Annotated in this window: 258 protein-coding genes, 1 tRNA gene and 2 pseudogenes (1 of these 261 only partly in view); 211 read left to right on the top strand and 50 right to left on the bottom strand. The window is 33.8% G+C overall.

The window, feature by feature from the left end:
- The first annotated feature begins 46 nt into the window (after positions 1–46).
- Both QY322_02640 and fusA read left to right on the top strand, forming a co-directional pair.
- The gene (locus QY322_02640) at positions 47–298 is read left to right on the top strand and encodes a hypothetical protein (protein ID WKZ25265.1); all 252 of its coding nucleotides are present in this window, start codon (positions 47–49) and stop codon (positions 296–298) included.
- A gap of 109 nt (positions 299–407) precedes the next feature.
- Complete coding sequence (gene fusA / locus QY322_02635; protein ID WKZ26131.1) at positions 408–2540, top strand: elongation factor G; 2133 nt, start codon at positions 408–410, stop codon at positions 2538–2540.
- Between the two features lie 11 nt (positions 2541–2551).
- On the opposite strand, the gene QY322_02630 is transcribed toward fusA, so the two are convergent.
- Positions 2552–2803 carry a hypothetical protein gene (locus QY322_02630; GenBank protein ID WKZ25264.1) on the bottom strand — a complete coding sequence of 84 codons (252 nt, stop codon included), beginning with the start codon at positions 2801–2803 and terminating at the stop codon, positions 2552–2554.
- A 149-nt stretch (positions 2804–2952) separates the two neighbouring features.
- Between QY322_02630 and tuf the strand changes: the two genes are divergently transcribed.
- Both tuf and rpsJ read left to right on the top strand, forming a co-directional pair.
- Positions 2953–4155, top strand: a complete 1203-nt coding sequence (gene tuf, locus QY322_02625; GenBank protein ID WKZ25263.1) for an elongation factor Tu — start codon at positions 2953–2955, stop codon at positions 4153–4155.
- 46 nt (positions 4156–4201) lie between these two features.
- A complete protein-coding gene (rpsJ, locus tag QY322_02620) occupies positions 4202–4504 on the top strand; it encodes a 30S ribosomal protein S10 (protein WKZ25262.1) in 303 nt (100 codons plus the stop codon).
- Positions 4505–4530: 26 nt separating this feature from the next.
- Here the strand turns inward: rpsJ and QY322_02615 are convergent, their stop codons facing one another.
- Both QY322_02615 and QY322_02610 read right to left on the bottom strand, forming a co-directional pair.
- Entirely contained in the window at positions 4531–4860 is a 330-nt protein-coding gene (locus QY322_02615) for a hypothetical protein (GenBank protein WKZ25261.1), read from the bottom strand.
- A gap of 10 nt (positions 4861–4870) precedes the next feature.
- On the bottom strand, positions 4871–5110 hold the full coding sequence (locus tag QY322_02610) for a hypothetical protein (GenBank protein ID WKZ25260.1): 240 nt from the start codon (positions 5108–5110) through the stop codon (positions 4871–4873).
- A gap of 82 nt (positions 5111–5192) precedes the next feature.
- On the opposite strand from QY322_02610, the gene QY322_02605 reads away from it, so the two are divergent.
- Genes QY322_02605 through QY322_02595 form a run of 3 tightly spaced genes read left to right on the top strand, consistent with a single transcriptional unit; the run spans position 5193 to position 6938 of the window.
- Positions 5193–5843, top strand: a complete 651-nt coding sequence (locus QY322_02605; protein WKZ25259.1) for a phosphoribosyltransferase family protein — start codon at positions 5193–5195, stop codon at positions 5841–5843.
- A gap of 31 nt (positions 5844–5874) precedes the next feature.
- Positions 5875–6639 (top strand): hypothetical protein, encoded by a 765-nt coding sequence (locus tag QY322_02600; GenBank protein ID WKZ25258.1) that lies wholly within the window; start codon positions 5875–5877, stop codon positions 6637–6639.
- Between the two features lie 53 nt (positions 6640–6692).
- Entirely contained in the window at positions 6693–6938 is a 246-nt protein-coding gene (locus tag QY322_02595) for an HAD hydrolase family protein (protein WKZ25257.1), read from the top strand.
- A gap of 96 nt (positions 6939–7034) precedes the next feature.
- Here QY322_02595 and QY322_02590 read toward each other — a convergent pair whose 3' ends face one another.
- Positions 7035–7667 (bottom strand): hypothetical protein, encoded by a 633-nt coding sequence (locus QY322_02590; GenBank protein ID WKZ25256.1) that lies wholly within the window; start codon positions 7665–7667, stop codon positions 7035–7037.
- A 572-nt stretch (positions 7668–8239) separates the two neighbouring features.
- Between QY322_02590 and QY322_02585 the strand changes: the two genes are divergently transcribed.
- Positions 8240–8500, top strand: coding sequence for a hypothetical protein (locus QY322_02585; protein WKZ25255.1), 261 nt, complete (start codon positions 8240–8242; stop codon positions 8498–8500).
- Positions 8501–8604: 104 nt separating this feature from the next.
- Here QY322_02585 and QY322_02580 read toward each other — a convergent pair whose 3' ends face one another.
- Both QY322_02580 and cyaB read right to left on the bottom strand, forming a co-directional pair.
- Positions 8605–9246, bottom strand: a complete 642-nt coding sequence (locus QY322_02580; GenBank protein ID WKZ25254.1) for a hypothetical protein — start codon at positions 9244–9246, stop codon at positions 8605–8607.
- 7 nt (positions 9247–9253) lie between these two features.
- Positions 9254–9838 carry a class IV adenylate cyclase gene (gene cyaB / locus QY322_02575; protein WKZ25253.1) on the bottom strand — a complete coding sequence of 195 codons (585 nt, stop codon included), beginning with the start codon at positions 9836–9838 and terminating at the stop codon, positions 9254–9256.
- 81 nt (positions 9839–9919) lie between these two features.
- On the opposite strand from cyaB, the gene QY322_02570 reads away from it, so the two are divergent.
- A complete protein-coding gene (locus tag QY322_02570; GenBank protein ID WKZ25252.1) occupies positions 9920–10141 on the top strand; it encodes a hypothetical protein in 222 nt (73 codons plus the stop codon).
- A 12-nt stretch (positions 10142–10153) separates the two neighbouring features.
- On the opposite strand, the gene QY322_02565 is transcribed toward QY322_02570, so the two are convergent.
- A complete protein-coding gene (locus QY322_02565) occupies positions 10154–10372 on the bottom strand; it encodes a hypothetical protein (protein WKZ25251.1) in 219 nt (72 codons plus the stop codon).
- A 183-nt stretch (positions 10373–10555) separates the two neighbouring features.
- On the opposite strand from QY322_02565, the gene rplC reads away from it, so the two are divergent.
- From rplC to dtd, 43 genes are all read left to right on the top strand, one after another.
- Positions 10556–11305 (top strand): 50S ribosomal protein L3, encoded by a 750-nt coding sequence (rplC, locus tag QY322_02560; GenBank protein WKZ25250.1) that lies wholly within the window; start codon positions 10556–10558, stop codon positions 11303–11305.
- Position 11306: 1 nt separating this feature from the next.
- Complete coding sequence (gene rplD, locus QY322_02555) at positions 11307–11930, top strand: 50S ribosomal protein L4 (GenBank protein ID WKZ25249.1); 624 nt, start codon at positions 11307–11309, stop codon at positions 11928–11930.
- Between the two features lie 36 nt (positions 11931–11966).
- Positions 11967–12242: a 50S ribosomal protein L23 gene (gene rplW, locus QY322_02550; GenBank protein WKZ25248.1), complete on the top strand. Its 276-nt coding sequence runs from the start codon at positions 11967–11969 to the stop codon at positions 12240–12242.
- A gap of 45 nt (positions 12243–12287) precedes the next feature.
- The gene (gene rplB, locus QY322_02545) at positions 12288–13046 is read left to right on the top strand and encodes a 50S ribosomal protein L2 (protein ID WKZ25247.1); all 759 of its coding nucleotides are present in this window, start codon (positions 12288–12290) and stop codon (positions 13044–13046) included.
- Between the two features lie 4 nt (positions 13047–13050).
- Entirely contained in the window at positions 13051–13332 is a 282-nt protein-coding gene (gene rpsS / locus QY322_02540; GenBank protein WKZ25246.1) for a 30S ribosomal protein S19, read from the top strand.
- 10 nt (positions 13333–13342) lie between these two features.
- Complete coding sequence (gene rplV / locus QY322_02535; GenBank protein WKZ25245.1) at positions 13343–13780, top strand: 50S ribosomal protein L22; 438 nt, start codon at positions 13343–13345, stop codon at positions 13778–13780.
- Positions 13781–13782: 2 nt separating this feature from the next.
- Positions 13783–14418, top strand: a complete 636-nt coding sequence (gene rpsC, locus QY322_02530; GenBank protein ID WKZ25244.1) for a 30S ribosomal protein S3 — start codon at positions 13783–13785, stop codon at positions 14416–14418.
- 52 nt (positions 14419–14470) lie between these two features.
- Positions 14471–14878 (top strand): 50S ribosomal protein L16, encoded by a 408-nt coding sequence (gene rplP, locus QY322_02525; protein ID WKZ25243.1) that lies wholly within the window; start codon positions 14471–14473, stop codon positions 14876–14878.
- 5 nt (positions 14879–14883) lie between these two features.
- Positions 14884–15078 carry a 50S ribosomal protein L29 gene (rpmC, locus tag QY322_02520; protein WKZ25242.1) on the top strand — a complete coding sequence of 65 codons (195 nt, stop codon included), beginning with the start codon at positions 14884–14886 and terminating at the stop codon, positions 15076–15078.
- A 2-nt stretch (positions 15079–15080) separates the two neighbouring features.
- Entirely contained in the window at positions 15081–15302 is a 222-nt protein-coding gene (gene rpsQ / locus QY322_02515; GenBank protein ID WKZ25241.1) for a 30S ribosomal protein S17, read from the top strand.
- Between the two features lies 1 nt (position 15303).
- On the top strand, positions 15304–15669 hold the full coding sequence (gene rplN / locus QY322_02510) for a 50S ribosomal protein L14 (GenBank protein WKZ25240.1): 366 nt from the start codon (positions 15304–15306) through the stop codon (positions 15667–15669).
- Between the two features lie 15 nt (positions 15670–15684).
- Positions 15685–15993: a 50S ribosomal protein L24 gene (rplX, locus tag QY322_02505; GenBank protein ID WKZ25239.1), complete on the top strand. Its 309-nt coding sequence runs from the start codon at positions 15685–15687 to the stop codon at positions 15991–15993.
- A gap of 14 nt (positions 15994–16007) precedes the next feature.
- On the top strand, positions 16008–16574 hold the full coding sequence (gene rplE, locus QY322_02500; GenBank protein ID WKZ25238.1) for a 50S ribosomal protein L5: 567 nt from the start codon (positions 16008–16010) through the stop codon (positions 16572–16574).
- A 30-nt stretch (positions 16575–16604) separates the two neighbouring features.
- Positions 16605–16790, top strand: coding sequence for a type Z 30S ribosomal protein S14 (locus QY322_02495; GenBank protein ID WKZ25237.1), 186 nt, complete (start codon positions 16605–16607; stop codon positions 16788–16790).
- 11 nt (positions 16791–16801) lie between these two features.
- Positions 16802–17179, top strand: coding sequence for a 30S ribosomal protein S8 (gene rpsH / locus QY322_02490; protein WKZ25236.1), 378 nt, complete (start codon positions 16802–16804; stop codon positions 17177–17179).
- A gap of 49 nt (positions 17180–17228) precedes the next feature.
- Complete coding sequence (gene rplF, locus QY322_02485; GenBank protein ID WKZ25235.1) at positions 17229–17774, top strand: 50S ribosomal protein L6; 546 nt, start codon at positions 17229–17231, stop codon at positions 17772–17774.
- A gap of 4 nt (positions 17775–17778) precedes the next feature.
- Positions 17779–18120 (top strand): 50S ribosomal protein L18, encoded by a 342-nt coding sequence (rplR, locus tag QY322_02480; GenBank protein ID WKZ25234.1) that lies wholly within the window; start codon positions 17779–17781, stop codon positions 18118–18120.
- Between the two features lie 17 nt (positions 18121–18137).
- Complete coding sequence (rpsE, locus tag QY322_02475) at positions 18138–18635, top strand: 30S ribosomal protein S5 (protein ID WKZ25233.1); 498 nt, start codon at positions 18138–18140, stop codon at positions 18633–18635.
- Between the two features lie 24 nt (positions 18636–18659).
- Positions 18660–19034, top strand: a complete 375-nt coding sequence (locus QY322_02470; GenBank protein ID WKZ25232.1) for an uL15m family ribosomal protein — start codon at positions 18660–18662, stop codon at positions 19032–19034.
- A gap of 13 nt (positions 19035–19047) precedes the next feature.
- Positions 19048–20328, top strand: coding sequence for a preprotein translocase subunit SecY (secY, locus tag QY322_02465; GenBank protein WKZ25231.1), 1281 nt, complete (start codon positions 19048–19050; stop codon positions 20326–20328).
- Positions 20325–20951: a nucleoside monophosphate kinase gene (locus QY322_02460; GenBank protein ID WKZ25230.1), complete on the top strand. Its 627-nt coding sequence runs from the start codon at positions 20325–20327 to the stop codon at positions 20949–20951. The genes secY and QY322_02460 overlap by 4 nt, the downstream gene beginning before the upstream one ends.
- A gap of 34 nt (positions 20952–20985) precedes the next feature.
- Positions 20986–21741, top strand: coding sequence for a type I methionyl aminopeptidase (gene map, locus QY322_02455; protein WKZ25229.1), 756 nt, complete (start codon positions 20986–20988; stop codon positions 21739–21741).
- 18 nt (positions 21742–21759) lie between these two features.
- Positions 21760–21984 (top strand): translation initiation factor IF-1, encoded by a 225-nt coding sequence (infA, locus tag QY322_02450; GenBank protein ID WKZ25228.1) that lies wholly within the window; start codon positions 21760–21762, stop codon positions 21982–21984.
- Between the two features lie 77 nt (positions 21985–22061).
- A complete protein-coding gene (gene rpmJ / locus QY322_02445; protein ID WKZ25227.1) occupies positions 22062–22175 on the top strand; it encodes a 50S ribosomal protein L36 in 114 nt (37 codons plus the stop codon).
- 52 nt (positions 22176–22227) lie between these two features.
- Positions 22228–22626 carry a 30S ribosomal protein S13 gene (rpsM, locus tag QY322_02440; GenBank protein ID WKZ25226.1) on the top strand — a complete coding sequence of 133 codons (399 nt, stop codon included), beginning with the start codon at positions 22228–22230 and terminating at the stop codon, positions 22624–22626.
- Positions 22627–22637: 11 nt separating this feature from the next.
- Positions 22638–23015: a 30S ribosomal protein S11 gene (gene rpsK, locus QY322_02435; protein ID WKZ25225.1), complete on the top strand. Its 378-nt coding sequence runs from the start codon at positions 22638–22640 to the stop codon at positions 23013–23015.
- A gap of 42 nt (positions 23016–23057) precedes the next feature.
- A complete protein-coding gene (gene rpsD, locus QY322_02430) occupies positions 23058–23660 on the top strand; it encodes a 30S ribosomal protein S4 (GenBank protein WKZ25224.1) in 603 nt (200 codons plus the stop codon).
- A 37-nt stretch (positions 23661–23697) separates the two neighbouring features.
- On the top strand, positions 23698–24606 hold the full coding sequence (locus QY322_02425) for a DNA-directed RNA polymerase subunit alpha (GenBank protein ID WKZ25223.1): 909 nt from the start codon (positions 23698–23700) through the stop codon (positions 24604–24606).
- 34 nt (positions 24607–24640) lie between these two features.
- The gene (gene rplQ, locus QY322_02420; GenBank protein WKZ25222.1) at positions 24641–25072 is read left to right on the top strand and encodes a 50S ribosomal protein L17; all 432 of its coding nucleotides are present in this window, start codon (positions 24641–24643) and stop codon (positions 25070–25072) included.
- A gap of 10 nt (positions 25073–25082) precedes the next feature.
- Positions 25083–25496, top strand: a complete 414-nt coding sequence (gene rplM / locus QY322_02415; GenBank protein WKZ25221.1) for a 50S ribosomal protein L13 — start codon at positions 25083–25085, stop codon at positions 25494–25496.
- Between the two features lie 5 nt (positions 25497–25501).
- Positions 25502–25909, top strand: a complete 408-nt coding sequence (rpsI, locus tag QY322_02410; protein WKZ25220.1) for a 30S ribosomal protein S9 — start codon at positions 25502–25504, stop codon at positions 25907–25909.
- Positions 25910–25930: 21 nt separating this feature from the next.
- Positions 25931–26932 (top strand): efflux RND transporter periplasmic adaptor subunit, encoded by a 1002-nt coding sequence (locus tag QY322_02405; protein WKZ25219.1) that lies wholly within the window; start codon positions 25931–25933, stop codon positions 26930–26932.
- Entirely contained in the window at positions 26925–27599 is a 675-nt protein-coding gene (locus QY322_02400; protein WKZ25218.1) for an ABC transporter ATP-binding protein, read from the top strand. Before QY322_02405 ends, QY322_02400 begins: the two co-directional genes overlap by 8 nt.
- A 6-nt stretch (positions 27600–27605) precedes the next feature.
- A complete protein-coding gene (locus tag QY322_02395) occupies positions 27606–28811 on the top strand; it encodes an ABC transporter permease (protein ID WKZ25217.1) in 1206 nt (401 codons plus the stop codon).
- Positions 28812–29005: 194 nt separating this feature from the next.
- Positions 29006–29353 carry a cupin domain-containing protein gene (locus QY322_02390; GenBank protein WKZ25216.1) on the top strand — a complete coding sequence of 116 codons (348 nt, stop codon included), beginning with the start codon at positions 29006–29008 and terminating at the stop codon, positions 29351–29353.
- A gap of 53 nt (positions 29354–29406) precedes the next feature.
- Positions 29407–30495 carry a recombinase RecA gene (gene recA / locus QY322_02385; protein ID WKZ25215.1) on the top strand — a complete coding sequence of 363 codons (1089 nt, stop codon included), beginning with the start codon at positions 29407–29409 and terminating at the stop codon, positions 30493–30495.
- A gap of 14 nt (positions 30496–30509) precedes the next feature.
- Positions 30510–31139 carry a RecX family transcriptional regulator gene (locus tag QY322_02380; protein ID WKZ25214.1) on the top strand — a complete coding sequence of 210 codons (630 nt, stop codon included), beginning with the start codon at positions 30510–30512 and terminating at the stop codon, positions 31137–31139.
- 56 nt (positions 31140–31195) lie between these two features.
- Entirely contained in the window at positions 31196–32359 is a 1164-nt protein-coding gene (rny, locus tag QY322_02375) for a ribonuclease Y (protein WKZ25213.1), read from the top strand.
- A 31-nt stretch (positions 32360–32390) separates the two neighbouring features.
- The gene (locus QY322_02370; protein WKZ25212.1) at positions 32391–32666 is read left to right on the top strand and encodes an HU family DNA-binding protein; all 276 of its coding nucleotides are present in this window, start codon (positions 32391–32393) and stop codon (positions 32664–32666) included.
- Positions 32667–32686: 20 nt separating this feature from the next.
- Positions 32687–33499: an ATP-binding cassette domain-containing protein gene (locus QY322_02365; protein WKZ25211.1), complete on the top strand. Its 813-nt coding sequence runs from the start codon at positions 32687–32689 to the stop codon at positions 33497–33499.
- A gap of 346 nt (positions 33500–33845) precedes the next feature.
- The gene (miaA, locus tag QY322_02360) at positions 33846–34871 is read left to right on the top strand and encodes a tRNA (adenosine(37)-N6)-dimethylallyltransferase MiaA (GenBank protein WKZ25210.1); all 1026 of its coding nucleotides are present in this window, start codon (positions 33846–33848) and stop codon (positions 34869–34871) included.
- Positions 34872–34874: 3 nt separating this feature from the next.
- The gene (locus tag QY322_02355) at positions 34875–35852 is read left to right on the top strand and encodes an AI-2E family transporter (GenBank protein WKZ25209.1); all 978 of its coding nucleotides are present in this window, start codon (positions 34875–34877) and stop codon (positions 35850–35852) included.
- A gap of 448 nt (positions 35853–36300) precedes the next feature.
- Complete coding sequence (gene dtd, locus QY322_02350) at positions 36301–36744, top strand: D-aminoacyl-tRNA deacylase (GenBank protein WKZ25208.1); 444 nt, start codon at positions 36301–36303, stop codon at positions 36742–36744.
- Here the strand turns inward: dtd and nth are convergent.
- Genes nth through QY322_02335 form a run of 3 tightly spaced genes read right to left on the bottom strand, consistent with a single transcriptional unit; the run spans position 36741 to position 37726 of the window.
- Positions 36741–37259 carry an endonuclease III gene (gene nth / locus QY322_02345; GenBank protein WKZ26130.1) on the bottom strand — a complete coding sequence of 173 codons (519 nt, stop codon included), beginning with the start codon at positions 37257–37259 and terminating at the stop codon, positions 36741–36743. The genes dtd and nth overlap by 4 nt on opposite strands.
- A 55-nt stretch (positions 37260–37314) precedes the next feature.
- A complete protein-coding gene (locus QY322_02340; protein ID WKZ25207.1) occupies positions 37315–37452 on the bottom strand; it encodes a DUF5679 domain-containing protein in 138 nt (45 codons plus the stop codon).
- Positions 37453–37489: 37 nt separating this feature from the next.
- On the bottom strand, positions 37490–37726 hold the full coding sequence (locus QY322_02335; protein ID WKZ25206.1) for a hypothetical protein: 237 nt from the start codon (positions 37724–37726) through the stop codon (positions 37490–37492).
- A gap of 47 nt (positions 37727–37773) precedes the next feature.
- Here QY322_02335 and QY322_02330 point away from each other — a divergent pair, with 47 nt between their 5' ends.
- The 5 genes from QY322_02330 to secF are packed head-to-tail and all read left to right on the top strand — an operon-like array spanning position 37774 to position 42062.
- A complete protein-coding gene (locus tag QY322_02330) occupies positions 37774–38190 on the top strand; it encodes a DUF4446 family protein (GenBank protein WKZ25205.1) in 417 nt (138 codons plus the stop codon).
- A 6-nt stretch (positions 38191–38196) separates the two neighbouring features.
- Entirely contained in the window at positions 38197–39411 is a 1215-nt protein-coding gene (locus QY322_02325; GenBank protein ID WKZ25204.1) for a DUF3048 domain-containing protein, read from the top strand.
- A gap of 4 nt (positions 39412–39415) precedes the next feature.
- Positions 39416–40000: a winged helix-turn-helix domain-containing protein gene (locus QY322_02320; protein WKZ26125.1), complete on the top strand. Its 585-nt coding sequence runs from the start codon at positions 39416–39418 to the stop codon at positions 39998–40000.
- Positions 39978–41237 (top strand): protein translocase subunit SecD, encoded by a 1260-nt coding sequence (gene secD / locus QY322_02315; GenBank protein WKZ26124.1) that lies wholly within the window; start codon positions 39978–39980, stop codon positions 41235–41237. Before QY322_02320 ends, secD begins: the two co-directional genes overlap by 23 nt.
- Before the next feature lie 60 nt (positions 41238–41297).
- Complete coding sequence (secF, locus tag QY322_02310; GenBank protein ID WKZ26123.1) at positions 41298–42062, top strand: protein translocase subunit SecF; 765 nt, start codon at positions 41298–41300, stop codon at positions 42060–42062.
- On the opposite strand, the gene QY322_02305 is transcribed toward secF, so the two are convergent.
- Complete coding sequence (locus tag QY322_02305; protein WKZ26122.1) at positions 42045–43391, bottom strand: HD domain-containing protein; 1347 nt, start codon at positions 43389–43391, stop codon at positions 42045–42047. The genes secF and QY322_02305 overlap by 18 nt on opposite strands.
- A 23-nt stretch (positions 43392–43414) precedes the next feature.
- Here QY322_02305 and recJ point away from each other — a divergent pair, with 23 nt between their 5' ends.
- Positions 43415–45064, top strand: coding sequence for a single-stranded-DNA-specific exonuclease RecJ (recJ, locus tag QY322_02300; protein ID WKZ26121.1), 1650 nt, complete (start codon positions 43415–43417; stop codon positions 45062–45064).
- Here recJ and QY322_02295 read toward each other — a convergent pair.
- Positions 45057–45218: a hypothetical protein gene (locus QY322_02295; protein ID WKZ26120.1), complete on the bottom strand. Its 162-nt coding sequence runs from the start codon at positions 45216–45218 to the stop codon at positions 45057–45059. The genes recJ and QY322_02295 overlap by 8 nt on opposite strands.
- Positions 45211–45567 carry a hypothetical protein gene (locus tag QY322_02290; GenBank protein ID WKZ26119.1) on the bottom strand — a complete coding sequence of 119 codons (357 nt, stop codon included), beginning with the start codon at positions 45565–45567 and terminating at the stop codon, positions 45211–45213. The genes QY322_02295 and QY322_02290 overlap by 8 nt, the downstream gene beginning before the upstream one ends.
- A gap of 195 nt (positions 45568–45762) precedes the next feature.
- Between QY322_02290 and QY322_02285 the strand changes: the two genes are divergently transcribed.
- Both QY322_02285 and QY322_02280 read left to right on the top strand, forming a co-directional pair.
- Positions 45763–47157 carry an amino acid--tRNA ligase-related protein gene (locus tag QY322_02285; protein ID WKZ26118.1) on the top strand — a complete coding sequence of 465 codons (1395 nt, stop codon included), beginning with the start codon at positions 45763–45765 and terminating at the stop codon, positions 47155–47157.
- Positions 47144–48097 (top strand): D-alanyl-D-alanine carboxypeptidase family protein, encoded by a 954-nt coding sequence (locus tag QY322_02280; protein WKZ26117.1) that lies wholly within the window; start codon positions 47144–47146, stop codon positions 48095–48097. The genes QY322_02285 and QY322_02280 overlap by 14 nt, the downstream gene beginning before the upstream one ends.
- An 18-nt stretch (positions 48098–48115) precedes the next feature.
- Here the strand turns inward: QY322_02280 and QY322_02275 are convergent, their stop codons facing one another.
- Entirely contained in the window at positions 48116–49165 is a 1050-nt protein-coding gene (locus tag QY322_02275; GenBank protein ID WKZ26116.1) for a hypothetical protein, read from the bottom strand.
- A 43-nt stretch (positions 49166–49208) separates the two neighbouring features.
- Between QY322_02275 and gltX the strand changes: the two genes are divergently transcribed.
- The 3 genes from gltX to QY322_02260 are packed head-to-tail and all read left to right on the top strand — an operon-like array spanning position 49209 to position 51779.
- Positions 49209–50519 (top strand): glutamate--tRNA ligase, encoded by a 1311-nt coding sequence (gltX, locus tag QY322_02270; GenBank protein WKZ26115.1) that lies wholly within the window; start codon positions 49209–49211, stop codon positions 50517–50519.
- Between the two features lies 1 nt (position 50520).
- Positions 50521–51456, top strand: coding sequence for a hypothetical protein (locus tag QY322_02265; protein ID WKZ26114.1), 936 nt, complete (start codon positions 50521–50523; stop codon positions 51454–51456).
- Positions 51453–51779: a hypothetical protein gene (locus QY322_02260; GenBank protein WKZ26113.1), complete on the top strand. Its 327-nt coding sequence runs from the start codon at positions 51453–51455 to the stop codon at positions 51777–51779. The genes QY322_02265 and QY322_02260 overlap by 4 nt, the downstream gene beginning before the upstream one ends.
- Here the strand turns inward: QY322_02260 and QY322_02255 are convergent.
- Complete coding sequence (locus QY322_02255; GenBank protein WKZ26112.1) at positions 51738–53270, bottom strand: hypothetical protein; 1533 nt, start codon at positions 53268–53270, stop codon at positions 51738–51740. The genes QY322_02260 and QY322_02255 overlap by 42 nt on opposite strands.
- Positions 53271–53296: 26 nt before the next feature.
- Between QY322_02255 and QY322_02250 the strand changes: the two genes are divergently transcribed.
- Positions 53297–53614, top strand: a complete 318-nt coding sequence (locus QY322_02250) for a DUF4258 domain-containing protein (protein WKZ26111.1) — start codon at positions 53297–53299, stop codon at positions 53612–53614.
- Here QY322_02250 and QY322_02245 read toward each other — a convergent pair.
- From QY322_02245 to mltG, 4 genes are all read right to left on the bottom strand, one after another.
- Positions 53601–54812, bottom strand: coding sequence for a DEAD/DEAH box helicase (locus QY322_02245; protein WKZ26110.1), 1212 nt, complete (start codon positions 54810–54812; stop codon positions 53601–53603). The two genes, QY322_02250 and QY322_02245, sit on opposite strands and share 14 nt — an antisense overlap.
- A 128-nt stretch (positions 54813–54940) precedes the next feature.
- Positions 54941–55186, bottom strand: coding sequence for a DUF5652 family protein (locus QY322_02240; GenBank protein ID WKZ26109.1), 246 nt, complete (start codon positions 55184–55186; stop codon positions 54941–54943).
- Positions 55187–55197: 11 nt separating this feature from the next.
- On the bottom strand, positions 55198–56160 hold the full coding sequence (locus QY322_02235) for a tRNA-dihydrouridine synthase (GenBank protein WKZ26108.1): 963 nt from the start codon (positions 56158–56160) through the stop codon (positions 55198–55200).
- A gap of 17 nt (positions 56161–56177) precedes the next feature.
- The gene (gene mltG / locus QY322_02230) at positions 56178–57149 is read right to left on the bottom strand and encodes an endolytic transglycosylase MltG (protein WKZ26107.1); all 972 of its coding nucleotides are present in this window, start codon (positions 57147–57149) and stop codon (positions 56178–56180) included.
- Positions 57150–57283: 134 nt separating this feature from the next.
- Here mltG and QY322_02225 point away from each other — a divergent pair, with 134 nt between their 5' ends.
- Positions 57284–57811: a hypothetical protein gene (locus QY322_02225; protein ID WKZ26106.1), complete on the top strand. Its 528-nt coding sequence runs from the start codon at positions 57284–57286 to the stop codon at positions 57809–57811.
- A gap of 184 nt (positions 57812–57995) precedes the next feature.
- On the opposite strand, the gene QY322_02220 is transcribed toward QY322_02225, so the two are convergent.
- Positions 57996–58967: an HD domain-containing protein gene (locus tag QY322_02220; GenBank protein WKZ26105.1), complete on the bottom strand. Its 972-nt coding sequence runs from the start codon at positions 58965–58967 to the stop codon at positions 57996–57998.
- Positions 58968–59009: 42 nt separating this feature from the next.
- Complete coding sequence (locus tag QY322_02215) at positions 59010–59207, bottom strand: hypothetical protein (protein ID WKZ26104.1); 198 nt, start codon at positions 59205–59207, stop codon at positions 59010–59012.
- A 173-nt stretch (positions 59208–59380) separates the two neighbouring features.
- Here QY322_02215 and QY322_02210 point away from each other — a divergent pair, with 173 nt between their 5' ends.
- Both QY322_02210 and QY322_02205 read left to right on the top strand, forming a co-directional pair.
- Complete coding sequence (locus QY322_02210) at positions 59381–60139, top strand: HAD family hydrolase (GenBank protein ID WKZ26103.1); 759 nt, start codon at positions 59381–59383, stop codon at positions 60137–60139.
- 8 nt (positions 60140–60147) lie between these two features.
- Positions 60148–60756, top strand: a complete 609-nt coding sequence (locus QY322_02205) for a non-canonical purine NTP pyrophosphatase (GenBank protein WKZ26102.1) — start codon at positions 60148–60150, stop codon at positions 60754–60756.
- Between the two features lie 159 nt (positions 60757–60915).
- Here the strand turns inward: QY322_02205 and QY322_02200 are convergent, their stop codons facing one another.
- From QY322_02200 to QY322_02165, 8 genes are all read right to left on the bottom strand, one after another.
- Positions 60916–61404: a hypothetical protein gene (locus QY322_02200; GenBank protein WKZ26101.1), complete on the bottom strand. Its 489-nt coding sequence runs from the start codon at positions 61402–61404 to the stop codon at positions 60916–60918.
- A gap of 9 nt (positions 61405–61413) precedes the next feature.
- Positions 61414–62304, bottom strand: a complete 891-nt coding sequence (locus QY322_02195; GenBank protein ID WKZ26100.1) for a hypothetical protein — start codon at positions 62302–62304, stop codon at positions 61414–61416.
- 233 nt (positions 62305–62537) lie between these two features.
- Entirely contained in the window at positions 62538–63293 is a 756-nt protein-coding gene (locus QY322_02190; protein ID WKZ26099.1) for a hypothetical protein, read from the bottom strand.
- Positions 63274–63684: a hypothetical protein gene (locus QY322_02185; GenBank protein WKZ26098.1), complete on the bottom strand. Its 411-nt coding sequence runs from the start codon at positions 63682–63684 to the stop codon at positions 63274–63276. Before QY322_02185 ends, QY322_02190 begins: the two co-directional genes overlap by 20 nt.
- A gap of 7 nt (positions 63685–63691) precedes the next feature.
- Positions 63692–64102 carry a hypothetical protein gene (locus QY322_02180; protein ID WKZ26097.1) on the bottom strand — a complete coding sequence of 137 codons (411 nt, stop codon included), beginning with the start codon at positions 64100–64102 and terminating at the stop codon, positions 63692–63694.
- Positions 64103–64105: 3 nt separating this feature from the next.
- On the bottom strand, positions 64106–64513 hold the full coding sequence (locus QY322_02175; protein ID WKZ26096.1) for a hypothetical protein: 408 nt from the start codon (positions 64511–64513) through the stop codon (positions 64106–64108).
- 4 nt (positions 64514–64517) lie between these two features.
- Positions 64518–64904: a hypothetical protein gene (locus QY322_02170; protein WKZ26095.1), complete on the bottom strand. Its 387-nt coding sequence runs from the start codon at positions 64902–64904 to the stop codon at positions 64518–64520.
- Between the two features lies 1 nt (position 64905).
- Positions 64906–65289 (bottom strand): hypothetical protein, encoded by a 384-nt coding sequence (locus QY322_02165; GenBank protein ID WKZ26094.1) that lies wholly within the window; start codon positions 65287–65289, stop codon positions 64906–64908.
- A gap of 747 nt (positions 65290–66036) precedes the next feature.
- Here QY322_02165 and QY322_02160 point away from each other — a divergent pair.
- The 4 genes from QY322_02160 (at position 66037) to QY322_02145 (ending at position 70207) form a co-directional block, all read left to right on the top strand.
- Positions 66037–66582, top strand: coding sequence for a superoxide dismutase (locus QY322_02160; protein ID WKZ26093.1), 546 nt, complete (start codon positions 66037–66039; stop codon positions 66580–66582).
- The gene (locus QY322_02155; GenBank protein ID WKZ26092.1) at positions 66579–67703 is read left to right on the top strand and encodes a PQQ-dependent sugar dehydrogenase; all 1125 of its coding nucleotides are present in this window, start codon (positions 66579–66581) and stop codon (positions 67701–67703) included. The genes QY322_02160 and QY322_02155 overlap by 4 nt, the downstream gene beginning before the upstream one ends.
- Positions 67704–67750: 47 nt before the next feature.
- A complete protein-coding gene (gene lon, locus QY322_02150) occupies positions 67751–70120 on the top strand; it encodes an endopeptidase La (protein WKZ26091.1) in 2370 nt (789 codons plus the stop codon).
- Between the two features lie 13 nt (positions 70121–70133).
- A tRNA-Glu gene (locus QY322_02145) sits at positions 70134–70207 on the top strand.
- Between the two features lie 175 nt (positions 70208–70382).
- On the opposite strand, the gene QY322_02140 is transcribed toward QY322_02145, so the two are convergent.
- Entirely contained in the window at positions 70383–71726 is a 1344-nt protein-coding gene (locus tag QY322_02140) for a recombinase family protein (GenBank protein ID WKZ26090.1), read from the bottom strand.
- A gap of 83 nt (positions 71727–71809) precedes the next feature.
- Here QY322_02140 and QY322_02135 point away from each other — a divergent pair, with 83 nt between their 5' ends.
- Positions 71810–72556: a hypothetical protein gene (locus QY322_02135; protein ID WKZ26089.1), complete on the top strand. Its 747-nt coding sequence runs from the start codon at positions 71810–71812 to the stop codon at positions 72554–72556.
- Positions 72557–72899: 343 nt separating this feature from the next.
- Positions 72900–73316 (top strand): hypothetical protein, encoded by a 417-nt coding sequence (locus tag QY322_02130; GenBank protein WKZ26088.1) that lies wholly within the window; start codon positions 72900–72902, stop codon positions 73314–73316.
- Here QY322_02130 and QY322_02125 read toward each other — a convergent pair.
- Both QY322_02125 and QY322_02120 read right to left on the bottom strand, forming a co-directional pair.
- Entirely contained in the window at positions 73303–75978 is a 2676-nt protein-coding gene (locus tag QY322_02125; protein ID WKZ26087.1) for a DNA methyltransferase, read from the bottom strand. The two genes, QY322_02130 and QY322_02125, sit on opposite strands and share 14 nt — an antisense overlap.
- A 70-nt stretch (positions 75979–76048) precedes the next feature.
- Complete coding sequence (locus QY322_02120) at positions 76049–76261, bottom strand: helix-turn-helix transcriptional regulator (protein WKZ26086.1); 213 nt, start codon at positions 76259–76261, stop codon at positions 76049–76051.
- Positions 76262–76388: 127 nt separating this feature from the next.
- Here QY322_02120 and QY322_02115 point away from each other — a divergent pair, with 127 nt between their 5' ends.
- On the top strand, positions 76389–76790 hold the full coding sequence (locus QY322_02115) for an SHOCT domain-containing protein (GenBank protein ID WKZ26085.1): 402 nt from the start codon (positions 76389–76391) through the stop codon (positions 76788–76790).
- On the opposite strand, the gene QY322_02110 is transcribed toward QY322_02115, so the two are convergent.
- Genes QY322_02110 through QY322_02100 form a run of 3 tightly spaced genes read right to left on the bottom strand, consistent with a single transcriptional unit; the run spans position 76787 to position 79493 of the window.
- Positions 76787–77581 carry a hypothetical protein gene (locus QY322_02110; GenBank protein ID WKZ26084.1) on the bottom strand — a complete coding sequence of 265 codons (795 nt, stop codon included), beginning with the start codon at positions 77579–77581 and terminating at the stop codon, positions 76787–76789. The two genes, QY322_02115 and QY322_02110, sit on opposite strands and share 4 nt — an antisense overlap.
- On the bottom strand, positions 77572–78168 hold the full coding sequence (locus tag QY322_02105) for a hypothetical protein (GenBank protein ID WKZ26083.1): 597 nt from the start codon (positions 78166–78168) through the stop codon (positions 77572–77574). The genes QY322_02110 and QY322_02105 overlap by 10 nt, the downstream gene beginning before the upstream one ends.
- On the bottom strand, positions 78165–79493 hold the full coding sequence (locus tag QY322_02100) for a DNA methyltransferase (GenBank protein ID WKZ26082.1): 1329 nt from the start codon (positions 79491–79493) through the stop codon (positions 78165–78167). Before QY322_02100 ends, QY322_02105 begins: the two co-directional genes overlap by 4 nt.
- Positions 79494–79724: 231 nt before the next feature.
- On the opposite strand from QY322_02100, the gene QY322_02095 reads away from it, so the two are divergent.
- The 9 genes from QY322_02095 (at position 79725) to QY322_02055 (ending at position 88309) form a co-directional block, all read left to right on the top strand.
- A complete protein-coding gene (locus tag QY322_02095; GenBank protein WKZ26081.1) occupies positions 79725–79922 on the top strand; it encodes a helix-turn-helix domain-containing protein in 198 nt (65 codons plus the stop codon).
- Positions 79906–82134: an AAA family ATPase gene (locus tag QY322_02090; protein WKZ26080.1), complete on the top strand. Its 2229-nt coding sequence runs from the start codon at positions 79906–79908 to the stop codon at positions 82132–82134. Before QY322_02095 ends, QY322_02090 begins: the two co-directional genes overlap by 17 nt.
- A 6-nt stretch (positions 82135–82140) precedes the next feature.
- Positions 82141–82992, top strand: coding sequence for a hypothetical protein (locus QY322_02085; GenBank protein WKZ26079.1), 852 nt, complete (start codon positions 82141–82143; stop codon positions 82990–82992).
- Positions 82993–82997: 5 nt separating this feature from the next.
- Complete coding sequence (locus QY322_02080; protein ID WKZ26078.1) at positions 82998–84650, top strand: hypothetical protein; 1653 nt, start codon at positions 82998–83000, stop codon at positions 84648–84650.
- A 263-nt stretch (positions 84651–84913) separates the two neighbouring features.
- Positions 84914–85138, top strand: a complete 225-nt coding sequence (locus QY322_02075) for a hypothetical protein (GenBank protein WKZ26077.1) — start codon at positions 84914–84916, stop codon at positions 85136–85138.
- Between the two features lie 237 nt (positions 85139–85375).
- On the top strand, positions 85376–85837 hold the full coding sequence (gene greA, locus QY322_02070; protein WKZ26076.1) for a transcription elongation factor GreA: 462 nt from the start codon (positions 85376–85378) through the stop codon (positions 85835–85837).
- 64 nt (positions 85838–85901) lie between these two features.
- On the top strand, positions 85902–87365 hold the full coding sequence (gene lysS, locus QY322_02065; protein WKZ26075.1) for a lysine--tRNA ligase: 1464 nt from the start codon (positions 85902–85904) through the stop codon (positions 87363–87365).
- Between the two features lie 48 nt (positions 87366–87413).
- Complete coding sequence (locus QY322_02060) at positions 87414–87752, top strand: hypothetical protein (GenBank protein ID WKZ26074.1); 339 nt, start codon at positions 87414–87416, stop codon at positions 87750–87752.
- A complete protein-coding gene (locus tag QY322_02055) occupies positions 87752–88309 on the top strand; it encodes an HD domain-containing protein (protein WKZ26073.1) in 558 nt (185 codons plus the stop codon). The genes QY322_02060 and QY322_02055 overlap by 1 nt, the downstream gene beginning before the upstream one ends.
- Before the next feature lie 32 nt (positions 88310–88341).
- Here QY322_02055 and QY322_02050 read toward each other — a convergent pair whose 3' ends face one another.
- Positions 88342–88584: a hypothetical protein gene (locus QY322_02050; protein WKZ26072.1), complete on the bottom strand. Its 243-nt coding sequence runs from the start codon at positions 88582–88584 to the stop codon at positions 88342–88344.
- Positions 88585–88623: 39 nt separating this feature from the next.
- Here QY322_02050 and serS point away from each other — a divergent pair, with 39 nt between their 5' ends.
- Both serS and QY322_02040 read left to right on the top strand, forming a co-directional pair.
- Entirely contained in the window at positions 88624–89853 is a 1230-nt protein-coding gene (serS, locus tag QY322_02045; GenBank protein ID WKZ26071.1) for a serine--tRNA ligase, read from the top strand.
- A gap of 4 nt (positions 89854–89857) precedes the next feature.
- Entirely contained in the window at positions 89858–90451 is a 594-nt protein-coding gene (locus QY322_02040; GenBank protein WKZ26070.1) for a methyltransferase domain-containing protein, read from the top strand.
- On the opposite strand, the gene QY322_02035 is transcribed toward QY322_02040, so the two are convergent.
- Complete coding sequence (locus QY322_02035; protein WKZ26069.1) at positions 90448–90813, bottom strand: hypothetical protein; 366 nt, start codon at positions 90811–90813, stop codon at positions 90448–90450. The genes QY322_02040 and QY322_02035 overlap by 4 nt on opposite strands.
- Positions 90814–90860: 47 nt before the next feature.
- On the opposite strand from QY322_02035, the gene secA reads away from it, so the two are divergent.
- From secA to galE, 18 genes and pseudogenes are all read left to right on the top strand, one after another.
- A complete protein-coding gene (gene secA, locus QY322_02030) occupies positions 90861–93560 on the top strand; it encodes a preprotein translocase subunit SecA (GenBank protein WKZ26068.1) in 2700 nt (899 codons plus the stop codon).
- Between the two features lie 24 nt (positions 93561–93584).
- Entirely contained in the window at positions 93585–93998 is a 414-nt protein-coding gene (locus tag QY322_02025; GenBank protein WKZ26067.1) for an NUDIX hydrolase, read from the top strand.
- A 150-nt stretch (positions 93999–94148) separates the two neighbouring features.
- Positions 94149–94897: pseudogene (locus QY322_02020) on the top strand (Bro-N domain-containing protein).
- Between the two features lie 188 nt (positions 94898–95085).
- Positions 95086–95412 (top strand): FKBP-type peptidyl-prolyl cis-trans isomerase, encoded by a 327-nt coding sequence (locus QY322_02015; GenBank protein ID WKZ26129.1) that lies wholly within the window; start codon positions 95086–95088, stop codon positions 95410–95412.
- On the top strand, positions 95412–95942 hold the full coding sequence (locus QY322_02010; protein WKZ26066.1) for a hypothetical protein: 531 nt from the start codon (positions 95412–95414) through the stop codon (positions 95940–95942). Before QY322_02015 ends, QY322_02010 begins: the two co-directional genes overlap by 1 nt.
- Positions 95943–95963: 21 nt before the next feature.
- Positions 95964–96593, top strand: coding sequence for a LytR C-terminal domain-containing protein (locus QY322_02005; protein WKZ26065.1), 630 nt, complete (start codon positions 95964–95966; stop codon positions 96591–96593).
- Complete coding sequence (locus QY322_02000) at positions 96590–97690, top strand: tRNA guanosine(34) transglycosylase Tgt (GenBank protein WKZ26064.1); 1101 nt, start codon at positions 96590–96592, stop codon at positions 97688–97690. Before QY322_02005 ends, QY322_02000 begins: the two co-directional genes overlap by 4 nt.
- 53 nt (positions 97691–97743) lie before the next feature.
- A complete protein-coding gene (locus QY322_01995) occupies positions 97744–98382 on the top strand; it encodes a LytR C-terminal domain-containing protein (protein WKZ26063.1) in 639 nt (212 codons plus the stop codon).
- A 53-nt stretch (positions 98383–98435) separates the two neighbouring features.
- Positions 98436–98870, top strand: coding sequence for a hypothetical protein (locus QY322_01990; protein ID WKZ26062.1), 435 nt, complete (start codon positions 98436–98438; stop codon positions 98868–98870).
- Positions 98867–99913 carry a peptide chain release factor 2 gene (gene prfB / locus QY322_01985; protein WKZ26061.1) on the top strand — a complete coding sequence of 349 codons (1047 nt, stop codon included), beginning with the start codon at positions 98867–98869 and terminating at the stop codon, positions 99911–99913. The genes QY322_01990 and prfB overlap by 4 nt, the downstream gene beginning before the upstream one ends.
- A 39-nt stretch (positions 99914–99952) precedes the next feature.
- Positions 99953–100312 carry a hypothetical protein gene (locus QY322_01980; GenBank protein WKZ26060.1) on the top strand — a complete coding sequence of 120 codons (360 nt, stop codon included), beginning with the start codon at positions 99953–99955 and terminating at the stop codon, positions 100310–100312.
- A gap of 44 nt (positions 100313–100356) precedes the next feature.
- Positions 100357–100836, top strand: coding sequence for a hypothetical protein (locus QY322_01975; GenBank protein ID WKZ26059.1), 480 nt, complete (start codon positions 100357–100359; stop codon positions 100834–100836).
- Positions 100833–101486, top strand: coding sequence for a cell division ATP-binding protein FtsE (gene ftsE / locus QY322_01970; GenBank protein WKZ26058.1), 654 nt, complete (start codon positions 100833–100835; stop codon positions 101484–101486). Before QY322_01975 ends, ftsE begins: the two co-directional genes overlap by 4 nt.
- A gap of 27 nt (positions 101487–101513) precedes the next feature.
- Positions 101514–102428, top strand: a complete 915-nt coding sequence (locus QY322_01965) for a permease-like cell division protein FtsX (protein ID WKZ26057.1) — start codon at positions 101514–101516, stop codon at positions 102426–102428.
- Positions 102425–103582, top strand: a complete 1158-nt coding sequence (locus QY322_01960) for a peptidoglycan DD-metalloendopeptidase family protein (GenBank protein ID WKZ26056.1) — start codon at positions 102425–102427, stop codon at positions 103580–103582. The genes QY322_01965 and QY322_01960 overlap by 4 nt, the downstream gene beginning before the upstream one ends.
- Positions 103583–104377, top strand: coding sequence for a lamin tail domain-containing protein (locus QY322_01955; protein WKZ26055.1), 795 nt, complete (start codon positions 103583–103585; stop codon positions 104375–104377).
- On the top strand, positions 104352–104774 hold the full coding sequence (locus QY322_01950) for a VanZ family protein (GenBank protein WKZ26054.1): 423 nt from the start codon (positions 104352–104354) through the stop codon (positions 104772–104774). The genes QY322_01955 and QY322_01950 overlap by 26 nt, the downstream gene beginning before the upstream one ends.
- Before the next feature lie 8 nt (positions 104775–104782).
- Entirely contained in the window at positions 104783–105790 is a 1008-nt protein-coding gene (galE, locus tag QY322_01945) for a UDP-glucose 4-epimerase GalE (GenBank protein ID WKZ26053.1), read from the top strand.
- A 12-nt stretch (positions 105791–105802) separates the two neighbouring features.
- Here galE and QY322_01940 read toward each other — a convergent pair whose 3' ends face one another.
- On the bottom strand, positions 105803–106120 hold the full coding sequence (locus QY322_01940) for an FtsX-like permease family protein (protein ID WKZ26052.1): 318 nt from the start codon (positions 106118–106120) through the stop codon (positions 105803–105805).
- Here QY322_01940 and QY322_01935 point away from each other — a divergent pair.
- The 15 genes and pseudogenes from QY322_01935 to QY322_01865 all read left to right on the top strand — a co-directional run bounded on the left by QY322_01935 (position 106113) and on the right by QY322_01865 (position 121009).
- The gene (locus tag QY322_01935) at positions 106113–106652 is read left to right on the top strand and encodes a hypothetical protein (GenBank protein ID WKZ26051.1); all 540 of its coding nucleotides are present in this window, start codon (positions 106113–106115) and stop codon (positions 106650–106652) included. The genes QY322_01940 and QY322_01935 overlap by 8 nt on opposite strands.
- A gap of 80 nt (positions 106653–106732) precedes the next feature.
- The gene (locus QY322_01930; GenBank protein ID WKZ26050.1) at positions 106733–108730 is read left to right on the top strand and encodes a hypothetical protein; all 1998 of its coding nucleotides are present in this window, start codon (positions 106733–106735) and stop codon (positions 108728–108730) included.
- A gap of 27 nt (positions 108731–108757) precedes the next feature.
- The gene (locus tag QY322_01925; protein WKZ26049.1) at positions 108758–109699 is read left to right on the top strand and encodes a CAP domain-containing protein; all 942 of its coding nucleotides are present in this window, start codon (positions 108758–108760) and stop codon (positions 109697–109699) included.
- Between the two features lie 21 nt (positions 109700–109720).
- Positions 109721–109981 (top strand): hypothetical protein, encoded by a 261-nt coding sequence (locus tag QY322_01920; protein ID WKZ26048.1) that lies wholly within the window; start codon positions 109721–109723, stop codon positions 109979–109981.
- A gap of 31 nt (positions 109982–110012) precedes the next feature.
- Positions 110013–110903: a UTP--glucose-1-phosphate uridylyltransferase gene (locus QY322_01915; protein ID WKZ26047.1), complete on the top strand. Its 891-nt coding sequence runs from the start codon at positions 110013–110015 to the stop codon at positions 110901–110903.
- 5 nt (positions 110904–110908) lie between these two features.
- A pseudogene (gene rfbB, locus QY322_01910) lies at positions 110909–111874 on the top strand (dTDP-glucose 4,6-dehydratase).
- Positions 111875–112856: 982 nt separating this feature from the next.
- A complete protein-coding gene (locus QY322_01905) occupies positions 112857–113609 on the top strand; it encodes a hypothetical protein (protein ID WKZ26046.1) in 753 nt (250 codons plus the stop codon).
- Between the two features lies 1 nt (position 113610).
- Entirely contained in the window at positions 113611–114789 is a 1179-nt protein-coding gene (locus QY322_01900; protein WKZ26045.1) for a hypothetical protein, read from the top strand.
- A 208-nt stretch (positions 114790–114997) separates the two neighbouring features.
- Positions 114998–115717, top strand: a complete 720-nt coding sequence (locus tag QY322_01895) for a hypothetical protein (GenBank protein WKZ26044.1) — start codon at positions 114998–115000, stop codon at positions 115715–115717.
- Between the two features lie 197 nt (positions 115718–115914).
- Complete coding sequence (locus tag QY322_01890) at positions 115915–116676, top strand: hypothetical protein (GenBank protein WKZ26043.1); 762 nt, start codon at positions 115915–115917, stop codon at positions 116674–116676.
- Positions 116677–116686: 10 nt separating this feature from the next.
- Positions 116687–117868, top strand: a complete 1182-nt coding sequence (locus tag QY322_01885) for an MFS transporter (protein WKZ26042.1) — start codon at positions 116687–116689, stop codon at positions 117866–117868.
- A 67-nt stretch (positions 117869–117935) separates the two neighbouring features.
- The gene (locus QY322_01880) at positions 117936–118538 is read left to right on the top strand and encodes a hypothetical protein (GenBank protein ID WKZ26041.1); all 603 of its coding nucleotides are present in this window, start codon (positions 117936–117938) and stop codon (positions 118536–118538) included.
- A 55-nt stretch (positions 118539–118593) separates the two neighbouring features.
- Positions 118594–119181: a dTDP-4-dehydrorhamnose 3,5-epimerase family protein gene (locus QY322_01875; GenBank protein ID WKZ26040.1), complete on the top strand. Its 588-nt coding sequence runs from the start codon at positions 118594–118596 to the stop codon at positions 119179–119181.
- 8 nt (positions 119182–119189) lie between these two features.
- A complete protein-coding gene (locus tag QY322_01870; GenBank protein WKZ26039.1) occupies positions 119190–120083 on the top strand; it encodes an NAD(P)-dependent oxidoreductase in 894 nt (297 codons plus the stop codon).
- Positions 120080–121009 (top strand): glycosyltransferase family 2 protein, encoded by a 930-nt coding sequence (locus QY322_01865; GenBank protein ID WKZ26038.1) that lies wholly within the window; start codon positions 120080–120082, stop codon positions 121007–121009. The genes QY322_01870 and QY322_01865 overlap by 4 nt, the downstream gene beginning before the upstream one ends.
- 7 nt (positions 121010–121016) lie before the next feature.
- On the opposite strand, the gene QY322_01860 is transcribed toward QY322_01865, so the two are convergent.
- On the bottom strand, positions 121017–121982 hold the full coding sequence (locus QY322_01860) for a glycosyltransferase family 2 protein (GenBank protein WKZ26037.1): 966 nt from the start codon (positions 121980–121982) through the stop codon (positions 121017–121019).
- Positions 121949–122791: a glycosyltransferase family 2 protein gene (locus QY322_01855; GenBank protein WKZ26036.1), complete on the bottom strand. Its 843-nt coding sequence runs from the start codon at positions 122789–122791 to the stop codon at positions 121949–121951. The genes QY322_01860 and QY322_01855 overlap by 34 nt, the downstream gene beginning before the upstream one ends.
- 64 nt (positions 122792–122855) lie before the next feature.
- Here QY322_01855 and QY322_01850 point away from each other — a divergent pair, with 64 nt between their 5' ends.
- Positions 122856–123743, top strand: coding sequence for a glycosyltransferase family 2 protein (locus QY322_01850; GenBank protein WKZ26035.1), 888 nt, complete (start codon positions 122856–122858; stop codon positions 123741–123743).
- Here the strand turns inward: QY322_01850 and trmD are convergent.
- Positions 123737–124375: a tRNA (guanosine(37)-N1)-methyltransferase TrmD gene (gene trmD / locus QY322_01845; GenBank protein ID WKZ26034.1), complete on the bottom strand. Its 639-nt coding sequence runs from the start codon at positions 124373–124375 to the stop codon at positions 123737–123739. The two genes, QY322_01850 and trmD, sit on opposite strands and share 7 nt — an antisense overlap.
- A 22-nt stretch (positions 124376–124397) precedes the next feature.
- Here trmD and QY322_01840 point away from each other — a divergent pair, with 22 nt between their 5' ends.
- Complete coding sequence (locus tag QY322_01840; GenBank protein WKZ26033.1) at positions 124398–125543, top strand: glycosyltransferase; 1146 nt, start codon at positions 124398–124400, stop codon at positions 125541–125543.
- Here QY322_01840 and QY322_01835 read toward each other — a convergent pair.
- Together QY322_01835 and QY322_01830 are read right to left on the bottom strand one after the other, a co-directional pair.
- Positions 125500–125922 carry a Zn-ribbon domain-containing OB-fold protein gene (locus QY322_01835; GenBank protein ID WKZ26032.1) on the bottom strand — a complete coding sequence of 141 codons (423 nt, stop codon included), beginning with the start codon at positions 125920–125922 and terminating at the stop codon, positions 125500–125502. The genes QY322_01840 and QY322_01835 overlap by 44 nt on opposite strands.
- Before the next feature lie 63 nt (positions 125923–125985).
- Positions 125986–127116, bottom strand: coding sequence for a hypothetical protein (locus QY322_01830; GenBank protein ID WKZ26031.1), 1131 nt, complete (start codon positions 127114–127116; stop codon positions 125986–125988).
- A 49-nt stretch (positions 127117–127165) separates the two neighbouring features.
- On the opposite strand from QY322_01830, the gene QY322_01825 reads away from it, so the two are divergent.
- The 22 genes from QY322_01825 to QY322_01720 are packed head-to-tail and all read left to right on the top strand — an operon-like array spanning position 127166 to position 153558.
- Positions 127166–127864, top strand: coding sequence for a glycosyltransferase family 2 protein (locus tag QY322_01825; GenBank protein WKZ26030.1), 699 nt, complete (start codon positions 127166–127168; stop codon positions 127862–127864).
- Positions 127865–127884: 20 nt separating this feature from the next.
- On the top strand, positions 127885–129432 hold the full coding sequence (locus tag QY322_01820) for a glycosyltransferase family 39 protein (GenBank protein WKZ26029.1): 1548 nt from the start codon (positions 127885–127887) through the stop codon (positions 129430–129432).
- A gap of 21 nt (positions 129433–129453) precedes the next feature.
- The gene (locus QY322_01815) at positions 129454–130455 is read left to right on the top strand and encodes a bifunctional oligoribonuclease/PAP phosphatase NrnA (protein ID WKZ26028.1); all 1002 of its coding nucleotides are present in this window, start codon (positions 129454–129456) and stop codon (positions 130453–130455) included.
- Positions 130439–131956, top strand: a complete 1518-nt coding sequence (locus tag QY322_01810; GenBank protein WKZ26027.1) for a glycosyltransferase family 39 protein — start codon at positions 130439–130441, stop codon at positions 131954–131956. Before QY322_01815 ends, QY322_01810 begins: the two co-directional genes overlap by 17 nt.
- A complete protein-coding gene (locus QY322_01805; GenBank protein WKZ26026.1) occupies positions 131953–132702 on the top strand; it encodes a glycosyltransferase family 2 protein in 750 nt (249 codons plus the stop codon). Before QY322_01810 ends, QY322_01805 begins: the two co-directional genes overlap by 4 nt.
- A gap of 6 nt (positions 132703–132708) precedes the next feature.
- Positions 132709–134085, top strand: a complete 1377-nt coding sequence (locus tag QY322_01800) for a hypothetical protein (GenBank protein WKZ26025.1) — start codon at positions 132709–132711, stop codon at positions 134083–134085.
- Between the two features lie 16 nt (positions 134086–134101).
- Complete coding sequence (locus QY322_01795) at positions 134102–135625, top strand: glycosyltransferase family 39 protein (protein WKZ26024.1); 1524 nt, start codon at positions 134102–134104, stop codon at positions 135623–135625.
- 13 nt (positions 135626–135638) lie between these two features.
- Positions 135639–137102: an oligosaccharide flippase family protein gene (locus QY322_01790; GenBank protein ID WKZ26023.1), complete on the top strand. Its 1464-nt coding sequence runs from the start codon at positions 135639–135641 to the stop codon at positions 137100–137102.
- The gene (locus QY322_01785) at positions 137062–138795 is read left to right on the top strand and encodes a hypothetical protein (GenBank protein WKZ26022.1); all 1734 of its coding nucleotides are present in this window, start codon (positions 137062–137064) and stop codon (positions 138793–138795) included. Before QY322_01790 ends, QY322_01785 begins: the two co-directional genes overlap by 41 nt.
- A complete protein-coding gene (locus QY322_01780; GenBank protein WKZ26021.1) occupies positions 138779–139645 on the top strand; it encodes a class I SAM-dependent methyltransferase in 867 nt (288 codons plus the stop codon). Before QY322_01785 ends, QY322_01780 begins: the two co-directional genes overlap by 17 nt.
- Positions 139630–141297 carry a hypothetical protein gene (locus QY322_01775; protein ID WKZ26020.1) on the top strand — a complete coding sequence of 556 codons (1668 nt, stop codon included), beginning with the start codon at positions 139630–139632 and terminating at the stop codon, positions 141295–141297. Before QY322_01780 ends, QY322_01775 begins: the two co-directional genes overlap by 16 nt.
- 19 nt (positions 141298–141316) lie before the next feature.
- On the top strand, positions 141317–142219 hold the full coding sequence (locus tag QY322_01770; GenBank protein WKZ26019.1) for a glycosyltransferase family 2 protein: 903 nt from the start codon (positions 141317–141319) through the stop codon (positions 142217–142219).
- The gene (locus QY322_01765; GenBank protein ID WKZ26018.1) at positions 142216–142944 is read left to right on the top strand and encodes a glycosyltransferase family 2 protein; all 729 of its coding nucleotides are present in this window, start codon (positions 142216–142218) and stop codon (positions 142942–142944) included. Before QY322_01770 ends, QY322_01765 begins: the two co-directional genes overlap by 4 nt.
- Before the next feature lie 17 nt (positions 142945–142961).
- The gene (locus tag QY322_01760) at positions 142962–144008 is read left to right on the top strand and encodes a glycosyltransferase family 4 protein (GenBank protein WKZ26017.1); all 1047 of its coding nucleotides are present in this window, start codon (positions 142962–142964) and stop codon (positions 144006–144008) included.
- A complete protein-coding gene (locus QY322_01755) occupies positions 144005–144649 on the top strand; it encodes a methyltransferase domain-containing protein (GenBank protein WKZ26016.1) in 645 nt (214 codons plus the stop codon). The genes QY322_01760 and QY322_01755 overlap by 4 nt, the downstream gene beginning before the upstream one ends.
- Before the next feature lie 2 nt (positions 144650–144651).
- Positions 144652–145554 carry a glycosyltransferase family 2 protein gene (locus QY322_01750; GenBank protein WKZ26015.1) on the top strand — a complete coding sequence of 301 codons (903 nt, stop codon included), beginning with the start codon at positions 144652–144654 and terminating at the stop codon, positions 145552–145554.
- Between the two features lie 17 nt (positions 145555–145571).
- Positions 145572–147242, top strand: a complete 1671-nt coding sequence (locus QY322_01745) for a 6-pyruvoyl-tetrahydropterin synthase-related protein (protein WKZ26014.1) — start codon at positions 145572–145574, stop codon at positions 147240–147242.
- A complete protein-coding gene (locus QY322_01740) occupies positions 147235–148857 on the top strand; it encodes a hypothetical protein (GenBank protein WKZ26013.1) in 1623 nt (540 codons plus the stop codon). The genes QY322_01745 and QY322_01740 overlap by 8 nt, the downstream gene beginning before the upstream one ends.
- A 14-nt stretch (positions 148858–148871) precedes the next feature.
- On the top strand, positions 148872–150515 hold the full coding sequence (locus QY322_01735; protein ID WKZ26012.1) for a glycosyltransferase family 39 protein: 1644 nt from the start codon (positions 148872–148874) through the stop codon (positions 150513–150515).
- A complete protein-coding gene (locus QY322_01730; protein WKZ26011.1) occupies positions 150512–151756 on the top strand; it encodes a glycosyltransferase 87 family protein in 1245 nt (414 codons plus the stop codon). Before QY322_01735 ends, QY322_01730 begins: the two co-directional genes overlap by 4 nt.
- Positions 151746–152963 carry a hypothetical protein gene (locus tag QY322_01725; protein ID WKZ26010.1) on the top strand — a complete coding sequence of 406 codons (1218 nt, stop codon included), beginning with the start codon at positions 151746–151748 and terminating at the stop codon, positions 152961–152963. Before QY322_01730 ends, QY322_01725 begins: the two co-directional genes overlap by 11 nt.
- Positions 152956–153558 carry a hypothetical protein gene (locus QY322_01720; protein ID WKZ26009.1) on the top strand — a complete coding sequence of 201 codons (603 nt, stop codon included), beginning with the start codon at positions 152956–152958 and terminating at the stop codon, positions 153556–153558. The genes QY322_01725 and QY322_01720 overlap by 8 nt, the downstream gene beginning before the upstream one ends.
- Here the strand turns inward: QY322_01720 and QY322_01715 are convergent.
- On the bottom strand, positions 153530–155365 hold the full coding sequence (locus QY322_01715; protein WKZ26008.1) for a hypothetical protein: 1836 nt from the start codon (positions 155363–155365) through the stop codon (positions 153530–153532). The two genes, QY322_01720 and QY322_01715, sit on opposite strands and share 29 nt — an antisense overlap.
- On the opposite strand from QY322_01715, the gene QY322_01710 reads away from it, so the two are divergent.
- From QY322_01710 to QY322_01640, 15 genes are read left to right on the top strand one after another with little or no spacing between them, the layout of a single operon-like run.
- On the top strand, positions 155308–156765 hold the full coding sequence (locus QY322_01710) for a glycosyltransferase family 39 protein (protein ID WKZ26007.1): 1458 nt from the start codon (positions 155308–155310) through the stop codon (positions 156763–156765). The two genes, QY322_01715 and QY322_01710, sit on opposite strands and share 58 nt — an antisense overlap.
- Positions 156762–157928: a glycosyltransferase family 39 protein gene (locus QY322_01705; GenBank protein ID WKZ26006.1), complete on the top strand. Its 1167-nt coding sequence runs from the start codon at positions 156762–156764 to the stop codon at positions 157926–157928. Before QY322_01710 ends, QY322_01705 begins: the two co-directional genes overlap by 4 nt.
- The gene (locus QY322_01700; GenBank protein ID WKZ26005.1) at positions 157903–159555 is read left to right on the top strand and encodes a glycosyltransferase family 39 protein; all 1653 of its coding nucleotides are present in this window, start codon (positions 157903–157905) and stop codon (positions 159553–159555) included. The genes QY322_01705 and QY322_01700 overlap by 26 nt, the downstream gene beginning before the upstream one ends.
- A complete protein-coding gene (locus QY322_01695; protein ID WKZ26004.1) occupies positions 159524–160900 on the top strand; it encodes a glycosyltransferase family 39 protein in 1377 nt (458 codons plus the stop codon). Before QY322_01700 ends, QY322_01695 begins: the two co-directional genes overlap by 32 nt.
- Positions 160882–162459, top strand: a complete 1578-nt coding sequence (locus QY322_01690; GenBank protein WKZ26003.1) for a glycosyltransferase family 39 protein — start codon at positions 160882–160884, stop codon at positions 162457–162459. The genes QY322_01695 and QY322_01690 overlap by 19 nt, the downstream gene beginning before the upstream one ends.
- A 16-nt stretch (positions 162460–162475) precedes the next feature.
- Positions 162476–163336, top strand: coding sequence for a glycosyltransferase family 2 protein (locus QY322_01685; GenBank protein WKZ26002.1), 861 nt, complete (start codon positions 162476–162478; stop codon positions 163334–163336).
- On the top strand, positions 163333–164082 hold the full coding sequence (locus QY322_01680; protein ID WKZ26001.1) for an SDR family NAD(P)-dependent oxidoreductase: 750 nt from the start codon (positions 163333–163335) through the stop codon (positions 164080–164082). The genes QY322_01685 and QY322_01680 overlap by 4 nt, the downstream gene beginning before the upstream one ends.
- Positions 164083–164112: 30 nt before the next feature.
- A complete protein-coding gene (locus QY322_01675) occupies positions 164113–165075 on the top strand; it encodes a glycosyltransferase family 1 protein (GenBank protein WKZ26000.1) in 963 nt (320 codons plus the stop codon).
- A complete protein-coding gene (locus tag QY322_01670) occupies positions 165062–166201 on the top strand; it encodes a hypothetical protein (GenBank protein WKZ25999.1) in 1140 nt (379 codons plus the stop codon). Before QY322_01675 ends, QY322_01670 begins: the two co-directional genes overlap by 14 nt.
- A 21-nt stretch (positions 166202–166222) precedes the next feature.
- Positions 166223–167164: a GDP-L-fucose synthase gene (locus tag QY322_01665; GenBank protein ID WKZ25998.1), complete on the top strand. Its 942-nt coding sequence runs from the start codon at positions 166223–166225 to the stop codon at positions 167162–167164.
- Entirely contained in the window at positions 167154–167825 is a 672-nt protein-coding gene (locus QY322_01660) for a glycosyltransferase family 2 protein (GenBank protein ID WKZ25997.1), read from the top strand. Before QY322_01665 ends, QY322_01660 begins: the two co-directional genes overlap by 11 nt.
- 19 nt (positions 167826–167844) lie before the next feature.
- Positions 167845–168171 (top strand): DUF2304 domain-containing protein, encoded by a 327-nt coding sequence (locus tag QY322_01655; GenBank protein WKZ25996.1) that lies wholly within the window; start codon positions 167845–167847, stop codon positions 168169–168171.
- Positions 168172–168216: 45 nt separating this feature from the next.
- On the top strand, positions 168217–169245 hold the full coding sequence (locus tag QY322_01650; GenBank protein WKZ25995.1) for a Fic family protein: 1029 nt from the start codon (positions 168217–168219) through the stop codon (positions 169243–169245).
- Position 169246: 1 nt separating this feature from the next.
- Positions 169247–170020, top strand: a complete 774-nt coding sequence (locus tag QY322_01645) for a glycosyltransferase family 2 protein (protein ID WKZ25994.1) — start codon at positions 169247–169249, stop codon at positions 170018–170020.
- Between the two features lies 1 nt (position 170021).
- The gene (locus tag QY322_01640; GenBank protein ID WKZ25993.1) at positions 170022–170801 is read left to right on the top strand and encodes a methyltransferase domain-containing protein; all 780 of its coding nucleotides are present in this window, start codon (positions 170022–170024) and stop codon (positions 170799–170801) included.
- A gap of 1 nt (position 170802) precedes the next feature.
- On the opposite strand, the gene QY322_01635 is transcribed toward QY322_01640, so the two are convergent.
- Genes QY322_01635 through QY322_01625 form a run of 3 tightly spaced genes read right to left on the bottom strand, consistent with a single transcriptional unit; the run spans position 170803 to position 173947 of the window.
- A complete protein-coding gene (locus QY322_01635) occupies positions 170803–172641 on the bottom strand; it encodes a hypothetical protein (GenBank protein ID WKZ25992.1) in 1839 nt (612 codons plus the stop codon).
- A 26-nt stretch (positions 172642–172667) separates the two neighbouring features.
- Complete coding sequence (locus tag QY322_01630) at positions 172668–173252, bottom strand: class I SAM-dependent methyltransferase (GenBank protein ID WKZ25991.1); 585 nt, start codon at positions 173250–173252, stop codon at positions 172668–172670.
- Positions 173249–173947 (bottom strand): glycosyltransferase family 2 protein, encoded by a 699-nt coding sequence (locus QY322_01625; protein ID WKZ25990.1) that lies wholly within the window; start codon positions 173945–173947, stop codon positions 173249–173251. The genes QY322_01630 and QY322_01625 overlap by 4 nt, the downstream gene beginning before the upstream one ends.
- A 65-nt stretch (positions 173948–174012) precedes the next feature.
- Here QY322_01625 and QY322_01620 point away from each other — a divergent pair, with 65 nt between their 5' ends.
- From QY322_01620 to QY322_01550, 15 genes are read left to right on the top strand one after another with little or no spacing between them, the layout of a single operon-like run.
- Entirely contained in the window at positions 174013–174837 is an 825-nt protein-coding gene (locus tag QY322_01620) for an ABC transporter permease (protein ID WKZ25989.1), read from the top strand.
- A 6-nt stretch (positions 174838–174843) separates the two neighbouring features.
- Positions 174844–176085, top strand: a complete 1242-nt coding sequence (locus QY322_01615) for an ABC transporter ATP-binding protein (GenBank protein WKZ25988.1) — start codon at positions 174844–174846, stop codon at positions 176083–176085.
- A gap of 7 nt (positions 176086–176092) precedes the next feature.
- Entirely contained in the window at positions 176093–176926 is an 834-nt protein-coding gene (locus QY322_01610; GenBank protein ID WKZ25987.1) for an FkbM family methyltransferase, read from the top strand.
- The gene (locus QY322_01605) at positions 176919–178079 is read left to right on the top strand and encodes a CapA family protein (protein ID WKZ25986.1); all 1161 of its coding nucleotides are present in this window, start codon (positions 176919–176921) and stop codon (positions 178077–178079) included. Before QY322_01610 ends, QY322_01605 begins: the two co-directional genes overlap by 8 nt.
- Position 178080: 1 nt before the next feature.
- A complete protein-coding gene (locus QY322_01600; GenBank protein ID WKZ25985.1) occupies positions 178081–180111 on the top strand; it encodes a hypothetical protein in 2031 nt (676 codons plus the stop codon).
- Positions 180112–180115: 4 nt separating this feature from the next.
- Positions 180116–180715, top strand: coding sequence for a methyltransferase domain-containing protein (locus QY322_01595; protein WKZ25984.1), 600 nt, complete (start codon positions 180116–180118; stop codon positions 180713–180715).
- The gene (locus QY322_01590) at positions 180712–181824 is read left to right on the top strand and encodes a glycosyltransferase (GenBank protein WKZ25983.1); all 1113 of its coding nucleotides are present in this window, start codon (positions 180712–180714) and stop codon (positions 181822–181824) included. Before QY322_01595 ends, QY322_01590 begins: the two co-directional genes overlap by 4 nt.
- Positions 181817–182638 (top strand): class I SAM-dependent methyltransferase, encoded by an 822-nt coding sequence (locus tag QY322_01585; GenBank protein WKZ25982.1) that lies wholly within the window; start codon positions 181817–181819, stop codon positions 182636–182638. Before QY322_01590 ends, QY322_01585 begins: the two co-directional genes overlap by 8 nt.
- A 49-nt stretch (positions 182639–182687) precedes the next feature.
- Entirely contained in the window at positions 182688–183608 is a 921-nt protein-coding gene (locus QY322_01580) for a class I SAM-dependent methyltransferase (GenBank protein ID WKZ25981.1), read from the top strand.
- Complete coding sequence (locus tag QY322_01575) at positions 183605–184519, top strand: glycosyltransferase family 2 protein (protein ID WKZ25980.1); 915 nt, start codon at positions 183605–183607, stop codon at positions 184517–184519. Before QY322_01580 ends, QY322_01575 begins: the two co-directional genes overlap by 4 nt.
- A 34-nt stretch (positions 184520–184553) precedes the next feature.
- Positions 184554–185540 (top strand): glycosyl transferase, encoded by a 987-nt coding sequence (locus QY322_01570; protein ID WKZ25979.1) that lies wholly within the window; start codon positions 184554–184556, stop codon positions 185538–185540.
- Positions 185525–185929 (top strand): FdtA/QdtA family cupin domain-containing protein, encoded by a 405-nt coding sequence (locus QY322_01565; protein ID WKZ25978.1) that lies wholly within the window; start codon positions 185525–185527, stop codon positions 185927–185929. Before QY322_01570 ends, QY322_01565 begins: the two co-directional genes overlap by 16 nt.
- Positions 185919–187022, top strand: a complete 1104-nt coding sequence (locus QY322_01560) for a DegT/DnrJ/EryC1/StrS family aminotransferase (GenBank protein ID WKZ25977.1) — start codon at positions 185919–185921, stop codon at positions 187020–187022. Before QY322_01565 ends, QY322_01560 begins: the two co-directional genes overlap by 11 nt.
- The gene (locus QY322_01555; GenBank protein ID WKZ25976.1) at positions 186982–188511 is read left to right on the top strand and encodes a glycosyltransferase family 39 protein; all 1530 of its coding nucleotides are present in this window, start codon (positions 186982–186984) and stop codon (positions 188509–188511) included. The genes QY322_01560 and QY322_01555 overlap by 41 nt, the downstream gene beginning before the upstream one ends.
- Entirely contained in the window at positions 188504–189997 is a 1494-nt protein-coding gene (locus QY322_01550) for a glycosyltransferase family 39 protein (GenBank protein WKZ25975.1), read from the top strand. The genes QY322_01555 and QY322_01550 overlap by 8 nt, the downstream gene beginning before the upstream one ends.
- 85 nt (positions 189998–190082) lie before the next feature.
- Here QY322_01550 and QY322_01545 read toward each other — a convergent pair whose 3' ends face one another.
- Positions 190083–190622, bottom strand: a complete 540-nt coding sequence (locus QY322_01545; protein ID WKZ25974.1) for an NYN domain-containing protein — start codon at positions 190620–190622, stop codon at positions 190083–190085.
- Between the two features lie 152 nt (positions 190623–190774).
- Here QY322_01545 and QY322_01540 point away from each other — a divergent pair, with 152 nt between their 5' ends.
- The 38 genes from QY322_01540 (at position 190775) to QY322_01355 (ending at position 227445) form a co-directional block, all read left to right on the top strand.
- Positions 190775–191809, top strand: coding sequence for a Fic family protein (locus tag QY322_01540; protein WKZ25973.1), 1035 nt, complete (start codon positions 190775–190777; stop codon positions 191807–191809).
- The gene (locus QY322_01535; GenBank protein WKZ25972.1) at positions 191806–192156 is read left to right on the top strand and encodes a hypothetical protein; all 351 of its coding nucleotides are present in this window, start codon (positions 191806–191808) and stop codon (positions 192154–192156) included. Before QY322_01540 ends, QY322_01535 begins: the two co-directional genes overlap by 4 nt.
- Positions 192157–192178: 22 nt before the next feature.
- On the top strand, positions 192179–193096 hold the full coding sequence (locus tag QY322_01530; protein ID WKZ25971.1) for a DUF6056 family protein: 918 nt from the start codon (positions 192179–192181) through the stop codon (positions 193094–193096).
- Positions 193096–194373, top strand: coding sequence for an oligosaccharide flippase family protein (locus QY322_01525; protein ID WKZ25970.1), 1278 nt, complete (start codon positions 193096–193098; stop codon positions 194371–194373). The genes QY322_01530 and QY322_01525 overlap by 1 nt, the downstream gene beginning before the upstream one ends.
- Positions 194374–194398: 25 nt before the next feature.
- Positions 194399–195250: a glycosyltransferase gene (locus QY322_01520; GenBank protein ID WKZ25969.1), complete on the top strand. Its 852-nt coding sequence runs from the start codon at positions 194399–194401 to the stop codon at positions 195248–195250.
- Positions 195231–196403: a hypothetical protein gene (locus QY322_01515; GenBank protein ID WKZ25968.1), complete on the top strand. Its 1173-nt coding sequence runs from the start codon at positions 195231–195233 to the stop codon at positions 196401–196403. Before QY322_01520 ends, QY322_01515 begins: the two co-directional genes overlap by 20 nt.
- The gene (locus QY322_01510) at positions 196400–196837 is read left to right on the top strand and encodes a hypothetical protein (GenBank protein ID WKZ25967.1); all 438 of its coding nucleotides are present in this window, start codon (positions 196400–196402) and stop codon (positions 196835–196837) included. The genes QY322_01515 and QY322_01510 overlap by 4 nt, the downstream gene beginning before the upstream one ends.
- A gap of 118 nt (positions 196838–196955) precedes the next feature.
- Positions 196956–198194 (top strand): glycosyltransferase family 39 protein, encoded by a 1239-nt coding sequence (locus tag QY322_01505; protein ID WKZ25966.1) that lies wholly within the window; start codon positions 196956–196958, stop codon positions 198192–198194.
- Positions 198195–198220: 26 nt separating this feature from the next.
- Positions 198221–199141 carry a glycosyltransferase family 4 protein gene (locus QY322_01500; GenBank protein WKZ25965.1) on the top strand — a complete coding sequence of 307 codons (921 nt, stop codon included), beginning with the start codon at positions 198221–198223 and terminating at the stop codon, positions 199139–199141.
- Positions 199116–200360 carry a hypothetical protein gene (locus QY322_01495; GenBank protein WKZ25964.1) on the top strand — a complete coding sequence of 415 codons (1245 nt, stop codon included), beginning with the start codon at positions 199116–199118 and terminating at the stop codon, positions 200358–200360. Before QY322_01500 ends, QY322_01495 begins: the two co-directional genes overlap by 26 nt.
- On the top strand, positions 200357–201196 hold the full coding sequence (locus QY322_01490) for a glycosyltransferase family 2 protein (protein WKZ25963.1): 840 nt from the start codon (positions 200357–200359) through the stop codon (positions 201194–201196). Before QY322_01495 ends, QY322_01490 begins: the two co-directional genes overlap by 4 nt.
- Positions 201193–202500: a glycosyltransferase family 39 protein gene (locus QY322_01485; GenBank protein ID WKZ25962.1), complete on the top strand. Its 1308-nt coding sequence runs from the start codon at positions 201193–201195 to the stop codon at positions 202498–202500. The genes QY322_01490 and QY322_01485 overlap by 4 nt, the downstream gene beginning before the upstream one ends.
- Before the next feature lie 4 nt (positions 202501–202504).
- Positions 202505–203587, top strand: coding sequence for a glycosyltransferase family 1 protein (locus QY322_01480; GenBank protein WKZ25961.1), 1083 nt, complete (start codon positions 202505–202507; stop codon positions 203585–203587).
- 105 nt (positions 203588–203692) lie between these two features.
- On the top strand, positions 203693–204085 hold the full coding sequence (locus QY322_01475) for an AAA family ATPase (GenBank protein WKZ25960.1): 393 nt from the start codon (positions 203693–203695) through the stop codon (positions 204083–204085).
- Between the two features lie 161 nt (positions 204086–204246).
- Positions 204247–205383: a glycosyltransferase family 1 protein gene (locus tag QY322_01470; GenBank protein WKZ25959.1), complete on the top strand. Its 1137-nt coding sequence runs from the start codon at positions 204247–204249 to the stop codon at positions 205381–205383.
- 7 nt (positions 205384–205390) lie between these two features.
- On the top strand, positions 205391–205993 hold the full coding sequence (locus QY322_01465) for an acyltransferase (GenBank protein WKZ25958.1): 603 nt from the start codon (positions 205391–205393) through the stop codon (positions 205991–205993).
- Positions 205993–206529 (top strand): hypothetical protein, encoded by a 537-nt coding sequence (locus tag QY322_01460; protein ID WKZ25957.1) that lies wholly within the window; start codon positions 205993–205995, stop codon positions 206527–206529. Before QY322_01465 ends, QY322_01460 begins: the two co-directional genes overlap by 1 nt.
- Positions 206510–207823: an O-antigen ligase family protein gene (locus QY322_01455; protein WKZ25956.1), complete on the top strand. Its 1314-nt coding sequence runs from the start codon at positions 206510–206512 to the stop codon at positions 207821–207823. Before QY322_01460 ends, QY322_01455 begins: the two co-directional genes overlap by 20 nt.
- A 17-nt stretch (positions 207824–207840) precedes the next feature.
- Complete coding sequence (locus QY322_01450) at positions 207841–209256, top strand: glycosyltransferase family 39 protein (protein ID WKZ25955.1); 1416 nt, start codon at positions 207841–207843, stop codon at positions 209254–209256.
- Positions 209257–209270: 14 nt separating this feature from the next.
- On the top strand, positions 209271–210476 hold the full coding sequence (locus QY322_01445; GenBank protein ID WKZ25954.1) for a glycosyltransferase family 4 protein: 1206 nt from the start codon (positions 209271–209273) through the stop codon (positions 210474–210476).
- Positions 210477–210482: 6 nt separating this feature from the next.
- Positions 210483–211007 (top strand): glycosyltransferase, encoded by a 525-nt coding sequence (locus QY322_01440; protein ID WKZ25953.1) that lies wholly within the window; start codon positions 210483–210485, stop codon positions 211005–211007.
- The gene (locus QY322_01435) at positions 210997–211539 is read left to right on the top strand and encodes a glycosyltransferase family 1 protein (GenBank protein WKZ25952.1); all 543 of its coding nucleotides are present in this window, start codon (positions 210997–210999) and stop codon (positions 211537–211539) included. Before QY322_01440 ends, QY322_01435 begins: the two co-directional genes overlap by 11 nt.
- The gene (locus QY322_01430; protein ID WKZ25951.1) at positions 211520–212635 is read left to right on the top strand and encodes a glycosyltransferase; all 1116 of its coding nucleotides are present in this window, start codon (positions 211520–211522) and stop codon (positions 212633–212635) included. The genes QY322_01435 and QY322_01430 overlap by 20 nt, the downstream gene beginning before the upstream one ends.
- Positions 212547–213689 carry a sugar phosphate nucleotidyltransferase gene (locus QY322_01425; GenBank protein ID WKZ25950.1) on the top strand — a complete coding sequence of 381 codons (1143 nt, stop codon included), beginning with the start codon at positions 212547–212549 and terminating at the stop codon, positions 213687–213689. Before QY322_01430 ends, QY322_01425 begins: the two co-directional genes overlap by 89 nt.
- Positions 213690–213698: 9 nt before the next feature.
- The gene (locus QY322_01420) at positions 213699–214349 is read left to right on the top strand and encodes a sugar transferase (protein ID WKZ25949.1); all 651 of its coding nucleotides are present in this window, start codon (positions 213699–213701) and stop codon (positions 214347–214349) included.
- A gap of 15 nt (positions 214350–214364) precedes the next feature.
- The gene (locus QY322_01415; GenBank protein ID WKZ25948.1) at positions 214365–216338 is read left to right on the top strand and encodes a DUF4012 domain-containing protein; all 1974 of its coding nucleotides are present in this window, start codon (positions 214365–214367) and stop codon (positions 216336–216338) included.
- On the top strand, positions 216335–216880 hold the full coding sequence (recO, locus tag QY322_01410; GenBank protein WKZ25947.1) for a DNA repair protein RecO: 546 nt from the start codon (positions 216335–216337) through the stop codon (positions 216878–216880). Before QY322_01415 ends, recO begins: the two co-directional genes overlap by 4 nt.
- A gap of 24 nt (positions 216881–216904) precedes the next feature.
- Positions 216905–217303 carry a cupin domain-containing protein gene (locus tag QY322_01405; GenBank protein ID WKZ25946.1) on the top strand — a complete coding sequence of 133 codons (399 nt, stop codon included), beginning with the start codon at positions 216905–216907 and terminating at the stop codon, positions 217301–217303.
- Positions 217304–217347: 44 nt separating this feature from the next.
- Positions 217348–218628: a glycine--tRNA ligase gene (locus QY322_01400; GenBank protein WKZ25945.1), complete on the top strand. Its 1281-nt coding sequence runs from the start codon at positions 217348–217350 to the stop codon at positions 218626–218628.
- Positions 218621–219301 (top strand): hypothetical protein, encoded by a 681-nt coding sequence (locus tag QY322_01395; protein ID WKZ25944.1) that lies wholly within the window; start codon positions 218621–218623, stop codon positions 219299–219301. The genes QY322_01400 and QY322_01395 overlap by 8 nt, the downstream gene beginning before the upstream one ends.
- 166 nt (positions 219302–219467) lie before the next feature.
- Positions 219468–219899 (top strand): cell division/cell wall cluster transcriptional repressor MraZ, encoded by a 432-nt coding sequence (locus QY322_01390; GenBank protein ID WKZ25943.1) that lies wholly within the window; start codon positions 219468–219470, stop codon positions 219897–219899.
- Positions 219896–220771, top strand: coding sequence for a 16S rRNA (cytosine(1402)-N(4))-methyltransferase RsmH (rsmH, locus tag QY322_01385; GenBank protein WKZ25942.1), 876 nt, complete (start codon positions 219896–219898; stop codon positions 220769–220771). Before QY322_01390 ends, rsmH begins: the two co-directional genes overlap by 4 nt.
- On the top strand, positions 220758–221060 hold the full coding sequence (locus QY322_01380; protein WKZ25941.1) for a hypothetical protein: 303 nt from the start codon (positions 220758–220760) through the stop codon (positions 221058–221060). Before rsmH ends, QY322_01380 begins: the two co-directional genes overlap by 14 nt.
- A 1-nt stretch (position 221061) precedes the next feature.
- A complete protein-coding gene (locus tag QY322_01375; GenBank protein WKZ25940.1) occupies positions 221062–222753 on the top strand; it encodes a penicillin-binding protein 2 in 1692 nt (563 codons plus the stop codon).
- A 13-nt stretch (positions 222754–222766) separates the two neighbouring features.
- A complete protein-coding gene (locus tag QY322_01370; protein ID WKZ25939.1) occupies positions 222767–223168 on the top strand; it encodes a hypothetical protein in 402 nt (133 codons plus the stop codon).
- A 33-nt stretch (positions 223169–223201) separates the two neighbouring features.
- Positions 223202–224452: a UDP-N-acetylglucosamine 1-carboxyvinyltransferase gene (murA, locus tag QY322_01365; GenBank protein ID WKZ25938.1), complete on the top strand. Its 1251-nt coding sequence runs from the start codon at positions 223202–223204 to the stop codon at positions 224450–224452.
- A 33-nt stretch (positions 224453–224485) separates the two neighbouring features.
- Positions 224486–226444, top strand: coding sequence for a Mur ligase family protein (locus tag QY322_01360; GenBank protein WKZ25937.1), 1959 nt, complete (start codon positions 224486–224488; stop codon positions 226442–226444).
- Positions 226444–227445, top strand: coding sequence for a YvcK family protein (locus tag QY322_01355; GenBank protein ID WKZ25936.1), 1002 nt, complete (start codon positions 226444–226446; stop codon positions 227443–227445). Before QY322_01360 ends, QY322_01355 begins: the two co-directional genes overlap by 1 nt.
- Before the next feature lie 3 nt (positions 227446–227448).
- Here the strand turns inward: QY322_01355 and QY322_01350 are convergent, their stop codons facing one another.
- Positions 227449–228426 (bottom strand): NAD-dependent epimerase/dehydratase family protein, encoded by a 978-nt coding sequence (locus QY322_01350; GenBank protein ID WKZ25935.1) that lies wholly within the window; start codon positions 228424–228426, stop codon positions 227449–227451.
- Entirely contained in the window at positions 228414–229583 is a 1170-nt protein-coding gene (locus QY322_01345) for a glycine C-acetyltransferase (GenBank protein WKZ25934.1), read from the bottom strand. The genes QY322_01350 and QY322_01345 overlap by 13 nt, the downstream gene beginning before the upstream one ends.
- Positions 229584–229623: 40 nt before the next feature.
- On the opposite strand from QY322_01345, the gene murB reads away from it, so the two are divergent.
- Positions 229624–230686, top strand: the 5' portion of a protein-coding gene (murB, locus tag QY322_01340; GenBank protein ID WKZ25933.1) for a UDP-N-acetylmuramate dehydrogenase. Its footprint extends 1073 nt past the window's final position; the window shows 1063 of its 2136 coding nt (coding positions 1–1063); it begins with the start codon at positions 229624–229626; its stop codon lies off the right edge, out of view.

The raw sequence follows: 230686 nt of genomic DNA, 5'->3' as shown, positions 1-230686 counted from the left end.
TTTACTGATTGAATTTTAACCGAAGAGAGAGTAATATCGCTTCATTATGCCTATATCGTTTACTACATCAAGATCAACATCAGATCGTAAAAAGACATATGTTCCAAAAGGAGCTCAATCTGTTAGTGAACTGTCAGACTATAATGATATTAAAAAGAAAGACCTCGAAGTTGGGGCATCAGTTGGGGCGGGTTCTTCGGTCGAAAGGACTTGGGTTGATCCATCAACATGGACTTTTTTACATGGAGAAGTCGGAATTATAGCGAGATTAAAATTTAATCGAAGTAAAGAAGGTTGAAGATTTAATCCACTCCTGTTACAATCACTCTTGCTCCTTTAATGTGGAGTTTTTAGTTTGTTAATATAGAAATATGGCAGAGGAAAAAGCAAAAAAGTCAGCAATGGTTATGACGGCTACCAAAGACCGTAATGTTTCATTGGATAAAATTAGAAACTTAGGAATAATTGCCCACATTGATGCTGGTAAGACAACAACTACAGAAAGACTTCTTTTTGAGACAGGTAGGACTTACAAACAAGGTTCGGTTGATGACGGAACAACAGTTACTGACTGGATGGCACAAGAAAGGGAAAGAGGAATTACTATTGTTTCTGCGGCAATCACAGCCTTTTGGGATTTAAAGGAAGATTCTTCAGTTGAAAAGGGTCACTACAGAATAAATTTGATTGATACCCCGGGTCATATTGATTTTACAGCAGAAGTTGAGAGATCCTTAAGGGTATTAGATGGTGCTTTAATGGTCTTTGATGGAAGAACGGGAGTAGAATCTCAGTCTGAAACTGTTTGGAGACAAGCAGACAAATATAATGTTCCAAGAATTTGTGTTTTAAACAAACTTAATCTAATTGGAGCTGATTTTGATGGTTCAATTAAATCTATTCGTGAAAGATTAAAGGCCAATGCTTCACCTGTTACCTATCCAATTGGTCAAGAACACGCTCATCGAGGCGTAATTGATTTAGTTAAAATGAAGGCTTTAACTTATAAAGCTATAGAAGATCCAAAATTGACAGAAGAAGAAATTCCTGCAGATCTTTTAGAAACTGCCAAGAAGTACAGACAAGAGTTGATTGAAAGTGTTTCTGAATTTGACGACGAGGCATTGGCAAAATACTTAGAAGGTCAAGAGCCAACAGAGCTAGAGATTAAAAGAGCAATCAGAAAAGGTGTTATAGCTGGTAAATTCTTCCCAGTATTTGGGGGTGACAATAGATCAGCAGAATCACAACTTTTACTTGATGGTGTTGTTGAATACTTGCCATCTCCTATCGATATTCCAGCAATTGAAGGAACAAACGCAAAAACAGGAGAAGTTGAAACACGAGAGAGAAGAAATGACCAACCATTTTCAGGCATTGCCTTTAAAGTAGTGACTGACCCCCATGTCGGTCGTTTAGTCTATGTTAGAGTCTATTCAGGGGTCTTAAAGACGGGTCAAACAGTATATAACGCAAATAAGCAAATTAGTGAAAGAATTGGAAAATTGGTTTTACTTCATGCAGATCAGAGAGAATTAATTGAAGAAGCATATGCGGGAGAAATTGTTGCTGTTGTTGGTATTAAGGATACAACTACGGGACATACTATTTGTGACCCTGCACACCCTATTCATTTGGAGTCAATTACTTTTCCGGAACCTGTCATTTCACTTGCAATTGAACCTGCTACAAAATCAGATCAAGAAAAAATGGGTTTGGCATTAAACAAACTTTCAGACGAGGATCCAACGTTTAGAATTAAGAGTAATCCTGAAACAGGTCAAACTATCATTGCAGGTATGGGTGAACTTCAACTTGAGGTATTGGTAGATAGGATGAAAAGAGAGTTTAACGTCATAGCCACAACTGGAGCGCCACAAGTTGCTTATAAAGAAACAATTAAGAGAAATGGTGATGGTGAGGGTAAGTATATTAGACAAACTGGTGGTCGTGGTCAGTATGGTCACTGTTTCATTAAAGTTGAGCCTAGAGGCAGAGGTGAAGGTTTTGAATTTAAGTCAGAAATTAAAGGTGGTGCAATTCCACAAGAATATATTCCTGCAATTGAAAAGGGTGTTAAAGAAAAACTTGAAAACGGAATTATGGCAGGCTATCCAATGGTTGATATCAAGGCAGTTGTCTATGATGGAACTTTCCACGATATCGATTCGTCAGAAATGTCATTTAAGATTGCGGGATCTTTAGCTGTTGAAGATGCAATAAAGAAAGCTGATATGTGCCTACTTGAGCCAATTATGAAGGTTGAGGTCTTTACCCCTGCAGAATATATGGGTGATGTTATGGGAGACCTTTCAAGTAAAAGAGCACAAATTTCAGGAACAGAAGAGAAAATGGGAGAAACAGTTGTTTATGCAACCGCACCACTAGCTGAACTTTCAGGTTATGCAACAAAGTTAAGGTCTCTAACACAAGGTAGAGCTAGAGCTTTCGTAGAACCATCACACTATGAAGAGGTTCCATCTCATATTGCCGCACAGATTGTAGAAAAAGCTGGAAAAGTCGAAATGGCAAGAGGATAAAAAAAATTTATTTAACTTACTCTCACGACAACACCCTTTGAAGATCTTAATTGACCCCTACCATCTGTATACGACGATATAGTTCGTGTACCTGCTAATCTTTTTGCCTCCTCAATATCCATACCTGGCCAAGAGTTACCAATGCTTTCATTCTTACCTTCGGAGAGATAACTCATTATTTTTCTGAGAAACGTTGGACCTTTAAAACCGTCTGGTAGTATTCTAGTGTAAACAATAACTTGATAACCAGGTTCTCTTTCCATATTTTGGTTATTTTAACACATACTTAATTTAAGTTGCAATTCAAATTTGGGTGTTGACACTTTTTACTAGCTTCAACTATAATACAATCTCTTGAGGCAAAGATATGCCTCTTGTTTTTTGAGAGAGAAAAAACTATAATACAAAAACTATGGCAGCAGACGCAAAACAAAAATTTGATAGAACAAAAACCCACTTAAACATTGGGACAATTGGTCACGTTGATCACGGCAAGACCACATTAACTGCAGCTATTACTACAGTACTTGCAAAGAATTTCCCAGGTGGAGTAAATAAAGCTTACGCTTTTGATCAAATTGATTCAGCTCCAGAAGAAAAACAAAGAGGAGTTACAATCAATATTTCCCACGTTGAATATGAAACAGACAAAAGGCATTATGCTCATATTGATGCTCCAGGTCACGCAGATTACATTAAGAACATGATTACAGGTGCAGCCCAAATGGATGGAGCAATCTTAGTTGTTTCAGCTCCAGATGGACCTATGCCTCAAACAAGAGAACACGTAATTTTAGCAAGACAAGTCAATGTTCCGTCTTTGATAGTTGCATTAAACAAATGTGATGCAATGGATGATCCAGAACTTCTTGAGTTGGTTGAAGCAGATATTAGAGAATTGTTAACAAAGTATCAATTCCCAGGAGCAGAAACCCCAATTGTTAGAGTTTCAGCACTTAAGGCTCTTGAAGGTGATGCTGAAGCAGAAAAGGGTATTTTAGAATTAATGAAAACAGCAGACTCATATATTCCAGATCCAGTAAGAGATACAGAAAAACCATTTCTTATGCCTGTTGAAGATGTTTTCTCAATTTCAGGTCGTGGAACAGTTGTCACAGGTAGGGTTGAAAGAGGAGAAATTAAAGTCAACGAAGAAATTGAAATTGTAGGTATCAAGGATACACAAAAAACAGTTGTCACAGGTCTTGAAATGTTTAGAAAACTTCTTGATTCTGCAATGGCTGGTGACAATGTTGGTGTACTTTTAAGAGGTATTGACAAGGAAGCAGTTGAAAGAGGTCAAGTTTTAGCAAAATCTGGTTCAGTTACACCTCATACAGAATTTGAAGCAGAAGTTTACATCCTATCTAAGGACGAAGGTGGAAGACATACACCATTCTTTACAGGATACAAACCACAATTCTTTATTAGAACTTCAGATATTACAGGTGAAGTTAAACTAGCTGAAGGTGTAGAAATGGTTATGCCTGGAGATAGTGCAAAAATGACAGTTAAACTAATTGTACCTGTAGCTATGGAAGATGGTTTGAGATTTGCAATTCGTGAAGGTGGACACACAGTAGGCGCAGGTGTTATCACAAAAATTATAGCCTAATCCATCCCATTATTTATCAAGTAACCGCCTAACGGCGTCGCACATTATGCAAAGACTTAGAGTTAAGCTAAAAGCTTACGATCATAGAGTAATAGATGAGGCAGCATCAAAGATTATAGATGTCGCCCTAGCTTCAGGTGCTAAAATTTCTGGACCAACCCCACTCCCAACTGATAGGACCTTGATGTCCGTTAAAGAATCTCCATTTACAGATAAAGATGCTCAAGAACATTATGAAGTTTTAATTCATAAAAGACTAATTGATATAATTGACCCAACCCCAAGAACAGTAGATTCATTAGGCAATATGGATCTTCCAGCAGGTGTCTCCATAGAAATTAAGATGTAAGAGTGGTGTGGAAACTAGGTATAATTTTATGAATCTTCAATTCTACGAGCAAGTTCTTCGACAGCGTCAAATCTATCTTGAAGATCACGACCTTCTGTGATTCGTTTTGTTAACTCCTCAATAGTTGGTCTAATTTCATCCGGAGCTTTACCCCTGAGACTAGATTCGATATAGTTTTTAAGATTTTCCATTTGAACATCTCGTTGATGTCGCTCTTCTCTTACAACCCCCACGGCGCCAACAGCAATTCCTAATCCTACCGCCGGTGGAAAGATAACTCCAGCTCCAAGTAGTATTCCTGAGGCCACTGCTATCCCAGCATTCTCTTTAGTTACGTGTATTCGTTCTGCTGGCATTTTTAAAATATTATCGTATTTTTAATCTTGTCTGTTCTGCCTTTATTTCTAAATAATTCTCTAACCCATCTGAAGTAAAGTCGCCTTCTCTTGTAATTATAACTGGAACTTGGCGAACCCCTGTCTCGTCTTGGACTGTTTCACCTTCCACTTTCATTTCTCGAAATTTAATCCCAGCTAGCCGTAATCTTTCAGTCATTTCATCACTAGATTGCCCACTATTCACTATAACTAAAGCTTCAGGTGCCATTAGTAATAAAATACCACTCAACAATCTTTACAACAATAACCAAAAAAACAACTTTATATTAATTCTATGTTATCATTTCAAAATGACTATAGAATTTGAAGGGGTTGATCCACTTCTTGATCTTTTTAAAAGAGTCGGAGCAGTCTATACCAATGGTCATTTTGTCTACACTTCAGGACTTCATGGATCAGTATATGTAAATAAAGATGCAATGTACTTGCACCCCATGGAAACAACTATGGTTTGTAGAATGTTTGCCGAAAGACATCAGTATCTGGATATAGATGTTGTAGTTGGTCCAGCAGTTGGTGGAATAATTTTATCTCAATGGACTGCATATCATTTAACTCAGCTTAAAAGCAAAGAGATAAGTGGGGTTTATACGGAAAAGGATGAACTTAATGATCAAGTTTTTAGACGAGGATATGGTGAAATGGTAAAAGGCAAAGATGTTTTAATAGTTGAAGACATAACAACAACGGGTGGTTCTGTATTGAAAGTTGTTGAAAGTGTTGTTAAAGCTGGTGGAAGGATTACAGCGGTTAGCACTATGGTTAATAGAAATCCTGACGGAGTTAACTCTGAGACGTTGGGTGTTCCATTTTCTTCGCTTTCCAATTTAAAAGCCGAGTCATATCATGAAAAAGATTGCCCTTTATGTGAACAAAATATACCAATTAATTTACAAATTGGTCATGGAAAAAAGTTTGTTGAAAGTAGAAAACAGAATTAGTTAACTTCTTATCTTTGATATAATACAATTTATGGAAAAAACAGTAGGGTTTCCAAGTAGACCTGATTTTATAACATATTCATTTGAAAACTTTGGCCAAGTTATTAAAGTTTCGGCAGATTTAGAGCCAGAAGTGTTTCCATACAAAGTTGTAGTTCCACTTGATGGAAACTTTTTTCAATCTATCTATCACCGTGTTTATTGTGGCAAAAATACAACATCAGCAGATTCTGGTATTTTGATTGAACGCGATGCTGTTATTGGTACAAACGACGCAGGAGAGTTAATGATTAGTAATAAGGTTTTTGAAGGTAGTGAATACGAAAGCTTGACTGATAAAACTCAGAAGGAGATGCATCAACATGTTAATACATTGAAGTCAATTCCTTTTCCAGCGGGTTGGAGGACATTTGCACATATACATTCACATCCGTTAGATGATGTAGTAAATCATCTTCTAAGTTATTTTTCGAAAACGATTCCAAAAGTTAACGGCGTTCCTGTTACTTGGACTTTAGGAGATTTCCAAAGTCTTTTAATTAGCGCAGCTTTAGGCCATCAAGGACTTACAACATCGGGTCTTATTACTCAGTCACAATTAGGTTTAATGGTTGCATCAAGAACGACAATCGAAGCATTAAAGTCGCCCTCTGATGAACTTAGAAAAATTATTGAATCAAAGAAACGTACAAGCGACCCACCATACAAACTTTTTGAAAAATATGGGGTTATATTATATGGTGGTAATCACTTTGGAAGACAAAAGGGAGAAATGCAATTGCAACGACTGATCTAGTGTTTAGTGCGTAAAAATATCCAATTTCAATCCATGTTCCTTCTGCAGGTGCAGTGCCTGGGTTTGCAATTAAAATTTCTAAAGAAACAAATATATCTTTTGAAAACATGCTTGGGGTCGGTGATAGTACAAGAGATTGGAAATTTATTGAGCTTTGTAAGTTTGTTTCAGCTATGGGAAATTCACAAGAAGAGTTAAAAAAACTTGTCTTGTCTAAAGGAAGTAATAATTCATATATAGCTCCAAGTGTGGATGAAAATGGAATAATTGATGTATTTAAACACTTTAGTCTTATTTAAATATAAGAAATTTAATTACAATTTTTTCTGTAATGTTATCGCCTGTAGTTATACTTTGGCAGTAGTCGAAGGGTTAATAGGTAATAAAGTAAAAAGTTACTTTAAGATTGGAAAAAGATCACTAATAGCATCCTTGAAATTGAAAGTTTGATAGCATAACATCTCAGTTCTAAAACTAACTCCAATTTTATTTCCCTCTTTCACAACACCAAAGTTTTTAAGTAACTCAGCATCTTCTTTTGTAGCAACCATCATTTTATCTCCAGTCTTATCAGCTTGTCTTCCTTTTCTCCAACAGTAGTCGTTATTAAATCCAATTATAGTTGAGATAAACAAAATAAAGACAGTCGTAGTTAAAAACATTAAAGCTATCTTTTTTGACAATTTATAAAGGAAGTAAGAAAAAATAGAAATTGCAGTCAAGATAATTAAATGAAATAAGAAATTAGATGCAAAAAAATAAGTAACAAACAATAATATAAACCAAAATATAGTTGAGAGGGTTAATACTAGATACAAAGGAAAAGATAACTTGTCGTTATTTTTGAATAACATTTTATAAACTACAAATATATTTATACTCAGTGAAAATACAAAAAGAATAAATATAAAAATCTCAGAAGAAAAAATTTCCGGGAAACCATCATTTTTAATTCCAGAGAATATAAAATAAGCAAAACATAAACTCAGAAGTATATTTAATATGCCAAGAATTTTGTTTTTAAGCACAAAAGAATTATAACACAGGATCAAAAGTCACTAAACACAACATCCTTGTACCGATTCACAATAGATATATCTTTACTGGATCTATTTAGATTAACGACTAATTGTGTAGCGCTCTGAGTTTGGATATTGCTTCTTTAACTGTTCCAACTACATGGCCAGTTTTTTTAACAAATTCTATAGACCAAGATACTCTGTCTTTGTTCCAAATAATTATCAAGTTGTTACAAAAGTCCCCAGCTTTTTTAGTGTTTAGTGCGTAAAAATATCCAATTTCAATCCATGTTCCTTCTGCAGGTGCAGTGCCTGGGTTTGCAATTAAAATTTCTGAGTTTTTGATTGCAGTTAAATCTTGAGGGAAAAATGTTTCTGATGAAGATTGATCAGAATCTGTATCAGGATCATAAAATTTAAAACCTTTTATTTTTTTAACTATCGACCTCCTTGGATCATATTGATTTCCTGGTCCTGCTAAATATACCTACGGATTCATACATTTGGATTATACAATATCTTTAATCAAAGATTTTAATATGTGTGTTGAATTTCAAAAAAAGAGAGAGTAATATTTGGCAATGTCGGGTAAACGTTATTTTTGGCAAGGCGGTGGTGGAATGAGCTCTGGAATAATAGCACATGTTGCAAAAGGTGTACGGGACAGTCTATCTACATATAAAGAAAGACAAGATCGTTCTAGAAAACCCTTTATATTACTAGTAGAAGGTATGTTAAGTCGTGGAGAACAACCACCTCCAACATTAATTGACAAAATGAATAAATACAAAGCAGAACTTGAGGCTGAACAAAAAGGTGGTAGGACTGAAGCAAGAAGTTAAAACTTTATAAAACCATTGCTTGATACAAGTCATATAGTTTGATCTGATTCACCATCAGAAATGATTATATTGAGTAATTATTAAAATTCCAATTAGTTATTAATTTATTTTACCCAATTTGGTTTTCCTTCAACAATTACTCCAACCTTTTCAAGTGCGAGTATTACATTTTCTGAAGCTTTAAGTCTAGTTTTAACTTCCTCTAAATTTTTAGGGTCAATAGGGCTTACTTCTGATTGTAATTTTCTGCTTTGCTGTTCCCATATTAATTCTGCTTGTTTATCAAAACTTTCTGCTTCTGGAACAACGTACTTAACTGTATCTGGCAAAATTGCATTGAATTCTTTGCTTGTTAGTATTTGAATTGATTTGTCTAAGTTACCTTTCATATCTTCCCACATTAACCATTTAAAAGTTTGTTCTGAGTCTACAATTACATCTTTACCTTCTTTTGCTAATCTATATATAACTTTGTGAAGTTCTAAACCTAAAATTCCATAATAATCAAAATTAGGATCATTACCTCCAATTTCCTTTAATCTTGCAAGACTCTTTTTCTTTTCATCTGAAACAGGCCAGTTTTGTGGATGAGTACCATCAATTAAAATAGCTTCTGGATTATCTTCATGAAGTTTATTTGAAAGGTAAGTTTTGCCTCCACCATCTGGACCAATTAAAACTGTTACTTTTCCATAGTCGGGTTGCCTCTCTAATAATTTTAACCTCTCGTTATTATTATCTGGCATTTTTTGATTAAAATATTTCGTATTTTACTTCTTTTGGAAATAACATTTGAAAAGGGTAGCCAACATAATTTCTTGATATCTTTCCACAATTTAGGTCCTTTAAAAATTTAATCATTTCTTCTGTGATTTTTGCTGGACTTTTGGTTGTATTTTTACCTTTATATTCAATTTCTACAAAGTTACCTAAATCTTTAATGGAATCAATAGAAATTTCGTAATCTTTGTATTTATATATTTTTCTTGTTTTATCTACAGTAACAATTGGTTTTATCTCAAGCGATTTGAATATTTTCTCTACTTGCTCCATATTTCCAACAGGAGTTTCATATTCGTCACAATAATGGCTTCTACCATTTTTATCATGATGCCAATTTTTGTAATTAATTGATTGTTTATCCGACGAATCTCGTAGCCTAAGCCACTCAACTACTGGTCTGACTTTTAAAAACTTACGATCTTTTGGGGAAAAGTATTTATCTACTTGATGTTCTTTGTTTATAAATTTTGCTTTTTCTCTAAGAAACTTATTTAGTCCTTTAATATTCTCAACCTGTACCTGGATCTCGATTTCCTTATTTTTCTTGTTGGACATATTTATATTATCTCAGGAATATTAAAAATCACAATTCTTGAATTTCAAAAAAAAAAGAGAGTACTATCTGTTGATAATAAAATGCAGGTAGTTTTTAATAAATTGAGAAAAATCCCTAACGAAATTAAGATTTCTCTCTTGGCTGGTTTAACAGGTTATTCAAAAGATACTGTTAGGTTGGCTTTAGAAAGTGCTGAAGCCAAAGAGGAATTATTAAGATCTCAATTAGAGGAAACTGTCGAAGAAGTTTTAGAAAAAAGGAAAGAAAAAGGTCAAAATAGTAGTGCTGAGAGAAGAGGTTAATTTTCTCTTCATTTAATTATTTGACCTTACCAAAGATACTTTTGGCATAACTGGTTTAGTTTTCTCATTGTTATCTGAACAAACAAGAGGATTGGTTCTTGCTAAATTGTTCCTTGCAGTGGCCAATGCTTGGGCTACTCCAAGTTGTGGAGTTCTAAGAATAGTTTTATCTCCAGGCTTTCCTGTGACAATAACAATTTCGTCATTAAATACGCTTGTTACAATTTCCATACCCGTCTTGAGCCTAAGTGTAGCATGAAAGCGTGGCTTGATACAAGTCATATAGTTTGATATAATTCACCAATAGAAATTATGGAGGTGTATTTAACAAGATAGCCTCAAGAAAGAATGCTAAAAGCAGGATAAGCGCTTTTACGGCGCTTTTATTTTTTTCTAAAACACGACACGCGGCAAATGAAAACATTATTTGGTACAAAAGGACAGATGACACAGACTTTTATAGACGGGTCTAGAGTTCCCGTGACAAAAGTAACACTTGGCCCATGTGTAGTTACCCAAATTAAAAATGAAAAGAATGATGGCTATTGGGCAATTCAACTCGGATTCGGAAACAGAAAAGCAAAAAACACTTCTAAACCACTTCAAGGCCACCTCAAATCAAAAGAAAAAAACTTTCCAAGATATGTAAGAGAAGTAAGAATGACATCAGAACCAAATTACAAAGTTGGTGATATCATTAATGTTTCTGATATCTTTAAAAAGGGTGATACTGTTTCAGTAACTGCTGTTAATAAAGGAAAAGGTTTTGCTGGTGGAGTTAGAAGATATAACTTTAGAGGTGGGCCAAAGACTCACGGACAAAGTGATCGCCACAGAGCTCCTGGATCAATAGGACAGACCACAACTCCAGGTAGAGTCTATAAAGGCAAGAGAATGGCGGGTAGAATGGGTGGAGTTCAGGTTACATTTAAAAATGCTCGTGTTGTTGATATAGATGCAGAAAACAATCAACTATTACTTTCAAGCCCAATTCCTGGAAGAGTTGGAATTTTCTTGACAGTTAATAAGATAAAATCTGGATCTTTAGATTTTGAACATCACGCAGTAGCCACAGTTGTTGAGGGTGAAAGCCCTGCTGGTGAAGAATCTAAGACAGAAACTGCCCCAGAAGCGGCAACAGTTTTAGAAGAGGCAAAGAACTAATATGAAAATAAAGACATATACATTAAAAGGTAAGGATACTAAAGAATTGGTATTACCAAAGATCTATGGAGTTGAGGTAACTGAAAGCTTACTTAAACAGGCCATTAGAGTCTATGAGGATGGAACTCATTTTGGTCTTTCTCGTGTTAAAACAAGGTCTGAGATTAACGCAACAAGGAAAAAGTTGTACAAGCAAAAAGGTACAGGTGGAGCAAGACATGGTGCAAAATCAGCACACATTTTTGTTGGAGGAGGCGTTGCTCATGGACCGAAGGGAGTTAAAAGGCAATTAAAACTTTCTGAAAAAATGAAAAAGCTAGCTTTAACAATGGCTCTTTCTAAACGTTTTAAGGCTGGAGATTTTGTTGTAGTAAATGGAGTAAACAAGTTTTTAAAAACAAATGGAGTTAGTGAAATGGTTGATAAAATTAAAAAAGACTTTTCAGTCAAGTCAAAGGTGGTATTTGTGATTTCTAAAGAAAATCAATCTTTTTCTAGATTTTTAAAAAATATTAAAGATTTAGAGGTGGTTCAATTTAGTTCATTAAATGCTTTTAAAGTATTAACGTCTCAATTAATTATTTTTGATAGTCAGTGTTTTGAAAAAGAGAAGTCCAAAAAATAATTATGAATATATGAACATTATGAATATATGAACATTATGAATATAAAACCAATATATACAGAAAAAAGTCTAAACCAAGCCAAAAACGGTCTGTATTCCTTTTGGTTTTTACCAAAGTTTTCTAAAAATCAGATAAAGGTAATTTTAGAAAAAGCATTTGATATTAAAATCAATGCTATCAAAACTCAAAATTACAAAAAGATGAAATCGAAAACAATGAGAGGAATAGTTAAAACGATACAAGCAAAGAAGAAGGTATTGATTACTTTAAAATCTGGAAAAATTGATTTATTTACAGAAAAGAAAAAATAAAAAAAAGAGCTTGTTGTTTAAAATGCAACTAAAATTATAAAAAATATGGCAAAACTAAAAATATTATTAAAGAAAAATTCAGGAAGAAGTAAGGGTAAAATTACTGTCCGTCACCAAGGTGGTAGGGCAAAAAGGTTTTTACGTATGATTGACTTTAAAAGAGTCAAAGTAGATATGTGGGCTAAAGTTGAGGCAATTGAATATGATCCAAATAGGAATGCAGATATTGCAAGGCTAGTCTATCAAGACGGTACGAGATCATATATAATAGCACCCGTTGGTCTAGTTGAAGGAATGAAAGTAATTGCATCAGATGATGCACCATTAGAAACTGGTAATTGTTTACCGTTGTCAAAAATTCCAGTTGGGACTTCAGTATACAATATTGAAATAAGACCGGGAAAGGGTGGACAAATTGCAAGAGGTGCAGGTATTGCAGCCTTTGTTTTTGGTAAAGATGAAACAAGTGTTTTAATCAAAATGCCATCAACTGAAATTAGAAGATTTGACCCACTTTGTAGAGCAACTATTGGCCAAGTAGGTAATGTTGATCATAAGAATAAAAAATTAGGTAAAGCAGGTGCATCAAGATGGAGAGGTATTAGGCCAACCGTAAGAGGTGTCGCCATGCATCCTAACGCTCATCCACATGGTGGTGGTGAGGGCAGAAGTGGAATAGGTCTTAAGTATCCAAAAACACCTTGGGGTAAAAAAGCAGTTGGAAAAACTAGAAATAAAAAGAAATATTCTAACAACTTAATAGTTGAAGGAAGAAAAAGAGGAGTGAGAGGATTAACGAAATAATTATATGTCAAGAAGTACAAAAAAAGGACCATACATAGACTTAAAGCTTGTTAAAAAGCTTGAGAAAGGTTTGGGCTTGAAAGAAAATCCAATTAAAACTTGGTCCAGAGCTTGTCAGATACCACCTGAATTTGTAAATAAGTATTTCCAAGTTCACAATGGCAAAGTTTTTATTGAGGTTTTTGTTAGTGAGGATATGGTTGGGCACACGTTGGGAGAATTTTCACCAACTAGAACATTTAAAGGGCACGGAGAAATTGTCAAACGTACAATGGACAAAACTTAAGGAGAATTATATGGAATATAAATCTGAACAAAAACATTTAATTATAAGCCCAAGAAAGGTGAGGCCAGTTGTTGACGTCATTAAAAAGATGACACCTTTAAAGGCACTTGAAAATTTACCTTTTATCAAAAAAAGAGCATCTGAGTATTTATACAAAGTTATAAAGTCAGCTGTGGCTAATGCCAGCCAAAAAGGTGCAGATGTTAATAGTTTGATTTTTAAAGAAATTCAGATAGGAGAGGGACCAAGGCTTAAAAGAGGCCAACCTGTTTCAAGGGGTAGGTGGCATCCTATAAAGAAAAGAATGAGCCATATCAAGGTTATTTTAGTAACCAAGAAAGTTGCCGAGGTTATCAAAAAGAAAGTAGTCAAAAAAGAATCTAACAAGATTGAGGGAAAAAGATCAAGTATGCTTAAAAAAACAGTTAAGAAAGAGAATAAAAAATAAAAATGGGACAAAAAATTAATCCAATTGGTTTTAGAGTAGGTAGAACAATAGGCTGGAAGTCTAGATGGTTTTCAGACAGTGGTGTTTACAAAGACCTATTACTTGAGGATATTAAAATCAGAAAGGAATTGATGAAAAAATTATCAATTGCAGGAGTTACCGGCGTTGAAATTGAGAGACAACCAAAAAGTATGTCAGTAATAGTTACAGTTTCAAGACCGGGAGTAGTTATAGGTAGAGGTGGATCTGGAATCGAAGATTTGAAAAAGTTTATAGTTTCAATTATTAATAATAAGCAACAAAAGATTGATTTAAAAGTTAACGAAGTTAAAAACCACGAACTTTCTGCACATTTGGTAATGGAAAGAATTGTTATGGACTTAGAAAAAAGAATTCCACACAGAAGGTCTGTTACTAAGGCAATGGATAGGGTTATGGCAGCTGGTGCAGGTGGAATAAAAATAGTTTTAGGTGGTCGTATCAATGGTGCAGAAATTTCCAGAGTTGAAAAATTCCACCAAGGGTCGGTCCCAACTCAAACATTAAGAGAAGATATAGATTATGCTGAAAAACCAGCCCTAACGAGAAGAGGATATGTAGGTGTCAAAGTTTGGATACATAGAAAGGAACAGGAATAATCAAAAAATTACTCCTTAAGGGGTAAATAAAAGTTTGTTCAAATAAAAAATAATGTTACAACCTAGAAGAGAAAAATTTACAAAAAGTTTTAGAGGTAGAAGAAGGGGTATGGCCCTTCGAGGTAGCGATATATCGTTCGGAGATTTTGGTTTAAAATCACTTGAAGTTGCTTGGATTTCTGCAGCACAAATAGAAGCTGCAAGAAAGGCAATAACCCATCACCTTAAAAGAGGAGGAAAAGTTTGGATTAGAATTTTTCCTGACAAACCAATATCAGGTAGGGCAGCCGGTAAAAGAATGGGTGGGGGTAAAGGTGAGGTTGAGAAACATGTAGCAGTTGTTAAACCAGGCAGGATTATGTTTGAAGTTGCAGGAGCACCTGAAAAGTTAGTAAAAGAAGCATTTATAAGAGCGGGTGCAAAATTACCTGTTGCTACAAAAATGGTAATTAAAGATTAAATAATATGAAGAAAAAGGAATTAAACGACATTAAAACAAAAACACAAGACGAATTAAAAAATCTTGTTTCTAAGAAAAAGCTTGAACTAATGAAAAATAAAGTTAAAATAGCTGGTGGAGACAATAAAAACTTAAAAGCAGGGTGGAAGATAAGAAAAGAAATTGCCCAAATTATGTCAATATTAAAGGTAATTAAATAATTATGAAAATATATCAAGGAAAAATAGTTTCAAACAAAATGGCAAAGACCTTAACGGTTGAGGTGGAAAGATTTTTGGCCCATCCATTGTATAAAAAGAGATTTAAACGAAGTAAGAAATATCAGGTACATAGCGAAAAGGAACATACACTTGGTGAGGTTATTAAATTTGTTGAATGCCCACCAGTTAGTAAATCAAAAAGATGGAAGGAGCTTGTAAAATAATATGGTTCAACTAAGGTCATATTTAGTACCAGCCGACAACTCAGGCGCCAAGAAATTGATGGTTATTGGTGTTCCCGGAAGGATAGGAAAAATTGCCAGTCTAGGTCAAGTCGTCTTATGTGTTGTTAAAGGTGCTGACCCAAATGGAGCGGTAAAAGATCACGAAAAAGTTAAAGTCTTGATAGTCAGAACCAGAAAAGAAGTTAAGAGATTTGACGGTACATATGTAAGATTTGATGACAATGCTGGAGTGGTCATAGACAAACAGGGCTTGCCACTAGGAACAAGAGTTTTGGGTCCAATAGCAAGAGAAGTTAAAGAAGCAGGATTTAATAAAATTGCATCTCTCTCAAGAGAGGTAGTTTAAGGAGAAATTAAAATTATGAAGTTTAAAAAAGGAGATACAGTTAAAATAACAGCAGGAAAAGACAAGGGTCGTGAGGGTAAAATTGAGGCAGTTTTACCCAAAATAAATGCTGTAGTTGTTCCTGAAATTAATATGTATAAAAAACATGTTAAGGGTTTTCAGGGTCAAAAGGGTGGTATTTATGACTTACCAAGACCTGTAAACACTGCAAAAGTTGCAATTATTTGCCCTAGTTGTAAAAAACAAACTAGAGTTACGTTTAAAATTGAAAAATCAACAAAGGTCAGAATTTGTGTCAAATGTAATAAGAATCTTGGCCAGTAAACTGGTAAACAAATATGAAAAAAAACGACTTAATAACAAAAAATACTAGATTACTAGCAATATATAAAAAGGAGGTAATGCCAGTACTTAAGGAAGAATTTAAAATTGATAATGTTATGGCAATACCAAGTTTAAAAAGAATAAACTTAAATGTTGGTATAGGTGATGTGCTAAAAAATAAGGATGTTAAGGAAAAATTGGTCAATGATTTTTCGTTAATCGCTGGCCAGAAGTTTTCAGAAAGGAAAGCAAAAATATCTGTTTCAGCATTCGCAGTCAGAGAGGGGATGGTAGTTGGACTTTCTGCAACTTTAAGAGGAAAGAGAATGTATGATTTTTTTGATAAATTTGTTAACATTGTACTCCCTCGTTTAAGAGACTTTAGGGGCGTTAAACGAACAAGTTTTGATAGAGAAGGTAATTACACATTAGGTTTGACAGATCATACTGTTTTTCCAGAAATAGATATTGCTAAAGCTGCACCAGCACATGGAATGGAAATTACATTTGTAACGAAGGCTGGTTCTGTCGAAAAAGGTATGAAATTACTAGAATTAATGGGTATGCCGTTTGTAAAATAAAAAATAATAATAACTAAAAGTAAATAAAATATGGCAAAAACATCAAAAATAGCAAGAGAAACAAAAAAATTAAAACATAAGACACAATATAGAAACAGATGTAAACTTTGTGGAAGACCAAGGGGATATATGAGAAAATATGGTCTTTGTAGATTATGTTTCAGGGAACACGCCTTAAAAGGTGAAATTCCTGGAGTTAGAAAGGCAAGTTGGTAAAAAATAAATATATGACGAACTATCAAATAGCAGATTTTTTAATACGACTTAAGAACGCATCAATGGCAAATCTTAAAGTGGTTGAAGTTGCGAAAACCAAGGTAATTTCTGCGGTTGCCAAAACTCTTAAAAAAGAAGGTTTTTTGGATACAGTTACTGAAAAACAAGGAGTTATTACTGTTACGTTATCTATTTTTAGAAAAAAACCGGTTCTGTCAAATGTAAAAATAATATCAAGACCTGGACTTAGAATATATAAAAACGTTGACGAGCTGGAGTCAATTAAAACACCTGAGATGTTTATTATAAGTACACCTAAGGGAGTTATGTCACATAAGACGGCAATAAAACAAAGAGTTGGGGGAGAGGTAATAGCAAAAGTAATATAGAAAGTTTATGAAAATCTTGTAGCATTTTGCTACGTAAACTATAAAAAATATGAGTAAAATAGGACAACTACCAATAACAATACCAGTAGGGGTAACCGTTGATGTTTCGGAGGGTTCAGTTAAAATAACTGGGCCCAAGGGTGCATTGGAAGTTTCATATGACAAACGTTTGATTGAGATAAAAGTTGAAGATCAAAAACTGGTGGTTTCTCTTAAAAAGGAGAGCAAGATTGGACGTTCCGTCTGGGGGACAATCAGAATGCTTCTTGCAAATAACATTGTGGGTGTGACAGAAGGTTGGAAAAAACAACTGGAATTAGTTGGAACTGGATATCGTTCGGAGGTACAAGGTGACACATTGGTTTTAACTGTCGGTTATTCACACCCAGTTAAAATTAAAGCACCTGACAACATAACCTTTAAGGTTGAGAAGAGCGTGATAAACGTTGAGGGAATTGATAAACAGGTTGTTGGCCAAATCTCTGCAGTTATCAGAAGTTCAAGACCACCTGAACCATATAAGGGTAAAGGGGTCAAATATGTCGGTGAAGTGATAAGAAGAAAGGCGGGTAAAGCAGCTAAAGCTGCGGCGTAATTATATGACATTTAACAAAAGAGAAATCAGAACTAGATCTAAAGTAAGGGCTGTTGTTGACAGGCCTAGGCTTTCTGTCCACAAATCAAATAAGTATCTATCTGCACAGTTAATTGATGATCAAAAATCAGTCACATTGGTTTCTGTTTCTGAAAAGAAACTTGGAAAGTTAGGAGAGTTAGGAAAAGATGGTTTAGGTAAAGCTAAAGAAATTGGTAAAATGATTGCTGAAAAAGCCATAAAATTAAAGATTAAAAAGGTAGTATTTGACAAGGGTGGTTATTCGTATCACGGCAAAGTTAAAGCCATTGCAGATGGTGCAAGAGAGGGTGGTTTGGAGTTTTAAATTATAGAATTAAATATATGAGAAACAATAATTATCAACAACCAGAAAGAGAGTTTAGTGAAACTGTGGTGCAAATAAATAGGATTTCTAAAAAAACTAAAGGTGGAAATCAGATAAGATTTGGAGCAGTTGTTGTTTTGGGAGATAAAAAAGGTAAGGTTGGAGTTGGTAACTCAAAGGCCAAAGATGTTAGGAACGCAATCAGAAAAGCTATAGACGATGCCAAGAAAAATATGATAGTGGTTGCAATGAGGGGTACAACAATACCATATTCCATCAATGCCAAGGTTGGAGCATCTGAAGTTTTACTTAAACCTGCACCTCCCGGCTCTGGTGTTATTGCGGGTGGACCAATGAGAACTGTTTTAGAATCTGCTGGGTTACGCGATGTTGTTGGTAAAACTTTAGGTAGTAATAATAAAATATCAAATGTTAGAGCAACGATACTAGCTCTTTCAAAAGCATCAAGACTTATGGAAAAGAAAGATTATATGAAAGGAGAAAATAAGCAGTAACTTGCTTCTGCGAAGTAAATAAATATGTCAACTAAAAGACTAGGAAGAGGGTATGGTAGTGGTAAGGGCGGACACACTTCTAGCCGTGGGCAAAAAGGACAAAAATCAAGGACCGATATACATATATTGTTTGAAGGATTAAAGGTCAAGAAGTCGACGCTTAAGAAGTTCCCATTATTAAGAGGGCGTGGTAAGTTTTTGGCAAAGGCTAAACCTTTAATAATTCAAGCAGATAAATTATCAGTCTTTAAGAGTAAAGAGAAAGTAACAATAGAGACCTTAATCGCAAAAGGATTGGTTGACAAAGCAAAGGCTTATAAATATGGTGTTAAAATAGTAGGACAAGACCCAATTAAGAAAGATTTGGAGATATTAGTTCCTGTTTCTAAGATAAAATAGTTTTAAACAAATAATGATTGACTACATTGCCCAATTTTTTAAAAAAATAGTTTCCAACCCTAGACTTCAAAAAAAAATATTAGTTACAGCCCTAGCACTGTTGGTTTTTAGAATAGCAGCTCATATCCCCGCAGCGGGTATTGATAGAGAAAGCCTAGCTATCCTGTTTTCGGGAAGCCCACTACTTTCGTTGTTAGATGTTTTTTCTGGGGGTACTTTAGCAAACTTTTCAATTATGGCTCTTGGTTTAAATCCATATATCAATGCTTCGATTATATTTCAAATTTTAGGTTACGTCGTACCCCAACTTGAAGAACTGCAAAAAGAAGGAGAGTACGGTCAAGAGAAAATAAATCAATATACAAGAATGTTGACTGTTCCACTTGCCATTATGCAAAGTTTTGGAATGTATGCTTTATTAAAATCTCAATCAATTATTGGAAATTTAGATGTTTTTCAACTTATCTTTTTATGTTTGACAATGACCGCAGGAACGATGCTGGCAGTATGGCTTGGTGACATTATCACAGAGTATGCGTTTAAAAGCGGTATATCATTTTTGATCTTTGTGGGTATTATTTCTAGAATGCCGGTTGTTGTTGGTCAAACCTTATCTACTTTTAGATCTGAAGACACATTAAAATATATTATATTTGGGTTAATTGCATTAACGGTTATGGGGCTTATCGTTTTTGTAAACGAGGCAATAAGAAGAATACCAATTAGCTATGCTAAGGCAGTGTCTAGTTTTAAACAAACTGCTTCCTATCTTCCTTTAAGGTTAAATCAAGCTGGCGTGATACCAATAATTTTTGCTGTTTCGTTGGTGTTAATGCCTTCCATGATCGTCCAGTTTTTGGGGGCATCTACAAATCCAACTATTTTGATGATTGCAGGAAATATCCAAAAATATTTTGACCCACAATCTTTTGTTTACAACTTAATATACTTTTTGTTAGTTGTTGGTTTTACATACTTTTATACTTCAGTTGTTTTTAATCCAGAAAAAATTTCAGAAAATTTGCAAAAATCAGGAGGTTTTATACCTGGAATTAGACCGGGTTCGTCAACTATCAAATACCTAACCTTTGTCTTAAATAGAATAACTTTGGTTGGAGCAATGTTTTTAGGTTTGGTTGCAGTTTTACCATCTATGTTTCAAGGTACAATTGGGGTTAGTAATTTAGCAATTGGTGGTACGGGAGTCTTAATTGTTATTTCAGTAGTTCTAGAAATTATCAGAGAAATCGAGGGAGATATGTTAATGAACAAATACGAAAGGTATGCAAAATGAATATAATTTTGTTAGGTCCACAAGGTTCTGGAAAAGGAACACAGGCAAGACTTTTATGTGAAAAATTTGGATTCTTTTATTTTGAATCTGGTGCATATTTAAGAAGAATTGCAGATAAGCACCTTGAAATAAAGACTATTATTGACTCAGGTAGGTTGGTTCCAGATAAAGAAATGACATCTTATCTAACGGCTTTCCTAGATCAGGAACATTTATATGATGACATTATTTTTGATGGTTTTCCAAGAACTTTAGACCAATATAGCTTTTTAAAAATGTGGTTAACAGATAAGTCTGTAAAAATTGATCTCTGTATAGTTTTGAAAATTCCAGAAGAGGAAACAGTCAGAAGGTTAAGCGCCAGAAGACAAGACCCCAAAACTGAGAAGATATATAACTTAATAACCGATAAGCCACCAGAGGATGTTGATATTAACACTTTGGTTCAAAGAGACGATGACAAACCAGACGCTATCAAAAAAAGACTGGAGTTATATAAAGAAAATACCGAACCATTAATTGCTGAAATGTCAAAAACATCAAAAGTGGTGAGTATTGATGGAACAAGATCTATAAGCGAAATTCAGACCGATTTAGTTAAACTAATAGAGAGCTTCAAATGAAGTACCACTGTCGTTATGAAATTCAACTATCGCTATGAATAAAATAGACATCAAAACTCCAGAAGAGCTAAAAATTATGGAAGAGGGAGGTAAAAAACTTCATTCGATTAAACTAGATTTGGTTAAAAAAGTAAAAGCCGGAGTGTCTGCTGGCGAAATTGATAAGACAGCGGAAGACTTAATAATAAAGTCAGGGGCTAAGCCATCATTTAAAATGGTCTCTGGCTATAAATGGTCAACTTGTGTAAACGTTAATGAAGGCGTTGTACACGGCATACCCCACAAGAATTTGATTTTTAAAGAAGGAGATTTGGTAAGTATTGATTTAGGGTTATATTATAAGGGGTTTCATACTGATACTTCAGTCAGTCTAGCCATCAATCCCTCAAAGGAAGTAGAAAAATTCCTCAACTCTGGAAAGGAAGCCTTTAAAAATGCGGTTTCAGCCATAGTTCCAAATAATAGTTATATTTATGATATTTCATCTGCTATGGAAAAATCTTTAAAAAAATATGGCTATTCCCCAATACTAGACCTAACTGGCCACGGTATTGGTAGAAATCTTCACGAGCACCCCCATATTCCTTGTTTTACAGAAGGTTTAAGGGTAGAAACAGAAAAAATTGTACCTGGAATGGCCTTGGCTGTTGAGGTGATGTATGTAATGGGTAAACCAAACCTAATCAAAGAAAATGACTGGTGGACAATAGCCACCCAGGATGGTAAAATAGCAGGGCTTTTCGAAGATACTATAATCGTAACAGAGAAAGGATTTAAAATAGTCACATAGAATGTGACTTATTTTGGTATGAAAACAAATAGTGATACTTATATTTTAGAGGGAACAGTAACTGAACTTTTACCAAATACTATGTTTAGGGTAGTTACCGCTGAAGGAAAAAGTTTACTAACGACATTGAAAGGTAAAATGAGAAAGGCCTATGTTAGAGTTTTTCCTGGAGATAAAGTAAAAGTGGAGATGACAAAATATGATCAGGATAGAGGTAGAATAGTTTTTAAGTATGGTAAATAAAATTATAAGCATGGCTTGTAATATGTCATTTAAATAAGACAATAAGAATATTATAAGCATAGCTTGAAATTAAAATTATGAAAGTACTAGCGTCAATAAAACCAAGGTGTAAAGATTGTAAGCTTATAAAAAGGGCTGGGGTTTTACGATTGATTTGTAAAAATCCAAGACACAAGGCTAGACAGGGCTAAACCTTGGCACTGCTAACGCATTGTTAGGTCAAGCAAAGGTAAACTAAAATATATGGCAAGAATATCAGGAATAGAACTAAACGATAATAATAGAATTGATTTTGCTCTAACCCGAATTAAGGGTATAGGTTGGGCTGTTTCAAGAAAACTTCTTAAAAGTTTAAAAATTGATGACAGTAAAAGAGTTAAAGATTTTTCCCTAGAGGAATTAAATAAAATATCAAGTAAAATAGAAGAATTTCCGACTGAGGGAGACTTAATAAGAAGGGTTAGGTCAAATATTACTAGACTTCAAGCAATTGGGTCATATCGTGGTATTAGACACTCAAAAGGATTACCTGTAAGGGGTCAAAGGACCAAGACAAATGCTAGAACCAAGAGGGGCAAGAGAAAAACTGTTGGAGCTTTCAAGAAAGAAGCCTTAGCAAAAACAAAAACAGCTCAAAAATAAAACATTAAAAGATGGCAAATAAAAAAAATAAAGTAATTAAAGATCAAGGACTTGCAAAAATTTATATTTCTGCATCCTTTAACAATACTTTAGTTAATATTTGTGATACTCAGGGTGGTACTATTGCTTGGTGTTCTTCTGGAGCATCTGGTTTTAAAGGGACAAGAAAGTCAACCCCATTTGCTGCAACCACAGCACTAGAAACAGCAATCAAGAAAGCTAAGGATAAAGGAGTTGAGGAGGTTGAGGTCTATGTCAAAGGTCCAGGACCAGGACGGGACGCTGCGCTACGAGCCATTAAGGCCTCAGGTGTTAAGTTGTCTTTAATTGCTGATGTTACACCAATACCACACAATGGACCTAGACCAAAAAAGAAGAGGAGAGTGTAGTTACAAGCAAAATTATTAATTAGAAATTAAAAATATAACAAAATGGCAAAATATAACGGACCAAAAGACAGATTATCAAGAAGAGAAGGGATAGACCTTTTTGGTAAGGGTGCAAAATTGACAAGACTCCTTATAACTCCAGGTGTTCACGGGCCAAAAGGTCAAATGAGAAATCAATCACAATATGGAAAGCAACTTCGTGAAAAACAAAAGGTCAAAAGGATCTATGGAATTTTAGAGAAACAATTCAGAATATATGTCGAAAAAGCCTTAAAATCAAAAGGAAATACTGGTGAGGCTCTCTTGATACTTTTAGAAAAAAGGTTGGATAATGTTGTCTATAAATTGGGATTTGCCGAAAGCAGACCAATGGCAAGACAGTTGGTTTCTCACAGACATATTTTAGTGAATGGAAAAAAGTTAAACATTGCATCATACCAAGTTCAGGTTGGTGACGTGATTAGTTTGACTTCAAAAATTGCAGAGAACCAAAATCTTAAAAAGTTAATTGATCAGGAGGAGTATGAAACACCAAGCTGGTTAACCAGAAAAGCTTATGTGGGCAATGTTAAATCTGAACCTAAAAGAGAAGATATAACAGAGCAAGTTTCAGAACAAGATATCGTTGAGTTCTACTCACGATAATGATACAATACGAAAACCTTTAAGGAGGTGATATTTTATGTCGCAACCAATATTTGAAATAAAAGAAGAAAAGAAAGAAAAAAATTACTCAAGTCTAGTAATCACTCCTTTGGAGCAGGGTTACGGATTTACTTTAGGAAATTCTTTAAGGAGAGTTTTACTTACCTCCCTATCAGGTGCTGCAATAACATCAGTTAAAATTGCTGGTGTTAATCATCAATTCTCAAGTCTGTCAGGAATGAAAGAGGATGTTGTTGAATTCTGCTTAAATCTTAAAAAAGTAAGAGTATCCTATGATGGTGAAAAACCAGCAAATGCTAGTTTGAAAGTAAATACTACAGGTGAAGTTAAAGCGGGAGATATTAAAGTTCCAGCTGGAGTTACAGTATCAAATCCTGAATTAGTTTTGGCCGTTTTAAACAAGGGTGCAAAACTTGACGCTGACATAATTATAGAATCAGGAACTGGATATGTTCCAGCAGAAACAAAATCATCAACTGAAATTGGTATGATTCCACTTGATGCATCATTCTCACCAATAGTTAGGGTAAATTACAAAGTAGAAGAAACACGTGTAGGAAGATTAACTAACTACGACAAACTTACCCTAGAAGTTTGGACAGATGGAACAATTAAGGCATTAGATGCAGTAGTTGAAGCCTCAAAAACCTTGATGGCTTATTTTTCCCAGATTGTTAGCCCTGTCAAAGTCAAAGTAGAAAAGGAAGAGGTGTCAGTTAGTGACTTGGGACCAGTTGGTAGACTCTCTGTCGAAGAGATTGGTCTTCCAACAAGAGTTGCTAATGCTTTAAGTAAAGCAGGGTTTGAAACAGTTGACGCCCTAGTAAAAGCTGACAAGAATGAATTAGTTAAAGTAAGGAATTTGGGAGAAAAATCTCTTAAAATTATTTCAGCTGCACTTGGAGAGAAAGGGGTTTCGTTTTAAATAGCCTTAAGCTGTTTTTAAAACGTATCGATTTATGAACAAACGAGTTTTTGGAAGAAAGCTTTCTCGCGAAAGATCTTCTAGAGAATTATTATTTGTGGGCTTGGTTTGTGATTTGGTTCTAAATGGAAAAATCAAGACAACCAAAGCCAAAGCAAAATCTATAATCGGTCTTATTGACCGACTTGTTGTTCTGGCTAAAAAAGATACCTTGGCTTCAAAAAGACAGGTTCTAAAGAGACTAAAAGGAAACAAAGAAGTTTCTACAAAACTGTGGACAGAGGTGTCGCAAGCTTTTAAAGACAGACCGAGCGGTTTTACAAGAATTATACCCCTAACACAGAGGAAGGGCGACATGGCCGAAATGGTCAGATTAGAGTGGGTTGAAACAATAGTCAAAGCAGTGAAAAAAGAGGAAAAATCCAAGAAAACCGTTAGTAAAGTCAAAAAGTCTATAAAAAAGTAAAACTAAAATAATGAAAACATATCAACCAAAACAAAAAGAAGTTACTAGGAGTTGGCACTTGATTGATGCAAATGGGCAGGTATTGGGAAGACTGGCATCAAAAGTTGCAATTCTTTTAATGGGTAAACATAAGGCGGTATATTCAACACATATGGATTCTGGCGACAATGTGGTTGTGATTAATGCCGAGAAAATTAAAGTTACTGGTAAAAAAGCAGAACAAAAGGTATATAGAAGTCATTCAGGCTATCCAGGGGGTTTTAAAGAGGTTAGTTTTGAAAAAATGAGTAAAGAGCATCCGGCCAGAATTATTGAATTTGCAATAGCTGGAATGCTTCCTGACAATAGATTAAAATCAAAGAGGATGGTTAGACTACATATTACTAAGGGTTTAAAACACAAATTTGAAAGTAGATTTATCTAAAAATAATGGCAAAAGCAAAAACAAACTACACTTATGCGATTGGAAGAAGAAAAAGATCTTCGGCTAGAATTAGGCTATATAAGGGTAGTGGTATCAACTTAATTAATGGAAAGAAGATCTCTGAAATCTATCAGGGTAAGGTTCCAGAAATTGTAATCAGTAAGCCTTTTAAATTAACAGACACCGAAGGTAAATACTTTTTTACTGCAAGGGTTGTTGGTGGTGGTAAAGAGGGACAACTGGAGGCAATTGTACACGGTATTTCAAGGGCTTTAGTTGGTGTTAATTCTGAAAAGTTTAGGTCAGTTTTAAAAGATAACAACCTTTTGACTCGTGATCCAAGAGCAAGACTTAGAAGAATGGTAGGAACAGGCGGAAAAGCAAGAAGAAAGAAGCAGTCACCAAAGCGTTAGAACTTCATATATAATGTAAGTATGGTAAGAACATTCCTGCAAAAAAGATGGAAAATAATAATTGTTGCAGTATTAATACTAACTGGAATACTGTTTTTTGGTTTAAGAAGTAAAAATGCCGACATTAAGACCTCAACTATTCAAAGAGGGAATTTAAGCGAGGAATTAATTCTTTCAGGTGAGATTAATGCCACTAATTATGCAAAGCTACTATTTGAGACATCAGGAAAAATTGTTTATGTCGGGGTAGAGGAAGGAGAGTCTGTAAAACGAGGGAGGTTGATAAGTAAACTTGACACAACCGTCTTAAATTCAAGTTATCAAATCGCCTTATCTAATTTGAGAATATATTCAGCTACTGCAGAGAATGTACTTGATCAGGTCAAGGGTCATAATGATGACGAAACCTATGCACAGAAAGATCAAAGGACGACTGCCGAAGCTAATAAAGATAAAGCCTATGAAGCGGTAATTTCAGCAAAAAGAAACTTAGATGGGGCCAGTCTATATGCACCGTTTGATGGAACTATCACATTTTTAGCCCACCCCTTCACCGGCGTTTATACAAACATAGGTACTGTAGAGGCAGAAATAATAGATCCCAAAACTATTTATTTTGGAGTTTTGGCTGATCAAACCGAAGTTACAAAATTAACTGTCGGCCAAAAAGTAAGGATTGTTCTAGACGCCTTTGAAGACAAAGAGTACCAGGGTAGTGTAAGAAATATTTCATTTACACCAAAAATCGGAGAAGCGGGGTCAGTTTATTTGATTAAAGTAAACTTTGAGACAGACGAATATCTTAACTTTAAAATTGCCATGTCTGGGGATGCAAAATTTACAGTGTCTGAAAAGGAAAATATATTATATGTTCCATTTAACTATGTTAAACAGGATAAACAGGGTAAGTACCTAAAAGTTAACAGAAAAGGTGAGAAAGTTTATATTGAAACAGGCATAGAATCTGAAGATAATATAGAAGTTATTGGAGACATCATCGAGGGTCAAACAATATATGATTGATGTTGTAAACATTAATAAGACTTATATTTTAGGAGAGGATACTGTCTATGCAGTTGACGGTGCAAGTTTAAAAATAAAAAAAGGTGAGTATGTGAGTATCCTGGGTGCTTCAGGTTCTGGTAAGTCTACAATTATGCATATCATTGGGTTACTAGACAGACCGACAACGGGTACTGTTTTGATAAATGGAAAAGATATTTCAAAAATGTCAGATGACCAAATTTCTGTTCTCCGGAATTCATATGTCGGGTTTGTTTTTCAACAGTTTAATTTAATAAATAAGTTGACCGTTTTAGAAAATGTTGCCTTGCCTGCAATTTATTCAAAGAAAAAGTTGGATTTTGATCCATATAAAAAAGCTTCAGACTTGTTAGTAAAGTTTGGAATGGGTGAAAGGCTAAATTTTTACCCCAATAAAATATCTGGTGGTCAGCAACAGAGAACAGCTATTGCAAGATCTCTAATTATGAGTCCTGACTTGATATTGGCAGATGAGCCAACTGGCAATTTAGATAGTAAAACTGGAGATGAGATTCTTGATATCTTGGAAGACTTAAATAAAAAGACTGGGGTCACAGTTGTTATAGTTACCCATGAGAAGTCAGTCGCGGACAGAACAAGAAGAAAAATATATGTTAAAGATGGGAAAGTGGTTAAGAAATATTAAATTACTATGAATACTTACATAAATTTGATTAAGACAGCAATTGATGACTTTAAGAGAAATAAAATCAGAACCTTTCTAACATCTTTAGGTATCACTGTTGGAGTTATGTCTGTTGTTTTATTGATTGCCTTGGGGTTGGGACTTAAAAACTACATTGAAGAGCAGTTTGAAAGCTTGGGAGCAAACTTGCTAATTGTTTTTCCTGGTAGTGTATTCTCAGAAGATAGCGGCGCTGGTGGTAATTTTGGAGCGGGTTTTGCCGGGGGTGCAAATTTTGACGAAAAAGATTTGAAAAGTTTACAAAAAGTGAGTGATGTTAAATATGTAATACCACTTTTTACTAAGAGTTTGGCGTTATCTAGTACCAAGACAAAAAAACTTGGATATGTGATAGGCACATCAGATGACGCTTTTGAAGCTTTAAACATAGAACTTGTTGAGGGACGACAGTTTGGAAGTGGAGATGTTTTAGGAAAGTCAAAAAAGGCAGTTATAGGTTTTACGATGGCAGAAAAGTTATTTGGAGACCCAGAATTAGCATTGGGGCAAACTGTAAAAGCAAACGATGTGAGATTTAATGTTGTAGGATTGGCCAAGAAAAAAGGTGATCAACAATTGGACGATGGTTTGTTTGTCCCCTACACTGCAACATATGGTAGCCTAAATCCTTCTAAAACTTTTTTTAATATTTATATAGCCACAACGACAGAGGAAAAAATACCTACAGTTAAGGAGGCCTCAAAGCAGGTTCTACTAAAAAGATATAACGAAGATGATTTTTCTGTTACTGAGCAGTCCCAAATATTATCGTCTGTTAACCAAATATTTGGAATTATAAACACCATCTTAGTAGCCATAGGTTCAATATCGCTTTTTGTTGGGGGTATTGGGATTATGAATATAATGTATGCAACTGTGACAGAAAGGACAAAAGAAATTGGAATCAGACGTGCAATAGGTGCAACTGAAAAGGATATACTTTCTCAGTTTTTGACAGAGTCTGTTGTCTTGTCGCTTATGGGAGGGATTGTAGGTTTAATCTTTTCTGCAATAATTGTTTGGGGTATTAGATTTTTCTTCCCAGCAAGTTTAAATTTAGTTGCAGTTTTGGTAGCACTTTTTGTTTCGTCAGGAATAGGAATATTATTTGGAGTATTTCCTGCCCGTCGTGCAGCAAAACTATCACCAATTGATGCGATAAGGTATGAATAAACGGTCACAATTGGTGATCGGTTGGAAATTCAGTCGGTGACAAATTGTCACCTTCTGAAACCGTTACAAAATGTAACAGTTTGTTTTTTGATAAAATGTTTCTGACGGAGATTAGTTTAAGAGTAGAATGGGTGCATGGGGTGCATCTGGCGAGTGTGCGACTCACTCATCTCCGACAAAGATATAATATAAATATGTTTTCAAAGATTAACTTAAACAACATTCAAATTGAAGAGACATCACATAATTCTGGTTCTAGAAAAATGATTGTTTCTAAAGATCAAACAACTTCGAAATATTTTGAAGCTATGACTTACGGTTACTTACCCGCAGGGGTTAAATGGGAAATGCATGACCACAATAACATTGTTGAGATTTGTGTAGTCACAAAAGGTAATGGAATAATCAAAGATATAGACGGAAAAATAGAAGAGTATAAAGTTGGAGACAGATTTATATTTCCTTCTGGTATAAAGCATGAAATTGAAAATAATTCTGATACCGAATCCGAATTTTATTTCGTAAGATTTCAAGATCAATAATTTTACCCACTTGCATTTGGTAATAGTTCGTATTATTGTGTAAATATAAACATATGGCAAAAAAGAAACAAGACACAGTAGTAGCTCCAACAAAACAAGAAGGTTCAGCTCAAAAACTCCAAGCAATTAAAATCGCTATGGAACAAATCGACAAACAATATGGTAAAGGTTCAATTATGAGGCTTGGTGGAAATGCAGAAAAAATGGCCCAGATTGAAGTTATTCCAACTGGTTCTATTGCTCTTGATCTAGCCCTTGGAGTTGGTGGACTTCCACGCGGCAGGATTGTTGAAATTTATGGTCCTGAGGCATCTGGAAAAACTACCTTGGCACTGTCTGTTGTTGCTCAAGCTCAAAAAACTGGTGGTCAGTGTGCATTTGTTGATGCGGAGCATGCTCTTGACCCAGTAAGAGCTGAAACAATTGGTGTAAATCTTGATGATTTATTACTTTCTCAACCAGACACTGGTGAGCAGGCATTAGAAATAACAGAAACATTAGTAAGAAGTGGAGCACTTGATGTCATAGTTGTTGACTCAGTTGCAGCCCTAGTTCCAAGAGCAGAGCTTGAAGGCCAGATGGGAGATGCAGTAATGGGTTTACAAGCTCGTTTGATGAGCCAAGCGTTAAGAAAATTAACTGGAGCAATTAGTAAAAGTAAAACAGTTTTAATATTTACAAACCAGTTAAGACAAAAAATTGGTGTGATGTTTGGTAATCCTGAAACCACAACGGGGGGTATGGCCTTAAAGTTTTATTCTTCGGTTAGACTAGACATCAGAAGGGTTGAATCAATTAAAGGTGAGGCAGACATGGTTATTGGTACAAGGGTAAGAGTTAGGGTTGTTAAAAATAAAGTAGCTCCACCACTTCGAGTAGCTGAATTTGATATTATGAATGATGAGGGAATTAGTAAGTCTGGCAATTTATTAGATGTGGCAGTTGACTTGGGGATCATAACTAAATCTGGATCATTTTTCAATTATGACGGAAAAGTAGTTGCCCAAGGTAGAGAGGGTGTTAAAGTTCACTTTAAAGAAAATGAAAAATTTGCAGATGAAATAGAGAAAAAGATTAGAAATGTCATGACTTCTGGTAAAAAATTACCTACAGAAATAGGTGAAGAGAATAAAGAGGATTAATACCCGACATAACCATGCAGGTTATCACTTCAATAGAGTTACAAAAATCAAAAAAACGAGTAAACATTTTTCTTGATGAAAAATTTGGGTTTGGAATAGATCTTGAAGGTTTTATTAAATTTAACTTAAAAGTTAATCAAGAATTAAGTAATGAGCAAATAAGTATAATTAAAGATAAATCAGAAAGATCAAAAACATTAAATAAAGTTTTAAATTACGCAACAATTAGGCCGAGATCTGAAAAAGAGATCAAAGATTATTTGAAACGAAAAAAAGTTGAAGAATTGATACACTTATACATTTTAAATAAATTAAAAAAATTAAAATTATTAGATGACTTGGAATTTGCAAAGTGGTGGATTGATCAAAGACAGTCTTTTTCTCCAAAATCAAAAAAAGTTTTGACAAACGAATTAAGAGTTAAAGGTGTAAATAATCAAATAATTAAAGATTTGTTGGAGGTTTCAGAGATTAATGAAATTAAAATTGCAAAAAATTTAATAGAAAGTAAAAAATATAAATGGGAAAGATTTGACAAAAAAACAAAAAAACAAAAAATTACACAATACCTTGCCAGCAAAGGGTTTGGTTGGGACGTAATAAGTAAGTGTATTGACATAAATGTTGATATAGATAGCGAATAAAGATATAATAGACTTAATAGGAGATAAGATAATGAAAAATAACCTCCAGATAATTTATGGCTACACAAAGTGATTACATTAAAAAATTAGAATCAGTTTCTAAGATGACAGTAGACGAAGCAAAGAAGGCTTTGTTGGATGAAGTCCAGAGAGATTTATCTTCTGAAATTGCAAAGAAAATTAGACAGGCTGAAGAGAAAGTCAAACTTGAATCTTCAGAAAAATCAAGAGAAATATTGGCTGATGCATTAAAGCATGGCGTTACTAAGTTCGTGGCAGAATATACTGTTTCTTCAATAATTGTTCCAAATGAGGAAGTTAAAGGTAGAATTATTGGTGGGGAGGGAAGAAATATTAGGGCATTTGAAAAAGATGCTGGTGTTGAAATTATTATAGATGATACTAACGAAATAAGAATTTCTTCATTTGATTCAATTAGACGTGAAGTTGCAAAGAGAGCATTGGAAGTGTTAATTAAAGATTCAAGGATTCAGCCTTCAAGAATTGAAGAAGTGTTAAAGATTACTAGGGCAGACTTAAATGATGTTCTATTGGAAGAAGGTAAGAAAATTTCTGAAGAATGTGGTGTATATAACTTACCAATTGAATTAATGAGGCTTATCGGTAAGTTTAAATTTAGAACTTCATATGGCCAGAATTTGGGACACCACACAATTGAAGAGACAAAAATTGGAGTTGCAATTGCCCAAGAATTGGGCGCAAACATTGACATTGTTAGACTTGGTTGTTTGCTTCATGATATAGGTAAAGTAGTAACTGACGAAGAGGGAAATCATATTGATGTAGGTGTCGCTACAGCCAAAAAGTTTGGTATTGCTAAAGAGGTGGTTAATGTAATTGCAGAACATCACGAAGACAAGCCATTTTCATCTATTGAAAGTTATATTTGTTGGATAGCTGACGCTGCTTCTGGGTCACGCCCCGGGGCTAGATACGAACCTCACGAAGGATATGTTAAAAGAATGGACAAAATTGAGGAAATTGTTAAGGGTTTTGAAGGTGTAGAAACAGCCTATGCCTTCCAGGCAGGTCGTGATGTTAGGGTCTTTGTTGATCCAAATGAAGTAGATGATGATAAACTAACCATTCTAGCCCATGATATTGCAAGGAAACTTGAGAAAGAGGCAGAGTATGCAGGTCAAATTAAGGTAACGGCTGTACGTGAAGTTCGTGCTGTTGACACAACGAAGGCTAAATAGTATATTTGGCTTAAAGCTATTTAATTTAAAAATGACAAAAAAAGAAATAATTGAGTTGGTTTCAAGAAAAGCCCATTTAACTAAAAAAGGTGCTGAAGAGGCAGTTGATGTTTTTTTGGTTGAGATTGGGAGAGTGTTATCTAAGGGAGAAAAAGTTGTTCTTTCTGGATTTGGAACATTTAGAGTTATTTCAATGAAGGGTAAGACTGTTAAGATACCGAAAACAGATAAACTGGTTACAATTAAGTCACATAGAGCTCCAAAATTTACTCCAGGCAAAACTTTAAAAAGACAAGTTGTAAGATAAGAGTGGTATAATCCTACTTAATGAAGGTAATAATTGTGGATCATTTGTCGTACCAGAACCATTTAAAAGATATCTCTTTTACAATACAGTCTGGTGAAATAGTCGGTCTTATAGGCCCGAAAAATTCTGGTAAAACAACAATACTTAAAATTCTTTCTGGGCTTTTAAAGCCCTCGTCGGGTTTTGTGTCTGTACTTGACTACGATCCATTTTTGAAGACTGCTGACTTCTTGAAACAGATTTCTTTTTTATTTAACACAGTTAAACCACTTCTGAATAATTTAACACCCATAGAGGTATTAGAGATAACCAAAGAAGTCTATGGATTAACGATGCGAGATTTCAACAAAAGTCTAAACGACTTAACCAAGTATATTGCAGATCCAGTATTACTTGACTCATTAATATATAGACCAAAAATAGTCATTCTAGATGAACAAAATAACTATTTGAATCAGATATATGAATATAATTCTAAAAACCAAGCGACAGTGATAATTGCAGAAGAAAAGATAGACGATTTAGTAGGCTTGGTTAGGAGGGTTATTGTGGTAGATGAAGGTCGCCAAATATTTGACGGTCCTATTGATGAAATAATTGAGAAATTTGCAAAAGAGAAGTTAATTAAAATTAAGTTGTCGGAAGAAATTAATACAAAAGATGTTGAAGAAGTTGGTACAGTTAAAAAATATGTATTTCCCTATCTTTACCTATCAGCTCCACGTTCTGTTGCAGCTTTTGCGGCAGCAGAATTGTTGCAAAAACTGCCAGTTACAAACTTAAATATAGAAGAATTACCAATTGATGAAATAATTAATAATATGAAAAAATGATCACAAACTATTTTAAAATTTGGTTAAGTGTTATTGTAAAAACAATAAATTACAAACTATTATCCATACTATTTATTGAGCACCTAGCCATATTTTTTGTGGTTTATTATTTCACAAACTACAATTTGTTCTTAAGTTTTATACTGTTGTTGACAATTATTATAGTTAGTTCCGCAGTTAGAATATTTTATTTTTATAGAAAATTAACTCAACCAGGTGGTTATGATTTAATTCTACTAAAGCCAGTAAACCCTTTAGTGGGGATTATGGTCTATAACCGAAACCCTATGGATATTTTGTTTTTGTTGCTTATATTGGTTTACTTAAAACTTAGAAAGTTATAAAGATGGATACAGTAGGTGCAATAGATACAACATCTGGTTATCACCAAAGTTCTAATACCACTTCAAAAGAGCAAAAAGTCATAACTCACAAAAAATTGTTGGTTATCTGTGGGCCTACAGCTACAGGTAAAACACACCTCGGTTTTTTGTTGGCTAAAAAGTTTGATGGCGAGATTGTCTCCGCAGATTCTAGACAAGTATACAAACATATGGACATCGGTACAGGTAAAGAGTGGGATAAAAATATAAAAATTTGGGGGTATGACCTAGTTGATCCAAAAGATGAATTTAGTGTTTCCGACTACTTTAACCAAATGAAGCAGGTAGTTTCTGATATTTGGGATAGAGATAAGTTACCAATAATTGTGGGGGGCACAGGTTTGTATATAAAAAGTTTGATTGATGGAATACCCACTGTAGATATTCCTAAAAACGAGGAATTAAGAAAAAACCTTGGAAACTTAAGCCTGACTGAGTTATATGAAAAATTAGCAACTCTTGATAGTCTAAAAGTAGCAAGGCTAAACTCGTCTGATAAAAAAAATCCAAGAAGACTTATTAGGGCTATTGAGGTTGCTGTTTGGAATATCGAAAATGAAACACAAAAAAAGATAGTCGATTTACGAGACAGGGTCTTGGATGATGATGTCGAAGTTTTAATGATTGGACTAAAATCAAGTAAAGAAAATTTGTTTAAAAATATAAAGAATCGGGTGGAAAAAAGAGTAAATGAGGGTTTTATTGATGAGATTGAGTCGCTTTTAAAAATGGGTGTTTCTTGGAAGAACCAGTCAATGAAATCGTTAGGATATAAAGAAGCCGAAGCCTTTTTCAAAGAAGGGCAAACTTATGAGGAATTTATTGAAAATTGGGAGAGAAATGAAATGAAGTATGTTAAGCGTCAAATAACTTGGTTTAAAAAAGACAAGAGAATTGTTTGGTTTTATATAAGTGATAAAAATTTTCTTGAAAATATAGAAAATTTAGTTAGCAAGTGGAACTTGGGCGATTTAAATGGTATTCTTTAGCATATGCCGAGAAAAGTTGAGATCTCACACAAGACAATATTTTTTACAGCCATTTTTGTAGGTTCTATTTGGTTTGTATACTATATCAGAGATATAGTCCTACAGCTTTTTGTGGCCTTGATATTGGTTTCGATACTTAGCCCATTTGTTACTAAGCTTTCAAAGTATAAAATACCTAAACCTGTTTCAATACTTATTTCATACATTCTTATCTTTGGTTTTTTTGGTTTAACAATAGGAGCGGTACTCCCACCATTAATTGAACAAACAACCAATTTGGCCAATGGTTTACCGCAGTACTTTCAGAGTTCAGAGTTGGCAAAATATATAAATGAAGACGTGGTAAAACAAACTGTTTCTCAATTAGGGTCAGTACCTAGTCAGATTGTAAAAGCTGGATTTTCTCTCTTTGGAAATATCTTAAACATTTTTACTGTACTCATCTTTGCATTTTATTTACTTTTAGTTAGAGACAAATTTGACACAAACTTAGAATTTCTTTTTGGGAAAGAGAAAACAAAAAATGCAGCAGATTTTATTAATAGACTTGAATCAAAGCTAGGTGGTTGGGCAAGAGGTCAGCTTTTACTAATGATATTGATAGGTGTTTTAAGTTATATCGGATTTATTATTTTGGGAATACCTTACGCGTTACCACTTGCGTTGCTGGCTGGTATTTTAGAAATAGTTCCCTTTGTGGGACCAATTATTGCGGCGATTCCTGTGGTTATTTTAGGTTTTAGTATTTCTCCGTTTTTAGGTTTTGCTTCAGTTGGACTTGCTATTTTAATTCAGCAACTTGAAAACTATATTTTTGTACCAAAGATTATGGAGAAATCTGCAGGAGTATCACCAATTATTACATTAATTGCTTTGGCGGTGGGGTATAGATTGGCTGGAATAGTTGGCATGATTATCTCCATACCAATAGTCATTATAATTCAAACAATTGCCTTTCGGCCCCTAGAGAGTAGTAAGTAAACTTGGCTCCTCTCCTCTAGAGAGTAGTAAGTAAACTTGGCTCCTCTCCATTACCATCACTGGCTCTAGAGAGTAGTAAGCAAAGCTTGGCCACTTAACACACTATCGCCTTGCGGCTCTAGAGAGTAGTAAGCCAGATTCTGTGTCTCGATAATCATCTATCTATTGCCCTCATACTTTAGACTTTGCAATCTTACGATTACGTGGGGAAGACATCCCATAAGTCAATTCGGAGGTTGCAGCGGGGAGGATTGTCGCGTTTCACCCTAACCTTTCAGTTAGACTCGTCTCTGTTACTCTAACTGGCTACGTTTGATTACTCAAACGTATCTCTAGTTTGCACTAGACACCCTGTCTTCTGCTGTCTGGACTTTCCTCTCCAAATTGCTTTGGAGCGATTATCTCCTCTCTAGAGGCTAGAGTATAGCATTTCTGATACAATATAGCCATGAAAGTGGTTATACAGCGTGTAAAGTCAGCTATGGTTATAAGGGAGGAGAATAAAAGTATAGTTGGCGAGATAAAAAGCGGATTATTTGTACTTTTGGGCATTAAAAAGGGGGATACTAAAAAACAGGCTGATGAGATTATAAATAAAATGGTTAAACTTCGAATAATGGCAGATGAAGAAGGAAAAATGAATTTGTCAGTTATAGATACAAAGTCTGAAATACTTTTGGTTTCTCAGTTTACACTTTATGCAAACACAAAAGATGGAAACAGACCTTCGTTTATGGAAGCAGAAGAACCCTTAAAGGCAAAAATAATATATGAATATATTGTTGAAAGTTTACAAGAAAAAAATGTCAAGGTGGCAACTGGTAGTTTTGGAGACTATATGAAAATTGATTGTGTCCTCGACGGTCCAGTTACACTAGTTTTAGAGAATTAAATTAAACCCTCTTTCCTTAGAAACGCTATCAATTTTTTATTTGTTGTAAATTGACGACCGATGGAGACAAACAATCTATTTAAATCAGGCCAATATTTCTTTGGGATTATATTAATAAGTTTCATCTCTGTCTGTTCTGGTGTTTTTGTTTTTACCCAACCTAAGGTATTACAAATTCTATGAACATGAGTGTCGACTGCAATGGCTGGGATACCAAAAGCTCTGTTTAAAACTAGATTTGCAGTTTTTCTACCAACTCCATTAATTTTCATTAGTTCCCCACGTGTTTTTGGAACTTTTGTAATGTTTAAGTTCTTTAGGTATTTAGCTTTTGTTTTGTAAAAACCTACAGGGTAAATAAGTTTTTCTATTGTTTTAACATCTAACTTTTTTAGTTTTTCTAAGCTATCTGCAACTTTAAAAAGTTCTTTGGATCTAACTAACGTGACTTCATCTTTGGTCCTTGAAGATAATAATGTGGAGACGAGTGTTTTGTATGGGTTTTTACCAAACACTTCAAGAGGCACTAAGTGATAGTTCCTCTTGAAGGCTTTAATAACTTTGTCGAGATTAGTTTCCACCAATCTTGAACATCGTTGTTCCACAAACTTCACAAACTGCCTTTGTTGCTTTCTTACCATTCTTCATTGTTACAGCTTGTGCGTCTTTACCTTCTCTCTTTGTTCTACACTTTACACAGTACATCATATTTAAATCACCTCCAACCTATTTAGCGAAACCGAAGCTACGCTTTCGAAAACCAGTATACCACCATAAGGCTAGCTACAATTAGAATAGCTACAAATATACTTTTTCTGATCTCTTTTTTAATTGAACCTAAATCGTCATATTTTGCCGATTTTATGGATTTTTTAGGGTCACTTTGTTTTAAATTCAAGCTATTGAAGCTGTAGGCTAAATGGCTATTGACAGGCTTATTACTAGCTCTGATTTTTTGTTTTTTTGTTCTTTTTTTTGCCATGAGTTTAGGTTATCCTTTTATATGCCGAATATCAACTTGTTTATAATATGAATATTAACTTAACTTTAAGTCTAATTGCAATCATTGGTCTAGTTTTTGTAGCTGGCTTTTTAATCTGGCTACTTATAATTTTTAAAGATTTAATTAAAATATCAAAAAATAAAGATTTCTCTGATAACACTAAGTCGTTAGTTAAGCTTAAAAAGGACTTTGAAGATTTTAAAGAGCTATCTTTAAACAATATCCAGAGAGTTGGTTTAGTTAAATACAACCCATTTGACGAGGCTGGTGGAGAACATAGTTTCTCTTTGGCACTTTTAGATGGAAAGAAAAATGGTATTATTATTACTAGTTTACATACTAGAGAAAGAACAAGAACATATATAAAGGAAATCCATCTTGCTAAAGCAAAAATAGAGCTTTCAAAAGAGGAGCAAAAAGCGTTACAATTATCAATGAAGTAATTTAATATGAATAAAATAGTTAACTCAAAATATTTTACATTAGTTCTAGGTTTTATAGGTTTATTTTTGGTTTCAACAGGAATATCTCTTGCGGGCTTTACATTTTTAGTTAAAGATTCAAAAGGCCCAACTATTAAAGATGCTTCTGGTAGGGTGTCGCGTGTAGACCTTTCAAAACCAAAAACGGAAATGTGTCCAATTAATGGTGAGATGTATACAAAGGAAGAAAAAGAAATTTGGTCTAAAAAACGTCCAATTCTTGCGATTATTGAAAATCACCTAGAGTCAAGGCCACAATCTGGTCTCTCTCGAGCAGATGTCGTCTATGAGTTGGTAGCAGAAGGTGGGATAACCAGATTTTTGACTGTTTTTTACTGTGGGGTCGCAGATAATGATTATACAATTGGTCAAATTAGAAGCGTTAGGGTTTATTTCACAAACTATGCTTTAGGATATGGTAGTAATCCTTTGTTTGTTCACTGGGGAGGGGCCAATAATATTTGTAACAATTGTCCTGGAGGTGTCAAAGAAAAAGGTGTGATTGATCCAAGAACTGACGCCTATAAACAATTAGAAAAGTTAGGTTGGGTTAATGGACGCTTTGGAAATAATATGAATGGTGCAACAAATACAGGTTATCCAGCATTATTTACAGACGATAGGAGATTAAGTCTTGCAACAGAACACCAAAAGGTTGGCTCCACTGATGCAATTTATGAAGAAGCTGAGAAAAGAGGGTTTAACTACAAAGATTCTAAAGGGAATGCTTGGGATAAGAATTTTACACCTTGGCAATTTATTGAAGGAAAGGCGATTTCCTCACCTAAATATAGTTCGATATCCTTTATGTTCTGGAAAAATAAACCTGATTATGACGTTGAGTGGAAATATGACCAAAGTACAAACAACTATTTAAGATTTAATGGTGGTAAAGCACATAAAGATTTAGAAAATGGGGAGCAGTTGTCTGCAAAAAATGTTGTTATCGTCTATGTCAAAGAAGAAGGACCTGTTGATAAAGAGGGTCATATGTTGTATACAGTAACCGGTGAGGGTAAGGCAGTGGTTTTCCAGAATGGAGATGTTATAGAGGGTACTTGGGAAAAGACGAACGCTGTTGATAGCTTAAAGCTATTAGACAGTGATGGCGAAGAAATAAAATTTGTTAAAGGTAAGATTTGGATAGAAGCACTGCCATCTGGAAATAGTGTAAATTACTAAAAAAATGGCAAGTCTAGAAGATATAATCACTTCAAAGGTTAGAGTTAAAATCTTGGACCTTTTCTTTTCTAATGTCACTGAGATGTATCACGTCAGGGGAATTGTCCGAGAGATTGGTGAAGAAATTAATGCAGTCAGAAGAGAACTGGAGAGACTTGAAAAGCAAGGAATTCTTAAAAAAGAACCAAGGGGTAATAGAATTTACTATTATTTAAGAACTGACTATCCAGGTTATGGTGACCTTCTTTCAATGGTTTCAAAATCAACTGGATTAGGTAAGGCGCTAATAGATTCAAAATCCAAACTAGGAAAAGTTGGCTATATTATGTTTTCAGGTAGGTTTGCAAGGATGAAACCTAGAAAAACTGAAGATAGTGTTGATATGTTGGTGGTTGGTGAAATTGTTCTACCTGAAATTGCCATGATAATTAGAACTTATGAATCAAAATTGGGTAGGGAAATCAACTACACTGTAATGACTCGAGAAGAATTAGACTATCGAAAAAAGAGACGTGATCCGTTTTTGCAAGGCATTTTTCTTTCAAGTCGAGTAATGATAATTGGTGATGAAGAAGAACTTGTTGGTTAAACTATTTTTAATTCTCCTTTTAACTGTAGCTTGTACAATGATAAGCTTTGGTTTTCCTTTATTTGGAAAAACTTGGGATTTATCATTGGGCTTAGATTTATCTGGTGGAAGTAGGCTTGTTTTTGAAGCAGATACAAGGGAACTAGCGGAGGAAAAAAAACAACAGGCCATAGAATCTTTACGTAAGGTTATTGAAAAAAGAGTAAATCTTTTTGGTGTGACAGAGAGTAATGTGGTCGGCTCAAGATTTGAGGGTAAGGATAGGATAATTGTCGAGCTTCCAGGTATTAATGACCCCAAAACAGCAAGTGATTTAATTGGCCAAACTGCTCAGTTGTATTTTGCAGAAGTTGCTGTTTCTGAAGATAACCCCGAACAAACAAGCTTGGTCCCAACCAATTTAACTGGTGCTGATCTAAAATCTGCAGATACTGTTTTTGACCCAAATACTGGCAAACCCTCTGTGTCAATTGAATTTACTGATGAGGGATCAAAAAAGTTTGAAGAAATTACAGAATTAAACATAGGTAAACCACTAGCTATTATATTAGATGGCGAAATCGTCTCGGCCCCTGTCGTTAATGAGAAAATTAGTGGTGGAACTGCACAAATATCTGGTAACTTTTCAGTTGAAGAGGCCTCTCAACTAGAAGTACAACTCAACGCAGGTGCCCTACCTGTTCCCGTATTTTTAGTTGAGCAAAAAACTATTACAGCTTCATTGGGTGTTGACTCAGTAAATGTGAGTTTAAGGGCGGGAATAGTTGGTTTAATTATGGTTTTGTTATTTATGGTTTTAATGTATGGTAGGTATGGATTGATTGCAGATATAGCCTTGATTATATTTGGGGTAATTACACTTGCTATTTATAAACTTATTCCAGTAACTCTAACGCTTCCAGGGATTGCAGGATTTTTACTTGCTGTTGGTATGGCGGTTGATAGTAATATTTTAATTTTCGAGAGACTTAAAGAGGAAATAAAACTAAAACCAATAAGAGAAGCGTTGGAAGTCTCATTTGGCAAGGCTTGGGATTCAATAAGAGATGCTAATGTTGCAACACTTGTAACTTCCTTTATTCTGGCAAATCCTCTTGATTGGGAGTTTTTGCACGTATCTGGCCCAGTTCGTGGTTTTGCAATTACATTGGCCTTGGGAATTGGAGTATCTCTGTTTACTGGACTTGTTGTGAGCCGTAATTTACTTAGGTTGTTTATTAGAGAGGAAAAGAAATAAATGAATAACCAAAATACAATTCCGTGGATGAAATATAGGATTTTATACTTTGTGATATCTATGCTTTTATTGAGCATTGGAATTTCCAGCCTTTTCAAATGGGGATTTAAATTAGGCATAGATTTTACTGGTGGTGTAGTTGTTGAATATAGACAGGAAGATGGTGAAGTTAAAGCTCAAAAATTTGCCTACATATCTGAAGAAGAAACACAAAAAATAAGGGATGAGATCAAAAATAAAAATGCAGAAGAGTTAAGATTTGAAGTTGTTGGCCCGTCAATTGGTCCAGAACTTGTCAAAAAAACATATATCGCGATTGCTATTTCAGCTATTCTAATTTTATTTTGGATAGCTATACAGTTTAAAAGTTTTAAGTTTGGTGTATCTGCAATACTTGCCATGCTTCATGATTCATTAATTTTAATTGGATCATTTTCTCTCCTCGGTCATTTTATGGATGTAGAAATAGACTTTCTGTTTGTTACAGCAGTTTTAACAATTCTCTCTTTTTCTGTTCATGACACAATTGTTGTCTATGATAGGATTCGTGAAAAACAAAAAAAATATGATCCAGAACTTGGTAGTGACATTGAAAAAATTGCAAACAGTGCAATATCAGAAACTATGGTTAGAAGTTTAAATAATTCTTTCACTATCATTTTTATGCTTTTAGCAATGGTTCTTTTGGGAGGAGATTCTATTCGTTGGTTTGCTTCAGCGCTTTTGATTGGAACAATTTCAGGAACATACTCTTCACCGTTTGTTGCAGTCCCGATACTTGTGACTTGGGATAAATTAAGTAAGAAGTTAAGAAAAGACCTTTAAGTTTTTTAGTAATATTTTTCTCTCATTTGGAACCGTGTTCTCAACAACTTCATTAAATAGTTTTTCCAAAATCTCGCCCACCTTTGGTCCACTTGGAATTTTTAATGTATTCATTACATCTTTTCCGTTTATTTTTAAGTCTTTAATCGAAAAAGGTTGTTTTTGAACTTCAATTAATCTCTTTTTAAACTCTTCCAAACGCCAAGATGTTTCTGAAGCGCCACCACCAAGTCTGTCTGCAACTCTTAAAGCCAACATATCTTCTACATACTCAAGTCCAACGTTAGTTATAAACCTTCTAATTGCAGAATCTGTTTGGTGTTCATCTACAGTAAACTGATGAAACCTCACAAGTTTAATTAATTTATCTTTTTCTTTTGACGATAGTTTAAGTCTGTCTGCAATATTCTCTGCAATTCTTGTTGAAACCATTTCGTGGTTGTAGAAAGTTATAACTCCAGTTGGTAGTTTTCTATAAGTTTGAGGTTTACCAATATCATGAATTAGGGTTGCAAAACGTGTAACAGGATCACTTGATTTACATTCTTTTAAACTCATTAATAAATGTGTGCCAACGTCATATATATGGTGTCTACTGGGGGACTTTTGTTCTACTCCAAAACACTTCATCATTTCAGGCAATATCTCTTGCATTAAACCAGATTCTTTTAGGTGGACAATACCTGAATAAGGATTATTGCTTTTTAAGATTTTAAAAAGTTCATCTTTAATTCTCTCTTTTGCAATTTTATTAATTAGGGTGGTGTTTTCTTGGATGGCCATAAAAGTTTTTGATTCAATTTTAAATTTAAGTTCACCCGCTATTCTCACGGCTCTCATCATACGTAGTGCATCTTCATTGAATCTTTCTGATGGGTCACCTACTGCCCGCAGTGTTTTTTTATCTAAATCGTCCTGACCTCCAAAAAAATCAATTATTTTATCTTCATCTAAAGCAAGTGAGTTTATTGTAAAATCACGCCTTTCAAGATCTTCTTTTAATGTTTTACCCCAGACAACTTTATCCGGTCTTCTATTATCTGAGTAGCCGTATTCAGTTCTATATGTAGTTATTTCAAATGGTTTAAGGTTATCATCGTCGCTATTGCTCCGCGATAAGCCTACTGTGCCGTAGGCGTTATCGTAAAAACCATCTGGATAAAGAGATAGTATTTCTTCAGGTGTTGCATTAGTGGCAAAGTCCCAATCAACCACATCTTTTCCCATCAGCAGGTCTCTAACGGCACCACCTACAACATATATTTCATATTTATTTTTTTTGAAGTTGGTTAACAGACTACTTACATCTTTTGGAAGATTAAATTGCATACTATGATATTATATCAGAGTATATGAAATGGGAAATATTAGACGGCACTAAGGTAAATAGTATCGAGGTTTTACAAAAAGTAATTTTTAAAAACAGGGGACTAAAATCTGAAAATGAAGTCAAAGATTTTTTAGAACCTAAAAATCCAAAGGATATAAATCTAATTGACTTGGGTGTTCCAAAAGCTTCAATTAATAGGGTCCTTCAAAGATTAAAATTAGCAAAAGAAAAAAAAGAGAAAATTGTAATTTTTGGTGATTATGATGCAGATGGTGTTTGTTCAACAGCAATACTTTGGGAGGCGCTTTATAAATTAGGTTTTGATGCTTTACCATACATACCCGATAGGTTTGAAGAAGGTTATGGTATTAAATCTCAAACTTTTAAAAATTCCAAGTTTAAAGCTCTAAATCCAGCATTGATTGTAACTGTTGATAACGGCATTGTTGCTCATAGTGCAATAAAAACAGCAAAAAACAAAAAAATTGATGTGATTGTAGTTGATCATCATCAGAAAACAAAAAAGAAGTTAGATACAGAATATATTATTCATTCGACTGAGGTTTGTGGATCTGCTCTTTCTTGGTTTTTAGCTAAAGAACTCAAAGTTTTTGATAATTTGGAGCTGGTTGCTATTGGAACAGTTGCTGATCAAATGCCTCTTTTGGGGATAAACAGGTCATTGGTTAAGTATGGACTAGAAGAACTGAATAAGCATAGCTTGGCCAGCTCCGCTGGTAAAACAAAAAAGTTAGGATTAAAAGAATTAATTAAATCTGCAGGTATTTCAAAAGTTGGTGTATATGAAATTGGTTTTATTATAGCCCCAAGAATAAATGCTATGGGAAGGCTTTTAAATGCTACTGATTCTTTAAGGTTACTCTGTACCAGAGACAAAAAAAAGTCACTAATACTTTCAAAGTTGTTAAATGATACAAACCTAAAAAGACAACAAATAGTGGAAGATGTTTTGATAAGAACATTAAAAGAAGTCGATCAAGAGTTAAATGTGATTGTTATAGAAGGTGATTATCATGAAGGAGTAATTGGTTTGGCGTCAGGTAGAGTTACAGAAAAATTATATAAACCTTCAATAATATTTTCAAAAGGTGAAAAGATATCAAAAGCTTCAGCAAGATCAATTAGTGGGTTCAATATTATTGAAGCTATTAAAGAAACTGGATTAATCATAGAGGGTGGTGGTCACCCTATGGCTGCTGGGTTTTCAATAGAAACTAAAAAAATTAGTTTGTTTAAAGAAAGAATAAACGAAATATCAAAAAAATATTTGAATAAAGAGATGTTATTAAGAAAGTTAAAAATTGATGCGGTTATTGATTTTAGTATTATTAATCAAGATTTATTAGATTTCATTACAAAGCTAGAACCTGTAGGGTATGGTAACTACTCACCAATTTTTTTAAGTAAAGATGTAGAAGTTGTGGAAACAAAAACAGTTGGTAGTGAAAATAAGCATATAAAAATGAAACTAAAACAAGACAGTAAAATAATAGATGCAATTTGGTTTAATGCAAAAAGTGACTACATTTCTTCAAAACCCATAAAAGCAAATATTGCCTTCACAGTTGAAGAAAATGTTTGGAACAACAAAACCTCAATACAGTTGAAAATACGAGACATTAGGAATGATAAAGATATAAAAATTATTTAGTTCCCCCATAAAACACTTCTCCTGTTTCTATTGCTTCTGCAGCTTCTCGATTCGCTTGAGCCACCTTGTCAGATTCTAAAACTTTTAATCTGGCCGCTTTTGTCCGCTCATCTACTGCCACAACCTCATTGTTGTCAGTTTGTCTTTCAGTCACAGTTATCACCCCCCCCAAATATTTGTCGAATTAGATATGCAAACTTGTTATCGTTGACGTTTTGTATTATGTTGTTACTTATAAATTGACCATCTGTGGTGTATTCTTCTAGATCACCAGATTTAAGGTGTCTATAAACCATCATGGCGATATAATTTATTTTGTTAGTATCTGCCCCCCTTGCTACAGCATATTCACCTTTTCCTGCGAGCTTTATCAAATCTTCCTCGGTTAGATCACCCTTTGATATTAGTTGAGACCACCAGCTTGCTCTAACTTTTCCAGCAACGCACATTCTGCTTCCGTCTGGATATTTAAACTCTTTTGTTGGTTTCTTTCTTTCAGTCATATTTTTAGGTCAAAAAAAACCCCTTTTGTTAAAGAGGTTTGTCAAAAAACAAAAGTCAGGACAAACCCCTTAGGTAAAGAGATTAATAATTGTCTTGACTGTGTATAATTTTTTCATGATATCTTTCTTGCTCGTCTATTGTAAAAAATGTTTGTGCTTGTTGTCAATCCCTAATATTGAAGTTAGAATACATATATGAAGAGAACATTAGTCAAAGAAACTATTGAGATGATTGGTGAAACAGTAACACTTAAAGGTTGGGTGGAAACCATACGTGATCATGGGAAAATCAGTTTTATAGATTTAAGGGACAGAACGGGAATTATTCAATGTGTTGGACAAAATTTAGAAAAGGTTAGCGTTGAAAGTGTTATTGAGATTACTGGGAAGATTGTTGAAAGGCCTGAAAAACTAATTAATAAAGAGATTGAAACAGGAGAAATTGAGCTACAAATTGAAAGTTTAAAAGTTCTATCTCTAGCCTCAGAACTTCCAATGCCTATTGATACAGATGGCTATGATATTGACGAAAATGTCAGAACAAAATTTAGATATTTAGATTTAAGAAGACCTAGAATGGCTAGAAACATTAGAATTAGATCAAAAATGACACAATTTTTAAGAAATTATCTATTAGATAATGACTTTGTAGAAATAGAAACACCAATTCTAACTAAAACTACTCCTGAAGGTGCAAGGGATTTCTTGGTTCCTTCAAGGTTACAACATAGTAAATTCTATGCACTACCACAGTCACCACAACAATATAAGCAACTTTTAATGGTTGCGGGAATGGAAAGATACTTCCAGTTTGCAAGATGTTTCAGGGATGAAGACCCCAGGAAAGATCGTGCTTATGGCGAATTTACACAGCTTGATATGGAAATGTCATTTATTGATCAAAATGACATTTTAGAGTTGACTGAAAAAATGTTTACGGACCTAGTGCTGAATCTTTTTCCAGAAAAGAAAATTTCAAACACACCTTGGCCTAGAATTCCACATAAAGAGGCTAGGGAAAAGTATGGAAGTGATAAACCTGATCTTCGAGTCGACAAAAATGATCCTAACGAGCTTGCCTTCTGTTGGATTGTTGATTTCCCATTGTTTACCGAGCAAACAAAGGAAGATTTTTTCCATGGTTCAGGTGAGGCTAAGTGGGCACCATCACATCATATGTTCACGTCTCCCCACCCAGACGACTTGGAACTCTTAGAAACTGATCCAAATAAGGTAAGAGGACTGCAGCACGACATGGTCTTAAATGGTTTTGAAGTTGGGGGTGGGAGTATAAGAATTAGTGACTCCAAATTACAGGAACAGATTTTTAAATTGATTGGGTTTTCTAAAGAACAAAGAGCTCAATTTGATCATATGTTAACAGCTTTTAGTTATGGTGTTCCCCCACATGGTGGTATAGCTCCAGGTCTTGATAGATTTATTATGGCTATGTTTAATGAGCCCTCAGTTCGTGAAGTTATGGCTTTTCCTACAACTTCATCGGGTCAAACATCGGTACTCGATGCGCCAAGTGCTGCATCCGATGACCAACTTAAGGAACTTGGGATAAAAATAAATGTCAAAAAGTAAAACCCCACTGGTTAGAGATCAGTTGTTCTATTTATCTATTTTGTCTTTTCTATTAATTTCAACAACAGCAATTTCAATATCTGGAAACTTTAGTAAGGTTAAAGATTACATAACCATTGTTAAAGTTAAAAAAACATATCCAGATTTGCCAGTTTTGAAAAATGACGCAACTTACCCAATTTTATCTTCACAGTCTGTCATGGCAGTAGATTTGGACTCTGGGGTAACTCTATATGAAAAGGACCCAAACAAAGCACTTCTACCAGCCTCTACAACCAAGATTGTTACAGCACTAGTGGCACTTGATACTTATGACCTAGAACAGGTCTTAAAAGTCGGCAGGATAAACGTAGTGGGGCAAAAAATGGGGCTTGTCCAGGGGGAAGAAATAAAATTCGTAGATTTATTAAAGGGGCTACTTATATATTCAGGAAATGATGCTGCTGAAGTCTTGGCAAGTAACCATGTTGGAGGACGAGATCTTTTTATTGGATTAATGAATAAGAAGGTTAAAGACTTAGGGCTAACCAATACACATTTTAGTAATCCAACAGGCTTAGATAATGGGTCACAATATTCAACGACAAGGGATTTAGTGGTGGTTGCCAAATATGCAATGAATAATCCACTGTTTGCTGAAATAGTAAACACTCAAACCTCAATTGTAAAAAGCGTAGATGGTAGGTTTACTCATAGACTTGTCAATATTAATAAATTATTGGGTGAAGTCCCTGGTGTTATGGGAGTTAAAACTGGATGGACTGAGAATGCCAGAGAAAACTTAATTACTTTTGTAGAGAGAGATAATAGGAAAGTAATGATAGTTGTTTTAGGTAGTAGTGATAGGTTTGGAGAAACAATAGAGTTAATTGATTGGGTATATGGAAATTATGAATGGCAAAAGATAGCTCCTTCAGGACAAGATTTTCTCACAAAGTGAAACTTTGCCAAGATTTTCTCACTCTCCGTAGTAATCTTGAGTAACTGCTGGGATATAGGCTACAAAATCTTTATCTCCCTCAAAAACAAAAACAGGCTGGAAAAATTCAGTATAGGTACCAGGGTCATAGTAGGCTAAATATATTTCTCTTATCTTAATATTTTCTCCTTCTTGGGCTGTTCCGTTGGAGGCTATAAAGTAATTTCCTCCCACAAACTCCTGCCAAGCTACTTCACCAGATTTAATAGGGTAGGTAGCTGATTGTGTTTCATCAACAGGAAAATAGTGATATTCACCAGCCAAAACCTCTTTACCTCGTTCTCTAACTCCACTAATTAAAAACCAAACATTTCCTTCATTTGGGTTTTTGGTGGCTGTTGGTAGGTTGTCGTAACTCTTTCTAAATAAATCAAGTCTTACTAAATTTGCATCTGACAAAGATAAAGCGGGAGTAAATCCACCTGACTGAGTTTTTAAGTAGGTATGTTTAAATATTCCACCTTCAAGATCAGGGGGATATAAACTTGCCGAGGCTAAAAAGGTCTTAATACTGTTTCTTGCAATTTCTGGTTGGCTAGGTCTAAAAGATAGTGGTGTGGGATCAGCGTTTAAATCATAATTTAATGAGAATGTGCCATTAACAATATCCATTTCTAGACTTGAGGGTGCAGTTTTGTGATAAAACTTAAAAGTTGTGTCTGATGCCTGTTGTGGTTCTATGTTAAAACCTAGTCTGTTAACTTTGTCTTGAGAGATATCAAGTGCTAGTAAGTTTGAGATATTCTTAGGCATAAAATAGACATTAGTTTTTAAAGGGAACTGAGGTATCCCACCTTCAGCAGTCTCTAGTGTAAAGGTTAGATTCAATTTTGGAAGATTTGGCAATGGAAGTTTTGTCAATCTACCAAATGCTACTGTTGGTGGTTCTGGGGGTGGGGGAAAAATTGTTTTATACAAAGATATTGCACCCAAAAGTAAACTTCTAGCTATAATAATTGAAATTATGGCATAGATTCCATAACGAATTGCTTTTCTAGAACCTATTGATGCCTCAGTTAGAGTTGTCATACTTATCTTTTAAGTTTAACCCGTGAAATGGTACAATTCAATTATGGTAAATAGGGTCAGAACAAGATTTGCTCCAAGTCCTACCGGCTCAATGCATATAGGTAACTTAAGAACTGCTTTCTATGCATACGCTTTGGCAAAGAATAACGGTGGAGATTTTATCTTAAGAATCGAGGACACAGATAAAAAAAGAGAGAAGGAGGGAGGGGTTGAAGATATTAAAAGACTTTTGAAGGTTTTCAATATCAAGTGGGATGAATACTATATACAGTCTGAAAGACTTGACCTGTATACAAAGACCGCTAAGGAACTGGTTGATAAAGGCCATGCTTTTTACTGCCAATGTACCGCTAAAAATGCCAAAAAAGATGGTTTTTCAAGTATTCTCCGTGATCCTTGCAGAGAAAGGAATTTAACAAATGGTGCTATAAAGTTAAAAGTTCCCGACAGCGAAGGCATTGGTTTTACTGATTACGTTTTGGGTAAAAAGGTTTCTTGGAGCACCTCTGTTGTAGGTGATGCAACACTTTTAAAGTCAGATGGTTTTCCCACATATCACTTAGCAGTGGTTGTAGATGACCACGATATGAAAATAACACATGCATTGAGGGGTCATGACTGGATGCCCTCTACACCAATTCACTTACTTGTTTATAAGTATCTAGAGTATGATGTTCCAGAAATTGGACACCTGACAGATATTATGGATCCTGGGGGTGGGAAGTTATCCAAAAGAAAAGGAAGCACCTCTGTGGATGGATTACTTGCAGAAGGATATTTACCGGAAGCATTATTTAATTTTGTTGTGCTCTTGGGTTGGGCACCAAAAGATAACAAAGAATTATTTAGTTTGGAAGAATTTGTCAAATATTTTGACCGCTCTGGCTTACAGGCATCAAACCCAATATTTAACAGAGAAAAATTGGATTGGTTTAATGGACAGTATATTCGTGGAATGAGTGATAGCGAACTATGTGAAAAATTTGAAGTTCTAAGTCCCAAGTTCAAAAAAATAGAAAAACCTAAAAAATTAGAAATTACAAAATTATTAAAAGAAAGAATTACAAAAGTTTCAGATATTGATACGCTGGCAAAATTCTTTTGGGAAAGGCCAGATGTTGATACTTCATTGTTTGGAGAGAGTTACAAAGAACATTTAAGTAAGGCTGTGCAAGGAATTGAAGCAGAAAGAGATTTGATGGAAGTTGTCAAAGAAAACAATTTTAAAACAGGAGACTTTTTTATGAGTTTAAGAATTGCCATTACTGGTATGAAATTTACACCACCAATTAATGAATCGATTATAATATTAGGTAAGGAAGAAACGTTGGAAAGATTAAAAAAAATAATTTAATATGCCACAAACTGCTCAAAATAATTTAAGAGATTTATTAAAACTAAAAAGCTTAGAAGCTAAGGTAAATTTTGAAAAAAAATATCCTAAGGCCCACAAGTTTTTATTAGAAAAAGGTGTTGAGTTGGGTCAGATCAGGCAACACAGTGCCAAACTAATTTCAGCTGGTGCATTAACTGGAACTCTTTTACTTGCTCCTCCAACGGGTGTTGGTCAACTTCCATCACCCACTGAGATATCGAAAAGTTTGGATGAGTTAGCAGGTAGAAAAGAAGGTGAGAGTTTACCACAGGCTGATTTGATAGAAAGTTTGAGGCAGATGTTGCCTGAAAGTGTTAGACCTCTCTCTCGAGACGAGGAAAAACATTTGGAACAAGTTATTAAAAATGTAACAAACATACCTGCCAAAGCATCACTTGAAGGAGAACATCTAAACACTACATATGGCTATATTGGAGCAGAGCAACACCTAAAAAGATATCCTGGAGATATTTTAGAAAACCACGGTCCATACTACAAAGAAGGGATAGCTCCAGGTCTTGGCGCTTGGGGTTATTTTGCAAAATCAAAAGATAATTTAAATCAAGATTTGGTAGAAATTGAAAAGTGGTATGCAGTAGTTCAAACCTTATATTTACCTGACTGGAATAGTCGTCAACCATATTTATATAATTGGTATAAGTATAGAAAAGTAATGATAATAAATACTAAAAATGGAAATGCGGTTGTTGCTGCAATTGCAGATGCAGGCCCTGCAGCTTGGACTGGTAAGCATTTTGGGGGGAGTCCTGAAGTGATGGAGTATTTGGGTGGATCAAGGTACAAAAAAGGAGCTGTACTCCTTTTCTTTGTAGATGATCCTGAAAATAATGTCCCATTAGGTCCCGTGAAGTATAATGAACTAAATATACCAGAAGGGAATTTAATACAAATATGAGTATTCTATTTTACGACCACTTGATTGTTATTAAAACAATTGATAAAAAAATTAAAAAGATAGCTGGTTCTAATGATGAGATGCAGGAGTTGTGGACTTACGTTGAAGACTTGATCCATCATACTGTCATTGATTGTTGCCTTGGTAATTTACCAGAGGAGCATCATTCAGAGTTTTTAGACAAGTTTCACAAAAGCCCACATGATACAGGGTTACTTCAATATCTAAATGAAAAAATAGGTAAAGATGTGGAAAAGTTAATTAAAGCAGAAATTAAAAAACTATCCAAGGAACTCCTCCTTCTTAACTCTGACAAAGTGTAGCCACTGTTCAAATATCTCAATAAATGTCTTAAGAGGAGCTTCTATTATTACGTCAAATATATAGCTGAGTATGTTTATTTTTGAAACTTGCATTGATAACCACTGTCCAATTTTTATTATTGGTAGGAAAAGATAATCAATTAGGGTTTCAATAAGCGAACTGTTTGAAGTCTCTTCTAAAAGAAAATCATTTGAGATTTCTCGAACACGGTATGCGAAAAATGAAACAACGCTTAAAAAGAACATAAATATCATTTGATTGATTGGGTTAAACCCTAGAATGTTTAAGAAATAAATTATACTTATCAGTAAAATCCCAGAGGTAACAATGAAAATATAATAAAAGACCTCTTCAATTTTTGTTTTAGTCTTATTAATCTCTATTTTTTCAGCACCTGATGACTGATTATCTGCATATAAATAGCTATTTATTCTTTCGATCACTAATTCTGAGTTTTCTTTTTCAGGTAACTTAACTTGTGAGTTAAATAGAATCATCAATGATGGGGGAAAAAGAATATTAATGCTTAGTACCAAGTAGTTAATACTTCCCATTAGAATATCAAATGGTACTTCAATCAGTAAAGCAAACAACATTTTAGTTAAGAAAATATAAACAATACTTCTTTTGGAGGCCCTAAGTACCTTATCAGTGTTTTCTTTATATTTAACTTCCAGAAATCCTATTAAAGATAAATTTAATTCATCAGGTTTTTCAATTAAGTCAATTAGTTCGTCTGTATGCTCTTTAATATAGTCTTTGAGTAGGTTAAAAGGTGGGATAAGTTTTACTATTTTTCTTCTGACTAAATTACCATGTTCATAATTTAGGTGCTGGTCTACTATTGTTAATGTTTCAATAAGTTTTACTGGATCATTCCTATCTTTTAGTAGAACTTTTAATAATTTGTGCTTAATAATAATCTCACTATTTTTAGCAAATGCCCTCTCGGTTGCAATGTATATTTGCATACTTTTTGTTGGTTTATCCAACCCCTCAATGACCAACAGGTTTTCAAAGCACGATGCAACATAATTAATGATTATTTGGTTAATGGGGTCAAAGTTGATAGATTCATCTATCTCTGCAGCGCAAAGTCCAACTAATGTCTGGTTGGTTTTACTATCAACTGTGGTGTTAATTGTGTTTTTGTACTTTTCAATTATTTTTTCTATTTTTAATAAATTTGATTCATTAACTTCATATTGTTCTATATATCTTGCCCAGTTGAGCTCCTTAAGTAGAAATGCAGATATCTTTTTTGAAGATTGATTTAAATGCAAACGACGCTTGAGTATCCTTTCGGTTGCTGTGTATCTTATTAGGTGTTCATCTTTATATTCAATTGCATTTCTTGCTTTTTCATATACAAAGGCGAGAGTTGACTTTGAATGATATTTTTTTGATAAGTCCTTCTTCTGCTTTAAGTTGTATTCAATAGCTAGTTTTAGATCATTTATTAAACTCTCTGTGCCTTTATTTATTAACATTATTTTTTGAAGTATACTACTAAAGTATGCCAGACCGAAACTATGGAGGAGTAATATGGACAAACCATGCAATTCAAAGATTAAAAGAGAGAAATATCAAACAAGGAGATGCTTGGGCAGTTTGGAATAGGCCAGATCAAAGTAGATACTCAAAAACTCAAGGAGCTTGGGTTTATTACAAAACCTATGGAGATCAAAGAATTGAAGTAGTTGCTAAGCAAAACGAGAAAAAAGAGTGGGTGATATTATCTGTGTGGTCAAAAACAGTATTTCTGAAAATTCATGAAAATAAAGAGAACTTTTGGTTAAATTTATTAAAAAGGTGGTTTTTTAAACAAAAGTAATAGCGATACCTTTTTTATCAGCTCTTCCAGTTCTTCCAATTCTATGAATATATGTTTGGTAGCTTTCTGGAGCTTCATAATTTATAACATGGCTAACGTTTGGAATATCCAAGCCTCTAGCAGCTACGTCAGTTGCAATTAATATATCAATTTGGTTTCTTTTAAATCGATCTAAAGTTTTTAATCTTTGACTTTGTCTTTTATTTCCATGAATACAGTCAGCTTTAAAACCTCTTTTGGATAATTCATCAGATAATTTTTGTACTCCATGTTTGGTTCTTCCAAAAATTAGAACCTTATCAAATTCTTGTTTTTTTAATAAATCTTGTAATTGCTCAATTTTTTTATTTGGACTATCTACTTTTATTACTTCTTGCTTAACATTTACTGCTGTTTCTCTAGTTTTTACAGATACAGTTACTGGATTTTTAACAAAACTATTTAAAACCTCTCTTACCTTTCCATCAATTGTTGCTGAGAAAAATAGTGATTGGCGATTTTCATGAAGCAAAGAAATCATATATTTAACATCTTTTAAAAATCCTATATCTACCATATGATCAGCTTCATCTAGAACAACAGATCTACAGTCTGATAAATTTAAGTTTCTATTATCTACGTGGTCTAACAATCTTCCAGGTGTTCCAATTATGAAATTTGGATTTCTTCTTAATTCTTGTTTTTGTCTGTTGATATTTTCTCCACCAATACAAAGAGCAGAGTAAATACCAAGACCTCGAGAGAAAGTGTAAAATTCATCTCTTATTTGACTTGCAAGTTCTCGAGTTGGAGCGACAATTAATACTTTTTGAGATCGGTCATATATAACTTTATTTAAAAGGGGGATTAAAAAGGCGACTGTTTTACCTGTTCCCGTGTTTGCAATACCAATCAAATCTTTACCATCAAGTATTTCAGGTATAGATTGGTCTTGGATAGGCGATGGGGCAGTATAATTTCTGGCTAGTAAATTTTGTTTTAGTTTGTGGTCAATTTTAAAGTCAGAAAACGTGTTTTTAGGTGTATAAGCTTCAACTTCAACCTTTATTTCATTGTTTTGTGAGTTAATGATACTAGTAGGGTCAAACGATTTAACATTTCTTCCTCTACCTCCAGCTCCAAAACGTCTACCCATTGCACCATAATTCGTGCGAGTACGAAATCCACCATTAGAATTTTTCTTAAAATTCTTATACATTTTGTTAAAAAATTATTGGGGAAAAACCGAAGAGGTAAGAGTTAGTTACAACTAGTCTTTCAACACAACATAAGCATAATAACACATTAACATTATGATGTCAATCAACTATGGGGCATTTACTGAAGTTATTTACCCTTACTCTTTTTTGGAGCTGGTTTACTGTCCCTGTTTAAAACAAGGTAAATAAGCGGCAAAATTCCCATTGAATTAACAATAAGTAGAGCTATAAACCAGATATTTTGATCTTTTCTGGCTGATTTCCAGAGGGCAAATCCTCTTAAAATTAAGTCAAAGATAACAACTGGGACTAAAAATTTAAATAACCCCATTCCATAAAAGTCTTGATTGTAGTAATTTCCATAACCCCACATATATAGTTATATTAATGTTTTTTAGACCATCTTGTCAAATGTTTAATTGCTTCTTCTGGATCTTTTGTTTGCATAAGTAAGGCTCTTAAATCACTTGATCCTTTAAAGTTATTGATATACATCTTAAAAAATTTTTTCATCACTCCGTATGCTTTATTGCTTTCGTTTGTTTTGCTATATAGATTTAAGTGTTTAATCAGAATTTCTTTGTTGTCGTTAAAATTATTAATTTTGTTGGTTTTGTCAAAAGCCCAAGGGTTGGAGAGTATCCCTGTGGCAATCATTGCGCCATCAACTCTGTGTTTTTTTGATAATTCGATCCCATGGTTATAATTTTTTACGCCTCCGTTCCCAATTATTAATGTCTCGGGTGATATTTTATTTCTAATGTCTACGGCTTTTTCGATTTCATCCCAATCTGCTGGTACATCAGACATTTGCTTTGCTGTTCGGCCATGTATCGTGATTGCGTCCAATTTATGTTCGAGTAAAAAAGTAATCCACTCTTCAGTTACAATCGTTTTTAATCCAAGTCTAGTTTTTATGCTAACGGGTAGCTTTCCTGCACCTTCTTTTGTTGCAGTAATAATTTCATTTGCTAGTGATTGATTATTAATAAGCGCAGAGCAGGCTCCAATTTTTACAACAGCTTTATCAGGGCAACCCATATTAACGTCTATTCCGTTGAAGCCAAGTTCAGCAATTAGTTTTGATGTTTTGTAATAATTATCAGGTTTTAGTCCCCAAATCTGGGCAACGATTGGTTTTTGTTTTTTACTGAACTTAAATCTGTGAATTGTTCTTTCAAAACCTGCAGAGTTTAATGCTTCAACGTTCGTAAATTCAGTAAAACATACGTCAGGTCTTGGGAGATATTTTGAGACAACTTCTCTAAAAACAAAGTCAGTAACATCTTCCATGGGAGCAAGTGCAACAAATGGTTTTGGTAATTTTTTCCAGAAATTATTTATCATAGTTGTGTTTTGTGGTTTCATCGTAAATAGTTATTAATGTTTTCTTTGTGTTCTTCATAAGTTTTACTACAATAAATTTTTTTGTTTTTGTCATGAAGATAAAATAGACATTCTGTCTCTTCTGGGTTAATAACTGCTGATATAAATTCTATGTTTGGACTACAAATGGGGGTGGGTGGTAAACCTTTATTTTTGTAGCTGTTGTAGGGGGAATCACTTTGTTTTTCTTTCAAACTAATAGCACCCCACCAACTCCCTTTCTCGTTTTTACCTAGTGTGTATTGCATAGTTGCATCTATTTGTAACCTCATGCCTTGATCAAGTCTGTTCCAGATTATTCCTGATATTAAATTCATATCTTCTCTACCTGCAGCTTCTCTCGCAATTAGTGATGCAATTTTTAAACTTGTCGTCCATTTGATATTTTTGGATGTATATTCATCGGCAAGTGGGGCAAATTTATCATTAAACCTATTTATGAATCTTTGAGAAACATCTTCTACGGATTCATCAACTGGGATTAAATAGGTGTCTGGATAATAAACACCTTCATAATAATCTGTATCTTTATATAAATCGTTCCAGTCTTCTAATTTGTTTTCGTCCCAACCTAAAACTTCAGCCAATTTTTCACCAACCTGCTCTTTTCTGGGACAAAAGTAAATGTTAACCCACATAAGATCTTGTTTCCCCTTAAGTTTGTTAATAGTTTGCCAAGCGTTTAATGATGAATTAAGTTTGTAGCCTCCAGATTTTATGTCTTGCCCCTTTAAATACCTATTAGCCAAAAACTCAAAGCCTTTTTTGTTTTTTATTAAACCTTGGTTGAAGAGTTCTTCCGTGACTTTGAATTTTCCAGTGTCTTGTGGAATTATGAGAACAATCTCTTGTTTCTGATTGTTAGCTGGACCAAAAAAAGACCATACTAATCCAAGTATGATGACTGCGGTAGTTATTAGTGCAATTACAGTTTTTGTTATTATTTCCATTCAGCTGTATTTTACAGTAAAGCTAAATAAACAAGAAATCTCTGTTATAATCTGTATCCATGAACATATTATTTGTGACATCTATATTGATAGTCCTCCTGCATCTTTTTTTGCATCCAGTAAGGATTTTGGGTATGGATACAAGTATTTTTTATATGGATGAGAAATATACCTTAGCCTCATTTTTTACTGTAGTTCTGGCATTTATGACAGGGGTTAATTACTTAAAGACAAAAATGTTTTTTAAAAAAATAAACTTAAATTTCATACTGGGTACATTCTTTATAGCTCTTTCTTTAGATGAATTTTTTGAAATTCATGAGTATGCAAACACTTTGGTTAAACAAGCTTTAGTAGGTGAAGGTATTTTAGGCCAGCTTTCAAATTTGTCGTGGCTGTTTCCTTTGTCAGGAGTGATATTGCTTGTTTTGGTGATGTTTATTGTAAGAATAGTAAAAGAAGAAAATTTAAAAACTAAAAAACTAATGGTTTACGGCACAACATCTTACTTTTTTGTTTTAGTTTTTGAACTCGTTGGCTCTTTAACTTATGGTCATGACTTTTATGTTTACAGTGTTGCAGTTGAAGAAGGTTTAGAAATGATAGGAACTGCCTTTTTCTTGCTTGCTAGTTTGCCTGAGAAATACATAAATACCAAGTAAACGACGCCAGATAAGCAAAACTTTCCTAAATTTGCAGGATTTATAACTATTAATCCAATTCCAGTTGAAATTGTTAGAAAAGTTAAAATAGATAAAACCACAACAGAGTTCTTTGAAGGTTTTAAGGCGCTAAAAACAGAGTAAATAATACTAAATACTGCAATTAATATATGAATGATTAATATCATATCTGTGTTACGCCAAGGTACTTATAGCTCGTTTTAAATTCTTCAAAATAGGTACCGATATTTGGAACAACATTAGAAAGTCTTTTTAATTTGTCGTTTATCAAAATCAAGGGGTCAACACATCTGGGTTTATTTGGACCATAAAACTCGGCTTTGTTTTTTTCTGAATACCTAAATTCTTTACCAACTTTTAATCTCTTTAGTAAGTTAACAATTTTTATGTTTTTTGAAGTTTTTAATTTTTTCATCAAAGCTTCATCATCGCTGAAAAGGTCGTTTTCATTAATAATCTTGTTTTGTAAGGCAGTTTTCATTGATTCTGCAATTAAGAAATATGATCCATGTGAGGTTGGGTCAAGCCAGATAAGTCTTGAGAAGTTCATAAACAAAATTGAGTAGGTGGATGCAAGCCCAATATCTTTAAAATAAAATTTATTATCTTTTTCAAAAACATTTTTAATAAATTCACTAACCAACACTTTTGGAAAAAATCCCAGTGCAGTTCCATCTCTCATAAAATAGTCCCAACGGTCAAAGGATATATCTGGTAGGTCATTTTCAAGAAGTGGAAATTTGTGGACATCTAAAACTTTTTTTAAATTAATATTATTCTTTTGAAGAATTTCTGGAATTTCTGAATTTATTATTATTTTTTCTGTAAATTTTTCGTGAAAGTTATGTTTTTCACTTGGGAATACAAAATCTATGGCATGGGAAAATGCAGTATGGGGTACATCATGAAGTAAGCAGGCAATTTGTTCTTCTATTGAGCGTTTGTAGAGAAAGGACAAATACCAAACACCAACGCTATGTTCAAATCTGTTTACATTGCGAATAGGTTGGATATATTGTGGAGCACCGTGTTGATTTATTTTTTTTAATCTTTGCAGTGGCTTGGAAAGTATAAGTTCTTGAATTACTTTATCCTTAATTTCAATCTTTCCATATATCCTGTCACTAATTAGCATGTGATGATTTTAACACTGACCAAATTTGAACACAATAGAGGTCTATTTATTAAAGTAAATGTAGATTATGTAAAAGCCTAGAATGAGGAATGTTGCCCAGACAAGAGACATATTTGATACAAAAAAATCATAGTAATTAACTGCAAGTATTATTCCAAAAGAAATAGTTGCAAGTTTAAATAATCCTGCCTGCCACCAAGTGAGTTTTAAGTCTTTAATTTTAAAATTATTTTTACTCATATATAAATAATAGTAGTTCTTGATTAAAAATCAATACCTTATGCTACAGTGCTTGGATTTGAACTACATGTCGATAGTGATATTTAAAATGCGTTTTGGAAGAATTTATTAATCTAATAAAACAATAACCTAAAAAAGGAAAATTCTTATTTTTTAGTGATATAATTTCCATCATGTCGAAAGATCGGTTAAATTTAAGCGAGGGTGAAATCCGTCTTGGTGAATGGTGTAAACAACAAGGAATAAAAAGATTTTTGTTTGATTTGGATGACACAATTTGTCCCACTAGACAAGTTTTTAGAGAAGTAATGGCTGAAGCCTTTGATCATCTAGCTTCAAATACATCATTTCGAACTCGTGATGAGTGGAAAGCTGATGTTGAAGAAATAAATAATAGACTTTTTGAAAAAATTGGAGTTAATCCTGTTCGTTGGAATTTTGTTGTAGATGAGCTAGGTGGTAAACACTCATTGCAATTGCCATTGATGAACGAAGTCAAAGGTATATTTCAGAAGATATATAAAACTCCACTTGCGATGATGAACGGTGCAGAAGAAGGACTTCAAATTATTAAAAATATAAGAATTCCAATTGGTATAGTAACCCATGCAAGTAGAGATTGGACAAAGATGAAATACAATTGGCTAGACCTAGCAAGGTTTGTACAAACAAATGACATATTTGTTATTGATGAAAATGGTCATAAAACCTCTGAATCTTGGACTCAAGCAATACAGTACTTTAGATTAAGTCCCATAGATTGTGCAGTAGTTGGAGATAGTCCAAGATCTGACATTAATCCTGCAATGGAAGCGGGAGTAAAACATTGTTTTTTAGTTGAAGATCCAAATATTTGGTCGATACATAATTTACCAGTAGATCAAAGTGTAAAAAGAATTAAGACTTTAAAACAAATTATTGAAGTGGTTTGATTAAAAATATGATTAAAAAACTAATCTTTGGAACTACAAATGAGGCAAAGATAAAACAAATTAGAGGAGTATTGGCTCCTGCTGGAATTGAAGTAGATAGTGTCGTTGACAAAAGCTTGTTTCCTGAAGTTATTGAAGATGGAAAAACTGCAAATGAAAATGCAAGGAAAAAAGCATTGGCATACGCAAAAACACTTGGAAAAACAGTTTTTTCAATGGATAATGCACTTTACATTAATGGACTTTCTGATGATAAACAACCGGCATTAAATGTCAGAAGGATTGATGGAAGAACAGCAACCACAGATGAAGAAATGATTGAGTATTATTCAAAATTAATTGAGAGTCTTGGAGGTAAAGCAGAAGGATATTTGGAATTTGGAATTTGTATTGCAACACCAAATGGAGAATATAAAGAAACTACAATTAAATCCCCAAGAACTTTTGTTTCAACTCCAACCACAAGCAGACAATCAGGATACCCGTTAGAAAGTATTCAAATTGACCCTGCTACAAACAAATACATTGCAGACATGACACAACAAGAACAAGATACTTTTTGGCAACAATCTATTGGAGAAAAACTTCTAGAGTTTGTTAAATCTGTGGACTTCTAGGGGCTTGGATACTTAGCTGAGCATACCGGTCTGCCCCCGTTTAGACCTTATAACTCACCTAGAAGTGTATCACATTTGAGGCTAAATGGGACAAATGGTACAGTGGAAAGGGTATAAAGCTGATGTAGTTTGATATATTTAAACTGGTGCTAAGAATTATTACCTTACCGGAGAGTTAATATGAAAGTGAACAAAAACTAACGCGTTTTCATCTCCATACCTAATTTCTTCTTCTCCAACTACCACAGGGATCTCTTTGACGTCTTTCATAACTTTATATGTGTACTTAAACTTCCCATGCTCTAAAGTTACTTCTTCATTAAATCTACTTGTAGAACCTAATGTTTTTAGGAAATATTTTAATTCTGTAGAAACCTCCTCTTCTGTTAACCCCAATCTTTGCAAGCCTTCTGTGTCAAGCGATCCACCTGCATATACTCTTGTAGCTTCCTCTCCACTAGGATCTTTAGCCAATTCTTGGCCACCACCATTTTGGTGTGCAGCCCATTCATCATGATATTTTCCTTCTGGGCCAGAATAGTCATTAACATCTACAGGAAAACCAGCTCTTTCACCCTTTCCATAGTTACTAGACCCATAACCACCGGAAAGCCCAGTTCCTAAGATTTTCTTTAATTCTGCCTTCATACGAAAGTATTATAACTCAAAATCGTCAGGTTTATGAATATTCGGCTTACTTTTGTTTTCTTTTCTAATTAGTTCAGCTAAGTCTTCTTCCTGTTCATAGCCTTTCAAATTCCCAGAGAGATATCCCAGCCTATAACTTATTCCTTCACTTATTAACCTCCAATTGGTTTTTTCTAGAGTCTCTTTAATAATCTTTCTGCAATTATTCCTGCTATCGTATTCTCCTCTTTTACTGTCACCATCCTCCAGCGTAAAGGGAACTATCACATATCTGTCCATTTGGGGTTTATCTAGCTTAAGATTCAAATACCTCTCTTTTGTAAGTATTTTCTCCAGGTTTTCCCTTAGATCAGTGATCTTTAACCTTTTCAGTTTTTGAACTTTCTTGTAAGTGGGGTCTTTTTGTTTTTTCTCACTTTCTTCCATTACCTCCCTAAGTCGTTTCATGCTTTCTATATGAGAAATGTATTCTTGACCCTCTTTTTCGTTTAAACAAAATTGCCATCTGTATTTTTTAAGTAGCTCTTTATCTTTCCTTTTCTTTTCTGCCCATTCTTTTCTATCCTTCTCATAATCGATAATTTCTTTATTTTTATATTTGCAGTTGGGACAGGAGATATAAGTTATTAATGCCTCACCTTTCCTTTCAAGCTTTTCATTAAGTTTTCCAGAACATCTAGGGCATAGCGGGGGTTCTGGTTTAAATTCCTCGCCATTGTCAAAAACTGCCTTTCTTTTTTTGCATTTATTTGGACATTCGAACCAAAACATTACTCTTGTGTCGTTAGATGACAGATGTTTCATGGTCATATTCATCTCGTTTGAACAAGAATCACAATAAACGTTTCGCGGAGTAACTGCATTTTCAACCCTATCATCCTTTTCTTTATCTCTAGCCATCCATTCTCGAATCGTTTCCGACTTTTTCCTATATCTTTCACCCTTAATGTAATAAGTAAAAGATCTGTAACTATTCTGATAGCTTTTACTCTGGAGCCCTTGGGTTTCTGAGGCTTACTTTTTATGGCAAATTTGTGACTTTGTAAACATTCTTCTATCGTATGGAGATCATATAAATTGTTGTAATGCTGTTCATCCCCTAAATTATTCATAACTAATTATATTTTAGGGTATTAGTTTAAGGAAGAAAATTTACTTATTATAACCTCTGCCTCATTAAAACCACGCCCAAACAATGTCCAATTTCCGTTTGGAAGTAAGTGAACCATATCCCTAGTTTCTAGGTTTTTTAAATCCTTGTTCATGTGATTTTTGTTTTTAATCTTAATTTTTGTACTTTCTAGTAATTCATCAACCGATATTCCATCCGGGTTGGAATAGAGTAGTAATAAAATCCTTTGGGTTCCAGATAGTTTTGGGTTTGTAGTTCTTAATATACCACCCACACTTTGGACTAACGGAACTTTTCTGGTGTGAAGGATCTTTATTTCTTGTTCTGCTCCAGCAACACCGCTTTCTTTTAATACCTCTATCAAAATCCAGTTACATACGTTAAAAACTAAGTCTGCATCTATTGCTTGGGGATCCGTGGCCTTAAGATGTACAGATTTCTTTCTGCTTCTGAAATCATAGATTGCACGGCTTAATCTTGAAACATGTATTCTTAGCCCGTCGTTTCCAGCGACTGATTCGAGATTTTTTACACAATCGTCTAAACCAAATTTTCCCCCAAGAGGGGTGTGCTTGCCCTCTATTAAATGTTGGGTAACTCTCATAACAGATTCCAGAAAAAGACCAGTATTTTGAAGTAAGTCAACGGGTTTCTGCGCTATATATTCTTCAGATATCTTTTGAAAGCTAGAAAATAAGTTTTCGATTAACTTTTCGTCATCAACCTTTATGGCAAGATCAGCTTTGAGTTTTTCCATTGTTTTTATGAAGTAATTCTTCAAAGAAACTTTCCCCGGTTTGGCTAAGGTCGTATGTTCCGTCTTCCAAATCTCTTATCAATCCGTCACCAACGGCGCGTTCAATAAAGTTGCTTCTATATTTTCCGTCAAATTTACCATTTACCCAATTATTTTTAATCTTACCTTCATCAATTTTTTCTAATTTAAGTATCTTCTCGCAATATCCAACAATCGTGGCAATTTTTTTCTGTCCAGAATGAAATTTTTCCCCTTTTACCAATTCTGTTATTGTCAATTCTTTTACCTTTGAAGTTGTTTTTAAATTATTACTTGTAAGGTTTCCTTCCAAAGCAGAAATACGTTTCTCGTGATCTTTCAGTTGATCTATTATGCTTGTCAAATCGTCCATAGTTATTTCATTTAATTTCCGTATCACTATTTGCCGCCTGTTCACCTGTCGAAGTCAACATCCAAGTCTTTTTTCCATCTCTAGTATCCGATTCCATAAAACGACCTTTAGAGATATTTTTATTAATTTTGTCGTTTATATTTAAGGGAGAGGGTTCTTTGGCAACTTTGAATGCTTTTTTGATATCATCCATTGTAAACGAACCTATTCCTTTATATTTTTCCAAATACACTCCTATATAAAAAGTTTTTTGTACATCGTTTTTCGGCCTTTTTTCAAGCAAGAATTCTTTCAATGATAATTCCTTGACACTATTAATTATTTGTTCGGGCTGGTTTACTATCTGTCTTTCAAGAACGGAGACCCTTCTCTTAAGATCTGTAATCTGCTTTAAAATAGTAGAAATATCTGTTTTCATAATTTATTTAAAATATACATAACCTGTTGTGATTTTCTCTCTCTTTAAAACTCCGCTTCTTAGTTTTCGTACGAGAATAGTGGCCATCTGGTTTCGCGGAATTTTTATTCCTTTTACAAGATTTATTTGTTCAATGCAGTCAATATCTCTTCTCTTTTCTGCAAAATAACCGTTACTTATTAGTTCATCTACTATTCCAGCAACCTTGCCCCTAGCCTTACTTTTTGTCCTTGGAGCTGCTAAACCAGAATCAGATTCAGTCTTTAATTGAGTTTTTCCAGAGTCTACATCAGAAGAAATTAAAAGACGGAAGACTTCTCTAAAACCGGCACTTCGTAAATCATCTCCTATTTCAGAGTTGTTGATGATGTCTTTTGCTTTTTTTAATGCTTCTTGTATCTTCTTTTCCATATTTCTATCTTTCTTCTCTCATAAAATCTTCGATTCTCGTTATTGCAATTTGCGAAATTGAATATTTGGTAGCACTTTTCAAAATAAGGCCATCTTTTAACAAAGACTGAAGGTTGTTCCTAACCGTACTTCCGTTTTCCGTTATAGCCTTGGCGATATCCTTGGGTTGAGCTTCCTGAGAAATGTCTGTTGACTCTATAACATATGGCCAACCCCTTAAAGCAAGCAAGTATATCAAAATCTTTTTTTGGACCGATAAATTTCTCAATGCTTCCGGGAGGAAGATTACAGCCTTTTGATTAATATCGTACCTAATATATGAACTTACAGAACTTTCTATAAGTTCTTCTAACATCTGACCTTGATCTATTGTTAAATCTTTTAATGCCATATTACTTGCCTTCTAAGAAGAGATTCTTCATTTCATTGATTTGATAATTAGGAATAAAATACCTACCGTCTTTAACAATTACCAAATTTTTATCCCTTAATTGCTTCAAACCGGGGTGTACGCTTCCTGATTTTAAATCTGTCTGATCGATAATGTCATTTGGAGTCACGCTCTCGAGCTCTACCTTACCCTTTATATACAAAGCCTTTTTGGCCAGCAAAAAAATGATGAGCTTTTTATTTATGGGCAATTTATTTCCTAAGTTGGTAAAAAATATTGATAAGTCTTCGGAATTGATCTTAACAAATGGAAACAATATGTCTGAAAGCAACTGCGAATCGACCTCTCGATCGGGTGTAAAGATTTTATCTAATGGATCAGCCATAATAAGAATTATTATAAGGACAGAATTTTTAAAGTCAATAAGCAAAAACTTATTCTCCATCTTTCTTCGTATTATTAATCTTCATAAAATACCAACTCTTGACAAAGGACAAAAAGGTTGGTGTGTATTATCTCAAAATTGAGCCTGAATACTTGTCAATTATAATTTTTTGTTGTTGACCGGAGTCAGTTGTTTTAAGATGAGAATAAGTGCTTTTACAAGAAATAGCCATAATAGTCTTCATTGTATTTGTAAAATTAATCTTCATAAAATACCAACTCTTGACAAAGGACAAAAAGGTTGGTGTGTATTATCTCAAAATTGAGCCTGAATACTTGTCAATTATAATTTTTTGTTGTTGACCGGAGTCAGTTGTTTTAAGATGAGAACGAGAGACCTATCTTGATAAGGATTTAGATCTTTATAAAAATAGATAAGGAAACTAATATTTATTTACAAGACAGCTTTTGTGCGTGTTGCTTAAGAGGCCTGCTTACAAGGAATTACATCAGAATAGAATCGGAATAAGTGTGTTTTTACAACTTTTTTCATGATAGTACGTAACCTGGCTGCCTCGCTTCGATTCGAACGAAGATAAAATGATCCAGAATCATTTGGCCTACCGTTAGCCGACGAGGCATAATAAACAACAACTACCTAAATCGGATAACGGCCAAAACTTGTTTACCGTTATCCGACGAGATAATATATCAAGCGTAATTATACCAAACGATGCCTTTTTTTGATATGTTACAATTAATTATGTACAAACTCCCTGAACTTAATTTTTCATTTGATCAGTTTGAACCTTTTATTGATACTAAAACAATGGAAATTCACTACACTAAACATCATCAGGGCTATGTTGATAAGTTAAATGAAACATTAAAAGATTACCCTCAATTCTCAAGTCTTACAATAGAAGACTTATTATCAAAAGTTGGTGAATTACCTAGTGAAATAAAACAAAAAGTAACTAATTTTGGAGGAGGTCACTATAACCACACATTTTTTTGGCAGATTTTAACTAAAAAATTACCCTCAAATTTTTCTTCCTTTGAAGAAGAATTCAAACAAAAGGGAGTAAGTCTATTTGGTAGTGGTTGGGTTTGGCTAGTTGAAAATGGAGATTCGTTTGAAGTTATGACAACAGCTAATCAAGACTCACCCTTATTGCAAAACAAAAAACCTGTTTTGGGCTTAGACTTATGGGAACATGCTTACTACCTAAAATACCAAAATAGACGAGCAGAATATATTGATTCATTTTTAAAAATTTTTGAAAGTAGATGAAAAGTTTTTTAGTTTGGACGATTTTAATCTTAGGTGTTATTGGTGGTTCTTATTTTGTAGTGAGTAAGTATTTTCCACAGGTTTTACCTCAATTTATACCTGTTTCAAAAGAAGTAAAACAACATTTTCCTTTAAGTAATGAAACATTTTCTCCATTTAAAATTCCAAGTGGTTATAGTATGGATATTTTTGCAGATTTAAAAAATGATTTGCCAAGAGTTTTGGAATTTGATTCAAATGGAAACTTGATTGTTAGTATTACTTCAAAAGGTAAGATACTTGCTTTAACTGACGACTCTGTTACAGAATTATTAACAGGTTTAAATAAACCACATGGCATAGCTTTCAATGAAAATTATATCTACATTGCAGAGACTGATGGAGTAAGTAGATATTTATATAACTCCCAAAATTTAGAAATTGGTAAAAAAGAATTTTTATTTTCACTCCCTAGTGGTGGAAGACATTTTACTAGGACTATAAAGATAAATAACGGCAAGCTCTATACATCAGTTGGTTCCTCTTGTGATACCTGTCTTGAAACAAACCCACATAGTGCAACTATTTTAGTCTCTAGCCTTGATGGTTCTGATTTAAAAGTTTTTGCAAGAGGACTTAGGAATACTGTTTTTTTTGATTTTGATAGTCAAGGAAATATGTGGGGGGCAGATATGGGTAGGGACAATCTAGGAGATAACCTCCCACCTGAAGAAGTAAACTTGATAAAAGAAGGATTAGACTATGGTTGGCCATATTGCTATGGCAACAGGGTTAAGGATACTAAGTTTAATTCAGATAAAACCATAACTTGTGAACAGACAGAACCTCCTGTTTTTGAAATGCCTGCCCATACTGCACCTTTAGGGTTTATTTTTGATAGTAGTGGCAATATTTTAGTTGCATTGCATGGTTCATGGAACTCAACTCAGCCAGTTGGCTATAAAGTTGTAAAACTAACTACTTTTGCAAATAGTATTACTGGAATGGAAGATTTTGTAACAGGCTTCATACAAGACAATGGTCAAATCTTGGGACGCCCTGCTGGATTGGCATATGATAGAAATGGCAACCTATATATAGGAGACGATAAAACAGGTTTGATTTATATACTAAAAAAGTGAAAATACTGATTGACATCTAGCAAACACTTTGTTAGACTGCTAAATCAATGAGAAGTGTACCAATTGTACCAATACGAGGCTCTGTTGTTTTTCCCCATACTGATACTTTGTTATCATTTGTAAGGTCTGGATCTGTTTTGGCAGCTGATGAAGCATTCCAAAAAGACAGACTTATTGCTATTTTCACTCAAAAAGATTCAAGAATAAATAACCCTGAAAAAGAAGATTTATATGAAGTTGGAACTTTGGCAACTATTACTCAACTGATGACTGTTGAAGATGGAACCCACGCATTAGTTAAGGGGCAGGCAAGAGTAAAACTATCAGAAATAGTTGCAAAAGACCCATTTGTTATAGGAAATGTGGAAGAATTACCTGATATTTTTGATAACTCTCCAGAATTTGTTGCCCTATCAAATTCACTTTCTGATTTGTTTAAAAAAGCACTTTCACTTGGTAAAACAGTTGAGGTTATGTCTGTTGTAAAATTAATTTCCAACTCATCAAGTCCAAGTGAGATGGTTGACCAAATTGCATCAGTATTAGACATTAAATTCACTGAAAAACAACTACTCCTAGCTACATTCCCATTAATTGAAAGAATGAGAAAAGTTCAAGAACTTTTAAATAGAGAAATTAGTGTTTTGGAAATTGAAAAGACTATTTCAACTAACACGCAAGCTCAGTTTGACGAAATAATGAAGAAAAACATTTTAAGAGAAAAGAAGAGGGCAATTGACAAAGAACTTGGAGTAATTGGGGGTAAAGGTGGAGAAGAGGGAGAAATAGACTCTGAAGAAATTAAGGAATACAAGAAAAAAATTGCTGATGCCAAAATGCCCAAAGATGTTGAGACTAAGGCCTTAAAGGAGTTAACCAAGCTTTCAAAAATGAGTTCTTTTAATCCTGAGTCTGGATTTTTAAGAAATTATCTAGATTGGTTGTGTGAGGTACCTTGGAGTGTGGTATCCCCAAACAATGTATCAATTACCAAAGCTGGTAAAACAATGGAAAAAAGGCACTATGGTTTAAAAAAGACAAAGGAAAGAATTTTGGAATATTTATCAGTTATGAAGCTTTTGGAGGAAAAAAAGAAAAAGGGTAAAGAAGGAAACTATCAACCCACAATTCTTTGTTTTATTGGTCCCCCAGGAGTTGGTAAAACATCAATTGGTCGTGCAATTGCAGAAGCAATGGGTAGAAAATTTGCAAGAATTTCACTCGGAGGAATTAGAGATGAGGCAGAAATCAGGGGTCATAGGAGAACATATGTTGGTGCACTTCCAGGAAGAATTATTCAAGGTATAAAACAAGCGGGGACTAAAAACCCTGTTTTTATGCTTGATGAAATAGATAAGGTTGGCTCAGACTTTAGGGGTGACCCAAGTTCTGCATTATTGGAAGCTTTAGACCCTGAACAAAACAGGGAATTCTCAGATCACTATTTGGAAGTTCCATTTGACTTATCAGGTGTTTTTTTCATAGCCACAGGAAATATATTAGATACTATTCCATCAGCTCTAAAAGACAGAATGGAAATAATTCAGTTTGCAGGTTATACAGAAGAAGAAAAGTTTGAGATTGCAAACAGATTTATATTACCAAAACAACTCAAAAATCATGGACTAGAAGATATAAGTATAAAAATTACAGATAAGGCATTAAAAGAAATGGTATCAAAGTATACAAGAGAGTCGGGTGTTAGAAACTTGGAAAGAAACATAGCAACTGTTATGAGAAAATTAGCAAGGTTAAAAGCAGAAAAGAAAAAATTCCCTAGATCTATTAATTCAAGTCATTTACTAAAGTTTTTAGGTCCTCACAAATATTCATCTTTAATTGCAGAAAAGAAAAATGAAGTGGGGATGTCAACAGGTCTTGCAGTAACTTCAGTAGGTGGAGAAATACTCTTCATTGAAGTTTCTTTAATGCCTGGACGTGGGAGACTTACTTTAACAGGTCAGTTGGGAGATGTTATGAAAGAATCAGCCCAAGCTGCATTTACCTGGGCAAGATCTAATTATAAGTTGTTAGGATTAAAGCCAGATTTTTCTTCAAAACTTGATATTCATATCCACGTTCCAGAAGGTGCAGTACCAAAAGATGGACCATCTGCAGGAACATCAATTACAACTGCTTTAGTTTCAGCTCTAACTAAGATTCCAACAAGAAGAGATACGGGTATGACAGGTGAAATATCTCTAAGAGGTCATGTAATGGAAATAGGGGGAGTAAAAGAAAAAACAATTGCAGGTCATAGGGCAGGACTTAAAACAATAATTTTACCTAAAGAAAATAAAAAAGATATGGAAGATGTACCAGAAAAAGTAAAGAAAGATATTAATTTTGTCTTTGCAGAAAAATTAGAAGATGTTTTAAAAGTTTCCCTCACAAAGTGGCCAATTGTGGTAAAATAACCCTATTCTAGGAGGCCCCATCGTCTAGTGGCCTAGGACACTTGGTTCTCATCCAAGAGATCGTGAGTTCGAATCTCACTGGGGTCACATATATCGCAAGGTTCAGCCAGACCTGCTCGCATGGCCAGAAAAGCTCAACAACACTTGCTAATCTTCTATCATCTTGCCCAGAAAACACTTTTATATCCTGTAATAGTGAAGAAATGGCCTTGTTTTAGACCAAGTTTAGACAACGAAAAGTACACCAGATATTAATCTGGAGTTATTTTTCTATTGTTATAGTTCTTTTAGATAGAATAAATTTAGTTTTGATAAAACTCAATGCTTCTTGTCTTTCTTCAGCAGTTCCAACTTGTAATATGTGCAAAAGATAGTTTTTAGTCATTTCGTTTTTATCAATTGTGGTTTGTGGAACTCTATTAAATTCTGGTAGATACCCGTCTATAAATTCTTGGTGTAGCACTTGTGTTTTTAGTCTATGATATCTTTCAATATCTTCTTGAATTTTTCTATTTATACCAGAGTTGTTGAATTTAATTTTATCTATGTTTGCAATTAATTGTTTTACTAAATCGTTTTCGGTAATATACGGCTCGTCACACTCGTAATTTACAGATCTAGCACAGTGATAGTAAATATGTTTAGTATACCCACCACCTTTTAATTTTCTAAGTTTGTCATCAGCAGTTATTCCACCGTTACAACCACCACATCTAAATATCTTTTTAAACGGAAAGATCTTATTGTGATAGCTTTTTGGAGGTGTTTCAAGCATTATTTGAACTTTGTCAAACAATTCCTTTGAGATTAATGGTTTATGCTTTCCTTGATACCAAGTTCCACTTCCAACTGGAAATTCAAATTCTCCATAATAAAAAGGGTTACTAAGAGTTGTATATAACCTACTTAATGCTAGTGGTTTATCATTTTTAGTTTTAAACCCAATTCTATCTAACCAGTTCTTTATAGCCCTTCCACTGTGACCTTGGTTCGCCATCCGATCAAACATCTGTTTGACAAAGGAGGATCGTTCTTGGTCAATAATGATGAGTTCGTCTTTATGTCCATCTCCTGCTTGATTTAGATAACCCAGAGGAGCAACTGATGGTCTCCACCCCATACTACACTTAGTTCTCAACCCTCTTTGAACGTTTAATCCTTTGTTATCATTTTCAAGCTTTGCTTGAGAGCAGAGAATCATTAATAAAAACTTTTCATTTGGACTGTTTGAAAAACTTTGTGAATATGTCTGGATTTTTACTAATTTTCCTTGATCCATTAAATCAACTACAGATCCTAAGTCTCCTGCGTTTCTCGAAAGCCTATCAGGAGCCCAAGTTAAAATTCCGTTAAATTTCTTTTGTCTTAAATCTTGAAGTAATTCAGTAAATACAGGTCTTGATCCAGACATTTTTGCAGAATGACTTTCTTTTTTAATCGCTTTAATTTTTAAATTATCTCGTTTAGCTAAAGTCAGCATCTCATCAATCTGAGAATCAATCGACATTGCTTGCCTTTCATCGGATTCCGAAGACTTACGAGCATAGAGACAATATTCTATCTTGGGCGGTTCTATCGTCGTATTTTGGTTGTATTTGGCACTCATTTCAGTAGTCAATGTACCGCTGTCTCTTGAGGAAGTCTAGGTTCAAAATAGCATAATAGTCTTATACCCGATATAATTCCATCATGGAAATAAAATTATCTAAATTTTTGCAGCCAAAAAGAAGGCTAACTAGACAAAGAAGCGGATTTAATGTTGGTGGTATTAAAACAGGTAGTGAATGTTTATTATCACAAACTAAAGTTTTCAGAATTAATGGTTCTCAGATAACTCTTTCTAAAAAAGATCCTAGTGTCGTCTTCACTAAATTGTTTGATAAGAACCTAGGAATTTATGGTGCTGGTGGTTACATAAAAATTAGTACAAATTCAGAGTTAACTATAAAGATCGAGTTGACTGATGAGAGCGGTTTAATTGCTGAGTCCAAGAAAACCTATAAGGTCTCTAATAGTCATTGGGTTAGAGTGGGAAACGACCTACAAATAGAAGTAGAAGATGGTGCCAAAACTTACAGTGTCTCAGTTTCTCTGAAAATCGTGTCAGCCACACCCAACTTCCAATTGGAAATATATGAGCTGTATGCAGATGTAGTCAAATTCTATGCTGAAAAATCGAATTACTTTAATGCTTTCTATGAAAAGACAGATTTATATAAACCGGATATTTACTATCTCGATTCTTGTGAATTTGACTTTGATGTTAAAGATCCTGAGCAAATTGAGCCTGGATATATTGTGAGTAAATCGTGCAACAGATGTGCCAGGTTCCTTCCAATTGATGTTGAAAATGAGTCAAATTCTTTAGGATTTAGCAATCATTGTAAGAAAAAGGCACCCTGCGTTCATAACGCTTTCAGTAGATATATTTATTGAAAATCCCGAAAGTATCCGGAACTGTCCAAAAAAATTAAGACAGGCCGTCATTGAAGCTGGTGAAAAGAAATATTTAAAGACAAACTTCGGGTTTCAATTAGAATGTCGAACCTGTAAGAAGTTTGAAGTTAATTCACCGCTAAATCCTTTGCGAAATAAAGCTCAACACCACGAAGACAGTGCGCGAAGGCGGGCTTTCGAACGTCTTATTATCGAGCTTACCAAACAAGATGTCGTAAAGACGTTTCGTAGTGCGAATGGGATAGAATTTCAGGACTATATTTGGAATAACTTTTCGAAATCTTGTTTTGGTTGTGGCAAGAAGCTAGAAAAAATTACCGATATGGATATCGATCACACACTTCCACTTGTCTATCTTTGGCCCTTGGATGCCACGGCTACAGCTTTATGTAAGAGTTGTAACTCTTTGAAACACGATCTTTTTCCCAGTGAATTTAAACTTTACGACAAAAACAAGTTAATGATTCTTTCAAAATTAACTGGGATTCCCTATGAAGTTATTTCGAGCAAAGAAAGAACAGTGAATGAGTCAGTTTCTGGTCTCCTTAAAGAAAACGTTGAGTGGGTTTTCGAAGACTTTTTATCAAGAAATGACTACCAAAAGATTAAGAAAGGCAAAAAAGTTGCAGATCTCATTTTTAAAGCTCTGAATAAAGTTCTTACTACAACAAATATCGACTTGATCTCCATTTATAGAAAAAAAACTGGTAAGTTTCCTAGTTCAATTAGTTTGGAATAAGAACAAGATATTGGTGATCAACAACCGTTCCTTTGTCAGTAACACCATGTGACTCACCTTTTCTAACACTCTCCTCAAAGATATCTGCAGTATCAAACCATGGTTTAGCTTTTTCAGATAAAACGGTTGCCATGTCACACTTCTTGCTTTTTCCGAGATGCATCACAAGCGTTCCATTTTTTTTGAGTCTCTCCTTTGCTTGACTAAATATTGAGTTATATACAGAGAAATCCTTTTTCTGTAATTCCTCTATAAAGTCAACAGAATCTGTTTTAAAGTTTTCCTCATCCCATCCTGCGAACCAAAGTCTCATCCAGTTTGATACATAAAATCTTGTGCTATCAAAAAAAGGAGGGCTTGTTATTATCGAATCTAAGTTTTTAACTTCTTCTGGCCAAGGCTTCAAAGAGTTTTGAAAGTACATTTTACCTTTTGCAAAATTGGTCCTATCAAAGTGTTTAAATGAACGATCAATTTTTTCTTTTAGTTTTGTAATTAAATTTTTGTACTCAAATTCTCCAGTTGGTGCAAATGGAGTAATCCCATGAGACCTTCTACTGAGGGCATATGGTCTGTTGCCATGTAATATGTGAAGAATGGATGCAAGAACAATAGATTTCTCTGGAGTATCGAACCCGTTTTTTCTAAAATACTCTCTCGATACTAAAATCTCATTTAGAGTATCTTTATGAAAATAATCTACTAATTTTTTATTAAATCCAAACCTTTCCGCTTTTTCATGGATCATTTCATCAACACTTTCATTTCGGATGTGGCTTTCTAGATCTGAGATTATTTCATAAGTTCTTTCTTTTGATGGCAATGTCAACTTTGCTCGAGAAATTGCAATTGCTGGGTTACTAATATCGAATCCAAAAGATTTTTTGCCTTGTAGCGCAGCTTCTAATGGAATAGTGCCAACTCCTGCAAAAATATCTAATACCGATCCATTTGGAGGGACAAATATCGATACCAACATATTTGCTATGGATGGCTTTAGCTTTCCTTGATATGAACAGAGTGAGTGCATAGGATCACCCCAATTTCTCTTAGAGAAAGGAACTTTTTGATGGGGCAGGTCTTTCTTAAAATCATTCCATGAATTTTGCCAAGCATACGCTTGGTCCAATGGAACTAGGCTGTCCTTCTTTGGTTTCGAGTATCTAAAGATTAGCAATACCTGTCGTAATTCAGCACCACTTTTAGATATTCTTCTGCGCAAAACAACATTTTTTTCGAATTTATATCCAATATTAGTCAATATGGAAATTAATATTTCATCAGTTTTTACATGAACATCACTATAAATCGAGTCACCCAAATCAATTGCCAACACTGCATTATCATTTAAGTGTCTTTGTAGTCCTTCAAAGATAATCTTCATATCAGCAAAATAATCATGAACCATCTTCGGAATTCTCTTGTCATAAGCATTTTTTCTCATGATTTCTAGTAAATCATTAAGTTGTTTGTTCTCGATAAGTTTTTCTTCTTTGAAAGAAACATCGTTAATACCAGCCGTCACCGCCTGTCTTCGGAATTCATTTAGATCCTTTGGAGTTTTCAAATTTCCCAAAAACCAAAGCTCAACTTTTGTGTTTCTAAAATAGTTTGTTCCATTTAAATATGGTGGGCTTGTGATGACAGCATCGATTCCAACTGATTCCAAATCCTTTAACTTTCGAGCGTCGTCAGTTAGAAATATGGGTTCGGAGGCTTTTTTTATCACTTTAAGATCGTCGATTATATTTTGAAGACATTGTTCTAGAGTCTCAAAATATTCAGATTTTTTAGCCTTTAAGAGCTCACTTTGATTTTTGAATCTCAGATCACCTTGTCGTTTTAATAGTGAAACTTTTATCAAACTCCCCAATACGGCAGTACAAACTAGGTCAGATATTAAATTTTCAGACTTAGATAAACCATTCAAATAAGTCTTTGTTTTAAGTATGTATGAAAATACTTCATCGTTAAAGAATTTACTGCTTCCAAAAGTGTCTTGATATGCTTTCCTTAATACTTCATCTTCGGCTTGTTTGATAATATTCTTTTTAAGATTAGATTTTATCTCGTTTAGTATTTCAATTGTCTTCTCTTTATTTACGATATTTCTAGCCTTAAACTTTGTTTGAGATAAAAATTGCAGTAACGGATTTACCTCTGAATAATAAGATGTGTACTTCAAAGTAGAAGTTACTAGTGGGGTAGTTCCTGACCCAGAAAACGGATCATAAATTGTTCTGGTATTTTTATTCAAATAGTTGTTAATTATGTGAGTAACAAAATCTGGAGAATATCCCTCGAGGTAGGGAAACCAAGATTGTAATGGAAGCTTCTTGCCACCTTCGAAGGTTACATGAATGGGGTCAATTTTCAATAATGGTAACTGGCCATTAACCCCTTCCTCATTAGTGTGGCTTTGCGAAAAGTTTTTACGTAGTTTCCAAAGACAGTAGGTGTTTAGTGCCAAATGCTCTTGATCTGCTTTGTCAGTCAGATCTTTGAGTGTTTGAGCGGATAGCAAACTTCTAATCTCAAGGCTAGAGATATTTTTTAGAATATCGTATAAATCTAAGTCCTTCTCTGAAAAAGCTAGAGTAAATGACTTAGAATCTTGATCGCTGTAATTTGGAAAGTAAATTGATTTAAATAGCTGTGACATATGTATATATCATATAATGATATTCACATACATAAGTCAACTGGGTGTTACTGCATCACTTGGCGATGGGTTAGAAAAAATCACTAATTGGAGACTTGAGTGCTTTGGCGATTTTCTCAAGTATCTCGAGAGAGGGTGCATTTCTACCTTGCTCAATATAACCCATATAAGCCCGACTAATGCCGACTTTATAACCCACATCTTCCTGAGTGAGTCCAAGTTCCTTCCTGCGCTTCTGGACTCTCTTGCCTAGGACTTTTGGTAACTTTGCATTTTTTCTCATTCATACATTGTCGAAATATCTTAGAGGATAGTCCACTTAACCACAGTTAGCATTTAGCCTGGTAAAGAGCTTGATTTTATGCTAAATGTAAGTTAGCATTGCATCATTACGATAGGAGGTGAAAACTATGAAAGTACTACTTAAAGCCAGAACCACCAAAGGATTCTTAATGGTCTATGACGACAGAGTCGCTATAGAGCTTAAATTCCTCGGATCATATAAGGCTAACACCATCATGAAAGAACAACTCACAGGAGTTGAAATTAAAGTAGTGATGGCGGCTGTATTCATGTCTCCAGGAGCAGCTACCGTCAAAGTGTTTGGTACAGGTGATCAAAAGCTCGAAGCTCCTTTTGTGAAAGTTGCCGAAGCCAAGAAGGCTGAAGAACTCATCCTTAATCTGATGAAGAAAAAATCAGGTGGAGCAAGTGACGCAGATGAACTCGAGAAGCTTAGTCAACTTAAAGACAAAGGAATCTTAACCCAAGAAGAGTTTGACCAGAAGAAAAAACAGATCCTTGGACTTTAAAGATCTGCTTTAGTTAAATCTCCAAGTACGCTCTTAACGTACTTAAGCGAATTTTCTGCGAAATCTATAGATATGTGTCCAACATGACGTTCTAAACCATCAACATAGTTTTGATGGTTTCTATCTAATACCAAATTGATCATTTCCGAACTACAACAAAGATACGCTCCATTTAAATATTCAAAGTCCTCATTGTGACTGCTTATTGGCTTACTTAACCACAACTTTAATAAACTCAGACACTGGAAATCTTTTAGTTCCGCTAACTCATGAAGATAACAGTTCAATGTCAGAATGTTATCGATGTCCTGAATAAAGTATTTAAATGTGTCTCCCAAAGACTCTAAAGTTTGAGTGAAAGTTTTGGTGCTGTGGTGATAATAAGAATACGAGCCAAAATCTAACAAGGAACCTTTGGTCTTATGAATTGGTGTTGCTTGAAATTCCGCTTTAATTAGCCTGAGTTGAGTTATCAGCATTAACCCTTTATATGCCTGCTTGGTGCTATTACTATCTTGATCGAGCATGGATTCATAGGCAAAGTTATATTCCTGGTACTCATCAGGTGATTCGGCTCTTGTTTGTTGAACCATAAAGTTGACCATCACAGGTGAAATTGGCCCCGTTGCTCGTTCAGCGGCAATGTATGGATTGGCTTCTCTCTCAATATTAATGAGGCCGTTCAAAATGCCCTTACGTTCGAGATATCGCAACTGAATCGCTTCAAATGGTGTCAGAACCACACCTTTTGAAATAATCTTTTGAATGAGAGATGCTTTATTTAAGTCCATGTTTTTTCGAATTTCTTCTTTTCTTTGCGTTCTACTTTTCTTCTTAGGACTTCAGTCATAATTTCAGCTTCAGCTTTTCTGGTCATAACATCTTCAGCTCGAAGTTGGGAGATAAACATCTTTAGTATTAACTGGGCAAATTTTTCGCTGATAAAACCTCTAAAAACATATGAGGTCAGCATCTCCTGACCCTGTTTAAAGGTGCTTTTGTTATAGAGAAGCTGTGTCAGTTCATTTATATTTGCTTCCGTCAGGCTATCTTTATTGCTGATCGTTGAAATCTCATATTTTGGCGCATAAGTGGGATGATGATGTTTAAGCCAAAAGATAATTCCTGTTGGGTGCTTATCCTTTATTAATGAAAGAAGCTGAGACTCTGCCATGTCATTCATGAGTAGAGTTCCTTCGCCAATGGCCACATCAGATTTATCAGCAAAATCTTTGTCTTCTTGTCGCCAGCGATAGTAACTGGCTCGGCTAATCCCAACCTTCTCACATGCAATTTGGACAATTGGTATCTTAGTGAACTGTAGTAACAGTAGTTCCTTATTCCTCGCTTGGCGTTTGGCAGTAGTTTCATCGATCATAGTTTCTTTGCTTTTAGTCCAGTCAGCTTTCCCCAGCGTTTAATAATGACCTCGGTATAGACTGGCGATTTTTCCATGATGTAGCATCGGCGCTTCATCTTGGTTGAGGCCATCAGAGTGCTTCCACTGCCTCCAAATGGCTCAATAATGAGATCGCCACGCTTAGTGAGCATCTTAATATATGGAATGAGGATTTCAGTGGGCTTCGTACCAAAAATTACACCTTGCCCAGAATGCTTCTCATCTGAGGCTACGTACTCGATGAAATCAGTTGGTTGGTTCTTCCTGCCTCGCTCGTAGCCTTCCCAGTGGGGTTTGCCTGCTATGGCATATAGTGCGGTCTCGTATTCTTCTTGTAACCCGTCTGCTTCTTCTTCCCAGTTGAACTCAACATCTACATCTGGTGAAGCACCAACCATGGCTATGTCATGTTTAGAGAAAAACTTGTGTTTAGCTGAAAATCCTTGATGTCTGTTGGGTAAGTGCCAGACGATCATGTTCTTAACCTTCCAGAATTTCTCCATCTCACCCCAAATGGTACGAATGTTCTTCCAGTTCTCGTAAACAATAATACTGAAATGTTCTTTTTGGGCTTTGGCGATATTGCCCATCCATTTCTCAGTAAAGTCTGGTGGAAGCACATCAGTTTCCAAATATCTTCTATCTCGCTTTGCACCAAACCCTGTAACTGCCGAGCCATGCTTTTTCTTGCCATTGAGGTAATCGAGGATGTAAGGCGGATCAGTAAAACACATATCCGCTTTCTCACCATTCATAAGCTTGGTGAAGTCTTCTACTATTGTTGAGTCGCCACACATTAACCGACTTCCGTCCAACTCATACACATCACCTTTTTTAGTGTTTATAGTCTCTATGTCTAGCTTCTTTAACTCTTTTTCAAGATTAAATTCCTCAGGCGTGTCTTCGATATCAAAGATCGTGTCGAGTTCACCGCTGGTAAAACCAATATCAGTAAGTAGCGAGACATCGAACTTCGCCAACAGATTCCAATCAAACTCGCCAGTATTTTTATTGAGGCGAATATTGAGTTCTTTTTCCCTATCAAGATCTGGTATATCGACGTATACGACAGGAACGGTGGTGTAACCTAGCTCTTTGATTGTCTCCAACCTAAAGTTGCCTCCGATAACTATGTTTTTGCGGGCAAGCGAGGAGTTTGCGACTATCGGGTCGACAATCCCAAATCGACGGATGCTTTCTTTTAATTGTTCTTTAGCAAGGTCGTCATGCTTGCGAGGGTTATAGTCTGGTGTGATGAGTTCGTTCACGGGAACTTCCACCGTTTGAATCTTTGTGTCTTTCATAATTAAGCCAATTTACCACGGGTTTTTGAATGACCTAGGTGACACGGTGGAGGTGGGTGAAACGGAGGGTAATACATAAAATAGACCGATTTAACGACCTAAATAATTTTCTTCAGTTTTTTAAATTCACCGAAACTACCCACTTGACAAGGTTTTAGCAATCAAGACTTTATTTGTCATTAGAAGGAAATTGGTGTAAGTTATTGTTAACTATTGGTAGGTTAACAAAAAATGAAAAATGACGACAAAATACCAGAACTACTGAGCATGAGGGAGGCCTGTGAACTATTAAAAGTTCATCCTAATACCTTAAGATTGTGGGATAAAAAAGGCATTCTTAAGGCTGTACGATTTGGAACAAGAAAAGACAGGAAATATAGAAAAGAAGATATCAAGAAGTTTATTGAAAACTATGATCAAGAAAATTAAGAAGATAAAAAACTTAGGAATATTCAGTGACTATGTCTGGGATTCTTCTTTGCCTGATTTTAAAAGGTACAACATTATTTATGGATGGAATGGCTGTGGCAAAACCACTCTTTCTAGTCTTTTTGACACCCTCGAATCTGGACAGTCAACTAAGTTCCCGGAACTGGAATATGAAATTGATTCTGAATCTGGAGTAACCAAGCAAGGAACAACCTACTCCAGAAAAGTGAGAGTGTTCAATCAAGATTATGTTGCAAATAATGTACAGGTCTTATCTTGTACTGCAAAACCAATATACATTCTGGGAGAAGAGAATAAAAAAATTGCAGATCAGATAGAAAAGGATGAGAAAGAAGTTATCAGCCTTAATTCTCAAATCAAGAAACATAAACTAGATTTGGAAAATCAAGAAAAGGATAAAAATAAGAAGTTTACTGATATTGCGAGAACAATTAGTTCCAACACCTCAGGTGAGGCCACTCGTCGGTATGACAAACGAGACGCCGAAGAAGCTTTCAAAAAACTTTTAAAGAAGGAATTGATTGATGAGGCTGGACTTACTAAGCATAACCTCACCCTTAGACAACTAGAAAAGCCTCAGCTAACCCTACTTTCCACTCCTCAGTTGGTGATTGGGGGTAATACCTATGACACCAATAAAGGTATAGAAAAAATAAATGAGGTAGCCGTTAACTTGTGTAGAGAAACTGTTGAAACAGTAATAATAGACAAACTAAAAGACAATGCCGATATTTCAGAGTGGGTTGAAAATGGTATTCACATCCACGAAACACACAAGTCAACCGTCTGCGAATTCTGTAATCAAAGTTTACCAAAAGAAAGGCTTCTCGAGCTCGCAAAACACTTCAATGACGCTGACAAAAAGCTAAAGATTAAAATCGACGAGAATTTATCTGACCTCAGGTCACTTTATTCACAGATTGAGACAGTAAAAACGATAGATAAAGCGAATCTTTATGATGAAATTCAACCAGATTACCAAAAGAAGGCAGAGAAATTTGAGACAGTAAAAAAGACCATCCTAGGTGAGATCACAAAAGCTGGAACTTTAGTAAAAGAAAAAAAGTCAAAGACCACTGAAGTAGTTAATTTTGAACAAAAAATAAATCTAGATGAATTTCTTAGTGCAATCAGTGAAATAAATGAATTGATCAAACAGCATAATGATAAATCAAACAATTTTAAGAATGAAAAATTAAATGCCCAAAAAGAATTGGAAAAACATTATTTAAGCACTATTTTTGATGACATCAATGAACTTGAGACAAAAATGGAAAATAGCAAGAAAGACTTGACCAACAAAAAGAGTGATCTTGAATCAACAAGTAAGGCCATCATCGAAAATAAGAGCAAAATATCTTCCTCGCACAAAGCCTGTAAGGCGATTAATGATGGTATAAAAACTTTCCTAGGAAGGGATGAAATAACTTTTGAGGTAGAAGGTGATGGTTATGTTATTAAGCGACATGGAAAAATAGCTGAGAATTTAAGTGAGGGAGAAAAAACAGCAATTGCATTCGTGTATTTTACTGTTCATTTACAGGATCAGAATTTTGACACGAAAGAAGGAATTTTAGTAATAGACGACCCTGTATCTAGTTTAGATTCTAATTCATTATTTCAAGCTTTTGCCTTCTTAAAAAATTCAGTTAAGGATGCAAAGCAAATATTTGTACTGACTCACAATTTTGATTTTCTTAGATTACTTTTAAATTGGGTAAAAAATATTCCTAACAGTGCAGGCGAAAAAAGCTATTACATGATCAAAAATACTGACACTACTGCGGGGAGAGTAGCCAGCATCTCCCTGCTAGACAAAGATCTTCAGGATCATGAGAGTGAATACCATTTTCTTTTTAAACTTCTCTATACATTTAAGTCTGATGGCACAATCATGTCTGTATATCATATGCCTAATATAGCCAGGAAAGCATTAGAGACATTCTTAATGTTTAGAGTCCCAAGCAACCAGAGTCCGTTCAAAAAACTTGAATCATTAAATGATAAATTTGATCAAAACAAACTTACAGCAATATATAAGTTCACAAACGATCAATCACACATAACTGGAAAAGGTCTTGATCCCTCTTTGGTTCAAGAGACTCAAAAGAATGTTAAATATTTGCTTGAAATGATTCAAACAACATTCCCAGAACACTATTCAATATTGGAGAAATCAATTACTGGATAGATACACATGTCAAATATTACTAATATTGAAAAATTGAAACTTGAACGAATACTTGAAATGGGTGGTGGTTATGTTCTTGACCTTTCCAATCAAAAACTTCAGGAGTTTGTTCATTCGGCTATAAAAATTGATATATGGAGTGATAAATACTCTTATGCAAGCGGATCAAAAGCTAATAGGCTGAGATCTCTATGGGAGCAAGAGCCTAACCATATTGTCGGAAAGTTAATAGCCGACTTACTAGAGTACTGGAAAACAAAGAGGCTTATTGATGGCGTGGTTATTACAAGTAACGATCAGTCTCTTTTTGATGAATGTCAAAAGATCGTCATTAGACTTGTGGGAGGCCAACCGCCAAAACAATCAGATCAAGTATCATCTGAAGATGAATTTATAAATAAAGAATTTAAGAGTGTTTCTCTGGAAAAATTAGGTTTGGATACAACAATCACTGATACCCTTAGCCAAAGAATTGAAGAAATTAGGAAGTGTTTATCATCAAAGTCTTCTTTAGCAACTATCTTCTTATGTGGCAGCACATTGGAAGGAATTCTTCTAGGGACAGCAAGTAAATACGCTAGAAAATTCAATCAATCAAAATGCGCCCCTCAGAAAGAAGGAAAAGTTCTACCTTTTCACAACTGGACACTATCTAATTTTATTGACACCGCGAGTGATCTCAAAATTTTGGGGGATGATGTGAAGAAACATAGTCACGCACTAAGAGATTTTAGAAATTACATTCACCCCTACCAGCAGGTAGCGAGCGGTTTTAGTCCACATGAACATACAGCAAAAATTAGCTGGCAGGTTTTACAGGCCGCTATTTTCGAGATAGGAAACTATAAAGACAGTTAAAGGCTATGAAATATCTTAAAGATGAACAATATTATGTTGATCTTTACGACCTTTTCACTATAAAGGCCTGCTTAAAAGTTATTCATTTCTGGCAAGACTTATACAAGAAAAAAGATACCGACCCCAAGCTTAAAGAAATTTCTCCAGAAGAAGTAGAAAAAGGTTTTAATCATTACATTTCTTGGGATCTACGAGTTAAAAAGGGTGAGGAATATCGACGTAAAGCAGAGACTATCAGCGATTGGGTAGAAAAAGATCGAGTAAGGCAAGACAAAGTAGACAATACCCCTTCACCTGCCAATGTTTTGTGTCCCCATTGTAAAACCGAGATGGTTGCCGAAGATTTTAAGCATCTGGAAGACTGGCCAGAAGATAAACCAATGCGAGTTATGTTTATTTTTGAATGTCCAAAGTGCAAGAAGCGTCTAGGCTTGTATGACAATGGTGAAGAACACATCTCAAAACCAAATTTATGCCCTGAGTGTAGTAAAGAGATAAAGACCATCTACAAACGAAAAGGCGATGTTATAACCACCACTGAAAAATGTACCTCATGTAAATACAAGAAAGTTGAAGTTGAGGATTTGGGCAAGAAAGATCTTGAACGAGAAGCTGAGAAGAAAAAAGACAAGGAGTTACTTGAAAAATACCGCTCTGAGTTCTGTTTGTCCGACAAAGAGGGTCAAGAATACATTGAGCTGATAGAGGCGATGGAAGTAGCTAAGGTCGTACGGGAAGAAGAAATGCAAAAGTACGATAATCCTGTCTATGAGCGCTCTCTACAGCTCAAGAAGACCAACATCTCTGATCTAGAAACTTTGCTAACCAAGTCGCTTGAGAACGCTAAATACGCCAAACTATCGTTTGATAAACCAGAAATAGGCCAATATGTGATTGTTCCCTTCACCGTTCAAGATGCCGACTCATCCAGAAGAGACAGAATCAGTGTTTCGGAGCTAGAAAAGGTCATTAAGAACTCACTAGAAGACACAAACTGGCGATTACTCTCCAATAGTGTCAGTTACAGACTTGGATACCTTGAAGGTCGATTAAAGGGCCATGAGCGTGAAGAAGACATGCTTAAACTCGCTGGCAAGAAAGAAGAACCTGTTAAACCAAAATCAAAGATTGATGAAGCTAAGCGACAAAAATATGCTTCTAACAATCTAGTCCAACTCGCAAGACTCATTGGTGAACATGACGGCATTGAAAACATGCGAAAACGCAGACTTACCAAAGAACCAGATGGTTTCTTCCTAGAAGCCAGTGAAGGTCCATACAATTGTGGCATTTGTGGTGAAAGTCATTATGGAAATGAGATTTGGTGGAATCTGGATGGCTTACGTTGTGTCGATTGTCGAAGGAATATAGTGGAAGGTGTCATTCCGCCACTAAAACGCAGTAAACACGATGACAAGTCTGAGTGGTTTGATAAATTTGAGATTACTTCCAATAGAGGCGTTCATCCGTCCTCAATTCGTAAACTCAGGCGAGAAGGCTTGCTTAAAGGCAGAGATTTGAAGCGAAAGGATGGAAGCGAGTACCACACCATCTACTTAGTGAGTGAAAATCAAGAGTTTCTGGAAAAATACCCCAAAAAGGACTCTAAGATTAAGATGACTATAGCTGGTTCGGATGGAAAAGAGATTCAGTTATAAGGATAAGTAGTTATCTATATCAAAATACATCAGTAAACTGAGACAGTCCTTTTATAGTGTCTTATTTGTCTTGTTTAGCCAGGACGTGAGACAATGGTAAGAACCAAGTGGTTATGGGACTAAACGGTTCCAGACCCGGATGGCTCACACATTCAGATTCAGATGCCCAAAATGTGGCAGGGTGGGGACTGTTTATGTAGAATTTAACGATATGGTAATACAACAATTTGAAAAAAATAAAACATTATGATATATATTGCCATATGACAGAAATTTTGGCTGCTAGTATATCCCCCACAGATAGTCATCGCATAATTTTTTCTGAAGGAACAAATATTGCTATGGTGAAAAAAGTCAAATGCGGAAGTTGTCCTTTGGGTTATTCATGTGGAGGACCTGATTCTGCTGGTGGTTCAATTTTTGCAGACGTACAAGGTGATAGAATTTCTCCGGAACAAGTAAAGTCTGAGGCAAAGTGTTTAAAGTAAGATTAGTTTTTGATACAATCTGACTACTTGACTTTGCATGGTTCAAGGGATATGATAAACGAGTTTGTCACGCGTGAACTGATAAACGCCTTAGGTACTATTTAACTAATGAATATTTTTTCCAACATGCCGTTTTGTTCTAGCCTTATTATTAAGGTTTAAGGTTTGTTGGAGAGAATCAATTATTTAAATCTCTCCAAATTAAGGGGAGATTATTTTTTTTGAAAAACAAGGATTATGGCAAATAAAATACAATTAACAACAAAAGGTTTAGAAGCTCTAAAAAAGGAGCTTGGACTTTTGGTGGACAAAAAGAGGCCTGCATTAGTTAAAAGACTATCAAATGCAAGGTCACAAGGTGATTTGTCTGAAAACAGTGACTATCAAAATTCAAAAGAAGAATTAGAGTTTTTAGATGGGAAAATTGAAGAACTAACTCAAGTTATTAAAAACGCTGATGTTGTGTCAGATGCTAAAAATGGATCTGGTGCAGGTGTGGGTTCAAGAGTTACAGTTCGTGTAAATGGTGTTAAAAATACTTTTGAAATAGTTGGAGAATGGGAAGCTGATATAGCAAACAAAAAAATTAGTCATACATCACCTCTTGGATCTTCGTTGGCTGGGAGAAAAGCAGGCGAAAAATTTGAAGTTGAAGCGCCAGTAGGTAAGATAGTCTACGAGGTTGTTGCAATTGATTAAAATAACAATCAATTAAATCAATAACCTCCTTAACTAGGAGGTTTTTTTAATGTAGAATACAAATATGGATGAAATAACAGGTAGTACCGTAAAAAATGTTCGCGAAGAACGAATAGAAAAACTTAACAAACTTAATAAACTTGGAATTGATCCATATCCTTCCAAAATTCTATTAGAAGGCAAGCACATATCTATTAATAACTCTCGTGACTTAATGGACAAAGACGTTTTGGTGGCTGGAAGAATAATGTCTATTAGATTACACGGTGGTGTTACGTTTGCAGACCTCAAAGATTCTTCTGGTAATATACAACTTTTTTTTTCAAAAAAGATATTAGAGGATAAATACAATCTTTTAAAATTAGTTGATTCTGCAGATTTTTTGGCAGTTACTGGAAAAATTATTAAGACCCAAGCTGGGGAGATCTCAGTTTTAGTTTCTGATTTTCAAATTTTAACAAAAGCTATCAGGCAACTACCTAGTATTTGGTATGGTTTAAAAGACACAGAAGAAAGATATCGCCAAAGATACGTAGATTTATTACTAAATGACGATTTGAGAGACCTCTTTAAGAAAAAATCTATGTTTTGGAATAGTATGAGAAAGTTTTTAATGAATAAAGAATTTCTAGAAGTTGAGACACCTGTTTTAGAAAATACGGCTGGCGGAGCAGATGCTAACCCCTTTGTTACACATCATGAAGCTTTGGATATTGATTTATTTTTAAGAATTTCAATGGGTGAGTTGTGGCAAAAAAGACTAATGGTTGCAGGGTTTGATAAGACTTTTGAAATTGGTAGACAATTTAGAAATGAAGGTTTAAGTCGTGAGCATCTCCAAGACTATACACAAATGGAATTTTACTGGGGTTATGCAAACTATGAAGACTCAATGGCATTAGTTGAAGAAATGTATAAGTATGTAATCAAAGAAACATTTGGAAAGTTGAAGTTTGAGATCAATGGCATGGTCGTTGACTTCGATTCAGACTGGAAAAAAATAGATTACACTAAAACCATTTTAGATAAAACTGGGGTTGATATAACATCAACGACGGTCAAGGAATTGAAAGATAAACTAAAATCTTTAAAAATAAAAATAGGAGATGACTTATCAAGGCCACGTTTAATAGACCTACTGTGGAAGAGTATAAGAAAAGAAATTAGTGGACCCGTGTTTTTAACAGGTCACCCTGTTGAAATTTCACCCCTTGCCAAAAGGATGACAGACAAACCTGAAAAAGTAGAAAGATATCAAGTAATCTTAGCAGGTAGCGAAATGGGTAATGGATATTCGGAGTTAAATGATCCTATTGATCAAGCAGAAAGATTTGAAGAACAACAGAAACTTCGTGACGAGGGTGACACCGAAGCACAAATGAATGACTGGGATTTTGTAAGAGCCTTAGAGTATGGTATGCCTCCGGTATCAGGTTTTGGAGTATCTGAAAGGCTATTCTCATTTTTAGCAGACAAACCAATTAAGGAAACAGTTTTGTTTCCATTATTAAGACCGGAAAACTCTTAAAAAAAATTAACTCTTTACATTTAACAAATTAAGAGGTAAATTACGAATATGGCAAGAAAGACAGCTAAAAGAACCAGCGTAAAAACAGTGAAAGTTTCAAATCTCCTTCAGGCTGTAAATGCAGAAATGGTTAAAGACCAAATAACAGAACTCAGATTAGAAATGACTCATTATGTTACTGAATCAGTAGCTGTTTCAATTTTATCTTTACTTTTATTTATTGGCGCACCATCAGTTTTTCCAGAAATTATCAATCCATATTTACCATCATCTTTGAAAATAATGCAGGCTTTTATTGCAGTCCCAGTTGTTTTTTGGGCAATTACAATATTAGGCAATATGGTTAGATACTTCAAAATCTTAAAACTTAAAGACTCACTTAAGTAATGATCAGTCGTGAAGACGCCTTTAGTTTAGTTACTTCTTGGACACAAAACAAAAACTTAATTAAACACATGTTGGCTGTTGAGGCTTCAATGGGTGGTTTGGCAAAACATTTCGGAGAAGACGAAAATCTTTGGAAATTAGTAGGTTTGATTCATGATGCTGACTATGATAAATATCCAGATAAACATCCTCAAGTTTTAATTGATGAGCTAATAAAGAGAAAAGAAGATGAAAAGATTGTAAATGCAATTCGTGCACATGCTTGGAAATATAATGGAATGGACAGAGAACCACAGAGTAATATGGAGTGGAGTATTTACTGTTGTGACGAATTAACTGGGTTAATTGTTGCGGTTGCCCTGATTAGACCAGAAAAAAAATTATCCACTGTGACAGTAGAGAACATACTTTCAAAATGGGACAAGAAAGATTTCGCAAAAGGTGTTGAAAGGGAAAACATAAAACTTTGTGAAGAAAAACTGGGAATTAAATTACCTGATTTTATAGGAATTGTGTTAACTTCAATGCAGAGCATTTCTCAAGAGTTAGGTTTATAGGAGACCTGTCGAGCTATGGTCAATGGAATCTTTTATATCCTTAATATTTCCTGACCTATGACTTTCATCAAAAGTTTTGCATATTTTTTCGCAGGAACCTCGCCGGTGACAACTTCACACGTTTCGATTGTGAAATCGTGAGCAAATTCTTGACCACTATTGTTTAATTTTACAATTTTTTCTCTACCTGTCCATCGTTCGATAAGATTTGCTCGTCTACAAGTGAACCCATATTCTTCACAGAGATTGCAGTTTGTTATCTTTTCAGTTGACATGGATGGATTATAATATATTTATTGGTATAATCAAGTAGCATGCTAGACATTAAATTTATTAGAGAAAATGTTGATTTGGTCAAAGAAGTTGTAAATAACAAACAACTTGATCCAACTGTTGTTGATAAAGCTTTAGAATTAGATGAAAAAAAGAGAAAATTAATAGGTGAGGTTGAAAACTTAAGAAGCTTAAAAAATAAATATGCTTTAGAAAAAAATATAGAAAAAGGAAAAGAAACAAAAACAAAACTACAAGAATTAGAACCAAAATTATCAAAAATAAGTCAAGAGTTTTTAGAAAGCTTATATAATATTCCAAATGTTGTTTCAAAAGATTCCCCAGTAGGTAAGGATGAAACAGAAAATGTAGTAATCAGAAAATGGGGAGAACCACGAAAATTTGAATTTAATCCCAAAGACCATATGGAGCTTGGTACAAGTTTAAAAATAATTGACACTGAAACTGCAAGTAAAGTATCTGGCGCAAGATTTAATTATTTAAAGGGAGATGCCGTTTTGTTGCAAAACGCTTTGCATCAGTTTGCAATGGAAGTGTTACTTAAAAAAGGTTTTATCCCCGTTGTTCCCCCTCTTATGTTAAAAACGGAGGTCATGAAGAAAATGTCAAGACATGATCCTCTAGAAGAAAGATACTACCTAAAAGAAGACGACACAATGCTTATTGGTAGTGCAGAACATACTTTAGGTCCGATGCATATGGATCAAACTTTAAATGAAAAGGATTTACCACTTAGATATTTTGCCTTCACCCCTGCATTTAGAAGAGAAGCAGGTTCATATGGTAAAGACACAAAGGGAATTTTAAGACAACACCAATTTGATAAACTGGAAATGGAATCTTTTTCCACTCCTGAAGATGGCTTAAAAGAACAAGACTTTTTTGTTTCTATTCAAGAAGAATTTATGCAAGCTCTTGATATCCCATACCAAGTGATTCAAATTTGTACAGGGGATATGGGGGGGCCTGACTTTAGACAAATAGATATTGAAAGCTGGATTCCAAGTCAAGATAGATATAGAGAAACTCACACATCAGACTATATGACAGATTATCAATCAAGAAGATTAAACACAAAAGTAAGAACAAAAGAAGGAACTGAATATGTACATATGAACGACGCAACAGCCTTTGCAATAGGTAGAACAATAATTGCAATTTTGGAAAACTACCAAAATGAAGACGGATCAGTAAATATTCCCAAAGTTCTTCAAAAGTGGGTGGGGAAGAAAAAGATAGGGATGGAATAAATTCATGCTAGGTACACAAGTTTTGGAGGAAAGAGATTCAAAGCATAATGGTCATTTACGTGTTTTAAAAACTTTTGGAATGGGGACTTACATACAAGCAAATGGATTAACCCAGTCTGGAGGAATTGTTGAAAGTATCTGGAAACAAACAATAAAACAACTTGGAAAGGATTATAGAGATATTTTAATCTTGGGTTTAGGTGGGGGAACACTCGCAAAGTTGCTTCGTAAAAAATATCCTGAAGCCAAAATAACTGGAGTTGAAATAGATCCCATTATGGTTGAATTAGGTAAAGAATATTTTGACTTAGATAAATATGATATTGATATTAAAATTGAAGATACCAACAAATTTAAATTTGGTAAATATGATTTAGTAATTGTAGATATGTATTCTGGAGACAACTTTCCAAAAGAATTTGAGAGTGAAGAATTTTTAAAAAAATTAACAAAATTCCCCACAGTAGTCATTAATAGGTTGTATTTTGGAGATAAAAGACCAGATACTGTTAGGTTTGGTAAAAAACTAGAAGAAATATTCTCAAAAGTAACTTGGTTTTATCCAGAAGCAAACTTGATGTTTATCTGTAGCTATTAAAATCTACCTTCAACTTTTGCTCGAATCAGTCCAAGTAATCTCATGGCTAGATGGTCTATCTTTTCATTGTAATCAACCTCAATAGCTGGTATATGGGGATAGTTTTGTCTGGCTATGTCCACACCCGACCTCGAACTTTTAACTTGTAGGTCGATTATTGTTCCGTCGGGTAGTTGTATGTGTTTATCAATACCCTCAAATTTGTCTTCAGTACCACTTGCATCCCAAGAGGTAGTGATGTATCCATTAGCAGCCAATATTCCTAGAGCATCACCGACTTTGTTTTCGCTTTCTTTACCACGACGCCTTCCTGATTCTTTATTTTTTTTGCGTACTTCACGTATTGCTTCTCTTATGCTCATATATAATTTTATTTGAAGTCTATATCTGGTAGAATGACAAAGCAAGTATGTTCAAAAACTTATTTAAATTTTTAGATCTTAACCAGAGAGAAGTTGACAGGTTAAACAAAACTGTCACACAAATCAATGAGGTTGAGTCAAAATTTACCAAATTCAAACTTGAAGATTTTAAAAAAGAAACTGAAAAATTAAAAAAACAAATTGCAAATAGTCAAGATTTGACAGATGCCTTACCTTCCGCCTTTGCCCTTGCTCGTGAAGCTTCACTTCGTGTTTTGGGACAACGCCACTACGATGTCCAATTAATGGCAGCTACAGCTCTTTTTGAAGGTAAAATAGTAGAACAAAAAACAGGTGAAGGTAAAACGCTGTCAGCTGTCCCCGCACTCTACTTAAGGGCTTTAGAAGGTAAAGGTGTCCACTTGGTTACTGTAAATGACTTTTTAGCTCGTCTTGGTGCTGGGTGGAATGCTCCTGTCTTTGAGTTGTTGGGACTTTCTGTGGGTGTCATTGTCCAAGAAAATAAATCTTTTGTGTATGACCCTAAATATACTGATAATAGCCACGGCGACGAAAGACTTTCTCATTTAAAACCAGTATCAAGAAAAGAGGCATATGCCTGTGATATCACCTATGGAACCAATAATGAATTTGGTTTTGATTATCTTCGAGACAATATGGTTCAAAATTTATCTGAGATGGTGCAAAGAGAGCACTACTTTGCAATTGTTGATGAGGTTGATTCAATTTTAATTGATGAAGCAAGAACACCATTAATTATTTCAGCTCCTGATACTGAGCCCACACAAAAATACTACGAGTTTTCAAAATTAGTTGAGAAGTTACAGCCAGAGATTGATTTTAAAGTTGACGAAAAAGCTAAAAGTGCATCTCTAACTGAAACAGGTATATCAAAAGTTGAAAAAGTATTAAAAGTTGATAATTTGTATGAAAAAGATTTTGAAAGTATCCACCACATTGAAAATGCACTTCGCGCCAAAAGTTTGTATTTGAAAGATAGAGACTATGTTGTAAACGATGCAGGAGTAACTATTGTTGATGAGTTTACAGGAAGGTTAATGACCGGCAGAAGATGGAGTGATGGTCTCCATCAGGCAGTAGAAGCAAAAGAGGGAGTAGTAATACAGCAAGAGAGTAAAACCTTGGCAACCATTTCATTCCAAAACTATTTTAGGTTGTATGAACACTTGTCAGGTATGACGGGAACTGCAGTAACTGAAGCTGAGGAATTCAAAAAAATATATAAACTAGAAGTTGTTGCGATACCTACACACAGGGAAAATATAAGAATTGACGAGGGTGATTCAATTTATAAAACACTGTCTGGTAAGTATGGTGCTATTGCAAACGACATTGTTGAACGATATGAAGCTGGTCAACCTGTTTTAATTGGAACCACCTCAATTGAAAAAAATGTAATAGTTTCAGAACTCTTAAAAAGAAAAAAGATACCACATAATGTTTTAAATGCTAAAAACCATGAAAAAGAAGCAGAAATTATAGCCAATGCAGGCAGACTTAAGGCCGTAACTGTTGCTACAAACATGGCAGGCCGTGGTGTCGATATTATTTTAGGAGGAGCAAAGCCTGAATCACAAAAAGATGTTAAAAAGTGGGAGAGAGATCACTTGGATGTTATCAATGTGGGTGGACTTCATGTTATTGGTACAGAAAGACATGAATCAAGACGAATAGATAACCAGTTAAGAGGAAGGGCTGGAAGACAAGGTGACCCAGGATCATCAAAGTTTTATTTGTCACTAGAGGATGATTTAATGAGAATTTTTGGTGGAGAACAAATAAAATCATTAATGGATAGGCTTTCAATTCCTGATGATCAGCCAATTGAAAACTCACTTGTAAGTCGTGCAATTGAACAGTCTCAGGTAAAGGTCGAGGGTTTTCATTTTGATACAAGGAAACGTTTAGTTGAGTTTGATGATGTTGCCAATCAGCAAAGGGAAATAATTTACACTTTAAGGAGAAAAATTTTAGATAGTAACAATTTAAAAGAAGAAGTTTCTGAAAAATTAGGAATCCACGCAGGAAAGATATCACAATCTGTTACTGAATCTGTTGACTATGATGCTGTTACGGCAGGTTTTCTAGAAGTAATTCCATTTGATCCTGAATCTACAAAAAATTTCAAAAAAGAGCTTCAAAAAAGAAGTAATCCACAAGCGGTAGAAGAGTTTTTGGAATCAATTTTTAAAGATATATATAATTCACGCGAAAAAGAAGTTGGAGAGACGGTTATGCGCCAAATTGAAAAATATGCATACCTAGGAGCAATTGATCACCATTGGATTGACCACATTGATGCAATCGATGACTTAAGGGGTGCTATAGGTTTAAGGGCCTATGGACAACGTGACCCATTAGTAGAATTTAAAGGTGAAGCATACGAGATGTTTGAAGGACTTTTAAATAGAATTGATGAAGAAATAGCAAGAAGGATATTTAGAATTGGAGTTACACAAAGACCACAAGAAATCCCAGTTAACTTAATGAGGGAAAACATTGATAAAAAGGATGGAACTGGGTTGTCTGAAGTTTCTCGTGTTTCTAGCCCACGACAAAATCCCAACAACTTGTTAAATACTACGACTTTTGCCTCAGGTCAAGGGATGTCAACAACAAATGGTTTAAAAATAGGTCGTAACGACCCCTGCTGGTGTAAATCTGGAAAAAAATGGAAGAAATGCCACTATCCAAAAGTGGGATAAATACTAGTTTTTGTATATACCAATATGAATATAGATAAGGTTCTAGTTATATCAACTGCGATTATACGAGATTCAAAAAAACAAGTCTTACTCATTAAAAGAAGTAAAAAAAGCTCATATCCTGATCATTGGCAATTAGTCGAGGGCAAAATAAACATCAGTGAGTCACCTGAAGAAACAATAAGAAGGGAAGTTGAGGAGGAAACTAAAATTGAAGTTAACAAACTTGAACTAAAATCTGTATATCACAATGAAATTGAGGCCAAAGGATTGAATTTTTTGTGTTTCAGGGTTGTTTTTAATGCAATCGTTACTCCAAATGATATTGTAATAAGTGATGAACACACTGAATTTGGTTGGTTTAATAGAAAAACGGTTAACAAACTTATACTTCTCCCCGGAACTAAAGAAATACTAGAAGACATAAGTGATTTGTAAGGATTCCTATTTGAATAGCATTTCAAACACTGCCACTATCCAAAAGTGGGATGAGTCAAACTCCTTGACTTCGGTAATAATTCGTACTATTGTTAAAGTATGATAGATACTCATATTGCAATTTTTAGAAATAAAAAAGTTAGAAAGTAAATTCATCATGGAGAATGGTGGTTTTCGGTGATTGATATCATTGAAATTTTGGTAGGTTCAGAACGGCCTCGAAAATATTGGAGTGATCTTAAAACTAAGTTAGTTAAGGAAGGTTTTATTGAACTGTCCGATAAAATCGGACAGTTGAAGTTAACTGCACCTGATGGTAAAAAAAGAGAGACTGACTGCGCAAATACGGAAACTATGTTTCGTATAATACAAACAATTCCTTCTCCGAAAGTCGAACCAATGAAAAGGTGGTTGGCAAAAGTAGGGTTTGAAAGGATTCAAGAGATTGAAGATCCTGAGCTTGCAACAAAACGAACTCGAATTCTATATAAACTCAAAGGTTATCCAGATTCATGGATTGAGAAAAGAATGCGTGGGATTGTTATTCGAGAAGAACTAACAAACGAGTGGAAAAATAGAGGAATTGAAAAAGACTTGGATTATAAAATATTAACTTCAGAAATTTCAAAAGCTACATTTGGTGTTACTCCAAGTCAATATAAAAAATTAAAAGGTTTGAAACGTCAAAATTTAAGGGATCACATGGATGATTTTGAATTAATTTTTACTATGCTTGGAGAAAGATCAACCACGGAGATTCACAAAGTTGAAGATTCAAAAGATTTAAAAAACTAAAAAAAGATGCTGAAGATGGTGGGGAAATTGCAGGAGTTGCAAGGAAAAAACTTGAGACGAGATTGAAGAGACCAGTTGTTTCCCATAGAAACTTTTTGAGGTAAAGTGTATAGTTATTAGATATTTTAGAAGCAAAATGGAGGAAAGTAAAAACAGTCTAATTTCATATTTTGGTTACTTTACTATTGTTGCTGTGGCAACTATTGGTATAGTTCTCTTATTAAGAAGTGATCTAAGTAGTATTTCACCTGTTGCAGAAAGTGAAGAAGTCCTGCAAAATATAGAAACTGATATGGAAGAATTAGAAATAAAAGATTTGGTTGTTGGTACAGGTCCTGAGGCTGTTTCAGGCAAGATTATTTCAGTGCATTATACTGGTACTTTAACTGATGGAACAAAATTTGACTCAAGTGTTGATAGAAATGAACCATTTGAATTTACATTAGGTGCAGGACAAGTAATTCAAGGTTGGGACCAAGGTTTTAATGGTATGAAAGTTGGAGGAAAGAGAAAATTAGTTATTCCTGCATCTTTGGGCTATGGCGCACAAGGCGCTGGTGGTGTTATCCCTCCAAATGCTACCTTAGTTTTTGAGGTAGAACTTCTTGGTATTAGGTAATGAATAAGCAGAGCTTGCCATATGGTGGTAAAAAAGTTGTTGTTAATGATGTAATGCAAAAGGGCTACGTTTATTATTTAACTGAGCCAATAGGTAAGCACTTTGACCCTCGTTTTAAACCAGAACTTACACCAAAGGAGATGCTTTATTTGGGAGTTTTTGGTGGTAAATACATGACTGATTGTGGGGGTGAATTTCCAAAAGACTGGTATAAAAATGCAAAGTTATGTCACGAATTTCATGACCCAGGTCTTAATTTTTTTAAAGTGAATGCCAGCCAGCCTTTGTCTGTGTGGAGAAATAAGGGCTGGATATATAGAGAAGATCCTAGGGGTTGGTTCCAGTGGTATTGTAGATACTTTATGGGTAGGAGGATAAAAGGTGAGGACGAAAAACAAATAAAAAGATGGGTAGCTATTAAAAGACACTTAGTACAACTTAAAAACAACTGTAAGCCTCATGATTTAGATTGCAGGAAGAAACAAAGACAAACACTTGTTCATTGGGCTTACGATGCAACAAAAATTTGAAAAGTATGTTAATATAAGTATATGCCAAAAGAAGAAGATAAGAAGAAAAAAATGGTAGTAGTTGAGGAAATAGCTGAGCCCGTTGAAGAGAATGAATTGGAGAAGCCAGAAAGTGAACCAGAAACAGTTAAAGTTGAGGATCAAGAGCCTTCAAGTGAAGAAATTGTAGTTGAGGAAACAGAAAAAACAAATTACCTCTGGATTATAGTCCCAACAGCGCTTTTAGTTGGCGCATTTGTTGGAGGTTTAATTACTTATTTCTCAGGCCTGTCTCGTCTTTCTAGTGTGGAAGCTTTACCATCTCCTGTTGTAGTTGCTACTCCTGAGGTGGAGGAAGAAGTTAAAACAGAAGAAGAGGATGAATTTGATAGATCAGTAGTTAAATTACAAGTTTTAAATGGTAGTGGAATTGCAGGTTTTGCTGGTAAAGCCAAAACAATGCTAGAAGGTCTAGGCTATGAGAATGTAGCTGTGGGTAATGCTTCTAGTTCAAATTTTGAAGAAACTGTAATATCTGTCAAAAGTGACAAAAAAGAACTTTTGGAATCTTTAATTAAAGATCTTTCAGAAGATTATGAAGTTTCTACTGAGACTGAAACATTGCCTGCTTCAAGTCCTTATGATTTTGTCATAACTCTGGGTAACAAATGACGTCTCCTAAATATTTTCGGTCTGCCAATGGTAATGTTTCTTTACCAGTATTCTTTCCTGATGCTACTAGGGCAGTACTTAAATCACTTGATACCAGAGATATTGAAGAAACAAAAACAACAGGTTTATTAGTTAATACTTTCCATTTATACAAAGAGTTGGGATTAGACTTCATCAAAAAAATAGGTGGGATTAAAAAGTTCATGAATTGGGATGGTGCCATGATTTCAGACTCAGGGGGGTTTCAAGTTGGAAGTTTAATAAAATCAAACCCAAATTTGGGAAAAATTACTGACGAGGGAGCTTTATTTAAACTAGATGGTAAAAAAATACTACTAACACCTGAGCTATCCATACAAATTCAAATGGAACTAGGTGTTGATATGGTGGTTGTATTGGATGACTTTGATTTGTTTGGTGGTACTAAAAAAGGAACCGAGATATCAGTTGATAGGACTATTATGTGGGCCAAACGTAGTAAAGATGAATTTGAAAAAATATGTAAGGCAAAAAAAATACCAACAAGTAAAAGACCACTTATTTTAGGGGTTGTTCAAGGTGGTAGGTTTGCTGACTTAAGAAAGTATTGTACACAAGAACTAGTAAAAATAGGCTTTGATGGTTTGGGTTATGGTGGAGATGGCAAAGGAGACAAGGGTATAAATTATGAAATGTCCAAAGTTATTGCCAATAACAGCCCCAAAAACTATTTACTATATGGACTAGGGTTAGGGAAGCCTGAAGATATTGTAACTTTAGTTGGCCAAGGCTTTACAATTTTTGATTGTGTTCTGCCAACTAGAGATGCAAGGCACGGCAGAATGTATATATATAACGCAAAAACAATAGATGAGATAGATGTATCTCAAAAAGATTTCTACGAGTTTTATGTTCCAGCAAAAACTAAAAACTTAAGTTCCAACGAACCAGTTTCAGAAGCTTGTGATTGCCTGACCTGTAAAAGATATACTAGAGGGTATTTGGCCCACCTATTTAAAATTGGTGATTTTACTGCGGGCCGATTAGCCACGATACATAACCTTAGGTTTTACTCCATTTTAATGGAGAAACTAAGTAAGCTTGTTGACCTTGATTAGTAAGACTACACTTGACAATACCCATAAGTTATAGGTATACTGCGCCGACAACGATGGAAGACCAAATAACACAGAACGAAGTAGCTCAGCAAGGACCTCCTCAGGCATCTGATTTTCAATCATCTTCCAACAGGGCAAAAAATTCTAACTCCAAGTGGTTAATAATTTTTATACTTTTATTAGTTTTAGGTGGAGCTGGTATTTATTTCTTTTCAAAAACTAGTAGTGAACCAATAGCAACACCTACTCCATCATTTGGAATTGTTCCTATTGACGAACCACAAAATACTCCATCTCCAACATCAACACCAGCACCTGTTAATAAGTCTGAAGTTTCGATAGAGATTTTAAATGGTACTGGTATAACAGGGGAAGCAAAATTACTTTCAGATAAGTTAAAAACTCTAGGTTACAGTGATATAACATCAGGAAATGCAGATTCAACAAATAACACAATTACAACAGTTACCTTTTTAAGTAGTTTGTCTAAAACAGTTCAAGATGAACTCAAAAAAGAATTAGAAAGTTTCTATAAAGAAGTAAATGTAAAAACCTCTACAACTCAAAAATCAGATGTTGTAGTAATTACTGGGCTTAGAGGTAGTCAAACATCAAAACCTGCTAGTACGGCCACACCTCAAGCCTCAGGCACACCAAAGCCTTCAGCAACCCCAACTTCCACACCTTTATAACTCTACTAACCTACAAAAGTAGCAAACTGGTTTGACTAGTATATAATTAAATTGTGCAAAATATCTTAAGTTATATTTCAAACATCAGTTGGAGCCAAGGTCATATTAAGGCAGGGTTAATTATTGTTTTGGTGTTTTTGGCAGTTGTGGTTTTTGGATATATACGCAAAATTTTTGTCAAGTCATCAATAGATGGTGTCTTTTTAGGTATTTTTTTTGGATTTTTGTTGACATTGCTTTTGGAAGGATTTTTATTAATTGCAGGAAGAACTGCAATTACTGAGATTTTAGGTTGGAAAAATGCTCCAAAACCAATTACCGCAGCGCTAGATATAGGCAGAGGCAAATTGGTAGATGTTCTGGGTGTCACGGACGAAATACCATCATCTTATGCTAGTAACCCGACAACTGATGATGCTTTAAATGTTTTACAAAGTTTAAACCCAGATGAAATGAAAAAAATAAAGGCTATAATATGTACTCCATGAGCGAAGAAGTAACAATTGAAGAACTAACCCAGAGATTAGACAAGTTAAAAGAGGTTTTAGATATTCCCAAAAAAGAAGCGGAGTTGAAAAAATTGGAAAGCTTGTCAACTGATCCAAGTCTTTGGGATGACCAGAATAATGCCAAAACTGTCCTTCAAAATCTATCAAATTTAAAAGAAGAGTTGGATGAGATAGAAGACATTTCAGCTACGATTGAAATTTTAAATGAAGTTGAGGATCCCACAGAATTATCAAAAGCCTCAAAAATAATATCAAAACTTGAAACAAAGTCATACCTTTCGAGTCCATATGATACTAAAAATGCAATTATTACAATTCACGCGGGTCAAGGTGGAACCGAAGCTATGGACTGGACCGCAATGCTTTTTAGAATGTATCTAAGATACTGCGAAAGAAAAAACTATACAACTGAAACCATTGACTCAACAGCAGGTGAAGAAGCTGGTTTAAAAAGTGTAACTTTTGAGGTAAAGGGTAAATATACATATGGTTATTTAAAAAAAGAATCAGGAACACACAGGCTTGTCCGTCAGTCGCCATTTAATGCAAATGATTTAAGGCAAACATCATTTGCTTTGGTTGAAGTCTTGCCAGACTTGGAAGCTACTGATTTACCTGAGATACAGATTAAAGATGAAGAACTTGATTGGCAATTTACGAGGGCTGGTGGGCATGGAGGACAAAATGTTAATAAAGTGTCCACTGCAGTTAGGCTTACGCATATTCCGACAGGAATTGTAATTACTGCAAGGACTGAAAGATTTCAAGAACAAAATAGAAAAATTGCATTAGGGTTACTTCGTGCAAAATTATGGATTAGGCAACAAGAAGTAGAAAAGAACCAATTAAAAGATATTAAAGGGGATTATAAACCTGCAAGTTGGGGAAACCAGATCAGAAGTTATGTGTTACATCCGTATAAGATGGTTAAGGATTTAAGAACAGAGGTGGAATCAGGAAATCCAGATGCAGTTCTTGATGGTGAACTTGATGAATTTATAAATGCCGAGTTGAAAATTTAAGAAGCAGAATAAAAATTAAAACTGTGGTATAGTTAATTTATGCAAGAAAATCAAACACCAGAAGTACCAGTAATTAGTAATCCAGAACCTGAAGTTAGTGTTCCTCAGGTAGTAAACCCAGAACCAGTAAAAACAAAAGGAGGTAGTTTTTTAGTATCATTGCTTTCAATCCTTTTAATTCTTGCAACCTTAATGGCTGGCTTTTTTGCCTATCAAACACAACAATTGGTGACAGAGTTGAGAATGAAGAATGAAGAGTTAATAAATATTCAAGTTACACCAGAGCCAACTATGGTTCCATCTCCATCGCCGACAGCAGAGTCTTCAGATGAGCCAACAGCGACAGTCAGTGCCGAAGTTGTTGTGTTGCCAACCTCAAGCCCAATAGAAACAGAATAATTTCTCTCTTGTTTGACACTCTCAATTATGGTAGTTTTAATGATATGGAATCTACTTTAAATCCAGTCCAAAGGTCCGCATCTGTAGTTAAGCAATTTAGCACAACCAATAGTGGCCAAAATCAATCCAAGAAAAATATCATTCTTGCTTTAATTTCTATTACAGTAGTTTTACTAGGCATAGGCGCAGGTTATTTATTGTCAGGTGCTGGTAAAGATTCTGACGGATTTTTAAGCATTTCGAAGGAGCAGACAATAATTGTTTCTGAAAATGAGGCGGGGGTTGCAGACGAATCAATTTTTGCATCTACTGCTGATGGTCTTTTAGAAGAAGGTGGAATTGCAGATGAAGGTACACACCACTTGGTTAGGGGTGTAGGTCCTTCTCAATACGCTTATCTAACTTCAACTTCTGTTGACTTGGATAAATTTGTTGGTAAAAAGGTCAGAATTTGGGGGGATACAATTTCAGGTAAGAAAGCTGGTTGGTTGATTGATGTGGGTAAAATTAAAGTTATTGAATGATACAATTTGAAAATGTTTCTAAATCCTTTGGATCTATAAAAGCCCTCGACAAAATCTCATTTGAAGTCAAGGATGGCGAATTTGTTTTTTTAACAGGTCCTTCTGGTGCAGGGAAAACAACGATTCTAAAATTAATTTTAAGAGATTTGATAGCAGACTCAGGTAAAGTAGTTTTTGATGGAAACGATCTTTCTGAAATTAGAGCAAGCGACATACCACTTCTACGTCAGCAGATGGGTATAGTTTTTCAGGATTTTAAAGTGTTGTCTGAAAGAACTGTTTCAGAAAACGTTGAGGTTGCTTTGGCGGTTTCAAATACACCCCAAGAGGAATGGCAAAAGAGAGTTGACCATGTTTTAAAACTTGTTGGGCTGTCAAACAGGGCAAGACTATTTCCCTCACAACTTTCTGGTGGAGAGCTTCAAAGAGTTTCCCTTGCTCGCGCATTAGTGGTCAATCCAAAACTAATTTTAGCTGATGAGCCTACCGGCAACCTAGATTGGGATACTGCAGAAGGTATAATGGATCTTTTAGAAAAAGTAAACAAAGAAGGTAAAACAATAATTATGGCTACTCATCACGAGGGTATTATTAAACATGGTAAGCATAGAGTGATAGAATTAAAAGATGGCAAAGCAGCTGGGAAATAGAGGTATTTAAATTTTTTTAATAACTATATGGGAATACATTCAAAAACAGCAATCGACTCAATTAAGAGATCGCCGTTTCAGGCAATTTCTGCAATTTTTGTTTTAACTTTAACTTTTTTTGTGGCTACCACAGTTGCTATTTTAGTCTATGCCTCAAACCAGTCTTTAAATTATTTTGAAACTAGGCCACAAATTATTTCTTTTTTGAAAAATGATGCTACACAAGAAGCAGTTTTTGCTTTGCAAAATAAGTTAAGCCAAGACTTAAGAATTAAAGATGTTAAATATGTGCCCAAAGAGGAAGCTCTTGAAATTTATAAAAAAGCAACAGAAGATAATCCACTTCTTTCTGAGTTAGTTAGTCCTTCAATTTTTCCAGCTTCTTTAGAGTTTTCAGTCACTGATCTTGATTTGGCTGAGGCTGTAATTAGTGAAGTCAAGTCAGAAGCAGTTGTTGAGGAAGTTGGCTTTACTGCAAACATTGGTGGGGAACAATCACTGGGGGATGTTGTAGGCAGGCTTAAAGCTTTTAGTTCATACTTGCGAATAGGCGGAATTGTTTTTGTAGGAGCTCTGGCTGTAACTTCATTCTTTGTACTTTTGGTGATTGTCAGTATGAGAATGACCACGAGAAAAGGAGAAATTGAAATATTAAGTCTTATTGGTGCAACTCCAGCTTTTGTCAGAAGTCCAATTGTTATTGAGGGTTTAATATATGCAACAGTGGGTGTAGTAACAGGTTGGGCATTATCACTAATTCTTTGGCTTTATGTCTCAGCTCCGATACTTAACTATTTTGGACAAGTTCCAATTTTACCAAGAGATCCTTTTTACTTCTTTATGCTTTTCTTAATAATTTTAGGTATCGAGTTGATGGTTGGGTTAGTAATTGCACTAACCGGAAGTTTAATAGCTGTCAAACGATCACTTAAAAAAATATGAGAAATAAAATAATAATATTTACATCGCTTTTCTTTGCTTTTACACCACTAATTCTCTCAACTGTTTTAAAAGTTAGCGCCCAAGAGTGTAGTGGTGATGTGCAGTCAAGAATCAGTTGTTATGAGGCCAACATTTCTAAGTTGAAAGACTCAAGCAAAACGCTTTCTAGTCAAATAAACCAATTCGATGCCCAGATTACTTTGACAACTTTAAAAGTACAGCAAACAGAAGAGCAAATTAGTTTGTTGTCAGGCAGAATTGATCAAATTGGTGGCTCAATTGAATCATTAAATATTGCCTTTAATGAAAGAGCCAAAGAAACATATAAAATGGCTCGTGTTGGTGACCCATTTTTACTTTTAGCAGCCTCAAGTAATTTAAATGAAGTTTTTAGTAGATTTTCATATCTTAAAAAAATTCAGGATGGAGATAAAAGTTTACTTGATAGACTCCAGAAAGCACAAGACACTTACGTAGAAGAAAAAACAGATCAGGAAGAACTACAAGAACAGCTTGCAAGTCAACAGAGGCAATTGGCCAATCAAAAACAGCAGAAAGCAAACTTGTTGGCAGTTACTAAAAACGATGAAAAGAAGTATTCTGAGCTGTTGGATTTAGCAAGAAGAGAACTAGAAGCTCTATCCAGTTCACAATTTACAGGCAAAAAGGACGTTAAAAAAGGTGAAACAATTGGAGTTATGGGTAATACAGGATTTTCAACCGGTGCACATCTACACTTCGGTTTATATAACCTAACAGAGTCACAACACAACGAGGAGTATAGTGGCAGTATCGGATGGTATGCTACAAAACACGAGTCACCCACAAACTTGTTAGCTTCACGAAGTTTATATTTTAATGCTTTGTCTTGTAATGATGTACAAACTGCACAAACTAAGAGTATAGGGTCTGGTTCACTACCTTGGCCCATGACAAACCCCAGAATAACTCAATGTTATGGTAATACTCCCTATTCCTACGTCTATTCTGGTAATTTTCACCACGGTCTAGATATGGTTGATAGTGCAGATAGAATAATTAGAGCCTTAGACGATGGTGTTGCTTATTTCTACCGTGGATCTAGTTCTTTTGGTAATAACGTACGAATATTTCACCCTAACGGGAAAATGTCTCTTTATTTGCATTTGCAATAAATGAAAACAGCAAAAGTTGTTTATTTACTATCTGCTGTTGGTTTTTTGTTTTTGTTTTACCCAAAATATGTTTTTTCACAGGTTGTGATAAATGAGTTCTCTCCCTCAACAGACCCTGAGTGGGTAGAGTTATATAATGAAAGCTCAAATCAAATAGATCTCGGTGGGTATTTATTGGAGGATGGCAACTCAAATTCAAAGGATGATATTTTACTTTCAGGGGTGATAGAACCACTTGGTTATATTGTTTTTCAGAGGTCGGAGGGTTGGCTAAATAACGGTGGTGACACAATTAAATTATATAATAATCAGTTGCCACAAGTAATTATCGATCAATACACATATACCGCCGTGGATTCAAACAAAGTTTATGCAAGAGTACCAAACGGAAGTGAGAATTGGCAAATTACGAGTGTAATAACTCAAGGATTACAAAATCCAGATCCTACACCCATACCGACCCCAACAGCTACTTCAACTCCACAACCAACTAGCCAACCAACTACTGCACCAACTCCAACTCCAACCCCCAAACCAACACCTACTAAAACATCAACCCCCAAGCCAACTCCAACTGAAGAATCTGAGGAAACAAACGAACCTATAAATTTGATTTCTGACGCTGATATTAAAATAGTTGAATCTACACCAGAGGGTTTAGTAGCTGGAGCAACAGATACTAAAAAAACACCACTAGCTGCAATTATTTTCATATTACTTGGAGTCTCTTGTCTGGGATATGTGGGCTATATGATATATAATCAAAGACGTGTTAAAGAACAAAAAATTGACTAAATTCTGGTTGCCAGTTTTACTTTGGGCTGGTTTGATATTTACTCTTTCAAGTATCCCTACAGTTACGACAACTAAGTTTTACTTGTGGGATTTTATTTTTAAAAAATCTGCTCATTTTGTGGAGTATGCGATATTGTCGACACTGTTATATAGGGCTCTAATAAATTCAAAAGTTAAAAGTAAAAAAGCTATGTGGTTATCCGTTTTAATCTCATTTTTATATGCAGTTAGTGATGAGTATCATCAGTCATTTGTACCGGGTAGAGGTCCTGCATTTCGCGATGTTTTAATTGATACAATTGGGGCCAGTTTTGCCTTATTTGGTATAATAGAAAATATTAAAAATATGCCAAAGGTGATTCGGGATTTTTATACAAAATATCAGATAGTTAAATAATAAAAAAAATGAAAATATTAGTAACAGGTGGGGCAGGTTACATTGGTTCTTTTATGGTTAGAGAACTTAAAGAAAAAGGACACAGTGTTGTGATTGTGGATAACCTGTCAGGTGGGCACCCCGAAGCAGTAAAAGATTTTGATTTACAAAAAATTGATTTAGTAACTGAAAAACAAAAACTAGACGAATTATTCCAGAAAGAAAAATTTGATGGTGTTGTTCATATGGCCAGTTTTATTCAAATGGGTGAATCATTTAATAATCCATCAAAGTATTATCGTAATAACGTTGTTGGGTATTTAAATCTTATGGATACTATGATTGAGAATAATTGTTTAAATTTAATTATTTCTTCTTCTGCAGGTGTATATGGAAATCCTGAGAGAGTACCAATTGAAGAAGATGACCTTAAAAACCCACTTAATCCATACGGAGAAACAAAATACATTCTTGAAAGGGTGGCAGATGACTATGACTTGGCCTACGGTTTAAAATATATGTCTTTTAGATACTTTAATGCTTCTGGTGCATCACTAGATGGCACAATTGGAGAGGCGCATATGGAAGAAAGCCATTTAATACCAAATATAATTGTTAAAGCTTTAAATAACCAAGAAGTGGAAATATTTGGTAATGACTATGAAACCACCGATGGTACTTGTGTTCGTGACTATATCCACGTACTTGATTTAGTTGAAGTTCATGAAATGGGGCTACAATCTTTAGTAAAAAATAAAAAGAGTAATGTCTACAATGTTGGTTTGGGCCGTGGTTATTCAAACAACCAAATTATAGAAGAAATAGAAAGGTTAAGTAATTTAAAAGTCAATGTAAAGTATGGGCCAAGAAGAGAAGGGGATGCTAATGAATTATATGCTTCAAATGAAAAATTAAAAAAAGATTTTAATTGGTCACCAAAATATGATATAGAAAAAATTATTGAAACTGCACTTCTTTGGCATAAAACCAACCCAAATGGTTATAAAACCCATCCAAAAGGCTATAACCAGGTTTGATTCTCATAGTATTTAACTATTGACAAATAAAAAAGCGAATATTAAACTTCCGGTTAGTGCAATTACTAACCCAACCATCAACTCGATACCTAAAATTATTAAGAAAAGCATAAAGAAGTAAAAAGGATCTCTTGGTAAAATTGGAACTTGTCCAAAATAGTTAAGTATCGGAGCTGAGACATAAAGCCAAAGAATTAGTGATAATGCCCAACCTGTTACTACACCCACTGTTGCATATATTAAACCCTCAATAACAATTGGACTTCTGACAAAAGCTGGAGTTGCACCAATAAGACTTAATATTTCAATTTCTCCTTTTCTCGTGGTCATTCTCATACTGACAATCACCAAAAGTACAAAGAATGAAGTTACAGCCAGAGCTCCTACAAAAACAATTCCGCCTATTCGCAAGTATGAACTAAAAGCTTTAAGTTTAATGATTTCAGGCGCTTTGGTTATGATGTTTGTCGTTCCTGTAATGGCATATCATAGAAGAAGCTCTGATGACACTTCTGTAAGAAATTATGGAAGAGTTACTAACAATGTCGAAGTCAAGGCAGATTCCGGTGATAATTCTATCAGTGGAAAGTATGTAGGCGGAGGCAGAATTTTAACTGGCATAGCAGATGCCATGAGCACTTTAGTCAATGTAGTTAATACAAACGATTTAGGCTGTGGTTGTGACGGAGATTTATCCGTTAAAAATATGGCTAGGGTTAGAAACAATGTCGAAGTCAAGGCAGATTCCGGTGATAATTCTATCAGTGGAAAGTATGTCAGACGAGGCATGATAGGTACAGGTGATGCAATAGCAACATCTGTTATCGAAAGCACAGTTAATACAACTGTTACAGGTGATTAAGTAATTAAATCACTTACTTTTCGGGTGGGAGATTTAAAATCATCTCCCACCTGAGGAGGTGCGTAGTAAATAATACTAGGATGAAAAAAATAAAAAGAGTAATAAATATAGTAGTTGTATTGTTGTTGTGTTTTACAAATATCTTTCCTGTTTTGATATATGCCCAAGAAGATTTAGAAAGTCCCACACCTGAGGCTACAGTAACTTCTGAGATTGAGATTGAAAACACTGCAGAAGTTATTAATGATATAACAGACACATCAAATACAGGCGAAAATACAATTGAAGTCTTAGCGTCCCCAACTCCAGAACCAAGTCACGTAGTTGTTATTTACAATATTGATGAATCTCCAAGTCCAAGTAGCGAACCATCTCCAACACCTGTTTCTGAAATAGTTACCTCAGATGCTGTATCAGTTGTTGAGGTTGAAAATAATGTCAATACAAATATTATAAATTCAGAGTTTGTATACCACACTTTAAATATATATCTTCCAGAATCAGGCAATATTAATCTATCAAGTTTAACTTCTAATGTCATCAACAAAGTATATGGAGTTGACAATAACTTATCCGAAAATATATCTGTCAAAGTAACTGATTCTAATAATTTTTCATATATTGAAAATTATGCATATGTTGAAAATAATATTTCTTCAAGCTCAAATACTGGTGGTAACACTGTTGAAAATGGGTTGAGTTCAAATATTCAAACAGGGGATGCATATTCTGTCGTTTCTGTACTTAATAATGTAAATACAAACGTAGTTGATTCAAAAGTTCATTTGGTGACTATAAATATTTTTGGCAACTTAACAGGAAATATAATACTTCCTGAATATAAAGATTCTGGTTCTTGTGTGAGCTGTAGTTCTAATATTGATCTATCCAGTGATGCGTCTGTTAATAACAACATATCATCTAGCTCAAATACTGGTGAAAACTCAACTATCGGTAATGGTTTATCAAGTATTGAAACAGGTGACTCTCAAAGTGTTGTAAATGTCGTAAACATAGTAAATACCAACATAGTCGATACCGTTTTTAGGTATTTATATATTAATACACTAGGAGTTTGGATAGGAGATTTCTTAGGCTGGATGGATGAACCCGCCCAAACTGATAATAACTTAGCAATTGATTCTGGCCAAAATGGTTTAATTTTACAAGGTGGTGGGTGTGTTTATTGTAGTTCAAATGCCATGACGGGTACAAATACTGCAATTGTTAATAATAATATCAGTTCAAATTCAAATACCGGAAATAACCAGATTGTAAACAGTGAAGACGGAGATATAAAAACAGGCAATGCATATAACAGTATATCGCTTGTAAACCTTGTAAACACAAACATAATTAATTCCCAAGGGTTTATAGGATTTATCAATATTTTTGGGACATTAGTAGGCGATGTTGGGGGGACAAGCATGTTTGAAGAAGTTTCGCCTGATGTTTCTCCCCAACCAACTACTGAGGAAGAAACCAAACAATCAGAAAAAGAAAGCGGAGGGGTTTTGGAAGTAACTCATACTAATAATGTAGGGGCATATGTATTTCCGGGTGATACGATTACTTTTCAAGCCAGAATCAAAAATGTAGGTTATGGAAAAGTTTATGGTGCAAAACTTAAAATTGAGCTATATAGAGATGGAATAAATTATGGTGGAAGTCATTTTGATCTTGGAGATATCGATGCACAAAAGACTGTTAGACTATCAACAGGTCTTGTAATGTCCAGAAGGGCAGTGCCAGGGTTATATGTTGCTAAAGTTACAGGCTATGGAGTAGTTGGACCAGGAGAGGATGAAATATCAGCAGAATCTGAATCAAGCTTTATAATTTCCGGCTATAATACGGCATTTTTCAATACAACACCTGTTTTATTAGCTTATGAAGATGATGAATCTGGTGACCCTCAAGTTTTTGGAGAATCGACGGAAGCTAGTGGAAATTCAATGATTATGAAAATGATCTATATTTTTGTGGGTTTATTGTTTTTATACTTAACTTTAAAAATAATACAAAAAAGAAAGTTGATTTTTAAGTATATACGTCGCATTAGAACCAATCTTACTTGATAGTTACTAGGTATGTTATGATGAATTATGGAGAAGTTAATTCATTTGTTAGTGCCTCGAGACACCAATAACCACAAAGCCAAGATTTTGCATTCATCAAGTCTGATAGTTATTGCCTGTTTGATGATTATATTTCAGGCTGTTCTTAACTATATTCCTAAGATTAACCCCAGTATTTTAGGATATGCATCAAATATTTCTATTCAAGACGTTGTTAATCTAACAAATCAAAAAAGAGCCCAAGCAGGGCTACCTGCTTTAAGTTTAAATCAAACATTATCAAATGCTGCCTATGTTAAGGGTGTCGACATGATAAATAAAGATTATTGGGCACATACTGCCCCAGATGGTACACAGCCTTGGGTCTTTTTTAATAATGCTGGCTATAAATACAGATATGCGGGGGAAAACTTGGCCAGGGATTTTTCTAATGCAAATTCTGCAGTTGAAGCTTGGATGAATTCTCCAACGCATAGGGATAATATTTTAAACCCAAAATATAAAGATATAGGTGTCGGGGTAGTTGAGGGTGACTTGGCAGGATCTGATACTACAATAATAGTTCAGTTTTTTGGTGCAACCTACGCAGACCAGGTTAGAGAGCCAATTGCTCAGGCTGTAAGTACGGAGGTTACTAGCTTACCCAATACTGTTACTACCACAGTTCCTACTTCTACCCCAATAGTAGAAGCAACACCTACTTCAATTACTGTTCCTGAAATTGAAACTATTCCTGCAGTTATTGTAACTCCAAACCCAGATCAGCAAGTTTTAGTTTCGCCGTTTACCACAACAAGAAACGCATCCTTAATTGTGGTTGGGTTACTACTTCTAGTTTTTATGGTTGATGCAATTTTAGTTTCAAAAAGAAGGATAACAAGACTAACTGGTAGAACATTTGCCCACATTGCCTTTTTAGGTATGGTTTTGTCAATTATTATAATACTTAAATCAGGTCAGATATTATAAAAATATATATTATTTAAAGAAATGCAAAAACATTTAAAACATCTACCACACTATTTTTCTCTAATTACCATTTTTATTGCAGGAATTGTTGGCTTCTATGTTTTTTCTTTTGACAGATTTTTTCAAATTGGGGTGGCTGTTGCAATGGCCTCAGCTTATGTGTCTTGGGGAATAATACACCATACACTCCACAAAGATATATGTTTGTCTATAGTTTTAGAGTACTTTTCCGTGGCTATATTGGGTCTAGTTATGGTCTTTACCTTGATTTTTAGAACTTAGTCCTAGTATAATTCTTTTCACACTTAAGTATATGAAAAAAGTAACAAAAGCAGTAATTCCAGCAGCTGGTTTTGGAACAAGATTTCTACCCCAAACTAAGGCAATGCCTAAAGAGATGCTTCCTATTGTGGATAAACCTGTCATTCAGTATGTGGTGGAAGAATTAGTTGAAGCTGGGATACAAGACATTTTTATAGTAACTGGTTACCACAAGCGAGGAATTGAAGACCATTTTGATGCTCCAAACCTAGACTTGATTGAAAACTTAAAAATGGGAGGGGAGAAAAAGAAGCATCTACTAGAGGAAGTGGAAAAAATATCAAATATGGCAAACTTTGTCTACATAAGGCAAAAGGGACCATATGGAAATGGGACACCACTATTAAATGTCAAACATTTAATTGGAGATGAACCATTTATTTATACATGGAGCGATGATTTTATCGTGGCTGAACCAAACAGGTTTAAACAGTTAATTTCAATTTACGAAAAATATGGTGGAAGTGTTCTAGCTGGAATTAAAGCTACGAAGGATGAAGATTATGACAGATATGGCTTTGCGGGTGGAGAAACAGTTGAGGATGGTTTAATCAAAGTAAACACTATTATAGAAAAACCTGGAAGAGAAAATTCTCCTTCAGATATTGCAAATGTTTCAGGCTTCTTGTTTACCCCAGAGATTTTTAAATATTTAGAAATTGCAAAAGATAATTTAAAGGAAGGTGATGAGCTTTACTACAATGATCCTATTAAACTGATGTTGAAGGATAATATAGATGTATATGTAAAAGAAATTAAGAATAGTAAATATTATGACACTGGCAATAAATTAGAATACTTAAAAACAGTTGTTGAATTTGCACTAAAACACAAAGATTTAAATGGTAAATTTAGAGATTACCTCAAGAGTTTAGAGATTTAAAAATTATGAAAATATTAGTAACAGGTGGAGCGGGGTTTATTGGATCAAACTTTGTGCATTATTGGGTTAAAAAATATCCAAAAGACAAAATAAAAGTTATAGATTCTTTAACTTATGCAGGTAATATTGAAAACTTAACTCCTGTAATTAAGAATATAGAGTTTGCAGAAGCAGACATTAATGATCGCAAAAGTGTTTCTCAGAGTTTAAAAGGTGTGGACGCTGTTGTTCATTTTGCTGCAGAAAGTCATGTTGATAGGGCAATTTTTGACCCGTCTACTTATTGGCAAACTAATGTGCATGGTACGCTTACCCTCCTTGAGGAGGCTAACAAAGCTGGAATTACCAGGTTTCACCATATTTCAACTGATGAAGTGTATGGTGAACTTCCACTGGATTCTGACGCCAGATTTACAGAAAAAACTCCTTATTCACCAAGACCTGATAACTTATACGCCTTATCAAAAGCAGAGGCAGATAAAATAGTTTTAGATTTTTATCAAAAGACAGGAATGTATATAACAATTTCCAACTGTTCAAACAACTACGGCCCATACCAGTTCCCTGAAAAGTTTATCCCAATAGTAGTTACTAATTTAATAGATAATATAAAAGTTCCACTCCATGGTGATGGAAGAAATGTTCGTGATTGGATACACACCAAAGATCACTCATCTGCAGTTGATCTAATCCTAAAGAAGGGTAGGTCAGGCGAAACTTATTTAATTGGATCGAATAATGATAGGAGTAATGGTTATATAGCAGAGAAAGTTGTAGATTTGTATGGTGCAAATCAAAACATGATTAGGCATGTTTCAGACAGACACAGTAATGATAGAAGATATGCTATTGATGCGACAAAGATTATTGAGGAGCTGGGTTGGAAACCTGAAATCACAAGAGATAATTTTAATGAAGGACTTAAAGAAACCATAAAGTGGTATAAAGATAATCAGGATTGGTGGAGACCACTTCTTAAAAGGAAGGCAATGATAATGGATAGGTCCAAGTCAATCTCTGCTTACATATCACTTGATAGAGATTCTGGGAAAACAAAGTTTGTTTTTGGTCAGGTTGAAGATAATGGTAAGGTGCCAGAGAAGGTAGATACTGATGAACACTTTGTAGAACAAAATTTAGTTAGATATGAAATTGTTATTAAAAATTTAGAAAGCAAAAAATGGTATCAAAATAGTTCTGAAGCTATAAAGGATGAAATTAAAACTTTGGGTATAAATCCATCTACATTTGGTTACGTTGAGGACTTAGCAGGTAGGGAGGACCGTTTAAACGGTGATGTAATTCAAAAATTATCTAAGATAGAACATGCTAATCCAGAATTTGGTATATATGGTATAGGTTCATGGTTTGAAGTTGATGATAAAAAAGGTAAAAAGAGAATGGAGGGTTACTATTCGTGGGGTTGGGGACCAAAATCAGGCGCGAAACTTTTAATTTTAATTAAAAGAAATGGAAAAATAACCCACTTAGCAACACAGCGAGAAAAGAAGTTTGCTACAGGAGCAGTTGAATATTCACTTGCAGGTGGATTCCCACAACTAAATGAATCTGTACTTGATTTCATAGTTAGGTCGTTGAAGAAAGATTTAAACTTGGATGTAGCTAAAAAAGATGTAACACTAGACCAAATAATTTCATTAGGGAGACTTAATCCAGATTCTGGTATGACAAACAATAAACCAAACTTATATGCAGTTATAGCAGACTTGTCAGATGAGCTTTATAAAGACGTCAAAAGTGGAGATAAATTTGAAGAAGACGAAGGAATAGTTTTATGGCCAATTGATAAACTTGCAGACCTTGTCAATAAATGTGACGATTCTTACTTTCTTTCAGCTCTTTCAAGACTTAACCTCTCGGGTGCCACAAACCTCAAACTCCAGTAAGTTTTTCTATCTTGAAAAAAGTAGCTTCAAAGACTAAAGTTAGTATATGGATAGGACTCAATTAATAGAAAAGTTATCAGAAAAAGTTTGGTTTCAAAATACAGATGAAGAAGTTAAAAGTGATCTGCTAAATTTGCCTCAAGATTTTGATGGATTTTTGTGGGACTTAGCTTCGAGACCAGATGAATTTGAAGGCGTTGATATTCTTAGAATTTTAAGGATTCCTCGGGGAAACTTTATTATAACCCCAGTCTTTGAGGTCAGATCGCAAAAAACTAATCAAATTTTTACATATGAGTATGCTAGTTTCAAATATGGAAAGAATGCAGGCTACAGAGGTATATTGCTATTGGAACACGGAGATGGAATCAAATATTTTGTACTTAAATATACTAAAAAGTTTTCAGTAGGTACATGGGTTTATGATACGATTGGCGACTTTATTCAATTTTCTCAAGGATCGATCAAAAATTTTCCTGCGATTGTAGAAAAAGAAATAAAAAATGAGCTTGGTTTAAATGAGTTGATTGTAAAGAGATTTATTGATTTAGGACAAATAAATCCAGATATAACCCTAACAAATAAACAGGCTGCATTGTTTGCGGCAGTATTAGATGCAAATGACTCACAAAAAATTAGAGAATTGGAGAAGGATTCTATTACTACCAAGAAAATAGAATTTGGAATTAAGGTTTTTCCAATAAACAAATTGGGAGAGATGATAAATACTGTTGACGATCCATATTTCTTGTGTTCTGTTTTGAGGCTTATCTCAATGAATATCTTGAAATTATATTAAAATGTCGGACTCCGGTAAAGATATCATCCAAACAAAAAATGAAAAATCAGGTTTGGTTAGATCATTAGAAGAAAATCTTCATTTACATAAATATTCAGCAGAAAAAGTAGCAAGATTTGTTTTGCAATATTCTGAACAAAACGGTACAAATATATCAAAAATAGGTGCTAAAGATTTCAGCCGTATTTATAGTTTTAATAATGTTGTTTTTAAATTTAGTCCAGATGGTCAAAAATCTCTTGCTGTCAAGTTATTTTCTGGCGGTGAAAATAGTCAATCTGGATTTGTAGCGGAATCGTTAGGTAAAGATTTTCTTCAAAATTCTGGAATTTTTGGAGCAGAATCTCGTATATTATTACCAAAAAATATATTAGAGAGTAACGCTGATAGGCTAATAGCTACTGAGTTTATAGATAATCTAGATCAAGTTTATCCATTGATTTTAGAAGACAATAAATCGAAGTTATTAGTTGATTTTTTAATTCGTTTAAATGAATTAAAGGCTATTCCTACAAATTTAGAACAATTTGCAAATAGGAGTAGATATTCAAAAGATTCAGTATATGAAATTTATCAGGAGACAGTTTCTCGACTTGAGCAATTTAAACGTTGGTTAGATGATGATGGCAAAATAACTACGAAAATGTGGTGTACAGACAATAATATAATTCCCTTGTTTGAATCTAGATTAAATGAATTACTTCGGTTTATAGATCCAATAGTTTTACACAAGCGAACTAATATAACCGACCTAAGATTTAATTGGGGAGATGTGAGTTTTCCAAACATGAATTTTAAACTTATTGATGATAAAAGAATATTAGTGCCTATTGATATGGAATATGCAGGGTGGGATCATTTTTCTGGAGGTATTTCGAGCCTACTAATGCATCATTCTAGCGAGGGTTTGTCCGATGAATCAAAACGTTTAATTTTAGCTGAATTTGTTAAAAATTCCAGGTTATCAGAACAAGAAAAAGAAGAACTTAATGCAAGACTTATTGCTACTGACTTATTGTTTATAGCTAGGAAGTTAAAACCTGTAACAAGACCTGCACACGAAACTAAAGGACTTACTTTTATGAGAATTCCATACGAATCATATACGGTTGCAAAAATAAGAATGTTTCTTGAGCCAGCACTTAAGAGGTTGATGAACAATCGTATTGACATTAAATAGTATCCTATAATCTTGACAAATGGAAAATTGCCTGATATACTACCTCCACAACTTAAAAAGTTGACCTGTTTAGTTCTTTATCAAGACCCAAAAGGTCGGACTTTAAAATCTTCAAATTCTTAAAGGACATCTCTATTTTAGAGGTGGTCCGAACAAATGTTTTAAATTTTGTAATTCAAATCTGTTATTTCAACTACTGGAGGTAGTCATGAAAAAAATCGTCCCGTTCCACGAAGTCCCGCAAGAGCTGCTTTTGGCGAAAGCCGAACAGTTGTCCAAGAATGGGCACCGCCCGTTTTATACTCCCGACGGATCTGTCGCCGGCTTTGTTAGCCCGTTTTCCGCTTCCCGTCATGTTGCACAGGTTGAAGTCGACGCCGAGGGTAAAATCATCGGTTTTGATTTCGACCAGATCGAACGCACCGACGGCGCGATGGATGTCAATGACCCTTGGGGCCATGCTACTCCCAACGCCATGGTGGTTGTGATCGAAGATCGCGATGGTGAACTCTGGGTACACAGCGTCAATGAACCCCGTCCTTTTATGTACGATCATCGCTCAGGCGAAAAAGGAATGCAGGTTGTTGGCGTGACTGGCAAATGGGCGAAGGAAGTTGGGAAGAATCCCGCGGCGACTGCACTCGAAGGATTGATCGCGGATGCCGGAATCGAAGTGGAGGAATCCTCAGTCGAATTGGTGGGTATTCACAATCCCAATCGCGCATGGGTTGAAACTTGCAACGAAGTCTTCGTAGCCAAGTTCAAGCGCGCGGGCGAGCCCATCGGCGATGGTACTCACGATGCAGTTTTGGCTGGTGACGTCTATCCGCTGGGAGATTTCCCTGTTGGTCCTGACGCTCTTGTCAATTCCGCGCTTTGGCTCACTGCCAAACACTTTGGATGTATCTCGTCCAAACCGCTTAAGTAAGTAATAATTTGTTCGGACCGCTTCTGGCCCTCACCGCCTCAAAAAAATTTGGTGGCGATTGCGCTGTCGAATCAAAGGTGGTGGGGGTTCACGAAGTTTTGCCAGTGCGGTATAGAAAATAAAATTGAATTAAAAACTCAATCAAAAATCTATATCGCACGGCAAGAACAAATCTTCAAGTGATATAATAACTTCAAATGAAAAATTCAAAAACAAGATATCAAGCATATTTAGATTTTGTAGAAAAGTATAAAAATAACTTAGGGTATAAAGGTGATTATTCCAAAGGTGAAATTGAAGTTGTTTCTGATGTAAACTTATTTCCACAGTGTGAATCTGGATCTGTCGCGATTATGGTCAAGACGGGTACTTCAGGGGTTGATGCTGAAAAAAGATCAAAAATTGGAATTTTTGATGAAAATAGATGGGGCGTTTCAATTCATGAGCCACTTCGCTTACCGAATGGTTCGTACACAGTTTTTAATCGTTGGATATCCTGGGGAACACTTGATTCTGGTTTTGCTGGTTGTGTTGTGGCTCCTATTACTTCAAGTGGAAAATACGTATTTTTGAAAAACTTTAGAAACGCCACAAAAGTTTGGTGCTTGGAATTTCCTAGAGGAAATAAAGATATAGGTAACAGTTTACTTAAGACTGTAAAGACTGAACTTTCTGAAGAGATAGGCGCAGAAATAATTGGTGAGCCAAAAGAAGTTGGATCAGTTTGTCCAGATTCTGGAGTTTTGTCTTCAGTTGTTCCTATTTACAAAGTTGAAATAAATTTTACTGGAAAACCTGAATACGAAGTTACAGAAGCAATTCGGGGTGTTGTATTTTTGGATAAAAAAGAATTAAAAGAGGTGATAGTAAATCAAAAATACGTGGATAGAGATGGAAAGGAATATGAATTCAAAGATGGTTTTACTCTATCTGCCTTAACTATCTTATCTGTAAGTTGATTCTTTTTACATGAAACAAAGAATTAAAGCTTTAAAATTAAATAAAAGACTGATGTTTGGAACACGGTTTTTTGTGGAATTAAAATCTTTAAATTCTGTTATTCAATTATTTTATTTATCACGGGGATTAGATTTAGGTCAGATTGTGTATTTAAGTTTGGTTTGGACAATAACTTCCTTTATCTGTGATGTTCCTTCAAGTTTTTTAGCTGATAAGTTTGGACGTAAAAAACTAATTATTTTGGGAATTCTGTTAACAGCTGTCTCGACAGCGATGCTCTTTAATGCATCTACTTTTTTAACCTTTATCTTTGCATATATGGTAGGTGCTGCGGGTTATTCATTTTTTGCAGGTGCAGATCATGCGTTACTATATGACTCATTGAAGGAAACTGGTGAAGAATCAAATGCAAACAGAGTAGCAGGAAAATATTTTTCTTCAGCTAGTTTACCCAAAGTTATAATGCCGTTAATAGGTTCCATAATTGCCAAAGGACTTCTACCAAGTCAGTTTTTAATATTGATTGGAATTGATTTTATCGGAACAATTATATCTATGGGCATTGCCTTGTTTTTGACTGAGCCACATGTTAAAGAAATTAAGGTTAATAAACTTGGTTTAATACAAGAAGGGCTTAGATTAATCAAAGACGACAAAATTCTTTTAAAGTTTGCACTAAATAAGATAATTGTATTTCAGGCAAGCTTTGTTTTTTGGAGAATTTACCAGGTTTTATTAAAAAACGCTGATATGCCAATTATTTACTTAGGTGTACTTTATACAGTTTTCCAGGGAATTAATTTTTTGCTGTTTTGGAATACTGAAAAAGTACAAAACAAAGTGGGTAAAGCCAACTTTATGTTTTATCCTCCAATCTTGGGTGTAATAGCAGTTGTGTCTACATTATTAACATCAAACCTCACAATTTTGTTTCTAGCATGTACTGTACTTTTTACAGTAGGAGTTGTTAGGGATCCATTATTTATGGCTCAAATTCAATCAAGAATACCATCACACAATAGAGCAACAGCTACGTCAACTTTAAATATCATTAAAAATATAAGTGATATCCCGCTACTTTTGTTAATTGGATATTTGGCAAATATAAATATAAACTATGTTTTAGTAATCTCAACTTTGTTGTTTATTTTGCCAATAATATTTTTGAGAATTAAAAGAGAGGAGTTATAAATTTGATATTTAGTCAGGACCTTGGAGCTAAATATTTTGAATAACGAAGTTGTGATATAATTCTACTATGGAGAATTTAGGAGAACAGTTGGACAGACAAATTGAGGCTACAAAGAGTGTGTTGAATCCAATTTCGATGCAGGTATTTGGATATAGCGATGAATTAAAACGAAAACTTGATCCAGAAATATCAACAATTAGATCAAATATGTTAGCCATATATGATACTAAGTCTACTCATCCCCAAAGGCTATCTAGATTTTTAGATGTAGTTAATAAAGTCATTGATAATAATTCTAAGACGTTTGAAGAAACAAGTATTTCTGAAAGTGGAATGCATAAATTGATGTTACTGGATGTGTTAATTAAGTGCGGGGTACCTTTAATTAAAAAGGTGTCCGATGACGATTTTAATGTACTTTTGATGGCGTTTGAAAATGATACTTTACCCAAATCTCTTACATCTGGGGTAGAAGTTGACAGATTGAATCAACAACTTAAGGCGGATTTTGATGTGACTGTTGTCATAAAAGATTCAGGATTTAATGAGGTGGGAGAGACGGGTAATGAGTTGGGTCAAACAATGGCTGCTGTGGATATCTTAAAAAGCTCGTTATCTAGTGGTGTATCTGCTGACGAGGCATTATCTAAAATTTCAAAATTAGATTAACTTCAACAATTCAATAATTGAAACTTATATACATATACATTAGAATCAATTTAGTATGATGCGTTTTGACCCTGAGAAAAACATAATCAAGACATCTATCGAGGGAGTAGTCTTGATACAAAGACCTGTGATGGGTGATAGTAGGGGTTTTGTATATGAACCATATAACAAGGAAGAGCTTAAGGTGGCAACAGGAGTTGAGTTTAATCCTGTACAGTGGACACATGCGTATATAAAACCTGGAGTTATCAAGGCATTTCACAGAGAAGACTGGAATAAATTAATATACCCAGTAACCGGCAAGTTGTTTGCACCGATTGCTGATTTAAGACCTGAATCAAAGACTTTTGGAAAAGTTGAAATAATTGAAATAGATAACACTGACGACACAAAACCTAAAACCGCACTTTTTCTTCCAAAAGGAGGAATTGGTAATTCAATATGTACACCAGGAAATGAAATGATGCATTACTTTTATTTAATTGATGAGTATTGGGATGATACTAAGGCCTCAGGTGTTGCTTGGGACGATCCTGACCTGGCCGTTAAATGGCCAATTAAAGACCCAATTTTATCTGAAAGAGATAAAACAAATAAAACATTAAGACAGACTTTTCCAGAAAAATTTACATCCAAAGGATGATGCATAGAATGAAAAAAGTATTAGTAGTTGGTGCAACAGGGTTAGTTGGTTCTAGATTTGTACAACTTGTAAAATCTGAATTAGATATTATTGCCGTTGATGAAAAGACCTTGGATATTACAAATAGTGATGCAGTAAACAAGTATTTTAATGATAATTCCTTTGACTCGGTTATAAATTTTGCAGCAGTCACCAACGTTGACGGTGCTGAAAAAGAACGAGGAGATGAAAATGGATTTACTTGGAAGCTTAATGTTGTAGGACCCCTGAACTTAGCTGAAGTGTGTCTAAAGCATGATCGTTTTTTGATTCAGATATCTACAGACTTTGTGTTTAAGGGAACTGAAAACGATCCTGGGCCCTATTCAGAAAATACTCCTCTCCCAGAAGAGAATAGTGGAATTGGGTGGTATGGATGGTCCAAGAATAGATCTGAAAAATTAGCTAGGGAATCAGGAGCAAGATTTGCAGTAGTACGAATAGCCTATCCCTTTTACCCTTCCTTATATGAAGCAAAGTTGGATTTCGCCAAGAACTATCTGAAATTGTTTGATGAAGGAAAATTGTTTCCTATTTTTACTGACCAAATTTTAAGTGTTTTAAACGTCGATGATTTAGTTGAACCGATGACCAAGATTATAGATAATGAGCTAGAGGGCGTCTTTCATTTAGTTTCCAGTGATACTACAACACCATTTGACTTTGTTGAGTATTTACTTTGGAAAGCTAGAAAAGTAGAAGGTGTTGTTCAAAAAGGATCTATGACAGAATTTTTGAAAGCAGAAGGAAGAACACCAAGACCGAGGCTTGGAGGACTCCAAACTAAAATAACTGAAGAAAAGCTTGGTATAAAACTTCCAACATGGAAAGAAATGATAGATGAATTTGTATCCAAACTATGAAAACTAAAGTCTCCATAATTATTTTAACCACAAATGCTTTAAGTATGACAAAGGAGCAACTTTTGGATGTAGCTAAACTAGATACAGGAAATTTGGATGTTGAATGCATGATTGTAGATAATGGTTCTCCTGATGGCACTGAAGAAGCTTTAAAAGATTATAAATTATCCAATATGAAGTATAAGTTCATTCAAAGCGGTGCAAACTTAGGTTTCGCTGGTGGAAATAACGTGGGGATTAAAGACGCTGTAAGACGTAAATTTGATTACATAATATTAATGAACAATGATCTGATTTTGCAAAAAGATATTGTTGTTAAACTTGTTGACTATATGAAAAAAAATCCTGAAGTTGGAATAGCGTCACCTAAGATGTACTTTGCTAAAGGATATGAATTTCATAAAGATAGATATAAAACTTCAGAAAAGGGAAATGTTTTATGGTACGCAGGTGGCATAATTGATAAACATAATGTATACACATCACATCGTGGTGTAGATGAAATTGATAAAGGACAATACGACAAGATTGAAGAAACAGATGTGGCAAATGGAGCATGTGTAATAGTAAAGCGAGAAGTATTTAAGAAAGTTGGACTTTTAGATGCATCATTCTTTCTTTATTGGGAAGATGCAGACTTTTCAGAAAGAGTAATACGTGCAGGATATAAGGTAATGTATTATCCAGACACTTGGATGTGGCATAAGGTATCAGCTTCAACTGGTGGATCAGGAAGCCCTACAAATGATTATTTTTTAATTAGAAATAGATTTTACTACTCAATGAGATACTCACCATTAAGAACAAAATTTGCGGTATTAAGAGATACTGTAAGACAAATATTCACGGGCAGAACTTGGCAAAAATGGGGAGCTATAGACGCATTATTAGGTAGAAAAGGCATGGGTCAGTGGAAATATAGATAAATACTTGTTAGAAGCTAGTTAGAGCCTTCAAATAAATTTTTGTAATATTTAATTTACCAAAAATAGTATAAATTATTATTCTTAATAAAACTCCAAACTTAAGTACTCCGGTTAATATAGGAAGTTGCCATTTTGGCATGTGTAACTTATAAAATAACCTAAGGTTTTGCATTTCCATAATTGTCGCTTTTTCACTTCCGTTTGTGGCCATTCCATAGTGAACAGTTTTCCATTTTGGTAAGTACCATGTTTCCCAACCCTTTAGGTAAAATCTGTATGCTAGTTCAACCTCTTCCACATAAAGGAAAAACTTTTCATCAAATATGCCCGCCTCATCCATTGCTGATTTACGCATAAAGAAAAATGCTCCAGTTACCCAGTCTTGTTTATGTGCCTTTTTGTAATAATCTTCATTAGTGTGAATAAATGAAGAAGAATGCATTGGGTGATATGGTTTAATAATGTTATCAAGGTATGGAATATCGTCGATAAAAGTCATCCACGCAATAACTCTTAATAGAGTAGGAAAATATCCACCTGATCCTTGGTAGTTCTTGAGATCTGGGTTTACTAACGCACAACTAGAAAGACCAACTTTAGGATGAGAATCCATCCACTCAATCATTTCTTTGAAAATGTTTTTATCAATTATTTCTGTATCATCATTTAAAAGTAATACATATCTACCTTTTGCTATTCTCATTCCCATATTGTTGTTTTCACCAAAACCACCATTTACTTCTCTTCTTATTATTATTACTTCTGAAAATTGTTTCTTAATTTGTTCGCCAATTTTATCGACTGAAGCATTGTCAACAATAATTATTTCATTAGGAATACCTTTTAGTGCTGAATATAAAGTTTTTAAACAGCCACCAAGGTATTTAATTTGAGACGACACGATTACTATAGAAATTTCGATGTCTGTTTGTTTGAGTTTCATTTGTTTAATTTTGAAAGTAATTTTTGCCATTTTTGACCAGACCAAAGAATTACATTGATTATATAGTGATTTATAAATCCATGATAAATTTTGCTTGATGGAATTAGTTTTTTCCATCTTTCGGCTTCATTCGCCATCTTTTTGAATGTTGCCCCGTGGTAATGTGTGATTACTGACTCTGGAAGATAATAAACCTTAAGTCCATTTTTCCAGCACTGTCTACAATAATCTATGTCTTCAAAATAGGCCCAATACCGTTCATCCAAAATTCCAACTTTCTTAATAGCTTTGGGTGTCATTAAAAATACTGCTCCAACTACGGAATCAACTGTTGTTGGTTTATCTCCAAGAGGCGCAAACTTGTCAAATAACCCTTTTCTTCCTCCAAAATACTCAAGGATAGCGTTCTTAACTGTTGGAAAGTTAAAACAAGACATTTGTAGTGTTCCATCTATATTTAATAATCTGCTACCTATAACGCCTGCATCTTCAGTTTTTTCTGCAAACTTAATCAGGTTTTGAAGTGCGTCTTTGTGTACGATTGTGTCATTGTTTAAAAGTAATACATATTTTCCCTTAGCTCTTCGTATACCTTGGTTGTTTGCTTTAGCATAACCAGTGTTTGTGTCATTTAGAATTAATGTAAACTTACCATTCCAAAATTTTTCTTTGGAAATTTTTTGAAAAGCTTCAACAGAGCCATCACTACTACCATTATCTGTAAGTAATACTTCAATTGGAATACTGCCAGCTTCTTTTTGAATTGATCTAATGCAACCCACAGTCAGGTCGCGCGTGTTCATATTTACAATTACTACAGATAATAGTATCTTTTTCATACAGTGTTATTGTAACATACCTAGGCTCTTGAAAAATAACATAAAAACTGAAACAATATAACTTATGAAATCACACAAACCAAAGTTGTCTATAATTATTCTAAACTACAACACAAAGGAACTTTTATCAGATTGTTTGAAATCTGTTAAAGAAAACATGGGCGAAGTCCCAATGGAGGTTATTGTTTCTGACAACTCCTCAAATGATGGCAGTCCAGAAATGATAAAGAAGAATTTTCCTTGGGTTAAATATATAGAAGGACCAAACGAAGGTTTCTCAAAAGGTAACAATAGGGCAAAACCATATGTTAATGGGGAAATGGTTTTGTTTTTAAATCCTGATACGTTAGTTCACAAAGATGTTTTTGCAAGAACCGTAAGATATCTTGAAGAACACCCAAAGGTGGGAGCAGTCACTTGCAAACTAATTCTGCAGGATGGCAGTATGGATAAAGATGTCAGGAGGAAGTTTCCTACCCCCTGGGTATCTTTTAATAAATTAGTTTTGGGTAGAAGCCATGATTATTACTATGACTATATTCCAGATACGGCAACACATGAGGTTGAAGCAATTCAGGGTGCATTTTTCTTAACTTACAAAAAACTTTTGGATAAAGTTGGTTGGTTTGATGAAAGATACTTTTTTGATGGGGAAGACGTTGATCTTTGTTATCAAATTCACAAAACAGGATATAAGTTAGTTTATTATCCAGACGTATATATTACCCACTTAAAAGGTGTTACTAAGGGTAAGGTTAAAAAATGGAGACACAAGTTAACTGATGCCCAAAGAAGAAAAATTAGACTTGCAGGGGTTGCATCAATGGAATTGTTTTACAGAAAAAATTTGTGGAATAAATATCCACTTCTGTTTAATTATTTCGTAGTTTTAGGGATTAACTTATTTAAGATAGTGAGATATGTAAGGGTAGTATTTTTGTCTTCCTATTGATTACTTTTTCTCCACTTTTCAATTTCACCATGGTTTCCTGTAAGTAATATTTCTGGGACTTTTAAACCATTATAATCTTCAGGGCGAGTATATTGAGGATATTCAGAATCGAAACCAGAGTGTGATTCTTCAGCTAGAGATTCTGGTTTAATCACGTTTGGAATAAGTCTTGTAACTGCATCGGCTATAACCATTGCTGGGATTTCACCTCCCGTTAAAACATAATTTCCAATAGACACAACTTCATCAACTAAATTTTCATGAACCCTGTGGTCAATTCCTTCGTATCTACCACAAATTAGTACAAGTTTTTCAAGTTTTGAGTATTCGTATGCCCTAGATTGATTAAATTTTTCTCCACCAGCATCTAGTACTACTATTCTTGTATTTGGGTCGCCCTTTTTTACACCGAGTGACTTTAGGGCATTGTCTACAACGTCAACACGAATTATCATACCAGCTCCTCCCCCATACGGCTTATCATCAACTGTTCTTCTTTCATCTATTCCAAACTCACGCATATCTACAACATTTAATTTTAAAAAGTCCTTGTCTTGTGCTCTCCACATAATTGACTCATTCATTGGTCTTTCAAACATTGTCGGAAAAAGTGTGATTATATCAATTTGCATAATGATATTGTATCATTTAAGTATGTTAAAAGTTGCAGTTGTTATACCCGTTTGGAATGAGGTTCATAACGTTAAAAAAATGATTGATGAGCTTTTCGAAGTTCATTTTCCAAAAATTGAGGCTGAAATGCACCTATTGATTGTTGATAATCATTCAAACGACGGCACAGAAGGTGTGGTCAAGGACTTTGCCAGAAAATACAAAAATTTAGAGATTATCCAACAACAAAACAAAGGTTTAGGTTGGGCTTATGTAACAGGCTTTAAGTATGCAATTAATAATTTAAAAGCTGATGCGGTCATGGAGATGGATGGAGATTTTCAACATCCACCAAGATTTGTCAAACCGATGGTCGACAGTTACTTAGCTGGATCTGAATATTGTATTGGCAGTAGATACATTAAAGGGGGTTCAGTACCAAAAGAATGGCAACTATCAAGAAAGGCCGTTTCATATTTAGGAAACCTTTTTATTAGACTTGTCTTGTTAAAACCATCACTACACGATTTGACTACTGGTTTCAGGCTTACAAAAGTTAAAGGTGTTCTAGATCAGATTGACTTAGAAAACTTAATGGAGCTAGACCGATTTGCATATAAAGTTGACTTGTTATATCAGTCAGTCAAGCTATCAAAGAAAACCGTTGAGGTACCTTTAGAATTTGCCCCCAGAACAATGGAGAAATCAAAATTTAATCCAAAAGAAATGATAGCAACATTTAAAGTTGCAATTATTTTAGGTATAAAAGACAAAATGAGATTTATTAAATTTGGCATAGTTGGTGGGACAGGGTTTATTGTTAATTACTTGGGTCTGGAATTACTTAAAATGTTTGGACTTAGTACATACTGGTCTACGTTACTTGCCACAGAATTAGCAATAATCTCCAACTTTACATTCAATAATATATGGACCTTTAAAGATAAAGAAATCAAAAGATTTAGAGATATTTTGGTTCAATTTGGCAAATTTAACTTAACCTCAATTTTTGCAGTTATATTTCAACCATTAATTGTTTCTTTGGGAACATACCTATTTGGAGACACATCAATTATCAGGCTTGCTTCGCTACTATTTGCCCTTATCTTTGTTTTGATATACAACTACACAGTCTATAACTTATTCATCTGGAAAACTTGGAAGAATCCGTTTGTAAAACGGGCCTAAATTTATAGCCATATACAATTAAACCTCTTTCATCACCGTCATCTTTCATCTTTCTGGTAACCATCTCAACAGGCATTCCAATTTCAATGTCGTTTTGGTCAACATCGGTTAATTGGGCTGTAAGCATTGGGCCTTCATCAAGTTTTACAAGTGCCACTGTGTATGGAACTTGCCCTTCATAACCACTTGGGGCTTCATAAACAGTAGTATGTGAATAGACTTCCCCTTTACCGCTAAACGTAAAAAGATCTTTTGCCTCGTCTCCGCAGTTGTTACATATATCTCTAGGAGGAAACATTTTGTGATCACAATGTGGGCACACTTCTCCTACCAGATTATATCTTTGTTGTTTTAGCCTCCAATGTCTAGCTATTTCCATTTGTATATTATTAGTCTTTGAATATGTGTAAAACCCACAGGCTTTATTTTTGTTAGAAGGTAATTAAAGGAATGGAGCCCAGTTAGATATTGGCATGGCGTTTTGAGATATGAAGGTTAGTGAATAAAGATAAATTGGGATTATCAAAACTGCCATTGCAATTTTAAATTCTGTTTTTATTATAAAATCCTTATAACCTAACAACAAGAATGGTACTAGAGGTAAAGAATATCTTAACAAATCCCTATGTGCCACAAATAAGAGTGGTATAAAAAAGATTAGTGAGAAATAGAAATATGTTGATAGCTTTTCTTGAAAGAGTTTATAAATTCCTAATACTCCAAATAAATATACAAATATTATCTCTTCAAGCCAAAAAGTACCTACCCATACGTCTGAATAGTTAAAAATTTGAAAAGGTGGGAAAAACAAGTGCATATTATCTCCAGATTTAAAATAAGTAAGGAAATCTCCATATGCATATTTATATAGTGAAAAGACTAACAATACTCCAAAAGGCATTAAGAGAAGTGGTATGTATTTTTTAATTTTTATTTTATCTAGATTGTGTATCTGAGAAATAACAATTTGGAGAATATATGCTCCAAAAAGTAGTATTGCAGGGGACTTGGTTATCTGTGCTAGCATTCCCCAAAGTCCTGCAAGCCAATATTTTTGTTTATCAAAATAGTATGTTGAGGCAAGGATTGCTGCAATAAAAAAAGGTTCAGGAGAACCTACCGATCTGACTATTAACCATCTTGCAGGAAAAACTGAAAACACAAACGTCAGCCAGAGTGCATTGTTTTTGTCTAAATATTTTCTTGCATGTTTATAAAAGAAGAAAAGAGCTAGGATAGTTGTTAATATTGTTGTAGCCAACATTGAATATGGATGACCTAAGATATAGCCAAAAGCTTTGATTAATAGTGGAAACAGGGGAAAGTGTGCTGAGTAGTATTCATTAGTAAGGGGGAATTGATAATTGGCGCTAATCAACTCGGGGTCATATAGTGTTTTGGCAGCTACAATGTATAACGGTCCGTCATAATTAGCAACAATAGTTGCCATACCTTGGTTTGGTAGTGGGATGTTCCAAAATTTTTCCAATCTGAAAAAAAAAGGCAACCAAATCAAAAGAGTTGGAACAATTGCAAACAAGATAATAGGTATGAATTTAGATAGCTTTCTCATAATTTGATAATATCACATCTAAGCTCGGATGTGTTAGACTTACCAATATATGGATTCTCTTTCTGTCTTTTTTCCAACATATAATGAAGAAGGAAATATCAAGGGTACTGTGAATAAGGCTGTTGATGTCTTAAATAAAAGGTTTAAAAGTTGGGAGATAATTGTGGTTAATGATGGCTCTACGGATAGAACAGGTCAGATTGCAAGTCAATTAAGAAATAAAAATCCTAAAATAAAAGTCATTACCCACAAACAAAATAAAGGCTATGGAGCAAGTTTACAATCTGGGTTTTATAACGCAAAATATGACTGGATTGCATTTACAGATTCAGATGGACAATTTGACCTTTCCGAAATTGATAATTTTATAAAAAAGCAGAAAGAAACAAACGCAGACCTTGTGATTGGTTATTATAAAAAACGCAGGGTAAGTAAGTTTAAAATAATTACTTCCAAAATGTGGGAGATTTCAGTAATGTTACTTTTTGGATTATATGTAAAAGATATTGATTGCGGCTTTAAGTTGATTAAAAGTGAGGTGATCAAAAAAATTCCACGTTTGGAAAGCGAGAGGGGTGCATTTATTTCTTCAGAATTTTTGATTAAAGCAAAAAAAGCAGGCTTTAAAATAGTTGAGATCCCAGTGACACATTATCCAAGAACACAAGGAAAAGGAACTGGTAGAGATTTGAAGGTAATTGTAAAAAGCTTTGTGGATTTATTTAGATTGTGGCGCAAACTCAAATAAACTTTATAGACATCAAACATATGAACTTAAAACTTATGAATTATAAATTTATTAATTTTATAAAAACTAATTGGCTGATTATTTTAATTTTATTGGTGGGAGCTTTCTTGAGACTCTATAAAATTGACCAATATATGACCTTTTTAGGGGATGAGGGTAGGGATTCGATAGTTGTCAGAAATTTACTTGTTCATAAGGATTTATTTTTGATAGGTCCTGGCACCTCGGTTGGGAATATGTATTTGGGTCCTCTATATTATTATTTGATTGCAATTCCCTTGGCTTTAGCCAATTTCTCCCCTGTGGGTCCTGCTGTATTTGTGGCTTTGTTGGGTGTGTTTACGATATGGTTTGTATATTTTGTGGGCTGTGAGTGGTTCAGTAAAAAAGCTGGTTTAATTGCATCACTTCTTTTTGCAGTTAGCCCGACTGTTATAATTTTCTCTCATTCATCGTGGAATCCGAACATAATGCCCTTCTTTGCCCTACTAACAGTCTATTCAGTCTGGAAGTTTTGGAAAAAAGGATTGTATAGTTGGCTAGTAGTTCTTGGTATTTCATTTGCATTTTGTTTGCAGTCTCACTATTTAGGTTTGCTTTTGGCACCTGTAATTTTATTATTTTGGGTATGGAAAGTTTTAAGGTTTAACTTGGCAGGGAACTGGACTGGGGAAGTAGCAAGTTTTATGAGAATGAGTATTTTTGGCTTAATAACATTTTTGTTTTTAATGTCACCACTTTTGGCTTTTGACATTCGTCACAATTGGTTAAATACAAACTCCTTAGTAAAATTCGTAACAGAAAGAGAAACTACTGTCTCTGCAAAACCATGGAGTGCTTTACCTAGAATTCCAGAAATTGCTGAAAACATTTCAACATCTTTACTTGGAGTTGGAAATAAAAATTTGGGTAATCTTATTTTGACAATTGTCTCCATACCATCAATTTTATTTGTGTTAAGTCGTAAAAAATTACACAAGAACGAAGCAGAAGGATTCTTGTTTTTAACTGTCTGGTTATTTTTTGGGTTTATAGGTTTTGGAATATATAAACAACCTATCTATGATCACTATTTTGGTTTTCTATTTCCTGCGATTTTTTTGTTCTTCGCAGGCTTTATTGATGGGATTCTTGAGAACTTAAGTAAAATTGGTGTTGGTCTAATATATTTATTGTTAGGATTTTTGGTTATTTGGAACATATCTGAAACACCAATTCTTAAAGAGCCAAACAGACAAATGGCAAGGGCACAAAATGTTGCTACAAAAATAATAGATGAGTCAAAGACAGCTGAATTTAACCTTGCTGTGATTGCAGATAGTAATTACGAAGATGGATACCGTTACTTTTTAGAAAAAGAAAGCGATAAAGTTGTCAAAATTGACGCCCAGATAGAAGAATCAATAAAAGATCAACTTTTTGTTGTCTGTGAAAAACCAAAAGAAAAATGTGACCCAACTCATTCACCTAAGGCAGAAGTTGCCAACTTTGGTTGGAGCAAAGTTGAAAGTGTTTGGGAAGTGGACGGTGTTATAATATACAAACTGGTACACAGTAAAAAACAATAAATTAGAGAAATCATAAATTTTATGAAAACAACAAATTATAATGAATCACAGTTAATATTAGAGGAAATTAAAAGGGTCAAAAGAATACTTCTAAACTGTCATCGTTCACCAGACCCCGACTCAATTGGTAGTGCCTTGGCAATGAAAGGTGTGCTTTTGGCTATGGGTAAAGAAGTTGAGGTCATCTGCCCGAGCGACGAGCTGTATCAAAATGTTAGCTATCTTTCAGGTTTTGACACAATCAAGAAAGGTGTCAACTTCAATGAGTTTGACTTCTCAAGTTTTGAGTTGTTCATTACCTTGGATTCTTCAAATTGGGATATGGTGACTGGTTTAAAAAATTTTATACCTAAAGATATTAGGACTATAGTTATCGATCATCATCATACTAACAATAAGTATGGCGAGATTAACCTAATAGATCAAAAAGTTACCTCGGTGGGAGAGTTGCTTTATTTAGTTTTTGAGGATTGGAATATTGTTTTAAACAAGGAAATTGCAGATTCACTGATGGCAGGAATAGTTGGAGATACTGGGGCATTCAGATACCCTGGTGCGAATGAGAGGACCTTTAATACTGTAAGCACTTTAATGAAACTGGGGGGTGATAAAGACAAAGCTATTCATAATTTATATAGAAGCGACTCTTTTGAGTTAATCAAGTTTTACGGAGAAGCCTTATCTAGTGTTCAAATCGATAAAGAGCATAAATTTGTTTGGACGGCATTACCTCACCAAGTTTATCAGAAATATAATAAACTGACCATGGCTAAAGAGTCTGTCGCTAGTATGTTTTGTCAGGTTGTTGAGGGGACTGAATTTGGATTTGTTGCCTTAGAACAAGAAAAAGATGTTTTAGCTATAAGTTTTAGGTCGAGAACCGGTTTTGATACCTCGGCAATTGCTACAGAGTTAGGTGGCGGTGGTCATATATATGCGTCAGGCGCCAAAGTAGAAGCTCCATTTAACGAGGCCTTGGAAAAAGTTTTGACTGTATGTCGTAAATATGCCAATAAATCTTGAGAAGAAATTCTTAACAAAAATTAAGCATAACTTCTTGCTATGTGGCAAGAAGTTGTTTACTCCTTGGAACATATTAATTTTCGTAATTTTGATTACAGCCTTTTTGGTACGAATATATAGACTTCCTGAACTTTTAGGTTTTTGGTATGACCAAGGTCGCGATGCTTTGGTTATTTGGGACTTAATTCATAATGGTAAATTATTTTTAATAGGCCCAATGATGGGGAATACCGGTATCTTTAGAGGTCCTTGGTATTATTATTTAATTACCCCCGCTTACTATTTTTCTAACGGTAATCCATTGTATGCAAATTATTTTTTGATATTCATATCAGTTTTGGCTTTACTTATTTTATACTTAGTTGCAAAAAATATATCTAATAAAAGAGTGGGTTTGTTTGCATTATTAATTGCAAGTTTTTCTAGTTATATAATTGGGGCATCTAGGTGGCTTTCAAATCCTACTCCCACAATGCTGACGGGTGTGGTATTTGTTTTTTCAATGATAAAGTTCCTTGAAAAAAGATGGTGGTCTTTGCCTCTGGCCTCATTTGTCATCGGTATGGGTTTAAACTTTGGAGCTGCTACTGAGCTTTATTTGATCCCCGCATTGCTTTTGATTTTATTTCTAAACAAAAAGTTAATTCCAAGCTTAAAAATTATAACACTCTCAGTGTTTGTTTTTGTTTTTACCTTTTTACCACAAATATTATTTGAAGTAAGACATAAAGGCGTAATGATAAAAGCTTTTTATAACTTTGTATTTAATGAAAAGACCTTTACGATTGATTTTATACAGACATTAACTGCCAGGTTTTCAAAATACTATGACCTTTTTGCATCAAAGTTTTGGGTTGATGGTGATCTGTTTTTTTTACCCTTTCTTGTTTTATTTGTATATTTACTATTTAAAAATTTCAAGGTACTTTGGAAAAACAAAAAGTTTCAAATTTTGTTTATTACATTTTTAGCCCCATTTGTAGGAACGTTATTTTTTGTTAGTAATTTAGGAGGTTTTTATGATTATTATTTTACTGCTTACTATTTAGTTTTTATTCTGATGTTCGCTGTGGTTCTTGATTCCCTTTGGCAGTCAAATTGGGGTAGGTTAGTAGGAATATCTTTTTTGATTATTTTTTCAATTCAAAATTACAACAGTTTTGAATATTATAAGAAACCATTAAATGATCCTGAAATAATAGCTTTCAAGAACCAGTTGGATATGGTTGAGTGGATTAAGAATGACTCCGATGCAGATTTTAACGTTGATGTCTATGTACCACCAGTAATACCACACGCATATGACTACTTGTTTAAATGGCAAAACTTAGATCAATTTCCAGAACAAACAAGTTTACTTTATACTGTTTATGAAGTTGACCCACCACACCCTGAGAGGCTTGAGGCATGGCTAGACAGACAAGAGGGTATTGGTATGGTGGTTGATGATGAAAGATTCGGTGGAATTGTAGTACAAAAAAGATATAGAATAGAAAAATGAGAAGACCATTTTTAAGTGTAGTAATACCGTCTTATAACGAAGAGAATAATATAAGAACGGGTGCTCTTTCGGGTATATGTGACTATTTAGGTGGCCAGAAATATACTTGGGAGATATTAGTCGTTGATGATGGATCCACAGATAAAACGGGTGAATTGGCTGAAAAATTTGCTGTTAATCGTAAAAATGTGAGAGTTTTAAGAGAGCCTCACAGGGGGAAGGGTGGAACTGTGATTGCAGGAATGCTTCAGGCAAAGGGGGAAATAATAATATTTGATGATATGGATCAGGCCACACCCATAGATCAGTTAGAAAAAGTATTACCAAAGTTTAAACAGGGTTACGACATTGTTATTGGTTCAAGAGCAGGTAGGGAAGGAGCACCTCTAATTAGGAAAACCATGGCCTATGGGTTTTCAATTCTTAGAAATATAATATTGCAGCTTCCTTATAAAGATACTCAATGTGGTTTTAAGGCCTTTACAATGTCAGCATCTAACAAGATTTTTAAAAGACTTAAAGTTTTCAATCAAAAACAAGCCCAGTCGGGGGCATCTGTTTCAGCTGGGTTTGATTTAGAAATTCTATATGTTGCAAGAAAATTAAAACTAAAAGTTGCAGAAGTTCCAGTTGTCTGGCATCACAAAGAGGGGACAAAAGTAAATCCAATTAAAGATTCTTGGGAAGGGTTTAGGGATCTTGTTAAGGTTAGAATTAATGCAATTTACGGTAGATATAAAGTATAAATATTAATGAAAAGGTATTTAAATTTCAAAAAAATATTTGTAGTTTTAGTTTTACTATTGGCCTTATTTTTAAGGTTTAACAATCTTCACCAGAGAACTCACTTTGACGCAGACCAAGAGTGGTTGGCTACTAGGGCAACCGAGTTATTAAAAGGTGATTTACCTCTATTGGGCCCTGTTACTTCAATCGGCAGTTTTTCAATAGGTCCAGGTTTTATTTACCTTTGGGCATTTTTTAGTTTTTTATTTAGTGGTGCACCAGTTGCAGGTGCCTACTTGTCAGCTGTTTTGGGTCTTCTATTTTTGATTACATTATTTTTATTTACTAAATATTTTATAGATTTAAAAGTAGCCTACTTAGTTCTATTTCTAGCTGCAATTTCTAGTAAACTAATATTTTGGGATCAGCAACCTTGGGCACCTTCATTGTTTTATACAGCACAGATGTTGATTCTTGCTGGTGGATACATTTCTATTAAAAAACAAGTAGGATATTTGATTTTGGCTGTTGGTTTGGTTCTAGCGTTTCAGTCCCATTTTGGAGTAATCCTAAGTTTTGTTTCTTTGCTTGTTTACTTTCTCCTTGTAAGACCCGTAAAACCAAAAGTTATGACATCTATTGCTACTGTGGCAATATTATTTGTTGGCTTTTTACCCAACTTAGTTTTTGATTTAAGTCACAATTTTATAAATTTAAAAAAGCTTTTTGAAGTGTTTAGAGGTGATAGTGTTGATTATTTTATAAGCCTTAATAAGGTAATTAATGTTTTAAATTCTAGTGCTACATCTCTTATTTATCCAAAGAATACTAATCTTTTAGATACAATATTCACAAAAGGTTTATTCGCATTGGTCTTGGTCAATGCTTTCAGTTTATTAAGAGACAAAAAATTAAAAAATTTGTCATTGTTGTTACTAACAACAGCTTTATTGCCAGCTATTCTGTTTTATCTACAACAGGGGAAATTTTCTGAGTATTATCTATTAATGTCTGTTCCCTCCCTTATATTATTACTTGCTCTATTTTTGAAGAGGTTGATCAGTTACAAAATGATTGTTTTTTTAATAATTATTATTTCTGTTTATTTTAATTTTAAGCAAATTGATTCAAGATACGTTTCTTGGAACTTAAAGGCTAAAGAAAATATTGCTCAAAAGATAGTTGAAATAGGAGGTACAGAAGGTTATGGAATATCTATAAATTCTAAGAGAGGTGATAGGTTTGGTTTTGAATACATATTCGACTACTATCAAATAAAAGCAGATGTCCCACCCAAAATAGGTGAAACGAGAATATTTTCTGTAGCTATCCCTCAGGGCTTTGAAGGTATAGTTGGTACCCATTCATACGATGGAATAGGTCTATTATGGTCGGGGATATGATATTATTATTCTAAAGATGAACCTCAATAAAATATTTAAAGAGTGGGGATGGACAATATTCATATTATTTGTAATTTCTGGTATTGGGCTTGGTATTAGACTTTACAATTTAACAATACTTCCAGTCTTTGTAGACGAAGCAATATATGTTAGGTGGTCACAGGTTATGGCTATCGAACCAACTCTTCGTTTTTTACCATTGTCTGATGGTAAGCAACCTCTTTTTATGTGGGTTCTAATGTTTTTAATTAAATACTTTAGTGATCCATTGTTTGTGGGAAGACTTATATCAGTTGGTACAGGTATGGGCACTATTTTAGGAGTTTTTACTTTATCTTATTTGTTGTTTAAAAATAAAAAGACTGCTGTGGTTGCTACTCTTTTATATACCGTCTCACCCTTTTCCGTCTTTTTTGACAGGATGGCTTTAGTTGATTCGATGCTCTCAATGTTTGGTATTTGGACTGCTGTTTTTGGATACTTAACAGCAAAACACAAACGATGGGACCTTGCAATGTTGACAGGTTTTATGTTGGGTTTTGCATTTTTGACAAAATCACCAGCCATTTTTGTTGGACTTTTATTGCCTTCATTTTGGTGGCTTACTGGCCTTAGAGGTATTTGGAAGCTAGGAGCAACCTATGTAATAGCATTTGCAATGTACAACGTCCAGAGACTAGGACCAAACTTTGACATGTTAAGTTCTCGCACAGGGGATTATGTCAGGCCTTTAAATCATATCTTTATTAACTTTTTTGACCCCTTAATACCACATTTAAAAGATGTTGCAGTCTGGCTTTCAAGTTTTGGTCCGTCCGCCATTATCCCTGTTGTTTTAATTGGTGCATATTTGGGATTCAAGCAGAACTTCAAAACAACAATTTTACTTTTGGGGTGGTTGCTTGTTCCTATTTTTATTCAGTCAGAGCTGGCACTTGCTTTTACCGCAAGATATATTTATTTTACAATTCCATATCTTTTTATTCTTGCGGGGCTAGTGGTAGTTACTGATCAAAAGTGGTTACGTTATATCGGTTACGGGTTAATAACTGTTTTTCTTGTGCAAAGTTCAATCTTTAATTTTTATTTGTTAACAAACCCTGAAAAAGCCAATCTGTCCAGAGGTGAGAGATCAGGTTATCTTGAAGAATGGACTGCTGGACAGGGAATTAAAGAAATTTCAGAATATTTAAAAAATGAATCGTCATTAATTGATAATCAGCAAATCATAGTAGGTACAGAAGGATATTTCGGAACTCTTCCTGACGGTTTGCAGATATATGTTAATGATCATCCAAACATTGTTGTCATTGGGGTGGGTGTGATAATTACTGAGACCCCCAAAAGTTTGAAAGAAGCAGTTGAAGCGGGGAACAAAACTTATTTAGTTGTTAACAAATCAAGGTTTAGAGCAGATTATGAGGAACTTGGCTACAAATTTATTGCAAAATATCCAAAAGGTCTAAGGTTAACAGATTCTGATCAGTATGCAAAATATGGCCCTCAGGAAGAACTTCTCTTTTTTGAGATTGTAAAGTGATACAATTTAACCTGTGGAGGAAGAAATTGGAATAGATACAATTAAACAAAAGTCAGTGCGTGGTATTGTAGTTTTAACTGGCAGAACCTTTTTACTTCAAATAGTTGCCTTAGTGGCTCAGTTTTTACTTTTTGCATATCTTGGAACGTATGAGTTTGGTGTTTTTGCAATAGTTTCCGCAATTGTTAATTTTTTGGTTTACTTTTCTGATATTGGTCTGGCTGCGGCGTTAATTCAAAAAAAAGATAAACCTACAGATGTTGATTTGAGAACCACATTCTTTGTGCAACAAGTGTTGGTGTTCACCCTAATAGGTATTGTTATTTTTCTAACACCTTACTTTGTTGAAAAGTATTCACTAACCTATGATGGAAAAATTCTTCTTTATGCCTTAAGTTTTTCTTTAATTTTATCTTCTTTTAAAAGTATCCCATCTGTTTTGTTGGAAAGAAAGTTGGAATTTACCAAGTTGGTTTTTCCTCAAATTTTAGAGCAGATTGTATATAACGTTATTTTGGTGGTAATGGCCATGAAGGGTTATGGCTTGTTTAGTTTTAGTGTTGCAGTTGTTGTTAGAGGCTTTGTTGGATTAATTACACTATATTATTTGCAACCATGGAAAATTGGCATTGCATTTTCACTGGATACATTAAAAGGTCTCTTTAAGTTTGGAATTCCATATCAAGTAAATACTTTTTTGGCGACGTTAAAGGATGACGGGCTAGTAATTGTCTTAGGGGGTATCATTGGACCTGCTGGGGTTGGAGTACTTTCATTTGCTCAAAAGATAACTAGGTTGCCTCTAACTTTCTTTATGGATACAGTTACTAAAGTTATGTTCCCTGCCTTTTCTAGATTACAAGATGACAGAGATAACTTAGAAAGAAGTGTTACAAGGTCAATATTTTTCATTTGTCTTTTTGTTTTCCCAAGTTTAATGGGAATAGTAATATTGGCACCTTTATTGGTTAGGGTTGTACCTAGGTACGAGCAGTGGGTTCCTGCATTGGTACCAATCGTTTTCATAGCTATAAATTTTGCATTTGCTGCAGCTACTACTCAACTAACCAACTTGTTAAATGCTATTGGTAAAATTAAGTACACTTTTTATCTAATGATTATGTGGACCGTACTTACTTGGATCTTTATTCCACCATTGGCTATAAAATTTGGGGTAGTTGGCGTATCAATTGGATACTCCTTAGTTGGGGTTTCATCAGTTGTTGCAATTTATGTTGCAAAACAAAAAGTAAATTTTTCCATAACCAACTCAATGATTAAACCACTAATAGGAACTATTGTAATGGGAGCAGTACTACTAGTTACTAGAAACTTCTTGGATGTAAGTGTTAATTCAATGATTGTTTTGACGCTTATTGGTGCGATGGTTTATATTTCATCAATGACGGCAATGATGGGATTGTCTTTAATAGAAGATGCTAAAAAAAGCTTTAAACAAATATTTAATCGGAATTAGTCTAATACTTTTAATTGGTATCAGATTTATCTGGCTTAATAGTTTTCCAGTTGGGATGGATGCAGATCAGTTTGAAGTTGCATTGAGTTCCAAAACCATTGCCAACTATTCTGTTGATTCGTCTGGGACTGCTTGGTATAAGTCAATATTCTCAAATGATACAAAAGCAGGCATAGCTGGTTTTCCCTCACTTATTTTATCGCCTATATATAAAGTTATTAATGGTAATCTAACTGAGTCGAGGTTGATATTCGTTTTGATTAATCTTTTGACAATCCTGTTTATTAGTTTTTGGTTGTACGAGTTAACGCAAAAAAAGGATATATTAGTTTTTTATATTACCTTGTTTGTTGGTCTTATCAACCCTTGGCTGTTTACTTATTCTAGGTTGCCGACAGAAGCTCCTTTCGCACTTCTAATGATAATGCTCGGTTCCTATATCTTGACCAAGTTTAGAAACAAAAAAATATTCTACTCATTACCTTTCTTCATCGCCGGTTTTTACTCTTACTTTGGTTCAAAACCTATTTTATTGATTCTTGTTCCCATATTGCTTATTTTTCATTATGTATATAACAAAAGAAAAAATATGTATCTCTACCTTGTTTATTTGGTAATTTTTGTTTTGACTACAGTTGTCTATTTTATTCCACTTTACGGAGGTCAGAACACCACATTCAACCAAAGAAGCCATAAGGAACTTATATTTTTAAACCCCGATCATTTGATGTCTAAAGTAAATGAGTACAGGAAAAACTCTATAGATTTTCCATATAAAGAGATAATAATAAATAAATATACATTTACTGGATTGAAATTCACGGAAAACTATATCGGTTATATAAGCTCAGATATTCTTTTTTGGAAGGGAGATCTAAGAGGGTTGTATACATTTGAAGATCACGGATTAATCTATTTGCTTGATTTGTTATTTATAGTTGTTGGAATATACTCTTTAAGGAAATATGGTTATGTAGTATGGCCGTTGGCACTTTTTTTCGTACTGGCGCCAGTACCATCTGCCCTGAGTTTGAACGGTGATTCATATTTTTACAGATCCTTCTTATTAGTACCGTCTTTTATTATTTTAATTGCACTAGGTATATACGAATCCATTCTAGTTTTGCCTAAAAAATACTTTACTCTGGGATTGCTTACTATACTTTTTACCTATCTTGCATTATTTGTGGTTTTTCTAATCTTTTACTTTTTTAGATATCCCATAAGGCAGCATTCAAATAATTTTGTAGAAGGCAGATTAATATCAAGTTATGTTGATATGGTTAAAGATCAAGAGATTACTGTCTTAACAACTTCACCGTATTCTATATTTAATGAATTGATATTTTATAACCGCGATTATTTTGATATTTCGATGAACAACTTGAGCAAAGAAAAAAGTAGGTATGAAATTGGAAAAGTTCTGATAACTGATGATTGTAGTGAGTTAGGGCGGGTTGGAGTAGTATTCTTAGATTCCAAACTAGATTGTGTTATTGAAAATGAAAAATACTTGGTATTACAAAACCAGAGTGATTCGGGTGTCACTTTTAAGATTTTTAATGATAGACTATGTAATCAAAGTGAGTTGGCGGTATATCGACGGTCCCATTTGATTTCTGACTATCATATAGAAAAGATGACCAGCGACGAGTTTTGTAATAGATGGATTCAAAATGGCAAAACTAACTAATAAATGTCCGATCTGCAAAAGTAAAAGAAATACCAAATATTGGGCAATGCATGGTTATAAGTTGTCGAGATGTAAAGAATGTGAGTTTGTTTGGGACTCAAATCACCAAGTGGATGTTTTGCTTCAATATGATAAATCCTACTTTCAAAACGATAATCCAAAAGGTGGTTATACAAATTATTTTGAAGGGATGAGAATAAATAAAAGAACTTTTATTGATAGATTGAAGAAAATAGAAAAAAAGCTGAAATTTAAAGGAAGGTTATTAGATGTAGGCGCTGCGCTGGGTGATTGTCTTGAAGTCGCAACACATCTGGGATGGAAAGACTCGTATGGTGTGGAAGTATCAGAGTTTGCAGTGAGTCAGGCTAAAAAAAGGGGAGTTACTAACATAAAAAACACTGTGCTAGAAGACTCTGGTTACCCAAGGAACAATTTTGATATTATTACCTACCAAGATGTGATTGAACATGTGAGCAACCCCATTAAGGAGTTAAAAATTGCGTATAAATATTTAAAAAAAGATGGACTCATATTTTTAGTAACTCCTGATATTGGAGGGTTGTGGCACAAATTATTAAAATCCATGTGGTATCACTATAAACCTGGTGAACATATCATGTATTTTACACAAGGATCGTTAAGATTAGCTTTAGAAATGGCGGGATTCAAAAATATTGAGACCAGAAAGACTTATCACGTTTTAAGCTTGGAGTATGTTTTCAGCAGGTTGAAATATTATTCTCCATATTTTTTTGAGATGATGGTCACGCTTTCAAAAAAGTTAGGTATTCAAGATTACTCATTTCGAGCATATACAGGTGAAATTGAAGCATGGGGTCAAAAATAATACTTATTATTATCGGAACCAGTCTATGGTCTTTGACCATGATTAGAAGTGGATGGCTGTATGGCTATGGTATCGGTTTTTGGGGTCCAAATGGACATGATGGTGTATGGCACATAGCTCTCTCAGAAAGTCTCGCGCGCGGTAGTCTTAATAACCCAGTATTTTCCGGAGAGCCACTTAAGAATTACCATATTGGTTTTGATTTATTACTTGCCTTAGTTAATCAAATAATAAAAGTACCGGTTAACACTCTTTATTTTCAAATTATTCCCCCAATTATGGCTTTTTTAATTGGTTTATTGACCTATAAATTTATCTTTCTTTGGAGAAAATCTAAGAGTGAGGCTTTTTGGTCGACTGCCTTTGTATATTTTGGAAGTGGTTTAGGTTTCTTGCTGACCTTTTTACGCAATGGAGAAATAACTGGAGAATCAATGTTTTGGTCCCAACAATCTCTATCTACTCTAGTTAATCCACCCCTTGCTTTATCTTTGATTTTTATTCTACTTGGTTTAATCTTTCTTCAGAAGTATGAACAAACACGCAAAAATTACCATATTTTACTCTCTATGGTCTTTTTTGGTCTACTTATCCAAATAAAGGCATATGCTGCAATCTTAGTTCTTGGTGGTTTGTTTGTTTCTGGAGCATATTCATTAGTAATAAATCATAAATTCCATATTATGAAGGTTTTTTGTGGCTCACTACTTATTAACATAATATTATTTTTTATGGTTAAGAATGATAGTGTATCTGTATTTACGTGGTACCCCTTTTGGTTCTTGGAAACAATGATGATTTATTCTGATAGGGTGGGTTGGGAAAGGTTTTATTCAGCCATGACTACATACAAAATGGGTAATATCTGGTTGAAGGCCACGCTGGCTTACGCAACTGCCTTTTTAATCTTCATTGTTGGAAATATGGGCCTTAGGGTTATCGGATTTTGGTATTTCTTGCAAAAGAAATTAAAAATTGATAGTACTTTAATAATACTGGTTACTATTTCTGGAGTGGGATTGTTAATACCTATGTTCTTTGTTCAGGTTGGTACTCCATGGAACACTATTCAGTTTTTCTACTACTATTTATTTATCTTTTCTCTTTTTGCAGGTATTGTGATTAGTAGATCTGGATTGGTCATAAAAGCACTATTTATTACATTTTCTATTTTTGGTTCCTGGGCTACGTTACAACATTATCTGCCACCCAAACCTCAATCTATGGTTACAAAGTCAGAACTAGAGGCATTATCATTTCTGAAACAGCAGTCCAACGCTGTAGTTTTGACATATCCCTATGACAAATATAAAGCAATAGAGGCCCTCAAGAATCCACCTCGTCCGCTTTATACATATGACTCAACCGCCTATGTGTCTGCATACGCTCATAAAAATGTTTACATAGAAGACGAAGTTAACTTAAATATCATGGGTTATGAGTGGAAAGAGAGAAGAGATAATGTATTTAATTTTTTTACAAGTTTAGATTTGGAATTTGCCAGAAGTTTTCTTGAAGACAACAATATTAAATATTTATATTTGGTCAAAGAAATGACACCCTTAAGTGGGGAACTGATGAAGATTGGTCCTTCAGACTTAAATTTGACTAAAATCTATGAAAACGAAATTGTTGTTATTTATTCACGCTAAACTGGTATAATATGCCTATATGCCAAAAATATCAGTTGTAATTAATACCTTAAATGACCAGAAAAAAATAGGCAGGTGTTTGGCTTCTCTTAAAAGTTTTGCAAATGAGATTGTTGTTGTTGATATGATGTCATCTGACCAAACGCGTGAAATTGCAAAAAAATATAGAGCTAGGGTTTTTAAACATAAAAGGATTAGTTTTGTTGAGCCTGCCAGAAACTTTGCAATATCAAAGACCAAATACGATTGGATTGTTATTCTAGATGCTGACGAGGAGCTAACTGAAGAGTTAAAGTCTTTTATCAAAAAAGAGTTAAGGGATCCAAAAGCAGATTACTACAGAGTTCCCCGAAAAAATATTATCTTTGGCAAATGGATTAAACACACAGGCTGGTGGCCAGACTACAATATTAGGTTTTTTAAGAAAGGTCACGTTTCTTGGAATCAGTTAATACATTCTGTTCCTGTTACAACAGGTAGGGGTTTTGACTTAACTGCAAAGGAGGGCTTAGCAATTAAGCACAAAGCTTATTCTTCAGTCGAAGACTATATTTCTCGAATGAATAGATATACAACAGTTCAGTCAAGGGAATTAAACAGAAAAAATGTTGAATTTGTTTGGTCTATGTTAATTTCAAAACCCCTATCAGAGTTTTTAAGAAGGTTTTTTGCAGAATCTGGATATAGGGATGGTTTACATGGTTTGGCACTATCACTATTGCAAGCGTTTTCCGAAGTAGTTGTATATTCTAAGTTATGGCAAAAACAGAAATTTAAGAAAGTCAAAGTTCCACTTGGAGATGTTGGTAAGGAATTTTTTAAGTCATTTAAAGAAATCGAATGGTGGCTGGATGAATCAAAAATTAGAAGTAGTAAGAATATATTTAGAAGAATTTGGTTAAAAATACTTCGTAGGTTATGAATCATAACAAGAAAGATATATTAAAACCTCATATTTCAGCCGTTATTGTCTATGGAGGTAATTATGACAAGATGCTTTTCGAAAAAGCAAAGAAATCAGTTTCTTGGTGTGGTGAAACAGTTTTAATCGAGGGGAAAGAAAAAGGTTTTAGTGACTGGAGAAATGAAGGATTAAGAAAAGCAAAAGGAGAATGGATACTATATTTAGATAGTGACGAAGAGGTAACAAACGAATTAAAAAAGGAAATCCTACAATTAATTGAAAACACTCAAAAAGTTAAATGTTATGCTATTCCTAGACAAAATATTATTTTTTCCAAAGAGTTTAAACACAGTGGGCAATATCCAGATTATCAGATAAGACTATTTAAAAAAGAAAACTTAATTGAGTGGGCAGGAGATCTTCATGAACAGCCAAAATATATAGGAAGATTAGGGTATTTAAAAAATTGCATTGTTCACCACAAGAATATGACGGTTTCTCAGATGATTGAAAAAACAAATAAATGGTCAGAGATTGAAGCTAAGCTTATGTTTGATGATAATCACCCAAAAATGAATATGCTCAGGTTTTTTACTGCTGGATTTCGGGAATTTATATTAAGGTTTGTAAAACAAAAAGCATTTCTTGATGGTAGGGAGGGCGTTGTATATGGAATTTACCAAATATATAGTAGGCTAATATCGTATTCAAAATTATGGGAAATGCAAATAGCACAAAAATAAATTTTAAAAAAAATAAAATGAAGGCTGCAATTTATAATCCATATCTAGACACCCTAGGTGGTGGTGAGAGATACACTATTGAATTTTGCAGAGTGCTGTCTGAAATAGGTTACAACGTTGACATTGAGTGGAAAAATGGTGAAATTCTTAAAAAAATATCCAATCGTTTTGGCGTCAAGGTTCCTCAAAATATAAAAGTTGTTGAAGATATTAAAAAAGGTAAAGACTATGATATTTGTTTTTGGGTTAGTGATGGTAGTATCCCAACTTTAAATGCCAGAAAAAATATACTTCATTTCCAGGTTCCGTTTAAAAATGTAAACGGATCGTCTCTCTTAAATAAAATGAAACTTTTTAGAATTAATGATGTTATCTGTAACTCAAGGTTTACAAAAAGCGTAATAGATAAAGAATACGGTGTTGATTCAATTGTTTTATATCCACCAATTGAGACAAGATTGTTTAATCCCAAGAGAAAAGAAAATATCATTCTTTATGTGGGTAGGTTCTCAAGTTTATTGCAGTCAAAAGGGCAGGACGTTTTAGTTAATACTTTTAAAAAGCTTTACGATTTTAAAAGTTCTAAAGATTATGGAAATAAGTCATGGAAATTGGTGTTAGCTGGTGGTGTAGAGGTTGGATCAAGTGAATTGTTATACAAACTGAAGTTAATGGTTGATAACTATCCAATTGAGATAGTTGAAAGTCCAAAATTTAAAGAACTACAGGCTCTTTATGGAAAAGCAAAAATATTTTGGTCAGCATCTGGTTTTGGTGTAGATCAAAACAAAAATCCTGAGAAAGTAGAACACTTTGGGATGACAGTCGTTGAAGCTATGAGTGCTGGAGTGGTTCCAGTTATTACCTCAAATGGTGGACATTTGGAAATAGTTAGTAGTGGTAAAAATGGATATTTATGGCACAATGAACAAGACCTTTTGGATTTAACTACAAAGCTAATCAATGAAAAAGGTTTATTGAGTAAACTGTCTAAGTCCGCAAAAATTAGTAGTCAAAATTTTGGCAAAGAAGTTTTTAAGAAAAATATAGAAGAAATTTTATGAAAAAAAGTAAAGCACTAGAACTACATGAACACGTACCTGCAAATTGGTATCATCAGTCATTGAAGAAAGATTTACTTCAAAGATACTGGCACACAACACGATTTGAAGCTATCAAAAAATATGCAGAAAAAGCAGATGATGTTTTAGATATTGGTTGTGCAGATGGAGTATTCACAAATGTAATTTTTAAGGCAACAAACGCAAAAAAACTAACTGCAATTGATGTGGTTAAGACTTCAGTTGACTGGGCCAAAAAACATTGGAAGAAAAATAAAAAATTAAAGTTTATTGTTGGAGACGCTCACAACCTAAAGTTTAAAAGCAATTCTTTTGATGCTGTATTTATAATGGAAGTCTTAGAGCACGTTGAAGATCCTTTAAAAGTTTTGCAAGATGTTAAAAGAGTTCTTAAAAAAGGAGGTTATGCAATGTTCTTGGTTCCTTCTGACAATGATTTGTTTAAGGTTGTTTGGTGGCTATGGCTTAATTTTTATCCCAGAGGTTGGGTTTGGAAAGAGACACACATACAAACCTATAGAGATAACTATTTGCCGGTTTTATGTAAAAAGGCTGGATTTAAAGTGGAACTTGATAAAAAATTTAACTTAGGAATGTTACACTTAGTAAAGGTTAGAAAATAACTATGAAAAAATTAACAGTATCAGTGGTAATGCCAAATATTAACGGTAAGACGATAATGGAGAAAAACTTTCCAGCACTTTTTAAAGCAGTAGATAATCCTAATAATCACATTTTAGAGGTAATAGTGGTTGACGACGGTAGTTGGGACGACAGTGTTGTTTTCTTAAATAAAGAATATGGGGATAAGGTTAAGCTAATAAAGCATACTAAGAACAGGGGTTTCTCGGCTGCTGTAAATACTGGTGTCCGAGCGAGTAAGGGAGATTTGATACTTTTAATAAACACAGACGTTATTCCAGAACCAAATTTTTTAGAGCCAGTGTTACCGCATTTTGAAAATCTAAAGGTTTTTGCTGTTTCTACACACGAAGAAGGATATGGGGGCGCCAGGGGTTACTTTTCTGAAGGATATATTCAGCTGGGGATGACAAAGGAAACAAAGGAGTCTCATATAAGCTTCTATGTTAGCGGTGGAAGCGGTGTTTTTAGAAAAAGTATTTGGAAGGAATTGGGTGGAATGGACGAAAAACTGTTATCCCCATTCTATTGGGAAGATATCGATCTTTGTTACAGGGCATGGAAAAGAGGATATCTAAACGTTTGGGAACCTAACGGAAAAGTGGTTCATAAGCATGAGTCAACAATTTCAAAGTTTCCAAAAAAGTATGTAGCCAGAGTAAAAGAACGTAATCAGTTATTAATGCTCTGGAAAAATATACAAAGTAATAAAATGATACAAAACCACGTTATTGCAATTATAACAAGGGCACTTAGACACCCCGGATACTTCATAATAATTTTTATGGCCTTATTAAGGTTGCCTATTGCCCTAAGAGCTAGGAAAAAAGAGATTAAGGAGTCTATCGTTTCCGACGAAGCAATATTTGCCAAGTTTAATCTTTAAAGTTTTATCTAAATAATATGACCTTCATCAAAAATAATATACTTTGGATTGTGTTAGTCATTATTTTTACAATTCCAACGTTTTGGAATCTGTTAAGACCGGGATTTTTTTCAATGCAGGATGACTTGCAAGCTTTTAGGATTCAACAGCTAGATAAATGTCTTGAAGACTACCAAATACCATGTCGTTGGGTTCCAGATGGTGGGTATGGCTATGGTTATCCTCAGTTTAATTACTATCCACCACTGCCATACTATGTAGGAGCTCTACTTCATAGAGTAGGTTTTCAATATATAGACAGTGTAAAAATATTGTTTGTTGCAGGCTACATACTCTCAGCACTTACAATGTTTGTTTTAGTCAGCTCCTTATTTAAAAGCAAGTGGGCGGGTTTTGTGTCTGCTGTTGTTTATACCTATATACCCTACAAAGCTGTTGAGGTCTATGTCAGGGGGGCATTAAGTGAGTTTTGGGCTCAAATATTTTTCCCGTTGATCTTTTTGTTTATTTACAAACTGATTAAAACCGGCAAACAAAAATATTTAATAATACTTGCAGTTTCAATTGCATTACTTGCACTAACACATACATTAATGACCATGATCTTTGCGCCCGCAGCCATTCTGTGGGCAGTTTATTGGTTATGGGATGAAAAATGGAACAATTTGTTAAATGTAGTTTGGAGTGGGTTGATCGGTTTTTTGCTATCAGCTTTTTATCTATTACCAGTAGCCTTTGAAAGAAAGTTTGTGCACATAGAAAGTATGTTATCAGGGTACTTTGACTATAGAGCTCATTTTGTTAGTTTACATAAACTTTTCTTTTCGACGGAATGGGGTTATGGTTCGTCGGGATTTCCCGATGAGAAATTAAACTTGTCCCTTGGGATCATACAATGGTTAATTGGTATAGTAGCAGTAGTTTTGGCACTAGTTAATTTTAAGAAAGACAAAAAAAAGTCATTGTTAGTTATTGGGTTGGGGTTCTTGTCTCTGGCAAGTATCTTTATGATGCATATGAAATCAAGTTTTATATGGTCCGAGCTTCCTTTTCTTTGGTATATGCAATTCCCTTGGAGATTTTTAGCCTTAAGTATATTTTTACTCTGTTTACTTTCAGGAATTTTTATTCTTTACTTTAAAAAATCAAAATATGTAATTGGTGTTTTGGTTGTCACTGTGGCAATAGTTACCAATCTTTCATTTTTCGTTCCTAAAGATTGGTTATACATAACAGATACCGACAAATTTTCAGGTGTTAGTTGGCAAAAACAAATGACAATATCTATTTTTGATTATTTACCTATTTATTCCATTCTTCCTCCGATAAATGAAGCTCCAAAATTACCTGAGATTATGGATGGCAAGGCTGAAGTAATAGGATACAAAAAGGGAAGTGATTTCCAATATGGAACAATTAATATTACTGAAGACGCATCAATTAGGTTTCCTCTTTTTGACTTTCCTGGAATGACCGTAAAAGTTAATGGAGAAAAGGTTGAGCATTACAACAATGATTGTAGGGGGCATGATTTTTGTTATGGACTAATTTCAATTGACTTACCTATTGGTGATTATGATGTAGAAGTAAGGTTACTGGATACTCCAATTAGAAAAATTGGCAATTACTTAACAATATTAGGTATGATTGTTATAGCCTTCCTTTTGGTGAGAAAAAAACATGATTAACTATTTAAAAAGAAATTGGCAAATTATTTTAATTTTTATTCTAGGACTTTCAATCTCTTGGCCACTTTTTAAAAGTGGTTATTTCTCGCATCAAGATGACCTTCAAATCATAAGACTTGTTGAAATGCGAAAATGTTTTTCAGATTTTCAAATTCCCTGCCGTTGGGTACCTGATATGGGTTGGGGAAATGGTTATCCACTTTTTAATTTCTATGGTGTATCCACCTATTATCTTGGGGCACTTATTAGTTATCTGGTGGGATACTTAATTTCAGCCAAAATACTTTTTTTCATAAGCCTTACTGCTGGGAGTTTCGGTATGTATCTTTTGGTCAAGGAGTTGTGGGGCAAGTACGCAGGTTTGACTTCGGCTGTTCTTTATATGTTTGCACCATATAAGGCACTTGATATATATGTTAGAGGTGCGTTGGGTGAGGGAATGGCACTTACAATCATTCCTTTTGTTTTATATTTTTTAATTAGAAAGAAATATTTTCTTTTTTCTTTAACTTTTTTCCTATTTTTAATAACTCACAATATTATGACTGTTATTTTTGTCCCAATTGTAGGTTTATTGGCAGTATACTTGCTTTTAACAAGTAATTTAAAAAACCTGAAAGTAATTACGATATCCTTTTTTATAGCCTTTGGTTTATCTGCTTTTTTTACTATTCCTGCCTTTATTGAAAAAGATCTTGTCCAGACCGAAAGCCTGACTCGTTTTGAGCTTGATTACAGGGCCAACTTTGTAGGCCTAAGGCAGTTGTTTTTGGATAGATCTTGGGGTTATGGTACTTCTATACCAGGTCCTGAGGGTGGAATGAATTTTCAAGTAGGATGGCCATATTGGATACTTGCTGTTCTATCTTTAATTTTTATATTTTTAAACAGAGTTAAAAAACACAATATAATATTGGTCGTTAGTATTTTTGTGTTGTTTTTAATGTCAGTCTTTATGACACATAATAAATCAACCTTTATTTGGGAGTCTTTTAGCATACTAAAGTATTTTCAGTTCCCTTGGAGATTTCTATCTTTATCAATATTAACAGCGTCTATATTGGGTGGTTTTGTTGTGTTCTTGGTTAATGATAAATGGAAAAAGTATTTAAGTGTTTTTATTATAATTATTACGATTTTATTAAATTGGGGCTACTTTCGTCCAAAAGAATTTTATCCAATTAGTGAATCACAAAAAGTGTCTGGTGAACTTTGGGAACAACAAACAAGGGGTGCGCTTTTAGACTATCTACCAGAAACTGCACTAGAGCCGAGGGAGAAAGCACCTGACTTACCACTTATCATAACTGGCGAGGCGGAGATTGATAATTATATAAATCGCTCAAATAGTTTTAATTTTAATATTGAGGTTTTAGATAAAACAGAAATACATATGCCTATTTTTTATTTTCCTAATTGGAGTGTAAAAGTAAATGGCGTAAAACATCCAATTTCAGATGATAATTTATTGGGTAGGATTTCAATCAGTCTAGATAAGGGAAACTATGAAGTAGAAGGTAGATTTAACAACACACCAGTTAGGGCAGTATCGAACTTAATATCAATTATAAGTTTTGTAGGATTAATAGTATTACGGAAAAAAAGAAAACAATGATACAGTCATTCCAAATGTTTATTTCAAGATATACATATTTGGTGATAATTTTACTTTCTTTGCCTGCCGTCAGATATCTTTTTGTGGATGGGTATTTTGGAGTTTCAGATGACCTTCATATTGGTTGGCTTTTTGAAATGGATAGAGTTGTTAGGAGTTTGCAGTTTCCACCCAGATTTGTCCCTGATCTTTCTTTTGGTTTTGGTTACCCACTTTTTACTTTTGTCTACCCACTACCGTTTTATGTAGCAGAGATTTTCCATTTAGTTGGTTTTTCGCTAGTAAATAGTATTAAGTTGGTGTTTGGGTTATCAATCCCATTATCAATGGTTTTTGCATATAAGCTTTTTAGGATTTATATGAAAGAGGATTTCTCATTAGCAGGTGCAGTTTTATATGTCTATGCTCCATATCGGGCCCTTGAGCTTTTTGTGCGGGGGACGATAGGGGAGATTGTTGCCTTTATTTTCTTTCCATTAATTTTAATGTCTTATATAAAACTGACAAGTGAAAAAAGATCACTAAAGTGGTTGGGGATTGCGGGCTTGGGAACTGCTGGACTTATTCTGTCGCACAATATTATGGCGTATATGTTTACACCATTCCTATTAGTGTTTATTGCCATGAGAATTTATTGGTTAGTTAAGGACAAAAGATACGCAATTTTGAGTAGCTTTAAGGGTTTAATTATTGGTCTGCTAATTTCAAGTTATTTTTGGGTTCCAGCTATTTTTGAAAGTAGGTTAATGAAGTATGATACTGTTTTTAACTTCTATGATCACTACCCGACTTTAAAACAATTTATTACTCCTTATTGGGGTTATGGTGCTTCAGTACCGGGACCCTATGACACAATGTCTTTTTATGTTGGTCTTGTTGGGTTGGTGACAATTGCACTTGGAACAATCTTATTCTTTATAAAGAACAAAAAATTTTCTAAAAGTGAGAAAGTATTTATTGGCTGGTCATTCTTTGTTGTGCTGGTTAGTGTATTTATGATGAATCATAGATCTGCCTTTTTATGGAGGAGCATTCCCCTATTACCTTACTTTCAATTTCCTTGGAGGTTTTTGGCTATGATAACATTGGTTAGTCCAATTTTTATAATAGTTTTATCAAAATTTAAGAGTTTAAGGTTTTTACCAATTGTAATAATAGCTGGAGCAATTGTTTTTAACTTTAATTATTTTAAAACCAGTGAATATTTAGGTAGGACAGATGACTATTATATAAATAGATTTATTCCATATCCTACTGCAAGTGAAGAATACAAAAAAACAGGAGAGGAATATTTGCGGCTTCCTAAAGAAAATGAGATAAGACCTAATAAGAATTATCCTAGGGCTTACACCGAAAGTGAGGAAGTAGAGCTTACTATACAAGAGCTAAATGCACTGGATGCAAGCATTACCACAAGCAGCCAGATTGATTTTGTTTTAAATTACTCAAAGTATAACTATCCAGGTTGGATTGCAGATATAGATGGCCAAAGAGTTAATATTCTGTCAGGTAAACCATATGGTCAAATTTCATTTTTGGTCCCCAGTGGGGAGCATATTGTAGAAATAAAATATAGAGAGTCGCCAACAAGACTTGTTTTTGATATAGTTTCATTAATGGCCTTGGGAGTATCAATCTACTTAATATATAAAAAATGAATAGAATTGTGTTAATAATTTTAACAGTTGGGATTTTGTTGCGTATATTTTTAGCTTCCACTACTTACCATTCAGATACCCCAGTATTTGATTTCGCAGGAAAAGTAATTGGTGGTGGTAATGTTACTAATTTTTACGATTATCTCTGGGATTTGCCAGAAGATCATCCTTATCTTTCAATTTACCCTAGACACCTATTTAACTATCCACCATTACCCTACTTTTTCTTAGGAGGTGCCTCACTATTAACTACTTGGATAGTTGATAGTGGCGTCCATACAGCTTTTATACTTGATTTTGAGTCCACGCTGGGTAATGTTCAACTTAATTTATTGTTGTTTTTGTTAAAACTTCCCTACTTTATTTTTGACATAGCAGTAGCTTTCATCTTGATGACATTCTTTAAAGAAAGAAAGGAAAAGATCATTGTTTTTGGACTATGGATGATAAACCCCATAAATCTGTATGCAACCTATATGGTTGGACAATTTGATATTATCCCAACCTTTTTAAGCGTCGCTGCATTGTATTATGCAATCAAGAAAGACAACTTAACCTTAAGCGCAATCTTACTGGGTCTAGGTGCAGGATTTAAAATATTTCCATTACTTTTTATAGTTCCTCTAGCTTTTTTTAAGCAAAGTTGGTGGGAAAGAATAAAAATCTTGTTTACGTCTGGAATAACATATGCTTTATTTGCTTATCCGTTTATAATGTCTGAAGGATTTAGGAAAACTGCACTTTTAGCTAGTCAAACTACCAAAAGTTTTTACGCTCAAATTCCTGTGTCGGGTGGCCAGTCTGTTATTCTGTTCTTAGTAGCTGTCATTTTCCTTTATATTTTTTATTTTTACCACAAAACTCGCATCGAGTTTTTGTGGCAAAGATTCTTTTCTGTTTTATTAATATTTTTCATCTTTACCCATTCTCACCCTCAGTGGCTACTATGGATAACTCCATTTTTGATAATTGACTTAGTTGTCTCAAAGTTTAAACATTGGCCGTTGTTACTAGGAATATTTATAAGTTTTATAATGTTGGTTACCTTTTTCGACCCAGGTCTTTCTATATGGTTATTTGCCCCAATTAACCCATCACTTTATGGTCAAGCGGGTATATGGTCACAACTAGGACTAAATCTAGACGTTAATTTGATGCGTAGTTTGTTCCATTCTGTTTTTGTAGGTATTGCAGTATATTATATTTATTATTATTTCCGAATTAAAAAAAATGAAAATTAAATTGCTTTTAACTGCCGTTATATTGCGTCTGCTAGTTTCTGCACTTTTGTTTCATCCAGATGTAAAAACAATTGCATTTCAAACCTCATTTTTAAAGTCTGGGGTGACTGACATATATAATTATTTAAGTGATAATAAGTCAAGTCTTCCATTAAAAGAAGAGTTTGTTTATTTTCCTCTAACATATTTTACAATTGGAGCCTATCAGGCAATTATCTCGCCTGTTTTAGGTAGTGACTTTGGCAGCTGGATAATGGACGCGGGTGCAAATACTGTTGTTAACAACCCAAACATTTTTAAATACTTAATTACGCTTAAATTACCACTCCTAATATTAGATATTTCCATTGCTTATCTGTTACTTAAGTTTTTCAAAAGATCAGAAAATGGTGACAAAGCATTTGAGTTGTGGTTGTTTAATCCATTTACAATAATACTCATCTATGCCTTTTCAAATATCGACATGTATGCTGTTTTATTAACAGTAGTTGCTCTCTTGTACCTAAAAACTGACAAACTAATTAAGGCGAGCGTGTTTCTGGGTCTTGCCATTTCCTTTAAGTTGTATGCTTTGTTATTTGTGCCATTTTTGTTTTTAAAGGCAAAGAGCACTAAGACAAGAATACTAACTGTTATTGTCCCACTATCTATATTTGTAGTTTCTATAATTCCTTTTTGGTCAAAGGCTTTTGTCAATTCTGCACTTTTGTCAGGGTTATCGACTAGAATATTTACCCCAAATTTTGTAATAGGGTTTGGCGAGTCTATAATTGTGGGACTTCTTTTAATCACTGCACTGTTTTTCTATTGTTGGTTGAATGACACAAAAATAAAGTTATTTCACTACTTTGTTGCGATACTTTTAATACTGTTTTCATTTTCCCACTTCCATATTTCATGGCTTTTATGGATTGCTCCTTTTTTGGTAATCCTTGCAGTTAAAAGAAAAGAACTAGCTATACCTATATTTATTTGGTCAGTACTGGCAATCTCTATTCCTCTGTTTTATTCAGACAGGTCAATGACTTTGTCACTATTTAGGATTTACTCAACATGGTTTGATTTGTTACCAACTCCATTTACATTTATACAAAAAATATATGATCCATATGGTTTACAAAGTCTGATCCACTCAGCCCTAGCTGGTTTGTCAGTTATTTTGTCATATAATTTATTTAAGAAGAGTAAATTAAAATTAAATGAATAAAAAAAGTATGTTTTTACAAAGTAAGTTTTCAGTTTTTACAATTGCTACAATCTTGTTTTTATTATTTCTATTTCCAGGTTTGATGGCAATGTTAATCCAGATGATACCTGCAGATGACCAGCCAGGGTATGGTGACATGGGAAGAGTTTCAGTCTATGGAGAAAGAATTTTCACCCAATACTTTGTGTCAAAAAACAAAAACTTAACCGCTGTTGGGACAACTATTAAAAATCCAAACCTACACAACAAGAAAGATATTTTTTTTGATCTATATCAGGAAAACGCAAGATTAGTAAGATCAGTAACTTTAAACGGTTTCAATATTGGGGATGGAGATTTTGTAAAGATTGTTTTTGATAAAATACCAGACTCTGAAAGTAAGAAATATTACTTTACTCTTTCTTCGCCAAGTGCAGGGGATGAAGAAATAATTGAGATATTTTTAACAGAGAAAACAGATGAAATATTGGAGTATATATACGATGAAGAGTTACATATAGGTGGTGCTCCAATTGTTACATTTCACAAACCAGACAGTAGACTAGAGACAGTGAAGCTAGTTTATTCTAATTTATTTTCCAAACTTCTACAGTAGTGTTTTCATAAAATAGGGTAAATCCAATTCTATCTAGTTTAACTTGGGGTTTTAAATCTTTTGGAAAGTAAAGTAGGTTTGCATTTGTTGAAAGTATGGCTTCTTTAACTTTCGTTTCGTCTTTTTCACTAAAGACAACCTCTTTTGTTTTAAGTCTTGGTCTGTAGTCATAGCCCATGATGTCAACTTGTTCATAGTCATCAAAATAAGTTCTTCTTGCGGAAAAGGCAGAAACATATGAAGTGTCAAACCAGTCCCATATTTCAGGTATATTCTTTTTCTGATCAAGGTACTGATTGTATGGTGGTGTAATTATTACAGAATTTATTTCTGTGTTGTTTTTAATAAATTCAAGAGCTTCCAGTTCTGACGAGTTAACTTTAGTAAATGGAGGTCTGATATGGCCATCCGCGACGTAGAAATCTTTTAATAATGTAAGTTGTGTTGGGATCATTAAAATAATAATTACAGTTCCTAATGTAATTGTTTTTAGTTTAGTGTTAAGTATTTTTGATACAGCAATTCCAGCCATTATCCCAAAAAGTAATATAAAATATTGTAAAAATTGTGCAGTATTACTGGCTACACCTTTTTGTAAAAATAAAAGAGGCATAGTAATCGAGATGATAATTGCAATTTTAAAAATAGAGTTTGATTTCACGAATTCCCATAGACCAATGGCTCTCATTCCTAGGTTTCCAAAGAAAAATATTAAAAAACCCATTCCCTCAAGCCAAATAACTCTTTTCCAATTGTTTTCAACTATGTATGTTTGACGTCTTAATTCCCAGTCTAGGAGATTTAACCTTGATGGTTCTACGATCAATGTTCTTATATACCACCAAGGTTCATATATTAAAAATGAAGTAGAGTTTGCAGAATTTGGAAGATATAAAAGTAGTGCAACAATACCACTTGTTAGTGAAAGTAAAAATAATCTAAAATCTTTTTTAAATATCAGGTTCCAGGTGCCAACCAAAGCAATGGTTAGTAGTAATACAAAACCTGCATAGATTTTAAAAGATGATATGGTTCCTAAAATTACTAAGGAAATTAAAAAATATTTTAATCTTTGCATTTTCTCTTTTTGGTCAAGAAAAACTAATACATAATAGATACCTGCAAGAAACAAAAAATTAGAAATAATTTGTGGTGGGTTACCACTTGAGCTTTGTATTTGTGTTGCCCAAAATACGCTTTCTCCCTTTCCTATTAAATAACCAAAACTACCTGCAAAGTATGTAAAGATAACTGCCCAAATACTTGCATTAAAACTTTTTGTTAACTTTTTTGTTAGGTAGAAAACAGAAGCACCTAGAAATAAAGAGTAGAAAAAAGGGAAAACTCTAAAATACGAATCCGTGTTTGATATTGGTGTATAGAGGCTTACCATAGTTGGCAGAATATCTGAAAAGAAATGGTAATTTGTTAATTTTTCACCTGCAAAAATTGGGTTTTCAAATGGGTAACCTTTTTTCATCTCCTCCACTAGGGCAATGTGCCATGGTCCATCATGTCCATGTGCACTCCAAAAGACTAAGTTTCCATCTTGATAGTTGCCACTTGGAGAAATAATTGCAAGTTGGCCAAGAATGCCTATGCTAAAAACTACAAAAACTATCAAAAACTTTAAATTAAAGGTGATTTTGACGTTTTTTACAGCTTTAATTAGTGGCTTGTAGAAGTAGATTAATGTTAAGAGTAAAATAGGAATGATTAAATATGGAATATTTAGTACAATTAAAAGATATGAAACTAGGGTGGCAGCAGAAAACACAAAAATTGAACCCATTAAAACAACTTCCATATCTAAATTATATACTACTCTTAATCATTATTCTTGGGACTCTACTTCGTGTTTTTAAGCTTGACAGCTTACCTATGTATGGTGATGAACTAACTATGGTTTACGATGCTTACAGCGTTCTAAAAACAGGTATGGACCAGACTGGAGAAAGCCTTCCATTAACCTTTAAAATGGGAGCAGGTAGGCCTGCAGGTTATGTTTACGGTAGTATACCGTTCGTGGCGTTGTTTGGACCATCTGAATGGGGGGTAAGAAGCTTATCTTTAATTTCTGGAATTGGAATAATAATTCTAATGTACTTTTTAGGTAAGAAGTTGTTTAGTAAAAAGGTTGGTTTATGGGCTTCATTTTTAACTTCAATCTCATTATGGGATATTTATTTATCACGCGCTGGGTTTGAAGCTCATTTTGCCTTGTTTTTGGCAACCTTTGGGATATTAATGTTTTTGCATAAAAAATACATTTGGATGGCCCTTCTTTGGGGGTTAACAATATTTACATATCCTACTTTTAAGTTAACACTGCCTTTATTGTTTTTAGTATTAATAGGTTTTTCTGGTTTTAGGGAGACTTTTAAAAATAACAAGTTTAAGTTATCTTTATTAGTGTTGGTTGTTTTTAGTGTATTTTCATTGAATGAAACCTTCAAAGGTACCTCAGAAGTACGTTTTTTGGATTTGAACATCTTTTCTGATAGAAACAGACAGGAGTCTGTCATACAAAAGATCAATGAGCAAAGAACCTTATCAACTTTACCAGTGATGATTAAGCCTATTGTTTATAACAAGCCACTTGCATATACAAGAATTCTTTTTGAAAATTATCTAGAAAATTTATCCCCAGAATTTTTATTTTTAAGAGGTGACAGAAACCCACGAGTCAATCCTGGTGAATGGGGTATGATGTATTTAGTTGAGTTACCTTTAATTTTATTTGGTTTTTACAAGCTGGCAAGTATGAATAAGAAAAGTTTACTTCTACTTGTTTCTTGGATTTTGATTGTTCCCTTGGCTACAATGTTAATGGGGCAAACACATGGACTCAGGAATAACTTAATGTTACCAGCTTTTATCTTAGTTTCAGCTTTCGCTTTATCTAACCTTTCAAAAAAATGGATTGTAACAATAGTTTTATTAATGGTTGTTCAATTAATTTACGTTTTAATAACTATTTATTATTTTGCACCAAATAAGTTTGGCAGTTTTTGGTCTGCTGAAGCAAAGATGGTTTCTCTGGCTACAATAAAGACTGACAAGAATATTGATATTACTCTCTCGACAAAAATTGACAACATAGAGTATGCATACCCTGTATATGCAAAAATCGATCCAAAAGATGTGATTTCTCAATATGGCAAGCTCCCAAAAATATATGATAATGTGACAATTTCTGACAAATGAAAAATATTTTTATAGTTACTCTTTTTTGTTTTTTAGCTTTTTTACTTTTTTCATTTAGAATTACTGAAGTCCCCCCTGGAATAAATGGAGATGAGGTAGGTATAGCCCATAACGCAGCACTGATGTCTAAAAGTTTGACAGATGAGAATAATAATTTTCTACCGCTATTTATATTTGCAAAAACATCTGATTGGAAACAGCCTGTAACTGTTTACACAACAGCTGCAATTTTTAAAGTGTTTGGTGTTTCTTTTGCAGCACTTAGAATGACTAGTGTGTTGTTTGTCGTTGCCTCAATAATAATTTTTTACTTTTTGTCCAAAGAAGTTTTCAACTTAAAGTTTTTCTTAGTTGGTTTCATAATACTAATAACTACTCCAATTATTATGATCCAGTCACATTTGGCTTTAGAAAACATTGCGGTTTTACCATTTATATTTTTGTGGCTATTGATGCTTGTAAAGCAAAAAAAACCTATACATTTTATTTTAGCTGGGGCATTTTTAGGTGCTGGTATATTTTCCTATCTAGGTATGAGGATAATTGTTCCTGTTCTATCACTAATAACCTTAATATACTTAAGAAAAAGTTTTAAACAATGTGTATTATTCTTGGTAGGAGTATTACCATTTTTCATTCTTTTATATGTTGCTAACTTTTACTACCCTAGTGCGGTGGTGGGAAGTTTTAGTTCTACTGCCCCTTCTTTTTATGAATTTGCATTACGATACTTAAGCGTGTTTGACTTAAGTTTTATGTTCTTAAAGGGAGATATAAGTTCCTATCATTCAACTGGGAAATCAGGAATGTTTCTTATTTTTACACTACCACTATTTTTAGCAGGGGTATGGGATATATTAAAGAGAAAGAAGCCTTTTGAAGTTTTAATCCTTTGCTCTTTCTTTTTATTACCCTTACTATTTGGATTTGTTCCAGATATATATAGAGCAAGTAGGCTACTTGCGTTAGTACCGTTCTATGTGATTATCTCAACAATAGGATACTTATCTATGAACAAAATCATTGGCTTAATTATAATGACCACAGTCCTTATTGGTTACTGGTTTTTTGTAAATGACTATTGGTTTGAGTATGCTAAGAGAGTGGAAAACATTTTTCCAACAACAATAAATTATTATGATCAAGAATTTGTTAAAAAATAACTTTTGGCTTTTTATTATTTTAATCCTTGCTTTTGGATTGAGATTATACAAAGTTACTTCAGTCCCACCTTCTCTAAATTGGGATGAAACCTCAATTGGTTACAATGCATATTCAATACTAAAAACTGGAAAGGATGAGTGGGGTGAGTTTATGCCTTTGCATTTTAGATCTTTTGGAGAATATAAATTACCTGCTCAAATATATGCTTCAATACCTGGAATTTATTTTTTTGGATTAAATGAACTTGGTGTTAGGATCACACCTGTGGTTTATGGAACATTAACAGTTTTATTGTTATATTTTTTAGTTTATGAAATATTCAAGAAACGTGAGATTGCTTTGATATCATCTTTTCTTCTTGCAGTTTCTCCTTGGCACATACAGTTAACAAGAGGTTCATTTGAATCATCATTTTCACTGTTTTGGTTTGTTATGGCGGTTTGGTTTTTGGTTAAAGGTTTCAAAAAGCCAATTTGGTTTATTGTCTCAATGATACCCTTTGCAATATCTGTCTATACTTATAATACTGCGCGTGTTTTTACTCCATTTTTCTTACTTGTTTATTATTTATTAAATATTAAGTTTTTGTTTAAGAATTTTAAGTATATGGTACTTAGTACTCTAGCTTTTGTAGTTTTATTAATTCCACTTATACCATTTGTGTTGTCTGGAGAGGCATCTGCCAGATACAAACTTGTTAGTATCACTGATGATGCTGGTCTAATTCCTAGGATTGAAGAAAGAAGGAATTTGTCTAAGCTTCCGCCACTAGTTACAAAACTAATTCACAACAGATATACATATAATACATATTACTTTTCTGTTAATTATTTATCTCACTTTACTCCAGACTTCTTATTCGTTAACGGTGCAGGCCACAGACAACACCATGTGCAAGGTGTTGGAGAATTGTACTGGATTCAAGCCCCATTTTTACTATATGGACTTTATCTATTGTTGAAACGTAAAGACTGGTCTTTGAAAGTTTTACTTCCATGGTTACTACTGGCATTTGTGCCCGTATCAATGACTAATGATAGTATTCCAAACGCGCTTAGAACTTTAATTGCAGTTCCTGTTTATCAAGTTTTTACAGCAATTGGTATTTACTATTTTGTAAAACTAAATAACAACAAAAAACTTGTCAAGTTATTACTATTACTTGCTGTTGTTTTGTTTTTGATTAACTTTTCAATTTATTTAAAAAAGTTATATGTTGACTATTCTGTTAACTATTCAAGAGACTGGCAGCATGGAAATAAACAAGTAGTTGAGTATATAAAAGAGAATCAAGATGATTATGACCTAGTTGTTTACTCAAGAGTATATGGTGAGCCCCATATTTTTACCTTATTTAATTTAAATTATGATCCAAAAAAATTTCAAGAAATTAATAATTTGGAAAGGTTTGAAACGTTTGATTGGGTAAGAGTATTAAGGTTTGATAAATACTATTTTCCAGATCTAGGTGATGATGGGACAAGGTATGAAGATATTGTAATAGATAATCCAGATAAAAAAATACTATTTATAGGTAAAGTTGGAGATTTTCCAAGTGAGGTAAAAATACTAGAAAGGATAAATTTCTTAAACAATGAAACAGCTTTTGAAATTGTTACAAACTAACTTTGTTTTAATAGTAATCTGCTTACTTTTTTTAGGAACTAGATTATTTAGGATTGACTCAATACCTGCATCTGTCTATTGGGATGAGGCCTCAATTGGATATAATGCATATTCCATACTAACAACAGGTAAAGATGAATGGGGTGAGTTTTTACCTCTTCACTTCAGGGCTTTTGGAGAGTTTAAGTTACCTGTTTATATTTATTCAGTTGTTGCCTCTCAATTTGTATTTGGGATGAATACTTTTGCTCTTCGTTTTCCTGCAGTTATCTTTGGTTTATTTTCCATAATTGGTTTGTATCTTTTGGTATTACAACTAACAAAACAAAAAAGTGTTTCCCTACTTAGTTTTTTTTTGTTTTCAATAACCCCCTGGTTTTTTATTTTTTCAAGAACAGGTTATGAAGCGGTTGCTGGTTTGGCTTTATTTATTTGGGCAACTTACTTTTTATTGAAATCAGCTACTGAAAAAAAGCATCTTTTTCTGTCAACAATGTTATTTATCGGGTCATTTTATAGTTATAATAGTTTTAGAATACTAACACCAATAGTTTTAGGTCTTGGTTTTGTATACCACCTTTACAAAAAACAATTTGCTGTATTAATTTTGTCTGTTTTAGTTTTGTCTGCAAGTTTTTTCCCATTATATAAACTTTACAAACACGATTCTGGTCTATCAAGATTACAAGCAGTTGGTTCGTCTACAATTTTTACAAACTACTTAAAAAACTTTTCTCCTACCTTTTTATTTATAGATGGTGATAGTAACCCTAGGAGTCAAATTCCTGGAGAATCACAACTATATTATTTAGATGCAATATTTTTGGCCTTGGGGGTTTTATATATTTTAAAGTCAAAAAATCCAAAGTTGTTTATAGTTTTGGGATTATTACTACTTGCTCCAATTCCTGCATCAATTACAAAAGAAAATCCTCACGCTTTAAGATCAATATTAATGTCCCCAATGTTATCTATTATCTCTGCTCTTGGAATTTATTACTTGTCTGAAATTTTTAAGAAACAAAAACAAATTATATTGATTGCTGTAGTTGTTTTGTATACTCTCTCATTTGAAGGATATATGTATAAATTTGGAACTGTTTACAATGATTTGTCAGTAAATGTATGGCAATATGAATACAAAGAAATATTTGAAAGACAAAAAGAAGGTTGTGTTAGTGACCAGTATGCACAACCCTATATTTTTGCACTGTATTACAATAAGGTTGACCCCAACTATTTTATAGACACAAGAGAGTTAAATCCTGTTTCTGATTGGGGTTTTTCAACTGTAAAATCATTTGGTAGCTACACCTTTCCAAAAGTATGTGGAGAAACAAATTAACATATATTGTACTTGCGATTATTGTAATTCTGGCTGGGTTTATGAGGTTTTATAAGCTAGATCAAATACCTGCTTCATTAAACTGGGATGAAGTTGCTGCAGGATACAATGCTTACACAATTGCAAATTGGGGAATGGATGAATACGGAGATAAATTTCCAACTGTTTTTACATCTTTTTATGATGACAAACACCCAGTCCACATTTATATTACTTCAGTTATTGTAAAAATATTTGGACTTAATGATTACAGTGTTAGGTCTAGTAGTGCTTTAATTGGAACTTTGTCTGTTATTGCTATATTCTTGTTCGCTCGCGAGTTGTTAAGAAGTAATTTAGCAGGCTTATTTGCTGCATTATTTTTGGCTGTTTCGCCATACCACATACATTTTTCAAGAGGGCTCTGGGAGAACAACTTTGCATTATTCTTTTTAATAACGGGACTTGCTAGTTTTTATATTGGTTTAAGAACTAAAAAATATTTAATACCCATATCCTTTTTGTTTTTTGGTTTAAGTTTCTTTTCATATCACTCTGCAAAAGTTGTTGTTCCAGTAGTGGTCTTTCTTGTTTGTTTAATAAATTTAAAGAAGCTACTTAAAAACAAGACTTTGTTGATGGTTTCAGTTTTAATTACATTGTTATTTGGGATTCTAATTATTAAAGATACAAGAATTTTAGGTTTTGCTCGTATGGGACAGACGAAATTTTCTGAAGAACTGATATTAAACGCTGGTGGTAAATTAAATTTAGTTTTTGAAAATTACAAAAAACATTTTACACATAAATATCTTTTTGAGAATGGAGATCAAGGTCCAAGGGCATCAGTTAAAGTGGTTGGTCAGTTTTATAGAATTGACTTGATTTTATTGGGTATTGGTTTTATTTCCTTACTTTACAGAAAAAAATGGCAAGCATTAGCCGTTATTTTTACTTGGTTATTATTGTCACCAATCCCAAGTGCAGTTTCTTCAACCGACCCAAGTTCTATTAGGGGAATTTTCATGATAATACCTATGTTACTCCTGTCTGCATGCGGTGCAGATGCATTGCTATCTCTGTTTAAAAGTAAATGGTTAAAAGCATTTATGTTAGTAATTATATTAACCTTTTTATTTAGAGAAGTAACTAATTATTTAAATTACTACACAAAAGTATACCCTACTAAAGAAGCGATAGAGTGGCAATATGGTATGAAAGAAATTGTTGAATACACAAGGGAGAGCCCTGACTTTTACAAGATGTATGTAGATAATATTAGACAACAGCCATATATCTACTTTCTTTACTACAACAAAGTTTCTCTTCCAGAATTGTTAAAAACGGTAAAATATGACCAATCAAGTTCAAAAAGCTTTAATACTGTTTTATCGTTTGGAAGATATCAATTTGGAGGTTGGAACATAATTGAAAGTTATCCAAATAATGGGATATTGTATGCTGTAACACCAAGTTACTACACAGGATTACGTTTTGCCCCACAGTTTGATGTTAAAAGGTTAATAAAATATCCAGATAACAGTGATGCTTTTTATATAGTAGAAGGACAGGGGCAGTAGTGTAAAATATATGAATATGAAGTTAAGTGTTGTATTAGCCACAAGGAATGAAGCGGAAAATATTGCAAGGTGTTTGAAATCTGTAAAAAAAATTGCAGATGAAATAATTGTGTTTGATGAACACTCAACAGATGATACCAAGAGAATTGCAGAGAGTTATGGGGCAAAGGTCTATTTGGAAAAACATAATGATATCTTTCATATCACTAAACAAAAAGCTCTTGAGAAAGCTACTGGTGAATGGATATTACAACTTGATGCTGATGAAGTAGTAACAAGGGAACTATCAAAAGAAATTTTAGATATTGTTAATAATAGACCTACCACTAATAGCTCTCCACAAAACAAACTTTTTATAAAACATCAACAACTTATTGAAGAGAGGGATGGAAAAATTGGTAAAGACACTGGTGAAGTTGTTGGTTACTTTGTGCCAAGAAGGAATATGTTTTTAGGAAAACCACTAATTCACGCAGGAGTATATCCAGATGGGGTTATAAGACTTGTTAAGAATGGTTATGCTAAGTTTCCTTGTAAGTCTGTCCATGAGCAAATAGAGTTAAATGGTAGGGTTGGGTGGTTAAATGAGTCCTTATTGCATTATGATTCACCAACATTAAAAAGATATTTTGCAAGATTAAATAGATATACTGATTTACAAAAAAATGAGTTGGTTAGAGAAAAAGTAAATAAAGGTTTAAGTGGTTTTACAAATTATGTTTTTTTTAAACCAACCTATACATTTTTAAATTTATATTTTAGACACAAAGGGATTCTAGATGGGACAAATGGTTTTCTTTGGAGTTTGTTCTCATCTTGGCACTTCCCAATTGCATACTTTAAGTATGTAACAGATAATAAACTAGAAAAAGTATGAAATTGAAAAATAAAGTTATAGTCATAACAGGAGCAACAGGTGGAATAGGACGAGAGATTGTCAAGAGATTAGATAATGAGGGTGCTACACTGATTTTGGTTTCTAGAACTGAAACTGAACTTTCTAATTTATTAAAAAGTTTGGAAAATAAAGAAAGTAAGTATTATGTTTCTGATTTTTCAGATCAAGAAAAAACAGTAAAAACTGCAAAAGAAATACAAAGTGATTTTTCAAAAATTGATGTATTGATTAATGCTACGGGTATTGGAATTTACAAACCAATTGAGTTAGCTACACTAGATGAATGGAACAAAACTATAAATATTGGTTTGACTTCCACTTTCGTTTTTATTAAAGAGCTAATGCCAAGTCTTAACACCTCAGAAGATTCCTTAGTCCTAACTATTGGTTCTGGGGCTGGAGTTATACCTATGTCAGGGAGAAGTCTTTATTGTGCAATGAAATTCGGCTTAAGGGGTTTTATTTTAAGTTTGGCTGAGGAATTTAAAAGGATTGGAAACCCTAAATTCTGTTTAATTACTCTAGGTAGTACACTAACAAGCTTTGGACCTATGAGCTTTGAAGAAAAGAAAAAAGATATGGAAAGTGGAAAGGCCTACTTTACTCCTGAATGGGTGGGGGACAAACTGGTTGAGATAATTAAGGACACCGACAGGGAGGTGGAATACACACTTTACCCAGGAGATTATGGTTTTGGAGAATGGAACAAACCAGAACCTAAATAATTTTAGTTATTAATAGTATAATTACTTCATATGGTCAAAATTGCATTTGTTCCCAAGATTGTTACCGAGGGTGATAGTGTTAGGGGGATTGGGGTGCATACGAATGAGCTTGTAAAAGCACTTGTAAGATATGGGGGGGTAGAAATATCAAATGAGACTAAGGATGCTGATATTGTCCATTACACAAAATTTAATCCTTATTTTATTTCCCTTCCTTTTTTTAAACCTTCTAAAAAATTGGTTTTAACAATTCATGACTTAATATATTTGGTATATCCAGACCACTATCCTGCAGGTGTCAGGGGAAAAATTAAGTTTTTTGTTAATAAGTTACTAATTAAGTTGTATGTAGATAGAATTGTCACAATTTCTGAAACTAGTAAAAAGGATATTGTCAGGTTCTTGGGAGTTGACCCTAATATTGTTGATGTTGTCTATCTTGCACCAAAAGAAATATTTAAAAAGAAAACTACTGCAAATATATTCAATTTACCAAAACGTTTTGCATTGTACATTGGGGATATTAACTTTAACAAAAATATACCAAATCTTGTTAAAGCTTGTGAAATTGCAAAAATACCATTGGTTATTGCAGGTAAACAGGCAAGTGAAATAGAAAGTATGGATTTAAACCACCCAGAACTGGAACACCTTAAAGGAGTAAATTTTAAAAATGTAACTAGGTTGGGCTACGTTAGTGATGAAGATATAAATAAACTGTATAACCTTGCAAGTGTATATGTACAACCCTCTTTATATGAAGGTTTTGGGTTGCCAGCTCTTGAGTCTGTGACAGTTGGGACCCCTTTGGTTGCGACTAAAACACAAGCATTAGTTGAGATTTTAGGGCAGGAAATAAGATATGTAGACCCTACTAGCCCAAGAGCTTTAGCAAAAGCTTTATTAAACCCTAATAAAAAGATAAAACTACCAAGGGAATATAGTTGGGAAAAAACTGCAAAAGAAATGATTAAGGTTTATGAAAAGATTTGATTTTTTATTCGTTTTAAAAAGCTTCATTGTGTGGAGAGTTTTAGTAACTTTAGTTGCAATGTTTTCTGTTTATTATGTTCCTTTATTTGGGGAAAACTTTTTTGGAGGCAAGTTGGTTAACTACTTACAAAATCCTTTGTTTTGGGGTTGGGCAAACTTTGATGGAGAGCATTTTACTTCAATTGCACTTTATGGGTATAAAAGCCTTCAGCAGTTCTATTTTCCTTTTTACCCATTTTTAATTGATTTAATAGGGTCCCTTTTTGGAAGGGAATTATACATTTATGTTTGGAGTGGTATTTTAATTTCAAACTTATCACTTTTCTTGGGTTTAATAGGGTTATACAAGTTGGTGTCTTTGGATTACTCAGAAAGGATAGCTAAGTTAAGTATCATTTTAATGCTTGTTTTCCCAACATCTTTTTATTTTGCAGCGGTATACACTGAAAGCTTATTTTTATGTCTAGCTGTGTGGTCATTTTACTTGTTTAGGAAAAACAAAGTATTATTTGCGTCACTTTTGGGAATGCTGGCTTCTGGAACTAGGGCTGTTGGTATAACCTTATTACCTGTGTTTTTAATTAATGTCTTTTTGGATAGAAAACTTATTAACAAACGACTTTTGTCATTGCTCTTTATCCCCTTGGGGTTATTGGCTTATATGTACTATATATTTTTATATTGGGGAGGTTCTATAAAACTATATCAGGCATATACTTTGTTTGGGGAGCAGAGGTCAGACAGTATTATTCTTTTACCTCAGGTTTTTTACCGCTATGTGGCAAAAATAATACCCAACTTATCTTGGAGTTATCCGCCTGTTGTCTTTACGGTTTTATTAGAATTTGGAATTGCTTTATTATTTTTGATAGTTATTTTGTATAGCTTTCGAAAAATACGTTGGGACTACTGGTTATTTTCCGTATTTGGGTATTTGATACCTACAGTGTCAGGTAGTTTTTCATCACTTCCTAGGTATGCATTGTTATTATTTCCGATGTTTATTTTTGCTTCAATACTACTTGAGAAGTCCAATAAATACTTAAGGCTTGGTATTTATGTATTTTTAGCTATAATGGGAACACTAGCTGAAATCTTATTTTTCAGGGGCTACTTTGTTAGCTAGACAAGTATTTTTTTACGTTATATGAATAACTATTTTAAAAACAAAAAAGTTTTAATTACAGGGGGTAAGGGTTTTTTAGGTACTCATTTGATTGAAAAACTAAAAGAACTAAAGCCTAAAATGATTAGGGTTGCTGATCGTGACGAATATGATTTAACCAAATATGAGGATTGCCTGAAAGCTTCAAAAGGAATGGACTTGGTTATTCATCTAGCTGCAAAAGTAGGTGGAATAGGGTTTAATAGAGAATTTCCAGCAGATCTTTTTGATGACAATATCCTAATGGGCACTTTTATGATGAAGGCCTCAAGAATAAATAAAGTTAAAAAATATTTAGCACTTGGAACAATATGTGCATATCCTAAATTCACACCCGTACCTTTTAAAGAAGAAAGCCTTTGGAATGGATACCCTGAGGAGACAAATGCACCCTATGGTCTAGCTAAAAAAATGCAATTGGTTCAGTCACAAAGCTACAGGGATCAATTTGGTTTTAATTCTATCTTTTTGTTGCCAGTTAATTTATATGGTCCAGGAGATAATTTCAATCCAAAATCAAGCCATGTTATTCCTGCCTTAATTAAAAAATTTGTTACTGCAGAAAAGACAAACAAGAAAGAAGTTGTTGTTTGGGGAACAGGCACAGCAACTAGAGAATTTTTGTATGTTAAGGATGCCGTAGAAGGTATCTTAATGGCTTGTGAGAAGTATGATAAGTCAGAACCTGTAAACTTGGGGGCAGGCTTTGAGATATCGATTAAAGATCTAGCTGGGTTAATTAAAAAGTTAACTAACTTTAAAGGTAAAATAGTTTGGGACAAGACAAAACCAGATGGGCAGCCAAGAAGAAAGTTGTCTACCTTAAAAGCTAAAAAAGAATTTGGTTTTAAGGCTAAGACTTCATTTGAAATAGGTTTAAAAGAGACAATAGATTGGTACAAAAAAAATAAATATGAAGGTTAGTATCGTATTGCCTGTTTATAACGAAGGAAGTGGGGTTTTAATAGTCTTAAGTAAACTGACTAAGTTAGGCCATGAGGCAGTTGTGGTTGATGATGGGAGCAATGATGCTACCAAGTTAAAGCTCCACAGTATAAAGAAACCAAATATTACAGTACTTCATCACAAAGTTAATTTAGGTAAGGGATCGGCATTAAAAACTGGTTGTGAATATGCATTTTCCCATGGTGCTGATGCAGTAATACTAATGGATTCAGATGGTCAACATGCAGTTAATGACCTACATAAATTCATTGAGAAATTAAAGACAGGTAAATACGAAGTCATTTTTGGCTCAAGGAATCTAAACTTGGGTATGCCATTTATCAGATTCATAGGTAATAAGGTGGCTTCAGTCATTATTAATCTGATGTTTGGTATATATGTTTCTGATCTAATATCGGGCTTTCGAGCTATAACTAAAAAAGCATATGGCAAAATTAAATGGGACTCAACAGGTTATGGTGTAGAAACTGAGATGGTAATTAGAATCAAGAAAAGAAACTTAAAATATTGTGAAATACCTATTGAGACTATATACTTTGATAATTACAAGGGTGTATCAATAATAGATGCTTTTGGAATCTTGCTTAACTTAGTTTATTGGAAAATATATATAAAATAGAAAAAAATTTTTTAAATCTATGATTTTAGGTCTACAAATAACAGGAATACTTTTTTCATTAACAATGATTTATTTTGCAGTTTTGCATTATAAAAAGGGCAACTTGAGTGGTATGGAAATAGCTAGTTGGATAGGTATATGGGTAGCTGTAATCTTAATCATAGTTTTCCCAGAGATCATTAGAGTATATGCAGCTAGTTTTGCAATTTCTAGAGTCTTGGATCTTCTAATTGGGGGAGCTTTTATAGTTTTATTTATAATGGTCTCATCTGCATACATTAGGGTCAATAAATTAGAAAAAAAGATTGAAGAGTTGGTTCGTAAGCTGGCATTGAAAGAGAAATAATCCGTACTTGACATCCGTCTATTATTCGACTATTATTTGACTACAATGTTTAATCCTTCATATACAATTTCTCATCAATTACTAGAAAATATAAAGCGAATAAATAGTTTAATAAATGAATTAAATAACACAAGATTTACGCACGTTGTTTTGGTTGAGTTTCAAAGAAAAGCAAGAGAAGTCTCAGCCCACGCATCCACAAGTATTGAAGGTAATCCCTTACCTCTTACTGCAGTAATAGAACTCATTAAGAACAAACCTTCTAATTTAAGAGATTCTGAAACAGAAGTTTTAAATTATAATCACGCTTTAGAAAATCTGGATAAACTAATTGATAATAAAGTTGTCCAAATTGATGTAGATTTGATACTAAAGATACACAGGGAAGTGACACAAAATCTATTAGAAGAAAATGAAGTTGGTAAATTAAGAAACAAGCCTGTCGTTGTCAACGACCCCAGAGTTAATAAGGTGGTATATATACCACCAGACTTTAAAGATGTCGATTCATTAATGCTTAATTTGGTCACGTTTATTAATAAAAATATAAATAGTATTGACCCTTTGATATTAGCAGGTTTGCTTCATAAACAGATGGTAATAATTCATCCTTTTATGGACGGAAACGGCCGAACCACCAGATTGATCACAAAGTTTCTATTGGCAAATATGGGTCTTAATACATTTAAATTATTCAGCTTTGAAAATTATTACAATCAAAATGTAACCAAGTATTTTCAAAACGTCGGTGAGTTTGGAGATTATTACGAGATAAAAGATAGAATAAATTTTACAAACTGGCTTGAGTATTTTACTGGTGGAATCATTGATGAACTTATTAGAGTTAAAAATGTATTGCCAGATTATATTGGAAATCCAAAAAATAAACTTGAAAAGTATCATCAAAATATTATTGAATACATTAAGAATAAGGGTTTCATTACTAACACCGACTATTCAAAATTAGTTAAAAGATCAAAAGCGTCAAGGGTAAAGGATTTCAATGACTTAATTGATATGGGTATAATTTCTCGTAATGGCGGAGGTAGGTCAACATACTATACACTTAGATAATATGTATCCCTTAATCTCCATTATCATTCCTTCATATAATAAAGTTAAATATATAGAAAAAACACTCCGGTCTATTGTGACTCAAAAAAATGTTAGAGTAGAAGTAATAATTCAAGATGGAGGGTCAACAGATGGAACACTTGACATAATTAAAAAATATGCAAAGAAATACCCTAAATTAATTAAGTTTGTTTCAAAAAAAGATGATGGGCAACTAGATGCTATAAATAAGGGACTAAAGAAAGCAAAAGGGGAAATAGTAACTTTTATCAATGCAGATGATGTATATGAAAAAGATGCACTTTTTACAGTGGCTGAGTATTACAAAGAAAATCCAAATGCTTTGTGGTTTGCTGGAAAAGGAATTGTAATTGATGAAAATGATATTGAAATTGCAAAAATTGCAACAGTTTACAAAAGTTTTTTGTTGAAATTTAATTTGTACAACCTCTTGCTTATGACCAACTATCTTATGCAACCATCGGTCTTTCTAACTAAAAAAGCACTTAGAAAATATGGTTTATTTACTGGAACAAAATTTGCAGTTATGGAATATGATATGTGGTTAAAAATTGGAAAAGATCAAATGCCAGTTGTAATTGACATGTATTTGTCAAAATTCAGAATTAGTGAAGGTAGTATCAGTTCTGTTATGTACAACGAGCTGTTTAGTATGGATATAAAGATTGTCAGAAAACATTCAAAGAATGTAATTTTTGTATATACACATAAGATTAATAATTATTTTAGGATATTGTATTTAAAAACTTTATAGAATGCAGGACAAGATTTACAATTCAATATACAAAGACAAGAAATATGTCGACATTGATTTACCTGACTACAAAATCACTGATTCAAAAAGTTTAAAGGGTAACAAAATACTTGTAGTTGGTGTTGGTACAGCAAGAGATACAAAATATTTAGCAGTTGCGAACGACGTTCATGGAATTGATATTTCAGCCCGGGCCACCTCTATAGCTAAGAAATTTAATGTTAAGACAGTAGTGTCGCGTATAAACAAGAAAATACAATATAAAGACGACGAATTCGATGTAGTCGTTGCAAAGGATATTCTTGAGCACATAGAGAATCCACTTCTTTTACTTGAGGAATTAAGAAGAGTGACGAAAAAAACTGGCTATATAGTTCTAAGTGTGCCAAATCATTTTTATATCACTTTTAGATTGAGAAATTTGTTGGGAAAGAATTTAATATGGAAGACGTTGGGTCATGATCATACCAAGCTTTTTGAAGAATGGGACTATATGCACCTGAGGTTTTTTACTTGGAACGGTTTTCAAAAAATGATTAGAAAGGCAAAGTTAAAAATAGTCAAAGAATTTTGGGATTTTGGTACCCTTGCTCATTATAGTCAACCAGAAATGGTTATTAGTTATCATCGGCAACTTGAAACTAACTACTACGTTGTAGAGTTTCTAAAAATCATTTGGAAACTATTTAACACTGTTCTACCTAGAAAAATAAGGTCGTTAATAGTTAAACTCTCTCCCAACTTATTGAGCGCAGGTTTTTATGTTTGGGTTAAAAAATGAACTAGTTTATTAATTTATCAGTGACCACATTGTTTAAATCTATTCTGTATAAGTAACAGTCGCTTTCATTAAATTCTAATTTACTATTTTTAAGTAGGTAGTTTTCAACAGGAAGCTTTTCGTCTCTAGTTCTCACCACGATTGAATCATCGTTTAATAAGTGTTTTTGTCTAACTTTGGAATTAAAATAAATAAAACTAATATTTCCATCATTAATCTCCTGCTTAATTTGTTGTTCGGATTTTAAAGTTGTTGTGCTGTATGTTTGGAATTGATTTTTAGTCGCATAAAAAGAAACAGATGGTGCATGCCAGACAGACCAGTTGTCAATTACGCTTCCAACTATATTATTATCATCTAAATATTTAATTACTTGATACTGGCATCCAAAGTGTCTGTTTAAAAACTGAGATTCTGTTAGGTTCCCAACTGCGTATTGCCGCTCGTTTACGCGTAATTTGGTATTCCAAAAGGAATACCACGGTTGGCCTAATATAAATAGTATAGAAAAAGCTAAGGTTGATATACAAAAAATAATTTTTTGATTAATTTTACTAACTAGATAAGAAGTAATAAGTATGGCAACCACCAGTGCAGGTGCAAGAAACCTAATTTGGTGAGTACCCAAGAAGAACCAGTACGCTGAATATAAAACATAGTATAAAGATAATATCAATACAAACTTATTCTTTTTCCATTCTATTAATCCAAATGGTGCAATAAAAATACTTAAATATACAAGTGTGCCGTTAGTTGTTAAGTACCGAGAAACTATTTTCAAGAAATAATTCAAGGTTTTTGGGCCGAATTCTTGTATTGCGTCCACAAGTGATTTATACAAATCCTCCGGTACATTTTTGTGTCCAAGATATAGTGGATAGAAAGGATTGAGGTAAAGCAATAAGTTTTTCATATACCAAAAAGATCCAAAGATAAAGACACCCAACCCAAAGTTTATAAAATAGATAATTTTCTTCCTAAAAATTAACATCAATACCCCCATATATAATAGCGTTGGCGCCGGTGAATATTTTGAGGCAAGCCCTAACCCCATTAACAATCCTGGAATGATATACACATACTTCTCGATTTTGTCTTTTGTGGTTAGTAGATAGGTAAGGATTATGAGTGAAGATATTTCAAAACTTAGAGTTGCTGTGTCAATATATCCAGTGGTAGCATTCCAAGTTAGGTCATCAAACATCAGTAGAAGCATGGTGGATAATGAAGCAGTGAATAGACCAAACTTTCGGTTAATTATTCCAAAAACCACTACCAAGAAGGCGATAAAGATTGATAGATTGACTAAGTGTGTGAAATTATAGTCAAACAGTGTCGAAACACCTGCAAATGACACCTCTACTAACTTTGGTATGTTTCCATAAAAAAAGTGACCACCAAAGTGAATATCTACACCTTTTTCTTCTAATATCTGTCGTATTTGAGGCAGGTGGTAATGTAACTCGTCTGGAGAATGAGGGGGTTGTAGTGCTGATAAGTATAACGATCCAAGTATTACAGATGACAATGCTAGAAAAAAATAGGGTAATAAGTTTTTACGCCATGAATTTCCAATGTAAGTAACTAGTTTCTTGACATCTAGTAGTGTAATTGGAGGTCTAAAAAAAGAAATTAATAAAAATATTGCGTGAGTTGTTAATACTGTAGTTTGGTCAAATCTCCAGATAATCCCTACTATTAATAGTATGTTATTTATAATACCAAATCCTATTAAGGTGCTAATGCCATATACAGATATCGAAGGAATTCTTTTGCCGAGATTTTTAATGAATAGGTTACCAGTAGAAGCATATATCCAAACAAGAGTGATGAATGACAAAGAATATAATAGTAAATCAACCCTGTTCATTTTTTAGCAATAGCAAATATATTTAAACCAAGTTGAAAATATTCTACCTTTATTTTATTTTTTGAAAAGCCAGCCAGAGCCAACTCTTTTTCAAGAGAAAATTTATCATAGTATCTTTTGTGATCTTTTATCTCATCTTTGCTGATAACATTAATCCTAAAAGCTAAAAATTCTAAAATCGGTTTATTGTATTTTGATGGAGTTGTGATTAGGAGAATACCATCCTTTTTGAGGAGTCGATAAGCTTCTTTTAGCATTGTTTTTGGTGACTCAACGTGTTCAATGACCGCCAATGATGTAATAATATCAAATTCATTACTTCGTAACTTGATTTTCTTGTCGATACGACCTTCTATGAGTTTTATATCTGTGTCTTTATCGTTTACAGAAAGGTCGATTCCGACACCTTTTTTGATCGAGTTTCTATATTTTTTTAGTAAGGTGCCGTTATATCCACAACCCAGATCGAGGAGAACACAGTTCTGGGGTATGTATTTATTAATTTTGTTAAAACGCAAGTATTCAATTATTGTGTCAAGAGTACTTTTATTTTCTTCTCCCCAAGATCTTTTTCTATTCATAGATTAAATTTTATTCTGAGTAGGGTAAATATTGCTTCAATGCCATCTCTCGCTTTAATTTTTTTGCCTTCATGACGATGTCTTGCATTATACTTAATTGGTACCTCAACTATTTTCTCATTCGACTTCAATATGTGAGCTGTAACTTCTGGACAAAATTCAAAACGGATACATTTCAATTTAATTTTTTTTAGTAGCCTTGCATCAAAAACTTTATACCCCGTGGCTTCATCCGTCAAGTTGCTCCCATACAGCAAGTTAGTAATGAAAGTAACTAATCTACCTCCTGCGTGGAATATTAGTGAGGAATGGACATTTTTACCTGACATTTCTCTTGAGCCATATACAACTCTGGATTTATTAAGAACAATTGGCTTTAATAGTTTTGGAAATTCTTTTGGTGAATACTCAAGGTCCGCATCTTGAACAATAATGATGTCACCAGTTGAGTATTTAAACCCAGTTCGGAGGGCATAACCTTTACCCATGTTTCTTTTTAAAGCAATAATTTTTAGTCTGGCACTCTTGATTTTAGATAGTATTTTAAAAGTGTCATCAGTAGACCCATCGTCAACAACAATAACTTCTTTTCTAAGTCCAAGAACATCCGATTTCAAAACATCTGAGATAATTTTTGAAATAGTTGAGGCCTCATTAAAAACTGGCATTACTATAGATACTCTTTTTGCCTTCATAATGGTAAAATTCTAACATGAGATCAATGTTTTTGATATTAGAAATATACATTAGTTAAAGAAGTATGAATAAAAAAAACATAGAAATTAATGCCGTCAAGGGAGTATCTAGCTCATTTTTAGAACTTATTAACTCTCGTGAGTTACTGAAAGTCTTTATATGGCGTGATCTTAAAGTCAGATATAAACAGACAGTGTTGGGAATATTGTGGGTAATTCTACAGCCTTTATTTAGCATGATAATATTCACCATTTTTTTCGGTAAGTTAGCAAAAATACCTTCGGGCGACCTACCTTATACATTATTCTCTTTAATTGGATTAACATTTTGGAACTTATTTTCAAATTCAATATCAAAGGCAAGCGACTCTATAGTTGTTAATGAAGGAATTGTTAAAAAGGTATATTTTCCAAGATTGATACTACCAATATCAGCAGTCTTAGGATCTTTTGTAGATTTTGGGTTGAATCTAACACTTCTTTTAATATTAGCGGTTTATTTAGCATACTACCCTGCGTTGATATCAGTGCTTTTGATCCCTGTGTTGGGATTAATTACGATTGGTACCGCTCTGGGTTTAGGTCTTGTACTTTCGTCGATTAATGTAAGATATAGAGATGTCAGATATGTTTTGCCGTTTTTTATTCAAATATCAATGTTTTTGGTTCCAGTAATTTACCCACTAAGTATTGTTGATCCAGGAAATAGAATGATAATGGCGATAAATCCGATGGCAATTGTTATTGAAGCGGGTAGATGGATGTTTACAGGGGGCCAATTTTTGTATTTTGACCTAATACCTGTATCATTAGCATCACTTGTAATTATGTTAGTGGTTGGAATATTTCTTTTTAAGAAAACTGAAGATGTTTTTACTGATGTCATTTAATAGTATATGTCTGAAAATATAATTGAGGTAAACAAGATATCTAAAAAGTATGTTATGAATCAGGGTGCACATTATGACACTTTGAGGGATAAAATATCGTCAGTCTTCTCTTTTAATAAAAGTAGGGAATCGAAAGCTAGAAAGATATTTTGGGCATTAAAAGATGTATCTTTTAATGTCAAGAAAGGCGAGGTTCTAGGTTTGATTGGTAGAAATGGTGCAGGAAAGTCAACCCTTTTAAAGATTCTTAGTAGAATAACTCCACCTACAAGTGGTAGCGCTCTTATTAAGGGAAGAGTGGGAAGTTTGCTTGAAGTTGGTACGGGTTTCCATCAAGAGTTGTCAGGTAGAGAAAACATTTATTTAAATGGTTCAATACTTGGTATGAAACAATATGAGATTAAGAAAAAGTTTGATGAAATTGTAGATTTTTCAGGTGTTGAAAAGTTTTTAGACACACCTGTTAAATATTATTCTTCAGGAATGACAACAAGATTGGCCTTTTCCGTGGCTGCTTTTTTGGAACCGGAGATTTTATTAGTAGATGAGGTTCTTTCGGTAGGGGATGCTGAATTTCAAAAAAAATCTTTAGGAAAGATGGAAGATATAACTAAAAATGAAGGAAGGACTATTTTATTTGTTAGTCACAATTTAAGTGCAATAGAAGGCCTTTGTTCTAAATGCATATTACTTGATGGAGGAAAAATAACGACGCATGGGGATACTGATAAGGTGATAGACAAATATATGTCTAGAAGTAATGACTTGCAAAATGATGACAATATAGTTGCTGCAAACAGACAAGGTTCACAAGAGTATCAATTTACTCGTTTTTGGTTAGAGAATTCCAGAGGAAATAAAATTGAATCAATAAGAAGTGGACAGGATGTCAATTTTGTATTTGAAATAAGACAAAGGGGTAAAAAGAAATTGACAGACTTTAAAATTAGTTTTTCTATTTTGGATAATTTTGAACATTCATTAATTTTACATAGGACCGATTATAAAAAATTTGATATTAAACTTATGACCAAAAAAAATATTTTCAAATGTTCGATTAATTCATTTCCTTTGTCTGAAGGTAGATACAAGATTGGTCTATATTTAGAGAATAAAAATGGTGTTGTGGATAATCCGGGAGTTGTAAAAAATTTCCAAGTAAATTCTGGTGATTTTTTTAATAATGCATCCAAAATTGTGGTAAATCATAGTCCTTTTCTGATTGATAGTAAGTGGTCAAATTATTAATTAGAAAATGGATATAAACAAAAAAATTTATTTACATCTAGTAAAAATTAGAATTTATATTTCTAGTTATAGACATAAGTTCCTCAGTTCTGATGGTAATTTGTATTGGCAAGATAAAAAAGATGATTTGATCTTTAATTTTAACAGAAAATCTGTAACTGATTCACTTAATGTTGTCAATTATGCATATAAAAATTTAAAAAAGGGAGATACTTGCTTTGATATTGGCGCGTGTATTGGTGCAATATCTGTTCCATTTTGGAAAACAGTTTGCAAAGAGGGAAAAGTTTATTCATTTGAAGCTGATAAGAAAAATATAAAAAAGATAAAAGATAATTTAAGTTTAAATCGCATGCCTACGAAATATGTATATAATCAGGCAGTAAGCCATAAAGATTCATTCATGCTTTTGAGTATTATACGTAATCAAAATGGTTGGCAGTCATTAGGTGATCCAAAATTGGATGATGATATAAACAAAAACGAAGTTACAACAGCGAAAGTTAAAACTGTCACGATTGATAGATTTTGTAAAAATAATAATATAAGTAATATAGATTTATTAAAAATTGATGTTGAGGGTGCTGAACTTGATGTTCTTAATGGTGCTAAAAAAATGATCAAAAATGGTAAAATCAAAAAAATAATATTTGAAATTTCACCAAAAATGCTTGTATGGCATAAGCGAGATGCACAATCAGTAATATCTTTTTTTAAAGATAAAAGTTATAGATTGTTTGAAATATTTGCAAATGGAGATACAAAAATATTAAAAAACAATATTTGGGATAATCAAAAACATGGTGACGTTTTAGCCGTCTTAAATGAAAAAAATGTATAAAATAACAATTGGTGGTGATTTGTATCTGAAACATAGTTACTTAATTAAGGATAATATCAATCTATTTAATAATTCTGATTTTTCGATCCTTAATTTGGAAGCGCCTGTCTTAGATGGTCGAAAAAAAGCATATTCACACAAAAAATCTGGACCAAATCTAGCTCAGAAAACAGATAGTCTCAATGCATTACTAGCCAATTTAGGTGTAAATTATCTCGTTGGAGCCAACAACCATATATTTGATTATGGTCAAGACGGACTTGATTACACAATAGACTACTTAATGAACAAGGGAATTGGTCACACAGGTTTTGGAAAAAACATACAAAACGCTACACGACCAATGACTCTGGGAAAAACAAACATTGTAGTGTTGTCTACTGCTGAAGAGGAATTTGGTGTGGCCTCGTCTAACACTTCAGGGTATCTGAGTATTTATGGCAGTGAAATTATAAAATCAATACAAGTATTAAAGAAAAAAAGAAAAGTGGTAATTGTTTGCCCGCATGGCGGTGGTGAAGAAGTGCCATTGCCCTCAAAATATATCTATTCAAGATATAGAGAAATAATAGATGCAGGTGCGGACATCATTATTGGCCACCACCCACATGTTCCACAGGGTTATGAAATATATAAAAGCAAATATATTTTTTATAGTTTAGGTAATTTTATACACGACTCGTACTCTAAATCTTGGGGGATGTTGTTAAAACTCCTTGTAGATGATTCTAGAGGTCAAATATCTGTAAAACCATATGCAGCTAATGTGAGTGCCGGTAAATTAAATATCGATGAGCTAACCGTTAATCAACTGGATTATTTAAGCAGAATAAATGATATTTTATTAACTCAGAATGATTACGATTTGATGTTGCAAGTACAATCTGTTGACATGTACAAAGACTATTATGGTAGGTATGTACAACGCATACTAGATGCTAGTAGTCGAAGATGGTATGTTAAACAAGCAGATATTGAGAGAGAAGAAAACAGAGAGCTCCTATTCTTGAATTTAATTAGAAATAAGTCTCACTCCGAATTTATTGAAAGAGCATTGAAAATAAAATATTCAGAGATTACAAAGAAATTTAATGATATTTTTGTTCAGAAATATGGTTATTTAAAGAAATACATCAAAAATAATTTTAAATAAAATGAAAAAAATCGTACCAATAGTTTCAAAATATATACCATTTATCATTAAAAAAGTTATTGGTAAGTTTGTTAATATACCGATTGCACACAAAACAGTTTTTCAACATTATAAAAGTAGATATGGGAAAGTAAGGTTGCTTTTAAATAATGGCGACAGTCGTCAAGGATATCTGACCGTTGGTTTCAGTTATAAGTGTGATATACAAGTAGATAGTAACAAACCTATAAGATTATATTTTGACGACAGTAGTGTTGATGAAATACTGGTTGAATACTTTTTAGAGGAGATACAAGATCAAACTGTATATGAAGATTTTTTGGGTGAGTGTAATCGTATAATTAACAATTCTTCAGATCTTAAGGTTTTGTTTCTGGATTCCAAAATAGCTTTATCGAAAATTGGTGGTAAATTAGAGCAAAAAGATTGGGTAACAAAAAAAAGATATCTGCAGTCCAGTTTTGTTACTAGATTAAATACCTTATTTTTAAACTCAAACAATGAAATTAAAAGGTTTATTGACCACGAGACACTTAAAATTTTACTAAACAAAAATGGATTTAAGGTGGATTCAACACAGATACTGTCTCGTGACGGTAACAGTTTGATTTACTGTAAAAAAAATATACACAAGTCGAGACTCTTGAATTTAGCTGGGCTATTACCTGTCGAAAAGAATGACAAAGCGGATTTTCCTGTATATTTTTTTAACTGTGATTCTATCCAGATACTTAATAACTTTGAAGATATCGATAAGGAGAAAGTTAGCAATAGAAAGTTTGCATCTGTAATCGGAAGTTTGTTTTTTTTGAATATCATTCCACACATTAAACCAAAAGAAATTTTACTTTTTGATATAAACGACTATCAAGTTAGATATCTAAAGCTGTTGGTTGAAATTATGAGTATCTCCAAAACTTTTGAAAATTTTATAGAGAATTTGTTTGTGAGAAGATACAATGCAAATAACGAAATATTTTTAAGGCAGGAATATGACCCAAAGATTTACAAAAAACTGGTTAATGTTGTAAGCGATAGGGAAATTTTTTATAAAACAATTAAAAAAATCGCTTTTGCCAAATATCTCAAATTAAACAATGAGTTACCAACATTAATAATTGATAATAATTCAATGTGCCAAAGTATTACTATACTTAACGAGGAGATGTTTAAACCGGGACCTGCCGTGAATGTTGTTTACAGAAACAGTGAGTTTGCAAAAAACTATGGTTATGTAAAAAACGTTCTAATAAATTCTAAAATTAAAACAGCTACTATTGTGGATGAGAAAGTAGTTGGTTTCGTAAAGGATGGTGGAGTTTTATATACGAGCAATATCGGAGAGGAGGATTGGTTAAATGACTCGTATGCTGACCATTCTTTAAGTGAAGTTGAAAATACAATAATTCCAAAACATATAATCAGTTCATTTCGAAAACAGTGGATTGATGGTTTTATTGGTTTCAATGATTTCATTAAAAAGGTTAGTGGGCATTTTTGGCTAGTTGATAGTCAAGGAAATATATTTAATTCTCAGAAATTGTTAATTGAAAGGTCAGATTCGCACCAGTGGTTATGGGGTGAAGTTAAACCACTTCTTATTGGCAATACTGTAGAAATAATACATAAAAAAGAAGGTACATGGGGTTTTCATGAACATCTTAGGACTGTAAATTATGATAAGTATATAAAAACAAAAGGTATTGGTGATACTGAAACAGTGATCATGCATATATTGTTAGGTAATGGTGTGTCTTTTAAGAGTTTTGTTAAGGTTTTAGAAAGAGCCTCATTAAGCTCAAAGAGAATTGTTGTTCTTGAACATGACAGAGATAGTATTAATTTCGGAAAGTATTCTAGTCAAAATATAGTTGACATAAGAACTTTGGTTAAATTAATCCGGTCGGTTAAAGCACTTGAAGATTCTAAAATTAACATCACATGGAGTGGTGCTAGTACTAGAATTGATAAAAATAAGTATGGTAATGCAGCTAATTATAATAGAAACGTGCTTGTGACTATAGATTTGTAACGATATGAAAAAAATTAAACAATATTTAATGTATATTACTGGTAAGTATAAGTCATATAAATATAGTGCTAGGGATATATTAAAACTAGATTTGGGATCGGGAGATTATAAACGTAAGGGTTTTGTTGGAATTGATTTTTCAAAAGGTGCGGATATAAGTTGGGATCTATTGTGGGGGATACCTTTCGGAGACGATTCTGTAGATGAAATAAAATCTGATCATTTTTTCGAACATCTTAAGATTGATGAACTGATTTATATTTTTAATGAGTGTAGACGTGTTCTTAAAAAAGGAGGAATACTAGATTTTACTGTTCCCCATATCGACCCATATATTAACGCGTATGTTAAAAATGATATAAGTTTTTTAAAGTCAAAAATTAACGATATACCAAAAAAGTATAAAAAAGTCTTTGATAATCCGTTTGATATAATGATGTGGTTATTGTATAGAAACGGTGAACATAAAGTGTTCTTTGATAAGGTATCAATCGTCCAAAAGTTAAAATATGTGGGATTTAAGAAAGTAACGGTAAGAAAAGTTAAAACTAGTGAAGATATAAATATTAGATTTTCGTCAATCTATGTAACAGCAATCAAATGAAATTATTAATAATCGATACGTATTATCAAGGTTTTTTAGATAGCTTTTACAAAAAACAAAAAATAGACAGGCTAAGTTTTAAAAATCATAGACAACTACTACTTAATCAATTTTTTGGTACTGGGGATTCTTATTCGTATTATCTTAAAAAGTTAGGTCATAATGCTGAGGAGTTAATTGTCAACGATTATAAATTGCAGTCAAAGTGGGCGAAAGAAAATGACATCGAAGTCAATCAGAATAAATTTCTGTCCAAATTACAGATGATGCCACTTCTGCATAGAATTATCGGACGTCCGGACTGGATTCAGAATATAACCTTAGCACAAATAAGAAAATATTCACCTGACGTCGTGTATATGCAAGATTTGAGTATTTTAAACCCAGACTCTTTAAAAAAAATAAAGAAATATTGTAAGTTGCTGGTCGGTCAGATTGCTTGTCCACTACCCAATGAAGAAAATTTAAAGCAGTTTGATTTAATACTGACTTCTTTCCCACACTATGTTAAAAGATTTAAAAAGATGGGCATTAATAGTGAATACTTTAAAATTGGTTTTGACCCTAGAGTTCTAAAGATAGTAGGTAAACAACCTAAAAAATATGATGTGACATTTATAGGAGGTATTAGTCCTTCTCACAAGAAAGGGCTAAAATTGTTAAATTATGTTGCGAGTAAAATCAAACTGGATGTTTGGGGTTATGGAAAGGAGTTTTTATTGCCTACCAGCAAATTATACAAATATCACCATGGGGAAGCGTGGTCACTAGACATGTATAAATTGCTAGCACAAAGTAAAATTACGATAAACAGACATATTGATGTTGCTGAAAATTATGCAAATAATATGAGATTATATGAGGCAACTGGTATGGGAGCAATGCTTTTAACTGATAAAAAAGATAATTTGAAGAATTTATTTGAAATTGGAAAAGAAGTTATTGAATATTCTGATCAGAATGATCTAATAAAAAAGATTAATTACCATTTAAAACATGACAGAGATAGATTAAGAATCTCTTCCAGTGGCCAGACTAGGACATTAAACGACCATACCTACTATGTTAGAATAACGGAATTATCTCGGATTTTACAAATGTATGCATAAAATTATAGACATAGTTATTCGAATTTTAAAAACGATAATTTCTTTGCTTGAGGGTAGACAGGCTATAAGTAACGTAATGCTTATCTCCTATGAAAAAATAAACGCTCCGAAAAATGGACGGACTGGTTACGACTTTGACATGGGCAATTTGTTAAAAAGATATCAAGCTTCAATAGAAACTAAGATAAAAATGGATACTCTTATTAAGGATAACGCTGTAAGTGAAAATTTGTTTTTTTTAGAAAAAGAGACCATAAAACATATAGGTTTGATTAAAAGAAATTCAAAGTTTTTAGATGTTGGTTGTGGAAGTGGTATATATAGCAAAATACTTACTAGAAATGACTCACCTTTCCGACACATTAAATATTATGGATGTGAAATAAATTCCGAAATTGTCAATATATGTAATAAATTCAATGCAAAAGCTTCCTTTTTTGTATCTTTTGCCGAAAAAGTTAATAAGCCTGATAAATATTTCGACTTCATACTATACAGTGGCATTTTGCATTATTCACAGACTGGATGGAAAAATGTTCTCAAAGATATGGAAAGAGTCGCCAAAAGATACGTTTATATTACTCGAACACCTGTCACTAAACGTAATAAAACATTTTATGTGCATCAGAGAGTAGTAGGTGTTGACGGTATAGAAAATCATTATTTTGTTGTTTTGAACAGAGATGAATTAGAAAACGAACTGGTTAGAAATGGTTTTAAAATAGTTGTACGAGATTATTCGTCTGAGATATTTAATGTAAAAGGAGTTGAGGAGAAAATTGTGCTGGTTCAGTATTTATTAGAAAAGAAATAGTATGAAATGTAATTTATGTTCGTCTACAGTAAAACTATGGTTTCGGAAAATGTTTGATGATAGATATGGTGCTAAGGGGTACTATGATATATACAAATGTAAAAAATGTGGTTTTGGTAGGACTGCCCCAGCACTTAAAAAAGAAAAAATTGGTGCATTCTACAAAAAATATTATCCATTAAACAAAACAAATTCAAGCCAAATTAAAAGGCAAGTTGATTACAAAAATAACTTAAAAAAATGGCTTCTAGGAACAAACAATGTTTCTCATTTATATGTTAATCGAAATTCTAAGGTTTTAGATATTGGGTCTGCTAGCGGTGTGTCATTACTTGAAATTAAGGCATTAGGATCTGAGGCATATGGGGTTGAACCGGACTCAACTGCCCAGATTTTTGCAAAAAAATTAGGTTTAAATGTTTACAATGGGTTTATCTCTGATAATCCATTCCCAAAGTTAAAATTTGATTTTGTAACAGCAAGCCAAGTGATTGAGCATGAGCCGAATCCCTTAAAGTTTCTTTTAGATATTAAAAAGAAATTAAAAACTGATGGAAAAGTAATACTTACTTTTCCAAACTCTGATGCCTTGTATCGAAAGTTGTTTGGTAGACGTTGGATTCATTGGCATATTCCATACCATATAAACCACTTTTCTAAAGAATCAATAATTAAATTGGCCAAAAAAGCAGATTTAAAAATATTAAATCTTAAAACCATAACTCCAAATTTATGGACCTTGATACAAATACGTTGTTTATTCTATCCCACTAAGATGGGAAAAAAGTCAGATGTTTGGGATAGTAAATCTAGACGTGGTTCAGGTAATACAAATTTTGTTACTAAAGTAGCTGGTCTAGTTATATACTTTGCTAATAAGTTCGCACCACTCATTATTTTACCTGTTAATAGAGTAGTTGACGCTTTGGGCCATGGCGAAAGCTTTTTGATAGAATTAGAACCAAAATGAATAATCCGAGAGTGTTTATGTTGACAGCTGTTCATAATCAGATTGAATATACTAAAAAGTTTTTAAAATCACTTGATAAGCAAGATTATCATAATATTGATGTAACAATTGTTGACGATGGATCTAATGATGGAACATACGAATTTATAAAGAAGAACTATCCAAAGGTCAGGTTAATCAAAGGAGATGGAAATTTATGGTGGACCGGATCACTTTATAGAGGTATTAGAGATATTGTAAATCGGTCTTCGGAGAATGACTATATTTTGACTATAAATAATGATTGCACATTTAACAGGAAATATGTATCAAGTTTAGTTAAGGTAGCAAAAAATGACCTAAAATTTATAGTTGGATCATGCGTATTAGATAATAACACTAAAAAAGTTTGGGATGCAGGTGTAAATATCAAATGGAATTATCTAAGTTTCTCCTCAGATTATAAGAGAAATAAATATGATATTAAACATAATATGTTGTGTTCAAAAATCTTTGACACGCTTTCTTCAAAAGGTACTTTGTTTCCCATATCTTTAATTCGAAAAATTGGTAACTTTGATAAAAAAAACTTTCCACACTATCTTTCAGATTATGATTATTTTTATGTCGCCAAAAAAAGCGGGTATATCCCAGTCGTAAGTTATAAATCTTTAGTTATGAACAAAATTGAAAGGACAGGGATGGGGGATAGCATCAAACAAAATATGTCTTTTAGAGAATATTATAACTTGCTGTTTTCAAGAAAATCTAAAGTTAACATAGTCGATCATTTTAAATTTGTAAAAAAACATTGCCCTACAAATTATTTAGCTTTGAATTATTTAGTTGTAGTAGGTAAAGCTTTCCATTATTTGTTAAATGTTTACCCCTTTGTTTTGATTCCCAAGTTAGTTAAAGTGTTAAAAAGTTAGTATTTCAGGGTAAGAATAATGTTATAATCTAAAAATGAAACAGGAAAAAATAATTTATTGCACATACTTTGATAAAGGCTTTTTAACTAAAGGTCTTGCACTTCACGCTTCATTAATAAAATACAACCCAGATGCAAAACTTTGGGTATTAGCTTTTGATAAATATACGGAAGATGTACTAAGGAAAATGAAACTAAAAGGTGTGACAGTAGTGCCCTTAAGAGAATTTGAAGATAAAGAGCTACTAGCCATTAAAGATACAAGAACGAAAGTGGAGTACATATGGACAACAACTCCTTCATGGCCATTGTATATATTTAAAAAGTCTCCAAAAACAATGTATGTTTGTTATCTAGATGCAGACGAGTATTTTTATTCAAACCCCCAAATTATAATAGATGAGGCATATAAAGGTTCAATGCTTGCAGTTGAGCATCGATACCTAAAGGGTATGGAAAGGCTGATCGTTGAAGATGGACAATTTAATGTTGCAGTAAACGTGTTTAAAAATGATTCAACAGGTATCAAATGCCTTAAAAGATGGAGAAATCAATGTCTAGATTGGTGTTATTGGAGGTTCGAAGACGGAAAACTTGGTGACCAGCTTTATTTGAATGAATGGCCAAGGTTGTATGGAAAGAAACTAGTCATTTCTAAAAATATTGGTGTAAATGTTGCTCCATGGAACCACTCGCAATATAAGGTTAGAAAAGTAAAGAGTGATATTTACATTAACAAAACAAAGTTGGTTTGTTATCATTTTCATCAGTTTCAGGTGTTAGGCCCAACCAACTTTAGTCGAGTTTTGGGATATACTCTTTCAAAAGATGTGGTCAAACATATTTACGAACCATACGAAAAGGAATTGATAAAACAATATAAGTTTGTTAAGAAATATGATAAAAGTTTTCAAATAAGCCCCCCAAAAAATGGTGGGAATAAAATACAACTAATTAAACATAAGTTGGCAAAATACATAGGACCATTTTACTGGAGGATTAAGGGATGGCAAATAAACTAACTAAAATAATAGAAGCACCACTTCTAACTACAGATGGGTCTCTTTGCCAACTACAATACTTGGATGAAATACCTTTTAAAATTGAAAGGGTATATTTTATTTACGGAGTTTCAGAGGGGGCCGTCAGGGGTGCCCATACCCACAAGGAAACTATTCAAGCAATATTTTGTATTCAGGGCGAAATAGATATCATACTTGATGATGGTCATAACAAAGAAACAGTTCATCTTGATAAACCAAATATTGGAGTTATACTAGACCCTCGCGTCTGGCATGAGATGTCAGATTTCAAAAAGAATACAATACTATTAATATTGGCTTCCAAAAGACATGATGCCAGTGATTATGTTAGAAGTTATGAGGATTTTCTAAAGTCATATGCAAATTAATTATTTAGATTTCAAAAAAGATTATTCAATCAGGAAAAAGGAATATAAGAATGCATTTGATTCTGTAATGAAGAAGGGTGTGTATGTTTTAGGTGATGAGGTAAAACAATTTGAAAAAGAGTTTTCTGATTTTACAAGTAGCAGTCACTGTATAGGTGTGGCAAATGGCCTGGAGGCGCTCCAGATTTCATTAATGGCTTTAGATGTTGGTAAGGATGACGAAGTAATAACGACTCCCTTATCAGCTGTTGCAACAACCCTTTCCATTCTTGCTGTCGGTGCAACTCCAGTATTTGTAGATGTAAAAGAAAATGGACAGATTGACGAGAATTTAGTTGAGAAAGCAGTTACAAAAAGAACTAAAGCAATAATTCCAGTTCATTTGTATGGGCAACCTCTTGAGATTGAAAAAGTTAAAAGTATTTGCAAGAAAAATAAATTATTTTTAATTGAAGATGCTTGCCAGGCACATGGCACAAGTTACAACGGTGTACCAGTAGGGAGTTTTGGAGATGTAGCTTGTTATAGTTTTTACCCTACAAAAAACTTGGGAGCAATTGGAGATGGTGGAGCAATAACCACTAACAGTGATAAATTGGCTAAAATATTGTATCAACTGAGAGACTATGGACAAGAATCAAAATACAAACACATTAGATATGGACTAAATAGTAGGCTAGACGAACTTCAAGCCTCTATCTTAAGGGTAAAGCTAAGGTTTTTGAAGTCAGATAACAGAAAAAGATTATCAATTGCAAGAAAATATATAGATAGTCTTAAAGATGTGGGTGGCTTACAGATTATTGCACCAACAGACATTAATGACTCGAATTTTCATTTATTTGTCATAAAAACCAAAAAGAGGAATGAATTGCAAAATTATTTAAAAGAAAAAGGAATTCCATCTCTAGTACACTACCCTATTTCTATTCCAGATCAGCCTTTGTTTGGTGGTAAATATGAAAAGATTAATTTACCTGTTGTTCGTCAGTTTGTTAATGAAATACTATCTTTACCGTGCTATCCTACAATGAAGTCAAATGAAGTTGATTATGTTTCTAAAAAAGTTGAAGAGTTTTTTAACTGCAAATAATTTTTATTGGTTGCTTATTTTAACATTAACGTCTTCGTTTTTTGGTATTTTACCGCTCATCATTAAACCGACCACTCCATTTTATATCATTGATCCAGGTCCTGCCTATGTCGCGAACGCTTTGGAGTTTATCCAAATAAAGAAAATATTTATTGTAGATCATCCAGGGACACCATTGACAGTATTCTTATCGATTCCGATATACGTGGTAAAAATAATTGTCAAGCTCACTGGAGTTACTGATTTCTCATTGTGGAGTCTCGAAAACTTTACACTGGTTTATTGGTTATCAATTTTTTCTGTATGGGTAGTATTTGTAATTGGTGTATTTCTAATTCACCTTGCAATATATAGATATTTTAAATCTAGGTTAGTAAATTTGTTTTTATTCCTCATATTGTTCTTATCACCTATGTTTTTAAGAATGCAGAGAATAATAACCCCCGAAGTGTTTGGCCTATTTTTTACAGGTATTTGGTTGAATTTTATCGTTACATATTTACGCAAAAAAGAAAAAGACTATCTGGTTTTAGCGTCTATTATTGCTGGGTTATCAATTTCTTCAAAGCTTACATTTTTGTTTGTTGGTTTTACAACGCTCGTATTGTCATTTTTTACTAAAAACAAAAAAGTTATTCAGCTTACAATAGGCGGTATCCTAGGAGGATTTATATTGGGCACGTCAGTTGTTATCAGAAAATATCCATCCATTATTAACTGGTTATGGAGTTTATTGACTAGAACTGGGAGAAGTGGCGGAGGTGATTTTGGTTTTTTTGAATTATCAAATATTAACCAGAATATAATATTCTGGTTTGGGCATTATAATATTTTCCTATTGTTGCTTTTAGTCACTATTATTATCCTGATTCAGAAGCTAGATAAGAAATATTTACTTGTAAAATCTATTTTTATTAGTTCATTTATTGGAATATTAATATTTTCAAAATATAGGGAGATTCACTATCAAGCTGGAAATATTTTACTCGTTTGCATTATGATCACATTCTTGTTTAATGAGTTAAAGCTGAGATACAAAATATTTCTATTGTGTTTGGTGTCCGTATTTGCAATATATTTTGTACGAGATGATTTTATCAACGAAAGGAGAGAGATATCTAAATCATATAATTTGCAGCAATTTTCAGATTCTTTGCCAAAAAAATCAACGTTAATTTGGGATTCGGTTGCACCCACTAGGCAGTATGCAATAATTAGGGGCAGAGATTGGTCGGAGTATTTTTATGTAACTCAAATGGATAAGATTATTACTAATAACTGGCTGCTATCATATGGCGAAAAGTTATTAATTTATGATAACTATAACGTTTCTGCCACAATTGACCTTTTCTGTTGGGATGGAATGATTTTAAACAAAAACAACTTGTCTGTCGTGTTAGAATATAAAAGTAGGTATAAGTATAAATATAGGGATATCGAAGGCACTGATATGATTTTTGTACAACAAATAAACTGCAAAAATGATTAATAGTATCTATCTAACATTTTCAGATGGGGCAAAGTTTTCTTTGATTGCCAGGAATCTAGTTGATACGGGTGTATATGCTACAGACTTCTCTTTTTGGGGCAGTGGCTTTTTTAGTACGAGTGGTATTTCTATACTAGTACCTCACTTGATGAGCCTATTTATGAAACTTTTTGGTGTTAATGACTTTGCTGTTATTTCATTTTCTTTCTTCTTTTTTATTTTTTTGATTATCTTTGTTTTTTTGCTCGCCAGTAGGTTATTCGATAAAACAACTGGTATGTTAGCGTCTTTATCTATTGCTTCAAATTATAATTTTATTGACTATGCTACAAGTGGGGCATCGGAAACACTTTTTGCATTCGAAATAGTTTTGGGTTTGTATCTTGTTAGCTTTAAAAGTAAGTTTACTGACTTGTTGGCAATAGTTACTTTGATATTGATGTACTTCAGTCGACCTCAAGCTATCATCTCTATGGCAGGTATAGTTTTATACTGGCTTATTGTCAGATTTGGTGTCAAGAAAGCACTAATTTCTTTTTTTGGCTTAGGAATACTGGGGTATTTGGTGGACAAGTTTGTAATTTATCCACTTTCGTTTAAGTATCCAGTTACACCTATTCTCATGAGAGGTTTGCAGTCAATACTGACTTATTCTCCTAATATGGCCGTATCTGACGGTTTAAGGGGTGTTGTAGGTTCGTCGTTGTCATCTCTGGACGTTGTGAAAAAAGTCTTTTACAACCTTTACAACTTTTACAAAGCGCTTCCAGAAATTGCCAGTCCTTATATGTGGGGATTGTTTGTTATTGGAATGTTTAGTTGGGGTAAAGTTAAATTGCAAAATTCTTTTAAGATTTCAGTTTTGTTTGTAGCACTGTTAACCTTTTTAGTCACTGCCTTAACAATTCCTTTTTACAGATATATTCATCCTGTTGTTCCACTTGTATATATTGTTGCAGTGGCTACATTAGTAGAAATAATAAAAAGGTCTCCAATTACAAAACAAAAATTTGTAGTTGTAATTTCAATATTTTTAATTCTATTTTTCTCTGTTGGTCAAACATTAGGAATTATATTTTTAGATTCAAGGTTTAAAAATAAAATGGTCAACACCGATAAGGCACCTATTTATGTAGAGATGTCATATAAGTTAAAAGAGGTAACTACTGATGATATGGTCATTGTTACCAATTTAGACACATGGGGTAGTTGGTATGGTGAACGAAAAACAATTTGGTTTCCCCTGGAACCCGACATGATTTTACCAGTATCTGAAAATATTGATGCTATCTATTTAACTTCATATAAGATGGACGATGAAAATTATTATATGGGGGAAAATTGGAGAGAAATTTTTGAAAACCCAGAAAGTCAAACAATTTTAACTGATTATGAATTTGTAGGTGAATATGAATTTAGTGCTAATGACAATTATGAAAGAGAAAGTGGTAGGGCAATACTTCTTGTTAAAAAATTGACAAAGTAGTGTATAATACAGATATATCATCAGGGAGAAACGACCACCTGTCTGTGTGACAACGTGCTACGCCTCCCATTTTATTTTTTTGAAACTACTTATATTCAACCTTCTCCTTGTCTCTGATAAGAAAAGTCTTGTAATTTTGGAATCTGTTTAGTAGTGATGATTCAGATTTTCTGTTAGGAATAATTATTGAACGTAGTTTTTTATTATTTACTAAAAATTCATGTAAACAATAAAAGTCGCCGTCCCCCGACACAATTACTGCCTCGTTATAGTTCTTGTATTCAATTGCGCATGAGTGTAGGACTATTTCCGCGTCAATGTTGCCTTTTGCAACACCGTGGTCATCTTTTACAGTTGGTTTGAAAACTAAGATGTAGCCATATGATTTTAAAGCTTGGTATAGTTTTTCATTTTGTTGAATATATCCAATAAACAAAAATGCCTTTTCAACCTTGAATTTATTTTTAAGATATTTTCTAAATTTATTGAAGTCTAATTTCCAACCTTTATATATTAATTTGTTTCTTTTGAAAATATCCTTTGAAGTACCTAGGTTTAAGTTCTGGCTATCAATAAATGCATATACAACATTTCTTTTACTAGATTTAGCCATTATATTAAACATACTCTAAATATTTATGTTTTTAAAATAGTTATTTTAAGGTAATATACAAATTATGCACAATCGAATTATTTGTCAATTGTTGCAAAAATCGCAACAGTTCATTGCGCGAGGATCTGCGCGATGTCTGCGCGATGTGGTATAATAATTGTGTTATGTTTAATCCAAAATATATCATTACTGACAAGATTTTATCTGGTATCACTACTATTTCAGAAATTAATTCTTTGATCCAAAAAAGTAAAATTACACCAGCTAGAGAGATATTTCTTAAAAAAGTAGCTACGATTGGCATGGCTCATTCATCTACCAGTATTGAAGGAAACACACTTGATCAGTATCAAGTTAAAATGTTGGTTGATGGTAAAAAAGTTGTGGCTGAAGACACCCAAATACTAGAAGTTACAAATTATCTAAAATCATTAAAATTAGTTGACAATATACATGACTCTAAAGATTTTTTTGAATCTAAAGATATACTAAATATCCATAAGTCAGTAACAGTAGGATTGGTAGATTTAAACAAAGTGGGCGTTTTTAGGAAAGGCCCAGTCTATATTGTCAATGTTTTACCTTCAGGTTATGAAGAGCTTGTATATACTCCGCCAAAGTTTGATCAAGTTGAGAAATTGATCAGTGAATTATTAGAATGGTTATATAAAGTAGATGATATACATCCAATTATTAAAGCAGGTATTTTTCATTATCAATACGTATCCATACATCCTTTTACTGACGGTAACGGTAGATCAGCTAGACTTCTAACTTTATTATATTTATACCAGAAAGGATATGTATTTAAGAAGTCGTTGGTTCTTGAAGACTTTTATAATAACGATAGGCAGAGATACTATGAAAACTTACAAACTGGTACAAGTTATAAATCTAGAATAAATGTAGATTTAACTGGCTGGCTTGAATATTTTATTGAAGGCTTTCTATTCGAGTCATATAGAGTTAAAGATTTGGTACTCTCTTTTTCAAATAATTCCAAAGCATCTGCAGTTTTAAATAAAGATGAGTTAAAAATCGTTGACTTCACTGTTAACATGGGAAAAATTACAAGCGATGAAGTTGTAAAGATATTAGATATACCAAAAAGGACTGCACAGGATAAGCTTAAAAAATTAGTTGAAATAAAAATATTGAAGAAAGTAGGATCAGGTTCAAATACATATTATATAGTTTGAAAAAAGTTAAATGGTACATATCAATTCCAGTTTTAGTTTTATTTTTAGTAGCTAGTTTCTATGTTTTAAACACCAGTAGTTACGTTAGGTACTGGGCAGATGATTTTTGTTCTTCTGTCCTACTTCGTAACAATGGCTACTGGCAGTCTCAAATAATATGGTGGAACAGCTGGACAGGAAGGTTCTCTGCAACTTTTTTTACAGGTTTAGCTGAAATCTTAGGTCAGAACTTTGTTAATATCCTACCTCTAATACTTTTTGTCTTGTTTACAGTCTCACTTTATTTAGTTTTTGGCTTGCCAATTGCACTCCTTCTAACTGTTATTTTTTTTGATTGTTTCCCCTAATATTATCCAGTCTTTTTATTGGATGACTGGTTCATTAAATTACTTTGCACCATTTATCTTTTTAAATTTCTATCTTGCCTTATTGTTTAAAAAAGGAAAAAAATATACAAATTTGGTTGGTTTTGTTTTAATTTTCATAGCTGTTGGATTTTCTGAAAGTTTTGGAGTGGCTTTATTATTATTTTTGATTTATTTATTTTTTATTCTAGGTAAATTCAAGAATCGTAGACTGTTGGCTGTTGGTGTTTTGTCAACTGTTTTGTCTCTTGGTCTTATGTACCTAGCCCCTGGAAACGCTGTTAGAAGTGCAACTGTAAGTCATCCTGACAGTTTAATGGACTTAGTTTATAAAACATTTTTATACTCTAAATGGTATCTAGTTCATCTTTTGTATATCAAAGAATTTATAATGTCTGTCTTGGTAATTATTTTTGGATCCTTCGTTGTTTTGGACAAAAGTAAAAAATATTTTAGTAACCCTAAGTTTGTACTATTTAGTTCTGTTGGTTTTATAGTAGGTATAATTTTTATAGTTGTTGGCCTTGTCTATCAATCAATGAATTGGGAACCACCAATGAGGGTTATGACAATTGTTAACTATATGATTATTTATACATTAATCCCTTTTTCTGTTTCTCTGTTTCAGATATTTTCTAGATATATACCTACTTTTCTATCTAAATTAGTTTTATTCGTTGTTGTTTTGTTACTAATTTTTCAAGTTAACAACTTGTGGGGAAGTGTGCATAACGAAATTAAAAACTATGCTGTTTCGTGGGATGTAATTGAAAAAAAGTTAATAGATGCACCAAAAGGATCAGTTGTTAATGTCGGAGAATTAAAACCTGTGGGCAAGCTTGATGGTTTTGCAGAAAATAAAGGTTGGGTGTCTTCCTGTATTGCTGGATACTACAACTTGGATAGTTTAGAATATAAGTAATGCGACAATATCTAGACAGGGGTAGACAGGCACTTTTTTCTGCAACAGCCAAAGATACTTATATATTATTCACTGGTAACATAATCTCTGCTTTCTTGGGTTTTGTTTTTATATTTCTAGTAGCTAGAGTTTTAAATAGGGAGGATTTTGGTGTTTTTTCTGCGGCTTTAAATTTAGTTGTTATCTTAACGTCTCTTTCTGACCTTGGAATAACTTCAGGTTTAGTTAATTTTATTGCCAAGGCTGACTCGGAAAATGATGAAGAAACCTCATTAAAATATCAAAAAGCGGGAATTGTGATTAAGATCTCTGTTGTCTTGGTATTATCCTTAATTGTCATTTTGTTTGCACCATTTATATCTAGTAAACTTCTTGCAAGCTCAGATTCTGTAATTTCTATTTGGGTTGCAGTAATTGCTGTAGCTCTTTCAGTTCCTATGTATTTTCCTTTTATATTGCAGGCTAAGAAGAAATTCATGCAGTCTATGGTAGTTGATAACGTCTATTATTTGTTTAGATTAATAGGTCTTTTATTTTTTATATTCTTTGGTACGTTAGGTTTGTATAATTCATTTTCAACCGCACTTTGGGGTTTTGTAGTTTCTTTAGTCTTTAGCTTCTTTTTTCTTGGTTTTAAATTTTTAAAAGCTAAACCTACAAAAGAAATATATTTAAATTTAATTAAGTTTTCAGGTTGGATTGGAGTTAATAGGATAATATCCTCAATTTCTGGAAGACTCGACATTCAGATGCTTGCTGTATTAACGACTGCATCAACCACTGCACTTTATTCAATACCATCTAGACTTTCATCTCTTTTAATAATATTGACCTCTAGTTTTTCAGCTGTATTATCACCTCGATTTGCATCAATGGGGGATAAAGATAAGGAAAGAATCTACTTAGTTAAAGCTTTTTTTGGCACACTTCCAATAGTTGGGGCATCTCTTGTTTGGGTTTTAGTGGCTGAGCCTTTTATGCAAATAGTATTTCCCAACTATATGGATTCTGTTCCTGTATTTCGTGCATTAACCATCGCTATGATTCCATTTATTTTAACTGCGCCATCAGTTTCTGCAATTATATATGCAATGAAAAAAAATGTATATATTGGAGCATTTAGTTTTTTTCAAATTACTGCCATTTTTTTACTTAACTATTACTTCATTCCAAAGTATGGAGCATTAGGCCCCACTTTTACATTTGGGATAATTAACACCACACTTGCAATCTACACTTGGGTAATCGTTATACATTATTACTGGTTTAAAAAATAAATTAAAACTCTTTAATCAAAAAAATATGAAAATTTCAGCCCATACACTTTTTAAAAATGAAGAAAGGTGGCTTTGGTTTAGTGTTACTTCTGTTGTCGACTACGTTGATAAACTTTTACTCTGGGACACTGGGTCAACTGATAGGTCGTGGGACGTCGCGATGACGATAAAGGAAAAATATGGGAAGAAAATTGATTTAAGACGGTATGGTGAGGTAACACCGGAAACATTTCCAGAAGTACGTCAAGCTATGCTTGATGCAACTGACTCTGATTGGTTCATTGTTGTAGATGGCGACGAAATATGGTGGCAGGAATCTATAACAAAAGTTATTAAAACAATACAAAAAGCTGGTCCCAAAACTGAATCCATAGTCGTTCCGACTATGAATATGGTTGGAGATATATATCACAGACAACCTAAAAACGCTGGTAAGTATAAGTTTGGAAAATACAAAGGACATTATAATTTAAGAGCAATTAAGAGAAGTATCTCAGGGCTTCATTCAGTTGGAGAGCATGGCGTATGGGGTTGGGCGGATGGAGATGGTAACCAGATACAGGATAGGATTTCTAGTCAAAATAGGAACACATTTAAGTTTGTTGACGCACCATATATGCATACAACTTTTTTACCAAGAGGGGAGAGTAGGGAAGATGACAAAAAGGTACCAAAAAGATTTAAAAAACTAAAATATGAAATAGGACAAAAACTTCCAAATGATTTTTATTTTCCAGAAGTTTTTTTCAAAGATAAACCAAGTTTTGTACCAAGTCCGTGGAAGCCAATGGCTACTGCTTACAAACTAAGAGCAATTGTTGAAACACCTATTAAAAAATTTAAACGGAGGTTTAAAAATGAAAAAGTGGGGTATTAAGTTTTACATCACTGTTTTAGTTTTTTTTAGTTTTTTACACTTAGTTTTTGCTCTTCGTACAAATACGTTTTTTTCTGTTGATGATTTCTTTGTAATACAATATTTTAGAGATAGGAGCGTCTGGGGAATAATACCAGAATTTATACTTAAGGGGGACATCAATGAGTTTAGGAGACTGGTTGGATTCTTGGTCTTTGGTGGACTACTTAAAACGTTTGGAGTGAACAACCTTCCCTTTGATATATTTTTATTTCTAACAAATACTGCAAATTTAGTACTTTTATTTTTTGTAGTTAAAAAACTAACTAAAAATAACTTTGCAGCCTTTTTTGTAAGTATTATATTTAATAAAAACTACCTATTTTATTATTCAAATTTACATGAACATTTGTTAGCCACTTTTTGTATACTGACAATATTCTTCTTTTTATACTACCCTAAAAAGTTCTACTTAAGTGTTATTTCGTTTATCTTGGCAGTTTTCACCAAGGAAACTGCCGTAACTGTTCCCTTGGTTTTATACTCCATATCATTTTTTTACAAACTGGACCGTAAAAAAATAATGTACCTACTAATAATTTCAATTGCATTTGGTCTTTATGCTTCCTACTATTTCGTAGTTAAAAAGATTGTTGGGCAAAATGAAATATATATGCCTTCATTTTATGTGTTAGATATTTTTAAAGGGTATTTATACTATTTGGATTATAAAATAATTTTGCTAGGGGTAGGACTGGCACTATACTATAAAAAGTATAAATATCTTCCTCTCTTGGCTGTTGTCTTTATCACACTAACTCCAGCATCTTTACTTGTGCATAGAAGAGAAATGTATTATTTATATATGCCATTTTTATACTTAATGATTTATTTTAGTTTGTTTTTGCCTAAATTAAACATTAAGAGCTCGATACTCTATATATTAGTATTTTTCATTTTTGGAGGAAGAGCAATTCTACCTCAAATTGCTTGGCAGGAATTCCCTAATTGGCAAAAGGAATCAATAAATAAAGTATTGGATAAGGTGGAAAGTGGTAGTGACGACTTTTCTGACATAAAATTAGAAAGAGATGCTAGACTAATGATTGACTCAAATACAACAGATTTATTTGTAAAGGAAAGAAGTAGAATAAAAGAAAAAAATATGAGATGAGATACTATATTGATCAATCTGGAAAAATTGAGAATACAAAAAGTTTGACCGTGGTTGCTTATGCGGGGGATAAAACTAAGTCATTAAAAATAAGCGCTGTTGAAAAAAGAAAATTATTAAAAATATTAAAAATTACTACAGAAAGAAAAAAACTGATTACTTACGAGCTTTTTGCAACACTCGTTTTTATTATAATTAAAGATGAAAAAATTAATGAAGTTACAATTGACGTGGAGTACAAAGGACATGAGGGATCAGTTAAGAACTTTATTAAAAATAATTTCATAAAGTTAAATAGAAAAATACCTGACGTCAGTTTTGAACTAATCACTAAAAATAGTCCTGCACACAAGGTGGCAATTGATAGATTCAGGGGTGTCAGGAAAGCGGATATTATAGTTGATGCAAGAGAAGTTTTGAAATATCTTTTTTAGCCAAAAAAAAAGGTTGGAGAATCATCCTAAGATGAGTAAAACTTAGTTAAGACCGTCAATTACGAGCGGTGGTCGCTAAGTCATCCAACCTAATGTAATATTAACAGAATCGAATAAAATGTCAAATTTTGGAATACAATTCACGGCTTGGCCAGAAATGCTTGCTTGGCCTTACCTGATGCTTCAGGGGTGGCTTCCATACCGTGACATTGGCATTGCCCATAATCCCCTTCTTTTATTAGATATTGCAATCTACTATAAAATCTTTGGTGTAGGTATAATGCAGTTGAAAATTTATACTTGGATTTTAATTGCAATTAATATTTATCTTGTTTACTTCGTCACGAAGCAATTTTGGAGCAGAAAAACAGCTTACTTTTCAACTTTTTTGTATTTGTTACTCGCTATAGTATATGAGGGAAATGGTCTTTGGTTTGACTTAGCTCTAACTCCATTTGCAATCCTTCTTTTTTACTTTTTAAAATCAAAAAACTATCTTTGGACAGGTATTATTTTTGCTCTTGGATTTTTAACAAAACAAACCTTTGTCTATTTTGCAGTTCCAATTGTGTTATTTTTACTTCAATCTGGACAGTATAGAAAAAACATATTGAATTTAGTAGTTGGATCGGGGGTAGTTATTACATTTTTTTTAATACTCTTGGGTTTATTGGGAATTCTTGATGACTACTACAGCTGGGCTATTCAATTTGGAATTTTCTATCTACCTCAAGCTGGTGGGCAAGTTTCATTACCTAACTTGAAACAATTCATATTCGGTCTTTCTCCATTTATGTTGTCAATGCTGAGCAAAGAGTATTTAATACTCACGTTTGCCTTTGTTGGACTTTTAGGAGTTTATCCTCGTTGGGAACTGTTTCACTTTCAGCCAGCACTACCATTTTTAGCAATTGCTTTGTCAGTAGTAATTTTAGATAACAAAAGAAAATTGGTTAGGCTTGCAGCTTTTATTTTAACAGTTTGTTTTTTATCAATTGGTATTTATAGACAATTTGGTACCACTACCCGCTTCTATGAAGAAGATGTGAAGGTGGTTGTTGCACTAATAACTACTCACCAACCACAAGTTAATAGTTTATACATCATTAACTACTGGGATAGTTTATATGCACTAACTAATACTCAACCACCAAAACCATTAATTCCATATATACCTTGGTACTTAAATTATGACAATAATCTAGTAAAAATAACTAATAATTTAAAAACTGAAATGCCAGAGGCTATAATTATTGGTGAAAGACAAGATAGCTACACAGAGCTTTATGACTTTGTGGACAAGTTTTACGGTTGTGACATAGTTGTTAAAAAAGTGGAGGTATGTTTCAGAAACTAAGTACTTGAGATAGACAAACTACACATATGCGAATACTAATAATTAATAAATACCAAAACAAAGTAAATAGAGGAGCTGAAACATATGTTTTAGAGCTTTCTAAAAGGCTTATGAAAAATAACAGTGTTGAGGTAGATACAAATAATTACTTTTATAAAATATTAAAAAATAAGTATGATGTTGTCATTCCAACCAACGGTCGAGCTCAGGTTTTTATTGTTAGACTTTTAACTTGGCTAACTAATGCAAAGATGGTAGTCTCTGGTCAGTCAGGAATAGGGCTTGATGACAGGCTAAATTTATACGCATTTCCTGATTATTTTGTACCGTTAACTAACTATGCTTTGTCTTGGTCAGATAAAATAAACCCCTTTGTCAAAAAGAAAGTAATCCCAAACGGTGTTGACTTGGATAAATTTTTTGTCAAAAGTGTAACTCCTAAAAAAGAACGTACAATACTTGCTGTTGGAGCATTTACAAGAGAAAAAAGACATAATTTAACTATTCAGGCAGTTTCTAGACTTAATAACACAAAACTCATAATTGCTGGGGGTGGTGGTGATAAAAAAAATGAAATACAGGCACTAGGAACTAGGTTATTAGGAGACAATTTCGAAACAGTTCAAACCACGAACGACAAAATACCTGATATTTATAGAAAGGCTGATCTTTTTGTTTTCCCTACTGTTTCATGGGAATCTTTTGGTGTAGTTTTAGTTGAAGCAATGGCGTCAGGACTTGCAGTCGTAGCCACAGATGATCCAATTAGACGTGAGATAGTTGGGGATGCAGGATTATTTGTCGACCCAACCAACACTGATGAATATGCAAAAGAGATTGAAAAAGCACTAGACATTAATTGGGATGGAAAACCTCGCAAACAAGCAGAAAAATTCAGTTGGGATATAATTACAAAGAAGTATGAAGAATTATTTAATAGTTTTTAGTATTTTAATATTAGCCCTAGTGGTTAGACTGTATAACTTTTCAGACAGGATGACCTTTGGTTCTGAACAAGCAAGAAGTTTATATGTTTCCGCAAATTATATAAGTGAAAAACCATCACTATTAGGACAGGAATACTTTAGAGTTAACTCTTTGGGTCATAAATTGTATACAAGTGCAGTCTTTAATTATTCTCTAGTTCCACTTCTTTTAATTTTTGATTATGATCCTTTACCAATTAGTTATTATTTTGCTTTATTAAATATTGCAACGGGGATTATTATGTACTTTGTCGTAAAAAAGATGTTTAGCCACCGTCTTGGCTTGATTTGTATGACTTTATTTTTATTTAACTCATATATGATTTATCACTCAATGTTTATCTGGGTTTTAAACTATTTACCTTTAATTGGAATTTTAAGTATTTATTTGTTATGGAAAATTAAAAATAAGAAAAGTAATTTATTAGACTTATTTATTCTTGGGGTGTTGTCTGGTTTGGGTTTCGGATTGCAGTATCTTTATGTGATAGCAATACTGATTATCTTATATGTTGTTTTCAAATATTCAAAAAACAAGGCAAAAGACTTGTTAGTTTTTATAGTGGGTGGGGTAATTGGTGATTTTACTCAAGTTGTTTTTGATTTGAAACATAATCTTTATCACCTAAGAACACTTCTGCAGTATGCCCTTGATACTTTCAATGGTGTTTCTGATGCTGGTTTTACTTATTATCATTTTTTGCACTTTTGGCCAGTAGTAATCTTAGTTGCTGGATTTTTACTTTGGAAAGTTTATTTAAAAAATAAATTTATATTTTATGTTTTATTTTTTGGCTATTTATATCTAAACTTAAGTTCTAATCTAATTAATTTTAACAAGCCAGTTGGTATGGTAGATGGGTTAACAAACAAAAGCATAGTTGAAGCTTCAAGAATAATCAGTCAAACAGATGAAACTAATTTTAATGTTGTTACACTCTACGACTTTGATACACGTGGTTATGTTTTGCGTTACTATACAGAATTTGTCTATGACAAAAAACCAATGGGAGAAATAGATTATCCATCTAGCAATATAGTTTTTGCTCTTGCAAAGGATGATTATGATTTTGAAAACAATAACCCTTGGGAACTTAAAGTTGTCAAACCATACAATATAACCAACCTGGGCGAAGTTGGTCAGGGCTTTTCTCTTTTTAGATTAGAAAGAATATTATGATCTCGGTAATAATACCAACCTACAACGAGCAAGATGTAATAGTAAAATGTCTAGAGTCTTTAGTTAGGCAAACCGTCAAAGATTTTGAAGTAATTGTTGTTGATGATGGAAGTACTGACGAGACCCTAACAAAGATTCAAAGTATAACCTCAACCTTAAATTATCATCTAGAAATTGTAAACGGAAAACATAAAGGTGCGGGATCTGCAAGAAACTTGGGAGCAACTTGGGCTAGGGGCGACATTTTAGTTTTTGTCGACTCTGACATGACTTTTGATAAACATTTTTTGAAGATGTTAGTTAAACCAATTTTGGCAGGAAAAACTAAGGGTACTTTTTCAAAAGATGAATATGTAAGTAACTGGGATAAACCATTAGCTCGTGCATATAATCTAAACGAAGGGTGGGAAAATAAAAAAAGACATCCTAGAAAGTATCCTGATACCCAAAAAGTTTTTAGAGCAATATTACGAGCGGAGTTTAATAGAGTGGGAGGTTTTACTGCTGGTGGGTACAATGATGACTGGAGTTTGTCTGAAAAATTAGGTTACGAAGCAACAGTAGCACCAAAAGCTATATTTTTTCACAAAAACCCTGACACTTTAAACGAAATTTTTCACCATGCAGTTTGGGTTGGAAAAAGAAAGTATAAGTTTGGAATCCTTGGGTACTTTGTAGGTTTGGTAAGAAGTTCGTTACCAGTATCCCTAATAATTGGTTTGGTTAAGTCATTTCTAAATTCTAAACCTTCATTTTTAATTTTTAAAGTTGTGTATGATTTTGGCGTGTTTGTTGGCATTCTAAACTACATGTTTACAAAAAGAGGATCAAAATGATTTATCTAATTTTGTTTTTTAGTTTTGCTTTAAGGTTGATTTCAATAAACCAATCTCTTTGGCTTGATGAGGCAACTACTGCCTTGACTTCAAAGATATCACTTGAATATTTTTTTAACAATTTTATGTTCGGTGATTTTCACCCACCCCTCTATTATCTAGTAGTCAATTTTTGGTCACAATTTTTTGGAGCTTCTGAAATCGCTTTAAGAATACCATCTTTAATTTTTGGAGTGGCTACAGTGTATATCGTGTACCTAATTGCTAAAGAAAATATAGATACCAAAAGAACACTTATAAGGTGGCCTATTGTCCCAGCATTGTTTTTAGCCACATCTGGACTACATATTTATTATTCACAAGAAGCTAGGATGTATGCTATGGCTACATTCTTAGTTACTCTTACAATTCTATTTTTTATAAAAAGAAAATGGTTTTTGATGTCAATTTCGTTTGTTTTATTATTTTTGACAGATTATTTGTCTATGATTATTGTTCCAATTTTATTTTTGTACCAATTTATATACGACCGAAATAACTTTAAAAGGTTTTCTATTTCAATTGTTCCAGTCTGGACAGCCTTTTTGTTCTGGTGGCCAACTCTTCAAAATCAACTTTCCGCAGGACTTGCCCTAAAAGAAACCTCATCTGTTTGGTGGAATGCTTTGGGTCCAGTAACACTTAAAAACGTTGCTCTAATACCTACAAAGTTTTTGATAGGTAGAGTTAGTTTTGACAACAAAATAATCTATGGAGTAATTATGATAATAATCTCTGCAATTTTTATTTATGTTATTGGAAAAGCAAAAAACAAACTTATTTGGTACTGGTTTGCAGGAAGCTTGGCTGTTGGAATTATTTTATCTTTTTACATACCCACACTAACCTATTTTAGATATTTATTTATTTTACCTGCTTTTTACTTGTTGCTTGCTGAAACTAAAAGCAAGTTGTTTATTGGTTTTGTGTTGGCTATTAATATTCTTGCCTCATATTTTTACCTATCTAGTGAGAGGTTTCAAAGGGAAAACTGGAGAGATTTATCCAAGATAGTTAAAGAAGATAGAATTTTGCTTCCTAGCTATTCACAAAGAGAGGCCTTAATTTATTATGGTCTAGATAATCAGATAATCACAACTGATGAGTTAGAAGCCGATATGCATAGCTCTGTTTGGCTTTCAAGGTACGTGGTCAATATTTCTGACCCAACTGATTCTACTCGTAAAAAAGTTGAAAACTTGGGTTATAATTGGGTTGAGGAAGTAAACCTAAATGGTGTAGTCTTCTGGAAATATACAAAATAATAATATGCGTATTGCAATCGACATGTCCCCAATAATTTATGGTACTGGGGTATCAAAATATAGGCAGAACTTGGTCAAAAATCTACTGAAAATTGATACACAGAACGAGTATCTGTTATATGGCGGTTCTATGCGACGTTTAGCTGAACTTAGGTTAAAAATAGATGAAGTAGTCAGTGGAAGCACTGCGACATCAAAAACCTATCCCATACCCCCAAGGCTTGCCGATATCATCTGGAATAAATTACATATATTGCCGATTGAAAAACTGATAGGACAGGCTGATTTGATACACACATCAGATTGGGCAGAACCACCATCCAGTAATATAAAAATAACTACAATTCATGATCTAGTTCCCATTGTTTTACCCAAGTTCACACCAAAACTTGTTAGGGAAACCCACAGAGAACGTTTAAAGTGGGTCCAGAAGGAATCAAAAAAAATAATTGTTCCTAGTAACTCAACTAAAATCGACTTAATAAAATTGGGTTTTGACGAAAATAGAATTGCAGTAGTCTATGAAGCCCCAAACATTTCAAAAGCCTCAGATCAAGAGGTACTTGAGGTTAAAAAGAAATACTCAATCCGTGAGGATTACATTATTATGATAGGGACAAACTTAAGAAAAAACATAGTGACTGCCGTTAATGCGTTTCACTTGGCAAAATATGGAAAAAATTTAAAATTAATTATTATTGGAGAAAACAATGGCTTAAAACTTAAAGATGAAAGGGGAGTTAGATTTTTAGGGTTCGTTCCAGATAATGACCTAGCCCCACTTTTGACAGGTTCTAGTTTATTACTTTTCCCATCTTTGTATGAGGGATTGGGTGTACCAATATTAGAGGCTTATACCTGTGGTGTACCTGTAGTTACATCTGATGTTTCAAGTATGCCAGAGGTGTCTGCTGGTGCATCAATTTTAGTTGATCCATATGACGTTAACTCCATTGCAGATGGCATTAAAGAGGCTTTGAGTAAGCCAAAAACACTAATTGCAAAGGGGTTGGCAAGAGTCAAAGATTTTTCTTGGGCCAAAACCGCAGAAGAAACACTGAGGGTATATAAGGAGGTGTGTGAATAAGCCAAAACAATACTTACTTGTTGGATTTCCGTATTCAGGTAAGACTACTTTGGCTAAAGAATTAGAAAACTACGGTTTTGTCCACATCAACTTAGATCAACTAAAGTGGGATATGGGCTATTCAGATGTAGTGACGATGATGTTCCAGACGAAGTGTGGGGCAAAATTTTTAAAAAGGCTGATGAGTTATTACTTAAATATTTAAAACAGGGAAAAAATGTGGTTAATGAATATGCTTGGATAACAAAAGAGTGGCGAGATAAGGCTAGAAATGTTGCTAGAAAAGAAGGGTTTCAAACAATAATAATATACTTAAAGTTATCTGAAGCAGAAATTATTAAGCGCTGGAAAGAAAATGATAAGTCAAGAAAAAGATTCCATTGGCCATTAGAAGAATTTAGAAGAATTTTTTCAGAGTTTGAGGAGCCTAACTCAGATGAAAATGTCATTATTTACGATGGCATTATGTCTGTCGAAAGTTTGCTGAAGAAAATGTGATGATTTGGGTCACGATATCTTGAGATAATTGTTGCCATAAATGATACATATAAAAATGTATTCAGATACCTGATACCGTAAATTTACTAATCCTCCACTTCTCATTATGGCCCAAGGGAATTCTTTTTAAATCCACCTAAATAAGATAGAATGGTGTAAGTATGAATATAGGTATTGATGGGAATGAAGCGAATATCAAAAATAGGGTAGGAGTCAATGTTTATGCCTTTAAGCTTCTTCATGAGCTTAAAATAATTAACGAAAAAAGGAGTAAGCCTAACAATCTCATAGTTTACTTAAAAGAGAAGCCTTTATATGACCTTCCGAAGGAAACAAAAAACTTTAAGTATAAAATAATATCTGGTAGCGGACTTTGGATTATTACAAAACTGACTCCTTACCTTTTAAAAAACCCCGACCATGTCGATGTTTTATTTTCACCAAGCCACTATACCTGTCCCATCTTGACAATCCCGAGAGTATGCTCAATAATGGATCTAGGATATCTCGAAAATTCGGGACAATTTGAAAAAAAAGTGTTTTGGCAGTTAAAGTACTGGACTGCTATTTCTGTTTTCATCTCCAAAGGGGTACTAACTATATCAGAAGCTAGCAAAAAGGATATTGTACGACATTATCCCCAAGCCTTGAAAAAAATTACTGTTACCCATCTTTCTCACGACTTAAACAAGAATGACTTTAAAGTTTCACCAAAAGATGTGCGACGGATAAGAAATCGGTACTCTATAGTTGATGACTATATACTCTACCTAGGAACACTTAAACCTAGTAAGAATATAGAGGGAATAATTAAAGCATACTTTCAAGTTATTAGTAATAACTCCAATTTAAATACTAAGTTAGTTATAGCTGGTAAAAAGGGTTGGCTATATGAAGGACTTTTTAAACTTGTGGACGAACTTAACATTAAAGATAGGGTAATATTTACAGACTTCATACCCGAGGAAGACAAGATGGCTTTAAGGAAGGGCGCTAAGGTATTTGTACTTGCCTCTTTTTGGGAGGGTTTTGGTATAGATGCCTTGTCCAGTATGGCAATAGGTGTTCCTGTCATTGCTTCAAATGTTGGAAGCCTGCCAGAAGTTTTGGGTGATGCAGCTTTGATAGTTGACCCAAATAATATAGATAGTATTGCAGAATCTATGGAAAAAGTTTTGAATATGGACAAAAACGAGTATAATTATCTGATAAAGAAAGGCTTAACGCAGGCTAATAAGTTTTCTTGGGAGAAATGTGCAAAAGAAACCTTAGATGTTTTAGAAAAAGTTACAAATTAAAATAAATATGACATTTTTTAAAGATAAACACGGAAATAGACTATCAACGAGTGAGGCTTTGAATAAAATACTTCATAGATTTGCAAACTACTACTATGACTTCGTACTTATGCTTCTAAGGTGGGTAGGGCATATTCCATCTCATATGATTAGAAACACTAAATATAGATTCTTTGGTATGAAAATTGGCAGCGGGTCAACTATACATATGTGGGCAAACTTTTTTAACCTAAAGAATATTGAAATTGGTAAGGACACAATTATTGGAGATCACGCATTCTTGGATGGAAGGGACAAGTTAAAAATAGGAAATCACACTGACATTGCTTCAAGTGTGATGATATATAACTCTGAGCACGATCTCTCCAAAGATGATTTTTCAGCAATAGTTGCTCCTGTTGAAATTGGAGACTATTGCTTCATCGGTCCAAGAGTAATAATTATGCCTGGCGTTAAAATTGGTAAAGGAGCAGTTGTTGCGGGTGGTGCAGTTGTCACCAAAGATGTTCCTGAGTTTACAATAGTTGGTGGTGTTCCAGCAAAACCAATAGGTGAGAGAAAAAACAAAAATCCAAACTATATACTTGGGAGGGCAAGACTGTTCCAATAATGAAATTATTTCATATAACGAAACTGCTACTTAAAGTGTTTTTTGTAGCATTTTTTTTGTTATTAACTGTTTATGTTTATCCCAAGAGTCCTGACTTTCCTAACCCTCCTTCCGATTTTGTTCAATCATTTGAACCAGCAGACGTTGAAACACCATTAAGGCGTGGATATTACACAAACCTCACAAGGGCTGAAGTAATTGCTCATTATGAAAAAGAATTTAACCAAGGGTTTAATATTTATACACCACGACTGAATTATCCTCCAGAAGATGCACCTGCTTTAATCCGTGACCAAACAAAAAGTACATTCTTAGAAGAGATTGTTCATCCGTTGAGGGAAAGTATATATATTAATGGTTTTGAGCCAAAAGAAGAACAATATGCACAAATAAGTGACGATGTGAGATATAGACAAAAAATAATTATTCGATATATGCCAAGTTCAGAATGGGTTAGAATAATTGTAGTTGCCCTAGCCACAGTTTTTGGTTATTTATTATTTGCAGAATATATCAATGTCAAAAACAAAAATTAATTTTTTAGCATTAACTAACTATTTAGCTACAAAGTGGCAAGTTATTCTTATTACAGCAGTTTTAATAGTTGTACCCTTATTTCCCAAATTCCCAGCATTTAGGATCCCTGGTACTTATGTAGCTGTACGTTTGGAAGATTTTTTACTTCTTGCCGTATTTTTAATTTTTTCAATTCCCATAATTTCCAATATTAAAAGAGTAATTAAGAACAATGTATCTCGCTCAATTCTTTTGTTTTTGGTGATTGGATTTGTATCTTTATTATCAGGTGTTTATTTGACCCAAACAGTGGACTTAAAAATTGGCCTGCTTCACTGGCTAAGAAGAATTGAATATATGTCTTTGTTTTTTATAGGATTTATTTATATTTCTAAGTTCAAGGACCAAGGTTTTTTTAACTATCTAATAAAAATCCTACTTCTAGTTAATTTGTTTATATTCTTGTACGGATTGGGACAAAGGTATGTTAATCTACCAGTTATTCTTACTCAAAATGAAGAATATTCAAAGGGTATAGCTCTCCGTTGGGTTCCTGGTGCACACATAAACTCTACCTTTGCGGGGCATTATGACCTAGCCTCATACCTTGTTTTAACTTTACCTATTTTCATTTCTGCCTTCTTTGTATTAAAAGACAAGATGTCAAAGATTATTCTAGGTATATCTATATTTTTTGGTTATTGGCTGTTGTCTGTGGCAGTTTCTAGGATTTCCATAGTTGCCTTCATTTTAGCCTCAACTATCTCACTCTTTTTATTAAAAAAGTATAAAGAAATAGTTATGGTTGTAGCTTTATCCTTAGTTGTTTTTGGTACTGCACCAGATTTGCAAGTTAGATACAAAAGAATATATGACGTAATAATACAAAAGGTTAGTAGTGTTGTGGTTGTCTACGCTGGGGAAGATGGTAATGTAAATGAGGACAGGTCAACATCAATTCGCTTAAATGTTGAGTGGCCAAGAGCAATACGAGCATTCTACAAAAATCCACTTTTAGGTACTGGATACTCCTCCATCACACTTGCAACCGACAATGATTATTTAAGGGCACTAGGCGAAGCTGGTCTTTTTGGTTTGATGTCCTTTATTCTAATTTTTATTTATATGTATAAGAAAATCAAAACTTACGTGTTTAGCGATAACTTTAAGTCTATTTTTATTGCAGGATTTGTCGGTTCAACTATTGGAATAATGATGACTGCTGTGTTTATTGACATCTTTGAGGCGTCTAAATTTGCAATTATTTATTGGACTTTTGCAGGCCTTGTTATTGGGGGAATTAAAAAACAATGAACACTATACTAAACCAAGTGAAAACACTCGTGAAAAATGAGTACATAATACTTTCGTTTTTAATAATCCTTGGTTTTTTCGTTAGACTTTACAAAATTGATAACCCAGTCGCTGATTGGCATAGTTGGAGACAAGCCGACACCTCTGCAGTATCTAGAAACTACGTTAATGATGGCATAGACCTTTTGTATCCAAAATATGATGATGTTAGTAGCATCCAAAGCGGGATTGATAACCCAACGGGTATAAGAATGGTTGAATTCCCAATTTATAATGCACTTCATGCCTCACTAACTAAAGCATTTCCTTTATTCTCTCTTGAGATTTGGGGAAGACTTTTAACCTCATTAATAAGTTTAGTTACTGCATTCTTTTTGTTTTTACTTGCTAAAAAACATTATTCTTCAAAGATAGGTTTGTTGAGCGCATTTTTCTTTTTGTTTTTGCCATTTAATGTATATTTTTCAAGAGTAATTTTACCTGACCCACTAGGTGTATTATTTGCAGTATCTGGGCTTTATTATTTTGGTCTAAACAATATAGTATCTGCAATTTTATTTGCTTTGGCGTTTTTACAAAAGCCATATCTTGGGGTTTATTTATTGCCTTTGGTACCAGAATTTTTGAAGAAAGAAAAAATTAAACAGCATTTGGTATTTGGACTAATTGCTTTTGCACCATTTTTAGTATGGCGCTTTTGGACCAGTTTACACCCTGAAGGAATACCATTTTATAAGTGGGCATTTAATGGTGACAAAATCAGATTTCACCCTGCTTGGTTTAGGTGGTTATTTGGTGAAAGAATAGGTATCTTAATTTTAGGGACTTGGGGACTTATTCCATATGCTTTTGGGTTAATAAAGAAATATAAGCACAGCTTGACTTCGTTAAAGTCAAGCTTGCCACTTCGTGGTAAAAGTAACTTTAGTCTTAATTTAAATTTGGCCATGCTTGTTTATTTAATAGTAGTAGCAACCGCCAATGTTAGACATGATTATTACCAAATAATGATAATTCCTGCAATTTCACTTTCCCTTGCCTTAGGTACAGTCTATCTTTGGAAAAGGGCAAGGGTTCTATTAATTGTTTCCCTTGTTACGATGTTTTTAGTGAGTTGGGATAGAATAAAACCTTTTTATCAAGTAAATCATCCTGAACTTATGGAAATTGGTAAAGTGGTAGATGAAACAATACCCAAGACTGCTAAAATTGTAATTCCATATAATGGTGACACGGCTTTTCTTTATCAAACAAAAAGAAAAGGCTGGCCTGCTGTAGATAGCTCTATAGACAATATAATAAAAAGAGGTGCTGATTATTATGTTTCTATTAACTTAGGTAGCCCTGATACTATAAATTTCTCTAAAAGATTTGAAACAGTTATAAAAACAGATAAGTTTATAATTTTAAATTTACATATGGAAATTAAATAAAGATGAAGATTTTGATGCTTCTACCATTCCTACCCATTGATCAAATGTCTGGTGGTCAAACGCGGTGGTATCATTTGATTAAATTCTTATCTAAGAACCATAAAATAACTGTTGTCTCGTTGATTCGCGGAGATAAAGAAAAAGAGCTCTCATACTTACCTCAAATAGAAAAATATTGTGAAAAAATAATGGTTTTTGATAGGCCAAAATCGCCATGGACCATTCGTAATTTATTCTTAACACTGGTTACTTTTAACCCACTAGTTGTTATGAGAAATTTTTCACTCGAGGAAAGAAAAGCAATTACTAAGGAACTGAAAGAAAATGATTACGATATGATTCATGCAGAAACCTTTTATGTTATGCCACATATCCCAAAAACTTCCGTGCCAACTGTTTTAGTTGAGCCTACAATTGAGTTTTCTGTTTATCAGCACTACGTAGACAATGAAGTCCCATTTTATTTTAAGTTTATTTATCTGTTTGATGTTATAAAGCTTAAATGGTGGGAAAAATACTATTGGCGAAAAGCTAATAGGGTTTTTGCTGTTTCGGAAGAGGACAGGGAAATAATGGAGAAGGAACTACCAGGGATTAAAGTTGGCATCATCCCAAATGGTGTTGATGTTAGTTACTTTGAAGAGAAAAAGGTCAAGCGGTTTGTACCAGCTAGAATTCTATATCATGGTGACTACAAGTGGATGCAAAATGTTGAGGCTGTAAATATATTAATCAAAGATGTTTGGCCGTTGATTAAGGAAAAAGCTAAGAATGTAAAATTATGGATTACTGGTAGATCTGTACCAAAAGATATATTAGAGATTGCAAAGAATGATATGAATATTATTGTGACAGAGTCACCCGAGGATAATCGTGACGTATTTAAAACAGCATCGGTATTAGTCACCCCAATAATGAGCCCGGGTGGAACAAGACTAAAGGTATTAGAATCAATGGCATCAGATTTGCCTGTAGTTTCAACTCCAGTAGGTGTTGCTGGATTAAATATTAAAAAAGGTAAACATGCTCTAGTTTCTTCTCAAGTTAGCGAGTTGGCAGAAATGACGTTAAAAGTTTTGGGAGATACTAGTCTCTCTTCCAATTTAGCCAGAGAGGGTAAGAAATTTGTTGCTAACAATTTCGACTGGCAGTCAATTGTCGCAAATCTAGAGAAGGTTTATCAAGAGATACTGAACACTAATAAAAAAAATAACACCTAAATATTTATGAATATACTTATTGATGCAAGGCTATATGGCCCTAAAGACACTGGTATTGGTCGGTATACTCAGAAGTTAGTTGATAATCTGTCTAAGATTGATTCTTCAAATGTTTATTACATATTACTTAGAAAAGATGATTATGAATCATTAAAATTTCCCAATAACTGGACCAAGATCTTAGCTGATTTTAAACACTATTCATTTGCCGAACAATTTAAATTGCCACTTCTCCTTACTAAATTAAAACCCGACCTTGTTCATTTCCCTCATTTTAACGTTCCACTTTTTTACTTTGGTAAGTATGTTGTTACTATTCACGACCTTATAATGCATAAATTTGCAGGCGGAGAAGCAACAACAAGGAAGTTTCCAATTTATCAAATTTGGCGCTTGGGCTATTATATTGCTTTTGCGAAGGCAATATATGGTTCAACTAAAATAATTGTACCTAGCCAGGCGGTCAAAAATGAGGTCGTTAATTATTATAAAATTCAATCGAATAAAGTGGAGGTAACTTATGAAGGGTGATTATTTTATATACACTGGCAATGCTTATCCACATAAGAATTTAGTAAGACTTATACAGGCGGTGGTGCTTATTAATAGTAAGTATGAAATTAAACTTAAGATATCGTCAAGTAGGGGTGTTTTTACTGAAAGGCTTAAAAAGTTAATTATTCAGAATAACGCTGAGAAGTATGTAGATCTCTTGGGTTACGTACCTGATGAAAAAATAGTAGACCTGTATAAAAACTCGTTAGCTTTTGTTTTTCCAACCATATCTGAGGGGTTTGGCTTACCACCAAAGGAAGCAATTGAAGCAGGTACGGTGGCGGTTGTTTCAGATATACCGGTTTTAAAAGAGGTGTACGGTGACTCTGTGGTTTATTTTGACCCGAATAACATAGAATCAATCGCAAGTTCACTTGAGGCCATAGTTAATATGGGCAACAAAGAACGACTAGAAAAAATAGAATATGCAAAAAGTTTTTTAAAAAAATATTCTTGGGCCAAAATGGCAAAAGAAACCTTAAAGATATATGAAGAAGCAGCTAAGTGATCTTAAAGTTGCAATTGTCTATGATAGGGTAAATAAGTTTGGTGGGGCTGAAAGAGTTCTTTTAGTGCTTCATAAAATGTTTCCCAAAGCTCCACTTTTTACAGCTGTATATGACCAAAAAAAAGCTACTTGGGCAACAGTATTTCCCAAAGTTTACACATCATTTTTACAAAATATCCCCTTTGCAAAGAAAAAAAATGAACTATTTGGTTGGTTAATGCCCCTAGCCTTTGAGCAGTTTGATTTTAATAGTTATGACTTGGTTATTTCAGTCACCTCAGAAGCCGCAAAAGGAATAATTACAGGAACAAACACACACCACATTTGTTATATGTTAACCCCAACACGTTATCTTTGGAGTGGATATGACGAATATTTTAAAAATCAATTTTTAAGATTTTTTTCAAAACCAGTTATTAATTACTTAAGATGGTGGGATAAAATTGCCAGTAAAAGACCAGACAAAATAATTGCCATATCAACTGAGGTAAAAAAGAGAATTAAAAGATACTATAATAGAGACAGTGAAATAATATTTCCTCCAGTTGAGTTGCCCTTCCACGATTCGATTCAAATTAGTGACAAAGATTATTATCTCTATATTGGTAGGTTGGTTAAATATAAGAAGGTTGACTTATTAATTAAAACATTTAACAAACTAAAGCCTCGCTTGTTGATTGTTGGAGTTGGTCCTGAAGAACAAAAATTGAAAGCAATGGCTGGTGATAATGTTGAGTTTTTAGGTTTTGTAGAAGACGACAAACTTATTGATGTATATCAAAATGCAAAAGCCTTCTTAATGCCACAAGAAGAGGATTTTGGTATTACAGCAATTGAAGCACAAAGCTTTGGAGTTCCTGTAATTGCATATAAATCAGGTGGAGCACTTGATACTGTAGTGGATGGGGTGACTGGCCTATATTTTAATAGTCAGGATGTGGCAAGTTTACAGCAAGCAATTGAAAAATTTGGTACAATGAGTTTTAATAATAGTGAAATTAAAAGAAATGCTAAATCTTTTTCAAAGAAAGAGTTCCAAAGAAAACTACAAAGATCACTTGTACGCTCTTATTTTAGCGGGCGGAGGTGGCACTAGACTTTGGCCGAAGTCACTTGAGAAATCTCCAAAACAATTCTTAGAAATATTTAATGGTAAGACCTTGGTTGAAATTACTGGTGAGAGATTAAATAAATTTCTTCCGTGGGAGAAGATATTTGTTGTTACTACATCAAAGCCCTATGGTGACAAAATAAGAAAGTTATTGCCCAAAGTTCCTAAAGAAAACATCTTAGTTGAACCGGAAAGAAAAGATAGCGCTGCTGCACACGCTCTTGGGGCTGTCTACATTTTGAATAAAGATTCAAACGCCGTCATTATCAATGCTGCCTCTGATCATTTTGTTAGCCCGCAACACAATTATGAGAAAACAATGCATGCTGCAACAAAATATGCATTTGAGAATAATTGTTTAATTTCAATAGGAATTCGGCCTTCGTATCCTCATACTGGGATGGGTCACTTAAAGAAAGGTAATAAGATTGCAGTGTCTGAAGGTAGGTATGTATATAAATTGAGTAGATTTATTGAAAAACCACCTATTGAGCTTGCTAAAAAATATACAGAGTCGGGGGAATATTTTTGGAATGCAAACCATTATGTATGGCGAGCAGATAAATTTTTAGAGGAGGTTAAAACATACGCAAGAAAGCTTTATCTGGGTATGGAGAAAATTAAGGAGAATATTGGCGGAAACAACGAACACAGAGTGATCGAAAGTGAGTACAAAAAGTTTGATAAGATTTCCGTGGATTACGCAATTTCAGAAAAAACTAAAGATATATGTATGTTAATTGCAGATTACAACTGGACCGATATCGGCGATTGGAACGAGGTTTGGAAAAATTTACCCAAAGATACATCCGGTAATGTATTAATTTCAAGTAATGAAGAAGGGGGAGAGATTATAAATATTGACACTACTGACGCTTTAATCCATTCTGACGGTAGATTGATTGCTGCAATAGATGTAGATAATCTAATCATTGTAGACACAAAAGAAGCGCTTTTGGTTTGTTCAAAAAGTCACGCCCAATCTGTCAAGAAGATAGTTGAAAAACTTAAAAACGACGGGAGAAAAGAGCTTCTTTAAACATAAATTATGTTATTTGAAACAATAAAACGAGTAATAGATATCGCCGCCTCAGTAGTACTGTTAATTTTCTTTTTACCAATAATGATTGTTACTGCAATAGCAGTTAAAATTACATCTCCTGGAACAGTATTGGTTGAAAAAGACAACAAAACTGCTCAAAGGGTGGGTAAAAATGGAAAAATATTTTATCACTTGAAATTCAGGTCTATGGTATCTCAAGGTTATGATGTAATTAAAAATAATCCCAAATTTAAAAAACTCTATGAAGAGTATAAAAGGTCTAATTTTAAATTAAACAAAGATCCAAGAGTTACTAAAGTTGGTAAGTTTATTAGAAAGTATTCAATTGACGAAACACCCCAATTTATCAATGTTTTAAAAGGAGATATGAGTCTGGTTGGCCCAAGGCCTTGTTTTGTTGACGAACTCGATGAACAAAAGAAAAGATTCCCTGAGTGCGAAAAACATATTAAAGAAATGTTGAAAGTTAAACCTGGGATTACTGGATATTGGCAAGTCTCTGGTAGAAGTAATGTCAATTTTGATAAACGAGTTGAGATGGATGCCTACTATGCAAGGAAAAAGTCACTTTTATTTGATATATTAATAATCCTAAAAACTCCTTATGCTATGATTAGTGGTAGAGGTGCTGTATAATTTTTTTCATAAGCCATGGAACAAGAATCTGCCATCCTAATACCTAAAATTGAACCAGACAAGAAAGTAGAAGTTGTTGTTCCCCAAGAACATCCAGGTAAAAAAATTAGAATCAGGAAAAAAACTGCAATAATTTTATCTATAGTATTATTCATAATTTTAATTTTTACAATTCCTTCGATTCTATTTTTTAGTAAAGCACAAAAAACATATAAAGAATTATCTCCAATAATTGCCTCTGCTGAATTTAGTGATTTAGACAAAGTAAAGTCTGACTTTAGTACGGCTAAAAATTCAATTTTTGAGTTAAGACAATCATATGTCTTAGTTTCTTGGATGAAGTACTTGCCATTCGCTGGTAGTTATGTTTCTGATTTGGGTGCTGTTTTAAATGCTTCTGTAAAAGGGTTTGAGGCAGGTGAGATAGCTTTTGTCACACTTGACCCACTTCTTTTGGAGCTTGGTTATAAAAAAGATGGGGTTGACTCCTCAGAAAAATCTGCACAAGAAAGAATTGATTTTGTAGTTAATTCAATACCTGAAATTGTCCCAAAAGCTGATGAAATTTCCTTAAAACTAATAGAAGCAGAGGTTGAGTTGTCAAAAATAGATCCAAACAGATATCCTGAAGAGATCAGAGGCATAAAGTTACGGAATCAGATAAAAACATTTTTAGATATTTTTAAATCTATATCAAAATATGTTTCAGAAAGTAAACCACTTTTGGAAAGTGCACCCTATCTTTTAGGGGTAGATAATGAAGACGGTACACCTAACGAGAGAAATTATTTAGTTTTATTTCAAAATGACAAAGAACTAAGACCTACAGGCGGTTTTTTGACCGCCTATTCTGTGATGAAGGTCAGTAACGCCAAATTTGAACCTGTAACTTCAGATGATATATATAACTTGGACGCAAAATATAAACCCGCTTATCCTGCCCCTGATGCGATTGTTGACCTGATTAAAGGTCCATATATTTTGTCAAAAAATGTGAGACTTAGAGATATGAATTACAATCCTGACTTTAAGTTATCTATGGATTTTTTTTCTGAAGAGGCTTCAAAAGTTGGAATGGATGGCATTGACGGTATAATTGCAGTTGACACTTTTTTACTTGTTAATATATTAGATGCCTTAGGTGAAATTGGAGTTCCTGGGTTCGGCAACTACTCCTCAAAAAACGACCCAAGGTGTAATTGCCCTCAAGTTGTTTACGAACTAGAAAGTTTTGCAGATATTGAAGGGCCAATTATTTGGGATCCGCTAACTGGAAAAATAATCTTGAGGCCACCAAACTCTGATAACAGAAAGAAGATTATAGGTCCTCTGATGAATTCAATTTTAGCCAATGCAATGGCCCAACCTAAAGATAAAATTCCAGATTTATTAAATGCTGTTTTTAATTCTGTTATTGAAAAGCACGTTTTGTTTTATATGTTTGACAAGGATGCCCAAAACGCAGTTGAAGGTTTTGGTATAGCAGGTAGAATTGAAGACTACCCAAATGGCGACTATCTTCATATTAGCGACTCAAATTTAGGCGGTAGGAAGTCAAACCTTTATGTCCGCCACGAGGTTGAACAGGATATCGAAATAAATAAAGATGGAATGGTTGAAAAAACAGTTGTCTTAACATATAAAAATCCAGAAAAGCATGATGGTTGGTTAAATTCTGTTCTTCCTAATTGGGTTAGGATTTATGTTCCTCAAGGATCAAAACTTATTTCAGTTGAGGGTTTGTTGAAAGAGTATGAAACAGTAGACGAATTAGGAAAAACTGTATTTTCAGGACACTTTAGTTTAAGACCAGAAGGTGTATCAAAAGTAGTTTTTAAATATACACTGCCTTTTAAGGTTACGGGAGACTACAATTTATTAATTCAAAAACAGCCGGGAACAGATGCACCACTTTATGTTATTAGAAGTGGTAAATACGAAGAAGAGTTCTTGTTAAAAACGGACAAAGAACTTAAGATAGGGTTGTGAAACTAAAAACATATACTTCCGAAGGTGTAATACTGTCTCGAAAAAACTACAGTGAGGGAGACAGGATATTAGTAGTACTTTCCAAACATTACGGCAAAGTCTCGTTGCTGGCAAAAGGAGTAAGGAAAATTAAATCCAGAAAAAGAGGGCATATAGAAATATTTTCAAAACTTAAGTTTTCAGCTGTACACGGAAAGGGAATGGATATCGTTGTTGAAGCAGAAACAATTGATGACTTTAAAGAGGTACGTGTCAATTTAAATAAAATATCCTTAGCATATTATTTTTGTGAAGTAGTAAATAAAATCACACAGGAAGATGGCAGGCCTTCTTCAGTTTACGATTTGTTGTCGTTCAAGCTGGAACAACTAAAAACTGAAACAAGATTAAAAAAGTTAAGGATACAGTTCATATATGACCTGTTAACAAAAATGGGTTATTGGCCAGAGAATAAAAAAATAATAGACGCTGACTTAGTTTTACAAAACGTCTTAGAAAGAAACATCAATTCTGTCAGAGTAGGTAAAAAGATTTCATTTTAAAAAAGTGTATAATTAAAGTTAGATATGAAGGGTTATAAAGCAAATATTGAGAAACAGACCTTAGAAAATGAGAATTTCAGACAGGTTAGATATACTTCTAAAAACTTCCAACTTGTTCTAATGGCATTAAAACCAAAAGAAGAGATAGGTCTTGAGACACACCCAGATAATGATCAATTTTTCAGATTTGAACAAGGTCACGGTAAAGTGTTCATAGATCAAAGGACGACTGAGGTTTCAGACGGAGACGCTGTGATTGTTCCAGCAGGAGCAAAGCATAATATAGTAAATATTTCAGAAACTGAGTATTTAAAATTTTATACAATTTATGGACCACCACATCACAAAGATAAAACAGTACATAAACTTAAAAAAGATGCTCTAACTTCGGAGGAAGAATTTGATGGTATTACCTCAGAATAATATTGTTGCTGTTTATCAATTAACTAAATTGTTATAATCTAGTTATGGATTTGATGCAGAAGATTACATCCCTAGCTAAACGCAGAGGATTTATATTTCAAAGTAGTGAAATATATGGTGGCTATCAAGGGTTTTGGGATTATGGACCTGTTGGTGTAGAACTCAAGAAGAATATTAAAAATGAGTGGTGGAAAACAATGGTATATGGAAGAGAAGACGTTGTTGGAATAGACGCTTCAGTTGTTATGAATCCAATTGTCTGGGAGAAGTCGGGGCATTTAAAGGCCTTCTCAGACCCCCTTGTCGAGTGTAAAGAGTGTCACAAAAGATTTAGGGCAGATCACTTGGATGTCTTAAGAAATCACGAAAATGAGCACGACGGTGTCGAGTGGACCGAGGCAAAAACCTTCAACCTTATGACAGAGGTATTACTGGGCACCACAGAACCCAAGGAAAAGTCTTATTTAAGGGGTGAAATAACTCAGGGGGTATTTGTAAATTTTAAAAATGTTGTTGATTCAACAAGGATAAAAATTCCATTTGGTATTGCACAGATAGGTAAAGCATTTAGGAATGAAGTAACACCCGGTAATTTTACTTTTAGGTCAAAAGAGTTTGAACAAATGGAACTTGAATATTTTGTCTATCCTTCTGAAAAAGAAAGTGAAAAAACCTATGAAGGGTTTAAAGAGATAAGAATGAATTGGTATAAAGACTTAGGGCTAGATGCAAAAAAACTTCGCTTTGCTGACCATACCCCAGACAAAAGAGCACATTATGCCAAATATGCAACAGATATTGAATACCAAGCTCCATTTGGGTGGAGTGAAATGGAGGGAGTGCATCACAGGGGAGATTATGACTTGAGTAGTCACGGATTAAAATACAGAGATGGCACAACAAATGAGGAATATGTACCCTGGGTTATTGAAACTTCTGGTGGAGTAGATAGGGCAACGCTTTTCTTCCTGATTGATTCTTATATTGAAGATGAAGGTAGGGTCTATCTTAAACTTAATCCAAAAATTGCACCATACAAGGTTGCAGTATTCCCATTACTTGGAAACAAACCTGATCTAATTAAAAAAGCCAGAGATATTTATGAAAATTTAAAGAAAAATTTTGTGGTTACTTGGGATGATAGGGGAAATATTGGTAAGAGATATGCGGCTCAAGATGAAATTGGTACACCTTGGTGTGTAACTGTTGACTTTGATACTGAAAAAGATAATTCAGTCACAGTGCGTGATAGAAATACTGGCAAACAAGAAAGAATAGCTATTGACAAACTCAGTGATTATTTCCAAAATAAACTAGATGCTTAAAAAATACCTTCCCTTAATTTTACTTGGAATTGGACTCTTAGTTTTTACTTTTGTCTTTGTCTTTATTAAAAATAGCAACAACAAGTCTTCTGTTGATGGAGATGAAGTAGCAACTGAAATTGCATTTAAAGACAGACCTTTTGCAACACTTACCCCCACAGAAGACGGTCGTTATATTACTTTAAAGATAGATAAAATAACATTAGCTAAAGCTGTATCTGTAGACTATGAACTTCTATACTCCCTGCCAGATGGTAGAACGCAAGGTGTTCCTGGAACCGTTGACTTAAATGGTGAAACTAATTTTGAAAAAAAGTTATTACTAGGATCTGAGTCAAATGGTAAGTTTAGATATGACGAGGGTGTCGTAGATGGTAGTTTGACAGTCAGGCTACGTGACTCAAAAGGTAAACTTTTGGCCAAGTTTTCAACAAAGTGGCACTTGCAATCAAATACAGCAGAACTAACCTCTATTGATGAAAACTTTGCCTATGTCTTAGAGAAACCAGTCAAAGGTACTTACTTTATAACCATGGAAACCTTTGGTTTACCTGCTGGGTCTTCAGTTAGTGAAGTTGTCTCGGGGCCATATGGAATATTTAGCTCAATCGATCTCCCATCAGGTACAGCCGACGGCTGGCAAGTAACTTCGGAAAACATTTTCTTCAAATAAGCATTAAAAAAGCAATTTAAGAGTGATATCTTTTGACCCTCTTTGTTTTGTGAAATTACGTATTGACAAAGCGTGAAAGAAACTTCAAAATGGTTAGTAATGGTGAAGTCTGGTGAAAGTAACTATTAGACCGAACCGAATAATACCTGCCCAGTATTAAAATACTATGTTAATCGGAAACTACTCGGCGGTATTAAGCGACGCAAGAAGAGTCGCAGTACCTAAAAAATTTACAACTGAATTAGGAGAAAAACCAATACTCGCCATGTGGTATGAGGATTGTTTAATCTTAGTTCAAAACAGCTTTTGGACAACACTTTCAAACTCACTTGTTGGTGGTAGAAATAAGGATTTTGGAGTTAGAAATATCGAAAGGTTTATATTGGGTTCTGCATTTGAAACAGACCCCGATGAACAAGGAAGAATTATTATTCCTGAATCTTTGGCTGGATATGCCAATTTACAAAAAGACCTCGTATTTTTAGGTCTAGTCGATAGAGTAGAAATTTGGTCAAAAGATGTTTGGGATAAAAAACAAATTGATTTACAAAAAATTACTAGAGAGTATATAGATAATTTAATGAAAAATGAAAAATGAAAAATGAAAAAATCTTGACCAGCTCCGCTGGCAAATATCATGAATCAGTAATGGTTAAAGAGGTAATAGAGAGTTTGCACGTTAATACAAGTTCACAATTTATAGACTGTACTTTGGGTACTGGTGGTCACACCGAAGCCATTTTAAGTGCTGGTGGTCAAGTTTTAGGAATTGAAGCTGATCCAAAAATGCTTAGCGTAGCTAAAAAAAGATTGTCTGACCAAAAAGTAAAACTAGTTTTAGGTAATTTTGTAGACATTGATCAAATTGCAAAAGAAAAAGGTTTTTCAGATATAGATGGAATACTTCTAGATTTAGGAGTCTCAAATCTACATCTTATGGACGATGACAGGGGCTTTTCGTTTACAGAAGGTGATCAGGAGCTTGATATGAGATTAAACCCTGAAACACAGGGAGTTAAAGCATCTGACTTATTAAATGCCTTAAATGTTGGTCAGTTGACTGAAATGTTTAATAAAGTAATGGATCTGGGGTTGTCTAGAAAATGGGCCAAAAGAGTAATTAGCACAAGACCATATAAAACGGTTAATGACTTGAAAAAGACAGCATTTGATATGCCACATAAGCCTGGTATAGATTCGGCAACGCTGCCAATGCTTGCCTTAAGAATTGCAGTAAATAGTGAACTTGAAAATTTAAAAGTAGCTTTGAAGAAAGCATATAACCTGTTAAAAAAAGGAGGAAGACTATCTGTAATAGTTTTCCACTCGACAGAAGAGCAAGTAGTTAAAGATTTTATGAGAGATGAAAAGAACAAGGGAAAATTAAAATTAAGATTACCAAATGAAAATGAAATATATAAAAACAAAAAATCAAGGAGTGCAAAACTTTACACTTATGTCAAAAATTAGACAAGGCTTGTTATCAGATAGTAAATATTTATGGGCAATAAACTTAATTTTGTTAGTTACTGTTGTCTTTTTAGGTATAGAACAGGCTGGTAGAGGAGCTACTATTTCTAATCTTGAAAATAAAATTGAGGAACAAATAGTTTTAAAAAGAAATTTGTCAGAAGCTATATTTAGCAGTGGATCCAGTTTGGTTTCAGTTGAAAACGCAGAGAACTCTGGGTTTATAAAACCATCAAACGTACATTATTTCAAAACAGAGAATATATTTGCTAAACTTCCTGTTCAATAAGATGAGGTTTAAATTTGTATTTTTAATATTCATATTACTTTTTTCAAGCATAATTGCAAGACTTTTTTATTGGCAAGTTGTTAAGGGACAGGAACTAAAGCTTCAAGCCAGTTACCAATATAAGGGGAACAAAACATTAACTGCCCCGAGAGGAAATATTTATGCGAGTGATGGTACATGGCTTGCCGTTATGCGTACTAATTGGTTGTTGTTTGCAGAGTTGCCAAAACTAGACAAGACCGCAAAAGAAATTGCCAACCAGTTAGCCCCTTTGTTTGTAGTTGACGAATTTGAAGATAGGGATGAATATAGACAAGCGCTATTGGATGAAACATATAGGCTAGAATCAAGCTTGACTAGAAAAGGAGTTGTTTGGGTTCCTGTAAAGAGAAAGGTCACAAATGATATTAAGGAAAGAATAGAAGAGTTAAATATTGCAGGTCTTGGTTTTGACCCTGAAGAAACTAGATACTATCCAGAAGGATCATCCTCTGCACAACTATTGGGATTTGTTGGTAAAAATGAAGATGGAGAAGATACGGGATATTTTGGTCTGGAGGGGTTTTATAATATCTTACTTTCAGGCAAGGATGGTTTTGTAAAACGGGAGAAAGATTTATCAGGTGTGCCAATAATTTCAAGTAGTTTATCTGAGATCTCTTCAATCTCAGGTACTGACATACACACCTATATAGATAAACGTATCCAAAACATGGTTGATAGAAAGTTGTCTGATGCAATAGAAAAATATGGTGCAGTTCAAGGGTCTGTAGTAATTATGGACCCGTCAAATGGTGCAGTTTTGGCAATGAGTTCATATCCGTCATATGATCCAGCAAAATACTCCGAATTTGATCAATCTTTTTATAAAAATTCAGCAATTTCAGATACGTTCGAACCTGGGTCAATTTTTAAAGTTATAGTGATGGCTTCGGGAATTGATGCTGGTCAAATTAAACCAGATACAATCTGTGATATATGCGATGGACCCTTAAAAGTGGATAAATATTTTATTAAGACGTGGAATAATGAATATCACCCCAACTCCACAATGACTGAAGTTCTTGTGCATTCAGATAACGTAGGAATGAGTTTTATAGCCAATAAGTTGGGTAGTGACACAATGTATGACTATCTTAGCAAGTTTGGTATTGGAAAGTTAACAGGCATTGACCTCCAGGGAGAGTCAAATATTAACTTGAGAAAAAAAGGTACCTGGAACATTGTTGACCTCGCCACCAGTTCATTTGGACAGGGTGTTTCAACCACACCCATACAAATAATCAGGGCGGTATCAGCAATTGCCAACGGAGGCTATCTTATAATGCCTAGAGTGGTCAAAAGTGACGATACTATAAGAGAAAGGGTAATATCAAAAGATTCCGCTGACCAAGTAACTGCAATGATGATTGAGGCCGCAAAAAATGGTGAAGCTAAGTGGACAGACCTTAAGGGGTTTAACATAGCTGGAAAAACAGGCACGGCTCAGATTCCTATTGCTGGTCATTATGATGCAGAAAAGACAATTGCCAGCTTTGTCGGGTTTGCTCCTGCAGATAAGCCAAAATTTATTATGCTTGTAACTTTAAAAGAACCACAAAGCAGTCAGTGGGCATCTGAAACTGCTGCGCCTTTGTGGTATTCTATTGCAAGTGATCTTTTTGTTGTTTTTGGTATTCAACCAGAAAATTAGGTAAAATATACGTATGACAGAACATTTTGTTTCAGACGAGATTTTAAAAGTATTTGGTATAAATAAATACACGATTGAAGCTCGAGAAGGCGTAGATGTTACATATGTTGACATAGCTAGAAATATGACAGATACGCGGCAAATTAAATACATTATTAAAAATATAAAACCACCAGAAATCAAGTTTGAGTTGTCTAAAACTGGTGAGTATGGTCAACCTGGTGTCTTGATGATTGAGACAAGTAATAAGAGAGTGACTATCCGAGCGCACGTATTTGTTTTTGATATGAATGGTGGAATATGGACTGATTATAATAGTCCTGAATCAGATGGTTATAGAACAGAAAATAAAGGAACTGTAGACTGGAGTGGTGGGCAGGGTAGATTTGTTTTAGTAAAAAAAGATAATAAGTGATAAAATGTCTAAGTTGCTAACTTATATTTAAATATGGCGAAATTTTTAATTACAGGTGGAAACAAACTTTCGGGAGAGATTGATATTTTGGGAAATAAGAATTCCGCTCTTAAACTAATCCCAGCAGTTTTAGCTTCTGAAGAGAAATCAGTTTTGACAAATGTTCCCAACATTGCTGATGTTAGAGTGTTACTTGAAATTATTCAAAAGCTGGGGGCAAAAGTTAATTATGATGGTGATGTGCTGGAAATCGACCCATCTGGCCTTAATTCTTACGAACCTGACCCTGATTTGTGTGCCAGAATCCGCGCATCAGTTGTTTTGGCAGCTCCCTTACTTGTTAGGTTTGGTAAAGCAGTCTTAACACCTCCGGGTGGAGATCAAATCGGAGATAGATTACTTGATACTCATTTTTCCATGATGCAGAAAATGGGAGTTAGCTTTGAGAGAAAAGACGGAAAATATTTTCTTAATTGGCACAAAAAAAATGGCGGTAGAATATTTCTAGAAGAGGCTTCTGTTACAGCAACTGAAATGGGGTTAATTATGGCCTCATCTATGAGTGATGAAGTTGTTATTGAAGATGTCGCTTCTGAACCACATGTTACTGACTTAGTAAACTTGTTAACCAAAATGGGAGCTAAGATAAGTGGCGCGGGAACCAATACCTTGAGTGTTAGGGGGGGTAAGTTGAATGGAGCTGAACACAGAGTAATGGCAGATCATATTGAAGGTGGAACTTTTGCTATAGCTTCAGCAATTACAAATGGGAAAATAAAGATAAATAATTTTGAAGCCGAAAACTACCATATGATACTTCATTATCTGAGTAATATGGGTATAGAGTATAAAGTAGAAAAAGATAGTCTGATAGTATTACCATCAAATTTGAAAGCAAAAAGACGAAAATTCCAAACCAGACCATGGCCTGGTTTCCCAACCGACTTAATGAGCCCATTTATAGTTTTAGCAACTCAAACTGAGGGTACTGTATTGTGCCATGATTGGATGTACGAATGGAGAATGTTTTTTGTAGATGACTTAATTGGAATGGGTGCAAATATTTTTATAGCCGATCCACACCGTGTAATAGTTTCTGGACCATCAAAGCTAATGGCAGATAGATTGTTTTGTAAAGATATAAGAGCGGGAATATCTGTAATTTTGGCAGCCCTGGTTGCAGAGGGAACAAGTACTATTGAAAATGTAGAAGTTGTTGACAGGGGTTATCAAGATATTGAAAACAGGCTCAAAAATCTTGGCGCTTCGATTGTTAAACAATAACTTTAAATTTTTTTGAAAAAAATAGATTAAATAATGATTCAATTTGACTCAAGAAAAATAAAAAAAGGAGATATTTTTGTCGCTATCAAAGGCTTAACTGTTGATGGCCATGATTATATAGATGAGGTTATTAAAAAAGGTGCAAGTGTGGTCTATGGCCAAAAGGATATTAAAAACCCAAAATATGTAAGAGTTCCAGACTCAAGAGCAAAACTTGGTGAATTGTGTAAAGATTATTATAAAGATCCAAGTTCAAAACTAAAAGTAATAGGCGTAACTGGCACCAAGGGAAAAACTACAACTTGCCACCTTATCCACCATATTTTGAAAAGCAGTGGTAAAAAGGCAGGTTTAATCTCGACAATTTCTACTCAGGGTTTTCATACAACCGCTCCTGACATTATCACACTAAATGAAGAATTATCTAGAATGGTCAAACAGGGTTTAGAGTATGTTGTTCTTGAAGTTAGTTCACATGGTATTGATCAAGGTAGAATTTCTGGAATTAAGTTTGATATTTCAGTTTTAACAAATATAGCTCCAGAACACTTGGATTATCATAAGACATATAAAGAATACAAAAGAGTAAAGATGATGTTTGTTAATTCAGCTCAATTTAGAGTTATTAGTCCTAAAACAACCAAACTTAATATATTAAAAGGAGAGTTTAATAACCTAAACGCAGAAGCCGCAATAAGGGTGACTGAGGAGTTAGGGGTTAAAAAGGATAAAGCAATTAAGGCATTAACAACATTTAAACTACCGAGCGGTAGATTAGAAGAAATATATCCAACTGCAGACAAAAAAAGCGAGAATAGTTTTCGTGTTTTTGTTGATTTTGCTCATACTCCCGAATCACTTGAAGTTGCCTTAAAATATTTAAAATCAATTACAAAAGGTAGACTTATTTCTATCTTTGGTTGTGCAGGAGAAAGAGATACTAAAAAGAGGTCAAAAATGTCAAAAATTTCAACAACGCTTGCTGATATGTCAATTTTCACTGCAGAAGATCCGAGAAGTGAAAACGTATTAAATATTTTTAAACAAATGAAAAAAGGTGCAGTAAATAATAACTGGCTTACAATTTCTGAACGTGGCGAAGCAATTTCGTATGCACTGTCAAAGGCAAGAAGGGGAGATGTCATTGGAATTTTTGGTAAAGGTCATGAAAAGTCTATGTGTTACGACGGCATAAATGAGCACCCTTGGAGTGATCAAGACATTATAGTATCCCAGCTTAACGGATACCAAGATATAACTGGTGTTATTTTGGCAGGGGGTAAGGGTAAAAGAATGCAATCAAGTTTACCAAAACCACTCCACCTTATTGCTGGTCGCCCAATTATTGCCTACCCATTGGAGAATCTAAGAAAAGCTGGAATTAAAAACATTGTTCCAGTTTTTGGGTACAAGAATAGTATGTTGTTGAGATATCTATCAGAAAATTTAAATTATGCAATTCAACCAAAACAACTAGGAACTGGCAACGCAGTCTTAAATGCATTTCCTAAAATTCCTTCAAACACAAAACACTTGTTAGTTATAAATGGTGATGACAGCGCTTTTTATAAGCCAGAAACTATCAAAAAAGTTGTTGAAATACATATTAAAGATAAATCTACATTGACTTTTGTGAGTTTAATCCAAAACGACCCTACTGGTTTGGGTAGGGTGGTAAGAAACAGTAAGGGAAAATTAATAGCCATAGTTGAAGACAAAAACACAACTGACAAACAAAAGAAAATTAAGGAAGTTAATGACGGACTGTATATTTTTGACTATAAATGGATTACCAAAAACATTTTCAATATCACCAAAAATAAAATTGCCAAAGAATATTACTTACCTGATTTAATTAAAATTGCGTTAAAAAATAATGATAAAGTATCGGTTTACACGCTTCCTGACGCAAGCGAGTGGCAAGGAATAAATACTCCAGAGCAACTAGAAGAAGCCAACGTCAAAATGATAGACAGGCTTAAAAACTTATAATGGTTAAATCTAAACAAAGAATTGTCACCTTTGGCGGTGGCACAGGACAGTTTCACCTTTTGTCAGGTCTTCGTGAATTAAATCAAAATGAGTTACTTGTTGCAGTTGCTGGGACTTGGGACAGTGGAGGAAGTTCTGGTAGGCTAAGAACTGAGATCGGTGTTTTGCCGCCCGGGGATATCAGAAGATGTGTTTTGGCTCTAATGGTTAATGAAAAACAACGTAAAGTGGCTCAAAAGCTGTTTGACGATAGATTAGAAGACATGAGTGGGCCATTGAAGGGGCATTCTTTTGGAAATCTACTTACAGCTAGACTTGATAACTTATATAGTGGGCAAGACAGAGGTATTAAGGCAGAATGCGATTTATTTAACGTAAAGGCCAAAGTTATGCCTGTAAGTATGTCGAAAGTGGAACTTGTTGCTGAAACAAAAAAAGGTAATAAAATTGTCGGCGAAACAAATATTGACTTAAGAGTTGAGAGTAAAGAGTATGATCATAATGATAAAATAAGCAGAATATACTTTGACTCTAGTGCTGATATTAACCCTGATTTGGTAGATGAAATTAAAAATGCTGATAAGATAATTTTTTCTCAAGGCGACTTATATACAAGTGTATTACCTCATTTGTTAGTATCTGGTGTTAGAGAAGCAATTTCTGAGTCAAAAGCTAAGTTGATTGTTGTTTTAAATTTAATGACAAAACCTGGGGAAACAGATAGATATAAAGCTTCCGACTTTCTAAAAACAATACAGTTCTATTTAGATTTACCAAACAGAATTAATTATTTATTGGTAAATCGAAACCATCTTGACCCTGAGATTTTACAAATATATAAAGACGAAGGTCAAAGTTTGGTGGAAATTGATCACGAAGCAATTAAGAAACTAGAGCCAAATATTAAAGTAGTCAGCAAGCCTTTTTCAGTTTATCTTAAAAGAGAACATTTATTGCGTCATGACCCAAACAAACTTGCAACTGCTATTTTGGATTTGTAAAAATTACCTTTCGTATTTTTTACTAATTTTTGGAATTAAATATTTAGAAAAAGTTTTTTCAAAATCATATTTCAAGCTGTAACCCCAATCAGAAATTGCTTCTTTTGACCCCACTCTTTTTGGCCAGCTATCTACAATCTTTTGTCTTTCTGGGTTTATTCTGTAAATAATCTTTGCATCTGGGAAGGCCTGCGCGGTCTTTTTTTCGATATCTTTTGCTGAAACTGAAAATCCAGAAACTTCATATATGTTTTGTGTTAATTTTTCCTTCTCCGTAGTTAAGAGTTGGTATAAGATTGTGACGGCGTCATCCATCGCCATAAAAGGAATAGTTGTGTTGGGTCTAACAAAACAAAAGTATTTTTTCTTTTGTGCTGCAGAATGAAGCATTTCGGAGCCATAATCACTAGTACCTCCGGATGGGAGGGTGTCAGGAGATAGTAAACCTGGAAACCTAACACATCTAAAATCTATCAAGTTTTTTCTATCAATTTCCACGTCTAATAATTTATAACGTTTTGAATAGTAAACACCTATTTTTTCACAGGCCTGCTTTGAAATACCATAAATCGTAATCGGGTCACCATGTGCTGCAATTGAACTTGGAAATATAAATTTAATAGATTTTTTATTTTTGATTGAATATTTAGTAGCAAGTTTAAATAGATTTAGAGTCCCCATTATATTTATGTCAGATGCTAGTTCTGGATTTTTCTCTCCACCAGTTGAGAGAATTGATGCGAGATGAATCACTGTATCAATGTCATTATTTTTAAAAATGCTTTCTAGTATTTTAAAATCTAAAATGTCACTTTTTATAAATTTGTGTGTATTTTTAATAATGTCTTGTTCAGGAGTTTTTATGTCAACTGCGATTATATTGTATTTTTTAGACTCAAAAAGTTTTTTAACTAAACCATATCCAACTTCTCCTGAAACACCAGTTATTAGAACTTTTTCACTTTTCTTTATTTGACGCATGAGAATTCTATATAAACTTTTTTAAAAATCTGTAGGGCTCGATCTAAATCCTTTTTAGTGTGGGCTGCAGAATTCATAATTCTAATTCTTGCCTTTCCTTGAGGAACAGTAGGGAATACTATTGCTTTGGCAAATAGACCGTTATTGAATAATTCCTTGCTCATATCCTGTGCTTTTTTAGAATCCCCCAACATTAAAGGAATAATAGGAGATTTACTATTTCCAATATCAAAACCTATATTCTTTAATCCCTTTTTAAGGTATTCTGTGTTTGACCATAGTTTTTTGACTAGTTTGTCAGATTTTGATAATAACTTGACTGACGCAATACAGGCAGCTACGTCTGGAATTGTCATTGCGCTACTAAATAAAAAAGGTCTTGCTCGCTGGGTTAACCATTCAATCAATTCTTTTTTACCTGCAACCATTCCACCTACAACTCCTAAAGCTTTACTCATTGTTCCCACTTCAATATCAACTTTTCCATGAAGATTAAAGTGATCAACTATTCCTCGACCATTTGATCCAAGTACCCCCTCGCCATGTGCGTCGTCAACCATTAATATTGCCTTATACTTACTGGTTACTACGTAAATTTGATCAAGTGGGGCAACGTCGCCATCCATACTAAATATGCCGTCTGTAATAACCAATTTCTTAATATTATTAGGAGAATTTTTTAATTTCTTCTCTAGGTCTTTAATATCTAAATGTGCATATCTTATAACCTGAGCTTTACTTAGTCTGCAACCATCAATAATACTTGCATGATTTAACTCATCTGAAAAGATTAAATCGTTTTCGCCAACTATCGCAGGTATTACAGCAAGGTTTGCTACAAAACCAGACTGGAAAGTAATTACAGACTCAACTTTTTTAAACTTTGCAAGCTCTCTTTCTAAGATATTATGCAGTGATGTTGTGCCTGCAATGGTTCTAACAGCTGCCGGTCCAATACCGTATTTTTTAATTGCATTAATACTTTCTGACTTGAGCTTTGGATTATTTGCAAGTCCAAGGTAGTTGTTTGAACAAAAATTTAAGTATTTATTACCATTAATAGTAACTATTCCGTCTACAGCACTTTCTAGAGTGAGAATATTGTTATAAAGATTTTGGTCTTTTAATTTTTTAACTTCTTTTATAATCCAATCCATATGAGAATTATACCAATATAAAGTATAATACAGTAAAGATATGTTAAAAATCCATCTAATGGGGGTTTCAGGCAGTGGAATGTCTGGAGTTTACGATCTAGCTTTAAAAAATGGCTATCAAGTAACTGGTTGTGACTTAAAAACAACTGGGCACAGTCAAAAACATCTTGAAGGTATTGACCTACTAGTAGTTTCTCCTGCAGTTTTATATCAGTCTAAAAAACACCCAGAGCTTGTTGAAGCTCAAAAAAAAGGTATTGTCCTAACTTGGGAAGAGTTTGTAGGCACATACCTATCAAAAGATAAAATAGTAATTGCTGTTGCAGGTACACATGGAAAGTCAACAACTACTGCTTTTGTGGGGAAACTCTTGGAAGATTCAGGATTTGATCCAACTGTTTTATTGGGTGCTACGGTACCTGAGTGGGGTGGGAATTCAAGGTTTGGAAAAGGTAAGTATTTTGTTATAGAGGCTGATGAATTCAATGATAATTTCTTGAATTACAAGCCAGATATAATTATTTTAAATAATGTTGAGTTTGATCACCCCGACTACTTTAAAGACGAAAAACATATTCAAGACAGTTTTAATAAATTTATTCAAAATCTAAAAAAAGGTGGTAAATTAATCTCTGAAATTGATAGTTTAGACAAAAAGTTTAACCTACAAGTTATGGGAGAGCATAATCAAAAAAATGCTAATATGGCCTATCTTCTTGGAAAGACGTTGGGAATAAATGATCAGGACATAATTAAATCAATTGAAAGCTTTAAAGGCATTGGACGAAGAATGGAACAAATATCAGACCATGTTTTTGATGATTACGCCCATCATCCAACAGCTATAAAAACTACATTAGAGGGACTAAGAGAAAAATATCCAAATAAGCAAAGCTTGCCACTGCGTGGTAAAAAAATATTGGCAGTTGTCGAACCCCATGGATATAAAAGAACCAAGACTTTGTTATCACTTTATAAAAATGTTTTCGATGCAGTTGATGGGGTAGTAGTTGGCCCAATTTTTAAAGCTAGAGATAAAGTTGATAGCTCCATTTCACCAAACGATATTGTTAATATATCTGGACATAAAAACATAAAGTCAA

It is taken from the genome of bacterium (assembly GCA_030583725.1).
GTDB lineage: Bacteria > Patescibacteriota > Microgenomatia > UBA8517 > UBA8517 > JAUYMM01.
The sequence above is the reverse complement of the archived record's forward strand: the minus strand, read 5'-3'. Positions and strand labels throughout refer to the sequence as shown.

What these genes read in the sequence shown, in the direction of transcription:
- QY322_02640 (WKZ25265.1), top strand. Translation starts at nt 47, where the DNA reads ATGCCTATATCGTTTACTACATCAAGATCAACATCAGATCGTAAAAAG.
- fusA (WKZ26131.1), top strand. Translation starts at nt 408, where the DNA reads ATGACGGCTACCAAAGACCGTAATGTTTCATTGGATAAAATTAGAAAC.
- QY322_02630 (WKZ25264.1), bottom strand. Translation starts at nt 2,803, where the DNA reads ATGGAAAGAGAACCTGGTTATCAAGTTATTGTTTACACTAGAATACTA.
- tuf (WKZ25263.1), top strand. Translation starts at nt 2,953, where the DNA reads ATGGCAGCAGACGCAAAACAAAAATTTGATAGAACAAAAACCCACTTA.
- rpsJ (WKZ25262.1), top strand. Translation starts at nt 4,202, where the DNA reads ATGCAAAGACTTAGAGTTAAGCTAAAAGCTTACGATCATAGAGTAATA.
- QY322_02615 (WKZ25261.1), bottom strand. Translation starts at nt 4,860, where the DNA reads ATGCCAGCAGAACGAATACACGTAACTAAAGAGAATGCTGGGATAGCA.
- QY322_02610 (WKZ25260.1), bottom strand. Translation starts at nt 5,110, where the DNA reads ATGGCACCTGAAGCTTTAGTTATAGTGAATAGTGGGCAATCTAGTGAT.
- QY322_02605 (WKZ25259.1), top strand. Translation starts at nt 5,193, where the DNA reads ATGACTATAGAATTTGAAGGGGTTGATCCACTTCTTGATCTTTTTAAA.
- QY322_02600 (WKZ25258.1), top strand. Translation starts at nt 5,875, where the DNA reads ATGGAAAAAACAGTAGGGTTTCCAAGTAGACCTGATTTTATAACATAT.
- QY322_02585 (WKZ25255.1), top strand. Translation starts at nt 8,240, where the DNA reads ATGTCGGGTAAACGTTATTTTTGGCAAGGCGGTGGTGGAATGAGCTCT.
- QY322_02580 (WKZ25254.1), bottom strand. Translation starts at nt 9,246, where the DNA reads ATGCCAGATAATAATAACGAGAGGTTAAAATTATTAGAGAGGCAACCC.
- cyaB (WKZ25253.1), bottom strand. Translation starts at nt 9,838, where the DNA reads ATGTCCAACAAGAAAAATAAGGAAATCGAGATCCAGGTACAGGTTGAG.
- QY322_02570 (WKZ25252.1), top strand. Translation starts at nt 9,920, where the DNA reads ATGCAGGTAGTTTTTAATAAATTGAGAAAAATCCCTAACGAAATTAAG.
- QY322_02565 (WKZ25251.1), bottom strand. Translation starts at nt 10,372, where the DNA reads ATGGAAATTGTAACAAGCGTATTTAATGACGAAATTGTTATTGTCACA.
- rplC (WKZ25250.1), top strand. Translation starts at nt 10,556, where the DNA reads ATGAAAACATTATTTGGTACAAAAGGACAGATGACACAGACTTTTATA.
- rplD (WKZ25249.1), top strand. Translation starts at nt 11,307, where the DNA reads ATGAAAATAAAGACATATACATTAAAAGGTAAGGATACTAAAGAATTG.
- rplW (WKZ25248.1), top strand. Translation starts at nt 11,967, where the DNA reads ATGAATATAAAACCAATATATACAGAAAAAAGTCTAAACCAAGCCAAA.
- rplB (WKZ25247.1), top strand. Translation starts at nt 12,288, where the DNA reads ATGGCAAAACTAAAAATATTATTAAAGAAAAATTCAGGAAGAAGTAAG.
- rpsS (WKZ25246.1), top strand. Translation starts at nt 13,051, where the DNA reads ATGTCAAGAAGTACAAAAAAAGGACCATACATAGACTTAAAGCTTGTT.
- rplV (WKZ25245.1), top strand. Translation starts at nt 13,343, where the DNA reads ATGGAATATAAATCTGAACAAAAACATTTAATTATAAGCCCAAGAAAG.
- rpsC (WKZ25244.1), top strand. Translation starts at nt 13,783, where the DNA reads ATGGGACAAAAAATTAATCCAATTGGTTTTAGAGTAGGTAGAACAATA.
- rplP (WKZ25243.1), top strand. Translation starts at nt 14,471, where the DNA reads ATGTTACAACCTAGAAGAGAAAAATTTACAAAAAGTTTTAGAGGTAGA.
- rpmC (WKZ25242.1), top strand. Translation starts at nt 14,884, where the DNA reads ATGAAGAAAAAGGAATTAAACGACATTAAAACAAAAACACAAGACGAA.
- rpsQ (WKZ25241.1), top strand. Translation starts at nt 15,081, where the DNA reads ATGAAAATATATCAAGGAAAAATAGTTTCAAACAAAATGGCAAAGACC.
- rplN (WKZ25240.1), top strand. Translation starts at nt 15,304, where the DNA reads ATGGTTCAACTAAGGTCATATTTAGTACCAGCCGACAACTCAGGCGCC.
- rplX (WKZ25239.1), top strand. Translation starts at nt 15,685, where the DNA reads ATGAAGTTTAAAAAAGGAGATACAGTTAAAATAACAGCAGGAAAAGAC.
- rplE (WKZ25238.1), top strand. Translation starts at nt 16,008, where the DNA reads ATGAAAAAAAACGACTTAATAACAAAAAATACTAGATTACTAGCAATA.
- QY322_02495 (WKZ25237.1), top strand. Translation starts at nt 16,605, where the DNA reads ATGGCAAAAACATCAAAAATAGCAAGAGAAACAAAAAAATTAAAACAT.
- rpsH (WKZ25236.1), top strand. Translation starts at nt 16,802, where the DNA reads ATGACGAACTATCAAATAGCAGATTTTTTAATACGACTTAAGAACGCA.
- rplF (WKZ25235.1), top strand. Translation starts at nt 17,229, where the DNA reads ATGAGTAAAATAGGACAACTACCAATAACAATACCAGTAGGGGTAACC.
- rplR (WKZ25234.1), top strand. Translation starts at nt 17,779, where the DNA reads ATGACATTTAACAAAAGAGAAATCAGAACTAGATCTAAAGTAAGGGCT.
- rpsE (WKZ25233.1), top strand. Translation starts at nt 18,138, where the DNA reads ATGAGAAACAATAATTATCAACAACCAGAAAGAGAGTTTAGTGAAACT.
- QY322_02470 (WKZ25232.1), top strand. Translation starts at nt 18,660, where the DNA reads ATGTCAACTAAAAGACTAGGAAGAGGGTATGGTAGTGGTAAGGGCGGA.
- secY (WKZ25231.1), top strand. Translation starts at nt 19,048, where the DNA reads ATGATTGACTACATTGCCCAATTTTTTAAAAAAATAGTTTCCAACCCT.
- QY322_02460 (WKZ25230.1), top strand. Translation starts at nt 20,325, where the DNA reads ATGAATATAATTTTGTTAGGTCCACAAGGTTCTGGAAAAGGAACACAG.
- map (WKZ25229.1), top strand. Translation starts at nt 20,986, where the DNA reads ATGAATAAAATAGACATCAAAACTCCAGAAGAGCTAAAAATTATGGAA.
- infA (WKZ25228.1), top strand. Translation starts at nt 21,760, where the DNA reads ATGAAAACAAATAGTGATACTTATATTTTAGAGGGAACAGTAACTGAA.
- rpmJ (WKZ25227.1), top strand. Translation starts at nt 22,062, where the DNA reads ATGAAAGTACTAGCGTCAATAAAACCAAGGTGTAAAGATTGTAAGCTT.
- rpsM (WKZ25226.1), top strand. Translation starts at nt 22,228, where the DNA reads ATGGCAAGAATATCAGGAATAGAACTAAACGATAATAATAGAATTGAT.
- rpsK (WKZ25225.1), top strand. Translation starts at nt 22,638, where the DNA reads ATGGCAAATAAAAAAAATAAAGTAATTAAAGATCAAGGACTTGCAAAA.
- rpsD (WKZ25224.1), top strand. Translation starts at nt 23,058, where the DNA reads ATGGCAAAATATAACGGACCAAAAGACAGATTATCAAGAAGAGAAGGG.
- QY322_02425 (WKZ25223.1), top strand. Translation starts at nt 23,698, where the DNA reads ATGTCGCAACCAATATTTGAAATAAAAGAAGAAAAGAAAGAAAAAAAT.
- rplQ (WKZ25222.1), top strand. Translation starts at nt 24,641, where the DNA reads ATGAACAAACGAGTTTTTGGAAGAAAGCTTTCTCGCGAAAGATCTTCT.
- rplM (WKZ25221.1), top strand. Translation starts at nt 25,083, where the DNA reads ATGAAAACATATCAACCAAAACAAAAAGAAGTTACTAGGAGTTGGCAC.
- rpsI (WKZ25220.1), top strand. Translation starts at nt 25,502, where the DNA reads ATGGCAAAAGCAAAAACAAACTACACTTATGCGATTGGAAGAAGAAAA.
- QY322_02405 (WKZ25219.1), top strand. Translation starts at nt 25,931, where the DNA reads ATGGTAAGAACATTCCTGCAAAAAAGATGGAAAATAATAATTGTTGCA.
- QY322_02400 (WKZ25218.1), top strand. Translation starts at nt 26,925, where the DNA reads ATGATTGATGTTGTAAACATTAATAAGACTTATATTTTAGGAGAGGAT.
- QY322_02395 (WKZ25217.1), top strand. Translation starts at nt 27,606, where the DNA reads ATGAATACTTACATAAATTTGATTAAGACAGCAATTGATGACTTTAAG.
- QY322_02390 (WKZ25216.1), top strand. Translation starts at nt 29,006, where the DNA reads ATGTTTTCAAAGATTAACTTAAACAACATTCAAATTGAAGAGACATCA.
- recA (WKZ25215.1), top strand. Translation starts at nt 29,407, where the DNA reads ATGGCAAAAAAGAAACAAGACACAGTAGTAGCTCCAACAAAACAAGAA.
- QY322_02380 (WKZ25214.1), top strand. Translation starts at nt 30,510, where the DNA reads ATGCAGGTTATCACTTCAATAGAGTTACAAAAATCAAAAAAACGAGTA.
- rny (WKZ25213.1), top strand. Translation starts at nt 31,196, where the DNA reads ATGGCTACACAAAGTGATTACATTAAAAAATTAGAATCAGTTTCTAAG.
- QY322_02370 (WKZ25212.1), top strand. Translation starts at nt 32,391, where the DNA reads ATGACAAAAAAAGAAATAATTGAGTTGGTTTCAAGAAAAGCCCATTTA.
- QY322_02365 (WKZ25211.1), top strand. Translation starts at nt 32,687, where the DNA reads ATGAAGGTAATAATTGTGGATCATTTGTCGTACCAGAACCATTTAAAA.
- miaA (WKZ25210.1), top strand. Translation starts at nt 33,846, where the DNA reads ATGGATACAGTAGGTGCAATAGATACAACATCTGGTTATCACCAAAGT.
- QY322_02355 (WKZ25209.1), top strand. Translation starts at nt 34,875, where the DNA reads ATGCCGAGAAAAGTTGAGATCTCACACAAGACAATATTTTTTACAGCC.
- dtd (WKZ25208.1), top strand. Translation starts at nt 36,301, where the DNA reads ATGAAAGTGGTTATACAGCGTGTAAAGTCAGCTATGGTTATAAGGGAG.
- QY322_02340 (WKZ25207.1), bottom strand. Translation starts at nt 37,452, where the DNA reads ATGATGTACTGTGTAAAGTGTAGAACAAAGAGAGAAGGTAAAGACGCA.
- QY322_02335 (WKZ25206.1), bottom strand. Translation starts at nt 37,726, where the DNA reads ATGGCAAAAAAAAGAACAAAAAAACAAAAAATCAGAGCTAGTAATAAG.
- QY322_02330 (WKZ25205.1), top strand. Translation starts at nt 37,774, where the DNA reads ATGAATATTAACTTAACTTTAAGTCTAATTGCAATCATTGGTCTAGTT.
- QY322_02325 (WKZ25204.1), top strand. Translation starts at nt 38,197, where the DNA reads ATGAATAAAATAGTTAACTCAAAATATTTTACATTAGTTCTAGGTTTT.
- QY322_02320 (WKZ26125.1), top strand. Translation starts at nt 39,416, where the DNA reads ATGGCAAGTCTAGAAGATATAATCACTTCAAAGGTTAGAGTTAAAATC.
- secD (WKZ26124.1), top strand. Translation starts at nt 39,978, where the DNA reads ATGAAGAAGAACTTGTTGGTTAAACTATTTTTAATTCTCCTTTTAACT.
- secF (WKZ26123.1), top strand. Translation starts at nt 41,298, where the DNA reads ATGCTTTTATTGAGCATTGGAATTTCCAGCCTTTTCAAATGGGGATTT.
- QY322_02305 (WKZ26122.1), bottom strand. Translation starts at nt 43,391, where the DNA reads ATGCAATTTAATCTTCCAAAAGATGTAAGTAGTCTGTTAACCAACTTC.
- recJ (WKZ26121.1), top strand. Translation starts at nt 43,415, where the DNA reads ATGAAATGGGAAATATTAGACGGCACTAAGGTAAATAGTATCGAGGTT.
- QY322_02290 (WKZ26119.1), bottom strand. Translation starts at nt 45,567, where the DNA reads ATGACTGAAAGAAAGAAACCAACAAAAGAGTTTAAATATCCAGACGGA.
- QY322_02285 (WKZ26118.1), top strand. Translation starts at nt 45,763, where the DNA reads ATGAAGAGAACATTAGTCAAAGAAACTATTGAGATGATTGGTGAAACA.
- QY322_02280 (WKZ26117.1), top strand. Translation starts at nt 47,144, where the DNA reads ATGTCAAAAAGTAAAACCCCACTGGTTAGAGATCAGTTGTTCTATTTA.
- QY322_02275 (WKZ26116.1), bottom strand. Translation starts at nt 49,165, where the DNA reads ATGACAACTCTAACTGAGGCATCAATAGGTTCTAGAAAAGCAATTCGT.
- gltX (WKZ26115.1), top strand. Translation starts at nt 49,209, where the DNA reads ATGGTAAATAGGGTCAGAACAAGATTTGCTCCAAGTCCTACCGGCTCA.
- QY322_02265 (WKZ26114.1), top strand. Translation starts at nt 50,521, where the DNA reads ATGCCACAAACTGCTCAAAATAATTTAAGAGATTTATTAAAACTAAAA.
- QY322_02260 (WKZ26113.1), top strand. Translation starts at nt 51,453, where the DNA reads ATGAGTATTCTATTTTACGACCACTTGATTGTTATTAAAACAATTGAT.
- QY322_02255 (WKZ26112.1), bottom strand. Translation starts at nt 53,270, where the DNA reads ATGTTAATAAATAAAGGCACAGAGAGTTTAATAAATGATCTAAAACTA.
- QY322_02250 (WKZ26111.1), top strand. Translation starts at nt 53,297, where the DNA reads ATGCCAGACCGAAACTATGGAGGAGTAATATGGACAAACCATGCAATT.
- QY322_02245 (WKZ26110.1), bottom strand. Translation starts at nt 54,812, where the DNA reads ATGTATAAGAATTTTAAGAAAAATTCTAATGGTGGATTTCGTACTCGC.
- QY322_02240 (WKZ26109.1), bottom strand. Translation starts at nt 55,186, where the DNA reads ATGTGGGGTTATGGAAATTACTACAATCAAGACTTTTATGGAATGGGG.
- QY322_02235 (WKZ26108.1), bottom strand. Translation starts at nt 56,160, where the DNA reads ATGATAAATAATTTCTGGAAAAAATTACCAAAACCATTTGTTGCACTT.
- mltG (WKZ26107.1), bottom strand. Translation starts at nt 57,149, where the DNA reads ATGGAAATAATAACAAAAACTGTAATTGCACTAATAACTACCGCAGTC.
- QY322_02225 (WKZ26106.1), top strand. Translation starts at nt 57,284, where the DNA reads ATGGATACAAGTATTTTTTATATGGATGAGAAATATACCTTAGCCTCA.
- QY322_02220 (WKZ26105.1), bottom strand. Translation starts at nt 58,967, where the DNA reads ATGCTAATTAGTGACAGGATATATGGAAAGATTGAAATTAAGGATAAA.
- QY322_02215 (WKZ26104.1), bottom strand. Translation starts at nt 59,207, where the DNA reads ATGAGTAAAAATAATTTTAAAATTAAAGACTTAAAACTCACTTGGTGG.
- QY322_02210 (WKZ26103.1), top strand. Translation starts at nt 59,381, where the DNA reads ATGTCGAAAGATCGGTTAAATTTAAGCGAGGGTGAAATCCGTCTTGGT.
- QY322_02205 (WKZ26102.1), top strand. Translation starts at nt 60,148, where the DNA reads ATGATTAAAAAACTAATCTTTGGAACTACAAATGAGGCAAAGATAAAA.
- QY322_02200 (WKZ26101.1), bottom strand. Translation starts at nt 61,404, where the DNA reads ATGAAGGCAGAATTAAAGAAAATCTTAGGAACTGGGCTTTCCGGTGGT.
- QY322_02195 (WKZ26100.1), bottom strand. Translation starts at nt 62,304, where the DNA reads ATGGCTAGAGATAAAGAAAAGGATGATAGGGTTGAAAATGCAGTTACT.
- QY322_02190 (WKZ26099.1), bottom strand. Translation starts at nt 63,293, where the DNA reads ATGGAAAAACTCAAAGCTGATCTTGCCATAAAGGTTGATGACGAAAAG.
- QY322_02185 (WKZ26098.1), bottom strand. Translation starts at nt 63,684, where the DNA reads ATGGACGATTTGACAAGCATAATAGATCAACTGAAAGATCACGAGAAA.
- QY322_02180 (WKZ26097.1), bottom strand. Translation starts at nt 64,102, where the DNA reads ATGAAAACAGATATTTCTACTATTTTAAAGCAGATTACAGATCTTAAG.
- QY322_02175 (WKZ26096.1), bottom strand. Translation starts at nt 64,513, where the DNA reads ATGGAAAAGAAGATACAAGAAGCATTAAAAAAAGCAAAAGACATCATC.
- QY322_02170 (WKZ26095.1), bottom strand. Translation starts at nt 64,904, where the DNA reads ATGGCATTAAAAGATTTAACAATAGATCAAGGTCAGATGTTAGAAGAA.
- QY322_02165 (WKZ26094.1), bottom strand. Translation starts at nt 65,289, where the DNA reads ATGGCTGATCCATTAGATAAAATCTTTACACCCGATCGAGAGGTCGAT.
- QY322_02160 (WKZ26093.1), top strand. Translation starts at nt 66,037, where the DNA reads ATGTTACAATTAATTATGTACAAACTCCCTGAACTTAATTTTTCATTT.
- QY322_02155 (WKZ26092.1), top strand. Translation starts at nt 66,579, where the DNA reads ATGAAAAGTTTTTTAGTTTGGACGATTTTAATCTTAGGTGTTATTGGT.
- lon (WKZ26091.1), top strand. Translation starts at nt 67,751, where the DNA reads ATGAGAAGTGTACCAATTGTACCAATACGAGGCTCTGTTGTTTTTCCC.
- QY322_02140 (WKZ26090.1), bottom strand. Translation starts at nt 71,726, where the DNA reads ATGAGTGCCAAATACAACCAAAATACGACGATAGAACCGCCCAAGATA.
- QY322_02135 (WKZ26089.1), top strand. Translation starts at nt 71,810, where the DNA reads ATGGAAATAAAATTATCTAAATTTTTGCAGCCAAAAAGAAGGCTAACT.
- QY322_02130 (WKZ26088.1), top strand. Translation starts at nt 72,900, where the DNA reads ATGGATATCGATCACACACTTCCACTTGTCTATCTTTGGCCCTTGGAT.
- QY322_02125 (WKZ26087.1), bottom strand. Translation starts at nt 75,978, where the DNA reads ATGTCACAGCTATTTAAATCAATTTACTTTCCAAATTACAGCGATCAA.
- QY322_02120 (WKZ26086.1), bottom strand. Translation starts at nt 76,261, where the DNA reads ATGAGAAAAAATGCAAAGTTACCAAAAGTCCTAGGCAAGAGAGTCCAG.
- QY322_02115 (WKZ26085.1), top strand. Translation starts at nt 76,389, where the DNA reads ATGAAAGTACTACTTAAAGCCAGAACCACCAAAGGATTCTTAATGGTC.
- QY322_02110 (WKZ26084.1), bottom strand. Translation starts at nt 77,581, where the DNA reads ATGGACTTAAATAAAGCATCTCTCATTCAAAAGATTATTTCAAAAGGT.
- QY322_02105 (WKZ26083.1), bottom strand. Translation starts at nt 78,168, where the DNA reads ATGATCGATGAAACTACTGCCAAACGCCAAGCGAGGAATAAGGAACTA.
- QY322_02100 (WKZ26082.1), bottom strand. Translation starts at nt 79,493, where the DNA reads ATGAAAGACACAAAGATTCAAACGGTGGAAGTTCCCGTGAACGAACTC.
- QY322_02095 (WKZ26081.1), top strand. Translation starts at nt 79,725, where the DNA reads ATGAAAAATGACGACAAAATACCAGAACTACTGAGCATGAGGGAGGCC.
- QY322_02090 (WKZ26080.1), top strand. Translation starts at nt 79,906, where the DNA reads ATGATCAAGAAAATTAAGAAGATAAAAAACTTAGGAATATTCAGTGAC.
- QY322_02085 (WKZ26079.1), top strand. Translation starts at nt 82,141, where the DNA reads ATGTCAAATATTACTAATATTGAAAAATTGAAACTTGAACGAATACTT.
- QY322_02080 (WKZ26078.1), top strand. Translation starts at nt 82,998, where the DNA reads ATGAAATATCTTAAAGATGAACAATATTATGTTGATCTTTACGACCTT.
- QY322_02075 (WKZ26077.1), top strand. Translation starts at nt 84,914, where the DNA reads ATGACAGAAATTTTGGCTGCTAGTATATCCCCCACAGATAGTCATCGC.
- greA (WKZ26076.1), top strand. Translation starts at nt 85,376, where the DNA reads ATGGCAAATAAAATACAATTAACAACAAAAGGTTTAGAAGCTCTAAAA.
- lysS (WKZ26075.1), top strand. Translation starts at nt 85,902, where the DNA reads ATGGATGAAATAACAGGTAGTACCGTAAAAAATGTTCGCGAAGAACGA.
- QY322_02060 (WKZ26074.1), top strand. Translation starts at nt 87,414, where the DNA reads ATGGCAAGAAAGACAGCTAAAAGAACCAGCGTAAAAACAGTGAAAGTT.
- QY322_02055 (WKZ26073.1), top strand. Translation starts at nt 87,752, where the DNA reads ATGATCAGTCGTGAAGACGCCTTTAGTTTAGTTACTTCTTGGACACAA.
- QY322_02050 (WKZ26072.1), bottom strand. Translation starts at nt 88,584, where the DNA reads ATGTCAACTGAAAAGATAACAAACTGCAATCTCTGTGAAGAATATGGG.
- serS (WKZ26071.1), top strand. Translation starts at nt 88,624, where the DNA reads ATGCTAGACATTAAATTTATTAGAGAAAATGTTGATTTGGTCAAAGAA.
- QY322_02040 (WKZ26070.1), top strand. Translation starts at nt 89,858, where the DNA reads ATGCTAGGTACACAAGTTTTGGAGGAAAGAGATTCAAAGCATAATGGT.
- QY322_02035 (WKZ26069.1), bottom strand. Translation starts at nt 90,813, where the DNA reads ATGAGCATAAGAGAAGCAATACGTGAAGTACGCAAAAAAAATAAAGAA.
- secA (WKZ26068.1), top strand. Translation starts at nt 90,861, where the DNA reads ATGTTCAAAAACTTATTTAAATTTTTAGATCTTAACCAGAGAGAAGTT.
- QY322_02025 (WKZ26067.1), top strand. Translation starts at nt 93,585, where the DNA reads ATGAATATAGATAAGGTTCTAGTTATATCAACTGCGATTATACGAGAT.
- QY322_02015 (WKZ26129.1), top strand. Translation starts at nt 95,086, where the DNA reads ATGGAAGAATTAGAAATAAAAGATTTGGTTGTTGGTACAGGTCCTGAG.
- QY322_02010 (WKZ26066.1), top strand. Translation starts at nt 95,412, where the DNA reads ATGAATAAGCAGAGCTTGCCATATGGTGGTAAAAAAGTTGTTGTTAAT.
- QY322_02005 (WKZ26065.1), top strand. Translation starts at nt 95,964, where the DNA reads ATGCCAAAAGAAGAAGATAAGAAGAAAAAAATGGTAGTAGTTGAGGAA.
- QY322_02000 (WKZ26064.1), top strand. Translation starts at nt 96,590, where the DNA reads ATGACGTCTCCTAAATATTTTCGGTCTGCCAATGGTAATGTTTCTTTA.
- QY322_01995 (WKZ26063.1), top strand. Translation starts at nt 97,744, where the DNA reads ATGGAAGACCAAATAACACAGAACGAAGTAGCTCAGCAAGGACCTCCT.
- prfB (WKZ26061.1), top strand. Translation starts at nt 98,867, where the DNA reads ATGAGCGAAGAAGTAACAATTGAAGAACTAACCCAGAGATTAGACAAG.
- QY322_01980 (WKZ26060.1), top strand. Translation starts at nt 99,953, where the DNA reads ATGCAAGAAAATCAAACACCAGAAGTACCAGTAATTAGTAATCCAGAA.
- QY322_01975 (WKZ26059.1), top strand. Translation starts at nt 100,357, where the DNA reads ATGGAATCTACTTTAAATCCAGTCCAAAGGTCCGCATCTGTAGTTAAG.
- ftsE (WKZ26058.1), top strand. Translation starts at nt 100,833, where the DNA reads ATGATACAATTTGAAAATGTTTCTAAATCCTTTGGATCTATAAAAGCC.
- QY322_01965 (WKZ26057.1), top strand. Translation starts at nt 101,514, where the DNA reads ATGGGAATACATTCAAAAACAGCAATCGACTCAATTAAGAGATCGCCG.
- QY322_01960 (WKZ26056.1), top strand. Translation starts at nt 102,425, where the DNA reads ATGAGAAATAAAATAATAATATTTACATCGCTTTTCTTTGCTTTTACA.
- QY322_01955 (WKZ26055.1), top strand. Translation starts at nt 103,583, where the DNA reads ATGAAAACAGCAAAAGTTGTTTATTTACTATCTGCTGTTGGTTTTTTG.
- galE (WKZ26053.1), top strand. Translation starts at nt 104,783, where the DNA reads ATGAAAATATTAGTAACAGGTGGGGCAGGTTACATTGGTTCTTTTATG.
- QY322_01940 (WKZ26052.1), bottom strand. Translation starts at nt 106,120, where the DNA reads ATGACCACGAGAAAAGGAGAAATTGAAATATTAAGTCTTATTGGTGCA.
- QY322_01930 (WKZ26050.1), top strand. Translation starts at nt 106,733, where the DNA reads ATGAAAAAAATAAAAAGAGTAATAAATATAGTAGTTGTATTGTTGTTG.
- QY322_01925 (WKZ26049.1), top strand. Translation starts at nt 108,758, where the DNA reads ATGGAGAAGTTAATTCATTTGTTAGTGCCTCGAGACACCAATAACCAC.
- QY322_01920 (WKZ26048.1), top strand. Translation starts at nt 109,721, where the DNA reads ATGCAAAAACATTTAAAACATCTACCACACTATTTTTCTCTAATTACC.
- QY322_01915 (WKZ26047.1), top strand. Translation starts at nt 110,013, where the DNA reads ATGAAAAAAGTAACAAAAGCAGTAATTCCAGCAGCTGGTTTTGGAACA.
- QY322_01905 (WKZ26046.1), top strand. Translation starts at nt 112,857, where the DNA reads ATGGATAGGACTCAATTAATAGAAAAGTTATCAGAAAAAGTTTGGTTT.
- QY322_01900 (WKZ26045.1), top strand. Translation starts at nt 113,611, where the DNA reads ATGTCGGACTCCGGTAAAGATATCATCCAAACAAAAAATGAAAAATCA.
- QY322_01895 (WKZ26044.1), top strand. Translation starts at nt 114,998, where the DNA reads ATGAAAAAAATCGTCCCGTTCCACGAAGTCCCGCAAGAGCTGCTTTTG.
- QY322_01890 (WKZ26043.1), top strand. Translation starts at nt 115,915, where the DNA reads ATGAAAAATTCAAAAACAAGATATCAAGCATATTTAGATTTTGTAGAA.
- QY322_01885 (WKZ26042.1), top strand. Translation starts at nt 116,687, where the DNA reads ATGAAACAAAGAATTAAAGCTTTAAAATTAAATAAAAGACTGATGTTT.
- QY322_01880 (WKZ26041.1), top strand. Translation starts at nt 117,936, where the DNA reads ATGGAGAATTTAGGAGAACAGTTGGACAGACAAATTGAGGCTACAAAG.
- QY322_01875 (WKZ26040.1), top strand. Translation starts at nt 118,594, where the DNA reads ATGATGCGTTTTGACCCTGAGAAAAACATAATCAAGACATCTATCGAG.
- QY322_01870 (WKZ26039.1), top strand. Translation starts at nt 119,190, where the DNA reads ATGAAAAAAGTATTAGTAGTTGGTGCAACAGGGTTAGTTGGTTCTAGA.
- QY322_01865 (WKZ26038.1), top strand. Translation starts at nt 120,080, where the DNA reads ATGAAAACTAAAGTCTCCATAATTATTTTAACCACAAATGCTTTAAGT.
- QY322_01860 (WKZ26037.1), bottom strand. Translation starts at nt 121,982, where the DNA reads ATGGCAAAAATTACTTTCAAAATTAAACAAATGAAACTCAAACAAACA.
- QY322_01855 (WKZ26036.1), bottom strand. Translation starts at nt 122,791, where the DNA reads ATGAAAAAGATACTATTATCTGTAGTAATTGTAAATATGAACACGCGC.
- QY322_01850 (WKZ26035.1), top strand. Translation starts at nt 122,856, where the DNA reads ATGAAATCACACAAACCAAAGTTGTCTATAATTATTCTAAACTACAAC.
- trmD (WKZ26034.1), bottom strand. Translation starts at nt 124,375, where the DNA reads ATGCAAATTGATATAATCACACTTTTTCCGACAATGTTTGAAAGACCA.
- QY322_01840 (WKZ26033.1), top strand. Translation starts at nt 124,398, where the DNA reads ATGTTAAAAGTTGCAGTTGTTATACCCGTTTGGAATGAGGTTCATAAC.
- QY322_01835 (WKZ26032.1), bottom strand. Translation starts at nt 125,922, where the DNA reads ATGGAAATAGCTAGACATTGGAGGCTAAAACAACAAAGATATAATCTG.
- QY322_01830 (WKZ26031.1), bottom strand. Translation starts at nt 127,116, where the DNA reads ATGAGAAAGCTATCTAAATTCATACCTATTATCTTGTTTGCAATTGTT.
- QY322_01825 (WKZ26030.1), top strand. Translation starts at nt 127,166, where the DNA reads ATGGATTCTCTTTCTGTCTTTTTTCCAACATATAATGAAGAAGGAAAT.
- QY322_01820 (WKZ26029.1), top strand. Translation starts at nt 127,885, where the DNA reads ATGAACTTAAAACTTATGAATTATAAATTTATTAATTTTATAAAAACT.
- QY322_01815 (WKZ26028.1), top strand. Translation starts at nt 129,454, where the DNA reads ATGAAAACAACAAATTATAATGAATCACAGTTAATATTAGAGGAAATT.
- QY322_01810 (WKZ26027.1), top strand. Translation starts at nt 130,439, where the DNA reads ATGCCAATAAATCTTGAGAAGAAATTCTTAACAAAAATTAAGCATAAC.
- QY322_01805 (WKZ26026.1), top strand. Translation starts at nt 131,953, where the DNA reads ATGAGAAGACCATTTTTAAGTGTAGTAATACCGTCTTATAACGAAGAG.
- QY322_01800 (WKZ26025.1), top strand. Translation starts at nt 132,709, where the DNA reads ATGAAAAGGTATTTAAATTTCAAAAAAATATTTGTAGTTTTAGTTTTA.
- QY322_01795 (WKZ26024.1), top strand. Translation starts at nt 134,102, where the DNA reads ATGAACCTCAATAAAATATTTAAAGAGTGGGGATGGACAATATTCATA.
- QY322_01785 (WKZ26022.1), top strand. Translation starts at nt 137,062, where the DNA reads ATGCTAAAAAAAGCTTTAAACAAATATTTAATCGGAATTAGTCTAATA.
- QY322_01780 (WKZ26021.1), top strand. Translation starts at nt 138,779, where the DNA reads ATGGCAAAACTAACTAATAAATGTCCGATCTGCAAAAGTAAAAGAAAT.
- QY322_01775 (WKZ26020.1), top strand. Translation starts at nt 139,630, where the DNA reads ATGGGGTCAAAAATAATACTTATTATTATCGGAACCAGTCTATGGTCT.
- QY322_01770 (WKZ26019.1), top strand. Translation starts at nt 141,317, where the DNA reads ATGCCAAAAATATCAGTTGTAATTAATACCTTAAATGACCAGAAAAAA.
- QY322_01765 (WKZ26018.1), top strand. Translation starts at nt 142,216, where the DNA reads ATGAATCATAACAAGAAAGATATATTAAAACCTCATATTTCAGCCGTT.
- QY322_01760 (WKZ26017.1), top strand. Translation starts at nt 142,962, where the DNA reads ATGAAGGCTGCAATTTATAATCCATATCTAGACACCCTAGGTGGTGGT.
- QY322_01755 (WKZ26016.1), top strand. Translation starts at nt 144,005, where the DNA reads ATGAAAAAAAGTAAAGCACTAGAACTACATGAACACGTACCTGCAAAT.
- QY322_01750 (WKZ26015.1), top strand. Translation starts at nt 144,652, where the DNA reads ATGAAAAAATTAACAGTATCAGTGGTAATGCCAAATATTAACGGTAAG.
- QY322_01745 (WKZ26014.1), top strand. Translation starts at nt 145,572, where the DNA reads ATGACCTTCATCAAAAATAATATACTTTGGATTGTGTTAGTCATTATT.
- QY322_01740 (WKZ26013.1), top strand. Translation starts at nt 147,235, where the DNA reads ATGATTAACTATTTAAAAAGAAATTGGCAAATTATTTTAATTTTTATT.
- QY322_01735 (WKZ26012.1), top strand. Translation starts at nt 148,872, where the DNA reads ATGTTTATTTCAAGATATACATATTTGGTGATAATTTTACTTTCTTTG.
- QY322_01730 (WKZ26011.1), top strand. Translation starts at nt 150,512, where the DNA reads ATGAATAGAATTGTGTTAATAATTTTAACAGTTGGGATTTTGTTGCGT.
- QY322_01725 (WKZ26010.1), top strand. Translation starts at nt 151,746, where the DNA reads ATGAAAATTAAATTGCTTTTAACTGCCGTTATATTGCGTCTGCTAGTT.
- QY322_01720 (WKZ26009.1), top strand. Translation starts at nt 152,956, where the DNA reads ATGAATAAAAAAAGTATGTTTTTACAAAGTAAGTTTTCAGTTTTTACA.
- QY322_01710 (WKZ26007.1), top strand. Translation starts at nt 155,308, where the DNA reads ATGAAACTAGGGTGGCAGCAGAAAACACAAAAATTGAACCCATTAAAA.
- QY322_01715 (WKZ26008.1), bottom strand. Translation starts at nt 155,365, where the DNA reads ATGGAAGTTGTTTTAATGGGTTCAATTTTTGTGTTTTCTGCTGCCACC.
- QY322_01705 (WKZ26006.1), top strand. Translation starts at nt 156,762, where the DNA reads ATGAAAAATATTTTTATAGTTACTCTTTTTTGTTTTTTAGCTTTTTTA.
- QY322_01700 (WKZ26005.1), top strand. Translation starts at nt 157,903, where the DNA reads ATGATCAAGAATTTGTTAAAAAATAACTTTTGGCTTTTTATTATTTTA.
- QY322_01695 (WKZ26004.1), top strand. Translation starts at nt 159,524, where the DNA reads ATGAAACAGCTTTTGAAATTGTTACAAACTAACTTTGTTTTAATAGTA.
- QY322_01690 (WKZ26003.1), top strand. Translation starts at nt 160,882, where the DNA reads ATGTGGAGAAACAAATTAACATATATTGTACTTGCGATTATTGTAATT.
- QY322_01685 (WKZ26002.1), top strand. Translation starts at nt 162,476, where the DNA reads ATGAAGTTAAGTGTTGTATTAGCCACAAGGAATGAAGCGGAAAATATT.
- QY322_01680 (WKZ26001.1), top strand. Translation starts at nt 163,333, where the DNA reads ATGAAATTGAAAAATAAAGTTATAGTCATAACAGGAGCAACAGGTGGA.
- QY322_01675 (WKZ26000.1), top strand. Translation starts at nt 164,113, where the DNA reads ATGGTCAAAATTGCATTTGTTCCCAAGATTGTTACCGAGGGTGATAGT.
- QY322_01670 (WKZ25999.1), top strand. Translation starts at nt 165,062, where the DNA reads ATGAAAAGATTTGATTTTTTATTCGTTTTAAAAAGCTTCATTGTGTGG.
- QY322_01665 (WKZ25998.1), top strand. Translation starts at nt 166,223, where the DNA reads ATGAATAACTATTTTAAAAACAAAAAAGTTTTAATTACAGGGGGTAAG.
- QY322_01660 (WKZ25997.1), top strand. Translation starts at nt 167,154, where the DNA reads ATGAAGGTTAGTATCGTATTGCCTGTTTATAACGAAGGAAGTGGGGTT.
- QY322_01655 (WKZ25996.1), top strand. Translation starts at nt 167,845, where the DNA reads ATGATTTTAGGTCTACAAATAACAGGAATACTTTTTTCATTAACAATG.
- QY322_01650 (WKZ25995.1), top strand. Translation starts at nt 168,217, where the DNA reads ATGTTTAATCCTTCATATACAATTTCTCATCAATTACTAGAAAATATA.
- QY322_01645 (WKZ25994.1), top strand. Translation starts at nt 169,247, where the DNA reads ATGTATCCCTTAATCTCCATTATCATTCCTTCATATAATAAAGTTAAA.
- QY322_01640 (WKZ25993.1), top strand. Translation starts at nt 170,022, where the DNA reads ATGCAGGACAAGATTTACAATTCAATATACAAAGACAAGAAATATGTC.
- QY322_01630 (WKZ25991.1), bottom strand. Translation starts at nt 173,252, where the DNA reads ATGAATAGAAAAAGATCTTGGGGAGAAGAAAATAAAAGTACTCTTGAC.
- QY322_01625 (WKZ25990.1), bottom strand. Translation starts at nt 173,947, where the DNA reads ATGAAGGCAAAAAGAGTATCTATAGTAATGCCAGTTTTTAATGAGGCC.
- QY322_01620 (WKZ25989.1), top strand. Translation starts at nt 174,013, where the DNA reads ATGAATAAAAAAAACATAGAAATTAATGCCGTCAAGGGAGTATCTAGC.
- QY322_01615 (WKZ25988.1), top strand. Translation starts at nt 174,844, where the DNA reads ATGTCTGAAAATATAATTGAGGTAAACAAGATATCTAAAAAGTATGTT.
- QY322_01610 (WKZ25987.1), top strand. Translation starts at nt 176,093, where the DNA reads ATGGATATAAACAAAAAAATTTATTTACATCTAGTAAAAATTAGAATT.
- QY322_01605 (WKZ25986.1), top strand. Translation starts at nt 176,919, where the DNA reads ATGTATAAAATAACAATTGGTGGTGATTTGTATCTGAAACATAGTTAC.
- QY322_01600 (WKZ25985.1), top strand. Translation starts at nt 178,081, where the DNA reads ATGAAAAAAATCGTACCAATAGTTTCAAAATATATACCATTTATCATT.
- QY322_01595 (WKZ25984.1), top strand. Translation starts at nt 180,116, where the DNA reads ATGAAAAAAATTAAACAATATTTAATGTATATTACTGGTAAGTATAAG.
- QY322_01590 (WKZ25983.1), top strand. Translation starts at nt 180,712, where the DNA reads ATGAAATTATTAATAATCGATACGTATTATCAAGGTTTTTTAGATAGC.
- QY322_01585 (WKZ25982.1), top strand. Translation starts at nt 181,817, where the DNA reads ATGCATAAAATTATAGACATAGTTATTCGAATTTTAAAAACGATAATT.
- QY322_01580 (WKZ25981.1), top strand. Translation starts at nt 182,688, where the DNA reads ATGTTTGATGATAGATATGGTGCTAAGGGGTACTATGATATATACAAA.
- QY322_01575 (WKZ25980.1), top strand. Translation starts at nt 183,605, where the DNA reads ATGAATAATCCGAGAGTGTTTATGTTGACAGCTGTTCATAATCAGATT.
- QY322_01570 (WKZ25979.1), top strand. Translation starts at nt 184,554, where the DNA reads ATGAAACAGGAAAAAATAATTTATTGCACATACTTTGATAAAGGCTTT.
- QY322_01565 (WKZ25978.1), top strand. Translation starts at nt 185,525, where the DNA reads ATGGCAAATAAACTAACTAAAATAATAGAAGCACCACTTCTAACTACA.
- QY322_01560 (WKZ25977.1), top strand. Translation starts at nt 185,919, where the DNA reads ATGCAAATTAATTATTTAGATTTCAAAAAAGATTATTCAATCAGGAAA.
- QY322_01555 (WKZ25976.1), top strand. Translation starts at nt 186,982, where the DNA reads ATGTTTCTAAAAAAGTTGAAGAGTTTTTTAACTGCAAATAATTTTTAT.
- QY322_01550 (WKZ25975.1), top strand. Translation starts at nt 188,504, where the DNA reads ATGATTAATAGTATCTATCTAACATTTTCAGATGGGGCAAAGTTTTCT.
- QY322_01545 (WKZ25974.1), bottom strand. Translation starts at nt 190,622, where the DNA reads ATGTTTAATATAATGGCTAAATCTAGTAAAAGAAATGTTGTATATGCA.
- QY322_01540 (WKZ25973.1), top strand. Translation starts at nt 190,775, where the DNA reads ATGTTTAATCCAAAATATATCATTACTGACAAGATTTTATCTGGTATC.
- QY322_01530 (WKZ25971.1), top strand. Translation starts at nt 192,179, where the DNA reads ATGACTGGTTCATTAAATTACTTTGCACCATTTATCTTTTTAAATTTC.
- QY322_01525 (WKZ25970.1), top strand. Translation starts at nt 193,096, where the DNA reads ATGCGACAATATCTAGACAGGGGTAGACAGGCACTTTTTTCTGCAACA.
- QY322_01520 (WKZ25969.1), top strand. Translation starts at nt 194,399, where the DNA reads ATGAAAATTTCAGCCCATACACTTTTTAAAAATGAAGAAAGGTGGCTT.
- QY322_01515 (WKZ25968.1), top strand. Translation starts at nt 195,231, where the DNA reads ATGAAAAAGTGGGGTATTAAGTTTTACATCACTGTTTTAGTTTTTTTT.
- QY322_01510 (WKZ25967.1), top strand. Translation starts at nt 196,400, where the DNA reads ATGAGATACTATATTGATCAATCTGGAAAAATTGAGAATACAAAAAGT.
- QY322_01505 (WKZ25966.1), top strand. Translation starts at nt 196,956, where the DNA reads ATGTCAAATTTTGGAATACAATTCACGGCTTGGCCAGAAATGCTTGCT.
- QY322_01500 (WKZ25965.1), top strand. Translation starts at nt 198,221, where the DNA reads ATGCGAATACTAATAATTAATAAATACCAAAACAAAGTAAATAGAGGA.
- QY322_01495 (WKZ25964.1), top strand. Translation starts at nt 199,116, where the DNA reads ATGAAGAATTATTTAATAGTTTTTAGTATTTTAATATTAGCCCTAGTG.
- QY322_01490 (WKZ25963.1), top strand. Translation starts at nt 200,357, where the DNA reads ATGATCTCGGTAATAATACCAACCTACAACGAGCAAGATGTAATAGTA.
- QY322_01485 (WKZ25962.1), top strand. Translation starts at nt 201,193, where the DNA reads ATGATTTATCTAATTTTGTTTTTTAGTTTTGCTTTAAGGTTGATTTCA.
- QY322_01480 (WKZ25961.1), top strand. Translation starts at nt 202,505, where the DNA reads ATGCGTATTGCAATCGACATGTCCCCAATAATTTATGGTACTGGGGTA.
- QY322_01470 (WKZ25959.1), top strand. Translation starts at nt 204,247, where the DNA reads ATGAATATAGGTATTGATGGGAATGAAGCGAATATCAAAAATAGGGTA.
- QY322_01465 (WKZ25958.1), top strand. Translation starts at nt 205,391, where the DNA reads ATGACATTTTTTAAAGATAAACACGGAAATAGACTATCAACGAGTGAG.
- QY322_01460 (WKZ25957.1), top strand. Translation starts at nt 205,993, where the DNA reads ATGAAATTATTTCATATAACGAAACTGCTACTTAAAGTGTTTTTTGTA.
- QY322_01455 (WKZ25956.1), top strand. Translation starts at nt 206,510, where the DNA reads ATGTCAAAAACAAAAATTAATTTTTTAGCATTAACTAACTATTTAGCT.
- QY322_01445 (WKZ25954.1), top strand. Translation starts at nt 209,271, where the DNA reads ATGCTTCTACCATTCCTACCCATTGATCAAATGTCTGGTGGTCAAACG.
- QY322_01440 (WKZ25953.1), top strand. Translation starts at nt 210,483, where the DNA reads ATGAATATACTTATTGATGCAAGGCTATATGGCCCTAAAGACACTGGT.
- QY322_01435 (WKZ25952.1), top strand. Translation starts at nt 210,997, where the DNA reads ATGAAGGGTGATTATTTTATATACACTGGCAATGCTTATCCACATAAG.
- QY322_01430 (WKZ25951.1), top strand. Translation starts at nt 211,520, where the DNA reads ATGAAGAAGCAGCTAAGTGATCTTAAAGTTGCAATTGTCTATGATAGG.
- QY322_01425 (WKZ25950.1), top strand. Translation starts at nt 212,547, where the DNA reads ATGCTAAATCTTTTTCAAAGAAAGAGTTCCAAAGAAAACTACAAAGAT.
- QY322_01420 (WKZ25949.1), top strand. Translation starts at nt 213,699, where the DNA reads ATGTTATTTGAAACAATAAAACGAGTAATAGATATCGCCGCCTCAGTA.
- QY322_01415 (WKZ25948.1), top strand. Translation starts at nt 214,365, where the DNA reads ATGGAACAAGAATCTGCCATCCTAATACCTAAAATTGAACCAGACAAG.
- QY322_01405 (WKZ25946.1), top strand. Translation starts at nt 216,905, where the DNA reads ATGAAGGGTTATAAAGCAAATATTGAGAAACAGACCTTAGAAAATGAG.
- QY322_01400 (WKZ25945.1), top strand. Translation starts at nt 217,348, where the DNA reads ATGGATTTGATGCAGAAGATTACATCCCTAGCTAAACGCAGAGGATTT.
- QY322_01395 (WKZ25944.1), top strand. Translation starts at nt 218,621, where the DNA reads ATGCTTAAAAAATACCTTCCCTTAATTTTACTTGGAATTGGACTCTTA.
- QY322_01390 (WKZ25943.1), top strand. Translation starts at nt 219,468, where the DNA reads ATGTTAATCGGAAACTACTCGGCGGTATTAAGCGACGCAAGAAGAGTC.
- rsmH (WKZ25942.1), top strand. Translation starts at nt 219,896, where the DNA reads ATGAAAAATGAAAAAATCTTGACCAGCTCCGCTGGCAAATATCATGAA.
- QY322_01380 (WKZ25941.1), top strand. Translation starts at nt 220,758, where the DNA reads ATGTCAAAAATTAGACAAGGCTTGTTATCAGATAGTAAATATTTATGG.
- QY322_01375 (WKZ25940.1), top strand. Translation starts at nt 221,062, where the DNA reads ATGAGGTTTAAATTTGTATTTTTAATATTCATATTACTTTTTTCAAGC.
- QY322_01370 (WKZ25939.1), top strand. Translation starts at nt 222,767, where the DNA reads ATGACAGAACATTTTGTTTCAGACGAGATTTTAAAAGTATTTGGTATA.
- murA (WKZ25938.1), top strand. Translation starts at nt 223,202, where the DNA reads ATGGCGAAATTTTTAATTACAGGTGGAAACAAACTTTCGGGAGAGATT.
- QY322_01360 (WKZ25937.1), top strand. Translation starts at nt 224,486, where the DNA reads ATGATTCAATTTGACTCAAGAAAAATAAAAAAAGGAGATATTTTTGTC.
- QY322_01355 (WKZ25936.1), top strand. Translation starts at nt 226,444, where the DNA reads ATGGTTAAATCTAAACAAAGAATTGTCACCTTTGGCGGTGGCACAGGA.
- QY322_01350 (WKZ25935.1), bottom strand. Translation starts at nt 228,426, where the DNA reads ATGCGTCAAATAAAGAAAAGTGAAAAAGTTCTAATAACTGGTGTTTCA.
- QY322_01345 (WKZ25934.1), bottom strand. Translation starts at nt 229,583, where the DNA reads ATGGATTGGATTATAAAAGAAGTTAAAAAATTAAAAGACCAAAATCTT.